198 protein-coding genes, 3 tRNA genes and 2 pseudogenes (2 of these 203 running past the window's edge) are annotated in these 230,686 nt (G+C 41.6%); 116 read left to right on the top strand and 87 right to left on the bottom strand.

Features of this window, described 5'->3' with window-relative positions:
• Window positions 1-53, bottom strand: partial view of a UvrD-helicase domain-containing protein gene (locus VS868_RS07850; RefSeq protein ID WP_345599766.1) — the 5' portion only. The gene continues 3,091 nt to the left of window position 1, outside the view; only the first 53 of its 3,144 coding nucleotides appear in the window; its start codon is at window positions 51-53; its stop codon lies off the left edge, out of view.
• A gap of 222 nt (window positions 54-275) precedes the next feature.
• Between VS868_RS07850 and VS868_RS07845 the strand changes: the two genes are divergently transcribed.
• Entirely contained in the window at window positions 276-884 is a 609-nt protein-coding gene (locus VS868_RS07845) for a superoxide dismutase (RefSeq protein WP_266070888.1), read from the top strand.
• A gap of 359 nt (window positions 885-1,243) precedes the next feature.
• Here VS868_RS07845 and recJ read toward each other — a convergent pair whose 3' ends face one another.
• Window positions 1,244-2,941 carry a single-stranded-DNA-specific exonuclease RecJ gene (gene recJ, locus VS868_RS07840; RefSeq protein WP_345599765.1) on the bottom strand — a complete coding sequence of 566 codons (1,698 nt, stop codon included), beginning with the start codon at window positions 2,939-2,941 and terminating at the stop codon, window positions 1,244-1,246.
• A 163-nt stretch (window positions 2,942-3,104) separates the two neighbouring features.
• Here recJ and VS868_RS07835 point away from each other — a divergent pair, with 163 nt between their 5' ends.
• The gene (locus tag VS868_RS07835; protein ID WP_345599764.1) at window positions 3,105-3,455 is read left to right on the top strand and encodes a hypothetical protein; all 351 of its coding nucleotides are present in this window, start codon (window positions 3,105-3,107) and stop codon (window positions 3,453-3,455) included.
• On the opposite strand, the gene rsmI is transcribed toward VS868_RS07835, so the two are convergent.
• Both rsmI and VS868_RS07825 read right to left on the bottom strand, forming a co-directional pair.
• Window positions 3,456-4,127 (bottom strand): 16S rRNA (cytidine(1402)-2'-O)-methyltransferase, encoded by a 672-nt coding sequence (gene rsmI, locus VS868_RS07830; RefSeq protein ID WP_345599763.1) that lies wholly within the window; start codon window positions 4,125-4,127, stop codon window positions 3,456-3,458.
• A gap of 6 nt (window positions 4,128-4,133) precedes the next feature.
• Window positions 4,134-4,931 (bottom strand): hypothetical protein, encoded by a 798-nt coding sequence (locus VS868_RS07825; protein WP_266070892.1) that lies wholly within the window; start codon window positions 4,929-4,931, stop codon window positions 4,134-4,136.
• 99 nt (window positions 4,932-5,030) lie between these two features.
• On the opposite strand from VS868_RS07825, the gene VS868_RS07820 reads away from it, so the two are divergent.
• From VS868_RS07820 to VS868_RS07795, 6 genes are all read left to right on the top strand, one after another.
• Window positions 5,031-5,699 carry a thymidine kinase gene (locus VS868_RS07820; protein ID WP_265162214.1) on the top strand — a complete coding sequence of 223 codons (669 nt, stop codon included), beginning with the start codon at window positions 5,031-5,033 and terminating at the stop codon, window positions 5,697-5,699.
• The gene (gene alr, locus VS868_RS07815) at window positions 5,671-6,780 is read left to right on the top strand and encodes an alanine racemase (RefSeq protein ID WP_266070893.1); all 1,110 of its coding nucleotides are present in this window, start codon (window positions 5,671-5,673) and stop codon (window positions 6,778-6,780) included. Before VS868_RS07820 ends, alr begins: the two co-directional genes overlap by 29 nt.
• Before the next feature lie 36 nt (window positions 6,781-6,816).
• A complete protein-coding gene (mscL, locus tag VS868_RS07810) occupies window positions 6,817-7,245 on the top strand; it encodes a large conductance mechanosensitive channel protein MscL (RefSeq protein WP_266070894.1) in 429 nt (142 codons plus the stop codon).
• 330 nt (window positions 7,246-7,575) lie between these two features.
• The gene (locus VS868_RS07805) at window positions 7,576-8,565 is read left to right on the top strand and encodes an aspartate-semialdehyde dehydrogenase (protein ID WP_266070895.1); all 990 of its coding nucleotides are present in this window, start codon (window positions 7,576-7,578) and stop codon (window positions 8,563-8,565) included.
• A gap of 128 nt (window positions 8,566-8,693) precedes the next feature.
• Window positions 8,694-10,865, top strand: coding sequence for a prolyl oligopeptidase family serine peptidase (locus tag VS868_RS07800; protein ID WP_345599762.1), 2,172 nt, complete (start codon window positions 8,694-8,696; stop codon window positions 10,863-10,865).
• A gap of 192 nt (window positions 10,866-11,057) precedes the next feature.
• Window positions 11,058-12,026, top strand: a complete 969-nt coding sequence (locus tag VS868_RS07795) for an ABC transporter ATP-binding protein (RefSeq protein WP_266070898.1) — start codon at window positions 11,058-11,060, stop codon at window positions 12,024-12,026.
• A 53-nt stretch (window positions 12,027-12,079) separates the two neighbouring features.
• On the opposite strand, the gene VS868_RS07790 is transcribed toward VS868_RS07795, so the two are convergent.
• The 11 genes from VS868_RS07790 to pdxA form a co-directional block, all read right to left on the bottom strand.
• Window positions 12,080-12,532: a hypothetical protein gene (locus VS868_RS07790; RefSeq protein WP_266070899.1), complete on the bottom strand. Its 453-nt coding sequence runs from the start codon at window positions 12,530-12,532 to the stop codon at window positions 12,080-12,082.
• Between the two features lie 48 nt (window positions 12,533-12,580).
• On the bottom strand, window positions 12,581-13,132 hold the full coding sequence (locus VS868_RS07785) for a hypothetical protein (RefSeq protein ID WP_345599761.1): 552 nt from the start codon (window positions 13,130-13,132) through the stop codon (window positions 12,581-12,583).
• Window positions 13,133-13,204: 72 nt separating this feature from the next.
• Window positions 13,205-13,870: a monofunctional biosynthetic peptidoglycan transglycosylase gene (mtgA, locus tag VS868_RS07780; protein ID WP_266070902.1), complete on the bottom strand. Its 666-nt coding sequence runs from the start codon at window positions 13,868-13,870 to the stop codon at window positions 13,205-13,207.
• A 2-nt stretch (window positions 13,871-13,872) separates the two neighbouring features.
• Window positions 13,873-14,988 carry an FAD-dependent oxidoreductase gene (locus tag VS868_RS07775; protein WP_345599760.1) on the bottom strand — a complete coding sequence of 372 codons (1,116 nt, stop codon included), beginning with the start codon at window positions 14,986-14,988 and terminating at the stop codon, window positions 13,873-13,875.
• Window positions 14,989-15,012: 24 nt separating this feature from the next.
• The gene (locus VS868_RS07770; RefSeq protein ID WP_345599759.1) at window positions 15,013-15,396 is read right to left on the bottom strand and encodes a hypothetical protein; all 384 of its coding nucleotides are present in this window, start codon (window positions 15,394-15,396) and stop codon (window positions 15,013-15,015) included.
• A gap of 302 nt (window positions 15,397-15,698) precedes the next feature.
• Window positions 15,699-17,045: an acetyl-CoA carboxylase biotin carboxylase subunit gene (gene accC, locus VS868_RS07765; RefSeq protein WP_266070905.1), complete on the bottom strand. Its 1,347-nt coding sequence runs from the start codon at window positions 17,043-17,045 to the stop codon at window positions 15,699-15,701.
• A gap of 39 nt (window positions 17,046-17,084) precedes the next feature.
• Window positions 17,085-17,582 (bottom strand): acetyl-CoA carboxylase biotin carboxyl carrier protein, encoded by a 498-nt coding sequence (gene accB, locus VS868_RS07760; RefSeq protein ID WP_266070906.1) that lies wholly within the window; start codon window positions 17,580-17,582, stop codon window positions 17,085-17,087.
• Between the two features lie 21 nt (window positions 17,583-17,603).
• Entirely contained in the window at window positions 17,604-18,599 is a 996-nt protein-coding gene (locus tag VS868_RS07755) for a beta-ketoacyl-ACP synthase III (protein ID WP_266070907.1), read from the bottom strand.
• Window positions 18,600-18,767: 168 nt separating this feature from the next.
• Complete coding sequence (gene rpmF / locus VS868_RS07750) at window positions 18,768-18,965, bottom strand: 50S ribosomal protein L32 (protein WP_006988996.1); 198 nt, start codon at window positions 18,963-18,965, stop codon at window positions 18,768-18,770.
• Between the two features lie 9 nt (window positions 18,966-18,974).
• Complete coding sequence (locus tag VS868_RS07745; RefSeq protein ID WP_266070908.1) at window positions 18,975-19,511, bottom strand: DUF177 domain-containing protein; 537 nt, start codon at window positions 19,509-19,511, stop codon at window positions 18,975-18,977.
• A 96-nt stretch (window positions 19,512-19,607) separates the two neighbouring features.
• The gene (pdxA, locus tag VS868_RS07740) at window positions 19,608-20,654 is read right to left on the bottom strand and encodes a 4-hydroxythreonine-4-phosphate dehydrogenase PdxA (RefSeq protein WP_345599757.1); all 1,047 of its coding nucleotides are present in this window, start codon (window positions 20,652-20,654) and stop codon (window positions 19,608-19,610) included.
• A gap of 58 nt (window positions 20,655-20,712) precedes the next feature.
• Between pdxA and VS868_RS07735 the strand changes: the two genes are divergently transcribed.
• Window positions 20,713-21,303 (top strand): riboflavin synthase, encoded by a 591-nt coding sequence (locus VS868_RS07735; RefSeq protein ID WP_266070910.1) that lies wholly within the window; start codon window positions 20,713-20,715, stop codon window positions 21,301-21,303.
• On the opposite strand, the gene VS868_RS07730 is transcribed toward VS868_RS07735, so the two are convergent.
• Window positions 21,284-21,604, bottom strand: coding sequence for a hypothetical protein (locus VS868_RS07730; protein WP_345599756.1), 321 nt, complete (start codon window positions 21,602-21,604; stop codon window positions 21,284-21,286). The two genes, VS868_RS07735 and VS868_RS07730, sit on opposite strands and share 20 nt — an antisense overlap.
• 236 nt (window positions 21,605-21,840) lie before the next feature.
• Here VS868_RS07730 and VS868_RS07725 point away from each other — a divergent pair, with 236 nt between their 5' ends.
• The 3 genes from VS868_RS07725 (at window position 21,841) to VS868_RS07715 (ending at window position 27,533) form a co-directional block, all read left to right on the top strand.
• Window positions 21,841-22,899, top strand: a complete 1,059-nt coding sequence (locus tag VS868_RS07725) for a transporter substrate-binding domain-containing protein (protein ID WP_266070912.1) — start codon at window positions 21,841-21,843, stop codon at window positions 22,897-22,899.
• Window positions 22,900-23,077: 178 nt separating this feature from the next.
• A complete protein-coding gene (locus tag VS868_RS07720) occupies window positions 23,078-25,954 on the top strand; it encodes a pitrilysin family protein (RefSeq protein ID WP_345599755.1) in 2,877 nt (958 codons plus the stop codon).
• Between the two features lie 193 nt (window positions 25,955-26,147).
• The gene (locus VS868_RS07715) at window positions 26,148-27,533 is read left to right on the top strand and encodes a sodium-dependent transporter (RefSeq protein ID WP_266070820.1); all 1,386 of its coding nucleotides are present in this window, start codon (window positions 26,148-26,150) and stop codon (window positions 27,531-27,533) included.
• Window positions 27,534-27,610: 77 nt separating this feature from the next.
• Here VS868_RS07715 and VS868_RS07710 read toward each other — a convergent pair whose 3' ends face one another.
• Together VS868_RS07710 and VS868_RS07705 are read right to left on the bottom strand one after the other, a co-directional pair.
• Complete coding sequence (locus VS868_RS07710) at window positions 27,611-27,991, bottom strand: DUF2809 domain-containing protein (RefSeq protein WP_345599754.1); 381 nt, start codon at window positions 27,989-27,991, stop codon at window positions 27,611-27,613.
• A 19-nt stretch (window positions 27,992-28,010) separates the two neighbouring features.
• Window positions 28,011-28,424, bottom strand: a complete 414-nt coding sequence (locus VS868_RS07705) for a BLUF domain-containing protein (RefSeq protein WP_266070822.1) — start codon at window positions 28,422-28,424, stop codon at window positions 28,011-28,013.
• A gap of 264 nt (window positions 28,425-28,688) precedes the next feature.
• Between VS868_RS07705 and VS868_RS07700 the strand changes: the two genes are divergently transcribed.
• From VS868_RS07700 to VS868_RS07670, 7 genes and pseudogenes are all read left to right on the top strand, one after another.
• A complete protein-coding gene (locus VS868_RS07700; RefSeq protein ID WP_345599753.1) occupies window positions 28,689-31,160 on the top strand; it encodes a DUF5916 domain-containing protein in 2,472 nt (823 codons plus the stop codon).
• 226 nt (window positions 31,161-31,386) lie between these two features.
• Window positions 31,387-33,924, top strand: a complete 2,538-nt coding sequence (locus tag VS868_RS07695; RefSeq protein ID WP_345599752.1) for a glycoside hydrolase family 9 protein — start codon at window positions 31,387-31,389, stop codon at window positions 33,922-33,924.
• A gap of 291 nt (window positions 33,925-34,215) precedes the next feature.
• The gene (locus VS868_RS07690; RefSeq protein WP_266070825.1) at window positions 34,216-35,238 is read left to right on the top strand and encodes a cytochrome c peroxidase; all 1,023 of its coding nucleotides are present in this window, start codon (window positions 34,216-34,218) and stop codon (window positions 35,236-35,238) included.
• 571 nt (window positions 35,239-35,809) lie between these two features.
• A complete protein-coding gene (locus VS868_RS07685) occupies window positions 35,810-36,139 on the top strand; it encodes a LytTR family DNA-binding domain-containing protein (RefSeq protein ID WP_266070826.1) in 330 nt (109 codons plus the stop codon).
• A 622-nt stretch (window positions 36,140-36,761) separates the two neighbouring features.
• Window positions 36,762-42,554, top strand: coding sequence for a DUF4011 domain-containing protein (locus VS868_RS07680; RefSeq protein WP_345599751.1), 5,793 nt, complete (start codon window positions 36,762-36,764; stop codon window positions 42,552-42,554).
• A 9-nt stretch (window positions 42,555-42,563) separates the two neighbouring features.
• Window positions 42,564-43,400 (top strand): ion transporter, encoded by an 837-nt coding sequence (locus VS868_RS07675; protein WP_266070828.1) that lies wholly within the window; start codon window positions 42,564-42,566, stop codon window positions 43,398-43,400.
• Window positions 43,401-43,508: 108 nt separating this feature from the next.
• Window positions 43,509-43,628 (top strand): annotated as a pseudogene (locus VS868_RS07670) (transposase); the annotation flags it as partial.
• Window positions 43,629-43,780: 152 nt separating this feature from the next.
• On the opposite strand, the gene VS868_RS07665 reads toward VS868_RS07670, so the two are convergent.
• A tRNA-Asn gene (locus tag VS868_RS07665) sits at window positions 43,781-43,854 on the bottom strand.
• 57 nt (window positions 43,855-43,911) lie between these two features.
• Window positions 43,912-43,985 (bottom strand) — tRNA-Asn (locus VS868_RS07660).
• Between the two features lie 161 nt (window positions 43,986-44,146).
• Between VS868_RS07660 and VS868_RS07655 the strand changes: the two genes are divergently transcribed.
• On the top strand, window positions 44,147-44,515 hold the full coding sequence (locus VS868_RS07655; protein WP_266070829.1) for a DMT family protein: 369 nt from the start codon (window positions 44,147-44,149) through the stop codon (window positions 44,513-44,515).
• A gap of 24 nt (window positions 44,516-44,539) precedes the next feature.
• Here VS868_RS07655 and VS868_RS07650 read toward each other — a convergent pair whose 3' ends face one another.
• Window positions 44,540-46,000 (bottom strand): bifunctional UDP-sugar hydrolase/5'-nucleotidase, encoded by a 1,461-nt coding sequence (locus VS868_RS07650; RefSeq protein ID WP_345599750.1) that lies wholly within the window; start codon window positions 45,998-46,000, stop codon window positions 44,540-44,542.
• A gap of 112 nt (window positions 46,001-46,112) precedes the next feature.
• Window positions 46,113-47,480 (bottom strand): RIP metalloprotease RseP, encoded by a 1,368-nt coding sequence (rseP, locus tag VS868_RS07645; protein WP_345599749.1) that lies wholly within the window; start codon window positions 47,478-47,480, stop codon window positions 46,113-46,115.
• Between the two features lie 153 nt (window positions 47,481-47,633).
• Here rseP and VS868_RS07640 point away from each other — a divergent pair, with 153 nt between their 5' ends.
• The 3 genes from VS868_RS07640 (at window position 47,634) to feoB (ending at window position 50,748) form a co-directional block, all read left to right on the top strand.
• Window positions 47,634-48,320, top strand: a complete 687-nt coding sequence (locus VS868_RS07640) for an SCO family protein (protein WP_266070832.1) — start codon at window positions 47,634-47,636, stop codon at window positions 48,318-48,320.
• A 95-nt stretch (window positions 48,321-48,415) separates the two neighbouring features.
• Window positions 48,416-48,646: a FeoA family protein gene (locus VS868_RS07635; protein ID WP_265165116.1), complete on the top strand. Its 231-nt coding sequence runs from the start codon at window positions 48,416-48,418 to the stop codon at window positions 48,644-48,646.
• A gap of 2 nt (window positions 48,647-48,648) precedes the next feature.
• Window positions 48,649-50,748: a ferrous iron transport protein B gene (gene feoB / locus VS868_RS07630; RefSeq protein ID WP_345599747.1), complete on the top strand. Its 2,100-nt coding sequence runs from the start codon at window positions 48,649-48,651 to the stop codon at window positions 50,746-50,748.
• Between the two features lie 13 nt (window positions 50,749-50,761).
• Here the strand turns inward: feoB and VS868_RS07625 are convergent, their stop codons facing one another.
• The 3 genes from VS868_RS07625 to VS868_RS07615 form a co-directional block, all read right to left on the bottom strand.
• Entirely contained in the window at window positions 50,762-51,028 is a 267-nt protein-coding gene (locus VS868_RS07625; protein ID WP_345599746.1) for a hypothetical protein, read from the bottom strand.
• A gap of 131 nt (window positions 51,029-51,159) precedes the next feature.
• On the bottom strand, window positions 51,160-51,981 hold the full coding sequence (locus VS868_RS07620) for a ZIP family metal transporter (RefSeq protein ID WP_266070835.1): 822 nt from the start codon (window positions 51,979-51,981) through the stop codon (window positions 51,160-51,162).
• Window positions 51,981-52,640: a metal-dependent transcriptional regulator gene (locus VS868_RS07615; protein WP_345599825.1), complete on the bottom strand. Its 660-nt coding sequence runs from the start codon at window positions 52,638-52,640 to the stop codon at window positions 51,981-51,983. The genes VS868_RS07620 and VS868_RS07615 overlap by 1 nt, the downstream gene beginning before the upstream one ends.
• Before the next feature lie 103 nt (window positions 52,641-52,743).
• Between VS868_RS07615 and VS868_RS07610 the strand changes: the two genes are divergently transcribed.
• Complete coding sequence (locus tag VS868_RS07610) at window positions 52,744-55,032, top strand: TonB-dependent receptor (protein ID WP_345599745.1); 2,289 nt, start codon at window positions 52,744-52,746, stop codon at window positions 55,030-55,032.
• Window positions 55,033-55,036: 4 nt separating this feature from the next.
• Here the strand turns inward: VS868_RS07610 and VS868_RS07605 are convergent, their stop codons facing one another.
• The gene (locus VS868_RS07605; protein WP_345599744.1) at window positions 55,037-55,762 is read right to left on the bottom strand and encodes a TerB family tellurite resistance protein; all 726 of its coding nucleotides are present in this window, start codon (window positions 55,760-55,762) and stop codon (window positions 55,037-55,039) included.
• Window positions 55,763-55,909: 147 nt separating this feature from the next.
• On the opposite strand from VS868_RS07605, the gene VS868_RS07600 reads away from it, so the two are divergent.
• The 3 genes from VS868_RS07600 to VS868_RS07590 all read left to right on the top strand — a co-directional run bounded on the left by VS868_RS07600 (window position 55,910) and on the right by VS868_RS07590 (window position 57,922).
• Window positions 55,910-56,320, top strand: a complete 411-nt coding sequence (locus VS868_RS07600) for a BrxA/BrxB family bacilliredoxin (protein WP_266070838.1) — start codon at window positions 55,910-55,912, stop codon at window positions 56,318-56,320.
• A 171-nt stretch (window positions 56,321-56,491) separates the two neighbouring features.
• On the top strand, window positions 56,492-57,232 hold the full coding sequence (locus VS868_RS07595) for a lysophospholipid acyltransferase family protein (RefSeq protein ID WP_266070839.1): 741 nt from the start codon (window positions 56,492-56,494) through the stop codon (window positions 57,230-57,232).
• Window positions 57,233-57,253: 21 nt separating this feature from the next.
• The gene (locus tag VS868_RS07590; RefSeq protein ID WP_266070840.1) at window positions 57,254-57,922 is read left to right on the top strand and encodes an HD domain-containing protein; all 669 of its coding nucleotides are present in this window, start codon (window positions 57,254-57,256) and stop codon (window positions 57,920-57,922) included.
• Here the strand turns inward: VS868_RS07590 and VS868_RS07585 are convergent.
• From VS868_RS07585 to VS868_RS07550, 8 genes are all read right to left on the bottom strand, one after another.
• Window positions 57,919-58,992: a PA0069 family radical SAM protein gene (locus VS868_RS07585; protein WP_345599824.1), complete on the bottom strand. Its 1,074-nt coding sequence runs from the start codon at window positions 58,990-58,992 to the stop codon at window positions 57,919-57,921. The genes VS868_RS07590 and VS868_RS07585 overlap by 4 nt on opposite strands.
• A gap of 123 nt (window positions 58,993-59,115) precedes the next feature.
• Window positions 59,116-59,898 carry an enoyl-CoA hydratase-related protein gene (locus VS868_RS07580; protein ID WP_266070841.1) on the bottom strand — a complete coding sequence of 261 codons (783 nt, stop codon included), beginning with the start codon at window positions 59,896-59,898 and terminating at the stop codon, window positions 59,116-59,118.
• A 6-nt stretch (window positions 59,899-59,904) separates the two neighbouring features.
• Complete coding sequence (locus tag VS868_RS07575) at window positions 59,905-61,314, bottom strand: ATP-binding protein (RefSeq protein ID WP_266070862.1); 1,410 nt, start codon at window positions 61,312-61,314, stop codon at window positions 59,905-59,907.
• 84 nt (window positions 61,315-61,398) lie between these two features.
• Window positions 61,399-61,947 (bottom strand): CopD family protein, encoded by a 549-nt coding sequence (locus VS868_RS07570; RefSeq protein WP_266070842.1) that lies wholly within the window; start codon window positions 61,945-61,947, stop codon window positions 61,399-61,401.
• 1 nt (window position 61,948) lies between these two features.
• The gene (locus VS868_RS07565) at window positions 61,949-62,242 is read right to left on the bottom strand and encodes a type II toxin-antitoxin system RelE/ParE family toxin (RefSeq protein WP_266070843.1); all 294 of its coding nucleotides are present in this window, start codon (window positions 62,240-62,242) and stop codon (window positions 61,949-61,951) included.
• Window positions 62,232-62,510, bottom strand: coding sequence for a hypothetical protein (locus VS868_RS07560; RefSeq protein ID WP_266070844.1), 279 nt, complete (start codon window positions 62,508-62,510; stop codon window positions 62,232-62,234). Before VS868_RS07560 ends, VS868_RS07565 begins: the two co-directional genes overlap by 11 nt.
• A 55-nt stretch (window positions 62,511-62,565) precedes the next feature.
• Window positions 62,566-63,597, bottom strand: coding sequence for a ferrochelatase (gene hemH / locus VS868_RS07555; RefSeq protein ID WP_266070845.1), 1,032 nt, complete (start codon window positions 63,595-63,597; stop codon window positions 62,566-62,568).
• A 94-nt stretch (window positions 63,598-63,691) separates the two neighbouring features.
• Window positions 63,692-64,582: an AraC family transcriptional regulator gene (locus VS868_RS07550; protein WP_266070846.1), complete on the bottom strand. Its 891-nt coding sequence runs from the start codon at window positions 64,580-64,582 to the stop codon at window positions 63,692-63,694.
• A 210-nt stretch (window positions 64,583-64,792) separates the two neighbouring features.
• On the opposite strand from VS868_RS07550, the gene hemA reads away from it, so the two are divergent.
• The 21 genes from hemA to VS868_RS07445 all read left to right on the top strand — a co-directional run bounded on the left by hemA (window position 64,793) and on the right by VS868_RS07445 (window position 85,006).
• Complete coding sequence (gene hemA, locus VS868_RS07545) at window positions 64,793-66,052, top strand: glutamyl-tRNA reductase (protein ID WP_345599823.1); 1,260 nt, start codon at window positions 64,793-64,795, stop codon at window positions 66,050-66,052.
• Complete coding sequence (gene hemC / locus VS868_RS07540; RefSeq protein WP_345599742.1) at window positions 66,049-66,975, top strand: hydroxymethylbilane synthase; 927 nt, start codon at window positions 66,049-66,051, stop codon at window positions 66,973-66,975. Before hemA ends, hemC begins: the two co-directional genes overlap by 4 nt.
• A gap of 27 nt (window positions 66,976-67,002) precedes the next feature.
• Window positions 67,003-67,716 carry a uroporphyrinogen-III synthase gene (locus tag VS868_RS07535; protein WP_345599741.1) on the top strand — a complete coding sequence of 238 codons (714 nt, stop codon included), beginning with the start codon at window positions 67,003-67,005 and terminating at the stop codon, window positions 67,714-67,716.
• Between the two features lie 110 nt (window positions 67,717-67,826).
• Window positions 67,827-68,378 (top strand): hypothetical protein, encoded by a 552-nt coding sequence (locus VS868_RS07530; protein WP_345599740.1) that lies wholly within the window; start codon window positions 67,827-67,829, stop codon window positions 68,376-68,378.
• An 8-nt stretch (window positions 68,379-68,386) separates the two neighbouring features.
• Window positions 68,387-69,415 carry a uroporphyrinogen decarboxylase gene (gene hemE / locus VS868_RS07525; protein WP_345599739.1) on the top strand — a complete coding sequence of 343 codons (1,029 nt, stop codon included), beginning with the start codon at window positions 68,387-68,389 and terminating at the stop codon, window positions 69,413-69,415.
• Window positions 69,416-69,417: 2 nt separating this feature from the next.
• Window positions 69,418-69,906 carry a hypothetical protein gene (locus VS868_RS07520; RefSeq protein ID WP_345599738.1) on the top strand — a complete coding sequence of 163 codons (489 nt, stop codon included), beginning with the start codon at window positions 69,418-69,420 and terminating at the stop codon, window positions 69,904-69,906.
• Window positions 69,907-69,914: 8 nt separating this feature from the next.
• Window positions 69,915-70,817 carry an oxygen-dependent coproporphyrinogen oxidase gene (hemF, locus tag VS868_RS07515; RefSeq protein ID WP_345599737.1) on the top strand — a complete coding sequence of 301 codons (903 nt, stop codon included), beginning with the start codon at window positions 69,915-69,917 and terminating at the stop codon, window positions 70,815-70,817.
• Window positions 70,818-71,143: 326 nt separating this feature from the next.
• Window positions 71,144-71,542: an IS200/IS605 family transposase gene (tnpA, locus tag VS868_RS07510; protein ID WP_345599736.1), complete on the top strand. Its 399-nt coding sequence runs from the start codon at window positions 71,144-71,146 to the stop codon at window positions 71,540-71,542.
• A 101-nt stretch (window positions 71,543-71,643) separates the two neighbouring features.
• Entirely contained in the window at window positions 71,644-72,609 is a 966-nt protein-coding gene (gene hemB, locus VS868_RS07505; RefSeq protein ID WP_266070853.1) for a porphobilinogen synthase, read from the top strand.
• 28 nt (window positions 72,610-72,637) lie between these two features.
• On the top strand, window positions 72,638-72,985 hold the full coding sequence (locus VS868_RS07500; protein ID WP_345599735.1) for a hypothetical protein: 348 nt from the start codon (window positions 72,638-72,640) through the stop codon (window positions 72,983-72,985).
• Between the two features lie 65 nt (window positions 72,986-73,050).
• Window positions 73,051-73,530, top strand: a complete 480-nt coding sequence (locus tag VS868_RS07495) for a hypothetical protein (RefSeq protein ID WP_345599734.1) — start codon at window positions 73,051-73,053, stop codon at window positions 73,528-73,530.
• Window positions 73,531-73,882: 352 nt separating this feature from the next.
• A complete protein-coding gene (locus VS868_RS07490; RefSeq protein WP_345599733.1) occupies window positions 73,883-74,590 on the top strand; it encodes an SDR family oxidoreductase in 708 nt (235 codons plus the stop codon).
• A gap of 18 nt (window positions 74,591-74,608) precedes the next feature.
• Complete coding sequence (locus tag VS868_RS07485) at window positions 74,609-75,727, top strand: SDR family NAD(P)-dependent oxidoreductase (RefSeq protein WP_345599732.1); 1,119 nt, start codon at window positions 74,609-74,611, stop codon at window positions 75,725-75,727.
• Between the two features lie 10 nt (window positions 75,728-75,737).
• On the top strand, window positions 75,738-77,768 hold the full coding sequence (locus VS868_RS07480; protein WP_345599731.1) for a GDP-mannose 4,6-dehydratase: 2,031 nt from the start codon (window positions 75,738-75,740) through the stop codon (window positions 77,766-77,768).
• Window positions 77,765-78,775 carry a zinc-binding dehydrogenase gene (locus tag VS868_RS07475; RefSeq protein ID WP_345599730.1) on the top strand — a complete coding sequence of 337 codons (1,011 nt, stop codon included), beginning with the start codon at window positions 77,765-77,767 and terminating at the stop codon, window positions 78,773-78,775. Before VS868_RS07480 ends, VS868_RS07475 begins: the two co-directional genes overlap by 4 nt.
• A 2-nt stretch (window positions 78,776-78,777) precedes the next feature.
• A complete protein-coding gene (locus VS868_RS07470) occupies window positions 78,778-79,791 on the top strand; it encodes a Gfo/Idh/MocA family oxidoreductase (protein WP_266070099.1) in 1,014 nt (337 codons plus the stop codon).
• Window positions 79,781-80,887, top strand: coding sequence for a glycosyltransferase family 4 protein (locus tag VS868_RS07465; protein ID WP_345599729.1), 1,107 nt, complete (start codon window positions 79,781-79,783; stop codon window positions 80,885-80,887). Before VS868_RS07470 ends, VS868_RS07465 begins: the two co-directional genes overlap by 11 nt.
• On the top strand, window positions 80,884-82,020 hold the full coding sequence (locus tag VS868_RS07460; RefSeq protein WP_345599728.1) for a glycosyltransferase: 1,137 nt from the start codon (window positions 80,884-80,886) through the stop codon (window positions 82,018-82,020). Before VS868_RS07465 ends, VS868_RS07460 begins: the two co-directional genes overlap by 4 nt.
• On the top strand, window positions 82,017-83,120 hold the full coding sequence (locus tag VS868_RS07455; protein WP_345599727.1) for a glycosyltransferase: 1,104 nt from the start codon (window positions 82,017-82,019) through the stop codon (window positions 83,118-83,120). Before VS868_RS07460 ends, VS868_RS07455 begins: the two co-directional genes overlap by 4 nt.
• A gap of 12 nt (window positions 83,121-83,132) precedes the next feature.
• Window positions 83,133-84,209, top strand: coding sequence for a glycosyltransferase (locus VS868_RS07450; RefSeq protein ID WP_345599726.1), 1,077 nt, complete (start codon window positions 83,133-83,135; stop codon window positions 84,207-84,209).
• Window positions 84,210-84,211: 2 nt separating this feature from the next.
• Window positions 84,212-85,006 carry a TIGR04290 family methyltransferase gene (locus tag VS868_RS07445; protein WP_345599725.1) on the top strand — a complete coding sequence of 265 codons (795 nt, stop codon included), beginning with the start codon at window positions 84,212-84,214 and terminating at the stop codon, window positions 85,004-85,006.
• A 98-nt stretch (window positions 85,007-85,104) separates the two neighbouring features.
• On the opposite strand, the gene VS868_RS07440 is transcribed toward VS868_RS07445, so the two are convergent.
• Window positions 85,105-87,276 (bottom strand): DPP IV N-terminal domain-containing protein, encoded by a 2,172-nt coding sequence (locus tag VS868_RS07440; protein ID WP_345599724.1) that lies wholly within the window; start codon window positions 87,274-87,276, stop codon window positions 85,105-85,107.
• Window positions 87,277-87,426: 150 nt separating this feature from the next.
• Between VS868_RS07440 and VS868_RS07435 the strand changes: the two genes are divergently transcribed.
• The 6 genes from VS868_RS07435 (at window position 87,427) to VS868_RS07410 (ending at window position 92,324) form a co-directional block, all read left to right on the top strand.
• Window positions 87,427-88,407 carry a lipoate--protein ligase gene (locus VS868_RS07435; RefSeq protein WP_345599723.1) on the top strand — a complete coding sequence of 327 codons (981 nt, stop codon included), beginning with the start codon at window positions 87,427-87,429 and terminating at the stop codon, window positions 88,405-88,407.
• Window positions 88,408-88,431: 24 nt separating this feature from the next.
• Window positions 88,432-89,523, top strand: a complete 1,092-nt coding sequence (locus VS868_RS07430; protein WP_345599722.1) for a CNNM domain-containing protein — start codon at window positions 88,432-88,434, stop codon at window positions 89,521-89,523.
• A complete protein-coding gene (locus VS868_RS07425) occupies window positions 89,516-89,992 on the top strand; it encodes a methylated-DNA--[protein]-cysteine S-methyltransferase (RefSeq protein ID WP_345599721.1) in 477 nt (158 codons plus the stop codon). Before VS868_RS07430 ends, VS868_RS07425 begins: the two co-directional genes overlap by 8 nt.
• Window positions 89,989-91,173, top strand: a complete 1,185-nt coding sequence (locus tag VS868_RS07420) for a serine hydrolase (protein WP_345599720.1) — start codon at window positions 89,989-89,991, stop codon at window positions 91,171-91,173. The genes VS868_RS07425 and VS868_RS07420 overlap by 4 nt, the downstream gene beginning before the upstream one ends.
• Window positions 91,127-91,849, top strand: coding sequence for a 3'-5' exonuclease (locus VS868_RS07415; protein WP_345599719.1), 723 nt, complete (start codon window positions 91,127-91,129; stop codon window positions 91,847-91,849). Before VS868_RS07420 ends, VS868_RS07415 begins: the two co-directional genes overlap by 47 nt.
• A 112-nt stretch (window positions 91,850-91,961) precedes the next feature.
• Window positions 91,962-92,324, top strand: a complete 363-nt coding sequence (locus tag VS868_RS07410; RefSeq protein WP_345599718.1) for a DUF6616 family protein — start codon at window positions 91,962-91,964, stop codon at window positions 92,322-92,324.
• A 99-nt stretch (window positions 92,325-92,423) separates the two neighbouring features.
• Here VS868_RS07410 and VS868_RS07405 read toward each other — a convergent pair whose 3' ends face one another.
• The 7 genes from VS868_RS07405 to VS868_RS07375 all read right to left on the bottom strand — a co-directional run bounded on the left by VS868_RS07405 (window position 92,424) and on the right by VS868_RS07375 (window position 99,469).
• On the bottom strand, window positions 92,424-93,077 hold the full coding sequence (locus VS868_RS07405; protein ID WP_345599717.1) for a CoA transferase subunit B: 654 nt from the start codon (window positions 93,075-93,077) through the stop codon (window positions 92,424-92,426).
• A gap of 40 nt (window positions 93,078-93,117) precedes the next feature.
• Complete coding sequence (locus VS868_RS07400; RefSeq protein WP_266070113.1) at window positions 93,118-93,471, bottom strand: four helix bundle protein; 354 nt, start codon at window positions 93,469-93,471, stop codon at window positions 93,118-93,120.
• A gap of 62 nt (window positions 93,472-93,533) precedes the next feature.
• Entirely contained in the window at window positions 93,534-94,232 is a 699-nt protein-coding gene (locus tag VS868_RS07395; protein WP_345599716.1) for a CoA transferase subunit A, read from the bottom strand.
• 96 nt (window positions 94,233-94,328) lie between these two features.
• Window positions 94,329-96,674, bottom strand: coding sequence for a transglycosylase domain-containing protein (locus VS868_RS07390; protein WP_345599715.1), 2,346 nt, complete (start codon window positions 96,672-96,674; stop codon window positions 94,329-94,331).
• Window positions 96,675-96,677: 3 nt separating this feature from the next.
• Window positions 96,678-97,172: a gliding motility lipoprotein GldH gene (locus VS868_RS07385; RefSeq protein ID WP_345599714.1), complete on the bottom strand. Its 495-nt coding sequence runs from the start codon at window positions 97,170-97,172 to the stop codon at window positions 96,678-96,680.
• Entirely contained in the window at window positions 97,165-98,319 is a 1,155-nt protein-coding gene (gene ricT, locus VS868_RS07380) for a regulatory iron-sulfur-containing complex subunit RicT (RefSeq protein WP_345599713.1), read from the bottom strand. The genes VS868_RS07385 and ricT overlap by 8 nt, the downstream gene beginning before the upstream one ends.
• Window positions 98,320-98,437: 118 nt before the next feature.
• Complete coding sequence (locus tag VS868_RS07375; protein ID WP_345599712.1) at window positions 98,438-99,469, bottom strand: rhodanese-related sulfurtransferase; 1,032 nt, start codon at window positions 99,467-99,469, stop codon at window positions 98,438-98,440.
• A gap of 362 nt (window positions 99,470-99,831) precedes the next feature.
• Between VS868_RS07375 and recA the strand changes: the two genes are divergently transcribed.
• The 4 genes from recA to VS868_RS07355 all read left to right on the top strand — a co-directional run bounded on the left by recA (window position 99,832) and on the right by VS868_RS07355 (window position 103,105).
• Window positions 99,832-100,845, top strand: a complete 1,014-nt coding sequence (recA, locus tag VS868_RS07370; RefSeq protein ID WP_266070119.1) for a recombinase RecA — start codon at window positions 99,832-99,834, stop codon at window positions 100,843-100,845.
• 106 nt (window positions 100,846-100,951) lie between these two features.
• Window positions 100,952-101,254: a hypothetical protein gene (locus tag VS868_RS07365; protein WP_266070120.1), complete on the top strand. Its 303-nt coding sequence runs from the start codon at window positions 100,952-100,954 to the stop codon at window positions 101,252-101,254.
• A 10-nt stretch (window positions 101,255-101,264) separates the two neighbouring features.
• Entirely contained in the window at window positions 101,265-101,807 is a 543-nt protein-coding gene (locus tag VS868_RS07360; RefSeq protein ID WP_266070121.1) for an RNA polymerase sigma factor, read from the top strand.
• Complete coding sequence (locus tag VS868_RS07355; RefSeq protein WP_345599711.1) at window positions 101,807-103,105, top strand: hypothetical protein; 1,299 nt, start codon at window positions 101,807-101,809, stop codon at window positions 103,103-103,105. Before VS868_RS07360 ends, VS868_RS07355 begins: the two co-directional genes overlap by 1 nt.
• On the opposite strand, the gene VS868_RS07350 is transcribed toward VS868_RS07355, so the two are convergent.
• A complete protein-coding gene (locus tag VS868_RS07350) occupies window positions 103,102-103,845 on the bottom strand; it encodes a lysophospholipid acyltransferase family protein (RefSeq protein ID WP_266070123.1) in 744 nt (247 codons plus the stop codon). The genes VS868_RS07355 and VS868_RS07350 overlap by 4 nt on opposite strands.
• A gap of 75 nt (window positions 103,846-103,920) precedes the next feature.
• Between VS868_RS07350 and trpS the strand changes: the two genes are divergently transcribed.
• Window positions 103,921-104,889 (top strand): tryptophan--tRNA ligase, encoded by a 969-nt coding sequence (gene trpS, locus VS868_RS07345; RefSeq protein ID WP_266070124.1) that lies wholly within the window; start codon window positions 103,921-103,923, stop codon window positions 104,887-104,889.
• Here the strand turns inward: trpS and dprA are convergent.
• Entirely contained in the window at window positions 104,886-105,986 is a 1,101-nt protein-coding gene (gene dprA, locus VS868_RS07340; protein ID WP_266070125.1) for a DNA-processing protein DprA, read from the bottom strand. The two genes, trpS and dprA, sit on opposite strands and share 4 nt — an antisense overlap.
• Window positions 105,987-106,081: 95 nt before the next feature.
• Between dprA and VS868_RS07335 the strand changes: the two genes are divergently transcribed.
• Together VS868_RS07335 and VS868_RS07330 are read left to right on the top strand one after the other, a co-directional pair.
• Window positions 106,082-107,011: an SPOR domain-containing protein gene (locus tag VS868_RS07335; RefSeq protein ID WP_345599709.1), complete on the top strand. Its 930-nt coding sequence runs from the start codon at window positions 106,082-106,084 to the stop codon at window positions 107,009-107,011.
• Between the two features lie 488 nt (window positions 107,012-107,499).
• Complete coding sequence (locus VS868_RS07330; RefSeq protein ID WP_266070127.1) at window positions 107,500-108,015, top strand: acyl-CoA thioesterase; 516 nt, start codon at window positions 107,500-107,502, stop codon at window positions 108,013-108,015.
• A 155-nt stretch (window positions 108,016-108,170) separates the two neighbouring features.
• Here the strand turns inward: VS868_RS07330 and VS868_RS07325 are convergent, their stop codons facing one another.
• The 21 genes from VS868_RS07325 to VS868_RS07225 form a co-directional block, all read right to left on the bottom strand.
• Window positions 108,171-109,394, bottom strand: coding sequence for a peptidoglycan DD-metalloendopeptidase family protein (locus tag VS868_RS07325; RefSeq protein WP_266070128.1), 1,224 nt, complete (start codon window positions 109,392-109,394; stop codon window positions 108,171-108,173).
• Window positions 109,391-110,173 carry a DUF4292 domain-containing protein gene (locus tag VS868_RS07320; protein ID WP_266070129.1) on the bottom strand — a complete coding sequence of 261 codons (783 nt, stop codon included), beginning with the start codon at window positions 110,171-110,173 and terminating at the stop codon, window positions 109,391-109,393. Before VS868_RS07320 ends, VS868_RS07325 begins: the two co-directional genes overlap by 4 nt.
• 6 nt (window positions 110,174-110,179) lie before the next feature.
• Complete coding sequence (locus tag VS868_RS07315; RefSeq protein WP_266070130.1) at window positions 110,180-111,538, bottom strand: hypothetical protein; 1,359 nt, start codon at window positions 111,536-111,538, stop codon at window positions 110,180-110,182.
• Window positions 111,539-111,561: 23 nt separating this feature from the next.
• Window positions 111,562-112,572 carry a sugar phosphate nucleotidyltransferase gene (locus tag VS868_RS07310; RefSeq protein ID WP_345599708.1) on the bottom strand — a complete coding sequence of 337 codons (1,011 nt, stop codon included), beginning with the start codon at window positions 112,570-112,572 and terminating at the stop codon, window positions 111,562-111,564.
• 168 nt (window positions 112,573-112,740) lie between these two features.
• On the bottom strand, window positions 112,741-113,172 hold the full coding sequence (gene dut, locus VS868_RS07305; RefSeq protein ID WP_266070132.1) for a dUTP diphosphatase: 432 nt from the start codon (window positions 113,170-113,172) through the stop codon (window positions 112,741-112,743).
• A 32-nt stretch (window positions 113,173-113,204) separates the two neighbouring features.
• Window positions 113,205-114,659 carry an oligosaccharide flippase family protein gene (locus tag VS868_RS07300; RefSeq protein ID WP_345599706.1) on the bottom strand — a complete coding sequence of 485 codons (1,455 nt, stop codon included), beginning with the start codon at window positions 114,657-114,659 and terminating at the stop codon, window positions 113,205-113,207.
• 35 nt (window positions 114,660-114,694) lie between these two features.
• Window positions 114,695-115,201 (bottom strand): hypothetical protein, encoded by a 507-nt coding sequence (locus tag VS868_RS07295; RefSeq protein WP_345599705.1) that lies wholly within the window; start codon window positions 115,199-115,201, stop codon window positions 114,695-114,697.
• A 365-nt stretch (window positions 115,202-115,566) separates the two neighbouring features.
• Window positions 115,567-116,427, bottom strand: coding sequence for an ATP synthase F1 subunit gamma (atpG, locus tag VS868_RS07290; RefSeq protein WP_266070135.1), 861 nt, complete (start codon window positions 116,425-116,427; stop codon window positions 115,567-115,569).
• A 30-nt stretch (window positions 116,428-116,457) separates the two neighbouring features.
• On the bottom strand, window positions 116,458-116,796 hold the full coding sequence (locus tag VS868_RS07285) for a four helix bundle protein (RefSeq protein ID WP_266070136.1): 339 nt from the start codon (window positions 116,794-116,796) through the stop codon (window positions 116,458-116,460).
• Between the two features lie 31 nt (window positions 116,797-116,827).
• On the bottom strand, window positions 116,828-118,408 hold the full coding sequence (gene atpA, locus VS868_RS07280; RefSeq protein ID WP_266070137.1) for a F0F1 ATP synthase subunit alpha: 1,581 nt from the start codon (window positions 118,406-118,408) through the stop codon (window positions 116,828-116,830).
• A 44-nt stretch (window positions 118,409-118,452) separates the two neighbouring features.
• Entirely contained in the window at window positions 118,453-119,007 is a 555-nt protein-coding gene (atpH, locus tag VS868_RS07275; RefSeq protein WP_266070138.1) for an ATP synthase F1 subunit delta, read from the bottom strand.
• A 4-nt stretch (window positions 119,008-119,011) separates the two neighbouring features.
• On the bottom strand, window positions 119,012-119,512 hold the full coding sequence (locus VS868_RS07270; protein ID WP_266070139.1) for a F0F1 ATP synthase subunit B: 501 nt from the start codon (window positions 119,510-119,512) through the stop codon (window positions 119,012-119,014).
• 89 nt (window positions 119,513-119,601) lie between these two features.
• Entirely contained in the window at window positions 119,602-119,799 is a 198-nt protein-coding gene (gene atpE, locus VS868_RS07265) for an ATP synthase F0 subunit C (RefSeq protein ID WP_029036344.1), read from the bottom strand.
• Window positions 119,800-119,842: 43 nt separating this feature from the next.
• Complete coding sequence (gene atpB, locus VS868_RS07260) at window positions 119,843-120,955, bottom strand: F0F1 ATP synthase subunit A (RefSeq protein ID WP_266070142.1); 1,113 nt, start codon at window positions 120,953-120,955, stop codon at window positions 119,843-119,845.
• 106 nt (window positions 120,956-121,061) lie between these two features.
• Entirely contained in the window at window positions 121,062-121,466 is a 405-nt protein-coding gene (locus VS868_RS07255) for a hypothetical protein (RefSeq protein WP_266070143.1), read from the bottom strand.
• Window positions 121,463-121,693 (bottom strand): AtpZ/AtpI family protein, encoded by a 231-nt coding sequence (locus tag VS868_RS07250; protein ID WP_266070145.1) that lies wholly within the window; start codon window positions 121,691-121,693, stop codon window positions 121,463-121,465. The genes VS868_RS07255 and VS868_RS07250 overlap by 4 nt, the downstream gene beginning before the upstream one ends.
• Window positions 121,653-122,066, bottom strand: coding sequence for a polymer-forming cytoskeletal protein (locus VS868_RS07245; RefSeq protein ID WP_266070146.1), 414 nt, complete (start codon window positions 122,064-122,066; stop codon window positions 121,653-121,655). The genes VS868_RS07250 and VS868_RS07245 overlap by 41 nt, the downstream gene beginning before the upstream one ends.
• Window positions 122,066-124,597: a hypothetical protein gene (locus VS868_RS07240; protein WP_345599703.1), complete on the bottom strand. Its 2,532-nt coding sequence runs from the start codon at window positions 124,595-124,597 to the stop codon at window positions 122,066-122,068. The genes VS868_RS07245 and VS868_RS07240 overlap by 1 nt, the downstream gene beginning before the upstream one ends.
• 161 nt (window positions 124,598-124,758) lie before the next feature.
• Window positions 124,759-125,637 carry a type II CAAX endopeptidase family protein gene (locus tag VS868_RS07235; protein ID WP_266070149.1) on the bottom strand — a complete coding sequence of 293 codons (879 nt, stop codon included), beginning with the start codon at window positions 125,635-125,637 and terminating at the stop codon, window positions 124,759-124,761.
• Between the two features lie 43 nt (window positions 125,638-125,680).
• Window positions 125,681-126,430, bottom strand: a complete 750-nt coding sequence (locus VS868_RS07230) for an ABC transporter ATP-binding protein (RefSeq protein ID WP_266070183.1) — start codon at window positions 126,428-126,430, stop codon at window positions 125,681-125,683.
• Between the two features lies 1 nt (window position 126,431).
• Complete coding sequence (locus tag VS868_RS07225; RefSeq protein WP_266070150.1) at window positions 126,432-127,916, bottom strand: DUF5687 family protein; 1,485 nt, start codon at window positions 127,914-127,916, stop codon at window positions 126,432-126,434.
• 93 nt (window positions 127,917-128,009) lie between these two features.
• On the opposite strand from VS868_RS07225, the gene VS868_RS07220 reads away from it, so the two are divergent.
• Entirely contained in the window at window positions 128,010-129,062 is a 1,053-nt protein-coding gene (locus VS868_RS07220; protein WP_345599702.1) for a ferredoxin--NADP reductase, read from the top strand.
• A 59-nt stretch (window positions 129,063-129,121) separates the two neighbouring features.
• On the opposite strand, the gene VS868_RS07215 is transcribed toward VS868_RS07220, so the two are convergent.
• From VS868_RS07215 to VS868_RS07195, 5 genes and pseudogenes are all read right to left on the bottom strand, one after another.
• Window positions 129,122-129,904, bottom strand: coding sequence for an SDR family oxidoreductase (locus tag VS868_RS07215; protein ID WP_266070152.1), 783 nt, complete (start codon window positions 129,902-129,904; stop codon window positions 129,122-129,124).
• Window positions 129,905-129,906: 2 nt separating this feature from the next.
• Window positions 129,907-132,012 (bottom strand): alpha-L-fucosidase, encoded by a 2,106-nt coding sequence (locus tag VS868_RS07210; RefSeq protein WP_266070153.1) that lies wholly within the window; start codon window positions 132,010-132,012, stop codon window positions 129,907-129,909.
• A 41-nt stretch (window positions 132,013-132,053) separates the two neighbouring features.
• A complete protein-coding gene (locus tag VS868_RS07205) occupies window positions 132,054-134,435 on the bottom strand; it encodes a glycoside hydrolase family 95 protein (RefSeq protein WP_266070154.1) in 2,382 nt (793 codons plus the stop codon).
• 482 nt (window positions 134,436-134,917) lie between these two features.
• Window positions 134,918-136,708, bottom strand: a complete 1,791-nt coding sequence (locus VS868_RS07200; RefSeq protein WP_345599701.1) for an alpha-L-fucosidase — start codon at window positions 136,706-136,708, stop codon at window positions 134,918-134,920.
• Window positions 136,709-136,854 (bottom strand): annotated as a pseudogene (locus tag VS868_RS07195) (SDR family oxidoreductase); the annotation flags it as partial.
• A 216-nt stretch (window positions 136,855-137,070) separates the two neighbouring features.
• On the opposite strand from VS868_RS07195, the gene VS868_RS07190 reads away from it, so the two are divergent.
• Window positions 137,071-137,940, top strand: coding sequence for an AraC family transcriptional regulator (locus VS868_RS07190; protein ID WP_345599700.1), 870 nt, complete (start codon window positions 137,071-137,073; stop codon window positions 137,938-137,940).
• Between the two features lie 92 nt (window positions 137,941-138,032).
• Window positions 138,033-138,167, top strand: coding sequence for a hypothetical protein (locus VS868_RS07185; protein WP_345599699.1), 135 nt, complete (start codon window positions 138,033-138,035; stop codon window positions 138,165-138,167).
• Here VS868_RS07185 and VS868_RS07180 read toward each other — a convergent pair.
• Both VS868_RS07180 and VS868_RS07175 read right to left on the bottom strand, forming a co-directional pair.
• Complete coding sequence (locus VS868_RS07180; protein WP_345599698.1) at window positions 138,164-140,044, bottom strand: sodium:proton antiporter; 1,881 nt, start codon at window positions 140,042-140,044, stop codon at window positions 138,164-138,166. The genes VS868_RS07185 and VS868_RS07180 overlap by 4 nt on opposite strands.
• Before the next feature lie 101 nt (window positions 140,045-140,145).
• Window positions 140,146-142,173, bottom strand: coding sequence for a cation:proton antiporter (locus tag VS868_RS07175; protein WP_345599696.1), 2,028 nt, complete (start codon window positions 142,171-142,173; stop codon window positions 140,146-140,148).
• 161 nt (window positions 142,174-142,334) lie between these two features.
• Between VS868_RS07175 and VS868_RS07170 the strand changes: the two genes are divergently transcribed.
• The 6 genes from VS868_RS07170 (at window position 142,335) to VS868_RS07145 (ending at window position 151,001) form a co-directional block, all read left to right on the top strand.
• Complete coding sequence (locus VS868_RS07170) at window positions 142,335-144,119, top strand: cation:proton antiporter (RefSeq protein ID WP_345599695.1); 1,785 nt, start codon at window positions 142,335-142,337, stop codon at window positions 144,117-144,119.
• A 35-nt stretch (window positions 144,120-144,154) separates the two neighbouring features.
• A complete protein-coding gene (locus VS868_RS07165) occupies window positions 144,155-145,015 on the top strand; it encodes an MBL fold metallo-hydrolase (RefSeq protein ID WP_345599694.1) in 861 nt (286 codons plus the stop codon).
• A gap of 6 nt (window positions 145,016-145,021) precedes the next feature.
• Window positions 145,022-146,701 carry a S8 family serine peptidase gene (locus VS868_RS07160; protein WP_266070162.1) on the top strand — a complete coding sequence of 560 codons (1,680 nt, stop codon included), beginning with the start codon at window positions 145,022-145,024 and terminating at the stop codon, window positions 146,699-146,701.
• Between the two features lie 6 nt (window positions 146,702-146,707).
• Window positions 146,708-148,540 (top strand): M1 family metallopeptidase, encoded by a 1,833-nt coding sequence (locus VS868_RS07155; RefSeq protein ID WP_345599693.1) that lies wholly within the window; start codon window positions 146,708-146,710, stop codon window positions 148,538-148,540.
• A gap of 447 nt (window positions 148,541-148,987) precedes the next feature.
• The gene (gene rnpA / locus VS868_RS07150) at window positions 148,988-149,386 is read left to right on the top strand and encodes a ribonuclease P protein component (RefSeq protein WP_345599692.1); all 399 of its coding nucleotides are present in this window, start codon (window positions 148,988-148,990) and stop codon (window positions 149,384-149,386) included.
• Complete coding sequence (locus VS868_RS07145; RefSeq protein ID WP_345599691.1) at window positions 149,367-151,001, top strand: S41 family peptidase; 1,635 nt, start codon at window positions 149,367-149,369, stop codon at window positions 150,999-151,001. Before rnpA ends, VS868_RS07145 begins: the two co-directional genes overlap by 20 nt.
• On the opposite strand, the gene VS868_RS07140 is transcribed toward VS868_RS07145, so the two are convergent.
• The 3 genes from VS868_RS07140 to VS868_RS07130 form a co-directional block, all read right to left on the bottom strand.
• Window positions 150,998-151,438: a GNAT family N-acetyltransferase gene (locus VS868_RS07140; RefSeq protein WP_345599690.1), complete on the bottom strand. Its 441-nt coding sequence runs from the start codon at window positions 151,436-151,438 to the stop codon at window positions 150,998-151,000. The genes VS868_RS07145 and VS868_RS07140 overlap by 4 nt on opposite strands.
• Window positions 151,438-151,869 carry a ribose 5-phosphate isomerase B gene (gene rpiB, locus VS868_RS07135; RefSeq protein ID WP_345599689.1) on the bottom strand — a complete coding sequence of 144 codons (432 nt, stop codon included), beginning with the start codon at window positions 151,867-151,869 and terminating at the stop codon, window positions 151,438-151,440. Before rpiB ends, VS868_RS07140 begins: the two co-directional genes overlap by 1 nt.
• 521 nt (window positions 151,870-152,390) lie before the next feature.
• Window positions 152,391-152,633: a DUF2007 domain-containing protein gene (locus VS868_RS07130; protein ID WP_345599688.1), complete on the bottom strand. Its 243-nt coding sequence runs from the start codon at window positions 152,631-152,633 to the stop codon at window positions 152,391-152,393.
• 369 nt (window positions 152,634-153,002) lie between these two features.
• Here VS868_RS07130 and rnr point away from each other — a divergent pair, with 369 nt between their 5' ends.
• From rnr to VS868_RS07115, 3 genes are read left to right on the top strand one after another with little or no spacing between them, the layout of a single operon-like run.
• Window positions 153,003-155,210, top strand: a complete 2,208-nt coding sequence (rnr, locus tag VS868_RS07125) for a ribonuclease R (RefSeq protein WP_345599686.1) — start codon at window positions 153,003-153,005, stop codon at window positions 155,208-155,210.
• Complete coding sequence (locus VS868_RS07120) at window positions 155,188-155,877, top strand: head GIN domain-containing protein (RefSeq protein WP_266070169.1); 690 nt, start codon at window positions 155,188-155,190, stop codon at window positions 155,875-155,877. Before rnr ends, VS868_RS07120 begins: the two co-directional genes overlap by 23 nt.
• 40 nt (window positions 155,878-155,917) lie before the next feature.
• A complete protein-coding gene (locus VS868_RS07115) occupies window positions 155,918-156,631 on the top strand; it encodes a LysE family transporter (RefSeq protein WP_266070170.1) in 714 nt (237 codons plus the stop codon).
• Window positions 156,632-157,407: 776 nt separating this feature from the next.
• Here the strand turns inward: VS868_RS07115 and VS868_RS07110 are convergent.
• Window positions 157,408-157,481: transfer RNA gene (locus VS868_RS07110), tRNA-Cys, on the bottom strand.
• A gap of 82 nt (window positions 157,482-157,563) precedes the next feature.
• The gene (gene folB, locus VS868_RS07105; protein WP_266070171.1) at window positions 157,564-157,920 is read right to left on the bottom strand and encodes a dihydroneopterin aldolase; all 357 of its coding nucleotides are present in this window, start codon (window positions 157,918-157,920) and stop codon (window positions 157,564-157,566) included.
• A 108-nt stretch (window positions 157,921-158,028) separates the two neighbouring features.
• Between folB and VS868_RS07100 the strand changes: the two genes are divergently transcribed.
• The 4 genes from VS868_RS07100 (at window position 158,029) to VS868_RS07085 (ending at window position 160,915) form a co-directional block, all read left to right on the top strand.
• A complete protein-coding gene (locus VS868_RS07100) occupies window positions 158,029-159,711 on the top strand; it encodes a glutamine--tRNA ligase/YqeY domain fusion protein (protein WP_345599685.1) in 1,683 nt (560 codons plus the stop codon).
• Window positions 159,712-159,838: 127 nt separating this feature from the next.
• Window positions 159,839-160,252, top strand: coding sequence for a YtxH domain-containing protein (locus VS868_RS07095; RefSeq protein WP_266070173.1), 414 nt, complete (start codon window positions 159,839-159,841; stop codon window positions 160,250-160,252).
• Between the two features lie 5 nt (window positions 160,253-160,257).
• Entirely contained in the window at window positions 160,258-160,704 is a 447-nt protein-coding gene (locus VS868_RS07090) for a phage holin family protein (protein WP_345599683.1), read from the top strand.
• Complete coding sequence (locus VS868_RS07085) at window positions 160,691-160,915, top strand: DUF6327 family protein (protein WP_266070175.1); 225 nt, start codon at window positions 160,691-160,693, stop codon at window positions 160,913-160,915. Before VS868_RS07090 ends, VS868_RS07085 begins: the two co-directional genes overlap by 14 nt.
• A 1-nt stretch (window position 160,916) precedes the next feature.
• On the opposite strand, the gene VS868_RS07080 is transcribed toward VS868_RS07085, so the two are convergent.
• On the bottom strand, window positions 160,917-161,936 hold the full coding sequence (locus tag VS868_RS07080) for an SPFH domain-containing protein (RefSeq protein ID WP_345599682.1): 1,020 nt from the start codon (window positions 161,934-161,936) through the stop codon (window positions 160,917-160,919).
• Between the two features lie 74 nt (window positions 161,937-162,010).
• Here VS868_RS07080 and VS868_RS07075 point away from each other — a divergent pair, with 74 nt between their 5' ends.
• Complete coding sequence (locus VS868_RS07075) at window positions 162,011-162,691, top strand: outer membrane beta-barrel protein (RefSeq protein WP_345599681.1); 681 nt, start codon at window positions 162,011-162,013, stop codon at window positions 162,689-162,691.
• Window positions 162,692-162,768: 77 nt separating this feature from the next.
• Here the strand turns inward: VS868_RS07075 and gltX are convergent, their stop codons facing one another.
• Window positions 162,769-164,292, bottom strand: a complete 1,524-nt coding sequence (gene gltX, locus VS868_RS07070) for a glutamate--tRNA ligase (protein WP_345599680.1) — start codon at window positions 164,290-164,292, stop codon at window positions 162,769-162,771.
• Between the two features lie 126 nt (window positions 164,293-164,418).
• Here gltX and VS868_RS07065 point away from each other — a divergent pair, with 126 nt between their 5' ends.
• The 5 genes from VS868_RS07065 (at window position 164,419) to VS868_RS07045 (ending at window position 171,619) form a co-directional block, all read left to right on the top strand.
• Entirely contained in the window at window positions 164,419-167,661 is a 3,243-nt protein-coding gene (locus VS868_RS07065; RefSeq protein WP_345599679.1) for a hypothetical protein, read from the top strand.
• Window positions 167,642-168,073 carry an rRNA maturation RNase YbeY gene (gene ybeY, locus VS868_RS07060; protein ID WP_345599677.1) on the top strand — a complete coding sequence of 144 codons (432 nt, stop codon included), beginning with the start codon at window positions 167,642-167,644 and terminating at the stop codon, window positions 168,071-168,073. Before VS868_RS07065 ends, ybeY begins: the two co-directional genes overlap by 20 nt.
• 10 nt (window positions 168,074-168,083) lie before the next feature.
• On the top strand, window positions 168,084-169,955 hold the full coding sequence (mnmG, locus tag VS868_RS07055; protein ID WP_345599676.1) for a tRNA uridine-5-carboxymethylaminomethyl(34) synthesis enzyme MnmG: 1,872 nt from the start codon (window positions 168,084-168,086) through the stop codon (window positions 169,953-169,955).
• A 40-nt stretch (window positions 169,956-169,995) separates the two neighbouring features.
• Complete coding sequence (locus tag VS868_RS07050; protein WP_345599675.1) at window positions 169,996-170,853, top strand: class I SAM-dependent methyltransferase; 858 nt, start codon at window positions 169,996-169,998, stop codon at window positions 170,851-170,853.
• A gap of 229 nt (window positions 170,854-171,082) precedes the next feature.
• The gene (locus VS868_RS07045; RefSeq protein ID WP_266070182.1) at window positions 171,083-171,619 is read left to right on the top strand and encodes an OmpH family outer membrane protein; all 537 of its coding nucleotides are present in this window, start codon (window positions 171,083-171,085) and stop codon (window positions 171,617-171,619) included.
• A 46-nt stretch (window positions 171,620-171,665) separates the two neighbouring features.
• On the opposite strand, the gene VS868_RS07040 is transcribed toward VS868_RS07045, so the two are convergent.
• The gene (locus VS868_RS07040) at window positions 171,666-172,064 is read right to left on the bottom strand and encodes a DoxX family protein (protein WP_266069737.1); all 399 of its coding nucleotides are present in this window, start codon (window positions 172,062-172,064) and stop codon (window positions 171,666-171,668) included.
• Between the two features lie 6 nt (window positions 172,065-172,070).
• Window positions 172,071-173,219: a DNA polymerase III subunit delta' gene (locus tag VS868_RS07035; RefSeq protein ID WP_345599674.1), complete on the bottom strand. Its 1,149-nt coding sequence runs from the start codon at window positions 173,217-173,219 to the stop codon at window positions 172,071-172,073.
• Between the two features lie 70 nt (window positions 173,220-173,289).
• Between VS868_RS07035 and VS868_RS07030 the strand changes: the two genes are divergently transcribed.
• From VS868_RS07030 to VS868_RS07020, 3 genes are read left to right on the top strand one after another with little or no spacing between them, the layout of a single operon-like run.
• On the top strand, window positions 173,290-174,474 hold the full coding sequence (locus VS868_RS07030; protein ID WP_266069739.1) for a phosphoglycerate kinase: 1,185 nt from the start codon (window positions 173,290-173,292) through the stop codon (window positions 174,472-174,474).
• 55 nt (window positions 174,475-174,529) lie between these two features.
• A complete protein-coding gene (locus tag VS868_RS07025) occupies window positions 174,530-176,101 on the top strand; it encodes a LysM peptidoglycan-binding domain-containing protein (RefSeq protein ID WP_345599673.1) in 1,572 nt (523 codons plus the stop codon).
• A 22-nt stretch (window positions 176,102-176,123) separates the two neighbouring features.
• The gene (locus VS868_RS07020) at window positions 176,124-177,098 is read left to right on the top strand and encodes a DUF4837 family protein (protein WP_345599672.1); all 975 of its coding nucleotides are present in this window, start codon (window positions 176,124-176,126) and stop codon (window positions 177,096-177,098) included.
• A gap of 65 nt (window positions 177,099-177,163) precedes the next feature.
• Here VS868_RS07020 and tatA read toward each other — a convergent pair whose 3' ends face one another.
• Window positions 177,164-177,361, bottom strand: coding sequence for a twin-arginine translocase TatA/TatE family subunit (tatA, locus tag VS868_RS07015; RefSeq protein ID WP_266069742.1), 198 nt, complete (start codon window positions 177,359-177,361; stop codon window positions 177,164-177,166).
• Window positions 177,362-177,471: 110 nt separating this feature from the next.
• Here tatA and VS868_RS07010 point away from each other — a divergent pair, with 110 nt between their 5' ends.
• From VS868_RS07010 to rfbD, 7 genes are read left to right on the top strand one after another with little or no spacing between them, the layout of a single operon-like run.
• Window positions 177,472-178,341, top strand: a complete 870-nt coding sequence (locus VS868_RS07010) for a M23 family metallopeptidase (RefSeq protein WP_266069743.1) — start codon at window positions 177,472-177,474, stop codon at window positions 178,339-178,341.
• Window positions 178,342-178,346: 5 nt separating this feature from the next.
• Window positions 178,347-179,849 (top strand): GH3 auxin-responsive promoter family protein, encoded by a 1,503-nt coding sequence (locus VS868_RS07005; RefSeq protein WP_266069744.1) that lies wholly within the window; start codon window positions 178,347-178,349, stop codon window positions 179,847-179,849.
• Window positions 179,850-179,853: 4 nt separating this feature from the next.
• On the top strand, window positions 179,854-181,590 hold the full coding sequence (locus VS868_RS07000; protein WP_266069746.1) for a hypothetical protein: 1,737 nt from the start codon (window positions 179,854-179,856) through the stop codon (window positions 181,588-181,590).
• Window positions 181,591-182,610 carry a dTDP-glucose 4,6-dehydratase gene (gene rfbB / locus VS868_RS06995; RefSeq protein ID WP_345599671.1) on the top strand — a complete coding sequence of 340 codons (1,020 nt, stop codon included), beginning with the start codon at window positions 181,591-181,593 and terminating at the stop codon, window positions 182,608-182,610.
• The gene (rfbA, locus tag VS868_RS06990) at window positions 182,607-183,464 is read left to right on the top strand and encodes a glucose-1-phosphate thymidylyltransferase RfbA (RefSeq protein ID WP_266069748.1); all 858 of its coding nucleotides are present in this window, start codon (window positions 182,607-182,609) and stop codon (window positions 183,462-183,464) included. The genes rfbB and rfbA overlap by 4 nt, the downstream gene beginning before the upstream one ends.
• Before the next feature lies 1 nt (window position 183,465).
• Window positions 183,466-184,014 carry a dTDP-4-dehydrorhamnose 3,5-epimerase gene (rfbC, locus tag VS868_RS06985; RefSeq protein WP_345599670.1) on the top strand — a complete coding sequence of 183 codons (549 nt, stop codon included), beginning with the start codon at window positions 183,466-183,468 and terminating at the stop codon, window positions 184,012-184,014.
• Window positions 184,011-184,853, top strand: coding sequence for a dTDP-4-dehydrorhamnose reductase (gene rfbD / locus VS868_RS06980; RefSeq protein WP_345599669.1), 843 nt, complete (start codon window positions 184,011-184,013; stop codon window positions 184,851-184,853). The genes rfbC and rfbD overlap by 4 nt, the downstream gene beginning before the upstream one ends.
• Here the strand turns inward: rfbD and VS868_RS06975 are convergent.
• A complete protein-coding gene (locus tag VS868_RS06975; protein ID WP_345599668.1) occupies window positions 184,841-185,500 on the bottom strand; it encodes an SRPBCC family protein in 660 nt (219 codons plus the stop codon). The two genes, rfbD and VS868_RS06975, sit on opposite strands and share 13 nt — an antisense overlap.
• Window positions 185,501-185,675: 175 nt before the next feature.
• On the opposite strand from VS868_RS06975, the gene VS868_RS06970 reads away from it, so the two are divergent.
• Together VS868_RS06970 and VS868_RS06965 are read left to right on the top strand one after the other, a co-directional pair.
• Window positions 185,676-186,665: a UDP-glucuronic acid decarboxylase family protein gene (locus tag VS868_RS06970; protein ID WP_266069753.1), complete on the top strand. Its 990-nt coding sequence runs from the start codon at window positions 185,676-185,678 to the stop codon at window positions 186,663-186,665.
• A gap of 63 nt (window positions 186,666-186,728) precedes the next feature.
• Entirely contained in the window at window positions 186,729-187,508 is a 780-nt protein-coding gene (locus VS868_RS06965; RefSeq protein WP_345599667.1) for a glycosyltransferase family 2 protein, read from the top strand.
• On the opposite strand, the gene VS868_RS06960 is transcribed toward VS868_RS06965, so the two are convergent.
• The gene (locus VS868_RS06960) at window positions 187,497-188,804 is read right to left on the bottom strand and encodes a phenylacetate--CoA ligase family protein (protein ID WP_345599666.1); all 1,308 of its coding nucleotides are present in this window, start codon (window positions 188,802-188,804) and stop codon (window positions 187,497-187,499) included. The two genes, VS868_RS06965 and VS868_RS06960, sit on opposite strands and share 12 nt — an antisense overlap.
• A 90-nt stretch (window positions 188,805-188,894) precedes the next feature.
• On the opposite strand from VS868_RS06960, the gene purD reads away from it, so the two are divergent.
• Window positions 188,895-190,166, top strand: coding sequence for a phosphoribosylamine--glycine ligase (gene purD, locus VS868_RS06955; RefSeq protein WP_345599665.1), 1,272 nt, complete (start codon window positions 188,895-188,897; stop codon window positions 190,164-190,166).
• Here the strand turns inward: purD and VS868_RS06950 are convergent.
• Complete coding sequence (locus VS868_RS06950) at window positions 190,163-190,393, bottom strand: uracil phosphoribosyltransferase (RefSeq protein ID WP_266069760.1); 231 nt, start codon at window positions 190,391-190,393, stop codon at window positions 190,163-190,165. The two genes, purD and VS868_RS06950, sit on opposite strands and share 4 nt — an antisense overlap.
• A 40-nt stretch (window positions 190,394-190,433) precedes the next feature.
• Here VS868_RS06950 and VS868_RS06945 point away from each other — a divergent pair, with 40 nt between their 5' ends.
• The 4 genes from VS868_RS06945 to VS868_RS06930 all read left to right on the top strand — a co-directional run bounded on the left by VS868_RS06945 (window position 190,434) and on the right by VS868_RS06930 (window position 195,557).
• The gene (locus VS868_RS06945; protein ID WP_345599664.1) at window positions 190,434-191,354 is read left to right on the top strand and encodes a DUF6427 family protein; all 921 of its coding nucleotides are present in this window, start codon (window positions 190,434-190,436) and stop codon (window positions 191,352-191,354) included.
• A gap of 112 nt (window positions 191,355-191,466) precedes the next feature.
• Window positions 191,467-192,078, top strand: coding sequence for a DUF4254 domain-containing protein (locus VS868_RS06940; RefSeq protein ID WP_266069762.1), 612 nt, complete (start codon window positions 191,467-191,469; stop codon window positions 192,076-192,078).
• A gap of 9 nt (window positions 192,079-192,087) precedes the next feature.
• A complete protein-coding gene (locus tag VS868_RS06935; protein WP_345599663.1) occupies window positions 192,088-193,125 on the top strand; it encodes a glycosyltransferase family 9 protein in 1,038 nt (345 codons plus the stop codon).
• 185 nt (window positions 193,126-193,310) lie between these two features.
• Entirely contained in the window at window positions 193,311-195,557 is a 2,247-nt protein-coding gene (locus VS868_RS06930) for a GH92 family glycosyl hydrolase (protein ID WP_345599662.1), read from the top strand.
• A 203-nt stretch (window positions 195,558-195,760) separates the two neighbouring features.
• Here VS868_RS06930 and VS868_RS06925 read toward each other — a convergent pair whose 3' ends face one another.
• Both VS868_RS06925 and VS868_RS06920 read right to left on the bottom strand, forming a co-directional pair.
• Window positions 195,761-196,465 (bottom strand): response regulator transcription factor, encoded by a 705-nt coding sequence (locus tag VS868_RS06925; RefSeq protein ID WP_266069767.1) that lies wholly within the window; start codon window positions 196,463-196,465, stop codon window positions 195,761-195,763.
• The gene (locus VS868_RS06920; RefSeq protein WP_266069768.1) at window positions 196,462-197,544 is read right to left on the bottom strand and encodes a histidine kinase; all 1,083 of its coding nucleotides are present in this window, start codon (window positions 197,542-197,544) and stop codon (window positions 196,462-196,464) included. Before VS868_RS06920 ends, VS868_RS06925 begins: the two co-directional genes overlap by 4 nt.
• Window positions 197,545-197,676: 132 nt before the next feature.
• On the opposite strand from VS868_RS06920, the gene VS868_RS06915 reads away from it, so the two are divergent.
• The 16 genes from VS868_RS06915 to VS868_RS06840 all read left to right on the top strand — a co-directional run.
• Entirely contained in the window at window positions 197,677-199,935 is a 2,259-nt protein-coding gene (locus VS868_RS06915; protein WP_345599661.1) for a GH92 family glycosyl hydrolase, read from the top strand.
• Complete coding sequence (locus tag VS868_RS06910; RefSeq protein ID WP_345599660.1) at window positions 199,935-201,812, top strand: sodium:solute symporter family protein; 1,878 nt, start codon at window positions 199,935-199,937, stop codon at window positions 201,810-201,812. The genes VS868_RS06915 and VS868_RS06910 overlap by 1 nt, the downstream gene beginning before the upstream one ends.
• Window positions 201,809-202,786, top strand: a complete 978-nt coding sequence (locus VS868_RS06905) for a glycoside hydrolase family 130 protein (RefSeq protein WP_266069774.1) — start codon at window positions 201,809-201,811, stop codon at window positions 202,784-202,786. Before VS868_RS06910 ends, VS868_RS06905 begins: the two co-directional genes overlap by 4 nt.
• On the top strand, window positions 202,786-203,847 hold the full coding sequence (locus VS868_RS06900; protein WP_266069776.1) for a carbohydrate-binding family 9-like protein: 1,062 nt from the start codon (window positions 202,786-202,788) through the stop codon (window positions 203,845-203,847). Before VS868_RS06905 ends, VS868_RS06900 begins: the two co-directional genes overlap by 1 nt.
• Window positions 203,848-203,858: 11 nt before the next feature.
• Window positions 203,859-204,974: a putative glycoside hydrolase gene (locus VS868_RS06895; RefSeq protein ID WP_345599659.1), complete on the top strand. Its 1,116-nt coding sequence runs from the start codon at window positions 203,859-203,861 to the stop codon at window positions 204,972-204,974.
• Between the two features lies 1 nt (window position 204,975).
• Window positions 204,976-207,204 (top strand): GH92 family glycosyl hydrolase, encoded by a 2,229-nt coding sequence (locus VS868_RS06890; protein ID WP_345599658.1) that lies wholly within the window; start codon window positions 204,976-204,978, stop codon window positions 207,202-207,204.
• A gap of 50 nt (window positions 207,205-207,254) precedes the next feature.
• On the top strand, window positions 207,255-210,425 hold the full coding sequence (locus VS868_RS06885; protein WP_345599657.1) for a glycoside hydrolase family 2 TIM barrel-domain containing protein: 3,171 nt from the start codon (window positions 207,255-207,257) through the stop codon (window positions 210,423-210,425).
• Between the two features lie 7 nt (window positions 210,426-210,432).
• Entirely contained in the window at window positions 210,433-212,766 is a 2,334-nt protein-coding gene (locus VS868_RS06880; protein ID WP_345599656.1) for a family 20 glycosylhydrolase, read from the top strand.
• 59 nt (window positions 212,767-212,825) lie between these two features.
• Window positions 212,826-214,016: a PNGase F N-terminal domain-containing protein gene (locus tag VS868_RS06875; RefSeq protein ID WP_345599655.1), complete on the top strand. Its 1,191-nt coding sequence runs from the start codon at window positions 212,826-212,828 to the stop codon at window positions 214,014-214,016.
• 29 nt (window positions 214,017-214,045) lie between these two features.
• Window positions 214,046-216,322, top strand: coding sequence for a GH92 family glycosyl hydrolase (locus VS868_RS06870; RefSeq protein ID WP_345599654.1), 2,277 nt, complete (start codon window positions 214,046-214,048; stop codon window positions 216,320-216,322).
• A 7-nt stretch (window positions 216,323-216,329) separates the two neighbouring features.
• Complete coding sequence (locus VS868_RS06865) at window positions 216,330-218,537, top strand: GH92 family glycosyl hydrolase (RefSeq protein ID WP_345599653.1); 2,208 nt, start codon at window positions 216,330-216,332, stop codon at window positions 218,535-218,537.
• A gap of 168 nt (window positions 218,538-218,705) precedes the next feature.
• A complete protein-coding gene (locus VS868_RS06860; RefSeq protein ID WP_345599652.1) occupies window positions 218,706-222,119 on the top strand; it encodes a SusC/RagA family TonB-linked outer membrane protein in 3,414 nt (1,137 codons plus the stop codon).
• A gap of 12 nt (window positions 222,120-222,131) precedes the next feature.
• On the top strand, window positions 222,132-223,991 hold the full coding sequence (locus VS868_RS06855) for a SusD/RagB family nutrient-binding outer membrane lipoprotein (RefSeq protein WP_266069789.1): 1,860 nt from the start codon (window positions 222,132-222,134) through the stop codon (window positions 223,989-223,991).
• Between the two features lie 144 nt (window positions 223,992-224,135).
• Entirely contained in the window at window positions 224,136-226,730 is a 2,595-nt protein-coding gene (locus tag VS868_RS06850; RefSeq protein WP_345599651.1) for an alpha/beta hydrolase, read from the top strand.
• Between the two features lie 243 nt (window positions 226,731-226,973).
• Entirely contained in the window at window positions 226,974-229,319 is a 2,346-nt protein-coding gene (locus VS868_RS06845; RefSeq protein WP_345599650.1) for a glycoside hydrolase family 3 N-terminal domain-containing protein, read from the top strand.
• A 13-nt stretch (window positions 229,320-229,332) separates the two neighbouring features.
• A protein-coding gene (locus VS868_RS06840; protein ID WP_345599649.1) for an alpha-L-fucosidase crosses the window boundary here: on the top strand, window positions 229,333-230,686 show its 5' portion. 77 nt of this gene lie beyond the right edge of the window; the window shows 1,354 of its 1,431 coding nt (coding positions 1-1,354); it begins with the start codon at window positions 229,333-229,335; its stop codon lies off the right edge, out of view.

The raw sequence follows: 230,686 nt of genomic DNA, 5'->3' as shown, positions 1-230,686 counted from the left end.
TTTCCCGAACCAGCCGAAGCGTCGTAAATTCTGAAGATGTTAGCGTCCTTCAAATTTTTTTTACTAAAGTAAGAAATGCATCTTAATTGACCTGCTCATGCCGATCCATTAGCTGGAAAAAATGCATAAAAAAATGAGATTATTCTAAGTAACTGTAAACTAACTTTTTTAAAAAGCTACATCTTTAAGGATTTTATAACATTTTATAATTCTTATTAAAGAGGTTTATCTCTAAATTTGAAGTTGACCTAATTAATAATAAAAACGATTTAACTATGGCTTTCGAGTTACCAAAATTAAAATATGCATTTGACGCATTGGAGCCTCACATTGACGCAAAAACAATGGAGATCCACCACGATAAACATCACGCAGGATACACCAGCAAATTAAATGATGCTGTAAAAGGCACAGATATGGAAGGGAAGAATATTGAGAATATTCTCAATAACCTTGACATGGATGATAAAGCTGTCCGCAACAATGGAGGGGGATATTTTAACCATAACCTTTTCTGGGAGATCATGGGACCTAATGGTGGTGGAAAGCCACAGGGAGACCTGGCCTCTGCAATAGACAAAGACTTTGGATCTTTCGAAGCTTTTAAAGATGAGTTCTCTAAAGCAGGTGCTACACAGTTTGGATCTGGTTGGGCATGGCTTTGCGTGCAGGAAGGTGGCAAGCTTGAAGTATGTTCTTCAGCAAACCAGGATAATCCTTTAATGCCCGGAGTAGGTTGCGGCGGATATCCAATCCTTGGAATGGACGTTTGGGAGCATGCTTATTATTTAAAGTATCAAAACCAACGTCCCGCTTATATTGATGCGTTCTTCAATGTGATCAACTGGGAAGAAGTTTCCAAAAGATATGCACAACATAAATAATTAAGGTCTCACATTAGAGATTTTAAATAAGACAGGAGGCTGTCTTAAAAGCTAACTTTAAAAGTTTTTCTGAATTAGTGGATCTATCTTGAATAGGACCAAACTTCAGGCAGACCAAAAAAGGCTTTTAAGGCAGCCTTTTTTTGCAGAATATCGCGCATAAAAAAAGGTGGAAATCTCCACCTTTTTTTGCCCCAAATCTACCATGAACTTAACCTACTTATGTTATGGCTTTACTAAAGTAGCTAAACATCTCATTATCAGAAACTTTTTTAGATGAAGTACAGGGAAAATTGTTGAAGAGCAAATAGGCGGTATGTGCTGTAAGAATTCAGCAACAATATTAACAGAAGGTCGCGCTAATTTACCTCAACGTCTTTCAATTTTAGCTGTAGCGTGATATTGCCTTGAAATTCATTCTCTTCGATACAATAGGCAGCCTTGACCTTTTTCCCTTCACTTACCAGCTCGCACTTCTTCCCCAAATCAAAACCTATGGCACCATAGCTGCGATCATTTCCTTTCTGATAAAACCTAGCTTTGAGGTGCCTGTCATCTCCACCTACACAGCGGGCGTAACCTGTATCCCGCAAATTTTTTGACATAAAAACAGGAGACATATTGCCGGGTCCAAATGGTGCAAACTGTTTAAGGATCCTATGGAACTTATCTGTAATATCACCGAGTTCTATTTCGGCATCGATCTGAATTTCGGGAGTTAGCAAGCGGGGATCTATTGTAGCCGAAACCACTTCTTCAAATTTTCTCTTGAAATTCTCATACTGGTGAGAGAGCAGTGTTAAGCCCGCCGCATATTTATGACCTCCAAATTGTTCAATGAATTCACTGCAGCCTTCCAAAGCATCATAAACATCAAAACCACTGACAGAACGTGCCGATGCCGCAAGTTTTTCACCGCTGCGGGTAAACACCAGGGTAGGGCGGTAATAAGTTTCGGTAAGCCTCGAGGCTACAATCCCTATCACCCCTTTATGCCAGGTCTCCCGGTAAACTACTGTGGTCTTTCTCTCCTGTTCGCAAAGTTCGTCAATCTGGGCAAGTGCTTCTTCAGTAATTACTTTATCTGTCTCTCTTCGGCTCGTGTTGTATTCTTCAATTTCGGCTGCAAATATTTTTGCCTGCACACTATCTTCTTCAGTAAGCAGGTTAACGGCGTGTAGTCCGTGCTTCATCCTTCCGGCTGCATTGATGCGGGGCGCAACTATAAAAACCACATCTGTAAGGGTGAGTTGTTCCTTCTTCACCTGTTCGAGGATCGCACCAATTCCTGCACGGGGAGCAACATTTATTACCTGCAGGCCATGATAGGCAAGTATCCGGTTTTCGCCGGTTACCGGCACTATATCGGCCCCAATAGCTGTAGCAACCAGGTCCAGGTATGGGATGAGCACTCCAAATGGCTCTCCCCGCTTTTGGTTTAGAGCCTGCAACAGCTTGAAGCCCACACCACATCCGCAGAGTTCCTTATAAGGGTATTCACAATCTTCTCTTTTAGGATCCAGTACAGCTACCGCCTTTGGTATTTCTGCCCCCGGCCTGTGATGATCACAAATTACAAAGTCAATGCCCTTTTCACTGGCATAGGCTACTTTTTCAATAGCTTTAATTCCGCAATCGAGGGCAATGATGAGGCTAATGTCATTATCGGCTGCAAAATCTATCCCTTTATAAGACACACCGTATCCTTCTTCATACCGGTCGGGGATATAGGTCGCAACGTTTGGGTAGATCCTTTTTAGATAAGAAGAAACCAATGCCACACTCGTGGTGCCGTCTACATCATAATCTCCAAAGACCATGATATTTTCCCCTTTTTGAAGGGCAAGCTCAATCCTGCTTACCGCTGCTTCCATATCTTTCATTAGAAAAGGATCGTGGAGGTCTTCAAGACTGGGGCGAAAGAACTTTTTGGCTTCTTCAAATGTTTCTATGCCGCGCTGAACCAGCAATGAAGCTATTGGTTTTTCTACACCTAAAGCTTCCTGCAGATGTTCAACTGTTGAAGGATCGGGTTTAGGTTTAAGTGTCCAGCGCATAGAGTTTTTTTTCAAAAATACTTATTGTTCTTTATTATTTACGTCCTACAAACCGGCCTCATCGAGAACCTGAAGGAAAATCTGACACCGAAATTTCACAGTTATAAAGATTCATTCAGCCAATTAATTATTTCTTTATTAATTTAATTGAAAATTATACTGAATGAAAAAGATCCTCTTATTCGCCATCGCACTGATATTCCTGGCCTGCGAAAATATAACTTCAGTAGAAACAGAAGCACCTGAAAAAACACTTTCCATTTCAAAAGCCGATACTCTTGAGCACCTGCTTTCAAAAGCAATACCCACTGAAGGTGGTTTCAGTATTTCGGAGCAGGCAGCACATGCGGTTCTGAGTGAAATTCAGCACCGCGAGCAAGGCATCTTCTATGTTTACGCTCCAGAAGCCGACTTTAACGGGATCGAAGTTGTAAAGATCAAAAGGGCTGATTCTAACGGAGCCGAAATTTTTTCTGAAACAATCACCACGCTCAAAATCGAGGTCGCAGAGTAGCTATTTATTCCCTGCAACAACAACCACAATCTCTCCTTTAGGAGGTTTGGTCTCATAGTGCGAAAGCACTTCAGCTGCTGTTCCCCTCACGGTTTCCTCATGTAGTTTGGTGATCTCCCGGGATACAGAAACCTGCCTGTCTTCTCCAAAGAATTCTTTTATCTGGCCCAGAGTTTTAAGAAGCTTGTGCGGCGATTCATATAATATTATGGTACGGGTTTCCTGCGCCAGCAATTCCAGCCGGGTTTGCCGTCCTTTTTTTACCGGTAAAAAACCTTCAAAAACGAATTTATCATTGGGCAACCCACTGTTCACGAGGGCTGGAACAAAAGCAGTGGCGCCGGGAAGACAATCTACTTCGAGCCCTGCTTCAACACAGGCCCGGGTGAGTAAAAATCCGGGGTCACTAATGGCGGGCGTCCCGGCATCACTAATTAACGCCACAGTTTTCCCATTCTGAATTTGCCGCACCACATTTTCTACCGTTTTGTGTTCATTGTGCATGTGGTGGCTCTGCATAGGTGTATTTATCTCAAAATGTTTTAGCAGTTTTCCGCTGTTGCGGGTATCTTCAGCTAATATGAGATCTACTTCTTTGAGAACCCTAAGGGCACGAAAAGTAATATCTTCAAGGTTGCCAATAGGCGTGGGCACAAGGTATAGTTTCGCCATAGAAACTTATTCGAAGTTCTTTTCAACTATAGCCAAAAACCTGCTTTCATAGTCTTCTTTTCCCTCCCAGTTATTATAATCGGGCTTGACCATGTTTGCAACAAAATTAAAGGCCTCTTCCTTAGTCCTTATAGTAATAAGTTGAGACAACACCCTGTTATAATCTGATGTACTCCCGTCAAAAAGGTGCTTTACAAAGGCCATTCTGTCGTTAAGTCCAATATTGATACCTTTCTTGAGCCTGTCATTGAGGGATTTTGGTTTTTCCTGGGCAGAACCCTGTCTTTTCACTGGTTCAAACTGCGGCAGGTTATCATAATGCACTCCCCCAATATCGCTCATATCATTCTTCTTGTAATTGCGCGGTTCTACATGTGCAAAGAGATCGTCAACCTGCTGAGTCTCCGGTGGCATCTGGGCCACAATATCCTTGATCTTTTCGGTATTTGGCTCGGTAATCTCTTCAGAATCGTTGTATTCAAGTCCGGTAGGGTTATACTCGTCCGGTTCTGGAGCATCTTCTTCCTGCACCGGCGGCACCGATTCCTTCTTTTCTTCGGAAGCTTTAACCGGAGCCTCTTTTTCTTTTGGAGCTTCTACTTTTTGAGCAGTTTTTACTACTTCCTGCTCTCTTATTTCTGAAGCCGTGTAGAGATTAGATTCGGTAAAATTGTAGACGGTAAGCTTTTCGTATAATCTCCTGGCAAGTTCTTTTAATTCCCCGGTCGCGACCTGGTCCTGATCTTTTAAAAGAGCAACTTTTTCGGCCAAAGCTACTAATTCCCCTTTCAATTGCTTTTTCATAACTTTCATTCTTGCAACCCGAATACGGTTGTATTTTTAATAAATTTGTGTCACCTTTATCAAAAGCGAAGTCTGCTTTTTGGTCTTGAAAAATACAAAATGTTTCTTGAAAATACAGTAAATCATAAAGAGCAATTTGGGTGGATTGAAGTTATATGCGGCTCGATGTTCTCTGGGAAGACCGAAGAGCTGATTCGCAGGCTCAAGCGCGCCAAATTTGCCAAACAAAAGGTCGAAATCTTTAAACCGGCCATAGATACCCGCTACAATGAAGAGATGGTGGTGTCTCACGATTCTAATGAAATAAGGTCCACCCCTGTTCCAGCTGCAGCCAATATCAGGCTGCTGGCCGATGATTGCGATGTGGTGGGCATTGATGAAGCCCAGTTCTTTGACGAAGAAATTGTCTCTGTATGCAATGACCTTGCAAACAGAGGGGTAAGAGTGATCGTTGCCGGACTGGATATGGATTTTAAAGGCAACCCCTTTGGACCAATGCCAAATTTAATGGCCACTGCAGAGTATGTCACCAAAGTACACGCCGTTTGCACCCGTACCGGAAACCTCGCCCAATACAGCTACCGCAAGACTTCAAATGAAGACCTGGTGATGCTGGGAGAGACCGAAGAATATGAGCCTTTGAGCCGCGGAGCTTTTTACAAAGCCCGGTTAAGAGAAAAACTAAAAAATTTCGAGGTTACAGAACCCGAAGAATTAAAAGACACCAAAAGAAGTGAACATGCCGAAAGCCAGGGAGACCGTACTTGAAATAAATCTTGATGCCTTAGCGCACAACTACAATTACATTAGGTCAAAACTCGATGAAGATGTAAAATTTATGGCCGTGGTCAAGGCCTTTGGTTACGGAAGCGACGTAGCCGGCATAGCCCATAAGCTCGTGGAGCTGGGCGCCGACTATTTTGCGGTAGCTTATACTTCTGAAGGTATTGCCTTAAGAGAGGCCGGAATTGAAGCCCCTATCCTGGTTCTTCACCCTCAGTCATTCAATTTTGAAGCTATTATTGAAAATTGCCTGGAACCAAGCCTTTACAGCAAGTTTGTTTTAGAGGAATTTGTCAAAACTGCTGAAGAAAAAAATCAGAAAGAATATCCTGTACATATTAAGTTCAACACCGGACTCAATCGCCTTGGGTTTTCAGAAAAAGAGACCGATGTAGTGAAAGACCTGCTCACAGCTACCACTGCAGTTAAAGCGAAATCATTCTTTTCGCATTTGGCCGCAAGTGAAGACTGGAAAGAGCGGGAGTTCACCCTCATGCAAATCCATACCTTCCGGAAAATAGCTGTCAAATTATATGACGATTTAGGCTACAGCCCCATGCTGCACATTTGCAATACTTCGGGGATCATTAATTATCCCAAAGCCCATTTTGACATGGTGCGATCGGGGATTGGGCTTTACGGGTTTGGAAATGATGAGCCCAATGATGAAAAGTTAAGGCCAATTGGAACGCTTAAAACCATTGTCTCACAAATCCATGTGCTGGAAAAAGGCCAGTCCCTGGGCTACAACCGCGCCTTTATCGCCGAAAAACGCACCAAAACAGCCACGCTCCCCATTGGTCATGCCGACGGGATTAACAGGCAGTACGGCAATGGCCGCGCCGGGGTAACTATTAATGGCAGCTACGCCCCAATTTTAGGAAATGTTTGTATGGACATGGTGATGGTCGATATTACCGGAATTGACTGTAAAGAAGGGGATGAAGTCATTGTTTTTGGAGAAACTCAACATGCAACTGCCTTTGCTGAAAAGGGAAACACGATCTCCTACGAATTGATTACCGGAATCTCCCAAAGAGTGAAGAGAGTGCTTATTACAGATTAATTCATACATTTAGGTTACTAACTTAAAAATCTTATTATGGCATTCTTTAAGGATTTCAAGGCTTTTCTAATGAAAGGCGACATTATTGCCCTTGCTACCGCCGTGGTTGTAGGAGGTGCTTTCAATAAAATAGTTTCTTCTGTGGTAGCCGATATCATCATGCCTCTCATAGGTGTTATTACTGGGGGAGTTGATTTCTCACAAAAATTCATTTCTCTTGACGGTAACGAATATGAAAGCCTGGATGCCGCAAAAGAAGCCGAAGCCGCCGTGCTCACCTATGGCAATGTTATTCAGGCTATTATTTATTTTGTGATTGTGGCCTTCTTTATTTTCCTGGTTTTACGGGCTTATGAAAGAACCAAGACTGCGAAAGAAGCTCCAAAAGTCACTGAACCTAAAGGCCCTTCACAGGAACAGCTGCTTACCGAAATTCGGGATGAATTAAGGAAAAAGAACAGCTAAAGATGCCATTTTTCGCGCCTGTGTATCACTGCATGAGCAAGAAATAAATATTTTTGCGGCAAGAGAACGAACTTTAAAACACGTAGTAACCGCTACGCTACATATCCTAACCTTAAACCCCCGGAACCACCGGGGGTCTTTTTTTACTATAACCCTTCATATTTAACAAACTGTACAAAGTGGTTATAAAAAGTCATTTGAGGCAGAATTTCTTTGTGTCTACTCTTTTTATTATTTGTAGTACAATACATTTGTATAAAATATCAGGACGAGCAGGAAATGGAGCCTTACAGGTTTCCGAAGCCTGTGAGGTCTTTAAATCACTATAGCATGAAAATAGCAGTTGTAGGCGCTACCGGGATGGTGGGCCAGGTAATGTTAAAAGTATTGGCAGAAAGAAACTTTCCGGTTACCGAATTGCTTCCGGTAGCTTCAGAAAGATCTGTAGGCAACAAGATAAGCTTCAATAACAAAGAATATGAAGTGATTGGCCTGGAAGAGGCTGTGGCACAAAAGCCAGATATTGCGCTTTTTTCGGCCGGCGGTGAAACTTCCCTTGAATGGGCACCAAAGTTCGCAGAAGCAGGTACTACCGTCATAGACAATTCCTCGGCCTGGAGAATGCATCCGGAGAAGAAACTTATTGTGCCCGAGATCAATGCTTCAGAATTGACTTCCGAAGATAAAATTATCGCAAACCCCAACTGCTCTACCATTCAAATGGTGATGGCACTTGCCCCTCTTCACAAGGAATACGGTATTACCCGCGTGGTGGTTTCTACTTACCAGTCTATTACAGGCACCGGCGTAAAAGCTGTACAGCAGCTAGAGAACGAATATAAGGGAGAGCAGGGAGAAATGGCATATCCATACCCTATTCACCGTAATGCCATTCCGCAGTGTGACGTTTTTGAAGAAAATGGCTACACCAAAGAAGAGATGAAGCTCACCAACGAGACTAAAAAGATCCTGAAAGACAACGCTGTAGAAGTTACAGCCACCGCTATACGTATTCCGGTAGTGGGCGGGCACAGCGAATCTATAAATGTCACTTTTAGCAGGGATTTTGACGTTAATGACGTTCGAAGACTGTTAAAAGAGTTCCCGGGAGTCACCGTGCAGGATAATACTGACGTAAACACTTATCCCATGCCTATTTATGCCGAAGGTAAAGACGATGTTTTTGTGGGTCGTATAAGAAGAGACCTCTCTCAGGCTAATTCTCTAAACATGTGGATCGTAGCCGATAACCTTCGGAAAGGTGCTGCCACCAATGCGGTGCAAATCGCCGAATACCTGGTAGATAACAAACTTGTTTAAAATATGAGGTGCCAAAAATGGCATTTTTGAAGAGTAATAATTTAAAGGCTGCATATTTCTTGTGCAGCCTTTCTTATATCTTTTAATGAGAAAATTACCTATTTTAGGACCTCTTAAACTACTGATAAATGAATAGAATATTAATTACTGCCCTGGCTGCCGGAACTTTGATCTCCTGCGGAAGTTCACAACAACCTGAACCTGCCCCCGGGACAACCACACAAACCCCATCTACTGCTTTGGAATATCCCACCACTCGAAAAGGTAATACCGTAGACACTTATTTTGGCAACGAGGTGAAAGACCCTTACCGCTGGCTCGAAGATGATCGCAGCGCAGAGACCGAAGCCTGGGTAAAGGCACAAAATGAAGTCACTTTTGAATATCTCAACCAGATTCCCTTCAGGGAAGAACTAAAACAAAGGCTTACCGAACTCTGGAATTACGAGAAATTAAGTGCACCAAGTGAAGAAGGTGGCTGGATCTACTTCAGCAAAAATAACGGACTCCAAAATCAAAGCGTTATTTACCGCAAAAAATCGGAAAATGCCACGCCCGAAGTATTTTTAGATCCGAATAAATTCAGTGAAGACGGCACAACTTCTCTCTCCGGAATGAGTTTTTCTGAAGATGGAAAAACCCTTGCTTACAGTATTTCTGAAGGTGGAAGCGACTGGAGAAAGATTATTGTTATGGATGCCGAAACCCGCGAAATCAAAGAAGATACTTTGATTGATGTAAAATTCAGCGGCCTTTCCTGGAAAGCCAATGAAGGTTTCTACTATTCAAGTTATGACAAACCTGAAGGAAGCGAACTTTCAGCCAAGACAGATCAGCATAAACTTTACTACCACAAACTCGGCACGCCACAAAGTGAAGATAAAGTGATCTTTGGCGCTACTCCCGAGCAAAAGCATCGTTATGTAGGGGGGAGTGTTTCAGAAGATAACCGCTACCTGTTCATCTCGGCAAGGACTTCAACTTCGGGAGGTAAACTATTTATGATGGATCTCGCAGAAGACAATCCTTCTATTGATACAATAGTAGGCCATGAAGACAGCGAAAGTTATGTAATGGACAACCGCGGCAGCAAGCTTTTTATCGTGACCAATCTAGACGCGCCAAACAGAAAGATCGTTACTGTAGATGCCGCAAATCCGCAGCCCGAAAACTGGAAAGACCTTATTCCTGAAACCGAAAATGTACTTAGCCCATCAACCGGAGGCGGATATATTTTTACTGAATATATGCAGGATGCAGTTTCTAATGTAAAACAGTACGACTATGAAGGAAAACTGGTAAGGGAAATTGATCTTCCCGGAATTGGAACTGCCAGTGGCTTTGGCGGGGAAAAAGACGAAAAAGACCTTTATTACAGTTTTACAAATTATGTTACTCCCGGCAGCATCTACAAATACAATGTAGAAACCGGAACATCAGAGTTGTACAACCGCCCCGAGGTGGCCTTTAATCCTGATAACTATACCAGCGAACAGGTTTTCTATACGTCTAAAGACGGCACTAAAGTGCCTATCATCATCACCTACAAAAAAGGGATTGAAATGAATGGGAAGAACCCAACGATCCTTTACGGTTACGGCGGATTCAATATAAGCCTCACCCCTTCCTTTAGTATTGCCAATGCGGTGTGGATGGAACAGGGCGGAATATATGCCGTACCAAACCTACGGGGTGGCGGGGAATATGGAAAGGACTGGCACGATGCCGGAACTAAATTGCAGAAGCAAAATGTTTTTGATGATTTTATTGCCGCTGCCGAATACCTTATTGAAAATAATTACACCTCCAGAGATTACCTGGCCATTCGGGGAGGTTCCAACGGCGGACTTTTAGTAGGAGCTACCATGACCCAAAGACCAGATCTTATGAAAGTTGCCCTGCCGGCAGTGGGAGTTCTTGATATGCTGCGCTACCACACCTTTACAGCAGGTGCGGGCTGGGCTTACGATTACGGTACCGCCGAAGACAGTGAAGAGATGTTCAATTACCTGAAGGGGTACTCTCCTGTTCACAATGTAGAAAGTGGAGAAGAATACCCTGCTACTTTGGTCACTACAGGAGACCATGATGACCGCGTAGTACCGGCACACTCCTTTAAGTTTGCTGCCGAGCTTCAGGATAAACAGGCAGGTGACGACCCTGTATTGATTAGAATTGAGACTAATGCAGGTCACGGTGCCGGTACCCCGGTGAGCAAGACCATTGAACAATATGCCGACATTTTTGGCTTTACACTTTACAACATGGGATTCAACAAACTCCCTAACCCGGTAAAATAATTTTTGTTCAGACCTTTTTAAAGAGGCTGTTTGAAAGTACTTAAGTGTTATTCTGAATTTATTTCAGGGATCCTGTGATCATCATTAGAGTCACATGTGGCCTGGACCAGGTGCAGATCAACACAAATAAGGCTTTGAGACAGCCTCTTTTTATTATTAAAACTCTAATTTTACAGCCTTAACAAAACGAAGATGCTAAAGGTCAAAAACCTTTCTTTTGCTTATGGAGCCAAGCCGGTGTTAAAGAACCTCAGCTTTAACATCCAAAAAGGGGAAAATATATCAATCATTGGCGCCAGTGGATGCGGTAAAAGCACCCTGCTCCAGTCCCTTTATGGACTTCATGATGTAAAAGGAAAGATCTTCTGGAAAGAAAAGCAGTTGCTGGGGCCCAATTTCAACCTCGTTCCCGGCGAAGATTTCATGAAATACCTCACGCAGGATTTCGACCTGATGCCACCATTGACAGTAGCCGAAAATGTGGGCAAACATCTCTCCAACGCCTACCCCCGTAAAAAACAGCAACGGGTAAACGAGCTTCTCGCTTTGGTAGAAATGAAGGAGCTGGCAAAAACAAAGGCAAAGTTCCTGAGTGGAGGCCAACAACAGCGGGTAGCACTGGCAAGAACCCTCGCAAATCCTCCTGAAGTTTTACTCCTGGATGAACCCTTTAGCCATATTGATCATTTCAGAAAGAACAAACTGCGCAGGAACCTCTTTAGCCACCTGAAAGCAACGGGCACTACCGTAATGCTGGCTACTCACGACAGCACAGATGCACTTTCTTTTGCCGACAAGACCATTGTAATGAAAGCCGGAAGGATTATAGCTATGGGATCGCCCACAGAACTTTATAATAACCCGCCAAATGCCTATGTTGCTTCCCTGTTTGGAGACGTAAATGAACTCCCGGCTTCCCTCTTCTTTGACGATCAACCAGTACGCAAGAAGGTAATTCTCTACCCTCACGACATACATTTGACAGCATCGGGCAGGTATCAGGGGGTAGTCAAAAATGTGTTTTTTAAAGGAAGTTTTTTTCTTACTGAAGTTGAAATAGAAGGAACTTCAGTTTTCGTGGAACACCCGGAAGGCCTGGAAAATGGCAAATCTGTTCGCTTACAAATCGAACAGGATCTACTTGAAAAAAGGTTAGGCTAAGTGAGAATTTGTTCCGAAGAAATTATGCAATTCAGAAATGCAGATATTTACCTTTAGAAAATTTCTTCTATTTGTAATTCCCTGCCATTAAACGTCACGCTACTTCCCTTCTTTTTTCCCATAAATATTTGTGCTATTGGAGCACCTACCCCTACAGTATAATATTTCTCATTGTCCACACTAATTTCACCGGCAGGAATGGCAATAAAATAATTGGCCACTGTAGTTTTCACGATACTTCCAAAACCTGCTACATTCCCCGTACTACCTGTGGGGACTTCCTTAAGCGTTCTTTTAAGCCTTTTAAAACCTTCGGCCTGGTTTGCCACTTTCTCAAATTCGAGGTGCAGCATAGCCCTTTCGGTCTCATATTTATCGCCCATAGAGCATTTGGTCTCCAGTTTTAGAGCAGCTTCAAGATCGTCTATGACATGCTGTACGGTTTCGATCTTTTTCTCTACGTAAGCAGCGCAGGCTTCAATCAACTTTTCTTTTATTTCAGACATTTTTTCTTTGCTGTTATTTTAATGTCAAAGCCTCAATCAGGAAGTTTTTTAAAATCTCTTGCCAACTGTAAGGCCAAATCTGGGATAAGCAACGCTTATATTATCTGAACCTAAAAAGTTTCTTCCAGCTCCTCCAAAAACTTCAAACACCCATCCACTTTCAGTCATAAATTTTGATCCTACCGCAAGACCTATCCCTGCACCTATTTCATTTTCAGTTTTAACTTCGTAAGTACTCCCGTTATAGTAGGTGTATTCTTCATCATCTACTACGTAAAAGGCCGCATTCCCCTCCACAAAAAATCCGGCAGCAGGTTTTTTACCAAAATAGATCCTGTAATAGGGAATAGCCATAAAATCAATTTCTATATCATCTATAGAAAAGTTAACAGAAATACCCAAAGCAGACTCATCATTCAAAATTCGCTCGTAGCTAAGCTCGGGGAAACCAATGAGCAAATACATTCCATTTAATTTTAATTCGTTTTTACCGGAATAAGGTACCTGCTCTTTTGGGGTAGCTATTTCTTCAGTCTCCTGGGAATATCCATGAAAACCAAACAACATGGATATTAATAATAGAGGTAGTATTCTGTTCATTGATTGCTGATTTTAAATTGAGTAAATATAATTTTATTTGGTTCTGTTTTTTTTGGAATGTCTTAAATTCTATTAAAGCTCAATTTTTCCGAGGTTCCTCATTTGCCTCACAATCCAGCTCTTCCTGCCCCCAATGTAACTGCTGGCGGGGTTGGCCCTGTATTCCCGAGGATTTGGGAGTATGGCTGCAATGGCAGCGGCTTCATAGGCGGTAAGGTTCTCTGCACTCTTTTTAAACCAGGCTTGAGCAGCAGCTTCGGCGCCATAAACGCTTTTGCCCATTTCTATGCTGTTAAGGTAAACCTCAAGAATGCGCTCTTTACTCCACAAAAGTTCTATCCAAAAGGTAAAATAAACTTCCAGGCCTTTTCTAAACCAGCTGCGCTGTGGCCATAGAAAAACGTTCTTGGCAGTTTGCTGCGAAATAGTGCTGGCGCCCCTTACTCTTTTCCCTTTTTTATTGTCTTCCATGGCCTTTTGAATCGCTTTATAGTCAAACCCATTGTGACTGGGGAAATTTTGATCTTCACTGGCAATCACTGCCAGCTTCAGGTTGTCAGAAATCTCCTCCATGGGCACCCAATCATGTTTTATGTCTTCATCAGGATTTTCAAAGTACCTGATGACCATTAACGGAGTAAAGGGTACCGGCACCCACTTATAGACCACAACCATAAATATGCTGAAGAGAAACAATCCCAGCACCAGTTTCAGTAAAAACCTGAAAAATCTTTTCATTTTTATTCAATTAGATCGGCCAGTTCTTTTCCTACGAGACTGCCAATTGCTATACCCATTCCGCCTAAACGCACTCCGCAATACACGTGCTTCGAAACCTTTTTAATTACCGGTTTCTTCTGTTCCCCCATGCCCATTATTCCGCTCCACCTTCTTTCGATCTTATAAGGAGTATCGGGTAAAATGACATTTTTGAGCAAGCTTTCAAGCCGCTGTTGCACCAGTGCCGTCAATGCCATTTCGGTGGTTTCTTCTCCTTTAAGGTTGAGGTTCCTGCCTCCTCCCAACAGTATCCTATCGTTAATATTTCTGAAGTAATAAAAGCCTTTTTCAAGGTGAAAAGTGCCTTTTAGATGAAGGTTGGGAATAGGAGCTGTGATCAACACCTGTGCCCGGGCCGGCTTAACCTCTGGAATGCCCAGTTGTGAAGCAAAGCCATTGGTGGCAATAAGCAAATTTCCGGTGTAAAAGCTAAAATGTTCTGTTTCTACTTCTACGGAATCATCTACTTCAGCAAAACCATTTACGGTAACCGAATTGAGGATCTTCACGCCGGCTGCCTGCACCTTCTGAAGCAGGGCACTCATCATTTTCCCGGTATCAAGCTGGCCTTCAAATTTATTGTAGATCAGGCTGTTATCTACTTTTGCAAATCCGAATTTATTATTGGTTATGCTGAAGACATCCTCTCCAAAAATGGGGTTTAGAAGGCTGTTTATTTTTGCCATTTTTGACACACAAGCTTCAAAGAGATCTTCTTCGGCTGCAGTAAATAGTTCATATCCGCCATTTACCTGCAAATCAATACCATCACTATTCAAAGTTCTTTTGAGTAGATCAAGCCCCTGTACCCGTTTTCTCACCAGTTCTACCATCTCTTCTTCGGAATGATGCTGCAGGTTGTCCAGAATTTCGCTAAGGCTTCCAAAAGCAGCAAAACCCGCATTTTTTGTACTGGCACCATTGGGTAGAAGTCCTCTTTCGAGGATTACCACCTTTGCTTCGGGATAACGGGTTTTTAATTGCAGGGCGCAGGTAAGTCCGGTAATCCCGCTGCCAACAATGGTAAAATCAATATTAGAAAACCAGGAATCGTGTTCCCAAAAAGAAAAGCTCATAAAAATGCCATTTTGTAGCCAAAGTTATTCTTTTTTTGCCTCTTCTTTTACGTCTTCGGGTTTCCCTCTTGAAAGTTTAAGAGGAACGAGTGCTCCGCCTTGTCTTAATGAGCCGGAAAGTTCCTCTTGCTTTAGTCTTCCTTTAAAATGGAACCCTCCAAGCTTCGGTGCCTTTACCTCCAATACATTATCTTTAAAAGATGTAGACTCAACAGGAATATCAAAAGAATTTTGTGCAGGACTATCTAAGGTAGTGGTATAGCCATCCTTATTTTCAGAAATATGGAAGACAATTCCCATATTACGGTCCTGTACAATCAATTCGCCATACCAGTCGCCGGTAATCTCCTGTGCACTTAAGGAGTTGCTGAGAAATAATAAAAGTAGAACTGAAAATACCTTCTTCATAATTTTAGGTTTAAAGAATTAACTAAAATGTTTAATGCTACACCGGCCACCACGGTAGATAAACATTTCCTTTAAGATAAGAATTTATTGCTAAACCCCTGTAAAGCAAAACCTTTGAAATAAATTTTGAAGTAGCAATGAAATTTTCGGAACACGCTTTTCGCTGAAGGAGATAAAAAATACCGCTGCCTTACAGGAGCAGGAATTCAAGACAATAAATAAAAAAGACCTCACAGGTTTTGAAAACCTGTGAGGTCTAAGGTATAGTAATTAAGGATCGCTGTAGCAATCCCCATATAATATTACTCTCTTGGTTTCATTTTGAAACTCTCCATGAACTTGGTGGTGTAGTTCCCCGCAACATAATCTGGCTCATCCATCAACTGCCTGTGAAACGGAATTGTGGTTTTCACACCTTCAATTACAAACTCGTCAAGAGCCCGTCTCATTTTACTAATCGCTTCTTCGCGGGTTTGGGCGGTAGTAATCAATTTGGCAATCATAGAGTCGTAGTTAGGCGGAATCACATAACCACTATACACATGAGTATCTATACGCACTCCATGCCCACCCGGTGCATGCAGGTTGGTAATCTTTCCGGGGGAAGGTCTAAAGTCGTGATATGGGTCTTCAGCATTAATCCGGCACTCAATAGAGTGTAACTGTGGCTCGTAGTTCTTACCTGAGATAGGCACTCCTGCTGCCACAAGGATCTGTTCCCGAATGAGGTCGTAATCTATCACCTGTTCGGTAATAGGATGCTCTACCTGAATACGGGTATTCATTTCCATGAAGTAGAAGTTCCTGTGTTTATCTACAAGGAACTCTACGGTACCGGCGCCTTCATACTTGATGTATTCGGCTGCTTTAACTGCAGCATCTCCCATTTGTTTCCGAAGTTTATCGGTCATAAAAGGAGACGGAGTTTCTTCGGTAAGTTTTTGATGGCGTCGCTGTACAGAACAATCCCTTTCTGAGAGGTGACAGGCTTTACCTGAACTGTCTCCCACGATTTGGATCTCAATATGTCGCGGCTCCTCAATGAGTTTCTCCATGTACATGCCATCGTTACCGAAGGCTGCACCTGCTTCCTGCCTGGCCGATTCCCATGCTTTTTGCAGATCTTCCTTTTTCCAAACGGCACGCATTCCTTTACCACCACCACCGGCGGTAGCTTTCAGCATAACGGGATAACCCATATCATTGGCGATCTTCTCGGCTTCTTCATAAGATTCGAGAATGCCTTCTGACCCGGGCACACAAGGCACCCCGGCAGCTCTCATAGTAGCTTTAGCCGTGGCTTTATCTCCCATCTTATCTATCATATCGGGGCTGGCACCAATAAATTTGATATCGTGTTCAGCACAGATCTTCGAAAATTTAGCATTTTCAGAAAGAAAACCATATCCCGGATGAATAGCATCTGCATTGGTAATCTCAGCCGCTGCTATGATATTTGAAATCTTTAAATAGGAAAGGTTGCTGGGAGGAGGGCCAATGCAAACTGCTTCATCGGCGAAACGAACATGAAGACTTTCTGCATCGGCGGTAGAGTATACCGCAACGGTCTTAATGCCCATTTCTTTACAGGTGCGAATAACGCGCAAGGCAATTTCTCCCCTGTTGGCAATTAATATTTTTTTAAACATACTGTTTAGTTTTGGCTTTAGGGTAGCTCCTTACAGCTATTATGACGGATCTACCAGGAATAGAGGTTGATCAAATTCTACTGGTGATGAATCATCAACCAGTACCTTCACGATCTTTCCGGAAATCTCACTTTCAATCTCGTTGAAGAGCTTCATAGCTTCAATCACACAAAGAACATCACCTACTTTTACAGAGTCTCCAACTTCTACAAAAGGACCTTTGTCTGGAGATGGTTTTCTATAGAAGGTTCCAATTATAGGAGACTTAATAGTAACATATCCTTTATCTTCCTGTGCGGCATTGGCTTCGCCCCCGGTTGTAGCACTCTCCTGTTGTTGTGGAGAAGAAAGCTGTTGCTGCACCGGCTGTTGCACTTGTGGTGCAGCCTGCATAGGTACCTGCTGCAGGATTGTGGTTTCCCTTTCGTCAGATCCGGTTTTGATGGTGATCTTTACATCATCCATTTCCAGCTTTACTTCACTGGCTCCAGATTTTGCCACAAACTTGATGAGATTCTGAATTTCTTTTAAATCCATATTATTTAGTGTTGGGTGTTTTTAAGAATTATAAGCCCACTTGAGGTAGATAGAACCCCAGGTGAAGCCACCTCCAAACGAAGCAAAAATAAGATTATCTCCTTTTTTAAACTGTTTTTCGAAGTCGCTTAATAGTAAAGGCAAAGTAGCCGAAGTTGTATTACCATACCTATGAATATTCATAAGCACTTTGGAATCATCGATCCCCATTCGGCTTGAAGTTGCATCTATAATCCGGCGGTTAGCCTGGTGTGGCACCAGCCAGTTGACATCTTCATTTGAAAGATTATTTCGCTCCATGATCTTTGCACTCACATCGGCCATATTGGTAACGGCAAATTTGAATACGGTCTTTCCATCCTGAAAGACATAATGTTGCTTATCGGCCACTGTTTGTGCCGTTGCAGGAATAAGAGAGCCACCGGCAGAAATTTTGAGAAATTCTCTTCCGGCGCCATCGCTTCTAAGAATTTCATCCTGTAGCCCAAGACCTTCTTCATTGGGTTCAAACAAAGCAGCCCCTGCGCCATCTCCAAAGATGATACAGGTAGTTCTATCTGTATAGTCAATAATTGAAGACATTTTATCGGCCCCTATAACAAGAACCTTTTTGTACCTGCCGCTTTCAATATATGCTGCGGCGGTAGACATCCCGTAGAGAAAACTGGAGCAGGCAGCCTGCAGGTCGTAAGCAAAAGCATTTACGGCACCTATTTGTGATGCCACGTAAACACCTGTCGCTGCGACCGGAAGGTCGGGCGTTGCCGTAGCCATAATTAGCAGGTCAATTTCTGCCGGGTCTATTCCAGATTTATCTATAAGGTTTTGGGCGGCTTTAATTGCCAGGTAGGAAGTTCCTTTATCAGCATCCTTAAGGATGCGGCGCTCTTTGATGCCGGTTCTTGAGGTGATCCACTCGTCGTTGGTATCAACCATAGTCTCAAGGATTTTGTTTGAAAGAACAAATTCCGGTACATACGCGCCTACAGCTGTAATCGCTGCTGTTGTTTTACTCATAAACATGCATTTAATGCCTCTGCAAAATGGTTAAATTACTGAGAAACAGTAGACTAATAAAACTCACAATACAGCGGTGCAAATTAAGGTGTTTTTAGCACTTTATCAACTTAAAACAAAAAACTCTCACTATGTGAGAGTTTGGAGTATTTTCAAAGCTCTTGAATATTAAGCTTCTACTTCTTCTGTATTGTCAATTAACACCTGACCACGGTAGTATAATTTACCTTCATGCCAGTGTGCCCTGTGGTACAAATGAGCTTCTCCTGTAGTAGGATCTGTAGCTATTTGTGGTACAGAGGCTTTATAATGCGTTCTTCTTTTATCTCTCCTCGTCTTTGAGGTCTTTCTCTTAGGATGTGCCATGGCTGCGTATTATTTATCGTTTAATAAATTTTTCAATTTTTCCCAGCGGGGATCTATGTCCTCCTCTGTTTTAGTCTCTTTTTCTCGCGGACTTAACTCGTCCAGCTTTTCAAGTACATCTGACTTTAAAGTGCCATCTAGCACTCCAGGATGAACTCTTTTTGACGGAACGGCCAAAACCAGCATTTCATAAATGTACTGTTGGATATTTACCTCGTACTCACCATGCGGCAAGATCAAAATATCCTCATTGTCATCGTTATACTCCTGCCCAAACTTAATTACCAGAAATAGCTCACTGTCTATTGGCTGGTCATAAGGTTCGTTTGTAAGGTCGCAGTAAACGTTTACCATTCCCGATGCTTTAAAAGTGAGCTCCAACATGGTCGATTTCTTCTCAAAAAGAAGATCTATCTTTATGTTGGCACTGTTAAATTCATCGTAATCAAAATGTTCAAAGAACTTATTGTCAACCTCGTACTTGAACTGGTGTTTACCTTGTTTAAGACCCACAAAGGGGATCGTAAACTCCTTTAGTTTCCTCATTTCATCATCAGTTTCAAGTGCCTACCCCTCAGGATAAGGCGGGTGCAAAGATATAAAAATTAATTAACTGCCTATTCTTTATGAACAATTTTTTGTTTATATCTTCTTGCCCTGTTTCTTCAGGACGTTTTGGGTGAGTTCTTCATATTCCTGACGGCTTTTAAAGATATCTATTCCCTTGAACAAGGCTTCTTTAAATGAGTGGTGATCGGCCTCGTTCTTTCCGGCAATCTCGTATGCCGTACCGTGATCGGGCGAAGTGCGCACCTTACTAAGACCGGCTGTGAAATTAACCCCGCTTCCGAAGGAAAGGGTTTTAAAAGGAATTAATCCCTGGTCGTGATAAGCTGCAATAATTGCATCAAAATTTTTATAATTACCACTTCCGAAGAAACTGTCGGCAGAATAGGGGCCAAAAATGAGCTTTCCGGAGTTCCTTATTTTTTCAAGAGTGGGCTTCATGATCTCCTCATCCTCATTTCCAATAACTCCGCCGTCACCACTGTGCGGATTAATTCCCAGCACCGCAATTTTAGGCTGCGAGATCCTGAAATCCTGCTGCAACGTTTTATGAATGATCCTCACTTTCTTTTCGATCAATTGGGGTGTTATAGCTGCAGCTACATCTTTTACCGCCACATGATCTGTCAAAAGCCCAACTTTTAAGGTATCGGTGATCATAAACATGAGGCTTTCCCCTCCCAATTCCTTTGCCAGATAATCTGTATGGCCCGGAAAGCGAAACTCTTCACTCTGAATGTTGTGTTTATTTATAGGCGCGGTAACAAGAATATCAACATCACCCTGCTTTAGAGCATTGGTTGCTGCCTGTAACGAAAGAAAGGCATGCCTGCCGGCCTCTTCTGTCTCCTCACCAAAATTCACCGTCACATTCTCTTTCCAGACATTTACCACATTGAACTTATTATCAATGGCCTGGGCTGCATCATCAACCCCCTGAAAGGCAATATCGATATTGAGTTTTTTCTTGATGAACGTAATGGTTCTGGCCGATGCAAATACAACCGGTGTGCAGAGCTCCATCATTCTAACATCCTCAAAAGTCTTAAGCACGATCTCACTTCCAATTCCGTTGAGATCTCCAATACTAATTCCCACTTTTATTTTGTCGGATGATTTCATAATGTTTTCCTGTATTTACACTAATTTTATACCTGCAAAGGTAATTAATAATAGGAGAATGTTTACAGGCATCATTGAAGAACTGGGAGTAGTCACGGCACTGACTAAAAGTGGAGACAACCTTAATATTAGTATTAAAGCCAACTTTACTTCACAGCTGAAGATAGATCAAAGTGTAGCTCATAACGGCGTATGTTTGACTGTGGTAGATATTGCACAGGGGGAATATACTGTTACTGCTATTGCTGAAACCCTCTCAAAAACCAACCTGGGAGAATTAAAGAAAGGAGATGTGGTAAACCTGGAGCGGGGTATGCAATTGGGCGCCCGGCTAGACGGCCATATTGTGCAGGGCCATGTAGACCAAACCGCTTTATGCACCGCAGTGGCGGAAAAGAATGGCAGCTGGGAGTTTACTTTTGAATATGACCCTGGGCTGCAAAACATCACTATAGAAAAAGGTTCTATTACTGTAAACGGGGTAAGCTTAACCGTTGTGAATTCGGGTAAGAACAACTTTAGCGTGGCTATTATTCCCTACACCTTTGAGCATACCACTTTTAAAATGATCAAAAAGGGAACCAGAGTCAACCTGGAATTTGACGTTATTGGGAAGTATGTAAAGCGACTTACTCAGTTAAATCCTTAAGTTCCTCCTCTTTCTTCCTGAGTCTGAATAACTGGAATGCTCCAAGCGCAACCCCCGAAAGGAACAGGGGCAACAAATAATCGTTTATAGGTAAGCAAAAACCCGGTGGTGGTGGTGGACTGCCGTCTCCTGGATCATCAGTTTCTCCACAACCATTATCTGTCGTGGAGTCCTGGGTGCTTTGCATCATAGGCGGTGGTGGGTTCTTCGAATCCTGCGCATAAGCGCCCTGGAAATAAATTCCAAAGGCAAGACCTGCAAGCAGAACAAGTATGATCTGGTATTTCCCCCGTTTACCCATGGTCACAATATTCTAATAATTAAAAGTAATAAACAAATTACCTGTCAGGGAATATCCAATAATTCACTTTCCTACTAATTATCAAATATATTGACTATCACCCTGCAGAATTTCTCCACCCTATCTAAGGTTTACTTTTCTTACAAAATTACAGGTTATCCTGCATTTTTTGCTCTTCAGCACTCTAAAAAGGTGTTTATCTATAAATTTATAAATTGAGATCCTATTTTAGCCTTATGAATAAATATATCTTTTTTCTTTTCTTTAGTTTAAGCATTGTAACGACTCAGGCACAGGATTCTTTAAATACTGCAGGCGAACTTATTATTGGATTAACCGAGGCTCCTCCTTTTGTGATGAAGGAGGGAAGCGATTTTGCGGGTCTTAGTATTGAATCATGGAAGCTGGTAAACAGGGAATTGAATGCTAATTATAAGTATAAGCAATTCGAAACTCTTGATGCGCTGCTACAGGCGGTAGAACAGGGAAAAGTTGATCTTAGCATCAACCCCATCACTGTTACCGATAAGAGAATGCAAAAAATGGATTTTTCACAGCCCTACTTCATCTCTTACACCGGGATTGCAAGAAAAAGTGGTTCTGCAGTCTGGAGATACCTCTCTAATATTTTTAGCTGGAACTTCTTCTCGGCCATACTTATCCTGGTGGGGGTCATCTTTATTTTTGGAATGCTGGTCTGGATCTTTGAACGAAAAAAGAACAAAGAAGAATTTGGGCCCGGTGCCAAAGGAATACTCCAGGGCTTCTGGTGGAGTGCAGTGACCATGACCACCGTGGGCTACGGGGATAAGTCGCCACGTACTTTTGGTGGGAGAGTTGTAGGTTTTATCTGGATGTTCATAGCTATTATCATGATCTCTACCCTTACAGCGGGAATTGCCTCTTCCCTTACCGTACAAAACATTCAGGATGAGATTGGCACGGTTCAGGATCTGGAAAGATTTGAGATCTATACCGTAAAAAGTTCCAGTGCACAGGAATTACTGGACCAGTACAACATTGATTCCTATAAAGTTCTCAATGCCAACGAGGGCCTGGAAGCGCTCCTGGAGAATGATAAAAACGTGCTGGTATACGATAAACCTATTCTTAGCTATTATATTGAAGAAAAAGAACTGCAGGAGGAACTTACCGTTCTTGAAAACAGCCTCAAAAAAGACTACTACAGTTATAGTTTCCCAAAGCACTCTAAACTTGTAAACCAAATAGACCCTATTCTTATTGGAACGCTGAAAACCATGGAATGGAACAGCCTGATTTCTGAATACAAGTAATCATACAGTCACTTTATCTCCTTCCCCAGCTTTATAAGTGACTACATTAGCTTCTGAAGAACTTTATATTTTTTTCACTTCATTTCATTTAATATTGTAACATTACTGCTGAAAATCAGACACATTACTATTTAGCACTTATTATATTCAGCAAATTTTAACTAAAACCAAAAGAAGTATGAAAAAAGTAAGGTTCCTCGCAATGGCACTTATGCTGCCCTTGTTAACCTCCACCTTTACTTCCTGTGATGACCTGCAGGGAAAAGAAACTGACAGTCTCCAGGACCAGAGCCTGTCTATTGAGTACGAAAAATACGAACTTGACAACGGTCTAAATGTGGTACTGCACCAGGACAAGTCAGATCCTATTGTGTCAGTTGCCATCCAGTACGGGGTGGGTTCTAACCGGGAGAAAAAAGGCCGCACAGGTTTTGCGCATCTCTTTGAACACATGTTATTCCAGGAATCTGAAAATGTACCACAAGATCAATTCTTTAAAAAAATCCAGGATGTGGGTGGAACCCTAAACGGCGGTACCTGGCAGGATGGTACTGTTTATTATGAAGTAGTACCCCAAAATGCACTTGAAATGGTGCTCTGGCTGGAATCTGACCGTATGGGATATTTCATTAATACTGTAACTGAAGCTGCATTTGCCAACCAGCAGGAGGTAGTACAGAATGAGAAACGCCAGCGGGTAGACAACAACCCTTATGGACACACCGGCTGGGTGATCGATAAAAACCTTTTCCCTGATGGCCACCCATACAGCTGGCAGGTGATAGGCGAACTTGAAGACCTTCAAAGTGCCACTATAGCTGATGTTAAGGAATTCTACGACAAATTTTATGGCCCCAACAACGCCACCCTGGTGATTGCCGGAGATTTTGACAGGGACGAGACCAAAGCAATGATCGAGAAGTATTTTGGCGAAATAAAAAAGCGTCAGGAAGTTGCCCCGCTTGAGGTACAAAACGTAAAGCTTTCAGAAACTAAAAGGCTTTACCATGAAGATAACTTTGCTACCGCACCTCAGCTCAATATGGTGTGGCCTACAGTTGAACATTATACTGCCGATGCCTATGCGCTCGATTTCCTGGGAGAGATCCTTTCCGACGGAAAAGAAGCGCCACTGTATGAAGTACTGGTAAAAGAAGAAGAACTGGCCTCTGAACCAATAGCCTTCAACAGCTCTGATCAAATTGCCGGGAAATTTCGAATCCTGGTCACTGCCAACGCAGGGGTAGATTTAGACAGTGTTGAAGCCGGTATTGAAAAAGCCTTTGATAGTTTTGAAAAAGAAGGAGTTACAGAACGGGATATTGAACGCATTAAAGCAGGTCTTGAAACCGATTTTTACAACGGCATAAGCAGCGTACTTGGAAAATCCTTCCAGCTCGCCCAATATGATGTCTTCACCGGAGACCCGGGTTACATTGAAAAAGATATAGAAAATATCAAAAAAGTGACCAAAGAAGATGTGATGAGGGTATATAATACCTACATCAAAGATAAGCCTTTCGTGATGACCAGCTTTGTACCTAAAGGCCAATTAGAGCTTATTGCTGAAAACTCTGAAAAAGCACAGGTCGTAGAGGAAGAGATCACCGAAAACGTAGAGGCCGAAGTTGCTGCTACCGAAGAAAAGACCATTGAAAAAACACCTTCAAAGATCGACAGATCTACACCTCCTCAATTGGGTGAGGCGCCCGGCTTAAATGTTCCTGAGTCATGGAACCTGGTGCTTGAAAATGACCTGGAAGTCTATGGCATTGAGCAAAATGAATTGCCATTGGTAAACTTTAGCCTGGTAATTGAAGGCGGACATTTACTTGACGACCTCAGCAAAAACGGGGTAGCCAACCTAATGACCGATATCCTTATGGAAGGTACGGCCAACAAAACACCTGCAGAACTCGAAGAGGCTATAGATCTTCTTGGAGCTAACCTGTATATGTACACCACAGATGAGTCTATAGTTATTAGAGGGAACAGCCTTGCAAGGAACTTTGAAGCAACCATGGAACTCGTGGAAGAAATCCTTCTTGAGCCACGATGGGATGAGGAAGAGCTGGCACGCATCAAAACCAGCACAATCAATTCCATAAAAAGAAATGAGGCCAATCCTAATGTAATTGCCAACCAGGTGTATAACAAGCTGCTTTATGGAGAGAACCATCCTTTTGCCTATCCCACATCGGGTACGGTAGAGTCTGTAGAAGCCATTAGCATGCAGGATCTTAAAGATTACTACAACAAGTATTTTTCTCCTACAGTAAGCCGTTTCCATGTTGTGGGCGATGTTTCACAGGAACAAGCACTGGATGTACTCGCCGACCTCAAAGACAATTGGGAGCCTAAAGAAGTTACCATCCCTGAATTTGAGGTAGTAACCAATAGAGACAAAGCTTCCTTGTATTTTGTAGATGTACCTGGTGCCAAGCAGTCGGTGATCAATATTGGTTACCTCGCTCTTCCCCGCACCAGCGAAGACTTCTTCCCTGCCGAGGTGATGAACTACAAGTTGGGAGGTTCTTTTTCGGGTAACGTAAACCTGGTACTAAGAGAAGAAAAAGGATATACCTACGGCGCCCGCAGTGGTTTTAGTGGTTCTAAGATCCCCGGCACCTTTACAGCCTCTTCTAGCGTGCGCACCAATGCCACAGGAGAATCTGTAGGTATTTTTAAAGATGAGATTGCCAAATACAGGAATGGCATCACGCCCGAAGATCTCGAATTCACCAAAAATGCCCTTATCAAGTCTAATGCCCGCCGTTTTGAGACACAACCCTCACTGCTGGGCATGCTTCAGGAAAGGAGCGCGTATGACCTTCCGGCCGATTATATTAAGCAGGAAGAGGAAGTTATTCGCAACATGACTCTTGAAGAGCATAGAAAACTGGCCCAAAAATATCTTGACGAGTCCAAAATGGCTTACCTGGTGGTGGGAGATGCCGCTACGCAATTTGAGCAGTTCAAAGATATGGGCTTTGATGAAGTTAAATTGATCAATAAACAAGGGGAAGAAGTAAAACCCGAAGCAGTAAAGCCCTAAACAATTTTTTAAAATTCAATTATAAGCTCCCGTGTTCGCGGGAGCTTTTTTTTATTCTTAAGGGTAGGTTTTAAAACCCAATTACTTTTTTTAATTACACCTTACCTCGTCTTTAATGGCATAATACGGTTAGCTATTTTAAAGCCTGCAAAATTCACTAAAAAAATTAGGAAGAATAATCTACTTTTGCCGCATGGCAACAAGAGGTGGATTTTCAAGCAGGTTAGGCTTTATAGCCGCAGCCGCAGGATCGGCAGTAGGCTTGGGGAATATTTGGCAGTTTCCGTATGTGGCAGGACAAAACGGAGGGGCCGCTTTTTTAATAATCTATGTTTTCTGGATTTTCCTAATAGGTTTTCCAATAATGTTGGGAGAAATCACCCTGGGCCGCAGTGCACAGTCCAACCCTTATGGAGCTTATAAAAAATACGGCGGAAAAGCCTGGGGACTTGTAGGGCTGTTCGGCATTCTTTCAGGAATCATGATCCTCTCTTTCTATAATGTGGTTTCTGGTTGGGCCTTCGGTTATTTTCTTGAAACAGCCTTCGGAAATTTATTGGAAGAAAATGATTTTTCCTCCTTTTTTGGAGAATACGTAGCCGATTATTCAGATAATCTCTGGTTTAGCTTTGGGTTTATGGCCATTACTGCCGTGATAGTACTGCAGGGCGTCAAAAAAGGCATTGAAGGTTCTGCAAAAATATTGATGCCGGCGCTTTTTTTCCTGCTACTGGGAATCATAGTTTACGGGCTCACCTTACCGGGAGCCATAGAGGGCGTGAAGTTTTATTTGCTGCCCAACTTTAGCCTTATTAATGCCGAAACTATTTACTCTGCTCTTGGGCAGGCTTTCTTTTCCCTAAGCCTGGGAATGGGCGGTTTGATTACTTATGGCTCTTATCTTAGTAAACAGGAAAATATCTTAAGCTCTGCCAGCCTGGTGGTAATTGCAGATACCATGGTGGCATTTTTGGCAGGTTTAATGATCTTCCCGCTTGTTTTCTCTCAAGGCCAATCTCCTTCAGAAGGCCCGGGACTGGTATTTGTAGCACTTCCCGGAATCTTTCAGGCCATGGGGCCAGTGTTGGGGAAAATCGTAGGGAGTAGTTTTTTCCTTTTGCTGTGTTTTGCCGCCCTCACCTCTACCATCTCCCTGCTGGAGGTGGCCGTTGCCTATCTCATAGACGAGCGCAAATGGTCCCGCCGCAGGGCAGTTTCTTTGATGGCTCTTGTTATCTTTTTTATTGGAATACCCAGTATGCTGGGTTACGGTGCCATTCAAAGCTTAACCAGCTTCACTTTTTACGAAGGCACATCAAAAAGCTTTATGGACCTTGTACAGGATATATTTTCGGTTATTGCGCTGCCCCTTGGAGGGTTCCTGCTTAGTGTCTTTATCGCCACCCGGTGGACCACTGCCAAATTTTCTGATGAAATAAGCCAGGGTGCAAAAAATTATAAAGGCTCTTTTATGGAAGGCTTTTTAAATATAATGATCAAATTTATTTGTCCGGTAGTTTTGGGGCTCATGTTCATACTTACCCTGCTTCAAAAGTTCTTTAACATACAGCTGTTTTAGCTTTCTTCGGAAGTAAAAAATACAGCTAAAATATCCCGGAACATATTTTGTTTTTTGCGCTGGTGACAAATTTCACCTCACTCAGCCTTCAAATAACCTGCTTTAATTTTTTCTGCGGAATAAATGCACAATGCAGCAAGGATGTAAATAACGATATCGAGCCATTCAAAATGATTCCCTAACACCATCGAAGCAATCCTGTTATCCTGAAGATTTAGAAGAGAAAGAAGCCCGAAATATTGCGAAGCTTCAACAGCAAAGGCGAAAAACAGCACTCCAAAAATGGCATTTTTGACAGGAATATTAAAAAAGCTTTTTAAAAGGAAGTAGAGAAAGATGACCACCAGGAAATCTCCGCCGTAGGGCCTAATGATCGTATCGTTTATAAAAGCAGCAATAAAAACTTCTGTAAAGAAAAGAAGAACAGCCGCCGCAAAATAATTGAAATGAAATTGCACCCCGGCAAGCTAATAAAAACTATAAAACCCTGGTGTCAATAAATGATTTTAGAATATTTTTGATTTGCTGCTGGGTTTCGAGATCCATTCCCTTCACAGATTCGCAGTATTGGCTTACCAGTTCGGGCTTTGAATATTCCGCTTCATCCAGATGTTCAACAATATAATGATCACAAGAGCCTTTTGAGAGGTCTTTTCCCACCACCTGGATAATGTTATTGTGACGGTGGTCTTCTTTTATACGCTGAAACAGCTCCAAAACCTTTGTCTTTTCTCCTTCCAGCACCTGAAAGAAATTGCCTTCAGAAAAAAGGAGCATTCCTTTAATATTTTCCTTGTTGTTCTTCTCCCGCCATTTGGGAAGTAAGGTTTCAATCTCGCCAACTGTAAAATTGTTGCTGGCAGTACTTATAAAACATATTGCATGCTCCATTAAAAGGGGTTTTTCAGACCCAATTTAAAAAAGTATAGTTTTTATAAATCCTAAGAATTTCACAAATCCTTCATTTTAATGTAAAACCCACATTTCTTCGGAAGTGAATTTCTCCACAACTTCTTCGGAAAAAATCACCCCTCAAAAATGCCATTTTTGGAAGGAATTTCCAGTAAAATTTCAGGAATAACCGAAATAGACAAAAAACATTCAGCTTTACTGCAACAAATATGATTTTTTGTTGTCTATTAACTAAACTTCTTGATGAAATCACTTTTTTCAGCCCTTTTTCTCTTGTTAAGTATTTCGGCTTTTACACAGGAAAAAGACAGTATTCCGAGGAAACAGATCTACATCTCCCGCATTAATGACGCTCCAAAGATTGACGGCAGGTTAGACGATGCTGCGTGGAAAAATGCGGCCAGCGCTACCAATTTTGTGGAACGGCTTCCAAACAACGGGCGATCTATCCCCGATAGCCTTGCAACCCATGTAAAAGTAGCTTATGACGATCTGGGGATTTACTTTGGGGCCGAAATGCTGGACCCTAATCCTTCAGAAATAAGAAAAGAACTCACAGAGCGGGATGGAATTGGCAATGACGACTTCTTCTTTATTTTACTAAACGGGTACAATGACCGGCAACAGAGCATGCAGTTTATTGTAACGGCTGCAGGAGTACAATACGATGCAAAAATGACCAACGGCAACGAAGATTCTTCGTGGAACGCCGTTTGGTACAGCAATGTAGATATCAATGACCGCGGGTGGACGGCCGAGATCTTTATCCCTTATTCCGAATTGCGGTTTCCTGAAAAAGCCATTCAGGAATGGGGTTTGCAAATGGAGCGGGAGTTTAAACGCAGCGGCACCCGGTACAGCTGGAGCCCCGTAGATAACACCAAAGGATCTTTTTCTATATATGACGGCGAGATTCACGGTATTGAGCACATTCAAACCCCCACCCGACTATCGGTACAGCCTTACGTCTCTACTTACCTCAACAGTTACGACGGCGAGACCAGCACTAACGTTAACGGCGGAATGGACCTGAAATATGGCATTAATGACGCTTTTACGTTCGACATGATTTTGATCCCCGATTTTGGACAAACTAAATTCGATGAATCTGTGCTCAATCTTTCGGCTTTTGAAGTGCAATATGATGAGCAGCGACCTTTTTTTACTGAAGGAACCGAACTCTTTACCAAAGGGGACCTCTTCTATTCGCGCAGGGTGGGCGGTGCGCCTTTTGGAGATGTGGCACTTCAGGAAGAAGAAGAGATCCTTGATTTTCCTTCTTCCGTAGATCTTATCAATGCTTTGAAGGTCTCGGGAAGGACAGATGGTGGGCTGGGAATCGGATTTTTTAACGCCATTACCGAAAAGACCTGTGTCACTGTGAAGAATACCGAAACCGGTGCCACCCGCCGGGAGCTTATTGAACCTTTCACCAATTACAATATCCTGGTGCTCGATCAACGCTACGGCGACAATTCTTCTGTATCGCTGGTAAATACCAACACCACCCGCGAAGGCCATTTTAGGGATGCCAACGCTACCGGCCTGTATGTTGACCACACAAATAAGACCAATACGTTTAATTATTTTGGAGGGATTGAAGGCAGCTGGGTAATGGAAGAAGACACCAAAACAGGTATGGAGGCCCAGGCCGGAGTATCAAAAATTAGTGGAAAGAACCGGATGGACCTCAACGCCAATTTACGCACCAAAGATTATGATATTAACGACCTTGGCTATTCCAGCGCCACAAATTTTGTACGTTACCAGGGCCTGTACCAGCGCAGGCTTTTGCAGCCAAAAGGCTTTCTAAACAACATGTACCTCAACTGGGTAAGTGTACATGAACGCCGCCTGGAACCCGACCTGCACAGCAAATGGATCCTCAACTTTAATTCCAGCTTTACTACCCGGGAGTTTTTCAACTTTGGCGGTGGCTTTGAAACCACTCCCATTGGCACAAACGATATTTATGAGCCACGGGTAGATGGCAAGTACTTTAGCATTCCTGCTTATTATGATGTGTGGCTTTGGTTCAATACAGATTTCAGGAAGAAGCTGGTAGTAGAAGTATTGGCCGACTGGTACAAGTATGATGAACGTGGCCGGGGAGATCTCATTTTTGATTTTAGCCCGCGATACAGGTTTTCAGACAAATTCAATGTGCGACTGTCCACCAACGTGAGATTGTCTGACAAAGAAGAGGGCTTTGTTGATTTCCTGAAGGCTGATGATATCCTTTTTGGGCAGCGCGATCGCAACACCATTGTGAACTCCCTGGGTGCAAATTACATCTTCAACAACAAAATGGGATTGAACCTGGCCTTTAGGCACTATTATTCTGAAGTGTTTTATTCTGAATTTTACACGCTCCAAAACGATGGAGGTTTAAGCGATTACGGTTCCAAAAATGACGAATACAATACCACTTACAACAGCTGGAACCTGGATTTACGCTTCTCCTGGTGGTTCGCCCCCGGCAGCCAGATGACGCTGCTCTATCGCAACGCCACCGACAGCTACATAGAGCGTTCGCACATCAATATTGGCGACAACTTTAAAAACCTTTTTGATCAACCACAGGTGAACAGCCTTTCTTTAAGGATCTCCTACTACCTGGATTACAACCGCGTTAAAAGCTGGTTTAAATCTAACGACAGACCCACCGTACCTCAGGATGCCGTTGGTTACCGGGAATCAAAAATGAGGTTATAAGAGACATATTTTATTCTGAAGAAGAGGTGCCAAAAATGGCATTTTTGGGAGGTGATTTTGAGAGGTCTTATTAAGCAACTCTGGTCTCTGCCTAAATTTTTTCCAGGTAACGGTATTATTAAAAAGGTTCCCCGAATTCATTTCCGCCATCTCCCAGTCTATTCTGAAAAATTGATAAAGTGTGTTTTTAACAATTATTTTCTACATTTATAGAAAATGATTCATTATGGGTAATAAATCACTATTTAGAAATTGGGCACTTATTCTTTTTTGCACCTTAGGTGCCGGACAATTATTCGCGCAACTCAGCATTAATGAAAAAGAATATTTTGAAACCCGCGGGCTAAACGTCCTTGTTTTTAGCAATGAGTATAATGGATTCTTTTTTGACGAAAAAAATGCCGGTATAGAACTCATCCATCACGGAATGAGAAGTAGTACCGGAGGAGCTGTAAGATTGCAGAATACGCCTGAACAATGGGACCTTGTACCTTCACTTGTAGAACGAAAGGTAGATCGTGCTTCCAATACCATAGAGGTCACCACCCGTTATAACCAGTTGGATTTAACCTCAAAGATCATTGTCAAAGCTGAGGGAAAAGGGGTGAATATTTCTGTGCATCTCGATAAACCCCTGCCTGAAAACCTGGAAGGAAAAGCCGGGTTTAACCTTGAATTCCTGCCTGCTGCTTATTTTGAAAAGTCTTACCTGGTAAATGGAAAACCCGGTATCTTCCCTCTTTACCCATCGGGTAATACCAAAATTAAACCTATAAGTGAAAAAGTTCCACAGTTTGCCGGTCATTCAACTTTAGACACCCGCGGGGAAGAAGAATTCATTGAACCCCAACCCCTGGCCTCTGGTAAAACTATCATCCTGGCACCCGAAGATTCTTATCACCGTGTAAAAATTACTTCAGAAACCGAGATCTCTTTATTTGACGGGAGAAGCCTGGCCCAAAATGGCTGGTTTGTTACGCGCAGTATACTCCCGGCCAATAAAACAGGTAAAGTTTTGGAATGGCATCTGGAAGCCAACACCGTTGCTAACTGGATACGGGAACCAAATATTGGTTTTTCTCAAATTGGCTATCACCCGGAACAAAAAAAGCTTGCTATCATAGAATTAGATAAAAACGATGATGGGTTGCAAACTGCCTCTTTGTATCAGATAACTCCGGAGGGAAAAACAGTTGAGAAATTAACCGGGAAGGTAACCGAATGGGGGGAACATTTCAGGTACAATTATGTCAATTTTGATTTTTCCGAAGTAACCGAAACGGGGATTTATTTTATAAAATACGGAGATCAAACCACAAATACCTTTCCTATAAGTGAGCAGGTTTACGAAACGGCGTGGCACCCAACGCTGGATATCTTCTTTCCTGTGCAAATGGATCATATGAAGGTAAATGAAGCTTACAGGACCTGGCACGGGAGACCTTTTATGGATGATGCTTTGCAGGCGCCGCTGGAGCAGGAACATTTTGACGGCTACAGCATGGGAACCTCTACAGGTACAAAATTTGAACCCTACGAACACATCCCCGGCCTTGATGTAGGCGGGTGGTTTGACGCAGGAGATTATGACATTCAAACCGGAACCCATTGTCTAACCATTACAGATCTTGTTGCTTCCTGGGAAGAGTTTGGTCTGGAGCGCGATCAAACTCATATCAACCAGGAAAATCGATACGTTGATATCCACCGGCCCGACGGGCAAATAGATATCCTGCAGCAAATAGAACATGGCACCTTAAACCTGGTAGCACAAATAAATAATATAGGACACCCGGTTAGGGGGATCATAGTTCCTAACCTGCACCAGTACCATCATCTTGGAGACGCCTCAACAGAAACCGATAACCTGCCCTACAATCCCAATTTGCAGCCATTCGAAAGTGATGGAGTATCCAGCGGAAATATGGATGACAGGTGGGTGTTTTCTGAACGTTCCCCTTACCTGGACTACAGCACCGCCGGTGCATTGGCTGCCGCAAGCCGGGCTTTAAAAGATTATAATCCTTCCCTCTCTGCAGAATGTCTTGAACTGGCAAAAAAACTTTGGCAGGAAAATGAGAATATGCCTGCGCCTGAGCCTTCTTCAGGATATTTCGCCCGTTTCCTTAAACTCAGCGAAATGAATGCTTCTATGCAGCTCTATGTGACTACTAAAGACACTCAATATGCTGAAGCCTTTGAATCTAAGATATGGAATGCGATGGATGAAACCCTGGACAGGACCATTGATATAGCTTTGCACGCTGCGCCCCATATGGACACAGAATTCAATAATAAATTAAAAACCTATGTTCAAAAATATACTTCAGAAATAGACCAATTGGAAAAGGATAACCCTTATGGAGTACCCATGTTCCGCAGGCCGGGTTGGGGCGGGAACCACGGCATTATAGATTTCGCCATCGCCAATTACAGGGCCCATAAGTTATTCCCGGACCTGGTAGATAGAGAGCATGTATTTAAAGGCTTACACTACATCTTCGGGAGGCACCCTCATTCTAACCTTTCTTTTGTTTCGGGAGTAGGTACAAAGAGCAAAAAAGTGGCTTATGGGAGTAACAGGGCAGACTTCAGTTTTATTGCCGGAGGCGTCGTACCGGGTATATTATTGATGAGTCCCGATTATCCCGAAAACAAAGAAAACTGGCCATTTTTTTGGGGTGAGAATGAATATATTGTTGATATTGGAGCCAGTTATATTTTTCTGGTAAACGCAGCAGATGAACTCCTTAAGGAAAAATAGTTACCACAGGCCTAATCTTTACTTCATGATAATGAGGTTCCAAAAATGACATTTTTGAGGCTTCTCTTCTTCGGAAAGAGTTTTCAAAAATGGCATTTTTGAAGGGTATAAAATCCAAACCCTCCCGATGCTGCTTTTTTTTAAAAAGGGATTCAAATTACATGGGTTTTAAGAAAAAAGATTGCATTTAACTGAAAAAATCTGCCTCCCGGCTTCAACACTTGATTTTTGTCATTGTTTTCTCTATTAAGTCTTTCTTATTTTTAGTTGCTTACTGCTAATTCTATAAATATGAAACGCTTTCTACTCCTGTTGTCGCTTTTTGTGATCATTTCCTGCAAAAATAAAAATGAGAATACCGAAACTGACTTTACCGATGAAGGTTACGAGCTGCTTACCGATGCAAGTGTGTATTTTCAGCCTTTATCTTCGGTAGAAATGGAAGAACCCGACTCTAATGCAGTAAAACTCGGGAAGCATTTATTTTATGACACCCGTTTGTCGGGAGAGGGGAATATCAGCTGTAATTCCTGTCACAACCTGAACACTTATGGGGTAGACAACCGGCAATTCTCTCCCGGAGATGTTGAAGGAACCTTTGGGAACCGGAATTCCCCCACGGTACTTTACGCCGCTTTACACAAAATGCAGTTTTGGGATGGCCGTGCACAAACTGTAGAAGAACAGGCTGCAGGCCCCATTTTAAACCCTATTGAACACAATATTAAACAGGAAGAACAGCTGGTAAACCGCCTGAAAGAAGTTGAGCTATACCAGGATTTGTTTACCAAAGCTTATGGCGACGAAGGAATTACATTTGAAAATGCCCTTAAAGCCATTGGGGCTTTTGAACGCACCCTGATGCCAAAAAGCCGGTTTGACTCCTATCTCGAAGGAGATCATTCTGCCCTTACTGAAAGAGAAAAATCCGGACTTAAAAGCTTTATAAATGCCGGTTGTATCACCTGCCACAGTGGCGTTGCCATGGGCGGACAAATGTTCCAGAAATTTGGTTTGTACGAAGATTACTGGAAATACACTGAATCTGAAACTATTGATCTGGGACTCTATGAAATAAGTCAGGATGAAATGGATAAGTATTTCTTCAAAGTTCCCGGTTTGCGCAATATTGAACATACCTACCCATACTTCCACGACGGCTCTGTAGAAGATCTTAACAAAGCGGTAGAAATTATGGTAGAATTGCAAACTGCCAACGATCTTTCTGAAACAGAGATTGAAGATATTGTGGCCTTCTTAAAGAGCCTGTCTGCCGATGTTCGGGACGAGGCAAAACAAAATCCCTTTGAGTAGGCGACAATTAATCGGGATAGGTTTACAGGCCCTTATACTTCCGCAGAAAATTGAGTAATAGGGAGAAGGAAGTTATTTTAAATTGATCATTGAGGGAGAGTTCACTTTTAAGAGGTTCCAAAAATGCCATTTTTGGGAAGTGTTTTGAAGACAGGAGCATCAAATAAACATCATCACTAAAAAGCAAAATAGAGAACATCAGGAAGCAAAAAAAAACCTTTCAGCGAACTGAAAGGTTATAAAACTAATTCAATAATATGTTTTTAGAATAAACCTAAATACTTCTTCCCCCCAGAAAAAATAAATAGATAGTATTCATTATCGAATTAACCCAGTTTAAACTGCGCTCGCAGAGATTACTTTATTAAAACCAGATATTGCCATTTTAGACATTAGGGTTGAAGGTTCACAAACAGGAATCTGGTTAGGGAACCAGTTAGACATCCCGCTCATCTATTTAACTGCTTTTAACGATGTAGAGACCATCAAAAAAGCAATTGCTACAAAACCCACCAGCTACCTGGTAAAACCCTTTAATAACAAGGACCTTTTTATTGCTGTAGAACTGGCTGTGAGTAAAATACAAACGAAAGCAAAAATTGTTGTAAAGGATAAAGACAAAAAAGTCATCCTGTCAGAAGAACAGATCCTGTTTGCAAAAAAAGAAGATCAATACCTCATGCTTTATTTAGAAAATTCTGAAAAGTTGATCCGTTCGAGTATTAAAGAGTTTTTAGCGCAGGTGAATTCTTCTTCCTTTTTACAAGTGCACCGGTCCTATATCATCAACAAAAAATGTGTCACTGCCTTTAACAACAAAGAGATTACCATTGGCAACAAGAATATTCCCATCTCAAAAAGATACGCGAAAGAAGTTTTAGGGGAAATCTCTCCTTCTTGATGCCTTTTCATTTTTAAATTCAAGTAACTAAGCTGAAGAACTCAATGTGGAATTTAAAGTCTCCTGCTTTGAAGCAAATGAGAATAATTTTTATATTAACGGTAAAATCCACAAAGGGCTTGAGCAAGTTTTAGCTTCAGTTTATGAAATTCATGACTGAAGCTAAAACATATTAAACTTTAATTCTTCTGGTTACAAATAATCACCTGTAAGAGCTTGGTTCGTCAAACACTAAAAGCCTCTGAAGGAAAAAGAAAAAATATCTTTTTATTAATCAAATTTGTGTGAGAGTGGACAATAGCTCTTTTACTAAAAACATGATACTATATTTTTTCAATTCTCATTAAATTATTAATAATTTTTGAATATTTTTAAAGACTCCGCTGCAGAGTCAATATTGTCCCTACCCAAGAAAAACAATTGCAGCTGTTAGAAAACCCATCATAATGAACAAAGGGCTAGGGCATAAAGCACATTCACTATTACCAGAACCGCATTTGGTAACCAAGTTGTTGAGAGCTGTCTCTTCATTTATTTCCCCTCCTTACCTATTATCCTTTGAATCGATTCCGCTTAACCTTTTAGGAGATGAATATTTAATTAATACCAACTGTAAAAACCTATGAACATTCAACTGGAACTCTTAGCCAGAGAGCGAATGAACCTCGCCCTCTTACAGAACCGCATCCCTCTTATTCAAAAGTTACAGATTGGTAACGATACAGAAGAACATTTAGAAAATCTGAAACTAAAGATAAAGTCCGATCCAGAAGGTGTCTTGAATGGGGAAATGGCAATTTCCTCTATTCCTCCTGGTGAAACTTTCATCGTAGAAAATCCCATTATAAGCCACTCCTGGGACTACTTTAAAAACGTAAATGAAAAAATTCGGGGAAGAGTTTTGGTTGATTTACTGGATACAGAGGGTACTATTATATCACAGACCTTTCAGGATTTAGAAATCGAGCCAGAGAGTGTTTGGTTAGGGCAACAGGCGCCACTTGAACTTCTGGTGAGTCACATAATGCCAAACAGCGACATTGTTCAGCGAATCAATCGAAAGGCTGCGGATTTTCTTAAGGAATTGACGGGAAATTCTGCTTTGAGTGGTTATCAAAGTAAAAATCGTGAACGGATATATCAAACAGCTCAGGCAATATATCAGGCTATTCGAGAAGAAAACATCACCTATTCAGAAGCTCCCGCCAGTTTTGAAGATACAGGTCAAAAAATTCGTACGCCAGAGCAGATCCTTAAACATGCAATGGCTAACTGCTTGGATATTTCTCTTCTTTACGCTGCTTGTTTAGAACAGGCGGGGATTCATTCATTAGTATTTATAATACAAGGTCATGCTTATGCAGGCTTTTGGTTGGAAGACAAATTTCTTCCGCGACCTTTGGAGGAAGATGCTCAGTTTTTCAGGAAAAGGATTGAACTGGATGAAATGGCGGCTATAGAAATCACTAGCGCCACAGCTGATTCTCATATTGGTTTTTCTCAATTAGAGAGTTTGGGTAAAGACCACTTTAAAAATGGTGAGAACTTTATTTGTGGTATAGACGTGACTCATTGCCGGCGGCACGCCAGAATTCATCCCCTAAATGATTCAGTATCGTTAGCTAATAAGACAACAGAGAAAAGAGCGCTAAGAAAGGAAGAAACGGAATTGGAGACCCGAAGCTTTAAAGAATTTGAATTACCTGAAAATGTCGAGGCTCGCGAGAAAGAGCTCGATAAGTGGAAAGACAAACTTCTGGACCTTAGCTTCCGTAATCGCCTTTTGAACTTTCGCCCTAATAAAGGAACTGTGGAAATCCTTTGTCATAGCCCGAACGAAATTGAGGATATACTTGCTGATGGTGCAGCTTTCGAAATATTGCCTGAACCACGACAAAGTTCTTTGAACCTCCAACGGACCGATCAAGAAGAGATTCTAACAGACCAGATAACCTTAAACTTTGAAAGAAAGAAACTGTTAACAAAACTATCTGAGACCAAATTTCAGACAGTACTGAACAGTCTTTATCGTTCGGTTGTGAATGCAGAAGAAGAAACCGGGGCTAATACATTGTTTCTTGCTTTAGGTATACTTTCCTGGAAGGAGACTGATCGAAGTCAGACAGAAAGAAGATCTCCACTCCTGTTGCTTCCCGTAAACCTCAAGAAAAAAACAGTTGGAGGTAAATTTTCCCTGTCACTCCGCGACGATGATACCGTGTTAAACCATACTCTTCTTCAAAAACTAAAAAGGGATTTTGATTTAGAGTTCCCTGGTTTGGATCCTCTTCCTGAAGACAAATCTGGAGTAAATGTTCAATTGATATTTGACATTATTAGAAAAATAATTCGTGACAGACGTGGATGGGAAGTTAAAGAAGAAGTATGGCTCAGTGAATTTTCTTTTCAGAAGTACCTCATGTGGAAAGAACTGGATAATCACTATGAGGATATGCTCAAAAGCCCTGTGATTCGCACAATAATGACTTCAGAAGCCCCCGATGAAATACCAGAATTCGTTTCAGAAGATAAGGTGGAAGAGCTACTTCATCCTAAGGATCTGTATTGCCCTCTGTCAGCAGACTCATCCCAAATGGCTGCAGTGCTATCAGCAGCGGAAGGCAACAGTTTTGTACTCCAGGGGCCTCCCGGCACGGGAAAATCTCAGACCATAGCTAACATGATATCTCACTGCATTGGAATTGGAAAACGAGTACTCTTTGTTTCCGAAAAGAAAGTTGCATTAGAAGTGGTCTACAGGCGCTTACAAGAGATTGGCATTGGTCCTTTTTGTCTGGAACTTCATTCTAAAAAATCAGAAAAGAAGGAAGTTGTAAAAAGCTTCTACAATGCTCTGGAATTTAATTCCGAGCCCCTTAATGGCGAATGGAACCAGGTTTCAGAAGAATTAAAAACCTCTAGGGACGGATTAAATAACTACTTCCGGGAACTTCATGAAGTAAGTCCTTCAGGTATTTCAGCATATAAAGCTTTTGGATTGGCTTCAAGAAACCCCAATATGCCGAAGGTAGATCTTAATTTCGAAAGTTTTCTGAAATTCCCTCTAGCTATGTTTAGAGAACTCGTTTCAAAATTAAAAACCTGGGAGGAATTTGCAGGAAGCCTAACAAATGAAGAATATTTAGCTTGGGCCACAGTTCAAAAAAAGGAATGGAATAGCAGAACCGAAGAGGTAGTAATTCAATTGATGAACAAAATCAAGCCCCTGATTGAGGAGCTTGAAAGAATAAGTGGGGATGTCAATAATAAACTCCCAATCAATCCAAAATGGAAAATTGTTGACTGGCTAGCCTTGAGAGATTTTGTTGATAAGCTATTGGATACACCGAAGATAAAACCTGGATTTCTCAACCAAGGAGATTTCTCACAATATAATTCCGAATTTTATGAGAATTTAGAACATTTAAAAAATCAAGCAGAAATCAGGCAAAAGCTGGAGAAGGTGTTCCAGGCAAAAGTGTTTCAGGAGAATTTTTATGAGCTGAAGCAGCAACTACAGGAAACTCGAGAGGGTTTTTTCCTTATCTCATTTTTTAAGAAGCTAAAGTTTAAAAGAAGCCTTAAAGCTCTGTTGAAAGACAAATTAGAACCTCTGGACAATTATGCTCAATATTTTGTAGATGGAATAAGATATCAGGAAGGTTTAATTAAAGAAGAAAGGGCCTGCCGCTTCGTAAAAGAAGCAATAGGAGAAGAATACCAGCTTACAAATGATGAGAAATTTCGAAAAGCGATGGCCTGGGCAGAAGATGTGAATAAAGATCTTTTAGCCCTCTACTCTTCAGATTTTGAAACAGCCGCCTCAGCTAAGGCTTTTATTGCCAACTTGATTGAAAATAGATCCTTAGCCCTGGCGGAATCAAGCGAAATAAAAAAAGAATTTGACCAAAAGCACGAATTTTTAACTGACCTCAGATCAAATCTAAATTTGCTGAAGGACGAACTGGAGATAAAATCTGGATTTGCTGAAGTAAAAGCGACTGAACTAGCACAAAAACTTAAAGCTATTCAAAACTCTTTTTCGCTGTTCAGAGATATTACCACAATGAATGTTTTGAAGTCTGAACTTTCTGTAGCAGGTTTAGATCCGCTTTTTGAAGCTGTGGATAAAACAGAGGTCTCAAAATCAAAAATCTACGAGGTTTTCAATTATAACTTTCATCGTCAATGGCTACAGGAGAAAAATGAAGGCTCTGATATTTTAAATAGCACCACCGGATTACAGCTCAACAAGTTGGATTCTGATTTTAAAACTTTAGATCATAAGTACAGAGGTTATACTGAAAAGGCTCTCTCCGGCAAAATATCTGCTGACAAACCCAGAATGGGGAATCTGATTTTACCCGATTCGCCGGTAGGTCTTATTGTGAAGGAAAATAAGAAGAGTAGGCGGCATCTTCCTATTCGAAAGTTTCTGGATTCGATTGATTCAGTAGCTAAAAGCCTCAAGCCTTGCTACCTCATGAGCCCGATGTCCGTGAGTCAATATCTGCCAATTTCCCCAGATTTTGACATAGTCATCTTTGATGAAGCTTCACAAATACCACCTTGGGATGCCATAGGGGCATTGTCGAGAGGAAAACAGGCAATAATAGTCGGAGACACTAAACAATTGCCACCAACGGCTTTCTTTAGCATGAAATCAGAAGATGATTCAGATGAAAAGATAGACTGTGAAAGCGTTCTGGAAATGTTTGGTAGTATATATCCTGAAATGCTTCTTAAATGGCATTATCGAAGTCGCTCTGAGAGTCTTATCAGTTTTTCAAATCATCACATTTATGATAATAGGCTTCACACCTTTCCCGCCAGTGATACTGAAGATGACAAAGTTTCTTTAAAGGTAGTAAATGGTAAGAATGCTTTTTATGATAAGGGGAAATCCAAGACAAATGGTGGGGAGGCTAACGCTGTAGTTGATGAAATATTTAATCGCCTAAAAGAAGAAAGCACTGGCTCCATTGGGGTGGTAACCTTTAGCTCCGTCCAGGCGAACCTCATCAGCGATTTAATCGATGCGCGTCTGCAAAAGGAGCCACAATTTGAAAGTTTTTTCGACGCCAATAATTCTGAATATATCTTTGTTAAGAACCTCGAAAATGTGCAGGGAGATGAAAGAGATTTGATCTTATTTTCTGTAGGCTATGGTAAAGACAGTCTTGGAAAAATAAGTCGAAATTTTGGTCCATTAAATAATTCAGGAGGTGAACGTCGTCTAAATGTCGCAGTGACTCGAGCCAGAAATGAAGTAAAAATATTTTCAAACTTTCACCCACGGGAGCTTGATGTTAGCACAAGCAGCTCAGAAGGACTACGTCTACTAAAGGAATATTTGCTATATGCACAAGAAGGCCATAAAGCCCTTCTTCGACAACAATCCTTCAACATTGAAGATGAGTTTGGTTCTCTTTTTGAAAAAGAAGTTGCTGTTGCACTCAGAAATAAGGGCTGGAATGTGCGGACACAGATAGGAGTTGGTGGATATCGTGTAGACTTAGGAATAGTACATCCAGAGTATCATGGACGTTTCTTGGCAGGCATAGAATGTGATGGTGCACGTTACCACTCTGCAAAATCAGCCAGGGACAGAGATATTTTAAGGCAGATGGTGTTAGAAGGGCTGGGCTGGACAATTTTAAGGATTTGGTCAACTGATTGGTGGTACGATAGCAGCAAATGTATAGATAAGCTACATCAAGAATTAGAAGCTTTGTTAGTTGCTCCCAGAGAGGCTATTAAAGAAGTCTTTAAAGAAATAGACACTTCCAAATTTATTGCGGAAGATAAAGAATCTGAGCAACAGGAAGAGGAGATTAATGTACTTCAGGAAAATTTACCACCAGTCAAGAACTCTTCATTATTTGACCCTACAGTGGTGGATCTAACTCCTATGGGAGATTTTTTTGAGAATCCTACATTAGTAAGTAGCCAGGTGAAGGATTTTGTTCAATCCTTGACACCTGTTTCCAGAGAAGAATGTTTTTCAACTATATCCCGCTCCTGGGGATTTGCACGAAGAGGAAATAGAATAGACCTATTTTTAGAAACTTGCTCTAAAAATATCCATCGTACTAAATCTAATGGTCAAGTATTCTTCTGGAATTCTCCAGATGATGTTGGAGCGGTTGAAGCTCTTCGATTGCCACCAGATGGTCAGCAGAGACACCCATCCACTATTGCACCTGAAGAACTTTTACATGGTTTTTTGCCTTTACTTCAAAGTAATATTGAGATTCCAAAAGATGTGCTTTACAAAGAGGTGGCAAAAATGCTTGGCTTCAGTAGGATCACAAAAGAGAATACAAAACATATGGAACCCGCCTTAGATATTCTGAAAAAAACCCAGAGAATAAGTATTGAGAAAAATGTTGTAATCTTTCAAAAACAAAATTAATCCTGAAAAGTGAAGAAAGTAAGGCAGATCTTGTACGGTCATGAAACTTTCCCAAAAGGATTGAAGAAGAGTGTGCATAAAATCATGAGCGTTTCGAAACGTCAGGGCAATTTTAGTTGGTATTTTGATGTGTTTATTATAAGTTTAATACTTTTGAATATCCTTGCTTTAGTGCTAGAATCCGTCATACCAATAAAGCAACAGTATCATGAGCAATTCGTTCTTTTTGAAACTTTCTCTGTTCTCATTTTCACCTTGGAATATGTTTTACGAGTATGGTCTGCCAATGTAAAACCGAAGTACTCCCGCTCTGTAATAGGTAATTTTAAATATGCCTGTACTCCACTTGCTGTGATCGATCTTTTAGCTATTCTCCCTTTTTATCTACCGTTCCTGGGGATTGACCTAAGACTTCTAAGGATGTTTAGAATATTTAGAGTGTTCAGATTATTTAAAATTGCCCGCTACCTGACAGCCCTAGAACTAATGGAGCGAGTACTGATAAAGAAAAAAGAGGAACTTATGGTTTCCTTGATCTTTACTGTTTTTCTTCTTTTGTTGGCTTCAACACTTATGTACTACGTAGAAAATGAAGCCCAACCAGAGCATTTTTCCAGTATTCCAGAAACGATGTGGTGGGGCATAGCTACTCTTACCACTGTAGGATATGGCGATATGTATCCCGTGACAGGTTTAGGACAATTTTTAGGTGGCATAATTGCCATTATAGGGATTGGGTTATTTGCTCTACCCACAGGAATATTAGCAGCAGGATTTTCAGAGGAAGTATCTCAGAAAGCAAAAAAAGAAGGTGCTTGTCCCAACTGCGGAAATATTAATAATTAACCCTTTAAGTTCATAGCCAGATACATTTATAAAGTATTCTTCCTGTTCAGATTAACCACGATTTTTGCCTAATCCCCAAGTTTTGATCATGATCCCTACTTTAGAAATAGAAGCACAAATGCTTCAGCAGAATCATTCAATGCAAAAATTAAAGCTTTTAGAAGTCAATTTAGAGGGGTGAAAAATGTAGAATTTTTCCTGTACAGATTAACTACATTATTTAGCTAGTCCACAACTTTTGTTCTTGATCCTCTTGTAGTCTGTATGTTTTTGCCAAAGTAAGAGAAAAGTGATTTCCTATAAAAATAGAAAAATGTTCCACTATAGTTGCACTCGCCCAAAAATAAAAAAGCCTAACATCTCTGTCAGGCTTTAATTTGCTCCCCCTCTTGGGCTCGAACCAAGGACCCTTTGATTAACAGTCAAATGCTCTAACCAACTGAGCTAAGGAGGAATTTCAGTATGTCTTCAGTGTCATTTTAAAAGGTCACTAACACCCTTTTTATTGTTGCTCCTCCTCTTGGGCTCGAACCAAGGACCCTCTGATTAACAGTCAGATGCTCTAACCAACTGAGCTAAGGAGGACTGTCGCAACCATTTTTGCGGTTGCAAATATAATTTAAAAAATCTATTTCCCTAAACAAAGTGCGAAAAAATTAAGTGGCGCATCAGAGTTTTTTCTCCCGTGTTAAATTCAGGAAAGTACTTCGCTTTTTAAATAATTTTGACGCTGCTAAACTTTAAATATGAAATCACTTACTACCATCCTTTTACTGGTCCTCTCCAACGCTTTTATGACTCTTGCCTGGTATGGGCATTTAAAGTTTGGAGAATGGAAAGGCGTAGCCAAATGGGGGCTTTTTGGGCTCATTGTTATTAGCTGGGGCATCGCCTTTTTTGAATACTGCTTCCAGGTACCGGCAAACCGTATTGGCTTCAGTGGTACCGGCGGCCCTTTTTCCCTTGTTCAGTTAAAAGTGCTTCAGGAAGTCATCACCCTTGTGGTATTTGTGGTCTTTTCGGTGATCTTCTTCAAAAATGAAACCTTCAGCAGCAACCATCTTATAGGGTTTATCTTCCTGATCCTGGCTGTTTATTTCATTTTCAAAGGATAGCCAAAAATGCCATTTTTGACACCTCTAGATTCCGCGGTTACAGTCGCCGTAGTTGATTTCAGACTGGTACTGCTTCAGGTAATCGATGAGATATTCCGCAGTAGTCTTTTCATACGTGCTAGTGGGCTGTTGAAAATCTTCCTCGTAAACATTAGACAAATAATCATTCATGGCCACAGTAATTTCCGAAGCATCAGGAAGCAGACTACCATCGGCGGCGACAAGCTCTACCCTTCCATTCCTGTATTCCATCACTATCCCTGAATACGCCAAAGAAGGTGCATAAGATGCATTAAGGAAACCCTCCAGCTGCCCTACCGTCATTTTGAACGAGTCCAGCCCGTTTTGAAAAGGATCAATGGTGTACAAATCAAAAGGGGTGATGCTACCATAATCAAGGCCGGCCCTTATCCCCCCATAATTCTGAAAAACCACATCGGCGCCGGTGATAGCGCGTAAGGCATCGGTGTAGAAGCAGGCGGTTTCATTCCTGTCGTGATCTTGCAGGGAGGTGCCTAATTCTTCAAAGAATTCGGGCCTGTTATTGTATGAGGCGATCAATTCTTCCATCGCAGCATCGGTTTCTGTGACCTTATTGAGATCGATAAGCTCATAAGTATACGAAGTCACCTCGCCATTTTTCACACTAAGGTTCAATTTGGTAAGCAGCTCAAGGTCTGAACCCGATTGTACCATGTACCTCCCCTTCACCTGCTCATTGTATACCGCATGATTGTGCCCCCCAACTACCAGGTCAACAAAATCATGCTGCTCCAAAATCATCCTGTCACCGCCTCTACCGTAGTGGGTGAGCGCCACCACAAGATCGGCAGACATTACTTCGGAATCATTGCGATATGCCTGCATGGCATCTACACCTTCAGTAAACTCCAGTCCCTTCAATTTCTTCGGATGAGATAGCGGTTTATTATCGGCCGAAGAAGTTTCTACCACACTTATAAATGCGATCTCAAAACCATCTTTTTCAAGGATCACTTTTCCCTGCGGAAGCGTAAAACCTGAATCACTGCTTTCAATATTGGCACAAAGAAAAGGGAAACCGGCTTCGAGCATTCTCTTTTGAAGCACTTCCTGCCCGTAATCAAACTCGTGGTTGCCCAGTGCAGTGACGTCCATCCCCGCTTTGCCCATAAGGTCTACAATGGGAGATCCTTTTTCGGGGTGGTAATCTACCACAGGATTTCCTGAGAAAATATCGCCTCCCGAAACAAAGAACACCTGCGACTCTGTTTCTTTTTCTTTATCGATGATGGCTTTTATCCTTCCGAAGTTATGGATCTTGCCGTGGGGGTCATTGATGGTGTAGATCACAATGCTTTCGGCTTCGGGTTCTACTTCAGGCGGTACAGGATTTTCTGAATTAGCAGAATCATCTGAAGAGCAGGAAAGAACCACAAAAATACCTGCCAAAAATGCCATTTTCCGAAGGTATTCCGAAGTAAAAGAAAATAAAGGTGTTTTCATAAAGGATAAAATTGAAGAGGCTGCCTCAAAAATCTGCCGACCGCTTTACGCATTACTGCGTGACGATCATAGAACTTTTGAGACAGCCTCTCATAAAAATTGTTAGCTAAATTTATTCGAATAACCAGCGATAGATGTCATTCCCGTTGGCAAACAAGACCAAGGCAATTAAAATGACAAAACCAACCAGTTGTGCATATTCCATGAATTTTTCATTAGGTTTTCTCCCGGTGATCATTTCATACATCAGGAAAACCACGTGGCCACCATCCAGTGCCGGGATGGGAAGTATGTTCATAAAAGCCAGGATGATAGAAATAAAGGCTGTGGTCATCCAGAAGGCCTGCCAGTTCCATGCATCGGGGAACAGGCCGCCAATGGCGCCAAAACCTCCCACCTGGGTGGCTCCTTTTTTGGTGAACACATACTTGAACTGGGCTACATAATCGTGCAGCGTCCAGTAGGCAAGGTCAAAACCTTTAGATATACTTTCGGTAAATGAGTAATGCTCTCTGCTCACCTCGATTGAAGAACCGGGTGCAACCCCAATTTTCCCTTCTTCATCGGGCGTGATCGCTATACTTTGTTGTTGCCCGTCTATGGTACCCGCAGTCTGGCCGTCTACTTCCATACTTGCATATTCACCATTGCGGCTATAAACTATTCTTAGCTCTTTTCCCTTGCTGGCTTCAATTTGCCGGGTCACTTCATGCCAGTAGCCAACTTCAAAATCATTAATGGCAATAATCCGGTCACCTTTTTTAAGACCGGCCTTATCTGCAGGGCTACCTTCAATTACCGTGTCGAGCACCGGGATGGTCATGGGAACGAATGGCTGCATCACGCCCTGCTCGAACATTTGAGAACCTATGTCTTCGGGAACCGAAATGGTTTCTTCCTGCCCGTTCTGGTGTAAAACGCTAATGCTTTGAACATCCCTCAAAAAGAGGTATTTATTGATATCAATACTATTCTTCAGGTCTTCTCCATTTACCTGCAGCACGCGGTCGCCATCCTGGAAACCGAATTCTTTAAAGGTATCATCTACAGCAAAGCCATTGGGCATATCTTCGGGCGCTATGTAAGGGCTACCCCAGGTGAATACCACCATCATATAGATAAAGAAACCAAGGACCACATTGACAGTAACCCCACCAACCATAACAATTAGCCGCTGCCATGCCGGTTTACTGCGGAATTCCCAGGTCTTTGGCGGTTGGGCCATTTGCTCCTTGTCCATGCTCTCATCTATCATTCCGGCAATTTTCACATAACCTCCCAGCGGAAGCCATCCAATACCGTACACGGTATCGCCGATTTTCTTCTTTAAAATGGCAAATTTGACATCAAAGAACAGGAAGAATTTTTCAACTTTTATCCCAAACATTTTCGCCGGGATAAAGTGTCCAAGCTCATGCAGAACGATAAGCAGCGATAAACTGAGTATTAATTGTAATGCTTTTATAAAAAAAGGGTCCATATTTTCTGGCAAAATTAAAATCGCACAAAAGTAACCTTTTAAAGGTTCTCACAAAAGTTTAAAGTTCAGGTGGTTTAGCAGGAGTTCATTTTATGAAGGTTAGGGTTCAAAAATGCCATTTTAGAATTGTAATTTTGCATTCAAATTTATGCTATGCTTAGCTTTTTTGCGAAATACAAATTCTTTGCAATCTTTCTTTTTGTACTGTCGGCGATAATCATCACCATCATTTACAATATCCTAAAACCCACAGAAAGATTACCCGTGTACCAGCCAAGTATGGTAAACATTGAACTGGTAGATTCTACCATGCAGGAAGTACGAAAATATCACACCATCCAGGATTTTAAGTTGTACAACCAAAACGGGGACACTATTACGCAGGATTTTTACAAAGACAAGATCTATATAGCCGATTTTTTCTTTACCACCTGCCAAACGATTTGCCCTATCATGACAGACCATATGCTGCAGATACAGGAAAGGCTGAAAAATGATGAAGATGTGCTTCTTCTTTCGCACACGGTGATCCCCAATTATGACAGCGTGCCGGTACTTAGAAAGTATGCCGATGAAAAAGGCGTTATAGATGAAAAATGGAATCTCGTGACCGGCGATAAAAAAGAAATTTACGACCTGGCCAGAAAATCTTACCTGGCAGCAAAAAGCACTGGTGACGGTGGCCCTTTTGACATGATTCACACCGAAAATTTTGTGCTGGTAGATAAAGAAAAGAGGATTAGAGGCTTTTATGACGGAACAAACCCCACTGCGATTGAAGACCTTATGCACGATGTGGAGGTGCTGAAAAATGAGTACAAAGAAGCCGAATCTGATTAGGAAAACAGCATTTAAAAATCTTTTGTGGATGCAAGTTTTTCTAATAGTAGATTTTGCCTTATTTTTGTCTTGTTTAAAATCAATCTAAATAAACATTGATCACCACTATTGCCGATCTTAAGCGTGGCCAGCGAGGCATCATCAAGGAAATTTCAGCCGAATTAATTCCGCTAAAACTTCTGGAGATGGGTTGCCTTCCGGGAAATGAAGTTCTTCTGGTACAAACAGCCCCGTTTCGGGATCCGCTTTATCTTAACATAAACGGCAGTCACCTGGCGATACGTAAAGAGACCGCCATGCACATCGAAATAGAAATTCTTCCGTAGTCATGGCCAAACAATTGAATGTTGCATTAATTGGCAATCCTAATACAGGGAAAACATCAGTATTTAATCAGCTTACCGGCCTTAACCAGCAGGTAGGAAATTATCCCGGCATCACCGTAGAGAAGAAGGAAGGCGTAAGCAAGCTATCCCGCAATGTAAAAGCGCATATCCTGGACCTTCCCGGCACCTATAGTCTTAACGCATCTTCGCTCGATGAAAATGTGGTGATTGAACTGCTGCTCAACAAAAATGATAAAGATTATCCCGATGTTGCAGTGGTGGTAAGCGATGTTGAAAATTTAAAAAGGAACCTGCTGCTTTTCACGCAGATCAAGGATCTGGAAATTCCAACCATCCTGGTCATCAACATGGCCGACAGGATGAAGCGCAAAGGAATTTCACTGGACATTCCTTTACTTGAAAAAGAATTAAAGACCAAAATTGTTCTTGTAAGTGCAAGAAAACGCACCGGAATAGATGAGCTGAAAGAGCACATTATCAATTACCGGCATATTTCTACAGAACCCTGTCTCAACGCATCCAGGATGGACCCCGAGTATTTTGACAGGTTACAAAGTACATTCCCTAACCAGTCGCTGTACAAACTTTGGCTGGTAATTACACAGGATGTCAACTTCGGAAATGTAAACAGGAACAGCGCCCCTCTAAGAGAAGATTTCGTTACCAAAGACGCAAGCACGCTTAAGAGGATGCAGCAAAAGGAAACTATACTGCGCTACCAGTTCATCAACAACGTCCTGAAAAAGGGGATGACCGTGGATGTTAATGCTGCCAAAGGATTGCGCGCGCAAATGGACAGGGTCTTAACCCACAAGGTTTGGGGTTATGTGATCTTCTTTGCCATTCTCTTATTGATCTTCCAGGCGATTTACGACTGGTCGAGCTACCCAATGGATTTTATTGATGCGACCTTTGCGAAGCTGAGTGAAGTCACAAGAACGGCAATGCCGCCGGGACCGTTTACCGATCTTATAGCCGAAGGAATTATTCCCGGCCTTGGCGGTATCGTAATATTCATTCCTCAAATCGCATTCCTGTTTTTGTTTATCTCCATTTTGGAAGAAAGCGGATATATGAGCAGGGTAGTCTTTCTAATGGACAGGACCATGCGCCGCTTTGGGCTTAGTGGAAAAAGTGTTGTGCCGCTGGTTTCGGGAACTGCCTGTGCGATTCCTGCAGTAATGGCCTCCCGGAATATTGAAGACTGGAAAGAAAGGCTTATCACCATTCTTGTTGTGCCATTTACAACCTGTTCGGCCAGGTTGCCGGTTTACCTCATTATCATTGCCCTTGTAATTCCCGATGAATCATTTATGGGATTCAACCTTCAGGGGTTAACCCTCATGCTCCTTTATCTCCTCGGATTTGGAATGGCCATAGGATCGGCCTGGATATTGCACAAGCTCCTCAAAATAAAAAGCAAGTCTTATTTCGTCATTGAAATGCCCAACTACAAATTGCCATTGTTAAAGAACGTGGGAATTAATGTAGTGGAAAAAACAAAAGCTTTTGTATTAGGCGCCGGAAAGATCATCCTTGCTATTTCTATTATCTTATGGGTGCTTGCAAGTTATGGCCCGGGAGATAACTTCAGCAATGCAAGAGAGATTGTTGAAACCAAATACAGTGAAACCTACCTGCCCGAAGAAGAGATTGACGAATTAGTCGCCTCATATAAACTTCAGCACTCATACATTGGCAACATTGGAAAAGCTATTGAACCGGCGGTTGCTCCTTTAGGATACGACTGGAAAATTGGTATAGCTATTGTGAGTTCTTTCGCGGCAAGAGAAGTTTTTGTGGGCACCCTCGCCACAATTTACAGCGTGGGCAGTGATGAGGAAGAAACGATTAAGTCCAGAATGGCATCAGAAACCAACCACATCCTGGGAGGCCCGCTCTTCACCTTTGCCAGCGGTGTGAGTTTGCTGTTATTCTATGCCTTTGCCATGCAGTGCATGAGTACACTGGCAATTGTAAAAAGGGAAACCAACACCTGGAAATGGCCTGTGCTACAGCTGGTGTCTATGACTGTGATAGCCTATGTTGCAGCCTTACTGGCCTTTCAGATTTTAAAATAAGACTATGGAATTACTACAGGAAATACTCGTCTTTATCACCTTCACAATAGCTGTTGGATACATGTTCACCAAATTTGTATACAAACCGAAATTCATTTTTGGCGGGAAGAAAAAGGCTGATAAAGCCTGTGGCACCGGCTGCGGAAGCTGTCACTAATCGATTTACAAAAGTGTGGCAGGCAACCTGATACAATAGATCTAAAGGAAAATCTGTAGTAGTTTCAGCTGAAGGACCTGTTTTTCCAAAGCTTTTATTAATGGCACGAGCCTGCTGCCCCATATCATTACATCTTCTTCATGTTATTCACCAGCTCTGTAATTACCCGTAAGGGTTGAACCTCATAGAGTAAGATGCAGGTACCTCTATAATTTTGCCTGTTAATCAAAAAGACGAATGACAGAATCAGAATTTTAGCTCAATCCAACATCCAGGGTCATCATCACCATAAATCCGCCAATAAATCCCAGGGTAGCAATATCGGTGTACCGGTCCTGTTGAGATTCGGGTATTACTTCTTCGACCACCACAAAGATCATTGCTCCGGCTGCAAAACACAGGGCATAAGGCAAAATTGGCTCAAAGGTCATCACTGCCCAGGCTCCCAGTACTGCTGCCACAGGCTCCACAATAGCCGAAAGCTGCCCGTAATTCCAGCTCTTCCAACGGCTCATGCCCTGCCCTCTTAGCGGTGTGGCCACAGCAAAGCCTTCAGGAAAGTTTTGCAGTCCAATACCCACTGCCAAAGCTACCGCACCACCTATGCTGGCTCCTTCAAGCCCCATTGCAGCACCGCCAAACAGCACCCCTATAGCAAGACCTTCAGGAATGTTGTGCAGGGTTATTGCAAGGGTAAGCAACACCGATTTGTGCCACGGGGTTTTCACCCCTTCCTTATCGGCCATTCTAAAATTTACGTGAAGGTGGGGCAACACCTTGTCCATTCCAAAAATGAATAGCGCTCCCAGGCCAAAACCTACCACTGCGGGGACTACTTTTTCAAAGCCTTCGCCTTTACTCATCTCAATGCCTGGTGCCAACAGGCTCCAAAAACTTGCCGCTACCATTACTCCTCCTGTAAAACCCAGCATGCCATCAAAAAGCGCACGATTCATCGTCTTAAAAAAGAACACAAAAGAGGCGCCCAGCGCAGTGAGACCCCAGGTGAATAAAGTGGCTAAAAATGCCGCCATTACAGGATCTAAAGTTTCAAAATATGCAATTATTTCATCCATTACTCCACAGGTTTTACAAATAAATTGTTTGAAATGCTCTTAGACACATGCAGGTCTTCATCATTGATCTTTATGAACAGGGACTCATCATAAGCTTCCCGGTGTACAACTGTGACCGATTTGCCAAGAGCAATATTATTTTTATCAAGGTATTGAAGGAATTCGGTAGAAGAATCTTTTACGCCTACACATATACCCGATTCTCCTTCCTCAAGGTCGGCCAACAGCACCTTATTGGCAATTCTGAAGTTACCTTCAGCATCGGGAATAGGGTCGCCATGTGGATCTCTCTTCGGAAATTCCAGGAATTTATCGAGTTCTTGAGTAAGTTTTTCAGATTTGATGTGTTCAAGCTGTTCAGCAATATCGTGTACCTCATCCCAGCTGAAGTTTAGTTTCTCCACCAGGAAAACCTCCCAGAGCCGGTGTTTCCGAATCACTTCAACGGCTGCCTTGTGACCCTTATCGCTCAGCTGCACACCCTGGTACTTTCGGTATTTCACCAGTTTCTTCTCAGAGAGTTTCTTCAGCATATCGGTGACCGAAGAAGCTTTGGTCTCCATTTCCCCGGCCAATGCGTTAGTGCTCACCCCGGCCGGGTAAATTTTTTCAAGATGAAAAATGGTTTTTAAGTAATTCTCTTCAGAAAGACTAAACATAAAAGCGATGTTTTTTTGTGTATCAAAACTACATTTTTTATTCATCATAAACAATTTTTAGCCTTACCTAAAATTGTTTAAAGATTTGCAAAAAAACATACTGATGAAAACACTCTTCTCCCTACTCCTTTTTCTATCCTGCTTGAGCCTTTACAGTCAAACTGCAGAAATCACCGGCCTGGTAACCTATAAAAATGACCCTGTGCCCCTCGTTAATGTTTATCTTGAAGGCACCACAATTGGCACCACGACCAACAACAAGGGCGAATTTTTTATGAAAGCTCCCTTAGGTCACCATGAAATTATCTTACAGGCCATAGGCTTTAAGACTGTACAAAAACATCTTGATGTACTTAACCATGACCCTCAAAAACTGAATTTTTCCCTGCAGGAAGATGTTACCGGTTTAGACCAGGTTGTGATCTCCGCCAGCCGTAACGGGCAGCTTAGACACACGGCTCCCGTAATAGTCTCTGTAACTTCTGAAAAAGAATTTAATGCCACCCAGTCTATCAGCCTTAGTGACGGACTCAATTTTCAGCCAGGGTTAAGAATGGAAACCAACTGCCAGAACTGCGGTTTTTCACAGGTGCGAATGAATGGTCTTGACGGGGCATATTCGCAGATCCTCATTGACAGCCGCCCCGTCTTTAGCGCCCTTAACGGTGTCTACGGGCTTGATCAAATCCCGGCCAATTCTATTGAAAGAATTGAAGTGGTGCGAGGCGGAGGATCGGCACTTTATGGCTCAAATGCCATTGCCGGCACCATAAATATTATCACTAAAATTCCTACGGAAAATTATTATGAAATAGCCGGAAACCTTGCCGCCATTAACGCCGAAGCCGGCGACAGGGCTATTACCATGAATACTACGGTTCTTTCTGACAACTACAACGCCGGGCTCAATGCCTACGGAATGTTTAGGGATCGCAATCCTTATGACCATAATGAAGACGGATATACCGAACTTACTACCGTTGAGAATAAAACCTTCGGATTTAAATCATTTTACACGCCGAATGACCGCAGCAGGCTAAGTCTTGATTTTCACACCACTCACGAATTCCGTCGCGGCGGCAATAAATTGCATCTTCAGCCTTTTGAAGCAGATATTTCCGAGCAGATTTCAAGTGAAGTGCTTGGAGGAGGGCTTACTTACGCGGCTTCTTCCAGGAGCAGGGACATTAGATATTCTGTTTACGCTACTACCCAACTTTCCAAAAATGACAATTTTTATGGGGGCCAGAGAGAAACTTCCGAAGAAAGCCTGAAGGGCTACGGCAATTCCATGGACAACACTTACCTGCTGGGAACACAATTTTCTTTTGATCAGGAGAATTTCCTTGGCTCACCCGCCACTTTCACTACTGGATTTGAATTCAAGAACAACCTCATGCGAGACCGCAAGCCCGGTTATAACGCGTACATCAATCAAAACCTGAACATTCTTGGCATCTACGCACAACAGGAATGGCAGGCGACCGGCAAATTTAAAATCCTGGGTGGCCTGCGTGCCGATTTTCACAACGCAACCGATGAAAATGTGGTGTTCAACCCACGAATAAATCTATTATTTTCTGAAAGTGAACATTTACAATTCCGGGCCAGCTACGCCAGGGGTTTTAGGGCGCCACAGGTTTTTACTGAAGATATTCACGCCAGGATCGCTGCAGGAGAAGTGAGCCTGGTCACATTTGCCGATGATCTTCAATCAGAAACCTCACATAGTTACCTGGCTTCCGCAGAATGGAACAAAACCACATTAGATGAAAATTACCGGCTCACGCTCGAAGCTTTTTACACCCGGCTACAAGACCCGTTTATTCTGGAGCGCATTTCTGAAACCACTTTCGAGAAAAGCAACGGCGAAGGGGCCAATGTTTACGGAATAAATCTTGATGTGGTTGTGGCTCCAAATGAAAACTGGATCTTGCAAATGGGCGGCACGCTTCAAAGATCCAAATACGATTTTCCTGTCCAATTTAGTAATGATCCTTCTGTACCTCTCAAAAATGCCAAAAATTTCTTTAAATCGCCTAATCTCTACGGAAATTTCATTCTTACGTATGCGCCTGTAAAGCAGTGGCAAAATAATATTTCAGGAGTCTATACAGGCAGCATGTATGTGCCTCACCTCGCAGGTTATATTGAAAATGATCGTCTTGAAAAAACTGAAGGCTTTATGGAGATCAACCTTAAAACCGCATACATCTTCAAGTTTTCCGATGAATTTCAGCTTGAACTAAATGCAGGGCTTCAGAATATTTTTAACGAATACCAGCAGGATTTTGACCTGGGCGTTGAGCGGGATGCGAATTATGTTTACGGTCCCACCCGCCCCCGAACGATTTTTGTTGGATTAAAATTTGGTAACAGGCTGCTGCAGTAAATATTTAAAAGCCTCTTTCCTTCTGTATTTGCTCATATGCTTCCTGCACCTTTCGGAATTTTTCTTCGGCGCCCTTGATGTAGGCTTCATCCATATGCTGAATCTTGTCGGGGTGATATTTCTTGGCCATTGTTCTAAAGGCCTTTTTCACCTCGGCATCGGTAGCCGATTTATCAATTTCAAGAATTTTGTAGGCATTATCGGTAGTTTTGAAGAACATGGCATAAAGACTCTCAAAATCTTTCGCCCCAATTCTCAAATGCCCGGCAATCTGTCTTATTTTTCCGACTTCGGCCTGGCTCACATTGCCATCGGCGTTGGCTATACTAAACAAGAAGTGAACTATTTGTAAACGCGCCGCATACTGTGTACGGGCTGCTAAAAATGCAGAAATCCGCCTCTCGTCGAGTTCACGATCTTTTACAACCTCGTTAAAAGTGCGAAAAACGGCATTTGCACGATCTTTTCCGTAAGCCTGGACAAAGTAATTGCGCACATAATCCATCTCTTTCTGGCTCACCTGCCCGTCGGCCTTGATTACAATAGCCGACAGGGTTAAGAGATGAAGTTCAAAATCTCCGGGGGTTACACGCTCCTCTTCATTCGAAATTGTGAATCCGCCTTTGCGGTTGGTAAGAGCATCTATAAGGCTTCCTATAATAAATCCGAGGATGGCTCCACGAATACCATAAAACATAAAACCGACAAAAGCGGCAAACCATTTGATCATTAGGGTACTTTTGGGCTGCAAAGATAACATTTTACAACTTCTTTCTTTTAGCAGAGCAGCTTGCGAGGCTTTAACTTTCGAAAATTTATGCTCTTACTTTTATTTGGTATCTTTGTGTCTTTAGTTTTAACGAAAAAAAATTGATATATGTATCCACCCGAATTAGTTAAGCCAATGCGTGAGGATCTCACCAGTGTTGGGTTTGAAGAATTACATACAGTAGAGCAGGTTGATGAGGCAATTGCCAGAAAAGGTACTACCCTGGTGGTGGTGAATTCTGTTTGCGGTTGCGCCGCGGCAAATGCCCGTCCTGCAGCAAGAATAAGCTTGCAAAACAGCAAGAGACCAGACAATTTGGTCACTGTTTTTGCAGGAGTAGACCGTGAAGCTACAGAAAAGGCCCGCGATTATATGGTACCGTTCCCTCCATCTTCACCTTCTATGGCTTTGTTTAGAGATGGCGAATTGGTGCACATGCTGGAGCGTCATCACATTGAAGGTCGCCCTGCCGAACTTATCGCTGATAATCTTACTGAAGCTTACAACGAATTCTGCTAAGAACTGTTAGCTACTGAAAGTACAGCCTGTCAAAAATGTCATTTTTGACAGGTTTTTTTGTGCCATTACCTGAAGTACAACAAATATCCTGAAATAATCCATGCTGCCTGAATTCTGTTTTGCACGGCAGGAATTAAATGCAGAAATTGCAGCCTTTGCAAGCAAGTGAAAATGAAAACTTTCAAAAAGATCCTTTCCTACCCGCTGTCGGTAGTTTTTTACACCTTCTTTTTTCTCAACCTGCTGGTATTCCACCTCATACAATGGTTATGTTTTAACCTGGGAGGATATCAGCCCCACAAAAAGAGCGTTGACATCTTTAATTTCTTTTTGCTGCGCTGCCTCAATGTTCTTGGCACCCGCTTCAGCATAGAGAATGAATATAACCTGCCTACAGACAGACCGTGTATCTTCGTGGCAAACCACCAGGGTATGTACGATATTCCGCCTATCATCTGGCATTTCAGGAAACATCATCCCAAATTTGTGAGTAAGAAAGAGCTGGGCAGGGGGATTCCGAGTATCTCCTATAACCTTCGTCACGGCGGAAATCTTCTTATAGACCGAAAAAATGGTCGCGAGGCTCTGGTAAAAATGAGCAAATTTGCCGATTACCTCAACCAGAATAATAGATCGGCAGTTATTTTTCCTGAAGGAACCCGCAGCCGCACCGGGGCTCCCAAAAAATTTGCCGTCCAGGGTTTGCAGCTGCTCATCAAAAAAATGCCTGAAGCCGTTATTGTGCCCATTACCATCAACAACAGCTGGAAATTGTTTCGCTACGGAAGCTTTCCCATGGGCATAGGCGTTCACCTCAAGCTTAAGGTTCACGAACCGGTTTCAGCAAAATCAGATACTCCCGATGCCCTTGTGGCCCAGGTTGAACGCAGCATTACCGCCGACATCATCTAAAAATGCCATTTTTAACACCTTATGAATAAAGACCAGATCATTGCCAATACTGTTGATTTCGTTAAGGAAAAATTGAAAAATGCTGAAGGCGGTCACGACTGGTTCCATATTGAACGGGTATTCAAAAATGCCGAAATCATTGCCGCTTCCGAAGAAGTAGATGGGTTTATCGTGGCGCTTGGCGCCCTGCTTCACGACATTGCCGATTCCAAGTTCCATAACGGCGATGAAACTATAGGCCCCAGAATTGCACGACAATTCTTACACGAACAACAGGTGCGCGAAGATGATATTCTTCATGTAGAGAACATCATCAAATGGATTTCCTTTAAAGGAGGAAATGAAGCACAAGAATTTCGCTCTCCCGAACTTGATGTAGTACAGGATGCCGATCGCCTCGACGCTCTTGGCGCCATTGGAATTGCCCGTACCTTTAATTATGGCGGCCACAAGGGCCGGCCCATCTTTGATCCCGATGTAAAACCGAATCTCCACATGAGCAAAGAAGAGTACAAAGCTTCTTCAGCCCCAACAATAAATCATTTCTACGAAAAACTTTTCCTGCTTAAAGATAGGATGAATACCAAGACGGGAAAAAAATTAGCCGAAGAACGTCATGATTTTATGGTCGGGTTTCTTGAGCAATTCTATAAAGAGTGGGGACTACCCTCTCAAAAATGGCATTTTTAGAACAGCTTCATCTGGCCATCTTTATACTGCTCGTGCAAATCGCAATTTAAAACCGGGCGCCCCCTGTCTTTAAGGTAAAGCTTTCGGGCAATAGCAAACTGCTGCGCCACCTGGTCGGCTATGTTTCCATCTCCTTTCATTCGGGTTCCAAAGCGACTGTCGTTGAGATTTCCGCCGTGGCATTCTGCAATTTGATGCAACACTTTATCTGCCTTTCCCGGCATGGCCTTCCTAATCCATTCTGAAAATACCTCTCCAATAGCCCCATTCAGTCGTACCACCGTATATCCCACTCCGTAGGCTCCTCTTTCTGAAATCTCTTTGACCAGGGGCAGGATCTCATGACTGTTTATAGATGGAATTATAGGAGCCATCATCACGCTTACCGGAATACCATGCGATTTCATCACTTCTATGGTTTGAAGTCTTTTCTTAATACTTGCGGTACGGGGCTCCAGGAGTTGCCGCGTACGTTCATCCAAAGAGGTGATGGAAAGATTCACCCGAACAAGGTTGTCCTTTGCAAGTTCTGCCAGAAGCTCCACATCCCGCTGAATTAAAGCATTCTTAGTAATTATGCCGACCGGATGCTTGTACTTGAGGAATACCTGTAACAACTTTCGGGTAATCTCAAGTTTGCGTTCTACAGGTTGGTAGCAGTCTGTGTTTCCCGAAAGCACAATGGGAGCCGCTTTCCAGCTTTTACTGCGCAATTTTTGCTCTAAAAGCTCCACCGCATTCCTCTTGACCAGGATCTTCTTTTCAAAATCAAGGCCCGCCCCATACCCCCAATACACGTGAGAATTTCGCGCATAGCAGTATACACACCCGTGTTCGCAGCCCTGGTATGGGTTTAGGGAATATTCCATCCCCACATCGGGACTGGTCACTTTATTTACTATGGTCTTGGGAAAAGTATCAATAAAAGAGGTTTTTGAAGAAGTTGCCTCTTCTCCTTCTGCCGCACAGTAGTTTAAAAAATCATTGCGAACTTCATAAGAAAGCGCATCAAACCTGTTCTTTACCTGATGTTGCGCCCCTCTTCCCTTGATAAACTCGTTCCCCTGCATAAGGGTCAAAAATAGGATTTTTTCCGAATAAATGGATAAACTCCAAAGTTAATTAAAACAAAAAAGCTCCGGATGAGCCCGAAGCCTTTTCTCAAATCTCATATTTAAAATCTGATATCTAAATTATTTCCCGGGAAAATCAGCCTTTCTTTTGTTTAAAAATGCTGAAGTTCCTTCCTTGAAATCTTCGGTTCCAAAAGAGCTTCCGAAGCCATCAATTTCCACTTCAAATCCATTAACTCCCACTTCATAATTGGCATTTACAGCCCGTATAGCTGCCGAAATTGCCACCATAGAATTGTTCATGATCTTTCCTGCAATTTTTTCAGCAAGCGGAATGAGATCTTCGGGTGCGGTAACGTGGTTTACGAGCTGGTAATCTAACGCCTGTTGCGCATCTATCATCCCTGCTGTCATAATCATTTCCATAGCCCTGCCTTTGCCCACCAGCTGCGGCAATCTTTGCGTACCTCCATAACCTGGAATTACTCCCAAAGAAACTTCAGGTAATCCCATTTTAGCTTTGTTGCTGGCAATCCTAAAATGTGCTGCCATGGCGAGTTCGAGGCCGCCGCCAAGGGCAAATCCGTTTATTGCAGCGATCACCGGCTTTGGAAAATTGGCAACCACATCAAATAATTTCTCCTGACCTTCAGCCGCGAGACGCCGACCTTCTTTTTGAGAAAATTCAGCAAATTCACTAATATCGGCACCGGCAACAAAAGCCTTTTCGCCGCTTCCGGAGAGAATGATCACTTTAATATCGTGGTCTTCCCTGGCCGATTCAAAAGCCTCGTTAAGCTCCTCTATGGTAGCTTTGTTGAGGGCGTTTAACTTTTTTGGGCGGTTAATGGTAATGTAGCCAATGTTGTTGTTCTCTTCGAACAGAATATTTTCAAAATTCATAATTAACTATTTTGGAAAATGCACCTTAAAGATAGTGCCTTTATTTAATTTAGACGAAAACTCAATGCTTCCGCCACAACTTTCAACTATGTTTTTCACCATGGCGAGGCCCAGACCCATTCCGCTGGATTTGGTGGTGAACTTGGGCTCAAAGACCTTCTCTTTATTCTCTTCGGAAATTCCCACCCCATTATCTGACACTATTAGGCAGGCACGGTCTTCTTCCTGGGTCACCGTTACCAGCACCGCCGGATGTTCCTCTTTTTCTACAGCCTGCACCGCATTTTTCACAAGGTTTGTGACTACCCGAATAAGCTGAGTACGATCAAACTTGGCCACTATTTCTTCTTTTTCCGAAGAAAAAAGGATGTAATCTTCATTGAAAATATCGAGTGCCAGTTTTACTATTTTTGGAACATTTAGCGTCTCATTTTGCTGCGCCGGCATCTTGGCAAAATTTGAAAAGGCCGAAGCAATAGAGCTCATCGTATCGATTTGCGTGATCAAGGTATCGCTGAACTCGTCTACCTTTTGCTGCATTTGCGGATCGTTGGGATCAAATTTTCTCTGGAAGCTTTGCACGCTTAAACGCATGGGGGTAAGCGGATTCTTGATCTCGTGCGCCACCTGTTTTGCCATCTCGCGCCAGGCCTGCTCGCGCTCACTGGTAGCCAGTTTGGCTGCACTTTCTTCCAGCTCGTCGATCATTGAATTATATGCCGCCACGAGCGTATAGATCTCTTCACTTACATTGCCAATCTCAATCTTTTGGTTCTTCTTGTCGAGCCGGGTTTGATGTATCCTTTCCGAAACTGTTTTTAAACTGCGGGTAATATATTTGGAAAGGAAGTAAGCCAGTAATATTGCCAGCACCAGCATAAACAAGTACACCTCGGTAAGCTTTACAAGAAAGTTTCTAAGGTCGCGGGTGATGAAGTAATCATCTTCGAGATACGGCAGGTTGAGAATGGCCAGGGGCCTGAATTTATTGTCGGTAATATAGGTGTAAGAAGACTGAAATCTTTTGTCATTTTTGACTGTTTGCCGAATGATCCTCTTTCTCGAGGACGATTCCAGCTGTTCAAGCACACTATTACTCAGCCGAAGATCGGTGGTGTCGGGGAAAAAAGACTGGTTTGATTTTAAGATGAGATCTCCCTCAAGACTGTAAATATTAATAGGCATATTGTGCACCTGGGAAATCTCATGAATCTTGTCCCGTTCCTTTAAAATAAGGTAGAGATTTTCTTCACTAACTTCATAGGTAGTACTCTCTACTACGAACTTGATATGCTCTCTTATTGCCTCTTCTTTGCGCTCAAGCCTTTCTTTATGATAATCCTGGGCTTCCTGCTTGTACTGCAGCACTGTTATTCCTCCAATAAGGATTGACGCCAGCAGCACCAGCACAATCATAGACAGGAATATTCGGGTTCTTAAAGAAAACTTCAAAAAAGATGGTTTTAAAATGCCAAAATACGCAACAATAATTGAACCGTTCTAATGCCCTTCGTTTCTTGTGCGTATGCGTTTATACATTTTCACTCCCAGCATTAACATTGCAGCAAGTAAAAAGATGCCTATTAAGCCAAAGATCCAGTTAAACGCATCTTTAAGAATAACAAGAAATACTACCGCAAACAGGATAAGAGTTGACCCTTCATTCCAGAGCCTCATTTGGTTAGAAGTCCAGGTAGCTTTATCACTTTGCAGTTGCTTAAAGATGTGATGACTTTTGCCATGATAGGCAAAAAGGAGCAACACAAAAGTAAGTTTTACGTGCATCCAGGGCATTTGGAGCCAGTCTGGCATCAGGATAAGCAGCCATACTGCAAACAAAGTAGCGAGTACAGCCGAGGGCCAGGTGATGATATACCACAACCTCCTGGTCATGATCTTTAATTGATCGCTTAAAATGCTCTTTTCAGGTTCGGGCTTATCAAGGGCTTCGATGTGGTAAATAAACAGCCTCGGAATATAAAAAAGTCCGGCGAACCAGGTGATCACAAAAATGAGGTGCAGCGACTTGATGTAATTGTAGTATTCCAATTTATGCTGAAGGTTTTTTATTGGGGTTTAGGTGTGTGTGGAAGATGGCAAAGATAAGCACCAAAGTGCCTGTCAACCTGTAAATCATCACATATGGAAATTTTTTTAAACCAATTTCTCTAAATCCCTTCCTTTTTAGTTGAAAAGCTTCAGGATTTGTCTTCAAATATTCGGTAGTGTTTTCAACTTCAGAAGTAAATTCATCTCCTAAACCTTTCTTTTGATCTTCATACCATGAATATGCTTTGAACAAATCTCGCTGAGCCTCCTCCCGGAATTTCACTTTATAATTCATAAGAATCGTTAAGATTCTTTTTGACTTCTTCCCACGTATATGATTTACCTCTGCTTTGAAGATGATCTTCGTACCTCCTCATCAACTCCTCCTCCTGTTCGGCAGAAATACTTAATTCTTGAGAAAGTTCTGTATATGCATCCAGGCCATACTCTTCACCGGCTTCAGAAACTCCAAAGAGTAATTCTTCTACCTTTTTTAAAATAACCTCATTCTCACAAGCGATTATCTTTTCCAGAAGTTCTAATTTTAACTTATCCTTTTCCATAGTATATCAAAGATAATGAAAAGCCCATTCTAAAGCTAAGGTGTCAAAAATGGCATTATACGGCTGCATTCTGGTGCGCCCACTCATCAATCCAGCGGGAGAGGACTTTCACCCAATCCTCGCGATCGTTTAAACAGGGCACCGTGGTGAATTTCTCGCCCCCGGCTTCTTCAAAGATCTCTTTTCCTTCCATAGCGATCTCCTCCAGCGTCTCCAAACAATCGGAAACAAAGGCAGGACATACAATAGCAAGGTTTTTCACACCCTCAAGCCCTTTTCTCTCAATAGTACGGTCGGTATATGGCTGCAACCAGGGATCAAACCCAAGCCTGGACTGAAATGAGACTGAATATTTGCCCTTTTCGAGCCCCAGGTGTTCGGCTACCAGCTTTGTGGTCTCATAACACTGGTGACGGTAGCAGAATTGATGTGCTGCCGAAGGGGTCTGGCAACAACTGCCATCTATCTTGCAATGCGAGTTAGTGATATCGCTTTTTCTAATATGCCTTTTTGGAACCCCGTGGTAAGAAAACAAAAGATGATCAAAATCTACCCCTTTTAAAGATTCTGAAATACTTGTGCTTAGCACACGAATGTAATCATCGTGATTGTAAAAAGCAGGAACTGAAGTAAACTGCATCTGCGGAAAATGCTTTTTCCGAAGCTCTTCTGCCAGCACCAGGATGGTTTCGGTAGTAGCCATGGCAAACTGCGGATACAATGGAAAGATCAGTACCTCATCTACCCCTTTTTCATGCAGCTCTTCGAGACCCGCTTTTATAGAAGGCTTCCCATAACGCATGGCCAGTGCAATTGGCACAGAAGTAAGTTCATCAACTTTCTCCTGAAGTCTTTCAGAAAGTACAATAAGAGGAGAACCTTCCTCCCACCATATTCTCTTATAAGCTTCAGCCGATTTCTTGGGCCTGGTATTCAGGATAATTCCGCGTACCAGGAGGGTGCGTGCCCAATAAGGAACATCAATTACCCTTTCATCCATAAGGAATTCATCCAGATATTTCTTTACATCTTCCGGATCTGTACTGTCGGGCGAACCCAGGTTCACCAATAATACTCCTTTACTCATCTGTTAAATTTGAAGCAAAAATACGATTATTAAATTCGGCTAAAAAGCTTCAGAAAAGCTCTAAAAAAATAGTTCTATTGAAGAAACTTATAGTTTAAGCTTCCGAAGAAAGCGACATGAGATATTTTTTTGGGGTAGTGCCGAATTTCTTTTTAAAAGCTGCGATAAAGTGGCTTGAGGTGCTATATCCCACTTTTAAACCTACCTCATTCACATTAAATTCACCCGAATCAAGTAGTTTTCTGGCCGATTCCATTTTGTAATCAAATAAAAAACTGAAAACCGAATCGCCGTATATTTGTTTAAAGCCTTCTTTTAATTTTTTAAGGCTTAAGCCAATTTCCCGTGAAAGCTCCTGTAACGAAGGTGGCTCGGCCATGTTGGCAATAATAATTTCTTTTGCCTTTCTAATTTTAAGCACATTCTCTTCGTCACTTAAAAAAGGACATTGTTCCACATTAGGTTCTTCAGACCGGTTGAAATAGAGGCTCAGCAATTCATAAGCTTTCGCCTTAAAATAGAGGTTTTTGATACTGGGCACCACATTGTAATTGGCAATTTGGTTTAAAACAATCACCATACCCGGCGTGAGCGGACTGTCTTTATAATATTGCTTATCGCGATTCTCAAGGCTGAGAAAACTCACGTAACCGGCATCTTCAGAAAAGAGGGCATGAAATTTCTTAAGGGAAATAACAATAGAGATCACCCAGCTCCCAGCCTGTAATTCCAGGTCTATTGGCAGGTCTCTTTTAGGGTTGTACAGCAGCAACGCATTCTCTTCAAGCAGCGGGATCTTGTAGTTCCCATTGTTGAAAAAGAACCTTCCTTCTCCTTTTCCTGAGAAGTGAAACTGTATAAAATTACTGTTGATATTCCGCTGAATCTTTACCCGCTCCTTTGACGGGTTTTGAAACCTGAGCAAGTAAAAACCTTCTTCAAGACGGGTCTTTTCAAAGGTACTTTGAGCGACATTTTCCTGCATGACAAAATCGGTTTTTTAGCAGCTTCTATTTAGAAACGTTCTAAACTAAAAAGCTAAGTTTCCATATTTCACAGGTAAAAATAGCCCAAATAAATGATTTTAATCAGTTTTAGGGACAAAATCACGTGCAGCGACAAAAAATGTACTTTGAGCGTTGTTTTTTACTTTAAGCTTAGCTTAAATTTGCTCGTTAGAATGCTATTCAGGTACATGGAAGATTACAATATTTCTAGAGGAAAACATTTTTATACCATTGGTCTTAGCTACAAGAAAGCCGATGCCGAAGTAAGAGGCCACTTTAGCCTGGACGAAACCGGAAAGAAGAATTTGCTTGAGCAGGCAAAAGCTGAAGGTATCGACGGACTCATTGTTACCTCCACCTGTAACCGGACCGAAATTTACGGTTTTGCACAGCACCCGTTTCAATTGATAAAATTGTTATGTGAGCATACACACGGTACCGTTGAAGAATTTGAAAAAGTGGCTTATGTTTACAAGAACAAAGATGCTATTTCTCACATGTTTAGAGTGGGTACCGGGCTGGACAGCCAAATATTGGGAGACTTTGAAATAATTAGCCAGATAAAATCGGCATTTATAGATTCAAAGGATATCGGAGTCTCAAATCCATTTTTAGAACGGCTGGTCAATGCAGTGATCCAGGCAAGCAAACGCATTAAGAACGAAACAGGAATATCATCGGGCGCTACTTCAGTAAGTTTTGCTTCAGTACAATATATTCTGAAGAATTTCGAAAACCCCGCCGAACTTAACATCCTGCTGTTTGGTACAGGGAAAATTGGCCGCAATACTTGCGAGAACCTTGTAAAACACACAAAGAACCACCAAATCACCCTTATAAACAGGACCAAAAATAAGGCAGAAAAAGTAGCCGGAAAATTTGATCTTACCGTTAAAGATTACGCCGATCTACAAGCCGAAATTAGGCAGGCAGATGTATTGATAGTGGCTACAGGAGCACAAAATCCTACCATTACCAAAGATCTTATCTTTAACAAGAAAGACCTGTTGATTTTAGACCTTTCTATCCCAAAAAATGTCTCTACTGATGTGGAAGAACTTCCGGGGGTTTCACTTATCCACCTTGATCACCTTTCACAGATGACCGATGAAACCCTGGAAAGAAGAAAGGCCGCCATTCCCCAGGCTCATGAGATTATTACTGAAATGGAAGCCGACTTCAATTCATGGCTGGAGACCCGAAAATTTGCCCCTACCATAAAAGCTTTGAAAAAGAAACTGCGGACGATGAAAGATGCCGAAGTAGATTTTCAACGCAAAAAGATTGAGAACTTTAATGAACGGCAGGCCGAAGTACTTGGAGATCGTATTATTCAGAAGATCATGAACCAGTTTGCCAATCACTTAAAAGGCGATTCGAATAGTACCGATGAAAGCCTGGAGTTGATCCAAAAGGTTTTTCAACTTGAAGAAACCACCAAGAGATGAGCAGGGTGATTCGTATAGGTACGCGTGACAGCGAACTTGCGCTGTGGCAGGCAAATGCCGTTAAGAATGCGCTCGAAAAGCTGGGCCATGAAACTAAACTGGTTCCGGTAAAATCTCAGGGAGACCTGGTGCTGGATAAGCCCCTGTACGAATTTGGCATTACCGGTATTTTCACCAAAACCCTTGATGTCGCCATGATCACAGATCAAATAGACATCGCAGTGCATTCAATGAAAGATGTTCCTACCGCACTACCACAGGGCATTGTAGAGGCTGCGGTCTTAAAAAGGGCAAATACACACGACATTTTGGTTCATAAAGGAACCGATTTTCTCAATGACGACGACGGTATTATTGCTACCGGAAGCCTGCGCCGACAGGCACAATGGTTACACAAATATCCCAACCACGAGATCGTAGATTTGCGTGGCAACGTCAATACCCGGCTCCAAAAACTGGAAGACAGTACCTGGAATGGTGCTGTGTTTGCAGCGGCAGGCCTTGAACGTATAAATTTAACCCCCGAAGCTTACTTAGATCTCAAGTGGATGATCCCCGCACCCGCACAGGGAGCCATGCTGGTGGTAGCAAAGGAAGATGATGAGTTTTGCAGAAAAGCTCTTGCTGCTTTAAACCATGAATCTACAGCAGTTTGCGTGCATATTGAACGAGAATTCTTACGAGTGCTGGAAGGTGGTTGTACTGCTCCTATAGGCGCACTGGCTACCATTCAAGACGGGACGTTACATTTTAAAGCTGCACTTTTCAGCCTTGACGGGCAGGAGAGAATTGGGGTAGAAAAAGAAATTCCGGTTTCTCAGCACGAAGGTTTCGGTCGTAAATGTGCCGAAGAAGTATTAAGCGCCGGCGGTGACGTGCTTATGCGCAAGATCAAGGAAGAGGTAAACAACACCAAGGGTTAACTTTTTGGCCACCAATTATAAAGTCTTTTGTTTAGTAAAGAAGAAAGTCACGGGAGTAAGAAATCACTTTCTAAAGAGAGAGCGGACATTAGCGTACTTTCTACAAAAAAACTGACTTCGGGCCAGAGAGAACTGCTTTTAAATAAAGGAATAGGCCTCGTAGAAACTGATTTTATTTCAATAGAACCTTTAGATTTTGAAATAAAAACCCTTCCCGAAAATGTCATTTTTACGAGCAAGAATTCGGTAAGAGCAATACTTCAGCATTCGCGCATAAAGGAAATTCAGCAGAAAAATATCTTTTGTGTAGGTGAAAAAACTGAAGCCTTTCTAACACAGCATGGCTTCAGGGTGTCAAAAATGGCAAATTACGGAGCTCTTTTGGCTTCAGAAATTATTGAGAGCCACAGCAAAGGAAATTTCCTGTTTTTCTGCGGAAAAAAGAGGCACGCCGAGCTTCCGGAGCGATTAAGATCGGCAGGGGTAACACTCACCGAAATAGAAGTATACGACACCCTTTCGGTGCCAAAAAAAATAGATCGTATCTTTGAGGGAGTGCTGTTTTTTAGCCCCAGCGCAGTGCGAAGTTACTGTGCAAGTAATAATTTGAAACACAGCATAGCTTTTTGTATTGGAACAACAACAGCTTCCGAAGCAAACAATTTTACAGAAAATGTGATCATCGCTAGCACCCCGACTATCGAAAATGTCATTGTACAGGTGGTGAAGACTTTTAAATAAAACTGGTGGCATACCTTCAAGGTTTTAAAAACCTTGTAGGTATTTGAACCGTATAAATATGAGACCTACAAGGTAAAAAAGGACCTTGCAGGTCTGGTGAAGTAGAAAAAATGAAACTTGAAACGTTAGAAAAAGATTCGTTTTATCACCTCTATAATAGAGGTATCAATAAGGCGAACATTATTTCTAATGAAGAAAACAAAAGATATTTTCTCAAACAGTACAACAAATATTTAGCGGAAAAGGTTTCAACCTTTGCATATTGCCTGCTTCAAAACCACTTTCACCTAGTTGTGAGAATTGAAAAAGAACCTAAAGATGTTATTCAAAGCTTTTCTAATTTCTTTAATTCTTATGTCAAATCTTATAACAAAGCAGAGAATAGAACCGGTAGCCTGTTTGAAAAACATTTTAAACGAATTAAAGTAGATAGTGAAGATTACTTAAGGCAACTAATAATCTACGTAAACTTAAATCCTCTTATCCATTTTAATAAAGATTTTAAAACCTATGCTTTTTCTTCATATAAAGAAACCTTAGCCGAATCTTCTAAAATTGTGAAAGAGGAAGAAATTATGGATCTGTTTGGAGGAAAACAAAATTTTCAGGAAGTTCACGATATACGCAGACTTTATTTGTCTGCACAACTAACATTCGAATAATAAAAATTATGATAAAAAACGATCTTTTTCTTCGAGCTTTAAAAGGTGAAACTGTAGAGCGACCGCCGGTGTGGATGATGCGCCAGGCAGGAAGATATTTGCCCGATTTTATGAAGCTCAAGGATAAGTACGATTTCTTTACCCGCTGCCGCACCCCCGAACTGGCTACAGAAATTACTGTAATGCCAATTCACCAGGTAGGTACCGATGCCGCTATTTTGTTCAGCGACATTTTGGTGGTGCCACAGGCGATGAACATTGAGGTACAAATGAAACCGGGGCTGGGGCCATGGCTTCCCAACCCAGTGAGGACAACGGCTGATGTTGAAAAAGTGATTGTTCCCGATGTTCATAAAACTTTGGGTTACGTTATGGAGGCCGTCAAAATGACCAAGAAGGAGCTCAATGACGAGGTGCCGTTAATTGGTTTTGCAGGTTCTCCCTGGACGATTTTGTGTTATGCGGTACAGGGACAGGGTTCCAAAAACTTCGACATTGCAAAGAAATTCTGTTTCACCAATCCGCAGGCTGCCCATACCCTGCTTCAAAAAATCACTGATACAACTATAGCTTATCTGAAAGCAAAAGTAGAGGCTGGTGTTGATGCAGTGCAGGTATTTGATTCGTGGGGCGGGATGCTCTCTCCCAAAGATTATCAGGAATTCTCATGGAAATATATTCAGCAGATCATCGATGCGCTAAAAACGGAGATCCCGGTGATCGCCTTTGGAAAAGGTTGTTGGTTTGCTCTTGATAGTATGGCGAAATCGGGCGCTTCTGCACTTGGCGTAGACTGGACCTGTTCCCCGGAAATGGCAAGAAAACTAACGGGAGGCGAAATCACCCTGCAGGGGAATTTTGACCCGAGTAGGCTTTATTCGCCACCTGCTCAAATAAAACAGATGGTACACGACATGATCAACCAATTTGGGAAAGATAGGTATGTTGTGAATCTTGGCCACGGGATTTTACCCGATATTCCTGTTGAAAATGCCATAGCTTTTGTAGAAGCTGTGAAGGAGTATAAAGTTTCGTAAAAGTGGTAGTAGGTAAAAGAATAACAAGCCTTAGGTTTAGCGAACTGGTTATTCTTGTAAAGGTCTTTTTAAAACACCCTGTTTACCTTATTCCCACTTACAGGGCTACTAATAAAACGATAAAGACCTGTAACCAGTTGTATGGAAAGCTACATCATGAAAACAACAGGACCAATGCCTTTCGCCATGCACTCTGGAACTACCTTATATGCGCGTACTGTGTTAACGCAGCCGGATCATTGGAGGAGGCTACCCACTGGAGTAAAATGATCACCGATCTCCATGAACGGCTTTCACCAAATGAAGGTCTTGCCAAAGCAATGGACCTTCACAACAACAGGATTGGCAGGCAGTTATTCAGAAGTAATTTTGAAGAAAAGGAGAAAATTGTACCTGTGTTACAAAAAATGATGACCCAGGCAATAAAGGTTACAAGCCTTAGAGAAGTTGAAGAAGAGAATTATAAACTGGTATTCATAGAAGAAGTTTAACCTGAAAAATGAAGGAGAAATTTTACGCATACATACAGGACCTGCAAGATCGTATCACGGCCAATCTTGAAGCCATTGACGGAAAAGCAGTTTTCAAAGAAGATCTTTGGCACCGGGAGGAAGGCGGTGGTGGCCGCACCCGGGTCATTGAAGATGGAAATGTATTTGAAAAAGGCGGAGTGAACATCTCCAAAGTTTTTGGACCACTCGCCCCTGCCATGCAGCAACATTTTGGCGTGGGCGATGTCAACTTCTTTGCCTGCGGAATAAGCCTCGTGCTACATCCAAAAAGCCCTATGGTACCAACCGTACATGCAAACTGGCGCTATTTTGAAATGTATGACAAAGATGGAAATACGGTTGATAGTTGGTTTGGCGGCGGACAGGACCTTACTCCTTATTATCTTTTTGAAGAGGATGCCAAACATTTTCACAAGGTGTGTAAAACTGCCTGTGACCGGCATGATGCCACTTTTTATTCTGAATTCAAGGAAAAGTGCGACAACTATTTCTGGAACTCCCACCGGGACGAAGCCAGGGGAATTGGCGGATTATTCTTTGATTATTTAAGGCCTTCTGAAGAAAAGAGTAGCGAAGAATGGTATAATTTTGTAACCGATGTTGGGGACAGTTTCCTGGAGGCTTATCTTCCCATTGTTGAAAAAAGAAAAAACCTCTCTTTCACCCCCAATCAGCGTAACTGGCAGGAGGTAAGACGGGGCCGTTACGTGGAATTCAACCTGGTGCATGATAAAGGCACGCTCTTCGGATTAAAAACCAACGGACGAATAGAAAGTATATTGATGAGCCTTCCTCCGCATGTACAGTGGGTGTATGATCATCATCCCGAACCCGGAAGCGAAGAAGAAAAACTTGTAGAGGTGCTTCGTCACCCAAGATCCTGGACCTGATATGTCGCTCCTCTGGAGCTCATAATACGAGATGCTTTTATTACTAAAAATATATCGCCTCTCCGAGGCTTAAATTCTTGAGTAGATTTTAATCTATGGAAGGATCAAAATTACTCTCAAGAAGCAGTAAAAACAGATTTTCACCGCAGAAAATTTCTCCGGAATGTTGATGGTGTTTTTGCTCGTTAGAAAAATTATTTAATCTAAAGCTCTTTGAAGATTTAGATATTTTAAATTCGATAGGGAGAATCTGAGCTCCAGAGGAGCGAAATATTTATAGATTAGATTCATTAAAATCAAAAAAGCTCCAGAGGAGCGGCATAACAATGGCCGATACTTATTCCAAAATATACATTCATGTTATTTTCGCTGTTAAAGGTCGACATAGCCTAATTTCCAAAAATTGGGATGACGAACTCTACTCCTATATTACGGGTATAGTCAAAAATAAGGGTCAAAAGTTGCTACGAATTAATGGAATGCCAGACCATCTTCACCTTTTAATTGGAATCAAACCCGACTTGTCTCTATCAAGTCTTATTCGGGATATTAAATCAAATTCATCCCGTTTCATTAATGAAAAAGGCTGGATAAACGGCAAATTTGAATGGCAACAGGGCTTCGGTGCTTTCAGTCTTGGCCATTCCCAATTGACATCGGCAATTACTTATATTGAAAATCAGAAGGAACATCATAAAAAAAAGTTCCTTCCAGGACGAGTATGAGAATTTCCTGAAGAAATACAATGTAGAATATAAGCCGCAATACCTTTTTAAAGCACCGGAATAATAATACAAATTAAACAGTAATAACCGAATCTCATATCATGTTAATAAGAAACCGCAGACTTAGAACGAATGAAGTAATAAGAGGCCTTGTGAGGGAAACTTCACTTACTCCAAATGATTTTATAGTTCCTCTTTTTGTTGTGGAGGGAAAAAATATAAAGGAAGAAATTGCATCAATGCCTAATTACTTTAGGTACAGCCTTGACCTCCTGGAAAAAGAAGTAAAAGAACTCTGGGATCTTGGCTTAAAATCGGTACTCATCTTTGTAAAAGTGCCCGACAACCTCAAGGACAATAAAGGAACTGAAGCTTTAAATAAGGATGGCCTAATGCAACGGGCAGTGAAGACCATCAAAGATGCCGTACCCGAAATGCTGGTTATGACCGATGTCGCTCTTGACCCCTACTCTTCTTACGGCCATGATGGTATAGTTGAAAACGGGTACATTCTTAACGACCCCACAAAAGAAGTCCTTGCAAAAATGTCACTTTCACATGTGCAGGCAGGTGCCGATTTCGTTGCGCCAAGTGATATGATGGATGGCCGCATAAAAGCCATCAGAGAACTTTTGGAGCAGGAAAAGCATTTCAACGCAGGAATTTTAAGCTACAGTGCCAAATACGCTTCAGCTTTTTATGGTCCTTTTCGCGATGCCCTCGATTCGGCACCGGGATTTGGAGACAAGAAAACTTACCAGATGGATCCTGCTAACAGAGAGGAAGCCATTAAGGAAACGCTGCAGGATATTGAGGAAGGTGCCGACATGGTGATGGTAAAACCCGGCCTGTGCTACCTGGATATTGTGCGGGAGATCAAAAATACCGTAAATGTACCCGTTGCGGTTTATCAGGTGAGCGGAGAGTACTCGATGCTCAAAGCAGCGGCCGAAAAAGGCTGGCTTGATCATGATGCCGTTATGCTCGAACAGCTCACAGCTATTAAAAGAGCCGGTGCACAAATGATTGCAAGTTATTTTGCTAAAGATGCTGTCAAACTTTTATAACGGTCTACTTTTTGAGTAACTTTGGCTTGTGCAGCAGCAGCCTAAAATAGCAATAAAACTACTGGTCCTCTTCCTTGCTTTTTTCAGCATTGGAGGGGGATCAGGTTATGCTTTTAATTTTTCTGAAGTACATGAAGAGCAATCGTCTTCTTCCGAAAAATTAGCTGCTGCCAATCCACTTTCAGTGGCCTACAGGGAGAATTTGTTCCAGGAGCTTCCCGAGCTTCAGCAAAACCCCTGGCCCGCCATTTCTTCTTTAGGATTTACTTCTTTTAGCCTTTGCGAAAATCCATCTGGGGCATCTTATTTCAGCTTTAATAGAGATTTACGAAAGGATTTAAAAATTCAGCTTTTCCCCAAACATTTTTTCTTGTGAACGCCATCCTTTTTTGCAAAATATCAGGATAACATAATAAATCGTTCACAATAAATTATATAAAAATGGATACAGCATCCACCCTAATGGGTTTGGGACTACTAATCTTATTCATAGCTCCCGTTGGTTACCTCGTTTACAACCAGTCACACATAGAGAAAAAACGAGCTAAAAAAATGGCATTTTTGGCAAGTAAGAAAGGCTACAATCTTGATGAAATTGAGAATACTCATGGTTTGTCTATAGGTCTTGATAAAACTGCCGGAAAGTTCCTCCTTTTGAGATCTGCTGAAAAGGCCGATCTACAGGAAATCGATCTTAAAGACCTGATGAAGATTGAGATCATCAAGATTGATGAAGATGAGAAAAACACTCAGGCTCTCGATGAGATAAGAGAGATCTCTCTCCTGCTGAAAAGCAAAAGCAACGAAGACAAAAGGCTTATTTTTTATGCCGAGGAAGAAGATCCTGTTACCGAGAAAAATAATCGTCTGGACAGGGCTATAAAATGGCAAAAAACTCTTCAGAAGTATTGTAAGTCATAAAAAATATTCGAATTTGAATGAAAAGAACAGGAGCCGAAAGAGCTCCTGTTCTTTTTTTTTACAGCTTCTTCAACCGTGACTGCTGTTGCCATTATTAAGAAATATCTGACGTATTTACCCCTTCCCACGGCTGCTGATCCTGGCTTGAAAGTCCAGTGAAATATAGGGGTTTAAGAATGTTTTAGGTTTGTTTTAGTAAAATTTCACAGGCTCCTCATGTACCTTTGAAAATATCGGGCGGTGAGGAAACTCAGCCCTTTTTTTTCCGCAGAACATATCTCCCCCTTCTGTACTTCTGCCGGAAAAAATAACTAAAAGGTTTTCTTATATAAACTGAAATAAACTCAACTAAATGAACCAAAAAACTACTTCCAAAATAGCACTTGTTACGGGCGGAAGTAGTGGCATTGGCAAAGCAATAGCCCAAAAGCTGAGTAAAGAAGGGGTAAGAGTGATTATAGCCGACTTTCAAAAAGGGCATTTTAAGGAGGAAAACATTCAGTTTCGCCATTGCGATGTAAGAAAGGCTGAAGATATTGATGAGCTCTATGCCTGGACCACAGAGAATGTAGGTCATCCCGATTATCTCATCATAAACGCAGGGCAGGGTATCAAAGAAAAACTTTCTGAAGGAGACCCCGAAAAATGGAAGGCAGTACTGGAGACAAACCTACTGGGCCCTCTTAGATGCATACGGGCGTTTACCCCCAACATGATCTCTAAGGAAAAGGGGAATGTGGTGTTCATTTCTTCAGTTTCGGCCGGTCAGCCTCACGCTTATGGGGGCATTTACGCAGCTTCAAAATCTGCGCTTGAGGTAATTGCTGAAACCTTAAGGCTGGAGTCCCTTCCGCACATCAACGTTACCGTGGTAAGCCCTGGCATTGTAAATACCTCCTTTTTTGACCATGAAATCTCCGGAAATGCTTCCGTAGAAGATATGGGCATGGGCGCAATCGCTCCTGAAGAAATAGCAGAAGACGTGTGGTATGCACTAAACAAGAAAAAAGGTACCAGCATAAATAAAATCATAACCAGACCATTATTACAAAACTTCTAACCAACCAAAATTAACCAAATGCAGAAGAAAGTATTAATCACCGGAGGAGCAGGATTTATAGGGTCTCATCTTGCAGATGAGCTCTTGAATGAGGGATATACAGTGAGGGCACTAGACAACCTGTCGGAACAGGTGCATGGAGAAAATGCTACCCGACCCGATTACCTCAACCCAAATGTAGAACTGCAAATAGGAGATGTGCGCGATAAAGCGGCTGTTAAAAAGGCTCTTGAAGGCGTAGATGCCGTAGTACACCTTGCAGCGATGGTAGGAGTAGGACAAAGCATGTACCAAATAAAAGACTACACCGATGTTAATAATGTGGGCACGGCAGTACTTATGGAGGCCTTGATGGACAACCCGGTGGAAAAATTAGTTACTGCATCAAGCATGAGCATTTATGGGGAAGGCCTTTATCTCAATGAGGCCGGGGAGAAAAGGATGGACTGTGAACGCAAACTTGCCGACCTTAAAAAAGGACGGTGGGAAATGTATGACAGCAATGGGAAAGAACTCAAACCTGTACCAACTCCCGAGTCTAAAACTCCCAATCTTTCTTCGGTTTACGCCCTCTCAAAATATGACCAGGAACGGCTAAGCCTTATTACCGGCAAAGCTTATAACATACCCACCACAGCGCTGCGGTTTTTTAATGTCTATGGAACCCGCCAGGCGCTGTCTAACCCTTATACCGGTGTACTTGCAATTTTTGCTTCCCGCCTGCTTAATGACAATCCGCCAATGATCTTTGAAGATGGTAAACAGAAGCGTGATTTCATTCATGTAAAAGATGTAGCCCGTGCCATTCGCCTGGCTATGGAAAAACCAGAAGCCGATGGTGAAGTATTTAACATAGGTAGCGGCAACCAGTACAGCATCCTTGAGATTGCAGATAAACTTGCAGGTGTAATGGGCAAAGAAAAGATTAAAGCTGAAGTCACCGGAAAATACCGGGTTGGCGATATAAGACACTGCTTTGCAGACAATACCAAAACAAGAGAGAAACTGGGATTTACTCCCGAAGTGAAATTTGAAGACGGATTATTTGAACTTGCCGAATGGCTCAAAACCCAAATAGCCACAGATAATGTGAGCAAAGCAAGCAGCGAATTGTCTTCCAGAGGTTTAACCGTGTAAAAGAATAGCGATGAAAGTAAAGAAGAATTTAGATAATAATACTCCTTCACTCGGCATTCTGGAATGGTTTAGACCGGGTGAACATGAGGAAGTGAAAGCCGCGATAGAAGATTTTAAAAAACTCGGAATTAAGCATTTACGCACAGGAATTTCGTGGGCCGACTGGTATGTAGAAGGTACAGAGGAATGGTACGACTGGCTATTTGCCGAACTTGCTCCCCATGTTGAGATACTGCCTTGCTTCCTTTATACGCCACCTTCAATTGGTGAGATGCCGAAGACCTCGGCACCGCCTAAAGACCTTAAAGCCTACGCCGATTTTATAGATACTATGATCACCCGCTATGGGGAATATTTTGAATGGGTTGAACTGTGGAACGAGCCAAATAATAAGGTGGAATACGATTTTACCCTTGATTACTCCTGGAACAAGTTCTCTACCATGATAGGTATGGCGGCACATTGGGCTCAAAAAAGAGGAAAAAAGACCCTGCTTGGAGGGATGAGTCCCATTGACCCAAACTGGATGCAGATGATGATTGAGCAGAAAGTGCTTGATCATATAGATGCTGTGGGAATACATGGTTTTCCTCATGTTTTTGACCAACAGTGGAAAGGCTGGGATGTCAATATCAAGTGCATAAAAGAAGTGATGGAGAAATTTGGGTACAGTAAAGAGATCTGGATCTCTGAAGCCGGTTTCTCCACCTGGCAAAATGATGAAGTAAAGCAATACCAGGAATTTAAAAATGTTCTAAATGCCGATGCCGACAGGATCTACTGGTATTCTTTAAAAGATCTCGACCCCGTAAATTCCACCGTTGGTGGTTTCCACCTTGATGAGAGGGAATACCACTTCGGATTAAAAAAGACTGATGGCACCAAAAAGCTGCTGTACAAACTCCTTGAGAAAAATGGTCTTGAACAGGTAAAACATCAGGATTATATTCAGAAACAGTACAGGGTAAAAACCGATGAGAAATATACCCTGATCACCGGAGGTGCCGGTTTTATTGGCACCAATCTCGCTTCAAGATTTCTTTCTGAAGGGAAAAAGGTGATGATCTATGACAGCCTATTTAGAGATGGGGTTGAAGAGAACCTTCAATGGCTTCAGAAGGAATATGGAGATAAGCTCATTATTCAAATCTCAGACATCAATGAAACGCGAATACTTCAGGAATGCGTGAACCATGCTTCCGAAGTTTTCCATCTCTGCGCACAGGTTGCTGTGACATCATCGGTCACCAATCCTATTCACGATTTTAACGTAAACCTCAACGGCACCTTCCATCTTCTGGAAGCCATAAGAAAGAGTGAACATCAGCCGTCATTGATCTTTACTTCTACCAACAAGGTTTATGGAAATCTTCAGGATGTAAAAATGGTTGAAAATGAAACCAGGTTCTATCCTGCCGATTCAAAAATTAAAGAATATGGGATCAACGAAAAGATCCCGCTGGACTTCCATAGCCCTTATGGCTGCTCAAAAGGAGCTGCAGATCAGTATATTCTTGATTATTCGAGAACCTACGGTTTAAAAACGGCTGTATTCAGAATGAGTTGCATCTACGGCCCACACCAGTTTGGTACCGAAGACCAGGGCTGGGTAGCACATTTTTTAATTAGTGCACTTGAAGACAAGCCCATAACCATCTACGGAAACGGAAAACAGGTGCGGGACATTCTCTTTGTAGAAGACCTGATTGATGCCTTTATGCTGGCCCACAAGAACATTGATAAACTGGCGGGGCAGGTATTTAATATCGGCGGCGGACCTCAAAATACAGTTAGTCTCCTGGAGATCCTTAACACCATAAGGGAAAAAGCCGGAAAAGAAATGAACGTGAGTTTTGAAGACTGGCGTACGGGAGATCAATTCTACTATGTGTCCAACACCAGCAAATTCAAAGAAGCCACCGGCTGGCAGCCCAAGTATTCTGTAGATAAAGGGGTTGAACACCTCCTGAAATGGCTTTGTGAAAACCGAAATATTGAGTTACCAGCAAATTTAAATCCTACAAAAGAAATCGCCATATGAGTTCACCGCAGGCTGTACAGGAAAAAGCACCTGTAGAAGAAAATACTGCAACTGCAAAAGCCGCAGTTTTACAAGCCCCTCAAAAAGTTGATGTTGAACAAATAAAAGTAGCCGAACCCGGCCAGGGAGAAGTACGAATAAAGCTGGAAGGCAGCGGCGTATGCGCTTCAAACATTCCGGTGTGGGAAGGCCGCGACTGGTTCAATTATCCTGTAACTTCGGGAGAACCGGGCCACGAAGGCTGGGGGGTGATAGATGCCGTGGGAGAAGGAGTGACAAAATTTAAAAAGGGCGACAGGGTAACTGCCCTCACCTATAATGCCTATGCCACGCACGATATAGCAAAAGAAGAAAGCACAGTAAAACTCCCTGCTTCTTTAGAGGGGAAACCTTTCCCCGGTGAACCCCTTGGCTGCGCCATGAACATCTTTGAACGCAGCGATATCCAAAAAGGCCAAAAAGTTGCTGTTGTTGGGAGCGGATTTTTAGGACTGCTTCTCATTCAACTGGCCAAATCGGCCGGCGCCGAAGTTATTGCTGTTTCCAGAAGAGCATTCTCCCTGGAAGCCGCCCAAAAAGCAGGGACCGATCATTTGATCGAGATGGATGATCACTACAAGATCATTGAAAAAGTAAAGGAATTAACCGAAGAAAACTTTTGTGAGCGGGTGATAGAATGTACAGGAAAGGAATGGCCGCTTAACCTCTCCATAGAACTTACAGGCGAAAGAGGAAAACTTATTGTTGCCGGCTTTCATCAGGATGGGATGCGCAGCATAAACGTGCAAATGCTCAACTGGCGCGGCATAGATATGATAAGTGCCCACGAGAGGGATCCGCAGCAATACATAAAAGGGATCAAAAATGCCATAAAAGCCGTGGAAGACGGTAAAATGGATCCTTTCCCCCTGTTTACCCACAAATTCTCTCTTGAAGAAATGGAAAAAGCCTATGAACATTTAACCCAAAGGCCAGACGGATTTATAAAAGCTTTAATTGTCAACTAAGAATGATCGCAACTCAACCCACCAAAAAAGAATTATCATTAGGTTTCCTTGGCGTAGGCTGGATAGGCCGCAACCGGATGGAAGCTATTCTCAATAACACCGGCGCAAAAGCAGCTGCGATCACCGAACCAGATTCTGAAAATTGCGATGCTGCAAAAAAGAGTGCCAAAAATGCCATTTTAAAGACCTCTTCTGAAGCACTTTTTGCTGAAAAGGATCTCGATGGAATTGTTATTGCCACCCCAAGTGCCATGCATGCTCAACAAAGTATGGAAGCATTAAAAGCCGGAAAGGCTGTCTTTTGCCAAAAGCCGCTGGGCCGTACCGCCGAAGAAGTAGAACAGGTGGTCGCAGCCTCTCGCGAGGCAAATAAGCTGCTTTCTGTAGATCTTTCCTACCGTTACACCAAAGCTTTTAAAGCGGTTTACGATACCATCCAAAAAGGGGAAATAGGAGACATCTTTGCCGTAGACCTCACCTTTCACAATGCCTACGGGCCAGATAAGGAATGGTTCTACGACATTAAAAGATCGGGCGGAGGTTGCGTGATGGATCTTGGTATCCACCTGATAGATCTCGCCCTGTGGAGCCTTGATTTCCCTGAGATCAAAGACGTGCAGAGCCGCTTGTACCACAAAGGACAAAAACTCACTTCTTTTGAAGAACATGTAGAAGATTTTGCAAGTGTTGCAATGACTTCAGAAAAAGATCAGGCAATAAACCTCGAGTGTTCCTGGCATGTTTCTGCCGGAAAGGATGCGATCATAGAAGCCACTTTTTACGGTACAAAAGGAGGTGCTTCCTTCAAAAATATCAACGGCTCTTTCTATGATTTTAAAGCCGAAAAATATCACGGTACCCAAACCGAAACTCTTGTAACACCACCCGATGAGTGGAGTGGCCGCGCCGGAGTGGTATGGGTAGAAAACCTTCTCGAAAATGACACTTTTGACGAGAAAACTGCCACTCAATTTATAAAAACAGCCCAGGTAATAGACCGAATTTATGGAAGATAAGCAAATGAAGATTCTAATGACTACCGATACGGTAGGCGGCGTATGGGTGTATTCCCTGGAGCTATGCCGGGCCCTTGCGCAGTATGATGTGCAGGTACACCTGGTGGCCATGGGCGCCTGGCCATCACCGGCACAACAGGTGGAAGCCGGGGAGATCTCCAACGTCACTTTTTACAAGAGCGACTTTAAGCTCGAATGGATGGAAGATCCCTGGGAAGACGTAGAACGGTCGCGAAAATGGATCAACTGTATTTATCAAACCATACAACCCGATATTGTTCACCTCAACAACTACGCACAGGTAGAAAAAGAATGGACTGCGCCGGTAGTAACGGTTTTCCACTCCTGTGTGCAAACCTGGTGGCAGGCAGTAAAGGGCATTAAAGCACCTCATGAATGGGATCATTACACGCAAACTGTAAAAGAATCGCTTGAAGATTCGAACATGGTAGTTGCTCCTACAAAAGCCATTCTTCAAAAGGCGAAGGAGATCCATCAGTTCAGTTCAAAATCTAAAGTTATAAGTAACGGAAGAGTTGTTCCTTCGGAAGTAAAAGCGCCAAAAGAAAAATTCATTTTGTGCATGGGCAGGATGTGGGATGAAGCTAAAAATCTGCCTTTGCTTTCGAACATTGCCGAAAGATTGCCATGGCCGGTATATGTTGCCGGTGCAGCAATCCACCCTGATACAGGGAAAAAATGCAAGCTCGAAAATGTAAAATTCCTCGGAAAATTAACCCCCGAAGAAGTGCAGCACTGGATGCAGCGCGCCAGCATCTTTGTGAGCCCTACCCGCTATGAACCCTTTGGCCTTGCTATTCTTGAGGCTGCGGGCAATGGATGTGCACTGGTGTTGAGCAACCTCGATACGCTTCAGGAGTTATGGGATGGTAGTGCCTTGTTCTTTGACCCCGAAAACGAAGAAGAAGCCGAAAAAACCATTGTTCGGCTACTTGAAAGTCCTGAGTTTTTAGAGCAACTTTCAGCAAAAGCAAGAGAACGGGCAAAACAGTATTCCGCAGAAAAAATGGGGGCCGCCTATAACGACCTCTATCGCGAAATACTTGAAAAAGAATACAAATTAATAAGTCTATGAAAATAGTGATGTTTTACCATTCCCTCTATTCCGACTGGAATCACGGGAATGCGCATTTTTTACGCGGAATTGTCAAGGAACTACAAAAACGAGGGCACGACGTAGATGTCTATGAGCCCGAAGATGGCTGGAGCCTGCAAAACCTGCTGAAAGATCATGGGGCCGAGCAGCTTGATGAGTTCAGGCAGTATTATCCGTCGCTCAACCCGCAGTTCTACAATCCCGAGAAAAAACTGAACTATCAAAACATAATTAGCAACGCCGACCTCGTGATCGTTCACGAGTGGAATGAGCCCAGCCTTATTGCTGAAATAGGCCGAAAAAAGGAAAAATTCAATTTCAAATTGCTATTTCACGATACCCACCACCGGGCAGTTTCGGCTGAAGAGGAAATGAAGAAATTCGATTTTTCGCACTTTGACGGGGCTCTCGTCTTTGGAGATGTGATTAAGAAGATCTACGAAGAAAAGAATTGGGTAGACAAGGTATGGACCTGGCATGAAGCAGCCGACGCCGATTTCTTTAGCCCCAACTGTGATGAAGAAAAAGAAGGCGACCTGGTGTGGATTGGCAACTGGGGCGACGGTGAACGCACCGAAGAACTCATGGAATTCCTCATAAAACCCATTAAAGAGTTGAAGCTGAAAGCAAAGGTCTACGGCGTTCGCTATCCTGAAAAAGCTCAAAAAGCCCTGGCCGATGCCGGGATTGAATATGGGGGTTACCTGCCAAACTACAAGGTGCCCGAGGTTTTTGCCAAATACAAGGTGACGGTACATGTGCCGCGACGGCCTTATGTTGAAATGTTGCCGGGAATACCTACAATCAGGCCGTTTGAAGCGTTATCCTGCGGAATTCCGCTTATTTGTTCTCCCTGGAATGATGCCGAAGATCTCTTCACTCCCGGCGAAGATTATTTGATAGCAAAAGACGGAAATGATATGGGCTACAAACTTGCCGAGGTACTTAAGAGTCCGCACCTGGCGAAAAGCCTTTCCGACAATGGAAGAAAAACCATACTCGAGAATCATACTTGCGCCCATAGAGTAATTACTTTAGAAGGTATTTTACAGGAAATAGGTATGCCCAAAGACAAGATCTTTCCCATTCACCACAAAACCATGGAAGCATGAAAAGAGACCTGAAAATTGCCTTTTTTGGCTCTAGTATCGTATCGGCTTACTGGAACGGTGCCGCAACTTACTACCGGGGCATTGTTAAGGCGCTACATAAAATGGGGCACGAAGTGACATTTTATGAACCCGATATTTACGAACGCCAGAAGCACCGGGATATAGAAGACCCTGAATGGTGTAAAGTGGTGGTTTATCCTGAAGATAAAGTGAGCCTGCAGGCGTTGCTAAGGGAAGCTTCGGAAGCCGACGTCATCATAAAAGCCAGTGGCATTGGCGCATTTGATGATTTTCTTGAAGATGCCGTAGTACAGCTGAAGAAAGATGACAACCTCATCATTTTTTGGGATGTTGACGCCCCTGCCACGCTAGACAGGATAGAATCTGACCCTTCAGATCCTTTCAATGCCCTTGTTCCCAGGTACGACTTTGTACTTACCTATGGTGGCGGGCAGCCGGTAATAGACGCTTACGAGCGCAACGGTGCCAAAAGATGTATTCCTATCTACAACGCTTTGGATACCGACACCCATTTTCCTGTGGAACCACAAAAAGAATTTGATGGTACTTTGGCCTTTTTGGGCAACCGTCTTCCCGACCGTGAAAAGCGGGTAGAAGAATTCTTTATCAAACCGGCGCAAAATCTTTCCGAAGAAAAATTCCTGCTTGGCGGCAGCGGCTGGGGCGATAAATCCATGCCCAAAAACATAAAATATCTGGGTCATGTTTATACCAAAGATCACAACGCTTTTAACTGCACCCCAAAAGCAGTTTTAAATATAAGCCGTGACAGTATGGCCAAATACGGCTTCTCTCCTGCCACCCGCGTTTTTGAAGCTGCCGGTGCCGGTGCCTGTTTAATAACAGATTACTGGAAAGGGATTGAGACCTTCTTTGAACCCGGGAAAGAGATCCTGGTGGCCAACAGCGGGGAAGAAGTAGAAATGATCCTTGCGGGCCTTACTTCAGAAAAAGCCAAACAAATAGGCGATGCAGCATATAAAAAGGCACTCTCTGCCCACACCTACGAGCATAGGGCCGAATTGCTGGAATCGGTTATTTCTGAAAAATTAAAAGCCGAAACCAAACCCGTTGAATAAAAACACCAGCTAATGAAATTTGTTATTATAGGACTTTCGGTCACTTCATCATGGGGAAACGGGCACGCCACCACCTATCGTGCACTTCTCAAAGAACTAAAGGCGCTGGGGCATGACATACTGTTCCTCGAGAAAGATGTGCCCTGGTATTCGCCCCACCGCGATATGCCTGCACCCGATTTTTGTAAGGTAGGCCTCTATAAAACCAATGAAGAGTTAAAAACCGACTATAAAAAAGAAGTTGCCGAAGCCGATGTGGTCATAGTAGGTTCTTATGTGCAGCAAGGGGTAGAAGTGGGCAGCTGGGCCATAGAAACTGCCAACGGTGTTACAGCCTTTTACGATATTGATACGCCAGTAACCTTGGCCAAACTGGAAAGGAAAGACTACGAATATCTCGACCCCAATATCATCCCAAAATATGATCTTTATTTGTCATTTTCGGGAGGTCCAATATTGAAGCATCTCGAAGATCACTACGGTTCTCCTATCGCGAGAGCGTTATATTGTTCGGTAGACCCCGATCTTTATTATCCCGAAGATCAACCAAAAGACTTTAAGCTGGGATACCTTGGCACTTACAGCGATGACCGGCAGCCTACAGTAGAAGAATTGCTCAACAAACCTGCCGCTAACTTTCCTTCGGAAAAATTTGTGGTTGCAGGGCCGCAATATCCCGAAAATTATGAGTGGTCTAAAAATGTAGAGCGCATTGACCACCTCCCTCCTGCTGAACACCGTAAGTTCTACAACTCGCAGGAATTTACCCTGAATGTCACCCGGGAGGATATGATAAAAGCAGGTTATTCCCCCAGCGTGCGGCTGTTTGAAGCTGCAGCATGTGGCGTGCCTATTATTTCAGATTACTGGGATGGCATCCACAGCATTTTTGAGCAGGGCACCGAGATCCTCATTGCCCGAAGCAGCGGCGAAGTAGAGGAATATTTCAGAAATACTTCGGAATCAAAGAGAAAGGAGATTGGTGAAAACGCCAGGCAAAAAGTCCTGAAATCTCACACTGCACGGGCGAGAGCAAAAGAATTGATAAATTATGTGAAGGAGGTACACCAGCCTTCAGAAAAAGTTTAAATATGTCTACGCAAACTGAAGTAAAAGAACTGGAACCCTGGTTCCATAATATTCATTTACCCGATGGTACTCAAACGGCTCCCAATCATTTTCTGGGAGATTTTCCCGGTTTTAAATGGGAAAAGATCAAAGAGAGTATTCCGCAGGATCTTGAAGGCTGGAAAGTCTTGGACATTGGCTGCAATGCCGGGTTCTACTCGCTGGAACTGGCAAAACGCGGGGCCGATGTGCTGGCCATAGATCTTGATGAACATTACCTGAAGCAAGCAAAATGGGCAGCAAAGAAATTTGGCCTTAACGATAAGATCAGGTTTAAACAAATGCAGGTGTATGACCTGGCCCATACCGAAGAACAATTTGACCTCATCTGGTTTATGGGTGTTTTTTACCATTTGCGCTACCCTATGCTGGCCCTTGATATTTTATCTCAAAAAGTGAAAAAAATGATGGTCTTCCAAACCCTTTCCCTACCCGGGCAGGAAGAAATGGAAGTACCCGAAGATGTGGAATTTCACAAACGGGAGATCATGAAAGAAGATGCCTGGCCAAAAATGGCATTTATAGAGCATAAACTTGCGGGAGATCCTACCAACTGGTGGGCTCCAAATCACCAGGGAATTATTTCAATGCTGCAAAGCTGCGGACTCAAAGTAACCGCCATGCCCGAAGATGAAACCTATGTAGCTAAAAAAGATGCCTCGCTGCACTCCAGCCTTGATACCTGGAATTATTCTGAATATCTCTCGGCAGTTGGTAAAGACTGGAAAGAAGAGGTAGATAAAAAAACCAAGAAGTAGTAAAGCCGCAATAAATTACGGCTCCGAAGCAAAAAGAAACTATGAGTTTTAAAAAAGAAGACCTGTGAGGTTTTAAAAACCTCACAGGTCTCTATATTTTAGCGTTTAGTTTCGATAACAAAATTCTCTGGTGGAGTGGCTCCAAGCAGGTGCTCCACAAAATAATCCCAGCGGCGACGCATCATGTAGTAAGAATCTTCTCCAAACCCATGGCGGGCATTGGGGAAAACAATAAGATCAAAATCCTTATTTGCATCTATAAGCGCGTCAACAACCAGGTAAGTATTGTAAGGCGGCACATTGTCATCTAATCCGCCGTGGGCCAGCAGAAGCTTTCCCTGCAGGTTTTCGGCGTAGTTCTGGTTGGCCTGGGAATCGTAACTGTCTTTGCCTTCGGGGCCCTTGGTCATTAAGCCAATATACCTCTCTCCCCAGTCATCTTCGTAATTGCGGTTATCGTGGTTACCAGACTCAGCAATCCCTACCGAATAAAATTCGGGATGGCGAAACATTGCTGCAGCGGTGGCAAAACCACCTCCCGAATGTCCCCAGATCCCAACATTCTCGGCATCTATGTAAGGATGCTTTTCGGCGAGTTGTCTTATTCCGGCTTTTTGATCTTCTAAGGTGTTTCCTGAAATATCTCCGTAACAGGCATCATGAAAAGCTTTGGAACGGCCCGGATTACACGAACCGTCAATTAAGATCACCACAAACCCAAGTTCGGCCAGCGCCTGATGATCGCTGCGTGCAGCCGAGAAATTTCGGCTTCCCACACTACCGCCCTGCGGCCCCGGGTAAACATAATTCACCACCGGATACTTTTTGTTTTTATCAAGCTGAGTGGGCGTGAACATGAGCCCGTAAAGGTCCCACTGCCCATCTGCCGACTTTACCGTAACGGGTTCGGGCGCTTTCCAACCGATTTCCTTTAATCGGGAAATATCTGACTCCTCTAAAATGGCAATTTTCTTTCCCTTTTTATTCCGAAGCACCGCAACAGGTGGCGTGGTTGGCGTGGAATAACTATCAACAAAATATTCGTGATCTGGAGAAAAATAAATGTTGTGATTGGCATTTTCGGGGGTTAGGAGTTGCAGGTTTTTTCCGCTGAAATCTACCCGGTACAAATGTGAGAAATATGGATCACGCCCTGCTTCCTTACCATTGGCCTCGAAGTAAAGCACACGATTTTTCTCATCTACATGAAGCAGCCGGGTCACCACAAAATCTCCTTTGGTAATTTGCTGCTTCAGTTTACCGGAATTGAGGTCGTACAAATACAGGTGCCCCCAGTTATCCCTTTCAGAATACCAGATGATCTCGTTGCTCTTTGGCAAATACTTCCAGTTGATGCTGCCCTGCCCCGATTCATACTGAGTTTCTACGGTTTCAGTAAAGATTTCTTTTACCTCGCCGGTAGCAGCATCGGCTAATTGCAGTTTGGCTTCTTTATGGTCGCGGGAAGTAGAAACAAACGCAAGTTTTGTAGCATCTTCATTCCAGTAATTATCGTCGAAAGCACCGCTGCAGGAAATATCGTCACATAAGGTTCCGCGGCGCGCATCGGGCTCTGTTTGCAGTTCAATCACCTTGGGGTCATCTACCTCCACGATCACACGATGTATCTTGATCACCTCTTCATCTTCGGGCAGCGGGTATTTCCACTTTTGCAGGTTTGGTGCACCAACCTTTGTCTCCACCAGGTACATATCGCTAATGTGCCTTTGATCCTGCCTGTAGGTGGCAAGCTTTTTAGAATCGGGCGACCAGAGCACAATAGGCCTGTCACTCTTTCTCCACCCGGCGTTATCTGTAGCGTACCCAAAGTTTTCTATCCCGTCTTTGGTGAGTTGTTTTTCTTCCCCGGTTTCGAGATTGCGCAGCCACAGGTTCCAGTCTTTGATGTAGACCACCTTCTTGGCATCGGGCGAGAGGATCTCATTTCGTGAAACGTCGGGCATTGTTTTCTTTTCCTCTTTCTTCGGAAGCAATTCGGTTAAAGAAGAAGCTGTCTTTTTTTGTCCTGAAGAAGGATCTACCAGCACATATTCGGTTCCTTCCGAAGTATTTATCCTATACCAGAAGCGGCCGTCTTCAAGCCAGGTTGGCCTTACATTACTCCGGTAAACCAGATCATTGGTATTAAAACGAAGGAATTTTGTTGCCTGCGCGTAATCTTCGGCAGTAATTTGTTTGACAGGCTGTTGGGAAAAAGTGCTTAAAAACGTCAGCAAAAACAGGCTGCTCAAAAATGGGATTTTCTTCATGATTTTATTTTAGAAAACTTCAGGGACAAGATACACAAAGTAGTTTTTGTAAAAAATACACACGTTTACCTGTCAAAAAGTGCAGAATTAATTCACTTTTGGGAAGTTTCCGTCTCAGCTTTCTTATTTTTGAAGAAATACTATCACAACATGCTTTGTATAAAACACCATTCTACAGACCCTTACTTCAATATAGCTACAGATGAGTATATTTTTAAACACATCAAAGAAGACTGTTTTATGTTGTGGCGCAATGATAACGCGATCATTGTGGGCAAACACCAGAATACCCAGGCAGAGATCAACCACGACTATGTAAAAGAAAGAGGGATAAAGGTGGTGAGGCGGCTTTCGGGCGGCGGTGCAGTGTACCACGACCTGGGCAACCTCAACTTCTCGTTTACCCGCACAGGCGAGAATTATGAAATGATAGATTTTGAACGTTACACGCGGCCAATCATAGCGGTGCTGAAGGAACTGGGGGTGAACGCAAAATTTGAAGGGCGTAATGACCTCACCATTGAGGGAAAGAAATTTTCGGGCAATGCAGAGCACGTTTTCAAGAACAAGGTGCTGCATCACGGTACGCTGCTCTTTTCTTCAGAAATGAAAGATGTGAGCGGGGCGCTTAAGATCAACCCTTTAAAATACAAGGACCGAGGCGTAAAATCGGTTCCCAACCGCGTGACCAATATCAGCGATCACCTTCCCGAAAAAATTAGTCTTGATGAGTTTACCAATAAGATTATGGATTACATTATCCGCAATTTTGAAGATGCGCGTCTTTACGAATTCACCGATGAAGATTTGGCTGCAATCCAGAAGATAAGGGATGAAAAATACAGCACCTGGGAATGGAACTTTGGCTATTCGCCCGACTATAATTTTAAGCAGGGCGCCCGCACTCCCGGCGGTACGGTAGAGATGAACATGAACGTGACCAACGGCATCATTCAAAAAGTTAAAATAACCGGCGATTTTTTCCACATTCGTGATATAGGCCCCATAGAAGAAGCCCTGGAAAATACCCGGCACGAAGAAAAGATGATTCGGGAAAAATTATCTCAGTTTGACCTGGGAGAATATTTCAACAAGATTAGCGAAGATGACCTTGTGGCAATCATGTTTTAAAGATTATTAACCAAAAAAACCTGAATGGAATTACTTATTTTATATGCGGTCCTTGCCATTTTCTTTTCTTTCATGTGCTCTATCCTGGAGGCAGCTTTTTTGAGCTTTACACCCTCATTTCTCAAAATAAAACTGAGAGAGGGCAAAGGTTACGCCCGCACCCTTACCAAACTTAAACAGGACGTTGACAAGCCTTTAATCGCAATTCTCACCATCAATACAATAGCTCACACCGTAGGGGCAATACTTGTGGGGGTGCAGGCAGAGAAAGTATATGGTGACGGCGGTAACGCAGTGGGAATAGTTTCGGCTATAATGACGCTTGCGATTTTAATTGTTTCTGAAATAATCCCGAAAACCATTGGCGCCACCTACTGGAAAAACCTTGGGAATTTTACTGCGAAATCTCTTACCGCCTTTATTATCCCATTAAAGTACAGCGGTGTGCTCTGGCTTATGATGCTCACTACAAAACTCATTGGGAAATCGGCACACGTATCTTCTATGAGCCGGGAAGAATTCATTGCAATTACCGATGTAGCCGAAGAAGAAGGGGTTTTTGAAGAGCAGGAAACCACCGTGATCAAGAACATGCTCCTGTTCAAAAAAGTGAAGGCCAAAGACGTGATGACCCCTTTCTCTGTTGCCGTTACCGAAGATGAAAACAGAAGTATAGAAGATTTTCACAGGGAGCATCGGAATTTGAAGTTTTCGCGTATTCCGTTGTATGACAAAAGGCAGAATAACATTACAGGATTTGTCTTAAAAGATGATATCCTTGAAGAAATGGTAGATCAAAAAGGGCCCGAGCCTCTTAGCACTTTAAAGAGGAACATCCCCATGACTTCTGAAGATACGCCAATTCCGCAGTTATTCAATCGTTTTATACAGGAGAGAACACATCTCGCCATGGTGGTAGATCACTATGGTAACACTATAGGCCTGGTTACCATGGAAGACATTATTGAAACCCTCATGGGACTGGAGATTATGGACGAGAGTGACAACGTACAGGATATGCAGGTACTGGCCCGCGAGAACTGGGAAAAAAGAGCCAGGAAGTTGGGACTTTTAAAGCAGGACCAGTCCGATATCAACGAAAAGAGCAATGAATAAAGCTTCGGTAAAAACGCCGCTCGGAAATGCCATTTTTGAAGGGGATGCCAATGGGATCTCAAAGCTTTATCTCACCGAAGAAATACCCGAAACTACTTCAGTTTCTACGCCATTTCTTCAGGAGGCGAAAGAGCAGCTTCAGCAGTATTTTTCGGGAGAGCTCAAGAAATTTAACCTGAAACTAAATCCTGAAGGCACGGTTTTTCAGAAGAAAGTATGGCAGGCCCTGCAAAACATCCCGTATGGCAAAACTGTTTCTTATATGGAGCTGGCCAAAGAACTGGGCGACCCGTTGGCGATAAGAGCCGTGGCAGCAGCAAATGGAAAGAACCCGCTGTGGATCCTGGTTCCCTGCCATAGAGTAATTGGCAGCGACGGCTCGCTCACAGGTTATGCCGGCGGACTGTGGCGCAAAAAGTGGCTGCTTGATCACGAACAACCGGTTAAACAACAAAGCCTTTTGCTATGAGAGGTGTCAAAAAAGGCATTTTTGGAACCCTTCTTTTCCTGGCGCTTGCCGTGGGCCTTATCTACCTGTTCAATTTTGATTATATCTTCAAAGGCATTCAGTCTACATATTTGCAGGGGCATCTTACCGCCCATATTGATGATCACAAGTTCTTTGACAACCGCAAAATAGAAGCCGGAGCGCCCCAACCCTGGCCACAGCACAAGAATTACAACCAATTTGATCTTTCTGAAGAACTTCAGGAGAAGAATAAAGCCGCCGGAACCATTTCTTTTTTGATCATCAAAAATGACAGCATCCTGTACGAAAGCTATTCTAAAGAATACGGGCCGCTCTCGCACACCAACTCTTTTTCGGTTGCAAAAAGCCTCGTGGCAGCAATGCTTGGAAAAGCCATTTTTGAAGGTCATATCAAAAATCTCGATCAACCGGTAGCCGACTTTTTTCCGCAGTTTGATGAAAGGCTCAAGTTGCGCCATCTTGTGTCGATGTCTTCAGGTTTGAACTGGGATGAAGATTATTACAATCCTTTTTCAATGACCATTAGAGCTTATCTTGATGACAATATCAGGCAAATTGTTATGGATCTGGAAGTGGTAGAAGAACCCGGAAAGGACTTTAAATACCTGAGCGGCAACACGCTGCTACTTGCTATGGTTTTGGAGAAAGCTACGGGAAAAAATGTTTCTGAATACCTGAGTGAAAGCTACTGGAAACCAATGGGCATGGAGACTTACGCACTTTGGCAGCTGGACAGCGAAGAAAGCGGCATGGAAAAAGCTTATTGCTGTATCGCTTCAAATGCACGCGATTTTGCCCGCTTCGGAAAGCTTTACAATAACTTCGGAAAATGGAACGGAAAACAACTGCTTGATTCGGTTTATGTGGCAGAATCAATTAGGCCGCAGCTGAAGGATTATCCGCATTACGGGCTGGGCATCTGGCTGGAGGAATTTAAAGGGCAGGAAGTGTTTTACTTCCGCGGAATTCTGGGGCAGTATGTGATCGTACTTCCGAAGAAAAATATCATCATAGTAAGATTGGGGCACGAAGGCGGAGAAGTTCCTGAAGATAAAGAACATCCCAATGATTTTTATTTTTATCTTGAGGAGGTGTTAAACACCCTTGAAGCTCATGATCAAGAAAATAGCGCTGCGCAACCTGCTGTTCCTGGACATTGAAACAGTTCCCGAAAATGCCACTTTTGCCGAACTTTCTGAAGAAAAACAGAAGTTATGGGAAGCAAAATCTCAATACCAGCGCAAAGAAGAATTTTCTCCCGAAGAGTTTTACGACCGGGCCGGTATCTGGGCCGAATTTGGAAAGATTGTTTGTATCTCGGTAGGATATTTCGCTTTTCAGGGAGAGAAAAGAACTTTTAGGACAACAACCTTCTGTGGAGGGGAAAAAGAGCTGCTAACAGCCTTTAAAGGCCTTATAGAAGGGCATTTTGGCCGACCTCAACACCTGCTCTGCGCCCATAACGGGAAAGAATTCGATTTCCCTTACATCGCCCGGAGAATGCTTATCCACAATATTGAACTGCCCAACAAACTTAACCTCTTTGGAAAAAAGCCGTGGGAAGTACCACATTTAGACACCCTCGAATTATGGAAATTCGGAGATCACAAGCACTACACCTCGCTAAAACTTCTTTGTAATGTACTGGGAATACCTTCTCCCAAAGAAGATATTGACGGCAGCCAGGTGTGTAAAGTGTTTTACGAAGAAGGTGACCTAAACAGGATTGTTTCGTACTGCGAGAGAGATGTGGTGGCCATTGCGCAGGTAATACTTAGGCTAAGGCAGGAGCCGCTTCTTGAAAGTGACGAAATTATGCATGTGGAGATTCCTTAAGGAACTGTTATTTATCCTGCTGCCTGTCAAAGTTTTAGTATATTTAAATAGAGAGTCTCAAAAGTGACATTTTTGAGACCCCTTACGGAATGTTTAATCTAACGAACCTGTTATGTATTTATACGTAGAACAATGGAATGTAACCAAGGACTGGATGGATCTTTCTAAAGAAGACCGTCGCGCCTATATGAATAAAGTTAAAGATGCCATTGATAAAATGAGCGGTGCCGGGGTAGAGAACGTCGGTTGGGCCATGAATGATGAGCATACCCCCTATAGAAGTGACTATCGCTATTTTGCAATTTGGAAAGTAAACGATCCTGACACGATAGAACAATTTGAAAAGGGAATTGAAGAGGCTGACTGGCATAAGTATTTTAGCCAGGTCAACACCCGCGGAAAGCTGATCCCTTTAAATGAAGCTATGGATTTTCTTGTGAATCTTGAAAAACATTCGACTTCTATACTCGATTAATTCAAAACTTTTGATCTGTAAGCTCTTTATTGACCCTGCAGGCCGAAGCAAATATTTAAAAGACCTGCAAGGATTGAAAACCCTGCAGGTCTTTTTCTTTTATAATTTCATCTCCGGAATTTCTCCTTCCACGATTAAAGTTCCTTCTGTAGCTTCTTTAATTTCTTCTACACTCACCCCGGGTGCTCTTTCCAGGAGTTTAAAGCCTTTTTCGGTAACTTCAAGTACTGCAAGATTGGTTACAATTTTGGTAACACAGCCCACACCGGTCAAAGGCAGAGAGCATTTCTTAAGCAGTTTTGATTCCCCTGCACGATTGGTGTGCATCATGGCCACAATGATATTTTCGGCACTGGCAACGAGATCCATGGCACCGCCCATTCCCTTCACCATCTTCCCCGGAATCTTCCAGTTGGCAATGTCGCCGTTTTCGGCCACTTCCATGGCTCCAAGAATGGTGAGATCTACATGCTGACCGCGTATCATTCCGAAACTCATAGCCGAATCAAAATAACTGGCGCCGGGTAAAGCAGTGATGGTTTGTTTACCGGCGTTGATAAGATCGGGGTCTTCTTCACCTTCAAAAGGGAAAGGCCCCATACCCAGAATTCCATTTTCACTTTGAAACTCTACCTCTATATCATCACGCACAAAATTGGCTACCAAAGTAGGAATCCCAATTCCGAGATTGACGTAGTAGCCGTCTTTTACTTCCTGTGCTATTCTTTTTGCAATTCCGTTTTTATCTAACATTTGTATAATTTGAAGATTTGTGGATTTGAAGATTTGAAGATTACTTTTTCTTACTTGTAGAAATGATTTTGGTAATGATCCTAATGATAGATTTTAGTTCTTTAGGCAATTCTGGATTAGGATCTGGATAATGAGGCGAGGCCTTACATAATCTTAGCCAATAGTCTGTCTCATCCGATTCCTTGGCTGCAATTTTAAATTTATGAATAAAATCAGCATTACTCTCGGCATTCTGAGCCTCCCAAACGTTTGCACCAATAGAAGTTCCGCTCCTGAAGAGCTGTGAAGCCATTTCGTACTTATGGAGAGATCGCAATTTTTCTGAATAATCAATAGCTTCTAAAGCAAAATTGAAGGTTTTGTCAACAATCAAATTCTCTTTGTCATCTCTCATAAGTGCTAGTTTTAAAATTTCATTTTCAAATCATCTCATCTTCAAATTTTCAAATCACAGTATTATTTTTTTCTTACAGTTCGCTGTTCAATTCGCTTCTCATAATCTTTTCCCTGGAAGATCCTTTGTACAAATATTCCGGGAATATTGATTTGATTGGGGTCGAGTTCACCGGGTTCTACCAGCTCTTCAACTTCGACCACCGTCACTGCTGCGGCACCACACATCACGGGGTTGAAATTACGGGCTGTACCTTTAAAAATGAGGTTTCCGGCCCTGTCTCCCTTCCATGCTTTTACGAAAGCAAAATCGGCTTTATAGGCTTCTTCAAGCACATACATTTTTCCGTCGAATTCGCGCGTTTCCTTGCCCATGGCAACTTCGGTACCGTAACCTGCAGGAGTGTAGATGGCAGGAAAGCCCTGCTGTGCTGCCTGGCATTTGGCTGCCAGCGTTCCCTGCGGTGTAAGCTCTACTTCAAGCTCTCCACTTAACATTTGTCGCTCAAATTCGGCGTTCTCCCCCACGTAAGAAGAGATCATTTTATCGATCTGTTTCTTCTGAAGCAGCAGGCCAAGACCAAAGTCGTCGACCCCGGCATTATTGGAAATACAGGTGAGCTTCTTAAGGTTGAGACGAACAAGTTCAGAAATGGCATTTTCGGGAATTCCACTTAATCCGAATCCTCCCAACATAAAAGTCATTCCATCGTGAACCCCCTCAAGTGCTTCAGTAACATTCTGTACAGTTTTATTGATCATTGTTGATGGTTTTATTCCGAAAAATACAAAAAAATAAGGGCCCTTCGTAATATGAAGGGCCCTCTACTAAATTTTTCGTAATAAATACGCTATATATTAAAAATCCAGCTCATCGGGGAGTCGATCTTCTTCGTCACTTTCATCAACACCATAAGTGCTGCAATCGGTTCTAATGGTAACTACATCGGGTCGCGGGAAAGGGCCTTTAGCCACATTCAGCTCTTTATCATTATAAACCTTCTTCATGTAAGTTCCCCAGATTGGCAGTGCCATTGCGGCACCCTGCCCGTACCTGATAGATGGAAAATGGACCGACCTGTCTTCAGCTCCCACCCATACACCGGTAGCGAGGTTGGGTACCATCCCAATAAACCAGCCGTCACTTTGATTTTGAGTGGTTCCGGTTTTTCCTGCAATAGGAATTTCTTCCCTGTTGAAGTTGTAGGGATATCCTGTGACCACACTTTTGTAATACGGATCGTTAACTGCCCAGTCACCTCTCAACCTTGTTCCCGAACCATATTGGGTAACGCCTTCAAGCAGGTTCACAGTAACATAAGCGGTTTCTTTGCTAATTACATCACGGGTTTCGGGCACATGCTGATAAAGAATGGTTCCGTTTTTATCTTCAATTCGTGTCACGATCACCGGCTTCACATAAACGCCTTCATTGACAAAGGTACTATAGGCCGAAACCATCTCGAACACACTAAGATCGGCTGTTCCCAGGGCAATGGAAGGAACTTCAGGAATATTTTCAGTATCAATCCCCAGTTTTTCAACCAAATCAATCACCGGCTTGGGTCCTGTACGGTCAATCAATCTTGCCGTTACCGTATTAATTGATTCTGCCAGGCCTTTTTTGAGGCTTACCATACCAATATAATCATCGGCTTTACCACCACTGTTTCTTGGGGTCCAGTCATTTTGATTGCCGTGTTTGCCTGCTTCAATAGTGTGAAGGCTCTTTGGCAGCGTATCACAGGGCGAAAGGTGCAGCTGGTCTATTGCGGTTGCATAAACAAAAGGCTTAAAGGTAGATCCTACCTGTCTCTTTCCCTGTTTTACGTGATCGTACTTGAAATGCTTAAAATTTGTTCCACCCACCCAGGTTTTAACTTCCCCGGTTTGAGGTGTCATAGACATCATCCCTGCCTGGAAGAAAGACTTGTAGTAAAAAATGGAATCGCGCGGGGTCATAGTGGTATCTATATTCCCCTTCCATGAAAATACTTCCATTTGAGTAGGAGTGTCAAAAGATTTGATGATCTCTTCTTTTGACAGGCCCTGGTCTCTTAATATTCTCCAGCGTTCACTACGCCGCATAGCATCAGAAATAACTTTTTCGATCTCTTCTTTAGAGATATCCCTAAAAGGTGCCGTTTTGTTGTTCCTGTTCTGCCTGTCGAATTCTTTTTGCAGATTTGCAATATGCATTTGCACTGCTTCTTCGGCATACTCCTGCATACGGCTGTCAATACTGGTGTAGATCTTCAATCCGTCGCGATATATATTATATTCACCGCCATCGGGTTTTGGGTTCTCTTCAATCCATTCTTTCATGAAACCCTGAAGGTATACTCTAAAATAAGTAGCCACTCCCTCATCATGACCCTGCGGGGAAAACTTAATATTTAACGGAAGTTGTTGTAAAGAATCTTCTTCAGCTTCTGTGATATAATCATTCGCTTCCATTTGGCTGAGTACCACATTGCGACGCTCTAAAGAGTTCTCTTTAAATTGCTCTTTTTGAGGGTTGTACAAAATAGGATTTTTAAGCATTGCTACCAGCACTGCAGATTCTTCTACATTAAGATCTTTAGGCTCCTTATCAAAGTAGATCTTAGCCGCCGATCGCACCCCAACTGCCTGGTAGAGGAAGTCGTATTTATTGAGATACATGGTGATGATCTCTTCTTTAGTGTACTGTCGTTCTAACCGCGTTGCAATGATCCATTCTTTAAACTTCTGAAGTACCCTTGCAGCCGGATTTCTGGAAGCATTTTCGGTAAACAAAAGTTTGGCTAATTGCTGGGTGATAGTACTGGCCCCTCCTCTTTTCCCAAGGAAAACAGCAGCACGCACCGTACCGCGGGCATCTATGCCCGAATGTTCATAAAACCGTTCATCTTCCGTTGCAATAAGGGCTTCTACCAGATGTTGAGGCAGGTCTTCATATTTTATGGGAGTACGGTTCTCGTTGTAGTATTTACCCAATGTTTCCCCGTCTGAAGAAAAGATCTCGGTAGCGAGGTTTGTCTCGGGGTTTTCAAGTTCTTCAAAAGTGGGCATAGATCCAAATACTCCCCAGCTTGCCAGCAGAAAAAGGAGTACTACCAAAGAAATTCCCAATGCGAAAATTGACCAAAACCAGGTTTTATAGCGGCCGTAATTTCTTCTTTTAGCCGCTTCCTGATTTGCTTTCCCAGATGTTTTTGCCATCTATTATTGTTGTTTATTGTCTTCTATTCTAAAACCAACCTCTGTTATTCCTTCAAGGCTTTTAATTCCTTCTATGCTGTCACGCCTGCGCATGGCCTGCTGTACAGTCACCAGGTATTGCCCAGATTCGGTAAACCTGAAGTTCTCTTTGTACCAAAGCTTGCTTTCCTTCACATCACCAAAGCCCGTGCCAAGCCATTCTCCAGAGGGCGCAGCCATCTCATATTGAAGGGTATCGCTTATCACCTTTCCATTTGGGAAGTTTAACTCGGTAATTAAGTAGATATTGTTGAAATTGTATTTTGAATTATTCCTGAGGTTGATAAAAAGATTGTAATCCTTAAGCGTATCGGGGGCTTCAAAGCGAATCTCAACAAGAGAATCTCTTTGCCATTCCCCGTTGGGTAGGGATTTATACCTGTCAAAAACCCGTTTTTTATCACAGGATGTAAAAATTAAAAGTCCCAAAAAGAGCAAAAAAACTGATCTTTTAATCATCCTTCTTCGGTTTTCTCTTTTTGCGTTTGCTCTTGCGCTTTTTCTTCCCCGTTCCTTTAGAATCAAAACGCGTAAGGCTATCCTGCCCCACCACATTGTGATAGTCAGGTTTCTCTTCCTGCTGCAATTCTACAGCATATTCTTCAAGACTACTAACAGATTCCTTTTTAGCATTTGCCGCAATGATCTTATTCGCCTGTTCTACCGTAAGCGTATGCCAGTTGCTCCAGTCACCTTCATAAGCATACCACAAGAATCCTTTAAAAATGTCAATTTTTTGACACACTGCAGTACCTTTTTTGGTGTACAGTTTTATTTCAGACTTCGGAAAATCTTTTAATGCATCAAGATAGGTATCAAGCTCATAATTAAGGCAGCACTTCAGTTTTCCACATTGTCCTGCCAGTTTCTGCGGATTAAGTGAAAGTTGTTGATATCTGGCTGCAGAAGTATTTACACTTCGGAAGTCGGTAAGCCAGGTAGAGCAGCACAATTCCCTTCCGCAGGAACCAATTCCGCCTAAACGTGAGGCTTCCTGCCTGAAGCCTATCTGCCTCATCTCAATCCTGGTGTTGAATTCGCGTGCAAATTCTTTAATAAGTTGTCTAAAATCAACCCTTTCTTCAGCAGTATAATAAAAGGTAGCTTTTGAAGCGTCACCCTGAAACTCGATATCGCTTATCTTCATTTGAAGGTTCAACCGAATGGCGATCTCACGGGCACGGACTTTCATTTTGTCCTCCCGCTCCCTGGCTTCCTGCCAAATATCGATATCCCGCTGTGTAGCTTTTCTATACACCTTTAGCACCTCACTGCTGTCTTGCCGCACCTTTTTCTTCTTCATTTGCACGCGCACAAGCTCGCCCACGAGAGCAACCACGCCCACGTCATGGCCGGGAGCAGCCTCGGTGGCTACAACATCACCAATGCTAAGGCTCAAATTATCTGAGTTCTTAAAAAAGTGTTTCCGTCCGTTCTTAAAACGCACTTCCACTATATTGAAAGGCTCCATTCCCTGGGGAAGGGCCATATTCGATAACCAGTCGAACACCGAGAGCTTATTACAGCTATCGGTCCCGCAGGTACCGTTGTTCTTACATCCTTTAGGCTGACCGTCTTTGCCGGTCGAGCAACTGTTACATCCCATAATCTATATATTGAAATCCTGGAGACAGGAAATTATCCCCTTTCCGGATTGAATTTTATTAAAACTATTGAGGTAAATATACCATTATTTATGGAACGCACTCTTGAGAAACTAATTGTCAATTCTTGTACTTAAGTACTTCAGAACGGCCTTTTTTGAAGATCTTGTTACTGTTCCCCTTTCCTTTTCTCAATGCCTTCTGCTCTTCATAGGGCAATGCCGCAATGTCCTGGCAGTCTGTAGAACAGCAGCTACTCATTTTCTCTGCACATTCTTCACACTGAATAAACAGGAGGTGACAGGCTTCATTGGCACAGTTCACGTGTGTATCACAGGGTTTCCCGCATTGATGGCAGTTAGAAACCACGTCTTCACTAATACGCTCCCCTCTTCTATGGTCAAAAACAAAGTTCTTGCCCAGGAACTTATTCTCCAGTTTCAGGTTTTGTACCTGCCGGGCGTATTCTATAATTCCGCCTTCCAATTGGTACACCTTTTTAAAACCTTTGTGCTTGTAATAGGCACTGGCTTTTTCACAGCGAATACCACCTGTACAGTACATCACAAGGTTTTTATCTTCTTTGTGATCCTTGATATCTTTTTCAATGATATCAAGACTATCCCTAAAAGTATCCACATCGGGCGTCATAGCCCCTTTAAAATGACCAATTTCACTCTCGTAATGGTTACGCATGTCTACAAGAATGGTGTTGGGGTCATCGAGCAGCTCATTAAAAGCTTTGGCGTCTACGTGAACTCCTTTGTTTGTTACATCAAAAGTGGCGTCATTAAGACCGTCGGCAAGGATCTTGTCGCGAACTTTCACCTTCAGCTTCAGGAATGATTTAATTTCGTGTTCTATGGCTATGTTAAGACGAACGTTCTCAAGGAAATAAATTCCGCCGAGAAATTCTTTGAAATTTCCGAAGTTCTTCGCGGGAACAGAGAGTTGGGCATTAATACCCTCATGGGCCACATAGATTCTTCCCAGGACTTCCATTTGATCCCAGGCGATAAAGAGATGGTTCCGGAAAAGCTCCGGATTTCCAATTTTGGCATATTGATAGAAAGAGAGCGTAAGCCGGTCTTCGCCAGCCTCCTCAAGTAGTGCTTCCCTTTCTTTAGCGCTTAATTTATTGTACAGTTGCATGCTATACTAACGATTTAAGGTTAAAGAATTTTGCGCAAAGATAAGGGTTTAAATGAAAAAATGCCCGGATGTGATATCGGGGCATTTTTTTCGAACGGCTAATTCGTTATTAATACTTTTAATTCTTCAACTAAAAATAAGAATAACGTTAGCCACCGTCCACCCGGCAGCTGCAGCTAAGACTAACTACCGCCAGGCTACCGGAAATATTTAAAATAATATTCCGTTTTAAAAATTTCATATGTTAATAGTTGGTTTATTTAATAGATGCACAAAAGCAGAAAAGGTTGCGTATTAAATTTAGCACATATAAAAACTTATAGTATTTTAGCAGCAATATCATATAAAAGAAGCCGAATTAAATGAGCAACGAGAAAGAAAGAGAAGCTAAATTAAAAGCCCTCAAACTCACCCTTGACAAGATGGATAAAACCTATGGTAAGGGTACAGTAATGAAGATGAGTGACCAGAGCGTCGTAGATGTAGATGTGATACGCAGTGGGTCTTTAGGGCTTGACCTTGCCCTTGGAGTTGGAGGATATCCCCGCGGAAGAGTTATAGAAATTTACGGGCCTGAGTCTTCAGGAAAAACAACCCTTACTTTACACGCCATAGCCGAGGCACAAAAGGCAGGAGGTATTGCTGCATTTATTGATGCTGAACATGCTTTTGATCGTTTTTATGCTGAAAAACTGGGAATCGACCTTGATAACCTGATCATTTCGCAGCCCGACAACGGGGAGCAGGCTCTTGAAATTACCGATAACCTGATTCGCTCGGGAGCTATAGACATTATTGTAATTGATTCTGTTGCTGCTTTAACACCTAAGAGCGAGATTGAAGGGGAAATGGGAGATTCAAAAATGGGATTACACGCCCGTCTTATGTCCCAGGCGCTAAGAAAGCTCACTGCTTCTATTAGCAAGACCCATTGTACCGTGATCTTCATCAACCAGCTAAGGGAGAAGATTGGGGTAATGTTTGGAAACCCAGAGACCACTACCGGTGGTAACGCGCTGAAGTTCTACGCCTCAATTCGTCTTGACATTCGCAGATCTACCCAAATCAAGGATAGCAACAGCGAAGTGCAGGGGAACAAAACCAGGGTTAAAGTTGTAAAGAACAAAGTAGCTCCGCCTTTTAAAACTGCCGAGTTTGACATCATGTATGGCGAAGGAGTTTCTAAAATTGGTGAGATTATTGACATAGGTGTAGATTACGAGATCATTAAAAAGAGTGGTTCGTGGTTTAGCTATGAAGACACTAAACTGGGCCAGGGCCGGGATGCAGTGAAAACCCTGCTAAAGGATAATCCAGATCTAATGGAAGAGCTGGAAACCAGAATAAAAGAAGCCATGACAGTGGCAAAAGCATAAAAAACTCTTAAAATCCCGAATTTTTTCGGGATTTTCTCTTTTTAGGCGCAACCATTTGGCAATTTGTGCATCTCTTAAACAGAGACCCCAACCAGCCAATGCCGTTATGAAGAATCATTCCCAGATCTATGACTGCGACACCTACTGTGAAAACGGCATACTAAAGAGGGAAATTTTAAAGGCTAATTCCTCCGGAAGACCGGGAACCTCTCACGATTCCCGATCTTCCTTTTTTACAAAACCATTCCCCCCTGTTTATTTTACAAGACTAAAAAATATTGAGACGGTAATGCACTTTGTTGCAGAACCGGCTGAAATTCCTATATTTAGGTCTCCTGAAGCTCCACAAAGAGCCCCGGAGAACTACCGGTGGGCAACTATGCCGGCGGAATTTTTCAACAGCACTTAATATTGAAATATTGGGCATTAAGCAACTCATACAAAAATGCAAAAAGCAGGACATAAAGGCGCAGGAGCAGCTTTATAAGATGTTTGCGCATAAATTGTTCCCGGTTTGCCTTAAGTACTCATCAACCTATCAACAGGCAGAAGACAACCTGCAGGACGCATTTTTGATGATCTTTAAGAGCATGCCCCAGTATAAAAATAAAGGTTCTTTTGAAGGATGGATGAAGAGGATCGTGATCAACACCGCCCTTCAAAAATATAGAAAACAAACAGTCTTTGAGATCATTAGAGATGATTTTCACAAAGATCCAGAAATTGAAGTAGAAGAGGATGAAGTTTCCGTTGATTACTTACTGGAGATCATACAACAGTTGCCAGACCGTTACCGGCAGGTCTTCAATCTCTATGTACTCGATGGTTTCTCCCATAAAGAAATTGCTGAAATGCTAAATATTTCTACCGGAACCTCAAAATCGAATCTTGCAAGGGCCAGAGTGATCCTGAAAGAGAAAATAGAAAGCAGTCTATATAAAACAGCCGCCCGATCTGTATAATGAAAGAAAAGAAGTACATAGACCGGCTCTATCAGGAGAAGTTTCGCGATTTTGAAGCGGCGCCCAGCGATGCCGTATGGAAAAATATTGAAGCTAAACTTCAGGAAAAGCAAAAACGCCGGCGCGTAATACCGCTTTGGTATCGCTATGCAGGTGTGGCCGCCATAATGGCCTTCTTTTTTATGATTGGAGACTGGATATTGCCTGTAAAAAATTCTACATCGGTAGCGGGTGAAGAGACAGAAGCACCTGCAATGAATAGGGCACTTTCACCAATAATTCCGGTGATACCTATTGCTTCGGAAGAAAGCACGGCTGCTATAGCGAGTCCTTCTGAAGTATTTACCCGCAATTCTAAACCTGTTGCTAACAAGAAAGCTTCAGAAGAAAATATGAGAACCGCTGAAGAAACAGCTTCAGAAATAAGTTCCAAAAATGCCATTTTTGACACCCCTCTGGCTGTTGCCTCTATACCACTTCAGCAGGAAAAAACAGCTTCCGAAGATTCGAAACCTGAAGATTTAAGGCCTTCAATCTTTGATGCCGTGAAAACTCCTGAAGAAACAGCAGTAGCCAACACCCGGGAAAAGAGCCACTTTGAAGTCTCTACCCATGCCAGCCCCATTTATTATGGCAAAATGGGGACCGCGAACCCTCTTGAGGTTGGTTATAACGATAGCAGGCAGGCAGAAATCACTTATTCTTATGGGGTGAGGCTGGCAATGGAGCTTAGCGACAGGGTAAAGGTAAGATCGGGCGTTAGCCGTGTTGATCTTGGTTACAGCGCTAATGGCACCGGATACCAGTCGGCCACCGGGATCTATTCTGTCAGAAATACTTCCCTGGTAAAAGTCAAAGATTCGGATATGAAGATGGTTTCCGGCAGTTTTACGAATAACCGAACCAGCAGCACCAACCGTACCCAGGCCGGGGTATTCACCCAGGGTAATCTAAGTCAGAAAATAGGATATATTGAAGTTCCCATAGAAGTTGAGATCAACCTGTGGCAGAACAAGTTTGAAGTGAATCTTATTGGGGGTGGAAGTACGCTAATCCTGGAAGATAATGAAGTTACCCTTAGCACAGGCAACACTACGGCAACCGGAAAAGCCAATAACTTAAATGAAGTGAGCTTTAGTGCCAATATTGGTCTGGGGCTTGATTACAATCTTTCGGAAAGATTCAAGCTCAACCTGGAACCAATGCTGAAGTATCAGCTAAAAACTTTTGACCAGCCCAATGGAGATGTACAGCCTTATTTCATGGGCGTGTACACAGGTTTTAGCTATAAATTTTAAGAAAGTTTACCAGATTTTAATTCCTGCAGGATCACCTCCCTCGTCTGTTCCCGAACCTCCTTTTTATTTTGCTGCTCAAGACCTTTTGTGGGTATAAATTCTTTGATCTTTACGCGCATTTTACCCGGGCCACCCTTAGTGAAAATGTAAGGAAAACGTTTTTTATTGTCGTAAAATACAATAGGAACTATGGGAATCTGGTGGTCTATAGCCAGGCGGAAAGCCCCATCTTTAAAGTTGTCGAGAAGAACACTGGCATCATCGGGCACACCACCCTCAGGAAAGATACAAATACTTGTGCCGTTATTCAATCGGCGTTGTGCGCTGTCAAAAACCTCCTTTCGGCTTCTTTGATTCTGGCGGTCAACAAGAATACAGGTGCGTTTATAGAAGTATCCAAAAAGGGGGATTTTCACCAGCTCTTTTTTTCCGACGAAAACGAACGGATTCTTAACCGCCACCAGCATGAGCATAATATCGGTCATTGAAGTATGGTTGGCCACCAGCATATAACTTTCTCCTTTCACAAGTTTTCGTTCCCGCTTTATTTTGGGGAAGAAACCCATTCCGTATAAAATAAAGTAAGCCCACCAGCGCGCAATCATAAAGAACTGCGGATAAAATCTCGTCCTGGAGGTAAACAACAGTAAAAACGGAAAAAAAACAATGATGGGAATGGCCATAAGGATATAGAACCATATTCTCCACAAGACAACCAGGAAAGACCTAAGTATATGCATAACGGCCAAAAGTAATGAATTGAATTGAACGTCTTCCCTAAAAAAGATACCTTTGTAGAAAAATAAAGAAAGCCGATGTCTAGAATTCTCACCGGAGTACAGAGTACCGGTACTCCTCACCTGGGGAACATCTTAGGAGCTATTATTCCCGCCGTGGAAATGGCCAACGACCCAAAGAATGATTCATTTTTATTTATAGCAAACCTGCATACTTTAACCCAAATTAAAGATCCAAAGGTGTTAAGGGAAAATACCCTCTCTACCGCAGCTACCTGGCTGGCTTTTGGTCTTGATGTTGATAAAACGGTTTTTTACAGGCAGAGCGATATCCCACAGGTAACAGAACTTACCTGGTACCTCAACTGCTTTTTCCCATACCAACGCCTTACCCTGGCCCACTCTTTTAAAGATAAAGCCGACAGACTGGAGGATGTTAATGCCGGTTTATTCGATTATCCTATTTTAATGGCTGCGGATATTCTTTTGTATGATGCTGAAATTGTTCCGGTAGGGAAAGATCAACTACAACACCTGGAAATGACCAGGGATGTGGCTTCGAGGTTTCATGCAAAAATGGGAGATACTTTTGTAATGCCCGATGCGCGCGTTTCTGAAGAAACCATGTACGTACCCGGTACCGATGGGGAAAAGATGAGCAAATCTAAAGGCAATATCATCAACCTGTTTTTACCCGATAAACAGCTGCGGAAGCAAATCATGGCGATACAAACCGATAGTACTCCCCTTGAAGAACCAAAAGACACCGAATCTGACAATGTTTTCAACATCTACAAACTGGTAGCATCTAAAGAAGAAACTGCCGAGATGAAGAAGAAATATGAAGCAGGAGGTTTTGGATACGGGCATGCTAAACAGGCACTTTACGACCTGTTGATCACCCGGTTTGAAAAGGAACGTGCCCAGTACAATTTCTACATGCAGAACCCCGACAAAGTGGAAGAAGCTCTTGCTGTAGGTGCAGAAAAAGCCCGAAAGGTAGCCGATGATGTATTAATGCGGGTAAGAAAAAAATTGGGTTACTAAACCGCCTCAAAAAGTTTACCGGGCAAAGGCTTTACCACGCCTTTGAGTTCCATATTGAGCAAAAGTGTAGCTGCTCTAAAAGTTGGGATACTGCAGTTGAGCGCGATAAGATCAAGCTGTTCTTTTCCCCTGTCTTTTAAGTAGCCGTAGAGAGCCTGCTCATCTTCTTCCAGCTCTACAAAAAGCTGTTTTTGAACCGCTTTTACCGGGGTTTGAGGGTGCCAGTTAAGCATATAAATGAGATCGGCCGCACTGGTCATGACATGGGCCTGCTGAGATTTGATAAGCATATTACAGCCTTTGCTTTGAAGATCGGTAGGCCTGCCGGGAACTGCAAAAACTTCCCGGCTATAAGAATTTGCAATATCGGCAGTAACCAGAGATCCGCCTTTTTCGGCGCTTTCAATGACCACTGTAGCCTCGCTCATTCCGGCGATAATGCGGTTTCTTTTCAAGAAATTATTCCGGTCAAAGGTATCTGTACTCCAGAAATCGGTTAGAAAACCACCGTTGTTCTCTACCCCGGCCACATACTTTTGATGAACCGCCGGGTACATATGATTTAGCCCGTGGGCAAGACAGCCAACGGTTTGTAGATTGTGTTTAATGGCTGCCCGTTGTGCCGCAATGTCTATCCCGTAAGCAAAACCCGAAACGATCACCGGGTTAAGGGGTGCGAGCTCTTCTATGAACCTTTCACAAAAAGAGATTCCGTGGGTAGTTGCCTTACGCGTGCCAACTATACTAAGAATCTTTCTGTTGTCAAGTTGAATATTTCCTCTTTCAAAAAGTAGGATAGGCCCGTCAAGGCAGTGTTTTAATCTTTCGGGGTAATCGCTGTTCTCGTAGTAAAGTGTTTTAACTTTGTTGCGTAAAATAAATTCCAGCTCTTTTTCGGCAGCTTTGAGATTTTCAGATGAAAAAAGGTAGCTGAGCTTGGTATTTCCTATCCCGTCAATTTTGAGTAAAGCGGACTTTTTTTCCTTAAAAACAGCCTCGGCAGATCCAGTGTGGCGGATGAGTTTTTTAGCTGAAACATCCCCCAGATTTGGAACGTGCTGCAAAGCCAAAACATACTGTAAATCAGAATCTTTCATAGCCAAATTAAAGCCTGAAAAGTAGCAAAAAAATTTGTTAATAAAATATAGAAAGCCTGTTTTTTCAGAAAATAAAAATCTTTACATTTGTTTCAATGGCAATAGCAAATTACATCCACGATCTTCTATACCGATATGAATGTGTAATTCTTCCGGGGTTTGGTGCTTTTATTACGCAACAACATTCCGCAGGCATTCATCCTTCTAATGGGGAATTTTTTCCTCCAAGAAAAACAGTTTCTTTTAATCGCCAGCTCATTAAGAATGATGGCCTGTTGGCTAATTATATTATGGAAGCTGAAAAGGTATCGTACAATAATGCCCTTGAACAGATAGAGCAATTTGTACAGGATTTGGAGCTGGTTCTTGAAAAAAACAAGACGGTGAATTTTCAGAATGTGGGTTCTTTTTCTTTAACTGAAGGAGAGAAACTACAATTTGAACCTGCTGCCCAGATGAACTTCATGAAAGAAGCATTTGGTCTTGATTCCTTTAAGAGGAATGCTGTTTCCCGTGAAGTGTACAAACAACAGGCACAGGAAATTGAAGAAAAAGCACCTGTCGCATTTACACCTGAAAGAAGGGCTAACCGCTGGTTAAAATATGCCGCTGTAGGTCTTGTTGTTATTGGACTTAGTGGAGCTGCCGGCCTTAATATTTACAGTGATCAGGTAAATGAGCACAATATTGCCGAACAACAAAAAGCCGCTTCTCAGCTGGAAAACAAAATTCAGCAGGCCACTTTTGTAATTGACAATCCGCTTCCTGCTGTTACTTTAAAAGTCTCGAAACAAACCGGAAACTATCATATAGTAACCGGAGCCTTTAGAGAAGCCGAAAATGCTGCCAAAGCTGTTGAGGAACTTAAAGCCCAGGGATTCAAAGCCCGCCAAATTGGTGAAAATAGATTTGGCCTGCACCAGGTGATCTCCAGTAGTCATGAAACCCGCAGGGAAGCTACCAATGAGCTTTACCGGGTGAAAAAGAACAATCCGGGGGCTTGGTTACTCGTTGAAGAGCTGTAAGTTCAGTTCGCAGTTCTCAGTTTTTAGTAGGCAGTTAATACTGGTTATGACTGATATCTACTATATCTTGAGTTATAAGCACCAAATTCCAGGCACCAACTTTAATTTCCAGTGATAATGTTTATCGCTGATCGTTCATTTTTACGTGACCAGCTATTCCCTTTTTCCCTTTGAATTTCACAGATTCTCACCTATTTTTTTGCAACCCAGAACCCGCAGAACATAATAGATGTTCAATTAACCCAATATAAGATTTAGACCCAAAAAAATACTGGTGATTGCACGGGTAGTTCAGCCAGACATTGAGGTAGATAACGAAAAACTCAGCCACTAATCATGACACAGCTAAAACTAAGCGAAGGTACTTAAACTGAGCACCGAGCACTGAACACCAGACTGCCTGCTAATCACTGCCTACTGCCACTTTTTTAATACCTCCTTAACGGCATTTAGAATAAAGCATGTTAACTTTGCCGAAAATTTTAAAAATGCAAGCCAGAACTCCAGAAGATTCTAAAACCACTCTTACAGACCTCGTTTTACCAAGCGAAACCAACCCCTTAAATAACCTTTTTGGAGGGGAATTGCTTGCGCGGATGGATCGTGCAGCCAGCATCGCCGCAAGACGCCATAGCCGCAGAATTGTGGTTACTGCCTCTGTGAACCATGTAGCTTTTAATAAGGCCGTTCCTCTGGGAAGTGTGGTAACTGTAGAAGCAAAAGTTTCAAGAGCTTTTAAATCTTCAATGGAGATCTATATGGACGTTTGGGTGGAAGATCGCGAGAGCGGAGAACGCAGTAAAGCGAATGAAGCCATCTACACTTTTGTAGCTGTAGATGAGACCGGAACCCCGGTAGCCATTCCACCTTTAGAGCCTGAAACCGAACTGGAAAAGAAACGCTATGAGGCTGCCTTACGCCGCAAACAATTAAGCCTTGTGCTAGCCGGAAAAATGAAACCATCTGAAGCAACAGAACTTAAAGCATTATTCGTGAATTCTTAGAAGATGGCTCGGATGTAAAATCCGTGCTGAAAACAGGCAACTATTCTATATTCAGGCTTCAGCTCATAAAATATGTCGCTCCGGAGGAGCTCCATTCCATAGAAATAAACAGTCCTGACTCTAGATTCTAGATTATTGATTTCGGTGTCCGAAATCTACATCTGGTAGATCCACTCTTCGGGGTTAAGCTTTTGGTTGTTCTTGTACATTACAAAATATAGCGTAGTTCTGCCGTCGGTCTTGTTAATTGCGATACTTCCAATGTCCTGGCCAAGTGCCACCTGCTGACCCTTGCGTACATCAACAGAATCAAGGTGGTTGTAAATAGTGATATAATCTCCGTGCCTTACCATTACCATGAGGCTGGATCCTTTAACCGCAATAATTTCACTTACCGTGCCGCCAAAAACAGCCCTGGCCTTTGAGTTAGGATCTGTCGCTATTCTCACACCATTACTGTTCATGGTAGCAGTCTTTACTATAGGGTGAGGTTGTGTTCCAAAGCGGAGCACCACAGTACCTGTTCTTACCGGCCATGGAAGTTTCCCTTTGTTCTTTTCAAAATCGGCAGCAAGAGCTTTGGCCTCGGGCGTAAGTTTAAAGACACTTCTCGAAGTAGAACCTTCTGCCTTGTTGTTTGCTGCAATAGCTTCTTCGATAATTCTCTCTATCTCCCGGTCTATAGCATTTATTTCCTGCTGTTTCTTTTTGAGCTGAGAAGCAAACTGACCTTCTTTTTTACGAACTTCAGCAATTAGAGACTGCTGTTCTTTTCTACTTTCTTCCAGCAATGCACGGGTCTTTCGGTTTTCAACAATTAACCTGTCCTTTGTCTTCTTTTGTTCTGCCAGGCTTTGGTTGAGCTTTTGAAGTTCTTCGGTGCGCAGCTGGATCTCCTCTCCCTGCTGATGCCGGTAATTGGCATATTGCTTCATGTACTGAAGTCTTTTGTAGGCTTGCAGGAAGTTTTCCGAAGAAAGCAGAAACATAATTCTGCTTTGTTGCGACTTACTCTTATAAGATTTCCGGATCATTTTACTGTAATCCTGCTTAAGCTGCTCGAGTTCCTTGCGAAGGGTGCCAATCCGGTTTTGGTTGGTATTGATCTCTCGTGTAAGTAAATTCGCCTGTTGATTCGTAACCCGAATCAACTTTTCGGTACTGCGAATTTGCTGATCGAGGTCTTCTACCTCGGTAAGTATAGATTTTTCTTTCTTTAGGTTTGAAGTCCGTAAAGAATTGATCCTTTTGATCTCCTGCTGCAAATCCAGCCTTCGTTGCTCCAGCTCTTCCCGCTTGTTTTCCTGAGAAAAGCCGTGAAGGCTTGACAATAAAAATCCTGCAAAAAAGACATGCCGTAATAGAACCTTTATCTTCATTCTATGCTAATTTCTTCGTAGCCCGAAGGTATTGAAAAAGGAAAAGAAACAGGAACATTGAACTCAATGTTTCTAAAGGTCATATCAATACGGGTATTTTGGGTGCCTTCTGTAGCTATGATCTTGATTTGCAACGGGAAAAGCTGCCGGCCAATCTTCTGATATTCCGGGTAAGTGACTGTTACGCTCCTGTTGCCCTGCTCCTGCCCCAGTTGTTGTGCCAGGGCCTTAAAGTTTCCGGCGTCAAGAAGGAACATTCGCTTCAGGAAATTTTCCTGTTCAGGTTGCAGCTGGTAGCCTCTTGAAGATTCCGTCAATTTATACCTTTCTTCCCTAAGGTCATAAATGGTTTGACCCAATAAAAGATTCTGAACCTTTTCATAATCCAGCGGAGTTCCCAGCAGGTCACTTAATAGGCTGAAATCACCATCAAAATATGTCTTTGTGATTTTCTCATAGAACTGCACCGAATTTGGGGTGATCAAGACCTTAGCCAGCGGAATGCCCAGCAACTGCCCGCTCATCCAGATGGTATCATTCTTTTTCATCCTGAAATTCACTGTAACGCTCTGGCTTCGCTCTTCTGTCTGGTAATCGAGACTAAGCCTGCCCTGTAAGGTATTGAAGTCAACTTCTCTGTTGTAGTGCTGGTCAACAACAGCAGCAACAGCAGCATCTTCGGGGGCTACAGTCCCCATTTTTGCTTTACGGGCGCCGCCGCAGGATGAGAATAGGATTAAGGAAATAAGAACTACGGGAATTAATTGTTTACAGGTCATTCAGTATTAATTTTCTAATTTTTCAGCTTTTTTTAGAGCTTCTGCAGCTTTTTCAGCTTTGTTAAGGCCTTTATATGTTATAGCGAGTTGACGGTGAAATTCCCATTCAGTTTCGGCATCATCAATGAGGTAATCCAGGCCTGTAAGAAGTATTTCTTCTGCTTTTTGATATTCCTTCAAGCCGTTAAGAGCATTTCCCTGCATGAGAAACAACCACGCCTGGGTGGGAAAAATTTCAAGACCTTTTTCAGTGAGTAATTTCACCTCTTCAAAATGCCCTTTTTCAGCCTCCAGTTTTATGACATTTCGATACAAATTAAAATCATCCATGTCATTTTCAAGCGCAGTTTTAAAATAATTTAATGCCAGCTCCTTCTTCCCTTTTTCAATGAAGAAAGTGCCAAGCTGTTTATAGACCTTCAGGTTATTTTCTTTTTCTGAAAAAGTCTCTACCAGTTGTATCAAATCTTCTTCCAAAGAAGGATTTTCGGTTACATAAATTAGAAAATCATTGAGCGCCTGGTACTTTGTGACTTCATCTATCTGGTCACTGTTAAGCAGAATTTCCATTGAGTTGACGGCCTTTTCAGCTTTATTATCGGCAATATAGAATTTGTAAAGGGCCAGGTGCACGAGCTGGGAACCGGGATTTATTTCCAACAGTTCCCTTGCAGTTGCAAAAGCTTCTTCTTCCTGCCCGTTTTCGCTGTAAACAAAGATAAGGTTGAGATAATCCTGTTCGTTTTTAGGGTTCTCTTCAATGTTTTCCTCTAAATCGCTTATCTGTGCCTCCACGTTGTTGGTACGGGCATAAACCTGCCGCCTCAAACTTTCCCGGTAGGTGCTGGAACCTTTTACCTGGTCGAGCGAATCGAGAAGCCCAAGGGCTGCATCGTATTTTTCAGTCTGAATGTACAGGTTCACCAGGTCTTCTGAAAAAGCAGTATTCAACCGGGCCAGATCTCTTACCACCGGCAGTGCCTTTTTGAATTCCCTGCCCTCGAAGTAAGTGGTGTAAAGCTCCTCGAGCATTCCCTCATTCCCGGGCACTGCTTTTCGACCTTTTTCCAGATACACTGCAGCCTGGGAATATTGGCCAAGGGCATTATAGTTTTTACCCAGCTCAAGATACACTACAGGTTCATCGGGCTTTAACGCCAGACTTTGCACCAGCTCATCTATCGCCTTTTCATGGTTTTCTATTGCCTTTTGCTTTAGCGCCTCAAAAAAATGCTCCTGAAAGGCATCTGTTACATTTCCCAGGTCATCCTGGGCCATTTCTACCACCGGTTTCTCCTGTGCATAGGAGATACTACCCAGCTGTAGCAGGGTCAAAAATGGTATTATGTAAAGCCTTTTTTTCATGCATTTTTTAATGCTGCAAAGCGCTACTCCAGCACAGAGTAATCACCGATACTAATTTCGGTAAATTCACCATTGAACCTGGCAAAATTACCTATCATAGCGTTATTGAGATCTGCATTTTCTACTTCAGCAAAGGTTTGGATCAAACTGTTTTTAATGGTCGAGTTGCTTATTTTAGTTCCGTTTCCAATAGAAACATTGGGTCCTATTTTGGCATTTTTGAGCACCACGTTCTCACCAATGAAGCAGGGTTCAATAATTTCTGAATTTTCCATTTCTACGTTAGAAGCCACCAGCTTTTCACCATCTTCCTGAAGGAATTTAAGCATTCTGGTGTTGGTCTCTACAGTCACCTGCTTGTTACCACAATCCATCCATTCATCAACCTTCCCCGGAACGAATCTCGCGCCTTTCTGCTTCATCGCCTCTATCCCGTCATTGATCTGGTACTCCCCGCCGCGAATAATGTTATTATCAAGCACTCCCTGCAGTTCATCCTTAAGAATCGCTACATCCTTGAAGTAATAAATTCCAATTACAGCAAGGTCTGACACATATTCTGAAGGTTTTTCAACAAGATCAGTAATCTCCCGCTTCTCGTTTAACTGCACTACGCCGTATGCTGAAGGATTTTCTACCTGTTTTACCCATATCACCGCATCGGCTTCTTTATCTAACGTAAAATCGGCTTTAAAAAGTGTATCGGCATAAGCAATCACTGCGGGGCCTTCTAAAGAATCTTTGGCACACATAATAGCATGACCGGTGCCAAGAGGTTTATCCTGATAATAAATGGTGCCCTTTGCGCCCAGGGTCTCTGCAATTTTCTTTAGGTCGGTTTCTACTTTTTCACCAAAATCTTCTCCAATGATAAAGGCAATTTCATCGATCTTTTCATCGAGAACTTTTGCGATATCTTCAACCAGCCTGTGAACAATGGGTTTCCCGGCAATGGGAATTAAAGGTTTTGGAACTGTTAAGGTATGTGGACGAAGCCGCGACCCGCGACCCGCCATGGGAACTATGATTTTCATTTTTTTAGTATTGAGTATTTAGTAGTGAGATCTTAGGTTAAGATTCTTACTTACTAATGAATTTGTTCTTGATTTATTGTTTGTTGTTCCTTGCACAGCTTTTAAGATCCTGATCACTGTTAATTATTTACTGATCAAAACTGCCTACTGAACATTGAGCACTACGTACTAGACCCCCGTGCTTCCGAAGCCGCCGCTGCCGCGTGAAGTTTCTTCGAGGGTGTCAACTTCTTTCCAGGTGATGTGTTCGTGACGGGAGATGACCATCTGTGCAATGCGCTCCCCATCATTTATCGTGAATTCTTCATTAGAAAGGTTCACCAGGATCACCCCAATTTCTCCCCGATAATCGGCGTCAATTGTGCCGGGAGAATTTAGTACCGTAATGCCTTTTTTGGCAGCCAACCCGCTGCGTGGGCGCACCTGGGCTTCGTGGCCTACTGGAAGTTCAATGAAAAGCCCTGTTTTGACAATAGCCCGGGCTAGGGGTGCCAGGGTAACAGGTTCAGAAATATTGGCTCGCAGGTCCATCCCTGCAGATGATCCGGTTTCATAGGCCGGTAATTCGTGCTTTGATTTGTTAATTATCTTTACGTTCATGCTTTGTTAGTTTTCTTCGGAAGCAGTTCAAATTATGACTTCTTCAAAAGCTGTTTTAACTGATCCTTTTCAGCGTAATAAATAAGGGCAAAAAAGATAAGGATTAATATACTTCCGAAGTAATAATTATTTCTAAAAAGGTAGAAATAGATCCCCGAAAAAGTGAGGGAAATGAGCAGGTAGCCGCCAATTCGCTTCAGGTCATAAGGAATGGGATAGTATTTTCTTCCGAAGTAAAAAGAGAGCAACATCATGCTGCCATAGGCCACCATAGTTGCAACGGCCGACCCAACATAGCTGTAATAAGGAATAAGCCAGAAGTTAAGGATCAACGTAACTGCGGCTCCAAAAAGGGAGATATAGCCGGCAAATTTTGTGCGGTCGCTCACCTTATACCAAACCGAAAGATTGTGGTAAATACCCAGGAAAAAGTTTGCGGCCAGGATCATTGGTACCACCACCATGGCGTCCCAGTATGAGGAATCTCTAATGAGCAGCAATTTTAAAAGGTCAGAAAATATAGTAACCAGCACCAGGATAAGGGCGCCAAAAATGACAAAATATTTGGTAATTGTGGCGTAGGTTTGAGGCGCATTCTTTTCTTTGGCATGGCTAAAGAAAAATGGTTCAATCCCCAACCTGAAAGCCGTGGCAAACAAGGTCATAAAAAGTGCAAGGCGGTAACAGGCGGCATAGGCACCAACTTCAGACTTTGCAATATCCTGAGGCAACAGCCAGCCGAGCAGGATCTTATCAAAGACTTCATTAATGACAAAACCTATCCCCGCAATTAAAATTGGGGTGCCGTAGTTGAGCATTTTTTTCCAAAGACCGCTGTTAAAAGAATACGGAAGTTTAAAATAAAATGGCAACATGACCAGTAGCGTTAATGCACTCGCAACAAGGTTGGCAATGAAAATATAAGCAATTTCAAAATTGGGAATATACAGGGTCTCAAAAAAGGCATTTTTGGATGCTAATTCTGGCAGATAGACAATGAAAAAGATATTGAGCCCGAGGTTAACAGCAACATTTCCAATCTTGATTGCAGCAAAAACACCTGGCCTTTCGGTGGCCCTAAGCCAGGCAAAAGGTATGGTCGCCAGAGCATCGAGTGCCAAAATCAGGATCACGTAGAGCACGTAATGAGAGGCAATGGCCGTAGCAAAGGAAATTTCTTCCATAAAGAGGAAACCCAGCAGTAGAAATATGCAGGTAGAACCTATTAATGAAAGTGCAGAGGTGGCTGTGACCTCTTTACGGAATTCTTCCTGATGAAAAAACCTGAAAAATGAGGTTTCCATCCCATAAGCGAGCAGCACGTTAAACACTGCCATCCAGGAAAAGACGATTGCTACTTCTCCAAAACCTTGGGTAGGAAGGTAAGCAGAATACAGCGGCAACAACAGGAATGATAGCATCCTGGGTACCACTGTAGCAACACCATAAACGACGGTTTGTTTAAATAGCTTCTGAAAGAGCGCCAATAGTTTTTGCTTGAGAATTCCTCACAAATGTACTATTAATGCTGAATGTTTTTAGGGTTTTTTAGGCGCACTTGTTCGCTGTCTTTTTTCTGAATATTTTTTATCCTGAAGAATTTTTCCTTACCGTTCCTGGTATAGTGCACTACTGCCTCACCTTCGGCAAGTTCGAAAGGTATTTTCTCAATCATTTTTGGAACCTCGTTCCCAAACTCCTTTTTTGGATCTTTATGCATAACAAAATCCTTTGTTGCACCGGGAGTTTCAAATCGCGCCACGTAAAGGTCGGGGTTGGAAGGCTCAATTTCAAGTACACCTTTTCTTCCGCGGAAGTAAACGGTATCCATCTTAATCTCTGAATTTGCCGTCACCGGAATGAACAGATTAAAACCTGAACCTGCGCCCCTCACGCCACCTGTCCAGGTAGTGTAAAAAGCTTCTCCCACAGCTTTGGGCGGCTCCTCCTGCAATTGCTTGCCATTGGCACAATTACTAAAGCTCATAAGGATTAAAAGGGCCGAAAAAGAGAAAAAAAATGGTTTCATCGCTTAAAGGAATTATAGGTTCAGGAGGTAGTACTCCAATTTTGATACCAATTATTTTTTAGACTTAAAATCGCTGCGAACAAAGAGTCGGGAGTCAAGACAGGTTCTTAAAGTTTAAATTAGGGCCTTTTTTTAATTTTCAATAAAACCCTTAAAAAAGAAAACTCCGTATCGGATGATACGGAGTTTCAAAAAGCTGAAATTTTCAGCAATAATTTTATTTATTCAAAGATTCAGGATTGGCTAATTTGACTCCGCTATCGCTACGTCCAATTGTCGCCAGCTGAATCTTTATTTATTTAAAGATTCAGGATTGGCTAATTTGACTTCGCTATCGCTACGTCCAATTGTCGCCAGCTGAATCTTTATTTATTCAAAGCTTCAGCTCCACCAACAATTTCAAGAATTTCGTTGGTGATAGAAGCCTGTCTTGCTTTGTTGTAAGATAACTTCAGGGAATCTCTAAGTTCCTGTGCATTATCTGTTGCCTTGTGCATTGCTGTCATACGAGCCCCGTGTTCTGAAGCAAAAGAGTCACGCAGGGCTTTATAGACCTGCATTTTAAGAGATTTTGGAATAAGCTCCATCACGATCTCCTCTTTTGAAGGTTCAAAAATGTAATCTAAGGTCACATTTTCATCTTTTTCAACAGGAACAATAGGCAAAAACTGCTCTACCTGCACTTCTTGAGTAGCGGCATTCTTAAACTGGTTGTACACCAAAACGATTCGGTCGAACCTGCCTTCTACAAAAAGGGTCATTAATTCTTTGGCAAGAGCTTCAGCATTCTCAAAACTAAGGTCGTCATAAATAGCGGTCTCGGTTTTGTAGATGTTGAAAGTTTTCTTCAGAATATCATTTGCCTTTTTTCCTACGCTGTAGAATTCTACGCTTTTATCGCTGTAATCGCGGTTTGCAACGTATTTTGATGCTTTTACGATATTGGAATTAAAAGCACCTGCCAATCCACGATTCGAGGAAATTGCTACCATAAGCACCTTGTTCACCTCACGTTGCTCGGCGTATTTGCTCGATTGGTCACTGTCTAGTGTCGCGCTGAGAGACTGAAGTAGTTCAGAAAGTTTTTCTGAATAAGGACGCATAGCGGTAATGGCATCCTGCGCCTTGCTCAACTTTGCAGCCGATACCATTTTCATGGCACTGGTGATCTGCATGGTTGAAGACACCGAAGTAATCCTGCTTCTTAATTCTTTTAAATTGGCCATTCTTTTTAGTTATGAGTTAAGAGTTGAGAGTTATGAGTTTTTTATTATTGAAACTATAATTCTTATCAACTCTTCACACTTAGCAATTAAAATTTTGCAATCAATATCCGAAGTTGCCTCTATTAGCTCTAACCAATATTTGGTTTCGTCGGCCTCTTTTAAAGCAATACCGAATTTGTTTTTAAAATCTTTTGTACTTACTCCCCTTTGTGCTTCTCTAACATTGGCTCCAATACTAGTTCCACTTTTTAAAAGCTGGGAAGCCAGCTCAAATTCATTTCGTTTTTTCAAGGACCGGGTAAAGAGAACGATATCACAAGCAAACTGGAAACTTTTAATCCGAACCGGGCTATTTTCCAATTTGCTCATAACTCAAAACTCTTAACTCTGCACTTGCATACTACTTTTTATATTTAGCTGAAATCTCCTTAGCTACGTTTGTAAGCGTGTCGGTGAGTTCATCTGTATACTTACCTGCTTTTAGTTGATCAAGTACATCTCTGTGCTTGGCATCAAGATATTCCAGGTAATCTTTTTCAAATTCTCTTACTTTCTCTACAGGAACGTTTCTCAACAGGTTCTTGGAACCGGCAAAGATAATCGCGATTTGGTTCTCTACAGGATAAGGGTTGTTCTCAGCCTGCTTAAGGATCTCCACGTTACGCTTACCTTTTTCGATCACATTCAATGTTGCAGGATCAAGGTCTGACCCGAACTTGGCAAATGCTTCCAATTCACGGAACTGTGCCTGGTCAAGTTTAAGTGTACCGGCAACTTTCTTCATCGACTTGATCTGCGCGGCACCACCCACACGTGATACAGAGATACCCACGTTAATTGCAGGACGCACCCCAGAGTTAAAAAGATCGGATGTTAAGAAGATCTGCCCATCGGTAATTGAGATCACGTTGGTTGGGATATACGCCGAAACGTCACCCGCCTGTGTCTCAATAAGAGGAAGTGCGGTAAGCGATCCTCCACCTTTTACTTTGTCTTTCAAAACATCAGGAAGATCGTTCATGTTCTTCGCGATACTATCATCAGCAATCACTTTTGCAGCACGCTCAAGCAATCTTGAGTGAAGGAAGAAAACGTCTCCAGGATATGCCTCACGCCCCGGTGGACGTCTTAGAAGCAAAGATACCTCACGGTAAGCAACAGCCTGCTTTGAAAGATCATCATAAACGATCAATGCAGGACGACCTGTATCTCTAAAATACTCACCAATCGCAGCACCTGCAAATGGAGCATAAACCTGCATAGGAGCAGGATCGGATGCGTTTGCAGCTACGATAGTGGTATAGGCAAGAGCTCCTTTATCTTCAAGGGTCTTGGCGATACCTGCCACAGTAGAGGCTTTTTGCCCTACAGCAACATATATACAATAAACAGGTTCCCCTGCATCGTAGAATTCTTTTTGATTTAGAATAGTATCGATAACCACTGTTGTCTTACCAGTTTGACGGTCACCAATTACAAGCTCCCGCTGTCCACGACCAATTGGTACCATGGCATCGATAGACTTAATTCCTGTTTGAAGCGGCTCGGTTACCGGCTGACGGTAAATTACCCCCGGTGCCTTACGCTCTAATGGCATTTGGAATGTCTCACCCTGTATTGGTCCTTTTCCATCGATAGGCTGCCCAAGCGTGTCTACAACACGTCCAACAATTCCTTCTCCCACATTGATAGAAGCAATACGCTGAGTTCTCTTAACGGTTGCTCCTTCTTTTACCTGTTTGTATGGACCTAATAGTACTACCCCAACATTGTCTTCTTCAAGGTTAAGTACAATTCCTTCCAATCCGCCTTCAAATTCAACTAACTCCCCGTATTGTGCATTGGAAAGTCCATAGACGTTAGCGATACCATCCCCAATATTGAGAACTGTACCAACTTCGTCAAGGGAAGCCTTAGCCTCAAACCCGGAAAGCTGTTTCTTTAATATTGCTGATACTTCAGCCGGATTAATTTCTGCCATAATTATTTAGAATAAAATGCTACGCCCAGGCGCAGCGGTTTTAATTAAATTTTTGCTACGTATGTATTGTTCTGTAATTCTCTTTTGAGACCTGTAAGCTGCGACTTCACACTTCCGTTATATTGGATGTCACCCACTCTTAAGATAAACCCGCCAATGATGCTCTCATCAACAATGTTCTCAATCTTAGCCTCATTTCCTGTTAGTTCCTTTACTTTTTGCTGAATCTTTGCCTCAAGTGCAGGAGTAAGCGGAATAGCCGTTGTAACCTTCGCTACATGTACTCCGTTCATCTCGTCATAAAGACGCTCATAACTTGATGCAACCAAAGGAAGGATGTTCAAACGATTGTTCTCAATTAGGATCTCAAATAATCCTGAAGTAACGCCATTCACAGATTTAAAGATCTCTAAAAGGGCATTTTTCTTCATGGTATTTTTCACCACAGGGCTCTTCAAAAAAGCCTGGAGCTCTTCACTATCCTGTATAGTCTTACTAATAAGAACCATATCGGCGTTTACCTCTCCAGTAACATTTTTGTCTTGCGCCAGGCTCAAAAGGGCTTTGGCATATCTCGCTGCTGCTCTACTTCCCTGCATCTTCTTAGTTTAAGGTAACATCATCAAGCATGTCTTCTACCAGCTTTTCTTGTTTGCCTTTGGAAGAAAGCTCTTCTCTTACCATTTTCTCGGCAATTTGAACAGATAGGGTAGCCACCTGATTCTTGATATCGGCCAGCGCTGAATTCTTCTCATTCTGAATAGTCGCTTTTGCCTGCTGGATCATTTTCTCACCTTCTTTCTGGGCATCTTCTTTAGCTTCAGAAATCATTTTTTCTTTGATCTCTCTTGCCTCTTTGATCATAGCATCACGCTCCATACGGGCTTCCTGCAATAACTTCTCGTTATCGGCCTGAAGGTTTTGCATTTCCTTACGCGCATTTTCAGCCGAATCTAGGGCATCCTGTATTCCCTGCTCCCTTTCATTCAGAGCATCTAATATAGGTTTCCATGCAAATTTTGCTAATAAGGCAACCAGCACAACCAGGATAATGATCTGCCAGAAAAACAATCCAAAAGAAAAATCGTTGACTAACTTTTCCATATTCTATCTTATTTCTTCTATTGTTTAATTTTTAAATAATTCAAGCCTTGCAGCCAACCGCTGCAAAGCCTGAAGTTCTTTCTGATTGATTATACTGCAAAAAGAGCAGCAAAAGCAACACCTTCCAAAAGTGCAGCGATGATAATCATTGCAGTTTGGATTTTACCGGCAGCTTCTGGCTGACGTGCAATTCCTTCCATTGCAGCGCTACCAATCTTACCAAGACCAAAACCAGCTCCAATAATAATTAAACCAGCTCCAATCAAATCTAAATTTAAGGCTTCCATACTTACTTATTAAAAATTAAACTTACTCTTAAATGTGTTTATATTATACTACAGGAATATCTTCGTTGTCGGCAGGATGATGATCATCATGCTCTTCAACCGCCATCCCTATGTAAAGGGCGCTAAGCAGGGTGAAGATATATGCCTGTAAAAAAGCTACCAGTAATTCAATTATAGAAATGAAAATAGTGAACCCAAAGAAAGCAGGTCCTGCGATCCAATTCTGGAATACCACGATCAATCCAAGAAGGGTCATAATAATCACGTGCCCTGCAGTCATGTTCGCAAAAAGTCGGATCATTAGGGCAAATGGCTTTGTGAACATCCCCAGCACTTCGATTGGTGCAAGGATGATCTTCATAGGCCACGGCACTCCCGGCATCCAGAAAATGTGTTTCCAGTAATCCTTATTTCCGCTGAACTGAACAATGAAAAATGTGATCAACGCCAAAGCCATGGTCACCGCGATATTCCCGGTCACGTTCACACCAAGTGGCGTCATTCCCAAAAGGTTAAGGATCCAGATAAAAAAGAAAACTGTTAATAAAAATCCGGTATATTTTCTATAGTTCTTCCCGATGTTGGGTTTCGCTATCTCATCACGCACATACAACACAAGAGGCTCAAGCACTCTTCCTGACCCTTTTGGAATCTTACGGCTCTTATACTGTCGTGCCAAACCTCCAAATACAAGAAGCATTAGAATACTCACAACCAACATATAAAGTACATTCTTGGTTATAGAGAAATCAAGCGGACGTTCATTTGAAGGAAATCCATTCTCACCATAGGTGATAGTACCCTCGGCATCAGTTTTATAGATCTTAGAATGATAAAGACGGTAATGTTGACCATCAATTACAGCAAGGTCTTCTCCATGATGGAATTTTCCTGAAGAAAAAACCTTCAACCCATCATCCCAAAGGATCACAGGAAGCGAAAAACCATAATGTGCGCCGGTTTCCCCGTCAGAAAAGAAATTTACATAATGAGAATCTGCAAGGTGATGATCAATATAATCCTTAATTTCCTCTTCGGTATTGACCTTTGCATCGCCCCCTTCCTGAGGCTCTTTTGCAGTAAATGCCTGTGAACTAATACTCACAAACATTAAAAGACAGGCTAATAAAAACTTCGCAACGTTTTCCTTTTGCATTTTCGGGTGAATTACAGTCCTTTAATTTGGCTGCAAATGTACATAATTATATAAAAAAACACAGCCTATGTTTCGTAATTGTTTTTTTGCCCTGTACTCGCCCTAATTATCTGTCTTTCGAGAAGTTAGTTCGGTTGAGGATTTTCGCGATATAGATAATTTCCACCACCACAGAAAGCGCATAAGGAACAAAAAAATGTAAAAAGACAGATTTGTCCAGGTCAAATCCTGAAGTCTTGATGAGGAAATAAAAGATTCCCAGCTTCACCATACCACTAATAAGAAATATAAATCCGAGTTGCTCTTTGAGGTGTGAGCTGGCTAAAATAATGGTAGAGGTAAAAAGCAGTGTGATGCCCACACAAAACTTATAAGCGAAATTTACAAGCTCCAGAGTTTGCCGCGAGAAATAGGAAGTGACAACAAAATAATGGATCCCATAGCTCAATCCCGCAACAAGAAAAAGAAGGAGGACAAACCTGAAAAGATCTTTAAAAATAAGAGGATTCAATTGTTGTAACGTTTAAGCTGTTTTAAAACGACGTAAACTGAAGCTACCAGGCCAAAAAGTACAAAGCCTATAGTAAACCAGTTCTTTTCCATGGGGTATCTTTCATCCAGCTTTTTCCCTATCCATGCACACAAAAAAATTGTGGCACCCATTTGAAAGGCAATCCCGGTAAATACCGCCCAGTTTTTAAGCTGACTGTTCTTGTTCTTTTCTTTCTCCTCTTTCATTGTGAATCGCTTTCACGCCGCCACGCATGGTACAGGTGGCATTAAATGTTGCGCCCGGCTCTACGGCCAGCCTCGCAACTACGGCTTCCCCATCTATAACAGCAGTACTTCTTAAGCTTAAGGTGCCCGTAATTTTCAGTTTTCCGTTGAATTTACCTTCAATATCGGCATTTTCGCAACTCAACTCTCCTGTTACAAAACCATCTTTGCCAATAACTACTTTTCCGGGGGTTTTGACCGTTCCTTCCACATGCCCATCAATTCGAAAACAGCCTTTAGCTTCAATGTTTCCGGTAATTTTTGTGCCCTGGGAAATCTTGTTTTGTTCCTTGCTGTTTTCTTTTACCTGCTTTGCTTTTTCCTGCTTAAACATTAGGGTGAGGGGGAATTTAAAGTCTCTAAATAATTTTCTATGTTCTTATGGATCTGCACGATCCGGTAATTTGGGGTCGAAATATAGAAAGATTTTTCGTCAATAGCATACTTATCTTCCTCTTCAAGCCGTTGCGCAAATAAATTAGCTGCTGCTGCCGAAGAGAATCCATGTACTACTATAAAATCCTGATTGGAATTGTAAACGTCCCGTGAAACCTCTCCTGAATATCCAAATTCCTGAAGGGCATTTACAAGAGACTGCTGCAGGCTGTCAACATCCTTTTTTTCTTCCCTATTAACCGGAAATATTAACTTGAAGGAATTGCCGGAATTTTGAGGCACAAATTCAGCTGTCGCCATGGTAGGTAAAGCCCTGTCAATAATGTCCTGTGCTTTTTTACCCTCAACAGTTTGCGGATAATTAAGAGCCACATAGTTGAGACTTTCTTTGTAAGCCTCAAATCCATAAAGCCTGCCTTCGGCCATCGCTTTTAGAAGCTCCAGTTTTGGAACAATTTCGTCTCCTGCAAACTGTTCAATTAAACGGTTACTTTTTACAATGACAGAGTCATATTTTTGATATTCATACCCAGCATACAGTTCTTCATAAATTGCTGTGGGGTTATTTTCATCCTGTAAAAGGCTTTCAGGGTTTGAAAGTATTGCCGCATACCGTGAATCGGGATAAGCCATCAGAATTTCAGTCTTAAGAGATTGTGCTTTTCCGGGCATTCCCAAATCTGAGTAAATTTTGTAGAGATTGTATTTTGCAGGCAACACCAATCTTTCCTCGGGCTGATTTGCCAATACAAATTCCAGTCTATCGGCCGCCAACTCATTTTCACTGAATTTTTCCCTATAGATCAATCCGAGTTGATAACTGGCAAAATTGAGATCCTTTTTAAGACTGTCTAATACCGCCACATCCTGTGGAATCTTACTTATATAAGTCTGCGGATCAAATTTTGGATCATTATCAATAAGATCGTTCACACCTTCAGTCGCAAGGTCTTCTCCCCCTCCGCTTATTCTGCGGGTACGCCAGTTATCGGCAAGTTCCCTGTCACCCCACAACCTGAAAAACTCCTGTTTTCCGAAGGCAACCACAGTAGGATTATAGAAGTAAAAAGAAGATCCCGGATTTGGCACACCGGGCATCGAAGGGCGTTTAGTCTCAAAAAATTCCTGAGCAGCCTGTTGTTGTTCAGGTTGTTCTATCGCATCAACAGCCGCTTCTCGCAATTGTGTGGTGTACCGGGTAAAGTAATCGAGTTGTTGGTCTTTGGTTAGAGAGGCCAAATGTAAAATACTATCGGCGTTCTGAGCCATTTTCTCATAATAGATCACATCGTCAAGATTGTCTCTCTTTCTCTTTATGAGGCGGTATTCCCTGCTATTATCGGGCAGCATTGTGAGCGTACTGTCGTAGTAGGCGCCGGCAACCTCAAATTGGGCGGCATCAAAATTAATATTCCCCAGCGTTTGATAGTCTAAAGACTGCAGGTAGGTATTGCCTGAGGGAGTACGAAGGGAGCGATTGTAATAATCTATAGCCAATGCCACGGAATCCTGCTGATAATGAAATTCGGCCAGCTGGAAATAGATCTTATCAAGATACGGCCTGTTTTCGCAATTTCTTGCCATGGAATTGAGCTCCTCCAGTATCACAGCCTTATCCTGGGCTGTGGCATTGCTGTATTCAATTTGCCTGATCATGGCATTGATCAGGTAAATGCGCGGTATTTTCCTGTTCAGGTCCACTACTCTATCAAAAGCGTAAGAAGCCCTGTCGCTTTTGCCCAGCACATCATATAACTGGCCTGTAATATACCAGTAGCGACCTTCTTTATCTTTAAAATCAGTTATTTCGGCAGCACGTTCAAGATGAGCTACAGCACTGTCGGGAGCATTGATGTTGATATATGCCTGGGCCAGCATTGCCGAAGCTTCGGCACGGTTAGCTTCCTCAAGGTTTTCAGTGTCGAGTATCTTCTTAAGGTTCTTTATGGCAAGTTCATCAAACTCCAGCCGCATATGGGTCTTTTCTCTCCAAATGCGCGCTTCATTGATGGTATTGCTAAGAGGATATTTATGAAGAATGTAATTGAATGCTTCCAGCGCAGGCACAAAGCGCTGATCATAGTACCGGGCTTTTCCCAATAACAGATACGCCTCATCTATCTGCGGATTATTCTCAGATCCTTCAATCAACATGGAGTGCCGTTGAATTGCCTTCACCGCTTTTTCTTCAGCTACGAGAAAGTTAGGGTTTGAGGTTTCTCCGGGAGCCATAACCTCATCACGAATTTCCATTCGTTCTACCGGAAGAATCTGCCAGTAGTTGTCCCTATAGCTCTCATTAAGTGCCTCAATACCAAGATCAAGAGCGAGATTCCCGTTATAAAGCGTATTGTATTCGGCTGTTACGGCATGCCAGTTACGGTTCAGGAAAGTGTTCTTCTTTCTCGAGCAACCTGTTAAGGCAACCAACAGGAAAAAAATGGCAGTAACCTTTATAGATAATTTCAAATCAAGTGATCGTTCTTATTAGCAATAACTTATAACTGCTGTAATTATTATTGTGGCGGGTAAAAATAGCGAAAAAAAACCGGGATGTTATGCCATTAAATCAAAGATACAGACTTCTAAATCTTCGGCATTAAATAAATATCTTTAAAGACAGCGGGCATTTATTTCCTGTTCCTTAAAAGTAAACTTTGCAGGTAATAAATTCCCGAACGGCTTTGATAATAATTTACAATCCCTGCAAAAATAAGAAGCTGCGCAGCCACAGAAAACACAGAACCTTCAAACCCAAATTCGCCGCCATTGAACAAATTAGCTGAAGTGTAATTAATCTCAATTAAGGAGTATACATCCAGGCCACTTACATTGAACCCAAAATGCGTTTGGAAAAGGTTCCATCCAAAGTGCAACCCAATAGGGAACCACAAATTCCTGGTGTACAGGTAAGAAACTCCAAGGATCATCCCTGCAAAAAAAAGGTCAATGAAACTAAAAAGGCTCATATTTGGGTTGGCCCCATGCATCAAAGAAAAAATAACGGAAGAAATAATGATCGCTATATATTTATTGGTTGAAAGCATCAAATTCTTAAGCACATATCCTCTCACTAAAGTTTCTTCTACAACTGCAATGACGAGAAAGAACAATATTGATATCAACAATTCATAAATATCAAAATTCACTCCGGAATAACTTATTTCTCCTATTCCCATCAGTATAAGAAACCCCGAGAACATGGTAATAAATCCCACCAATGTTCCCGTCACAAAATCGGCTAGCCGGCCTTTTGTCTGAAAACCTAACTGCACGAATTTCTCCTTATCAATGTATTTCATAAAAATCCAGAGCACCAGGAAAGTGCCTAAAAGATCAAAAAAGGAGGAAATCAAGTGTTCTTTAGAACTAATACTCGACAGAGGATCATCAATAGAATTTCCGGCTACTGCCAAACCTATAAATTGAAAAACTCCTACTATCAACAGGTAAGGAAACAAGAACAGAAGAATTCTTGCCCAGCCTGCAATTTTAAATTCTCTACTCATGAAATACTGCTAAACCACCAGGAAAAATTATTGGTAGCGCACGTTAAACTTCAGATTTAAAAGAATTTTCCTGCTGCTCCTCATCTACCTGCACCGCTGCCCCGGCAAAATATTGCTCCAGCTCTTTGAGAGTTGCTTCCGAAGTTTTAATATCATTCACAACGTGCCCTTTGTCGAGAACAACAATGCGTTCGCACACCTCGGTCACATGAATAAGGTCATGGCTGGAGATCAAAACCGTCATCTCAGAACCTGCCGTTAATTTCTTGATAAGCGCCTTAAGGCGTATCTGTGTACTTGGATCGAGGTTTGCAAAAGGCTCATCGAGAATAACCACTTCAGGATCACCTATAAGAGCTGCAACTATTCCTACCTTCTTTTGATTTCCCTTTGACAGGTCTCGCAGATATTTCTTTCTCCCCAGGATCTCTCCATTGAAGAATTCGTCAAAATTCTGCAGAAAAGCAGCAACGTCGGCCTTATTGCGATTGCGAAGTTCTCCTACAAAATAGAAATATTCTTCGGGGGTGAGGTAGCCAATAAGAAAGCTCTCATCAATAAAAGAAGAGGTAAAAGGTTTCCAGGCCTCGCTTTGGCTTACCGTAATTTCATTATTAAAAATGCTCCCGGTTGTTGGCTGAATAAGGTCAAGCAAAAGGCTGAAAAATGTGGTTTTTCCGGCTCCGTTATTTCCCACCAGGCCAAAGCTTTGTCCTTTTGGGATCTCCAGATGTTCAACATCAAGTACCTTTGTACCGCCGTAAACTTTTGTAAGATTTGTAGCTGTTATCATCTTATTCTCCTGTTTGTTTAAAGCCATTGATCATGGCGTATTTATTTTTTCTGTAAGCCTCGGTTATTTGTTCCATTATGGCTTTTTTAAATATTATGCCCAGCAATCCTAAAGCTGCCAAAACTATGGTGGCAACTTCAAAGGAAACAAATTTATTCAGCACCCAAAATATGAGTATGGGCATAATAAGTAAGGGCAGGCCTACCAGCCATTGTGCCGCTCCTGTTCCCTGATAGTTCATAAAAGGGCTTTTTTCAAGGTCTATTCTTTTCCTGTTAAAAGATCCGGCAAATAAGAGTACCGGCACATTGATCCCAATATTGTAAATGGCGCATACAATATTGATTACCAGTATTTTATATCCAAAAAACACATAAGGAGTGGTTAAAATAGTCAAAATCACAATGCTGAAGATGATAAGTGCTGCCTTGGCATTGAGGTACTGCTTAAGCGGAATATTTTGGGCCATCATCATAGAATAATACGAAGAATCCCAGGCAGGAATGAACTGCCCGAAGTTGATCATAAAGATGCCGGTCATAAAGATGCCGACAAAAACGAACACCGAAGGCAAATCCTGATAGGTGTCCTGCGGATAAAAGATCATGCCGTAGCCCATGATGAGCAGCGAAATAAATATGAGGGTTTTGGGCCTCTTATTGCGCCAGATTAGCTTAAGGTCAAGCTGAAGGAAAGGTGCTATACCTCCAAAGCGGCGAAGCCATGCAAAATCCTGTGACTTTGCCTCGGTTACTTTAGCCTTGAGCGATTCATCAAGGTAGAACCTGCTTTTAAGAACCTTCTGGTTCCATTTAAAAAGAGCAAAGGCAAGCAGGAGTGGCAGGAGTGCCAAAAATGGCATTTCGAGCACATAGTTTAGTCCGCTCGCAAAAACTTCAGTGATACTAAAAATATCAAATCTCTCAAGGCCATAAAGTGCAAGAGCGATAATAAGATAAGGAAGCAGCGCCTTGAGGTCATCTGCAAACTTCTTTTTCAGAAGAAAATTGAGATAATTTATGCACAAGATAAGCCCAATTACAGCCACCGCCCAGGCCGTTATGGAAAGAACCGAATATTCAGTCTTATATCCTGTAAAGACCGCAAACGGAACAAACAACAATAGCGGCAAAAAGTTGAAAAAAGAAAACAGGGAGCGGAATAACACGTAATTTACCACCTTAGACTTGAGAATGGGTAAGGACAGTAATGGTTTTATGGTCATTACCGGAAGCGTTTGCAGCATAAAGCGCATTAGCAGTTCCAGTGCGAGATAGACCAGTAGAAACCTATTAACTATTTGCAGTGGCTCCTGTTCCGGGAAAGCTTCCTTGAGCAAAGGGTACAGGCCAATCCCCAGCGTGAGGAACACCAGTGAGAAATAAATCGCGATAAAGGCCATGAATATCTTGAGCCCCATACTCCTGCCAAAGCTGGCCGAGCGGTAAAAAGCCTTCCATTGAAGAGAAATAAACCTTTGATACATTGTATTACTTTACCTTACAAGTAATGAAATTTACGATTTTGTTACAGAAATAAATTCTCATACTTTGTATTTTTGTCGGCAAATACCCAAAAAATGAGCAAATTCTTTCCGTTAAAGATTAAAAATATAATCAGGGAAACAGCAGAGGCAGTGAGTCTCGAATTTGAAATACCACAGGAATTAAAAACCGAATTTTCCTTTAAAGCAGGACAATACGTTACACTTAAAACCACTATAGAAGGAAAAGAAGTTCGTAGAGCCTATTCCCTTTGTACTCCGCCTACAGATGATACCTTCAAGGTTACTGTAAAAGAAGTGAAAAGCGGAACTTTCTCGGTACTGGCCAATAACAAATTAAAAGCCGGAGATGTACTGGAAGTGCATCCTCCCGAAGGTAAATTTATCTTTGAACCGGTACAGGATGGCCACCCTCACACCTATGCAGCTTTTGCAGCCGGGAGCGGGATAACTCCTGTATTGTCTATTCTAAAAACAGTACTACAGCAAGAGAAACACAGCCGTTTTGTACTTGTGTACGGTAACCGCACTCCAGACGAAACCATCTTTTTTAAAGAACTACTGCAGCTACAGGCAGCGCACCCCGACAGGCTTTTTATCGAGTTTGTTTACAGCAGGTGTAACGAAGAAAACTGCCACTACGGAAGGATTGATGAAGGCACGGTGAATTACGTGCTGAAAAACAGGTTTAAGGATACCAATTTTACCCGCTTCTATCTTTGTGGGCCTGAAGAAATGATCAATAAAGTTTCTGAAGTCCTCCTGAAGAACAACATCACAAAAGAGCAGGTTCTTTTTGAACTCTTTAATACTGAAGTTGAAGGAGAAATTAAGTCTAATCTTGAGGGGGAAACCCAGCTCACCATAAAAGTTGATGAAGAGGAGGTAACCCTGAGTATGCCCAAGAATAAGACTGTTTTACAAATGGCGCTAGACAATGATATCGATGTGCCCTACTCCTGCCAGGGCGGAATTTGCAGCAGCTGCGTTGCCCGAATTGTAGAAGGAACCGCCGAAATGGAAAAAAATTCCATTTTAGTAGATAGCGAGATCGAAGAAGGCCTTGTGCTAACCTGCCAGGCACATCCCACTTCAAGCACGTTGAAAGTGGATTATGATGATGTCTAGAGAGATTAAAGAGACACTATCCACCTACATTTGCGCCACTATATTGAGATCACAGCACATTAAGTTAAAGATCTGTCCAGGTGAACATACCCGCCATCCACGAATAAAAACTGTCCTGTGGTATGAGCAGATTTCTCAGACAAAATAAAGGCAGCCAGATCGGCAATCTCCTCAACACTAGTCATACGTTTGCCTAAAGGGATTTTTGATGTAATACTTTTCAACTTACTCCCGGGATCATCAAAAGAACTCAGCCAGTTTTTATACAAAGGGGTGAAAGCTTCTGCCGGTAAAATAGCATTCACCCTTATTTTAAAGGGCAAAAGCTCGGCAGCCCACTCTCTTGTAAGCGCTAATTGTGCACCTTTAGCAGCGGCATAACCCGAGGTGTTACCCTGGCCTGTGAGAGCTACCTTTGAACTAATGTTAATAATGTTACCCTTAGATTCTTTTAGATGAGGCAGGCAATAATGTGCCATTTCATAATAGTGATTCAAATTATTGAATACTGATTTAGAAAAGCTCTCTGGATTACCATTTTCAAGACCTACACCATCATTTGCGCCAGCGTTATTCACCAGTGCATCTATTTTTCCATATTTCTCTTTTACAGCTAGTACCAGTTCTTTGCAAGTACCATCAATATTGAGATCTCCCTGCAAGAAGTATGCTTTTTGACCTATATTTATTAATTCAGACTCCAGCAACTTTCCAGATTTCGCATTTCTTCCTATAAATACAGGAATTGCTCCTTCCTGTGCCACACACCTGGAAATTGCTCCTCCAATTCCCTGCATCCCACCGGTTATCAATATAACTTTATTTGTAAGGCCTAAGTCCATATTTATTTCTGGTTTACTGTTATTACACTTAGCTCTCCAATAGAAATAGCACCACTATTATCTGTGCTTCTTACACCTTTAAGTTTAATGTACCTTGCTTCAACAGGCTCAAAACCTACCTTTTGCTCAATAGGGTTGTTACGAATGTTGCCAAATTCACCTGAAGCTGCTTGGTCCCAGTTTTGATTGTCTTTACTCACTTTAAAAATATAATCTGAAATAGTTCCAAATGACCATCTATCCTGCGAAGGGTGATAAGTAAAACCCTTCAGAAGGTAATCCCTGCCCAAATCAATCACCACTTCCTGTGGTAACTCCTCATTTTTTGTTGATGCCCACCAGGTACTCTTATCTTCATCAATAATTTTGAAAACTTCTTTGGTGTCACCAGAAGTCGCGCTTATAACTTTCCAGTTGGTCTTCGGAATATCAAAATTTACAGTTCTTAATTCACTGTACCTTCCGCTTAGAGGATCATAGGCCACTGCTTTTACAGTAACCGGCTCTTCTCCGTCAATACCTCCTTTGTACCTGTAAGAATCCTGGTTTGGTTCAGTCCCGTCTAGAGTATAATAGATATGCACGTTTTCATCGGGAACCTGCAGGGTAATCACTCCGTTTTTTGACCTGGAAACTTCAGGAGCTACCAACAATGCGGGAGCATTATACACTTCAATATTCGATATTAAAGGACTGGCTTTGGAATCCAGAATATTTAGTCTTAGAGCAGATGCTTTGATTAGGTCAAACCTCAAAATTCTTTTATAGCCTATGGTTGTTTGGCGATCTATTTCATGCCATTCCCCATTAACAAGGCCTTCTATAGTGAAAGATTTTACCCTCTGTCCAAGAGGAATATACTCCTGTACCAGGAATCTATTAAAAACAACATCTTTACCAAAATCTAACGTAAGAGAACTTTTAATTTCGTTTTTACCAGGAGACCAATAGGTTTCCTTATTACCGTCTACGGTGTTTTTTGCAGAAAATTTTGAATCATTATTTCTTAATTTACTTGCACTCACTTCTATATTCTGAGCCAGATTATTTTTAAAATCCTCATCCAGTTTTTCTCTCAGCTTCATTAACTGCTTTATATCATTCCCATGAATAAGCCCTCTCCTGTCTACCGGAATGTTTAACAGCAGGGAAGCATTTCTTCCAACAGACTCGTAATAGATATCGAGCAAATGCGGGAGAGATTTTACCAGGTGATCTTCCTGCGGGTGATAATACCAGCCCGGCCTTATTGAAACATCGGCCTCTCCGGGCACCCAGTGAGTTCCATCGGCATGCCCGTACTGCAATTCTTTATGTTTGCCCGATCCTGCATATACTTCGGCTTTACGAATTAGAGACCAATTTGTTTTACCCGCTACACCTTCTTCATTCCCTATCCATCTAATGTCGGGACCATTATCTCCAAAAATTACAGCATCCGGCTGATGCTTTCTAATTATTGAATATACCTTATCCCACTGATAGTAACTTCTGTGATCTATTTTCCGATTCTCATTGGCACCTCCGTAATAACCCGTACCACCGTTAGCACCATCAAACCAAACTTCGAAAAGAGGACCATAATTGGTCATTAGTTCTTCCAATTGTCTATGAAAAACCTTCACATATTCTTCCCTGCCATATTCGGCATGGTTTCTATCCCAGGGGGAAAGATAAACACCAAACCCAAGATCAAATTCTTCACAAGCTTTTGCAAGTTCTTTTACGAGATCTCCCTCACCATTTTTCCATGGAGAATTTTTCACAGAATGTTCTGTCGTTTCTGAAGGCCAGAGACAAAACCCGTCATGATGTTTTGCAGTAATTATTATTCCCTTCATACCAGCCTCCTTTGCCACTTTTACCCACTGCCGCACATCTAATTCTGTGGGATTAAATTGTTCAGGTGATTCCCCTCCTTCTCCCCATTCGCGGTTTGTAAAGGTGTTCATATTGAAATGAATAAAAGCATAATATTCCATTTCCTGCCAGTTTAACTGACGTTGGGAAGGAAGGGGCCCCACAGGGTCGGCGATCTCCTGTGCCTGTAAAAGATTAAAAAACAAAAAGAAATAACCTATAAGACTCATGCGATGTAGTATATTCATGTTTAAATAAGTTTTACAACCTTCTTTTCTTTTGAAGAATGCTATTTTTTTATTTGAAGTTTAGCGTTAAGCCGCACTTTCTTTCCTGCAGGTAAGTCAACTTCAACCTCTCTTTCCGCATATACAATCTTCTGAAGACTGTTTTTATTCGCCTTTAGAATTAACTCCTTTAACTTCCCGTTTTCCCATATAATATCAACCTCAATATTTCCCCTTGCCTTTAATCCTGAAATACTCCCCTCTTTCCAGGCTTCGGGAAGCGCAGGAAGTATCCTCAAAAATCCTTCGTGTGACTGAAGCAGCATTTCGGCAATTCCTGCTGTAAACCCAAAATTCCCGTCTATTTGAAAAGGAGGGTGCAAATCGAATAGATTCTTTGCCAGGGATATCTGCATGAATTTATTTACATTACTTTTTGCTGATTCTCCATCTAGTAAGCGTGCATCAAAGTTAATCATCCACGCCCGACTCCAGCCGGTACCGGCACCACCATGTTTCAATCTAAAATCAATAGAATTTCTTGCTGCAGCAAAAGCTTTTCGAGTTGCGGGGGTAATATCATCGCCTGGGTGAAGTGCATATAGGTGAGAAAGATGTCTATGCCCCTTTTCTGTTTCTTCATAGGCTTCATTCCACTCTAGCAGTCGATTATCTGGCCCCACCACAATTCCGGGAAAAAGTGACTTATTTTTCTCCCGAACCTCTGCGATAAAATCATCTTCAATATTTAATATCTCTGCGGCTGCCAATACATTGTCAAATACCTCACCTATAATTTGATGGCCCATAGCACTACCAAATGAAACTGCCGCTCTTTTCCCTTCTTCATTTATATAAGAGTTTTCGGGTGAGGTTTCTGGAAATGAAACCCACTTCTTAGATTTTTTATCCCATACCAGCCAGTCCAGATAAAATTCTGCAAAAGACTTAATGGCAGGATATGCCCGCTCCTCCAAAAATTCCCTGTCGTGGGTAAAGTTATAATGTTCCCAGTAATGTTGAGCCAACCAGCCCCCGCCATGAATCCAGCTGCCCCAGTAAGGTTGTTCTGCCCGCATGTAAGCCGAAGCCCAAAGATCTGTCGCCTGATGCGCCACAGCCCCTCTCTCTATGCCATACTGTTCCCTGGCGGTAATTCGGCCTCTCTCAATAAGCCTATCGGTAAAATCGAATAATGGCTGATGAAACTCACTTAAATTAGTCACCTCAGCAGGCCAGTAATTCATTTGTAGATTAACATTAAGGTGGTAATCGGCATTCCACGGTGCCGCAAGATGGTCATTCCACAAACCCTGGAGGTTTGCAGGATTGGTACCGGGTCTTGAGGATGAAATAAGAAGATATCTTCCAAATTGAAAAAGATCTGATACCAGATCCAAATCTTCTTCCCCTTTGGCTAAGTTTTGCAGCCGACGATCTGTTGGTAATTTGCTGCTTTTATTCTTACCCAGTTGAAATTGAACCCTGTTGAAATACTTTTGATGATCCTGCACATGTCTTTCGTAAAGTTTCTCATATCCTACTCCCGATAAACGATCTAAAACTTCCCTGTTTCTATTTTGAAAATCTTTAGTATAAAATGAAGTATTTGCCACAAGTTTAATTGTGGCTTTTTTCACCCCCTGTAATATAAGGGTTCCATCTTTTGGTATCACTGTGCCCCCTTCATGATCTGTTTTCAATACAGTTTCAAATTGGACCCCATAATCTAAGGGTGCTGGTTGGGAATGTACCCTCCCACCGTATTGTGTCACCACTCCATTCATTGCAATCTCAGATGAATGAGGATTGCTTATTTGCACTGTGGAATGCCCCTCATCTTCCGGGCGATCTAACCGCAAAGTCAAATTCATCCCCTTTTCTGAATTGGTACCTAATTCAATTACAAGTAAATCATCTGGTGCGCTGGTAAATACCTTTTGATAATATGCTGAGCCCTCTGAAGTGTAACTGATCACCACCTCAGCCGTATTTAGATTTAAAAGACGCTTATAATTTTCTACAGACCCACGCTCGTGAAAATTGATGTACAGATCCCCTAAAGTTTGGTGAGATCGAACTATACCCTTATATGAAAACCGTTCTACAATCTCTTTATCTGCCTTTTCAATCTGGCCCTCTTCAATGAGCTCTCGAATATATTTGAGATCTTCAGGATTGCCTTTAGCATTCCCCCAGTCAGGCCCTCCCGGCCACATAGAATCTTCATTTAACTGAATCCTTTCATTTTTTGGATCTCCAAAGACCATGGCTCCTATTCTACCATTTCCTACAGGTAATGCCTCCAACCACTCGCTTGCGGGGGCATCATACCACAGTATATGCTCGGGAATTGAATCTGTTACGTTCTGAGCGTTTGCTTCTTTTATAGATAACCAGAAGCTTAGAATTGCCAAAACAGAAAAAATAAACTTTTTCGTCATAAATGATAGAATTTTTCTGCATTTATACCCATCAGCTTTTCAAGAAAAATATCTCCCCGCTCCCTGCAATAGTCCTTAATAATTCCCACAGTATCACTATAGCTTCCTGCAGCGAGACATACCGGCTAATCGGATCCATACATCAGTCTGTTCTCACCAAAAGCTTTGCTTACTACTTCAAAAAAAGAGCTGAAATCGTTCTTTGTACACTTAAAATTCCCTGTCTCGGTTAAAAATCCTGAGATTTTACAATAGACATTCTTATGACTACTTAATACTCTGATATTCTCTACCCATTCATTCGAGAGACCTTTAGCTATTTGAGGTTTACCCATATGATCCAATACAAAAAGCTGGCGCAGGAAATTCCTTTACAAGCTGGATAACTTCCGGCAATTGATGTTACAGTACAAGTAGATCGAAAGTACTCCAGGTTTTTCTTTTCCTGCTTCACCAAATCTTATTAGTTTATTTAAAATATTTTAGTAATTATCTATTTTGAATGTCCATGCATCATGGGAGGGTAATTCATTATATTTAATTCCACTGGTGTTAATAAACATTTTACTGTTTTTGTAGCTCCAGTCAAGTTCTCTTTCAAGACCGAGCATTTTCACTGTAGCTCCTGGTTTTGGCTTTGGAATATTTAGTTGTAAAGAATCCTCGGGCCATTCAAAACTAATTGCATACAGGGAGTTGTTCTTTTTAGTGTAAGCAATGTGTGTTTTTAATGAAGTGTATTGTCCCTGTAACCCTGGCTGAATCTTTTCCTGATCTAAGTAGAAAGCATCACCAGGAATAATTTCTTTCTCACCTCCTTTACTGCTCCAGGATAGTGTAACCTTTGCATTCTGCTTCTTTTCTCTGTAATTCAATACCAGTTTATAAGGTTTCCCGGCCTTTAAATCAACTACTGCATTTTCTGAGTAGCTGGTATTTGCATTCATTACTTCAGCCTCTTTATCTGGAGCTGTGTAATTGTTATTTATAATTGTTCTTTCATCAAGCTCCAGAATTGCTTCATCATCTGCATCTAATTCAATGTTATATTTGCCATTTTTGGGAGCAACAAGATAGCCTTCCCACCTCACGGAAAAATCATCTTCTCTAATTCCTTTTAATGGAGAGTTACGTACCCAATTAAAATTGATCACCTCATCTACCCTGGAAATTTGCACCTCTTTCTCTTCTTCAGTAATATCAAATGCTTCTGCTCCATAAATTGCCTCGCCGTTTATTTCGAGCCAGTTTCCTAGTTGTACAAGTCGCTCCTGCTGTATTAATGGAATTTGACCATCGGCTCCAGGACCAACATTCAAGATCATTCCTCCTCCATTAGCTACAGCCTGAACAAATTTCTCAACAAGTTCCTTAGAGGTTCCATATGCCTCCAGGTCTTCATTTCGGTTGAGTCCAAAAGAACGTCCTATACCCCTAACTTCAGCCCATGGCCTGGAGGTTTCTTTGATTCCTGCACTATACTCAGGGGTAAGAAAACCCACATCGAGTCCGCTTCCCCACCGGTTGTTTACAATTGCCTCATCTCCAACAAGATTATAATACCAGTTAATAAGCTCTGCAGAGTGCCATTGTTTGGCAGAATTATACCATTCTCCATCCGCAAAAATTAACGAAGGTTTATACGTGCTTACAAGCTCCTTGAATTGAGGTATCATGTAAGTTTCCACATAAGTGTTTATGCTGTCGTGAGGATCACTGTACCACCTATGCAGTGGGTGATTCCATTCTGGTAAAGAATAATATAACCCCATTTTAAGTCCCGAATCTCTAACTGCTTCTGTAACTTCTCCAACTATGTCTCTTTTGGGACCTGTATCTACACTATTCCAGTTACGGTTATATTTACTTGGCCAGAGGGCGTACCCATCATGATGTTTAGAGACTAAAACAACATATTTAGCTCCCGCTCTTTTAAATAAATCTGCCCATTCTTCAGGATCAAATAGCTCGGCCTTAAATTCATTGGTAAGATCATTATAGGTAAAGTCGCTTCCATAGGTCTTTTTTAAAAAATTAGTACGTAAGCTGTCGTTCATTTGTAAACCACGCAGGTACCATTCAGAATAACTTTCCTTTCCTCCATAAGCCGGAACCGAATACAATCCCCAGTGAATAAAAATGCCTAGTTTGGCATCCTGAAACCAGTTGGGGAAACTTCTCTCTTCAATTGCCCTTTTTGCCTCTTCATGTGTTGTTTGAGCTATAACTGAGCTAAAAAATAATAAGCTTAAAAAAGTAAATATTCTTTTCATTTATCCATTAAATTTAATAAATCCTCCATTTATAGGGAAATTTGTACCGGTGATAAGAGAAGCTTCATCAGAACATAATTAAACTGTTAAGCCGGCCACCCATCGGGATTTCCCATTCTTCCCAGAGGTTAAGTTTTAGAAAGTTTATATTTTGAAAAGCAACAGCTACATTGTCATTAGGAGATATAATTACAGCTTTTTCCAAAAAAGATTATAATAAGTTAAAAATATCATTTCAAAGATAAGCTCCATAAAAACGAAATATGTGAACAATATTTACAATGTGTTGAACAATATTTGCACATCCTTCTTTTTTTAATTTCATTTATATAAAAAATTGGCGAGAGCCGTGATTTTAATCAATGAAACTTCAATTTTTACATAAATATCTTACCCGAAATATTAAATTTTCTGTTCATGAGGCCAGGGAATTCCTCAAACTATGGCATTACCACCCTGAGCTGGAACTGGTGTATATTGTTGAAGGAGAAGGCACATTGTATGCTGGCGATTTTATAGGGGATTACAAAAAAGATGATATTTTTATTCTGGGACAAAATGTACCTCATATGTTCTATAGTAAATATTCAAATGAAAATACTAAAATTTCAAAAGCTTATGTTTTTCATATTAATGAATCCTTTTTAAGCAGAAATAGTAAAGACTTGCCTGAATTTTCTTTTTTAAAACAAATTGTTACAATAAGCAAAAGGGGTGTTCTATTCCGACAGCCGGAAAATATTCACATTCGGCAAATATTGGACAACATTGACAGTGAATCTCATTCCGAGAATGCTCTTAATGTTCTTAACATTTTACTGAAATTATCCAGGTATAAAACCTATACGAGCCTCGGAAGTTTAACCTGGTTGAATTATTATAAAATTTCAGAAAAAAGAGTGAATGATGCAGTTGAATATATCATGCTGCATTTTAAAGAAGATATTACCCTAGGCAAGGTAGCAGAAAGATCTGGTATGAATAAATCTGCTTTTTGTAGATATTTTAAAAAGAGTACCGGCAAACCGTTTATTACCTTCTTGAATGAGTTTCGAATAAATTACTCCTGTAAATTATTACTTGAGACATCTCCCGTAAAAACAATTTCTGAAGTTTCGTACCTGTCAGGATTTAACAGCCTCTCTTATTTTAATAGAACCTTTAAAAAAATCAACAAGGTCTCCCCTAGCCAGTATCAAGCTATGAAGAGCAACGCCTTATATCAGGAATAAATCAGAGAAGAATCATATGATTTTAATAAATACTCAAGAGTAAAAGGAAGTTACTTCTTCTGAAAACTTCTTATCATTTCTCTCACCCTCCCATGAGCAGATCCAAAGACCTAAATCATCTTACGGGCTACATCAATATTCTTTATTATAAGTCCTCTCCTTTCAATCAGTTTCTCTTCACCCTCGAATTAACCAATGAGCTTCTGGAGGAGATCAATAAAGATTAGTTTTCGCTTTCAAGCTTTTCTACTGTCTCTTCGTAGTTCTCTTCCTGTTCTTCTTCTTCCTTCTTGATCTTTTTACCTAAATAAACCAATTGGTATCCGCTGTTAATTTCCACTTCTGAACTGTGGGATGGGATAATCCTTAATTCGCCGGTATCGGTCTTTACAAAAAGCGGAATAATGTCGGGATCGGTTTTAGAAATTTCCAGTAAACCTTCATAATGCGCCCTGCTGTTGAGTACTACCTCATGAATGGTGGGATAGCTTCTGGCCACTTCAGTTAATTTAATATAATCATCGGTGTGAGAAAATAATCCTTCGGAAGGATTTGTCTCCGGATCATTCATTTCATCCGAAGAAATAAGCCTGAAAGAGCCCTTTTCCCCATACTGGTTGGTAAACTTGTTTATCGCAGTTTTATTGATATCACTGTTCCCGGTCATAGCCATGAGGTAACCAACATCATTGAGCTCAACATTGTTGAAAAGATCGTCTTCATAAACACTACCTGCAATAGCATCAAGGCCCAGATCCTTCGCCTTCATTACGTTATCACCATTGTTATCCATCAGCACCACATGCCTATTATTGTCTTGCAGGTATTTACCAATAAGCCTTGAAACAGAAGATGCGCCAATAATGAGAATTCCCTCTGCGTCTTTTACAAAAACACCTACCAGTTTAGCAAAGATGCGCGCCGTGGTGGCATTGAGCAGTACAGAGAGTAATACTACCATAAAGACCAGCGGAGTGATATATTCGGCTCCCGGAACTCCTTCCCTGGCCAGTTTAAGCCCAAAAAGGGAAGCAATACCGGCCGCAACAATACCACGGGGGCCAACCCAGCTGATAAAGGCAATCTCATTGGCTTTAAGATTAGAACCCAGGGAACTAAGAATAACCCCAATAGGCCGTACAATGAACACGACTGCCCCAAACAACATAGCCGCTTTCCAGTTGTAAATAAGTAATAGGTCAGAGATTTCGATATTTGCTGCAAGGAGAATGAATAGGATCGAAATGAGCAGTACGCTCAGAGACTCTTTAAAATAAAGCAGTTCCTTGATGTTTGGCAGGTTTTTGTTACCCATAACCATTCCCATAACCACTACTGCTAAAAGTCCGCTTTCATGGGCAAATGTATCGGCAAGTACAAATACCCCAAGTACCGTGGCCAGGGTGAAAACATTAAGCAGGTAGTGAGGTATTACGTTCCGCTTTATAAGCAGGGCCAGGATATGAGCAAAGGTGAAACCAAAGGTGAAACCAAATAGAATGATCTTCCCGAATTCTGTAAGCGCTGTAATAGTAAAATCCTGCCCACCTTCAACGCGAATAAATTCATACATCAAAACGGCAATCAGTGCGCCAATAGGATCTATCAAAATTCCTTCCCATTTCAGGATGGAGGAAACATGAGTTTTAAGAGGAATATTCCGAAGAATAGGTGCAATAACCGTAGGTCCTGTAACTATGATAAGGGACGAAAACAGGAAAGATATTTGCCACGAGAACCCGTATATAAAATGTGCTGCAAGCCCGGCGCCAAAAAAGGTAACTACAACCCCCACACTTATCAGCTTCACGATAACGGGACCAATATTTCCCACCTCGCCACGCCTTAAGGTAAGTCCTCCTTCAAAAAGAATGACCGCAATAGCCAGAGATACGAAATAAAATAAGCTCTCTCCGGGAAATACGCCTTCTTCCCCATTCCAAATAGGCTCGAGCCACTTTGTTCCGTCATGGGAAATTAGTGTGGAAAAAGGGCCTACAAAAAGGCCTATAAGTATAAGCGGAAGAATTGCCGGTGTCTTTGTTTTCCAGGCAACCCACTGCGCCAGTATTCCCAGGATAACTAAGCCTGCTAGTTCTAACATGTGTTATTTACTTTTGTATAGAAATTAGCCATAAAGTTAACTTTTTATGCGTTAACTGCAGAATCTCTGTGATTCAGTACGTTTTGTTTCTTCGGAAGAAGCTAAGGAAAAATAATAATACGGCTCTTGTCAAAGAAATATTTTTCCAGTTTGGCAGGAATACCGCTTAGTACATTCTGAAAGGATTTTGACCCTTTTCTGGCCGAAACCAGCACCACAATATCCTCTTCCTGCATGTCCCTGCCCAAAATGAGAAAATCGTTCCACTCCTTGAAGATCTTATAGGTCACAGGAGAATCGCTCTTCATTTTTTTAAACTGCTCTGAAATTGCCATTTTTGACACCTCGTTGCAATAGATCACCACCGGGACACTAAGCTCTTTAGAGAGCACTTCTATCTTGCTTACCCATAAAGAGAAACCTTCTTCCTCTTCGGCAAGTGCCGGTACAACTAAAAACAACCGCTTATGGGTGGCAAGTGGCCTGCTAAAGTGAGTAATAAAGGAAGTTTTATTGTTGGCAGCAATAATGCGCTCCATCTTTTTGCCAATAAGTTTATCGATAAGCACTTTTTCTGAAGGCCATCCAAAAATGACAAGATCGGCAATGATTTCCCTTGCCTTTCTGGCAATTCCATGCGCAACATTGTGATCTATGGTAGCATGTATGGTAACTTCAGCTTCGGCGGCAGATGCCTGTGAAACAAAATCTTCAAGTTTATTGGTAGCACGGGCAATATTAATTTCTGCTTCGGCATTATTGGGCACTACCGAAAGTATAGAAATGGGATTGGGAGACGCCTTATCCTTGATCAGGATTGCGAACTCAAGCAACTTGTCAAAATTCAGAATATTGGCAATAGGCAGTAAGATGGTTTCATTTTTAAAAGCTTCGGCGTTTTTTACCTCTTTTGAGAGATCTTTATCAGATTCAGCTTTCAGTTTACCTGCCGCCCTTTGTGTGGCAAGAGTGGCAACTATAGAGGTGGCCAGGATGAGGATAATTGTACCGTTTAAAATATTTTCATCTATGATCCCTGCGTTGAAACCCACAATGATCACGGCAAGGGTCGCCGCAGCATGCCCGCTGCTCAACCCAAAAATGACCTTTCTCTGAGCCGCCGAATATTTGAAGGTGATTTGAGTGAGGAAGGAGGCAAGCCACTTTCCTAAAACAGCTACTACCGTTAGGGTCCCTGCCACCAATAGCGCCATAGGTCCACTAAAGATTACACTAATATCTACCAGCATCCCTACACTTATCAGGAAAAAAGGGATGAACAGGGAATTCCCGATGAATTCTACCCTGTTCATAAGTGCCGAAGAATGGGGGATTAGCCTGTTTAGGGCCAAACCTGCAAGAAAGGCTCCTATAATGGGTTCCACTCCCGCCAGTTCGGCTAGAAACGCCGATATAAACACGACAGTAAGCACAAATATGTAGTGGGAATGCTTTTCATTTTCCATGCTTGTAAAGAACCATTTGGCTATTCGGGGTACAAGAAAGAACATAATGACCGAAAAAATTGCGAGGGAGATCCCCAGCCGTTGCCAAAATGCAGCATTGAGGGTGCCTTCATGGTTTCCCATAATTATTGCAAGTACAATAAGTACCGCAGTATCTGTAAGTATAGTTCCACCTACAGTGATCGCCACAGCTTCGTTCTTTGATACCTTCAGTTTACTCACTATGGGATATGTGAGCAGGGTGTGGGTAGCAAACATACTGGCCGTTAAAAAACTGGCGTTGAAATCGTAATTCAGAAGAAAATAACAAACAGGGAAGCCTATTCCCAGGGGAATGCTAAACGTGAAAAATCCGAAGAGAAAACTTTTATTCCGGTTTGCTTTAAACTGGTTCATGTCGAGTTCAAGACCCGCAATAAACATGATGTAAAGCAAGCCTATGGTAGAAAATAGATCTATAGCAGCACTTTGTTCCAGGATTCCTACACCATAGGGGCCAATAACAATCCCTGAAACAATAAGGATGATGATCCCGGGAATATTCAGGCGCCGTAATACAATGGGAGAAATGAGGATTATAAGCAGGATAAGCGAAAAAACCAGCACCGGATTGGATAGCGGCAATTCAAATTCATGTTTCAGCAACTCGAGGAATTCTTTCATATATTTCCAGTAAAGGATTTAAATGTAGTAGATATTGTCACTCTTAAAATAAAATTCCTGCAAAAAATGCTATTTTTAAGTGATTTTTGACAGAATCGATCAGCTTCATTGTTTTGAAGTTTCCTTTTTATTGAGTTAAACCCACACTAAAATATCGGCTTATGGAAGAATTCAATATTTTCAATCTACTTATAATCCTCGCCGGAGCATGGGTGGGTGGTGCCGCTGCAAAAAAACTGGGCTATCCTGCCATTTTAGGAGAACTGGTGATAGGTATTATTTTAGGTCCGGCAGTTTTAGGAATGCTCGAAACCTCCGAAATGATAAGCATTCTGGCCGAAGTTGGGATTATCCTGCTCATGGTATACATTGGTATGGAGATCAACTTTAGGGATCTCGGGAAAGCTTCCTGGCCGGGGCTCCTGGCAGCTATTGGAGGCTTTGTTGTGCCCTTTGGCCTGGGCTATTACACCATCATCCTCTTTGACGGAACTCAAATGGCTGCCCTTTTCGTAGCCATTGCTGTAGGTGTGACCTCGCTGGCTACAAAAAGTCGTATCCTGGTAGACCTGAAGCTACTCAACACCCGTATTGCATATGTTTTGATGGCTGGAGCCTTGATCTCAGATACGCTCGCCCTCATCATTTTTGCAGGACTAATGAGTTTTGTAGATGTAGGGAATATTGATACTCTTGGCCTCACATGGGTAGCAGGTAAGGCTATTTTGTTCTTCATATTTACTGCTGTGGGAGGAATCTATCTTCTGCCTCTTTTGGGAAAAACCCTTAGCCGTGCTAAGATTAAAGACCGTACCCTGCATTTTACCCTTATTTTAATCATCGTATTTGGTTTTGCCGAACTTGCCGAACTGGCCGGTCTTCACAGCATTCTTGGAGCGTTTATGGCCGGGCTTTTCATAAGGGACGGAGTTTTTAACAGGCAGATTTCCAAAGAGATCAATGACATCTTTCACGATGTATCTATCGGGTTTTTAGCACCTATATTTTTTGTTTCCGCAGGATTTAACGTTACGCTAGACATTTTTCAAACCGATCTTTGGATGCTTATCGCAGTAACTTTAGTAGCCATGATTGGGAAAATTGGAGGAACTGCTTTGTTCTACCTGCCCAGTGGCTACGGCTGGCGCGAAGGTCTTACTGTAGGAACGGGAATGAACGGTAGGGGCGCAGTAGAAATTATTATTGCAGGTATTGGACTTGAAATGGGTATCATTTCTGCTGAAATCTTCTCCATCCTCGTCTTTATGGCTATTTTCACCACCCTTACAGTTCCGGTCTTCCTTACCTGGACCACAAAATGGCTCAAAAATCGGGGGGAACTTATCCATCAGGAATCCAGGAAAGGCTTTCTTATCCTGGGCGCAAATCCGTTGGGAATACATCTGGCTAAGCACCTCGCAAAAGAAAACGACGTTACTCTTGTAGATTCTAACCGCGACATGGTAGAGCTGGCAAAAAATGAAGGTTTAAATGCCATTTTTGGAAACATTCTGAAAGAAGAGACTATGGAACAGGCACATGCCATAGACAAAGGCACTTTTATTGCGCTCACCGCCAACAGTGAGATCAATCTACTGGCAGCACAACTGGCCAATGATTCCTTCTATATTCCAAAGAAGATCGTGCTCATGGATCCAAAAGAATCTGGTGCGGGCGTAGATCTTCTTGACAGGATAGACGCTTCTTCAATGTTTGCCGCAAAGACAAAACTTGATCCGTGGACATATAAATTGAGCAGCAACAGTGCAGCCGAGCATGAAATTCTTATAGAAGAGGAAATGTCTACCCGGCAATGGATTAAAGAACAAAAAAAGCAGCAAAAAGATTTTCTACCTATACTTATCGTAAATCCTGAAGGGCACAAAAGACCTTTCCACTTCCACGACACCATAAGTCCCGGTGAAAAAATAATATATTTACAGTGAATTTATTCAGGAACCCTAAAATCACCTAAAAATTCATGAAAATATATCCTATTGAAGCCGGTAATTTTAAGCTGGATGGAGGTGCCATGTTTGGTGTGGTACCAAAATCTATCTGGAATAAAACCAATCCGGCAGATTCAAATAACATGATCGATATTGCCGCCACCTGTCTGCTCATTGAAGATGGTGACCGGCTTACACTTATCGATACCGGGATGGGAGATAAGCAAAATGAGAAATTCTTTGGCTACTACTATCTCTGGGGAGATGACAGCATTGATAAATCCCTGAAGAAACACGGGTTTACAAGAGATGATGTCACCGATGTTTTTATGACGCACCTGCACTTTGATCATTGCGGCGGAAGCATACAATGGAATAAAGACCGTAGCGGTTATGAACCGGCATTCAAAAATGCCACTTTCTGGACCAATAAAGAACACTGGCAGTGGGCAACCCAGCCTAACGCCCGGGAGAAAGCTTCTTTTCTGAAGGAGAACATACTTCCCATGGAAGAAAGTGGCCAGTTGAAATTCATTGAAAGACAGGGAGGAGCATATCAGGAAAATTCTGAACTCGATTTTGGAATTCTTTTTGTAGATGGTCATACCGATAAGCAGATGATCCCCCATATTAAGTACCAGGGAAAAACGCTGGTATTTACGGCCGATCTTTTGCCTACCGCGGGTCACATTCCATTGCCTTTTGTTATGGGATATGATACCAGACCTTTACTTACGCTTCCTGAAAAGAAGACATTCCTGGAAACGGCTGCCAAAGAAGATTTTTATCTTTTTCTGGAACACGATGCCCATAACAAGGTGATAAAAGTAAAGCAAACCGAAAAAGGAGTACGATTAGACGAAGTATATACATTTAACGAAATATTTAATTAGAAAATTATGAAGATCCCAATTTACAGGCCTTTTTTGGCAGCCGGAATGGCCGCTATTCTGGCAGCATGTGGCAGCTCGGCTCCCGCAATTGTTTCTACGCCTATTGAAAATATTGATGAAACGCCGCTAAAGGTTTCTGAACTTACAGACGTTGAACTAAAAGGCTGGGGTGGAGCCGATCTTGTTTCAGATACCATTCCGGGTATGAGCGTGCAAAAAGCTTACAGCGAGATCATCAAGAACAACAAAGGCAAAAAAGTCATTGTAGCCGTTATTGACAGTGGTGTTGATATAGAACACGAAGATCTTGACGGGGTGATTTGGACCAATGAAGACGAAAAACCCAACAACAATCGCGATGACGATAACAACGGTTATGTTGACGACATTCACGGGTGGAACTTTCTTGGTGATGCAGTAGAAGAAAATCTTGAATATACCAGGATCTACAAAAAGCTGAAATCTAAGTACAGCAGCATACCTGCAGGTGCTGTAAAGCCCGAAAATCAGGAAGAATTTGAGCTTTATCAGCGTGCAAAAGCCGAGTATGACAAAGAATACAACGAGACGCTTGGCATGAAGAACCAGTACGAAGGTATTGTGCAACAGCTAAAGGTATCTCATGAGGCGGTATCTGCTAAAATCGGCAAAGAAGATTACACTTTGGAAGAGTTGAGAAATATGGAAGCAACTTCCGAAGAAATGCAGCAGTACAAAGGCTTCTTGAGCCAGGTAATGAGCAATGTTAAAGGTACTATCCCAGATGCAATTTCACAACTGCAGGAGGCTATAGACTACTTTGACGGCAGGCTTTCTTCTCACTTCAATCTAGACCTTGATGCCCGTGCCGCGGTAGGTGACGATGTTGATGATATCACAGATACCGACTACGGAAATGCAAATGTAATGGGCCCAACACCAGATAAAGAAGATCTTAAACACGGTACCCACGTGGCAGGTATTATTGCTGCTGAAAGAGACAATAAAATTGGTCTTAACGGGGTTGCCAACAATGTAGAGATCATGGTACTTAGAGCAGTGCCTGATGGAGACGAATATGATAAAGATATTGCTCTTGCCATTCGTTATGCTGTAGATAATGGTGCCAGTATCATCAACACCAGCTTCGGAAAATATTTCTCTACCCACCCACAATGGGTAAGAGATGCTATAAAGTACGCCGATGATAACGATGTACTTATTGTGAACGCCGCCGGAAATGAAGGACTAAACCTTGACGAAAATGCGGTTTATCCAAACGATCAGGATCCTGAAAATCCAAGTGAGATTTCAGATAACTTCCTTACTGTAGGAGCTCTTAATTATGAATATGGATCTGGCCTTATTGCAGGTTTCTCTAACTATGGTAAGACCAATGTTGATGTATTTGCACCAGGAACAAAGATCTGGTCTACTACGCCAAATAACGAGTATGAGTACCTACAGGGAACTTCTATGGCAGCACCTGCAGTAGCCGGCGTTGCAGCTGTGATACGTTCTTTTTATCCAAAATTGACCGATGATCAGGTTAAAAGAGTGATCATGGAAAGTGGCCTTACCAGCAATGCCACTGTAATTATTGGCGGAGACCCGTCAAATACAATGAAATTCAATCAATTATCAACTTCAGGAAAAATGGTTAATCTTTATAACGCCCTAATCCTGGCAGATAAATTATCTAAATAAGCACGAATGAAGAAAGGAATATTGACACTGGCATTTTTATCATGCCTGGCAGTAACTGCCCAGAATAGTACCTCTTACTGGCAACAGGAAGCCAACTACAAGATGGATGTTGACATGAATGTTGACAACTTCCAGTACACCGGGGAGCAGGATCTCGAATATACCAACAACTCTCCCGATACGCTAAAAAGGGTATTTTATCACCTGTTTTATAACGCTTTTCAACCGGGAAGTGAAATGGATATCCGTTCGCGAACCATCGCAGATCCAGATCCTCGCGTAGGAGCCAGAATTGCTAATTTAACTCCTGCACAACAGGGTTACCTGCGAGTAAACACCCTTACCATGAATGGGAAATCTCTTCAGTTTGAAGAGGTGGGAACGGTTTTGGAAGTAGAACTTGCCGAACCAATTTTACCCGGAGAAACCGTAAATTTTTCGCTAAAATTTGCAGGACAGGTACCCGAACAAATCCGTCGTGCAGGAAGAAACAGCAGCGAAGGTGTGGCTCTTTCTATGGTGCAGTGGTTCCCTAAAATGGCCGAATACGACTTTGAAGGATGGCATGCCGATCCTTACATTGGCCGTGAGTGGCATGGGGTATGGGGAGACTATGATGTAAAGATCAATATTGATAAAGACTACATTCTTGGTGCTTCAGGAATCCTTCAAAATGCCAATGAAATTGGGTATGGCTACCATGACGAAGGTGTAAAAGTAAAGAGAAAAAAAGCTGACAAACTCACCTGGCATTTCATTGCCGAAGATGTGCTCGATTTTGCCTGGGCTGCCGATCCTGAATATATTCATGACAAAAGAACGGCTGCCGATGGTACCGTGCTGCACTTCCTTTATAAAAACAAGCCTGAAATTAAGGAGAACTGGAAGAACCTGCAGTCAAAAACCGAAGAACTTCTTTTGTACTTTAATGAGCACATAGGGCCTTACCCGTGGCCACAGTATTCTGTGATCCAGGGAGGAGATGGCGGAATGGAATATGCCATGCTCACCCTTATCACCGGGGAAAGGAATTTTGGAAGCCTTGTAGGCGTGACCGCTCACGAACTTGCCCACGCCTGGTTCCAGCACCTGCTGGCTACCAACGAGAGCAAACACGAATGGATGGATGAAGGCTTTACAAGCTACATTTCTGATCTTGCCATGAACGAAGTAATGGACCAGAATCAAGAAAATCCTTTTGAAGGCTCTTACAGAAGCTATACCCGTTTGGCAACTTCGGGCGCAGAGCAGCCACAAACCACCCATGCCGACAGGTATACGTACAACGCGGCTTACGGTGCAACGGCCTATTCAAAAGGCTCCGTTTTTCTTTCGCAGTTAGGTTATGTTATTGGTGAAGAAAACCTTCAGAAGACCTTAAAAAGGTACTACGAGGAGTGGAAATTTAAACATCCAACACCCAATGACTTCATTAGAGTAGCCGAAAAAGTTTCGGGTGCAGAATTAGATTGGTATTTAACCGACTGGACGCGCACTACAAACGTTATTGACTACGCGATACAGGCGGTAGAAGAGGAAGGCGATCAAACCAGGGTTGTACTCATTAGAAATGGCGAAATGCCAATGCCTGTTGAGTTGCAAGTGACCTATAACGACGGTACTTCCGAAGAGATTTATATTCCGTTGCAAATGATGCGCTGGGAAAAACCCGGTTTTGATGAAAATCAGACACAAGAAGACTGGGCGTGGGCTTATCCTACCTATTCTTTTATGCTGAACAAGCCAAAATCGGATGTTGCTTCTATTGAGATCGATGCCAGCCAAATGATGGCCGATGTGAATAGGAACAACAATGTTTACCCTAAACCACAACAATAAGAGGTTCCAAAAATGGCATTTTTGAGAGGTATTTCAGCAGCTGAATAAAATGCTATTCTGAATAAAAGATGAATTAAAATATCTGATTTTCAGAAATAATTAAAACCTGAAATTTTCAGGTTGATCAAAAAGAGGCTTTAAACGGCCTCTTTTTTATTTTATAAGTTTAGACCATGAGATTCTTTGTTAAATACTTAGTTATAAAGTTTATTGTCCGGGGAAAGAGTCAAGATCGCTTCATTGCAAGAACGAGGAGCCAGGCCTTTACCCAACCAACTAATAAATAACGATATTCTATTTCATAAATAAAGTTCCTATATATTCAGAAACTAAAAACCACCCTTCTATACCTTTAAATAAACTGAATTATTGGTGAATTCGTGGCCTTAGCTCCTGTTTGATATATTTAATCGGACAACATTGATTTATAAATGATAATTTTACCTCATGGATGAAAGCTTCGGAAAGAAGGAAAAATTAAAGAGCAAAGTTCTTATTGATAAACTTTTTGCTGAAGGCCAAACGGTCAAAAAATATCCCTTGCTTTTGGTGTACACCCGGCTTCAAAACCCTTCAGAAAAAGTAAATAAGGTAGGGGTTTCAGTTTCTAAGAGAAACTTTAAACGCGCGGTTGACAGAATCAAAATTAAGCGGCTCATGCGAGAGGTTTTTAGAAAAAATAAGTATCTTGTTACCAGTAATTTAGCCCAAAATTATGCTGTAATGTTGATCTATACCGGGCGCGAAATATGGAGTTATGCCGATTTATCGCGCAACGGCGAAGAACTTCTGAAAAGATTTGTGGCGCAGGAAAAAATGAAGGAACATGAAAAAGACCCTCTCTAAAATAGCATTTTTTGCAGCCCTTCCGGTGCTGTTATTTACAACAGTAAGTTATAAATCAGATTTCTTTGAGATCGCCAAACAGCTCGAGATCTTCACCACGCTGTTCAAAGAACTCAACATGAATTATGTTGATGAGACTAATCCTGCAGAATTGATGGATACCGCCATAAATGCAATGCTTGAAGATCTTGATCCTTATACCCATTACTGGAATGAACAGGAAGTGCAGGCGGCCAGGATAGACAACGCTGGCGAATACACCGGCATAGGTGCCACAGTAGGCATAAAAGCCGATAAAATTGTCATTTTAGAGCCCTATAAAGATTATCCTGCCGATAAAGCCGGTTTAAAAGCCGGAGATGAAATAATAAAGATTGGGAATATTTCTGTTGAAAATTTTAGCGAAGATGCGGGAGAATTGCTCAAAGGTGCGCCAAATTCTCAGGTAGAACTCACTTTTATTCGCCAGGGAGAAACCAAAACTACCACCCTTACCCGTGGAGCTGTTGAGATCAAAGCTGTACCCTTTTACGAACTGCTGGAAGATAAGACCGGGTACATTGTGCTTTCTCAGTTTAACCGCAACGCTTCGGCCGAAACTGTGAACGCCTTAAAAGATTTAAAAGAGCAGGGGGCAGAAAAGATCATTCTTGACCTGCGTGGAAATCCCGGCGGATTACTTTCTGAAGCTATTAATGTGACCAACATTTTTGTACCACAGGGAGAGTTGATCACCAGTACAAAATCGGCAGTTGAAAAGTATAATCAGACGTTTTCAACAAACAAAAAAGCTATAGATCCGGAGATTCCCCTGGCGGTATTGATCAACGGTCGCAGTGCTTCTGCCAGTGAGATTGTTGCAGGTGCTTTGCAGGATTTAGACAGGGCGGTGGTCATTGGAGCCCGCAGCTTTGGTAAAGGCCTTGTACAGCGACCTAAAGACCTCACTTACGGCACTCAACTTAAGGTTACAATCTCAAGATATTACACGCCCAGCGGCCGCTGCATACAGGCGCTCGATTACCGTCACCGCGACGAAGAAGGAAATGCAGTGCGTTATTCGGAAAAAGATTACAACGAATTCAAAACACGAAATGGAAGAAAAGTCTATGACGGCGGCGGTATTTCACCAGATATTAAACTGGAAACTTCGGAATTTAGTGATGTAACCAATGCATTACTGTTCGAAAATGCCATTTTTGACTACGCAACAAACTACTATTACACTCATAACTTGAATTCTCCGGAAGACTTCAGCTTTACAGAAAAAGATTTTTCAGATTTTAAAGCGTATCTAAATACCGTGGGATTTGAATACCAGACGGCTACAGAAGAAGAACTGCAGGATGTTATTGATGCTGCCAAAAAAGAAGGTTATCAACAAGATCTTTCAGCAGCGTTGAAAAGTATAGAAGAGGCAATTTCAACTTCAAAGGAACAGGCTCTAAACAACAAAAAAGCTGAGATCATGAGCCTTATTTCAGAAGAGATCATCAAGCGGTATTTCTACAAAGAAGGGCTTTATGAATACTATGTAAAGAAAAATCCTGAAATCCTGAAGGCAAAGGAAATTCTTCAGAATAAAGCTCAATATCAGAACATCCTGAAGGGTTAATTCTTTATCATGCCTATATGAGGGATGCCATCTTCAAGATATCCTTCCCCGGTTTGATGAAACCCATGACTTTCGTAGAATTTGGTCAGGTAAGTTTGAGCAGATAATTTAATTTTTTTGGTGCTGTATTGTGCTTCAATAGCTTTTATAGAAGCTGTAAGGATTTGGTGAGCATAGTTTTTTCCACGGTGTGTTTCTTTGACCAGCACCCGGCCTATTGCAGCCTCTTCAAAGTAAATACCTGGAGCAAAGAGTCGGGTGTAGGCTACGAGAACCTTCCCGTCAAAGCCCAGCACATGCAGGGCTTTTTGATCTTTTCCATCAATATCCTGGTAAACACAATTTTGTTCTACCACAAAAACTTCAGACCTAAGTTGCAGGATTTGATACAACTCATGAATACCAAGGTCTTCAAAAGTGGCAATTTTTATCTCCATTATTTACAGGCAATCTTTTCTACACGACGGTTGTGACGTCCGCCTTCAAATTGGGTATCAATAAAAACCTGTACCATCTCCACAGCCTGTTCTTTTGAAGTATATCGCGCAGGGATACTAAGTATATTCGCGTTGTTGTGTTCTCTTGCCAGGGCAGCGATCTCTTTGATCCAGCAAAGTGCCGAACGAACCGACTGATGCTTGTTTGCAGTCATATTGGCCCCATTACCGCTTCCACAGATGATGATACCAAAATCAACCGTTTTATTCTCCACATCCCGGGCTACCGGGTGAACAAAATCGGGATAATCTACACTTTCTTCAGAATCGGTCCCGTGATTGATCACTTCAATATTTCTTGATTTCAGGTAATCAACAACAGCGGTTTTATATGTAGTACCGGCGTGGTCATTTCCAATAGATATTTTCATAAGAGGCAGGTTTGATGAGCCACAAAGGTAAAAATTTGAGTTATCAACTTCTATTTTAGCGTTTGTTAATTAAATGTTACAAGCTCTTTAAAACTAAGCCTTTATAAAAGTTCATAATTTGTTTATAAATGGAGACGAAAAAATCAAAACGAAATTTGGATTGTTCAGCTAAAAATCGAATATGAAAGAATTACCGAGACATGGAAATTTTAAACTCACTTTTTTCCGGGAAGTTTTCAGCAGTCAAAATTCACTTCTGAACATCAGATTAAGGGAAAGTTATTAAATGATTAAATTCACATTTCATTATGAACAGTTGTTAAGAAAAAGTAAAATTTCAGTAGTAATCAGGGGCTTAGCTGTAGCTGCTGCTGTTCATAACTTGTTACCTCACTACTGCTGACCACAAATCCAAAAAACTTCAGAAAAAGTTATTGTACATATCAACAGACTATAATACTCCATCATTTTAATTTTTTAAAAAAAGAAGAAAATATAAATACTATAATAACTGTTGACAACTAAACGATCTTTAATGGAGCAGGATCCTGATTAAACCTGTCTATGATCTCCCGGGCGCGATCTACGTCTAGTGGGTGGACTTTGAGGTGAATTCCGCCCAGGGCGGTAGAGTATAAAGGGAAGACGTCAAGCATAGTCTCGTTTTGAAAGAAATGTTCAATACCTTCCTGCTGGAGTAGCAACTTGAGAATTGCGTATTCATGGCGATAGGTAAAGATCGCAAGAGTAATGAAATTGGTCATAGCAAAGTCCTTGCTATTAAGATATTACTTTCTAGTGGAAAGTGGAAGAAATTTTTCTAGGAAAAGAACCTGGAACCGGCGTATTTAATGTGCGGTTTATGGAGGCGACAAAAGTGAGAACACCAATCACAAAAATCAGGATAAAAACTACAGTTATTTTGGTTGATTTATTCATTGAGTGATATGCTGAACATAATTATTCGACATCAACAAAATTAATATAATTTTAAGATATCTGAGTTTTAAATGTTAATTTTTTCTTATCAATAGATTATCTTATTGTGAATGATTCCTTCTTATGAATTGAAATTACTATAAATTCAGGTAGATGTAAATTATAAGGCTTAATTTTATAGCTTAAATTTTGAAATGAGTAAAAAGAAATACAAAAATAATAAGAGTACCAACCTCGAAAGTGCAACCCAAAGAATTCTGGGGATAATGCGAAAGGAATCGGGGAAGGATTTTAACTATAAACAAATAGCAGCAAAACTGGGTGTAGATGATGCTTCCAGCAGGAATAAGATCATTCGATCTTTATCTCAATTGGCTGCCAAGAAAAAAATTGAAGAGGTAGACAGAGGCCGTTATCGCATTAACAGCGATGTTGACCGCTACCGTGGCATACTTGACATGACTGCTAAAGGCAGTGGTTATGTGGTGGTTGAAGAGCTGAATGAAGATGTTTTTATCCCTTCCAATAATATCAATAAAGCTTTTGACGGTGACGAAGTTGAGATCTATGTCTACAAACGTCGCCGCAACAAGAAATCTGAAGGAGAGATCACCGCGATCCTTAACCGGAAGAAAACAAGATTTGTAGGAGTTTTACAGCTGCAGGAGAACTTCGGATTTGTTGCAATACAGGATGGTAAAATGTACACCGATATTTTTGTTCAGAAGAACAAAATTGGTGAAGCAATGAACGGGGATAAGGTAGTGGTTGAAATGGATGAATGGCCCGAAAAAGCCGATTCTCCTTTTGGTCATGTAGTGCAGGTTCTTGGAAAACCGGGAGAGCATCATACCGAAATTCATTCGATACTTGCACAATATGGGCTTCCGCATGAATTTCCGCAAGAAGTGGAAGATTTTGCCCAGGGGATAGATACCAGCATTCAGGAAGACGAGATAAAGAAAAGAAGGGATATGCGTGAAGTTCTTACTTTCACTATTGACCCTAAAGATGCAAAAGATTTTGATGATGCTTTAAGCTTTCAGCAATTAGAGAATGGCAACTACGAGATAGGAATTCACATTGCCGATGTCTCTCACTACGTGCAGCCGGGAACCATACTCGATGAAGAAGCTTTTAACCGGGCAACTTCGGTCTATCTGGTTGACAGGGTAGTACCCATGTTACCCGAAATCCTTTCCAACAATGCCTGTTCCTTGCGACCAAATGAAGAAAAATATACCTTTTCTGCAGTCTTTGAGATGACTGAAAAAGGGGAGGTTAAAGACCAGTGGTTTGGTAGAACGGTAACTTATTCAGATGCGCGATTTGCCTATGAAGAGGCACAGTACATCATAGAAACTACCGGGGGTGATATTCCTGCGGAAATTTCCATTACCGGTGAAAGTTATAGGACCGATGATGCCATAGTTTCGGCCGTTCTTAAAATGAACCAGATTGCTGAAGTGATGCGCAAAAAGAGAATGGGAGATGGCGCAATTTCTTTTGATAAAGTAGAGGTGAAATTTGAACTCGATGACAAAAATGAACCTGTTGGCGTGTTCTTTAAAACTTCTAAAGAAGCCAATAAACTCATTGAGGAATTCATGTTGCTGGCCAATAAAAAAGTGGCTGAATTCATTGGAAAGCAAAAACCTAAAAAGACCTTTGTCTATCGCTGCCACGACGAACCCGATGATGATAAACTTGCTGCCCTACAGTCTCTTGTGAGCAAGTTTGGCCACAAGCTCAACCTTAAAGATCAAAAACAAATATCGCAGTCCCTTAATAATCTGCTGCAAGATGTACAGGGAACCAAAGAGCAAAACCTTGTAGATACCCTTACTATTAGGACCATGAGTAAAGCCTATTACAGTACCGAGAATATTGGGCACTACGGGCTTGCTTTTAGTCATTACTCCCATTTTACTTCGCCAATTAGGAGGTATCCAGATGTTATGGCCCACAGGTTGCTCCAACACTATCTTGACGATGGTAAGTCGGCACCCGAAGAAGAATACGAATCTAAATGCCAACACAGCAGTAACATGGAAGGTCTGGCAACCAGTGCAGAGCGTGATTCCATCAAGTACATGCAAATAAAATTCATGCAAGATCACAATGATGAGGAGTTCCTGGGCGTTATTTCAGGAGTTACCGAGTGGGGGATCTACGTTGAAATCATGTCTAATAAATGTGAGGGCATGGTGAGACTGCGTGATATCAGGGAAGATCATTTTGATTTTGATCAGGAGCAATACGCTATTATTGGCCGAAATACAAAGAAGGTTTACCAGCTGGGTGACGAAGTATATGTTACAGTTAAAAATGCCGATCTTGTAAAAAGGCATTTAGACTTTAATTTAATTGGAACCAAAGATGAAGTTGAAAAGCAAGACTAAAACAGGAATATTACTGCCATTTTTCATGATTTTCTTTAGCATGTCTCTCCTTGCGCAGGATGTAAAGGAGAAGCTGGGGAATTTTGCTGAAGTAAAAACATTCAATGCCGTAGAAGTAGAGATCATTCCTGCTGCCAAAAATGAAATTGTCATTACCGGTCACAGCAAGAATGATGTGAAGTTTGAGATCGTTGAAGACAGGTTGGAAATCCGCCTTTCTTTAGACAATATCTGGTCTAAGAACAATACCAAAATTACGCTTTACACCAAAGATTTAAGCACTGTAGATGCCAATGAAGGTTCCCTGGTAAGGGTTTCGGGAGAAATAAAAGGGCGGGAGCTCACCTTCCGAAGCCAGGAAGCAGCCGATATTCAGGCTGCACAGGTAAACGCTCAAAAAGTCAATGTAAAATCTATTTCCGGAGGAATAGTTACCCTTGATGGCAAGGCAAAAGAACAGGTTGTGGAGGTCAATACCGGGGGGCATTACTACGGAAGGGATCTGCGTACCCAAAACACCGAAGTTAAAGCCGGTACTGCCGGTAGAGCCGAAGTTCATGCATCAGATTATGTGAAGGCTACAGCCAAACTTGGCGGCACTGTAGAGATATTTGGAAACCCTGCTGAAGTAGACAAAAAAACCAGCCTGGGCGGAAAAATTTTATAAGTGAAGTAAAGTTCTATCTTTGTGAAACTAAAAGATTTGAATGTTTCAGGATATATTGGCTGCAATACCTTTAGGCTTTTTTCTTGCTTTTTTACTGGGACCGGTATTTTTCGTACTCCTGGAAACTGCAGCTATTAAAGGCTTTAGAGCGGCAATTTCCTTCGATTTGGGAGTGATTTGTGCCGATATTATCTTTCTGTTAATCGCTTATTTAAGTACCACAAAACTATTGAACCGGATTAAAGATGATCCGGCTCTTTTTATTTTTGGGGGTGGCATTCTAGTCACTTATGGCATAATTCAGTTTGTTCAAAACCGCAGGGTGCTTGAGCACGAAGAAGTCCCCGAAATACAAAAACTCAATAAAAGGGATTACCTGGGACTTGCTGCAAAAGGCTTTCTGCTTAACTTTATTAATATTGGCGTCCTGGGGTTTTGGTTGGGGCTTATCATCATTTTTGGGCCGCAAATGGAAATGGAAACCGATCGAATGGTCGTTTTTTTCAGCTCCATTTTAGGAACCTATTTCATTATTGACATTTTCAAGATACTTGCTGCCAAAAAGCTCAACCGCAAGCTTACGCCCAATCGTATCTACAACGTTAAGAAGGTGATCAGCATTATTCTGGTGATTTTCGGGGTATTTTTAATCGCCCAGGGCCTTGTTCCAGATGAATTAACCCAACTTCAGGATCAAATTGACAGCATCACCCCGGAATCTGGCGCATACATTCAGTACTTCGAGCAGGAGTAGCAATTCCATATCAAAATTTTATTTAAGAGATTAGAAGCCTTCCTAAAATGCCATTTTTGAGAGGTAATATTTCTGAAACTTCAGGCGTTGACAATCAAATTAGAAGGGAATTATAAATATTTCTTCGGAAGTAGATTTATATACATTTTGAATTCCTTCCGAAGTAAAATATGCTATTAACTTTCAGAGGTAGCCGATTTATCTAGTTCTTCCAGCTGAAGATTTTTGGTACTTCCGAAGAAAATTTCAGAAATAGAGAAAATTAGAGGTTCCTTTTTATCGCCGGAGTTTGGTAAGGTGTCAAAAATGGCATTTTTGAAGATGAACTTTTCTCTGGAAAATCACCTGTTCAAAAGATCATTTTTGAGTGGTAATATTTCCGAAACTTCAGGCGTTGGCAATCAAATTTGAAGTGAATTATAAATATTTCTTCGGAAGTAGATTATAAATGCATTTTGAATTCCTTCCGAAGTAAATTATGCCATTTACTTTCAGAAATAGCCTATTTAAATAGTTCTTTCAGCTGAAGATTTTTAATACTTCCGCAGAAAACTTCAGAAATAGAGAAAATTAGAGGTTCCTTTTTATCGCCGGAGTTTGGTAAGGTGTCAAAAATGGCATTTTTGAAGATGAACTTTTCTCTGGAAAATCACCAGTTCAAAAGGTCATTTTTGAGAGGTAATGCCGGGCAAATTGCCACTTTTAGCCTTTAAAGAAGCAGACTAAAGGCAATTTTAATTTTGAGCATAAAAAAAGCCCCTTGAAAGGAGCTTTTTTGGAGGCATCGAGCGGATTCGAACCGCTGTACAAGCTTTTGCAGAGCTCTGCCTAGCCACTCGGCCACGATGCCGTTTTATTTACGGAAGGCAAATGTAATAAAAATTCTTTTTTCAGGCCTATGCTTTTGGCAGGCTTTGAAAATTATTGGCAAATTATCGGCTTTTACTTCTTCTTACCGTTACCATAGCCACATTTCCGCCTATTGGAGGGTTAATTTTTGAAACATCTATCCTCACTTTTTGAACAATGAGCAGCTCGTTGAGCACGCGGTTGATGATCCTTTCGGCTACTGTTTCCAGTAACTTTGAACGAATGGCCATCTCTTCCTTCACGATCTTGTTAAGGTGAACGTAATCTATGGTGTCTTTAAGGGCATCGGTTTTAGCCGAAAGAGAGAGGTCTCCGTTAACTTTAAGATCTACCCTGTAATCACTGCCTATCTGGCCTTCTTCTTCGAGACAGCCGTGATAGGCGAAAACTTTAATATTTCTGAGTTTTATACTTCCCAAAACTGTATTTTTTGCGAAGATAGCAACAATTAAGAAGACAGCGGTACAGCAGCGGAATTGATGTTTATTTTCTGTAATTTTGTTCCCCTTAAAGTTGAACTGTAAACTATGGCTGAAGAAAAAAGATCGCTCAATTTCATTGAGCAAATCATAGAAGAAGATCTAAACAACGATTATAAAAAGGAAGATCTGCAATTCAGGTTTCCGCCCGAACCCAATGGTTATCTTCATATTGGCCACGCTTCGTCTATTTGCCTCAATTTTGGGCTGGGAGAGAAGTACAATGCGCCGGTAAACCTTAGGTTTGATGATACAAACCCCATTAAAGAAGAGCAGGAGTATGTAGACGCCATTAAGCGTGATGTGGAGTGGCTTGGTTTTAAATGGGCAAAAGAATGTTATGCATCCGATTATTTTCAACAGCTTTATGATTGGGCGGTAAGTATGATAAAATCTGGCGATGCCTATGTAGACAGTCAACCTTCTGAAGCTATTGCTGAACAAAAAGGAACCCCTACCCAACCCGGAAAGAACAGCCCCTACCGCGATCGTTCGGTAGAGGAGAACCTGGAGCTTTTTCAGAAGATGAAAGACGGGGAGACCAAAGAGGGCGAGCATGTGCTTAGGGCAAAGATTGATATGGCAGCCAAAAATATGCTGATGCGCGACCCTGTGATGTACCGTACGTTGCACCGCAAACACCACCGCACCGGCAATGACTGGATGATCTACCCAATGTACGACTGGGCTCACGGGCAAAGCGATTTTATAGAATCGGTTTCTCATTCTTTTTGTACACTTGAGTTTTTACCGCACCGTGAACTTTATAACTGGTTCCTTGAAAAGGTGAGTTCTTCAGAAGATTTTAAACCTAAGCAACGCGAATTTGCCCGTCGTAACCTGAGTCATACCATTGTGAGCAAGCGAAAACTGCTGCACCTGGTAGAGAAAGGCATCGTGAAATCATGGGATGACCCAAGAATGCCCACTATTTCAGGTCTTAGAAGAAGAGGTTATACTCCTGGGTCTATCCGCAAGTTTGCAGAGACCATAGGGATTGCAAAAAGGGAGAATATCATTGATGTTTCCCTGCTTGAATTCTGTATAAGGGAAGATCTCAACAAGACTGCCCCTCGTGTTATGGCTGTGCTTGATCCTGTAAAACTGGTTATCACCAACTATCCTGAAGGGGAGGAAGAGTGGCTGGAAGCCGAAAATAATCCTGAAGATGAGACTGCAGGTTCAAGACAAGTTCCATTTTCTAGGGAATTATATATAGAACAGGAAGATTTCAAGGAAGAAGCTAACCGAAAGTTCTTCAGGCTTACACTTGGAAAAGAAGTGAGGCTTAAGAATGCCTATATCATTAAAGGAGAAAGCGTTGTAAAGAATGATGCCGGAGAAATTGTGGAAATTCACTGTACTTACGACCCTCAAAGCCGAAGCGGAAGCGGTACCGAAGAATCTATGCGCAAAGTAAAGGGAACGCTGCACTGGGTATCGGCCAAACATGCGGTTAAAGCTGAAGTGAGGCTTTATGACAGGCTATTTAGCGTGGAATCTCCAGATGCCGATAAAGACAAAGATTTCCTTGATTTTCTCAATCCCGAATCTCTTGAAACCATTACTGCTTATCTTGAACCCAGCTTAAGTGATGTGGAACCCGGAGACAGGTTTCAGTTCCAAAGGTTAGGATATTTTAACGTAGATAAAGAGAGTACCAAAGAGGCACCTGTGTTCAATCGTACGGTAACCTTGAGGGATTCATGGGGTGGCAAAAATGGCAATTAGAAGAGGTATCTCTCCAATTAAGAATATTTTAGCATTGGATTTTGGATATTAACCGGTTATTAACAGCGCTACAGCTCACATTAAAGTATATTTGGTTGTAGTATTAATCTTAATAATCAACAATATCATGGCAAAATCAGGAAGTACATTTTTAGCATTGCTAACCGGGGCAGCAATTGGAGCCGGCCTTGGAATGTTATATGCGCCTGAAAGTGGAGAGGAAACCAGGAGAAAGCTTGGGGAGAATGCAAGAAAAACGCAGGATGATTTAAACAAGCGATATCGTGAGACCTCTTCAAATCTCAGTCAGAAAGCCAAAAAAGCAAAATCAGATTTTGAGCAGAGACTGGATGAAACCCTGTCTTCAGCCAGCTATAAAGCAGATGAGATCCTTAGCAGCCTTGAATCAAAGCTTGATGAACTGAAAAGGCAAAATGCCAAATTTCAGAAAGATCGCAAAGGTGGAGGAGATGATAAAGCTAACATTGAAGAAAGCGTAGCTTCCAAAGGAGATAAGAATACAGGTAATGCTGCAGTCTAGGCTTTATGGCATTTGGAAGAATATCTAACAACCTTCAACAATTAAAAGAGAATGTCAGGGCTCTTGCACACAGCAGTGCAGAGTACTACAAACTTGACCTCTTTAATAAAAGTATGCAGGGAGCTATTGCCGCCATTAAAGGCGCTGCAATAGCTCTTTTTGCGCTCTTTTTTGTCTTATTTCTTTCTATTGCCGTTGCTGTTGCACTTAGTAACTGGATAGATTCTCCCAGCAGTGGGTTCTTTATTGTTGCCGGTATTTACCTTTTACTGATACTTTTCTTTGTTTTCTTCGGAAGTAAAGTGCTTATGAAGGCCATCTTACCGGGAGCTTCAAAAAAGTTCTTCCAGGAGCCTGAAAAGAAGCCTGAGCACAAAGAACATCATGAGTTTACTCCTCAGAAAGACTTCGAAACCGACGAAATCATAATTAAGGACAATGAGAGAGTATAAAAATTTCAAAGAAATAGACCGGGATCTTAAACTTTTGAAGCTCCAAAAGGAGATTGATAAGGAGAAAGTCCTTTTGAGCTATAATCAAACAAAAGAAAGTCTCTCCCCCAAACGTATTTTAAAAGACGCTGCCGATAGTGTGCTAAAGAACCGCTATGTGCTCAAAGGTGCTACCTCGGTGCTGGGCTTTATAGGAGATAAGTTTAAATAACCTACTCCTGAGGCGTATCCTCTTCATCCTGATCTTCAACAGGTGGTTGTGGAGGAAGTTCCCTTTTCTTACGCTCTTCTTTCTCTTTTCGTTTCTTCTCTTTTAGCGCATTTTCTTTTTTCATGGCTTCTCCAATTTGATTGGAAGCAGTGAAGGAGGCAATCATGTTATTAAGCATATCGCTTCCGGCTTGTGGGGAATTTGGCAGGAGGATAAGGTTACTCTGGGTTTCTTCCCCTAAAGACTGGAGCGTGTCGTAATGCTGGGTAACCACAATAAGGGCTGATGCTTCCTGGGAGTTGATACCCACGTTATTTAATACATCTACACTTTCTTCAAGACCGCGGGCAATTTCACGTCGCTGGTCGGCAATTCCCTGTCCCTGTAAGCGCTTACTTTCGGCTTCGGCACGAGCCTTGGCAACAATTTTGATCCTTTCGGCTTCAGCTTCATATTCCGCAGCAACTTTTTCCCTTTCCGAAGCATTGATACGGTTCATAGCGGCTTTTACCTGTATATCGGGATCAATATCTGTTACTAATGTTTTAATGATGTCATAGCCATATTCTTCCATAGCCTCGTTAAGCTCCCGTTTTACAGCAATAGCGATATCGTCCTTGCGCTCAAATACGTCATCTAGCTTCATTTTTGGCACTTCTGCACGCACTACATCAAACACATAAGAGGTGATTTGTTCATGTGAATTTTCAAGTTTGTAAAAGGCATCATAAATTCGGGAAATCATGACCTGGAATTGTACAGAGATCTTAAGCTTTACAAAAACATCATCTTTGGTTTTGGTCTCTACAAGAACATCAAGTTGCTGTACTTTTAGATTGATTCGGCCAGCAATCTGGTCAATTACCGGAACTTTGAAATGGAGTCCGCTGCTGCTTACCCGCTGAAATTTTCCGAAGCGTTCAATGGCAGCAGCAGTCTGTTGTTTAACGGTAAATATTCCCGAAAAAAGAATGATTAATACGAAGACAATAAAGACTGCAGATAAGATGGTGGATATCATGGCTGTAAGATTATTTTAACGAAAGATATAAAAATATTCTCCTACATTAGCCGTTCATTTCTCAAATCATACCTATGGATCTTAAAAAAGTTATTCTTTTAATGGGAATCTTATGTTTTACCCTAAATAGTCAGGCACAGCGAAAGATTTGGGATGGCGAGTACAACAGGTTGGGCCTGCAGGGCGGTGTAAATAATTTTAATATTACGACCGATGAGCTGGGGGTGACTTCAAAGACCAGTTGGACAGCAGGTTTTACAACCCGCGCTTCCTTTTATAACAACTGGCAATTCGTTTATGGAATAAATTTTTATGATTTTAGAGTAGATATTGATGGGCGGGAAAAAATTGAAACAACCTCTCAAGCATCTCCTATAGAATATAATATGATTGGGGTGCAGGGGAATTTCTTTGCAAGTTACAAGTTGATTGACCACTATTTAAGTATTGAAGCCGGGCCGGTAGTGCAGGTAAATGGCAAAATGGAGGCCAGGCAGGACAAGGAACTATATTATGTAGGTGATTATGATATCACTGCCACCGACATTGAAGATGTATCTACTTTCAATTTTAACCTGGCAGTAGGATTAAGTGGGGGATGGGAATCTCTTAAGTTGTGGGCGCAATATCAATACGGTATCAACAACTTCCTGAAAGGTCTTAACGATGAGAACCTGCAGGAGACAGATGCTTCGGTTCCTTCTTTTAAAGGAAGTATGAGCATAATTGCAGGAGGCATCACTTTCTATCTCTAGATAAAAAATATAACTCATTAAAAAAGCCATTTTTGAGACCTCTCAAAAATGGCTTTTTTGTTAGATAATTTTGAAAGCTAGAACTGTTGCCTTGCTTTTTGTAAGCGGGCAACTGTTTCTTCTTTTCCAATGGCAGCTGCGATATCAAAAACATCTGGTCCCTGCATGGCGCCTACCAGAGAGATCCTGAAGGGCTGCATGACCTTTCCAAAACCAATTCCTTCGGAAGTGATCCAGGATTTTACCCGGTCCTGCACATTTTCAGCAGAAAAATCTTCAGTATTTTCCAATATTTCTATGACCTGCTGAAGGATTTGTGGCGTATCTTCTTTCCAGGCCTTTTTTACCGCCTTCTCGTCATAGTTCTCAGGAGCAGTGAAGAAGTAGCTGCCCTGGTTCCAAAAATCGCTTAAAAAGGTGGTTCTTTCCTTTAAAAGTGATACAATGTGCTGTGCATATTTGGGAGTTGTGGAGATATCTTTTGTTTTCAGAAGATCTACAAGATCGGCTGCAATTTGTTCATTTCCGGTTTCCTGCATATAGTGATGTTGAAACCACCTGGTTTTTTCGGGATCAAACTTAGAGCCACCTTTAGAAACATGCTCCAGGCTAAAGGCGTGGGTCAATTCTTCGAGGCTGTAGATCTCTTTTTCTGTTCCGCCACCGGCATTCCAGCCTAAAAGGGCCAGCATATTGACAACAGCTTCCGGATAATACCCTTCTTCGCGGTATCCGCTCGAGATATCACCCGATTTTGGATCTTTCCATTCCAGCGGAAATACCGGAAATCCTAATTTGTCTCCGTCTCGCTTGCTCAATTTCCCTTTACCCTGTGGCTTTAAAATAAGGGGCAGGTGTGCAAATTTAGGAGCCGCCCAGCCAAATGCGCGGTAGAGTAGCTCGTGCAGGGCAAGAGAAGGCAGCCATTCTTCTCCCCTTATTACGTGCGTGATCTTCATTAAATGATCATCAACAATATTGGCGAGGTGATAGGTTGGCATCCCGTCGCTCTTAAAAAGAACCTTATCGTCAAGGATCTTGGTTTCAATAGTCATTTCTCCCCGAATCTCATCCTTTAGCTGTAAGGTTTCATTCTCGGGAGATTTAAAGCGAATCACGTAAGGTTCCCCGGCTTCAATTTTTTGTTTTACTTCAGCTTCAGGCAGGGCTAGAGAATTCTTCAGTTTTTCCCTGTTATGCCAGTTGTAGATAAAAGTTTTTCCCTGGGCTTCGTGATCTTCCCTGTGTTTATCGAGTTCTTCCGCAGTATCAAAAGCGTAATATGCATTTCCCGAAGCTAAAAGCTTTTCAGCATATTCGCGGTAGAGGTGTTTTCGGTCACTTTGGCGGTAGGGTCCGGCATCTTTTTCTTTTCCGGGGCCTTCATCAAAGGGAATGTTGCACCAGTTGAGCGATTCTATAATATAATCTTCGGCGCCTTCAACATACCTGGCCTGGTCTGTATCTTCAATACGAAGAATGAAATCTCCGCCGTGTTTTTTAGCAAACAGGTAGTTGAAAAGTGCAGTTCTTACTCCTCCTATGTGTAGCGGCCCCGTGGGGCTTGGTGCAAAACGCACTCTTACTTTTTCTGTAGACATAAAGCTTATTTTATTGCACAAAGATAAAGGATTCTTTAGGTTCTCGAAATGGCACTGTAAATGTGAGAGTTTGTTTTAATTATTGAATTAATTGTAATTTTAGAAGATTCAAAAAAGGGGAGGAGCATGGACAATTTTGAGATCTTAAGACAAAAGCTGGAGGCCTTTATAAGGAAGTTCTATCTCAACGAACTTTTAAAGGGTTTCATCTTTTTTGTTGCCATTGGCCTGCTCTATTTTTTGGCCACCCTTTTTATAGAACACCTGTTTTGGTTAAATCCAACAGGCCGCAGTGTGTTGTTCTGGAGTTTTATTGGTGTAGAACTCTTTCTCTTCGGAAGGTTTATCGTTTATCCGTTACTAAAGCTCTTCAGAATTTCTCGCGGAATTGGTTATACTGAAGCTTCGCGCATAATTGGGAAGTATTTTCCTGAAGTGAATGACAAGCTGCTCAACCTTCTTCAGCTTAGTAAAAATGACCAGAAGAGTGATCTTCTTATGGCATCAATAGATCAAAAGGCGCGGCAGTTAAAGCCGGTTCCTTTCTCTATGGCGATCAATTTTATGAAGAACCTGCCGTATTTAAAATACACAGCAATTCCGTTTATCATTATTCTTTTGGTTGTGCTTTCGGGGAGAACTGAAGTTTTCTCGGGGAGTTACGAAAGGGTGGTACATTACAAAACTGCCTACCAGCCTCCGGCACCATTTTCTTTTCAGCTTCACAATGAACAATTACAAATTCGGGAGAATGAGCCTCTCACTATTAGGGTGAGTACAAGTGGCAGGATGGTGCCGCAAGATGTTTCTGTGAACTATGAGGGTGAAAACTATTTTATGAAACGCGTTTCTCCCGGCACTTTTGAATACACTTTTGAGCCGGCGCAGGAATCCTTCAGTTTCAACTTGTCGGCAAATGAAGTTAGGTCGGCCAACTATAGAGTCGGAGTTGTAGAGGTGCCAAAAATGCGGAATTTGAAGATGATTCTTAAATATCCTCCACATACAGGGCTGGGGGAGGAGATTGTTGAAGGAACCGGAAATGCCACCGTTCCTGAAGGTACTTTGGTGAATTGGGAGGTGGAGACTTCGGCTACCAGGGTGGTAGAAATGGCATTTAAGGATAGTCTTTACAGGTTTAAAAAGAAGGGACAGGTTTTTCAGTTGCAAAAGCAAATACGAAATTCTGTTGACTATAATATAAGTACTTCGAATGCGCAGGTTCAGAATTTTGAGATACTTGCTTACGAGATTGAAAGTGTAAAGGATGAATATCCGCAACTTCAGCTGGAAAATCAAATTGATTCTCTAAATCCCGATCTGCAATATTTCTTCGGAAAGTTCTCTGATGATTATGGTATTTCCGAAGTGAATATGGTTATTCAGGAAACAGAGGTGCCAAAAATGGCAAAAAAGCTGCGGCTTCCTCACGGTAAGGGAAATGTGGGAGTGTTTGTTAGTGTATTTCCTGATACTCTGGATCTTGAAGAGGGTAAATCTTATCAATTTTACTTCGAAGTACTTGATAATGATGTACTTAATGGCTATAAAAGCACAAAAAGCCGACTTTTTAGCTATCGAAAGAAAACTGACAGTGAAGAAAAGCAGGAAAGACTTCAGGAACAACGAAAGGCTATAGAGGGAATAGATGGTTCGCTTGAGAAGATGAAGCTTTCAGATAAGGAATTAAATGAGTTGTCAAGGCTTGAAAAAGAAAAGCAGGAGCTTAATTACAATGACCGGCAAAAGCTCGAGAATTTCCTGGAAAGGCAAAAACAGCAGAACCGGTTAATGGAAAATTTTACTGAAAAACTTAAAAGAAATCTTCAGGAGGAAGTTGCTCCGCAAAATAAGAACCTTAAAGAGGAACTTGAGGAACGGCTATCAAACAGGAAAGAGGAGCTTGAAAAGAATGAGGAATTGCTGGAGGAACTGGAGAAGTATTCAGAAAAGATTCAGAAGGAAGGTTTACAGGAGAAACTGGAGGAGCTGTCAAAAAATTCCCGGAACCAGGAACGCAGCCTTGAACAGTTGCTTGAACTAACCAAGAAGTATTACGTTCAGGAAAAGTCAGCACGTATCGCCGAAAAATTAAATGAACTGGCCACAGAGCAGGAGGAGTTGTCGCAAAAGGAGAACGGGAATAATATGGCTGCCCAGGATTCGCTTTCTAAAGAAACACAAGAACTGTTCGAGGAAATGTTGCAGTTACAAAAGGAGAACCAGGATTTGAAAAAGCCGCTGGAATTACCCGAGAATAAGGAGGAGCAGGAGGATGTAAAAGAGACCCAGAAAAAGGCGGAAGAGGCACTTGAAAAACAGGATAGGGGAGCGGCAAAAAAGGAACAGAAAAAGGCTGCAGAGCAACTGCGACAAATGAGCCAAAAGATGCAGCAACAAATGCAGCAGGGACAGATGCAGCAAATGCAGGAAGATGTTGCCATGCTAAGGCAGATCCTTGATAATCTTGTCACTTTTTCTTTTGGCCAGGAAGACCTTATGGAAGATTTCAAAAAAGCGGGCATGGACAATGCTTCTTTTCCCCGCAGGATTCGGCGGCAGGATTTGCTTAGAGAGAACTTTAGTCATGTAGATGACAGCTTGTATGCCCTGGCTTTGCGCAATGAAATGATTAGCGAACCCATTACCAAAAAGCTTATTGATGTAGATTACAGTCTTGATCAAACCCTGGACAGGCTGGCCCAAAATGATATAAGAAGGGGATTGAGCAGTCAGCAGTACGTGGTTACCGGAGCTAACGATCTGGCCTATTTATTAAGCGATATTTTGGGAAATATGGAAGATATGCTACAGTCTTCCCCTTCAAATGGAGAAGGACAGGGAGAGCAGCTTCAGGATATTATTCAGAAGCAGAAACAACTCAATGGCGAAATGAAGGAGCAACTTGAGAAGGGGAAAGAGAAGAAAACCGGGAAGCAAGTGGAAGGTGGTGAAGAAGAAAGTGGAGAATTGTTCAGGATCTTTAAGGAGCAGCAAATGCTTAGAAAAGCACTGGAAGAACAGTTGAGAAAAGAAGGAAATAAGGGAGCCGGAAACTCAGTAAAGAAAGATATGGAGCAAATTGAGAAGCAGCTTTTGGAAAAAGGTTTTAGTGAAGATATTTTACAAAGAATGCAGCAATTGGAACATAAATTGCTCGAATTGGAACGTGCAAAACTTCAGCAGAATAAGAAACCCGAAAGGGAATCTACTACTGGTAAGGATGAGCTTATTATTAAGACTAAGGCGCTATGGGAACGGGCCAAAGAATATTTTAATGCGACTGAAATTTTAAACCGACAAAGCTTACCTTTGCGCCCCGTTTATAAACTGAAAGTAAAAGAATATTTTGAACGACGAGATAATTAATTTTTATTCTGAAAACACCTTCGAACTGAAGGAGGCTTCAAACCACGAAAATTGGATTAAAAGAGTGATTGCATCTGAAGGGAAGAAGACTGGAGAGATCAGTTTTATTTTTTGTGATGATGACTACCTGCTTGACATAAACCAGCAGTATCTAGATCACGATACTTTCACCGACATTATTAGTTTTGATACTTCGGTTGGGAACATTCTCAATGGCGATATTTTTATAAGCACTCAAAGGGTAGAGGAGAATGCAGCAGAATATAAGGTTGCTTTCAGCGAGGAGCTTCAAAGAGTAATTATTCACGGTATACTGCACCTGTGCGGGTACAAGGATAAATCTCAAGATGAAGCGCAGATAATGCGACGAAAAGAAGAGGAAAAAATGCAAATGTTCCACGTGGAACAATAGAGAAGAATTTATGTTTCAGGAAAGATATGATGTTATTGTTGTAGGAGCCGGTCATGCCGGAAGTGAGGCCGCGGCGGCCGCAGCCAATATGGGTTGCAGCACACTTTTGGTTACCATGAACCTGCAAAACATCGCACAAATGAGTTGTAATCCTGCAATGGGTGGGATTGCAAAAGGTCAAATTGTTCGGGAAATTGATGCACTTGGTGGCTATAGCGGATTGGTGAGTGATACCAGTGCCATTCAGTTTAAGATGCTCAATAAATCTAAAGGACCTGCCATGTGGAGTCCGAGGGTGCAAAGCGACCGGATGATGTTTACCGAACATTGGCGACTTAGGTTGGAGGCAACAGCTAATCTCGATTTCTATCAGGAAATGGTTTCGGGTCTTATCATTGAAGGTGATAAAGTAGTGGGTGTAAAAACCTCTTTAGGAATAGAGATAAAAGCGAAGAGTGTTATACTTACCAACGGTACTTTTTTAAATGGTCTTATTCATATTGGTGAAAAACAATTTGGAGGAGGAAGAGCAGGGGAAAGAGCTGCTACCGGAATTACTGAAGAATTGGTTCAGCTGGGTTTTGAGGCCGGAAGAATGAAAACCGGAACACCCCCACGTGTTGATGGAAGGTCTTTAGATTATTCAAAAATGACTGAGCAGCCGGGCGATGATGTGCCGGCTAAATTCTCTTACCTTGACGAAACAAAACCTCTCACAAAACAGAGATCCTGTTACATGTCTTACACCTCTCCCGAGGTGCATAATCTTTTAAAGGAAGGCTTTGATCGTTCCCCAATGTTTAACGGCCGAATTAAAAGTATTGGTCCGCGATACTGTCCTTCAATCGAAGATAAGATCAATCGTTTTGCCGATAAAGACAGGCATCAGCTTTTTATAGAACCTGAAGGTTGGAATACGGTAGAAATGTATATCAACGGATTTTCTACATCGCTGCCCGAAGATGTGCAGTTTAAAGCTTTGCGTTCGGTCGCCGGATTTGAAAATGTGAAATTCTTTAGACCGGGTTATGCTATCGAATACGATTATTTCCCGCCCACGCAGTTAAAACATACCCTGGAAACCAAACTGGTTAGCGGACTTTATTTCGCCGGACAAATTAATGGAACTACAGGTTATGAAGAAGCCGGTTCTCAGGGTTTGATGGCAGGAATAAATGCGGCTTTAAAAGTGCAGGAAAAGGAAGAGTTTATCCTGCAACGCAGCGAAGCTTATATAGGAGTTCTTATTGATGATCTTATCACAAAAGGAACAGAAGAGCCTTATAGAATGTTTACTTCAAGAGCCGAATATCGTACGTTGTTGAGGCAGGATAATGCCGATTTCAGGCTTACTGAAAAGTCGTTTGATATTGGTCTTGCTTCTGAAAAAAGACTGCGGAAGATGGAGGAGAAGAAATCCAAATCTTATGCTTTTGTTGAATTTTTGAAGGAGACCAGTGTTGCTCCTGAAGAAGCCAATGTGGTGCTTGAAGAAAATAATTCGGCTCCCATGAAGCAAAGTGATAAGATCTTTAAAGTATTCTCCAGACCAAATATTGACATGCAGAATATCCGAACTTTTAGTGGAGTAGATGAGTACATTCAGGAAAATGACCTGAACGAGGAAGTACTTGAACAAACCGAAATTCAGGTGAAATATTCTGGGTATATTGAGAAGGAGAAGAACAATGCAGATAAGCTTCACAGGCTCGAAGGAATTAAAATCCCAAATGATTTTGATTACTCCAGGATCAAATCTATGTCTTATGAAGCACGTGAAAAGCTGAAAAAGGTGAAACCCACATCGGTGTCACAGGCTTCAAGAATTAGTGGGGTGAGCCCGAATGATATTTCTGTTTTACTGGTTTACATGGGTCGATAAAATTAATCGTTCCACGTGGAACATCTTTTAAATTCATTCAATGTTACCACTCGAATTTTCTGAACAACCTGTACTTGTATGTAAAGATCATACTGTAAGCGGAGAATTTTTTGAGTTGAGGAAGGCAAAAGATCTGGATCTTTTGGCCACCTTTCCTCAGCCAAATCTGGAGCGTTTACCCGATTATTATAAAAGCGAATCTTACATCTCGCATACCGATTCAAAAAAGGGATTTTTTGATAAGATTTACCAGCAGGTAAAAAACCTTATGCTATCCAGGAAATTAAACTGGATAGCCCAGGAGAAAACGGGCCCGATAAAAATTCTTGATGTTGGTGCGGGAACGGGAGATTTTCTTTTGGCTGCAAAAAAACGGCGATGGAAAGTTTTTGGAGCAGAACCTAATTCTGGAGCAAGGGCTCTGGCTTCAAAAAAAGGAGTGGAGCTGGAAGAAGAAACCCGCGAATTTTCTTCAGGTAGTTTTGATGTAATTACCATGTGGCATGTCCTGGAACATGTACCTAATCTTGAAGAGCAGATTGAGGAGTTATACCGGTTATTAAAACCCGACGGACTTCTTGTAATCGCAGTACCGAATTTTAAAAGTGATGATGCGCAAAAATATAAAGAGCACTGGGCGGCTTATGATGTGCCAAGGCATCTTTACCATTTCTCACCTTCAGCAATAGAGAAGATATTTAATTCATCAGGTTTTTTACTTACCTCTCAAAAAGGGCTTTTTTTCGATTCGTTTTATGTAAGTCTACTTTCAGAAAAATATGCTTCAGGTACTTCAAATGTACTCAAGGCGGTTTGGAAGGGAGCAATTTCAAATTTTAAGGCTAAATCTTCTGGAAACTATTCTTCGGTGGCTTACTTCTTCAGAAAAAACAACTAAAACGCATTTTAAAGTGATTTAAGCGACTTTTTCAGCATAGGAGGTGTCGTAGATTGTATTTTTAAAGATGAAGCTTATTTTCACCTCTTTAAAAAGCCATTTTCGATAGCTTTTTTAAATTTCAACTTCAGTTATTATTAAATTTACTTATCGCATCAGAATTTTGGCTTTTTCAGTAAGGAATGGAAATGCTTTCTTACTTTTGCTGCGAAACTAAACAAACTTAAAAATGAAAAAATTATTTTTGGTCCTTTCAATGGGGGCAATATTTACCAGTTGCAATAATCAGAAAACTGCTTATGTTGATACTACTGTTCTAATTCAGGAGTATTCAGAAATGAAAGAGGTGGAAGCCGATTTTAGCCAGAGGTCTGAAAGTTTAAAAAGAGAACTTGATTCGGCTGCACAAGGATTTCAGCAGGAAGTTATGGCGTTTAGAGATAACGCGGCAACCATGTCTGAAGCCGAAAGACAGGCTGCGCAGGATGAGTTGATGAGAAAGCAGCAAATGCTTCAGCAGCAACAGCAAATGAGAAGCGGGCAGCTAAGACAGGAAGGAGATCAGGTTATTGATTCCCTTATTACCAAAGTGAAAGATTTTGTAAAGGTTTATGGTGAAGAAAATGATTACACCTACATCTTTGGATCAAACGAATCGGCTAATATCATGTATGCCGAGGAAGGGCTTGATATCACTCAGGAGATCCTTAAAGAACTTAACGAAAACAGTGGAGTAACAGAGCAAGATGCTGTAGTTACCGAATAAATTTTTTGTAGTAATATTTAAAAGGGTTCCACGTGGAACCCTTTTTTTATGCGGTGATGAGAAAAATTCCGAAGATTATGACCATAAAGTATCCCACAATTGTAAAGGCACCGGCATAATCGTTTGCCACCCGTTGGCCGAATAAGAGCATTAATAGCGTGATTGCGGCAAGGCTGAGGGACCATAAGGCAAGGCTGGGGTCATTATTCACATATAAGGTAAAGATTCCTGCTAAGGCTGCGAAGCCTACAATAATTTCCAGGACCAGGATGATGCCCAGTAGCAGGGAAACCATACCTCCCATAAATGTACCTTTAAAGTGCCCGGTAAGCCATTCATAATTGCCACTCCAGTTGAACAATTTATCAAGACCCGATTGTAAAAAGGTGATGATGGTAAATATAAGTATCAAGTATACCGGGATGTTCGGGATGAAATTGTCCATAATAAACTAGTTTTTATGAATGAGTCGGGTGAGTTTTATAGAAAGGTCGGTGAGGATGATCTTGGCATTTCCGTTCCTTTCTATGTGGTACATGGCGTCCTCGAGTTCTTTTGAGATCCCTGTAATGTTGTTTCCGGTTATGAAGGGGGCAAATTTCTCTAATTTGAATCCGCTGGTTTGAGGCTCCAAAAAAACGAGATCTTTTGCCTTATAGTTATACATGAGCGCCTGCCTGAAGAAATCCATACAAAAGATAAGGAATTTCTTTTGTACTTCCCTTCCTGTTCCTGCTATCATTTCGCTCCAGGCGAGTAGATCGGCGAGGGCAGTTTTGTCTCCTTTGGCTTTAAAAGCGGTTCTTACCCACGAAATGAACCACTCTTCAAACTGTTCGTCACCCGAATGCTGTTTGAGAATGTGAAGGGCGTTATTGTAATTTCCATTAGCCCTGTGAGAAATGGTCAATGCTTTAGCACGATCACACTGTTCCCTTTGCACAAGACCTTCGGCAATCACTGCCTCATTAAGAGGTGGAAAATGAAGGATTTGACACCGGGACCTAATAGTTTGGATGATGCTCTCTTCTTCTTCAGTAATTAGGAGAAAAAGAGTTTTTTGAGGCGGTTCTTCTATGAGCTTCAGCAGCTTATTGGCACAACTGTCATTCATCTTCTCGGCCATCCATATGATCATGACCTTATAGCCACCTTCATATGATTTAAGCGAGAGCGATTTTACGATATCCTGCGCCTCATCTACGCCTATTTTCCCCTGTTTATTCTCAATTCCCAGCTTTTGGTACCAGTCAAAAAGGTTCCCAAACGGTTCCTGTTGTACAAATTGCCGCCATTCTTCTGTAAAATGAGAAGAAACGGCATTTTTCTTTACCTTGTCATTGTTGGCTACGGGGTAGGCAAAATGGAGATCGGGATGTGCCAGCCTGTTCATTTTCAGGTTACAGGATTCATTTCCGGTATTATTCTCGGCACCGGTGTTTTGGCACAATATGTATTGTGCATAGGCAATGGCCATGGGGAGAGTTCCACTCCCCGAAGCACCTACAAATAACTGGGCATGAGGAATCCGGTTGTTATCTACCGTTGTGGTAAGGTGATTCTTTATGTGCGGAAGGCCTAAAACTTCAGAAAATAGCATAAGCAAAGATATAATTTCTTCACACTTTTATATCTTAGAGAATTATTTAATTTAAGCTAAAATCAGCTGTATGAAAACCATTAATGATTATAATTTTAAGGATAAAAAAGCCCTGATAAGGGTAGATTTCAATGTTCCGCTTAACGAGCAACAGGAAGTTGGTGACACCAGTCGTATTGAAGGTGCAAAACCAACCATAGATAAAATTTTGAAAGATGGCGGCAGCGCTATTCTTATGTCTCACCTGGGGCGACCAAAAGGTGTTGATAAAAAGAATTCCCTACAGCATATTGTGAAGAAAGTTTCAGAAATTCTTGGTGTAGAAGTGAAGTTTGTAGATGAATGTGTAGGCGAAAAGGCACAGCAAGCTGCAAAAGACCTTAAACCGGGAGAAGTACTGTTACTGGAGAATCTTAGATTCCATGCTGAAGAAGAAAAGGGAGATGAAGAATTCTCGAGGAAATTATCTACTCTTGGAGACATTTATGTAAATGATGCCTTTGGAACAGCACACCGTGCTCACGCTTCTACTACTATCGTGGCTAATTATTTTGAAGATAAATGTGTGGGCGCCCTGCTAGGTAAAGAGATAGACAGTCTTGAAAAGGTTTTGGGGAGTTCAGAAAAACCTGTAACTGCAGTATTGGGGGGAGCCAAAGTATCTACCAAGATCACAGTTATTGAAAATATTCTTGACAAAATTGACCACCTGATTATTGGCGGCGGAATGACTTATACTTTTACTAAGGCAAAAGGCGGTACTATTGGCGATTCTCTTGTTGAGAATGATAAGCTTGAACTGGCGCTGGAGATCCTTAGAAAAGCTGAAGAAAAGGGAGTGAAAATCCATTTGCCTGTTGATGCGGTAATAGCCGATTCTTTTTCGGAAGAAGCCGATACCAAAATAGTTTCGGTTGATGAAATTCCTGAAGGATGGATGGGACTTGATATAGGCCCTGACACAGTGAAGAAGTACGGACAAATTCTTGAAGAGTCTAAAACCATCTTGTGGAACGGCCCAATGGGAGTTTTTGAAATGCAGGCATTTGCAAAAGGAACTATTGCTGTAGGCGAGCATATTGCCGCAGCTACAAAAAAAGGAGCCTTCTCACTTGTAGGTGGAGGTGACTCTGTTGCCGCAGTTAAACAATTTGGTCTTGAAGACCAGGTAAGCTACGTTTCTACCGGTGGGGGAGCTATGCTCGAAATGCTGGAAGGAAAAAGTTTACCGGGAATTGAAGCGTTAAAAAAATAAAGAGGTACGATAATTGAAGGAAAAAAGTACTGTTTTTTGAAGAAATGACTTTAGGATGAAACAAATTTTGCCATTTTTAATGCTACTCATGTCTGTAGCTGCTTTTGCCCAGGACAAAAAAGAAGGGAAAAAGAATGTGGATGGACAGGAGAACAAAGAAACGGGCGATACCATAAGGCTTCCCGAACAGGACTTCTTCCTTTTACTAGATAGTGATGATGTAGACCTTGCTAATAAGGTACCGGTGCACAAGATCATCAAAGACTCTCTTATATTTGCCCTTTTAGACGACCCAGGAGCAGCCACTATAGACTCTCTATGGCAGCAGGAGTTGTTCGAATCCAGTTTATATATAGATTTGAAAGATTCTCTTCTAAACCAGGAATACAATGAAGTAGTTTTTGATGATCTTCCCATCGATACTTTAAAGTTAAGGCTGCAAAAGCTAAATGCTAAAACCCCTTTTAACGTTGAATACAACCCTTTGCTTGAGAATGTAATCAAATCCTACCTCAAGAGAAACAAGAAGGGAATGGAGCGCTTAATGGCTTTAAGCACCTATTATTTTCCCCTTTTTGAGCAGAAGCTGGATCTGTACAATATCCCGCTGGAAATAAAATATCTTGCTATTGTAGAATCTGCCCTTAATCCTCGTGCGAGATCACGCGTGGGTGCAACAGGGCTTTGGCAGTTCATGTTTGCAACAGGAAAAATGCACGGGCTTGATGTAAGCTCCTATGTAGATGAACGAATGGACCCAATTATGTCTACCGAAGCTGCTGCTGAATATCTTTCTACACTTTACCGGGTTTTTGAAGACTGGGATCTGGTTCTGGCCTCCTACAATTCAGGGCCGGGAAATGTTTCCAAGGCAATAAGGCGTAGTGGAGGTTCTACCAATTACTGGAATCTTCGGCCTTATCTTCCACGTGAAACAGCAGGGTATGTGCCCGCCTTCCTGGCTACTATGTACATTTTTGAATATGCCGAAGAACATGGTTTTCAGCCTCCTCACCCCCGAACTACATATTTTGAGACCGATACTATTCATCCCAGGAAAATGCTCACTTTTGAGCAAATTTCACAGGTGACAGGAGTGGAAAAGGAAATGTTGCAGTTCCTCAATCCAAGTTATAAACTTGACGTCATTCCTTTTGTAGAAGATGAAAAATATAGCCTGCGCCTGCCCAGAAACAGGACCGGACTTTTTGTAAATAATGAGGAAGCAATCTATGGGTATACACAGGCGCTTGAAGAAAAGAAAGAAGAAGCGCTACCACAGCTAATACAACCCGAATCTACAGTGAGATACCGGGTGCGAAGGGGTGATTACCTCGGGAAGATTGCCGAAAGGTATGGAGTAGGGGTAAGCCAGATCAAGCAGTGGAACAACTTGAGGAGCAATAACCTTAGAATAGGACAAAGACTGCTTATTTACCCACGGAAAAATTCGGCTACAGCCGAAAATTCCTCTTCCTCCAGAATATATACTGTAAAACAAGGGGATTCTCTTTGGAGCATTTCGAAGAAATTTCCGGGGGTTACTGTAAAACAAATAAAGAGCCTGAATAATATGAACAGCAACCGGTTGAAACCCGGAATGAAATTAAAACTCTCAGACGGGTAATAGTCCCGCTTAAATTCGATCTATGAAAAATTTTTTCGCTTTTTTTTCCGTTCTTTTTGTTTTAACCGGATGTGGTAATGGTAAAGAAGATCCAGTAGTGATTGCCAGTTCCTCCGGAAAGATCAACAACCTCACAGTGGTCATGGAAAACGACCTGTGGACGGGTGAGGTTGGAGAGGCTGTACGGCGTTACCTTGCTGCCCCGGTAGATGGGTTGCCGCAAGAAGAACCATTATTCTCCCTAAGCCAGATGCCACCTGAAGCTTACCAGGGTTTTGCAAGGAAGAACAGGATATTTTTACATATTCAAAAAGGACAGGAACCTGGAATAAAAATGGCCGATGACGCTTATGCAAGGCCACAAAAAGGCATCCTTATCACAGGGGAGGATAATGAGCAAATCATTTCCCTAATTGATAAAAATGCTGAAAAGATCATTTCAACCTTTAAGAAAACAGAACTTGCCGAGCAGCAGCGCCGCATCAGGAAATCCCTTAAAAGTGATGAAAAGCTTGAAGAGCAGCTGGGTGTTTCTCTAAAGTTCCCCACAGCATACCGATACGCCAAGGAAACCGATGATTTTTTCTGGATCAGAAAAGATATTCCTACCGGCAGTATGGAAATTCTCGTGTATGAAGTGCCAAGGCATGTCATTGAAAAGGATACCAATATAGTGGGCAATATCATTGAGATGCGTGATTCTATAGGGCAAGTCCATATTCCCGGAAGAGTTGATGGCAGCTATATGGTAACAGAATCTGCTTATGCTCCCTATCTTTTTGAATCTCAAATTGACGGAAAGTTTGCCTGGGAGTCTAAAGGGATCTGGGAAGTAAAAGGAGATTTTATGGGAGGCCCATTTATTAATTACGCTGTTCTGGATGAAGAAAATGACAGGTACGTAATTTTAGAAGGATTTGCCTTTTCACCATCGGCCCAAAAGAGGGAAAACATGATGGAGCTTGAAGCCATCCTCAAATCGGCAGAGATAAAATAACCAATAAGGTAGAAAACAAAAAAACCCAACGCAAGTTGGGTTTTTTATTCCTATTGAAAGAAAAATTATAATCTCTTTTTGTCCTCTTCGGGTTTGCTGGTAGGAGTATCATCTTTTGAAGCGTCTTTAAATTCTTTAATTCCGCTACCCAATCCTCTCATCAGTTCAGGGATTTTTCTTCCTCCAAACAACAACAACACAACGATCACAATTAATATGATTTGTGGTGCTCCAATCTGCAATGGTATAAAAACTGCACTCATAATAATCAATTTAATGTTGCAAAGTTAGTAATAAAACTTTAATCCATTTGTTTATGAGGGTATAAAACCTCTGTAAATATCTTTATATATCTTTGCCTAAGGCATTAAATATGACAAAGAACACCGAACATAAAAGAAATTTCAGGCAAAAGCTTCTGCATAAGTACAGGCTTGTTATTCTCAATGAAGACACATTTGAAGAAAAATTGTCTTTTAAACTTACCCGCCTTAACGTGTTTGTGGTAGTAACCCTTTCAGCAATTCTGCTAATTGCGGGCACCACAGTGCTTATTGCATTTACCGGGCTAAGAGAGTATATTCCCGGTTATTCTTCTACCGAACTCCAACAAAGAGCTTTGAACCTTGCCTATAAAACCGATTCCCTCCAGACTGTGGTTGAGTTAAATAACCAATACCTGGCATCTATAAAACGCGTGCTCTCTGGAGATGTTAAACCCGCAGAGTTCAATAGGGATTCACTTATGGAAGCTCACCGGTTAAGCGCAGATGAGGTAGATCTAAAACCTTCAAAAGAAGATAGCCTGCTTCGGGAAACCGTAGTGCAGGAAGATAAATATAACTTTCTCGAGACCGCTACCAGTCGTGCCAACTACGCATTATTTCCGCCTCTAAAAGGCCCTTTTTCGGAAGGATATAATATCAAGGATAAGCACTTTGGGGTAGACATTGTAGCGTCACATAACGCTCCCGTGAAAGCTGTAGCCGATGGTACTGTCATTTTTTCGGGCTGGACTGCAGAGACAGGGAACGTCATTATTATAGAACACAGCTATGGTCTTATCTCTATTTACAAACACAACTCTTCCCTCACCAAAGAGCAGGGAGATAGAGTGTTAAAAGGAGAAGTGGTGGCCACGGCAGGTTCTACGGGTGAGTATTCTACCGGCCCGCACCTGCATTTTGAACTTTGGAGCGAAGGCCGCCCTGTAAACCCCACAGATTTTATAGATTTTGAATAAAAAGTATGTCAGTAAAATCATTTGCAGCTAAAATATTCGCAGCCTACATTCGGCGCCAAATTGATTCCTGGGCCACAAAGCCGGTAGAGACTCAAAAAAGGGTTTTTGAGCAGCTCTTAAAGAAGGCAGCGGACACCGAGTTTGGAAAAGATCACGGATTTAAGAATATCTCCAGCTACCGCGAGTATGCCGCTCGTGTGCCGGTAAGAGATTATGAAGAGCTAAAACCTTATGTAGAAAAGGTGGTTGCGGGCGAGAAAGATATTCTATGGCCAGGGAAACCTATCTACTTTGCCAAGACCTCAGGTACTACAAGTGGAGCGAAATATATTCCGTTGACCAAAGAATCTATGCCTACACATATCGATGCAGCACGAAATGCGATTTTGTGCTACATCAATGACACCGGAAAAGCCGATTTTGTAGATGGAAAAATGATCTTTCTCCAGGGAAGCCCCGAGCTTGATGAGAAAAACGGTGTGAAACTGGGCAGGCTCTCCGGAATTGCGGCTCATTACGTTCCCGGCTACCTGCAACGCAACCGTATGCCTTCCTGGGAGACAAATACTATTGAAGACTGGGAAACAAAGGTTGAAGCTATAGTAGATGAAACTGTAAAGGAGGATATGACCGTTATTAGCGGGATCCCTTCCTGGGTACAAATGTATTTTGAAAGGCTGCAGGCGCGCACAGGCAAAAAGGTGGGAGATATCTTTCCTAATTTCAACCTGTTCATTTACGGCGGAGTCAACTTTGAACCTTACCGTGCAAAATTTGAAAGTTTAATTGGCCGAAGGGTTGATAGTATTGAACTTTTTCCTGCTTCTGAAGGCTTTTTTGCATATCAGGACAGGCAGGATGAAAAGGGGATGTTACTATTGCTGGATTCAGGCATCTTCTACGAGTTTATTAAGGCTGATGAATTCTATTCTGGAAATCCGCGGCGGTACACCATTGGGGAAGTGGAGCTGGGAATTAACTACGTGATGATCATTTCTACCACGGCAGGTCTTTGGGCTTACGACCTGGGAGATACCATTCAGTTTACCTCTCTGGCACCATACAGGGTGATCGTTTCAGGAAGAATAAAGCATTTTATTTCGGCTTTTGGAGAACACGTGATTGCCAAAGAAGTAGAGCAGGCCATGCAGGAAGCCACGGCCGGCACAGGCATCCAGATCAGCGAATTCACAGTAGCACCACAAATCACTCCCGAAGGAGATCAACTGCCGTACCACGAATGGTTTATTGAATTTGAGGAAGAACCCAAAGATTTAGATACTTTTGCAGTAGCATTAGACAAATCTCTTCAGCAGCAAAATTCCTATTATCTCGATTTGATAGAAGGCAAGATCCTTCAGCAATTAAAAATCAGCACTGTTCCCACAAATGGTTTTCAGCAATACATGAAATCCATTGGAAAACTGGGCGGGCAAAACAAACTACCAAGACTTTCCAACGATCGCAAGATTGCCGAAGTTTTGGAAAATATAAAAAACAGCAAATAAAATTATGGGTAATTTAAAATTACAGGGACGTACAAGAGCACAGGAAAGCTCCAACGCTATAGAACGCATGTATATTACAATGCGTCACCTTTTTAACAGGGGATTCTATAAGCCTATGGGCGTTTCGGGGGAAACCTTGCGCGAAGCTCTTTTGATTCTTCGTCCCGAAATATATGGCTCTGTAGCCGAAGAAAAAGTGGAGCTTAACGGACTCTTATATGTCATGGACAGGCTTCCGCTTGGCCTTGAAGAATGTCGCTTCATCAATCTCACCAGCGATGAAGGTTACGGTAACTCTCACTTTAAACCTATCGTTCCGCCAAAAAGGCGCAGAAACTGCTACAGGATCGATGAGGAGCAAATGAATATCGAGATCACCCGTGGGCGGTCAGAAATTTATGATATTCTTACTCACCTCACTTTCCTTTTCATTGAGTCTCACAAGATCATGAGGCGGGTGCTTATTGATGAAGAAGGAGAAGTATCTCGTGACTGGCAAAAACTGGAGGTTGCGGTAACTCAAAAGGAACCTTTAACCCAGGCGCAGCGTGAAGTAGCCCTTACTCACACGGCTAATATTCTTGGCCGTACCTTTAGGGAAGTGACCACCATTTATCCCCTTTTTAGCACCTCAACCAGCCCCGAGAGATTTTTGCACATCATTTATTACTTGGGGAAACTGGCGTTAGATGAAATGCTCAACAACAACAAACGTATCGTGACCTTTAGCCCTGTGCTTAGAGAACGCCTGGGGCATCACATTCACGGGGAAATTTGGGCAAATAAGGTAAAGGAAGTCCTTCTGGAGAAAAACCTGATGAACCGTCCTTTGCACATCATAAGTGCAAACATGCACAGCGTGATGAATACGCTTTATGCTTCGGAAGCTTTAAAACCTGAGCTCAAGAAAAAATCGCTCTTCGGAATCTATGAAGATCTTAGCAACAACGCCAATGGGCAGCTAAGAATGAAAGTGATGAAAAATGCTGTTGCTGAAGGGATGGTTTTTATTGAAGATACCAGTGGTGCCAACATTGATGTCCAGGTGTTTGATACTGCCCGGATGTCGCTCGTAAATCCAAAATTCAAGAGTGGTAGCAAGGTAAAGGATGAGGATAAGCCGGTGATCATGGTGATGGATTACGCATTTGGAGAGCAGGCTTACGAAACCATGGATGAAATGCTGAAGCCTTACCAGTCCGAACACGGTAATATTCACCTGAATGTTGCCTCAATCTCTATCATGGGGAAAGCCGGAATTCTTGTAGGGGGTAAGGGTGACATCATGATCCCAACCGCCCATCTCTTTGAAGGTACCGCCGATAATTATCCGTTTCATAACGAGCTTACCAAAGAAGATCTTGAAGGTAACGGAATACACGTGTGCGATGGTTCAATGATCACGGTTTTAGGAACATCGCTTCAGAACAAGGATATTTTGAAGTTCTTCCACGAATCTACATGGAACGTGGTAGGGCTGGAGATGGAAGGTGCACATTATCAAAAAGCGGTGCAGGCTGCGGCAAGATTACGTAAGAACATCAGTGAAGATGTGAAGGTAAGATATGCCTATTATGCTTCAGATAACCCGCTGGAAACAGGAAGTACACTGGCTTCAGGCGGTCTTGGAACTACCGGCGTAAAACCGACCTATCTTATTACTGAAAAAATACTGGAACAAATTTTCGAAGTTCCGAAGATATCCGAAAAAGAGAAAGAACCTAAAAAAGAGAAAGCATAAATGAACGATAAGAAATACACTCTGGTTACAGGTGGAGCCGGTTTTATAGGTTCTAATTATATCAATCTCTTTATTGAGGATAAAGACACCCATATTGTCAACCTCGATCTACTCACATACGCCGGAAGTCTCGACAACCTGGAGATAGAGGGGCACGAGAACTACACCTTCGTAAAAGGGGATATTAGAGACAAGGAACTGGTAAAAAACCTGTTCGAAAAATACCATTTTTCGAGGGTGATAAATTTTGCAGCCGAATCTCATGTAGATAATTCAATCTTGAATCCTGCGGCCTTCGTTGAAACAAACATCAACGGAACTTTCAACCTGCTGCAAACTGCCTATAATCTTTGGATGGATGGCCCATTTGAACTGAAGGAAGAGTACAACGATGCCAAATTCCTTCACGTTTCAACCGATGAGGTCTATGGCACATTGGGAGCTGAAGGATTGTTTACAGAAGAAACTCCGTATGCGCCAAATAGTCCGTATTCGGCTTCAAAAGCAGCTTCAGATTTTTTGGTGCGCAGTTATTTCCATACCTACGGAATGCCTGTTTTAACAACCAACTGCTCTAATAATTACGGACCTCATCAACACGATGAAAAACTGATTCCTACTATTATTCGAACTGCTCTAAAAGAGGAACCTATTCCAATTTATGGAGACGGCAAGAATGTGAGGGACTGGTTATACGTTTTAGATCATTGCAAAGGCATCAACCTGGTACTCAAAAATGGCAAATTTGGGGAGACTTATAATATTGGTGGCCGCAATGAACGGGAGAATATTTACATTGCCCAGAAGATTTCTGAAATTCTTGATAAACTGGTTCCACGTGAAAACGGCGAAAGTTACACCCAGCTAATCACTTTTGTGAAAGACAGGCCGGGGCACGACCAGCGTTATGCTATAGATGCTACAAAACTTGAATCACAACTGGGTTGGAAAGCCGATGAGAACTTTGAATCGGGTATAGAAAAAACGGTACGTTGGTACCTGGAAAAATACAGTGCATGAAAGGCATAATACTGGCAGGAGGATCGGGCACAAGGCTGCACCCTTTAACGCTTGCAGTGAGCAAGCAATTAATGCCGGTGTATGATAAGCCCATGATCTATTATCCGCTCTCTACTTTGATGATGGCGGGGATTAGAGAGATCCTTATCATTTCCACCCCAAAAGATCTGCCTTTGTTCAGGGAATTGTTGGGGGATGGAAGCCGGTATGGATGCGAATTTCAATACGCAGTGCAGGATGAGCCGAGGGGGCTTGCCGAAGCCTTTATCATTGGAGCCGATTTTATTGGTAATGATAAGGTGGCTCTTATTCTGGGAGATAATATTTTTTATGGTTCGGGGCTCGATAAACTGCTGCAAAGCAATAGTGATCCCAATGGCGGAATGATCTTCGCTTACCATGTGCATGACCCAAAACGCTACGGGGTTGTTGATTTTGACGAGACAGGAAAAGTAATATCTATTGAAGAAAAACCCGCTTCTCCCAGGTCAAATTTTGCGGTTCCGGGAATCTATTTCTACGACAATGAAGTGGTAGAGATCGCCAGGGGCATAAAACCTTCGGGCAGGGCAGAACTTGAGATTACCGATGTGAACAACGATTACCTCCAAAAAGGGAAGTTACAGGTAAGCATTCTTGACAAGGGTACGGCCTGGCTCGACACCGGCACCTTTGATTCCCTCATGAAAGCTTCACAATTTGTGCAGGTCATTGAAGAACGGCAGGGATTGAAGATAGGGGCAATAGAAGAAACCGCCTATAATATGGGCTATATAGATAAACAGCAGCTGCATAAGCTGGCCCAGCCTCTTTTAAAAAGCGGGTATGGCGAATACCTTTTACAATTAGATTAATATGTTAGAAATTGAACAGACTCCTTTAAAAGATTGTTTTTTGCTGAAACCTTCAGTTTTTCGGGATCACCGCGGCACGTTTCTGGAAAGCTTCAGCCAAAGGAGATTTGAAGAGGTAACAGGCCTGGAAATGGAGTTTGTGCAGGATAACCAATCATCTTCCAAAAAAGGTGTTTTGAGAGGCCTTCATTTTCAGAAGGGAAAATATGCGCAGTCAAAATTGGTGCGGACTGTGGTGGGGAAGGTTCTGGATGTTGTAGTAGACCTTCGGCCAGATTCCCCAACCTACAAAAAGTCATTTAAAGTGGTTTTAAGCGACGAAAACCATCATCAGCTCTTCGTGCCTGCCGGATTTGCTCACGGTTTTCTCACACTGTCTGAAATATCGGTATTTGCATATAAATGTGACCAGTACTTTCACAAAGATGCCGATGCCGGTGTTTATTACAATGATCCTACTTTCAATATAGATTGGGAATTTCCTGAAGATGAGCTCATCCTTTCAGAAAAAGATGCTCATCTTCCCACTTTTAAAGAACTGGGGCTATGAAAATTTTGGTCACCGGGGCAGGAGGACAGTTAGGGAAATGCTTTAAAGAGGCTTCTCTAAAGTACCCTGATCTCAATTTTACCTTCACAACTTCAGATGATCTCGATCTTTCACAATTTGCTGTCGTGGGAGCTTATATGCGCAGGGAGAAATTTGATATCTGCATCAATTGTGCTGCCTACACAAATGTAGAACAGGCCGAAAAGGAGCAGGAAATGGCTTACCTTTTAAATGCTGAAAGTGTGAGAAATCTTGCCAGAGATTGTGAGGAAACCGGCTGCACGCTTATTCACATCTCTACAGATTATGTGTTTAATGGAAAGAAAGATTCTCCATATTCCGAAGAAGACGCTACTGATCCGCTGAATGTCTATGGTGCATCGAAGTTGCTGGGGGAGCAGTATATCCAGGAAGCTACAAACCGATATCTCATTTTCAGGACCTCATGGTTATATTCAGAAATCGGGAAGAATTTTTTCAACACCATCAGGTCAAAAGCCAGGGCAGGTGAAACTTTAAATATCACTACTTCCCAAAAGGGAACTCCGACTAATGCTCACGATCTTGCTGCTTTTATTCTGGAGATCATTGCAACAGGCAAGATAAACTTTGGTTTGTACCACTACAGTAATCTGGGAGAGGCCACTTGGTTTGATTTTGCCAAAGAAATCCTTGACATCACTGGTTCTGATGTAGAGTTGATTGAAAACAATGACTACCAGACACTCGCCGTGAGGCCGTCTTACAGTGTACTGAATAAAGAAAAGGTACAACAGGTTTTTAACCTGCCTATTCTTCACTGGAAGGAGAGCGTAAAGAAGCTCTGTCAAAAGTTGTAATCCCTCTCAATGAACCATTTAAAGTGGCGTACATCCTCTTCAACCATATCTTCAAAAACAGGATTTAAAAGACGGGCCGCACTTTCTCCGGGTATTCCACCAGGGGCGTGATAGGAGATCACAATGTGTAGCTCTGTTCCTTCCCCCGCATCGCGAAATTCTACTTTTCCGGCATTCTCAATAGATGAACCCGGTAAAGATTGCCAGCCCAGCAGTTCAAAAGGTCTTTCCTTTACAATTTCACTTTTCCACCTTAGCGTTCCAACATGTCCCGGTAAATGGGCTTCCCAAACAGAAATACTGTCGTTTAGACTTTCCACGCTTTCAAGGTGCTCCATGAACAGCGGAAGGTTTTCAAGGTTCCGCCAAAAGTTATAGACTTCTTCCCGGGGTTTATCCACTACTAAACTCAGCTGAATATTTACATTACGACTGCGATTGTCGGGTTTGGTTTTTCCAATGGCGTTATACAGAAAACAATTTCCCGAGATCCCCCTGTATAGCAGGTAACCGGCAATAACAGCTTCAATGCCGCTTTTCTTTTCCTTTCCCAATGCATCATAAAGAAAATAGGCTCCTGCCAGGAAGGAAGCCCCTCTTTCGGCATCGCTTACATTGGTGTTGAGGTGTCGTAAAAAATTTCTCATAGGTAATAATTTTCTGTTGTTAGCCTAATTTACTCATATTGCGGGCAATGCTTAGTTTCAGTTTTGCTTAAATTGGGTTAAATTATTCTTAAATACAACATTAACTGCTGCTGCTGTACCTTCAGGAACAGCTGTATCCCTTAAATTTTATTACTTTCGAGGGTAAAACCAACCAATGAAGAAAAGAATCCTCATCACCGGGGCTGCAGGATTTCTGGGTTCCCACCTGTGTGATAAATTTATAAATGAAGGTTACCATGTGATTGGAATGGACAATCTTATCACAGGTGACAAAAGAAACATTGAGCATCTTTTTAAGCTGGAGAATTTTGAGTTTTACCATCATGATGTGACCACTTTTGTGCATGTACCGGGAGATCTGGACTATATTTTGCATTTTGCATCTCCTGCCAGTCCCATAGATTACCTTAAGATCCCTATCCAAACCCTAAAAGTGGGCTCTTTGGGAACTCACAACCTTTTAGGGCTCGCCATGGTTAAAAAGGCGAGGATCCTTATTGCTTCTACTTCGGAAGTTTACGGAGACCCGCTGGTACATCCCCAAACCGAAGAATACTACGGCAACGTGAACACTATTGGCCCCCGCGGCGTATATGATGAAGCTAAAAGATTTCAGGAATCTATTACCATGGCCTATCACCGTTTTCACGGACTCGAAACCAGGATAGTGCGAATCTTTAATACCTACGGGCCCAGAATGAGGTTAAACGACGGGCGTGTGATCCCTGCATTTATCGGCCAGGCTTTGAGAGGGGAAGACCTTACCGTTTTTGGAGATGGTTCACAAACCAGGTCTTTTTGCTATGTAGATGACCAGGTAGAGGGAATATACAGGCTGTTGCTAAGTGACTATGCCTATCCCGTGAATATTGGAAACCCGCATGAGATCACAATTAAAGATTTTGCTGAAGAAATCATCAGGTTGACAGGAACAGATCAAAAGATCATATACAAACCCTTGCCCGAAGATGACCCTATGCAGCGGCAGCCCGATATTTCTAAAGCTAAAGAGGTTTTGGGCTGGGAGCCCCAAGTGTCACGTAGCGAAGGGATGAAAAAGACCTACGAATATTTTAAAGATCTTAGTGAGGAAGAACTCTATAGAAGTGAACATAAAGACTTCTCAAAACATATCCGAAAATAGCATTTTTGAGGCCTTATGTTTTGGCTGTTCCGCAGGAATTTTTATAATGGCTAAAACCTGAAAATGATGAAAAAGTCTTTGGTTTCTGTCATTATGCCGGCTTATAACGCTGCCGGTTTTATTGCTGAAAGTATTCGCTCTGTACAGCAGCAAACCCATTCTAACTGGGAATTGCTAATAATTGACGACGCCTCGCATGATGCTACTTCAAAAATTACTGAAGGTTTCATTGCCGAAGATGACCGCATTAAACTGCACGTACTGCCCACAAACCAGGGCGCCGGTTTCGCCCGAAATATTGGTATAAAAGCGGCTACAGGAGATTTCATCTCCTTTCTGGATGCCGATGACCTCTGGAAGCCCCAAAAGCTGGAAAAGCAGCTTAAACTAATGCAGGAGGAGCAAGTAAGGGTTTGCTATGGCAGCTATGAACTCATGGGTGAAGATGGTGAAAGCCTGAATAAACAAATAAAGGCACTCAAAACCCTCACTTTTTCAAAACTTAAGAAAGCAAATTATATTGGCAACCTCACTGGAATCTATGATGCCCGATCGCTGGGGAAGATCTATTGTCCGCTTATCAGGAAAAGGCAGGATTGGGGCCTTTGGCTGTTGGCAGTGAGAAAAGCAGGTGGCGCCAAAGGAATTGAGGAACCGCTCGCCATCTACCGGGAACGCAGAGGCTCAATTTCCCAGAACAAAATGGAGATGCTTGGGTATAACTATAAGGTTTATAGGGAGGTGCTCAAATATTCAGCTGTAAAAAGCCTTTTTTGGATGGTATTGTTCCTGTGGGAGCAACTTTTTGTGAAACAGAAACAGAAAGTCTCCTTACACAAGTGATTCAAACTGCTTCAGCTTTCCTCTTTTGCTTCGGTCAAGCAGCAGTTTATGTTCAAAGCTTAGGTTTAGCCCTTTTTCGAGGTAAGTTTCCATAGCAGCTTCGATCTTTTTCTTTTGAGGCGGCTTTAATTCATCTTCAGAAACATAAATCACTTTAAAAGAGCCGGGAGCAGTCTGCTGCACAATAAATTCTTTGATATTTCCGCTGTTTTCAATCACAGTTTTGGTGACGTAATAGAAAGTTAGGCCGGGTACTACTTTTCCGCTCGGTAAAAAGGCAACATCATTTGTCCTTCCTAAAAGTTTCTTCAAAATGCCCTTTTTGACACTTGAGTTTTCAGCAAGAGCACCGCTGTCGCCAATGTCGTATCGAATAAAAGGATGCGCTTTGTTGTAGAGCGAGGTAATTACGATGCGTCCCTCTTCGCCCGGGGCTACGGCTTTGCCTGTCTCGTCCAGAATTTCCACAAAAAGGGTTTCGCTGTTGAGCACCAATTCCCCTGCGGTATTCTGAAATGCCAGCAGCCCCAGTTCACTCGCGCCGTATTCATTAACAATTGGTATCCCAAAGGTCTTTTCCATAAGTTTCCTGTCTTCCTCAAACAACATTTCGCTGGTGACAATGCAAAGCCTCAGGCTGGGACAAATATTCTTTAGAACCAGGTTCTTTTTCTGAAGGAATTTAGCAAAGAGCAGGATAGAGCTGGTGTAGCCGTTTATGTATTCAAAAGGCCTTTTCTGAAACTTCAGCAGGAATTCTTCCATCTTTTCATCATTAAGATTGAAAATGGGAAACCGGTATCTCCTGCCAAAGTAATCTTTTAGCCGTTCTTTGAAATAGCCATACTGGTCAAAGGGAATTCCGTAGAAGCGGGCCTGTAAAGATTTGTCGAGATCAATATTGTACCAGCGGTAACGGTCGTAGAATTCGGCCCACGAGAGGGCGTGGCAAAATTTGTCTTTGGCAAAAATGAAAGGATGACCGCTGGAGCCGGAAGTCTTTCCAACATAGCTGTTCCCGGCGTTAAAACCTTTGATGAAGCGTTCTTTAAGAGGTCGTTGCAGGTCTTTCTTCTGCATTACCGGCACCTCTTCCCAGGTGTTGAATTCACTGCTTCCGAAGAAATCGCGGTAAAATGGATTGTGCTTTAAATGGTGTTCAACAATTTCTCTTTTTCTTTCCCCGACATAGGTTTTATATTCTTCCTCCGGAATATTCCGGATCTCTTCAAGGACTTTTTTGGCAGTCTTTATAGGAAAACGGTTGAGTTGTAAGGAGAGGCTGAACCAGTTCAAAGTTGAAATTAAAATTGTTTTTTACGCCAATTAGTTAGCGCTTCAATTTACAAACAATTATTTTTGAGCCAAGAAAGAAAACATACACCTATGAATATTCTCATCCTTGGTTCAGGAGGCCGCGAACATACTTTCGCACATCAACTATCTCAAAGCAGTCACTGCGATAAACTCTTTATAGCACCCGGTAACGCCGGCACCTCGGCTATAGCTACAAATGTAGCGGTGAGTGTCAATGATTTTGAAGCTGTAAAAGAGCTGGTGCTAAGGGAAAAAATTGAGATGATGGTGGTGGGGCCAGAAGATCCCCTGGTTAATGGTATCGTTGATTTTTTCAGGCAGGATGAGCAATTGAAGCAGGTAGCGGTAATTGGCCCGTCAAAGAGAGGTGCCTTGCTGGAAGGAAGTAAAGAGAGAGCCAAGGAGTTTATGGCCATGCACAACATTCCTACTGCGGCGTATGAGAGCTTTACTAAAGAAAGTCTTGCCGCCGGAAAGGAATTTCTTACCACCCTCAAGCCACCGTACGTGCTAAAAGCTGATGGTCTTGCTGCCGGAAAAGGTGTCCTGATCCTGAATTCCCTTGAAGAAGCACAGAATGAACTGGAAAATATGCTCACCCAAAATAAATTTGGATCTGCCGGAAATACCGTGGTGATCGAAGAATTCCTGGAGGGGATTGAGCTCAGTGTTTTTGTACTTACCGATGGAAAGAATTATAAGATCCTGCCAACAGCAAAGGATTATAAGCGGATTGGCGAAGGAGACACAGGCCTAAATACCGGCGGAATGGGTGCAATTTCACCTGTTCCTTTTGCCGATGATGTTTTTATGCAGAAGGTTGAAGAGAGGATTGTAAAACCGACTATTGCCGGGCTTGAAGCCGAAGATATTGACTATAAAGGTTTTGTTTTTATTGGTCTTATTAAAGTTGGAGAAGAGCCTTATGTTATTGAATACAACGTAAGAATGGGTGATCCCGAAACAGAGGTTGTATTACCCAGGGTAGAATCTGATCTTGTTGAGGTATTTCAGAAAATTTCTGAAGGGAAACTGAGTGAAATTGAGCTTAAGGTGAAGGAAGAAGCTGCAGCTACTTTAATGCTGGTATCTGGCGGATATCCTGAAGATTACGAAAAGGGAAAAGAAATTACCGGTCTTAATGACATCGACGGATCAATCGTTTTTCACGCAGGAACTGTAGAAAAAGATGGAAAGGTCTTAACCAATGGTGGCCGTGTTATCGCTATCACCTCTTTTGGAAAAGATTTCCGGGAGGCCATAAAAAAATCTTATCAAAATGCAGAAAAACTTCATTTTGATAAGATGTATTTTAGGAAGGATATAGGTTTTGACCTCTAGCCCAGGAAAGAATGGGCGCTGGTTTCGCGCTTTTCCTCGTTACGGTCGTTGAATTTCTTTAGCTGCAACATCCAGTAAATAAAAGCTGCTGCCGCAATTAACATAAAGATCCAGTTTACAGCGTTTGCCAACCACCAGCTATCCAGTTCTAAATTGGCAAGCCCGTTGAACGGTGCGAACAGGTAATCTTCAAAAATGGTCTGTATCCCCTCGAAAAAATCCTTCATAGTAGCTATATTTAACTCCACAAAAATATAAAAAACCCTAATGCTAACAAGCTTTTTTAGCAATTCAAGGCCTATTAACTTCATTGTAGTGGCCGTGTACATCTTTATTTTTTATCTTTTTGCTAACCTGCAGGCACTGTTTTCAGCGCCTTTTTGGGTCATTTGGCAGGAGGTAGGAATGTTCCTGATACTGGTGCTGAGTGTTTTTATTCTCAATTTTATTTCGGGAAGAAATGAGCTTACGGGGCGAAATGCCTATAAAAGTATTTTGTTTGCAGGTTTTCTTTGCATGTTTAGCGCTGCATTGCAAAACAATGATGTTATAATAGCCAATTTATTTCTACTCCTTGCGCTGCGCCGCATCCTGTCTCTTAAATCACAGCGTGAAACAGTGAAAAAAATCTTTGATGCAACTTTCTGGATAGGGGTAGCATCGCTCTTTTATTTTTGGAGCATTCTTTTCTTATTCGTGGTCTACTTTGGCCTTCTGGTACATGTGGGGCACAGGTTTAAAAACTGGCTGGTGCCGGTGGCGGCCCTTCTGGCACTGCTCTCCATTGTTACAAGTGTAGATCTTTTAATTACCGACACCTTCTACACCCTGGCCGACTGGACCCAGGCAATTAACCTCGATTTTGAGCAATACCGCAATCTGTCCCTTCTCATTCCTTCGGCTTTTCTCTTTGCGCTTACCCTGTGGTCATCTTTTTTCTATGTTCTTATCATTCAAAAAGCCAGTGCCAACGCCAAATCTTCCCTGTTCATAATTTTATTTTGTGCCGGGGTGGCTTTAACTGTTGGGGTCCTGGCACCTACCAAAAATGGCAGTGAATTGATGTTTTTCTTCGCGCCATTAGCAATTATGGTAACCAATTACTTTCAAAGTATGAAAGACCAGTGGTTCAAAGAAATGTTGTTTCTCACCATAATCCTGCTGCCCGTGCTGCTTCTGCTGCTGTAACAAAGCTTCAGAAGATTGAAAATCACCCTTCAAAAAATCTAAAAATCCGGTACCTTTGCCAGAATTGTTAATCGGTGGTTTTTCTTCCGAAGAACCTCTAAAATTTCAGCATATGTTTTCAGATAAAGCAAATAAGATCTTTCAGGAAGTAATAGAGAAGTATCATGAGATAAACACGGTAGGGCAGGAGTTTCACAACCCTTTCGATGAGAAGGAACAGCTCCTGGAGCACCTTTTGTACCGCAAGTGCTGGATAGATACCGTGCAATGGCATTATGAAGATATTATTCGCGATCCAAACATTGATCCTGTTGCAGCGCTTAAGCTAAAAAGGCAAATTGATGCCTCAAACCAGGATCGTACCGATATGGTGGAATACCTTGACAGTTACTTTCTTGACAAGTATAAAGAAGTGGAGCCAAAGGAGGATGCGACGATCAATTCTGAAAGCCCCGCCTGGGCTATTGACAGGCTTTCTATCCTGGCGCTCAAGATCTATCACATGAACGAAGAGGCCAATCGCGTTGATGCCGGGCAGGAACACATGATTAAATGCCAGGCAAAGCTCGATGTCTTGCTGGAGCAGCGTGTAGACCTTTCTACAGCAATCAATCAGTTACTCGGCGATATCGCCAGTGGTGATAAATACATGAAGGTGTACAGGCAAATGAAGATGTACAACGATGATGATCTTAACCCTGTTTTAAGAGGGGCTAAAAAATAGCATTTTTGGATGGAAAGACCGCACCACATTTTAGTTATACGCCTCTCGGCCATGGGAGATGTGGCGATGATGGTGCCTGTTCTCAAAGCTTTTACTGAAAAATATCCCGATGTTAAGCTCACCCTGCTTACCCCACGGTTTTTCGCCCCCATGTTCAAAGATCTTTCTAATGTTCAGATTTTTGAAGCTGAAGTAAAAGGAAGACACAAAGGCATCTTCGGACTCAAAAGGCTTTCTTCGGAATTGCTCGACCTTAAAATTGATGCCGTTGCCGACCTTCACAATGTACTGCGGTCTAATATTCTGAAGTTGTTTTTTAAACTGAAGGGAATCCCGGTACGCCAGCTGGACAAAGGCCGGAAGGAGAAAAAAGCCCTCACCCGCAGCAATAACAAGATCTTCGAACAACTGAAGGCAACCCATGAGCGGTATACTGAAGTTTTTGATAAACTTGGCTATCCTGTTGACGTAAGTGCTGTGCAGGTACTGCAAAAGCAGGAATTGACCGAAAATCTTAACGCTATAACAGGGGAAAAGGATAAGAACTGGATAGGAATTGCACCTTTTGCCCAGCATGCTTCCAAGGCTTATCCCGAAGATCTCATGAAAGAGGTTTTACTGAAGCTTCAAAAAGGGCAAAATTTGAGGATATTTTTGTTCGGGGGAGGTAAAGAAGAAACCGGGAAACTGGCCGCGTGGGAGAAAGAATTTCCCAATGCTGTTTCAGTAGCCGGGAAGTTATCTTTTGAAGAAGAGCTTTCTCTTATTTCAAACCTTGATCTTATGCTGGCAATGGACAGCGGTAACGGACACCTCGCAGCCAATTTTGGAGTGCCGGTGATCACTATTTGGGGGCTCACTCATCCCTACACCGGATTCGCCCCATTCCGTCAACCCGAAACAAACTCCCTGCTGCCCGATCTTCAGAAATACCCCGCTATTCCCACCTCCATCTACGGAAAAGACATTCCGCAGGGATATGAAGAGGTGATGAGGAGCATTCCGCCGCAAAAGGTAGTGGAAAAGATTAATGAAATATTGAACTGACATTTGAAGGCTTCAGAACTAAATTCCAAACACCAAATTCTAAATACCAAAAAGGGGTTCCAAAAATGTCATTTTTGGAACCCCTTTTTTAAAGTGAGAAGTCTCATATCAATATCTCAATAAATAGCTGGGTTGAAATGTTTATTAAATTTGCCATTTTTGAGTAGAAAATCCTTATATAGATTATGAACAAAAACGTCCTTTCCTTATTGAGCCTCGGTGTCTTCTTCCTCTTTTCCTGTAATCGTGATATGCACAAGGAACCATCTAATGAGGCGCAGGTAACAACATTTGTTGATCCGTTTATTGGAACTGGTGGGCATGGCCATACCTATCCAGGTGCCACCGTACCCTTTGGAATGATCCAGCTAAGTCCCGATAACGGGAAACAAGGTTGGGACTGGTCTTCGGGTTACCACATTTCTGACACCCTTATAGTGGGCTTCAGTCATTTGCACCTTAGTGGTACCGGAATCGGAGATTTGGCCGATTTGCTTTTTATGCCTGCCAACAAGAAGATCGATTTAACCACTCCGGTTGAAACAAGGGACGATATTCCGTACAAATCTGTTTTTAGCCATTCAAAAGAAGAGGCATCTCCCGGTTACTACAGGGTTTTTCTTGAAGATCCTGAGGTAGAGGTGGAGTTGACAGCTTCTGCGAGAACAGGCTATCAAAAATATAAATATAGCCAGGCAGGAGAACAATCGGTAATAGTTGATCTCGGGTTTGCCATTAACTGGGACACCCCGCTGGCAACCAAAATAACGATTGAAGACGATTACACTATAAGCGGATTTAGACACAGTACCGGGTGGGCAAAGAATCAAAAAGTATTTTTTGTTGCAAAATTTTCCAGTCCTATTGTTTCAAAATCATTAGTTAGTGATGGCCAGGAAGTAAATGAAAATAGCGCGGAAGGGGCTAAAACTGCTACCCAGTTATTTTTTGATTTAGAAAAAGCTAATGAACTGCAGGTAAAATTAGCGTTGTCTTCGGTGAGCATAGAGAATGCGAGACAGAATCTGGATAATGAAAAAAGCGATTTTGACGTTGCCAAAAATGAGGCTGCTGCATTGTGGGAAGATGCTTTAAAAGGTATCAAAGTGGAGACGAAAGAGGATTCTCTTAAAACAATATTCTATACTGCCTTGTATCACACTAAAGTGGCACCAGTTATATTTAGTGATAAGAATGGAGAATTCCGTGCTTCAAATGACAGTATTTTAAAGGCACAGGATTTTACTGCCTACACCACGCTTTCTTTATGGGATACTTTTAGGGCACAGCAACCGCTACTCACTTTGACCGATCCTGATAAAGTTTCAGATATCATAAAATCAATGCTGGCGTATTATAAAATTGAAGGAGCGCTGCCGGTCTGGACGCTTTATGGAAATGAAACCAATACAATGACAGGGTACCACTCTATACCGGTTATTGCCGAGGCCTATTTCAAGGGAATAAGAGATTTTAATGTTGCAGAGGCTTATGAAGCCATGAAAAACACCATGATGCAGGATCAACGCGGATTAAAGTTTTATAAAGAATACGGCTATATACCGTTCCGGGAACTTGATGAATCTGTGACTTACGCCCTTGAATATGCATATAACGACTGGTGTGTTGCTCAAATGGCAAAAGCTTTAAATAAACCCGAAGATTATAAATACTTTTCGAATCGAGCCAAAGCATATCAAAAGTTGTTTGATGCTGAAACTGGTTTTATGAGAGGAAAGAGTGAAGATGGTAAATCCTGGAATACACCGTTTGATCCAAAATTTTCCAGTCACATGGAGAATACAGATTATACCGAAGGTAATGCATGGCAGCATAGTTGGTTTGTTTTACATGAACCCCAGGAGCTAATTGAACTTCACGGCGGAGCAGAGAATTTCAGCAGTAAACTGGAGCAACTTTTTACTGAAGATTCAGAAATTAAGGGAGAAAATGCTTCAGCAGATATATCGGGACTTATTGGCCAGTATGCTCATGGGAATGAGCCAAGCCATCATATTGCATATTTATTCAACAAAGCAGGTAAACCCTGGCGAACGCAATTTTGGGTAAGGGAAATTTTATCAACACAATATTCTACGCAACCTGATGGTTTGAGCGGGAATGAAGATGCCGGGCAAATGTCTGCCTGGTATGTTTTTAGTTCTATGGGCTTGTATCCTTTTAATCCGGCTGCTGCCGAATATGAAATTGGAAGTCCTCTTTTTGAACAATCTGTAATTAAGTTGCCAGAAGGAAATACTTTTACAATAAAGGCCGTAAATGTTTCTGATGAGCATCGATACATCCAATCGGCCACATTAAATGGTAAGGATTTTAATCGAACAACAATATCTCATTCAGAAATTATTGACGGGGGTGAATTGATTTTTCAAATGGGGAGAGAGCCCAACAAAAATTGGGGGCTTAAGTAGTGACAAAAAAGATATTTAGCAAAAGCTCAACAAGGCAAGAAATATTAAAGTACCGGGTTTTAAAAGCTCCGGTATTTTTTGCTCTAACAGGTGCAAATGGCTTTCAATAAAACGCTGCCTGAAATTGCCATTTTTGAAACCCTTGTGAATAGACATTTAGCCTTGCATGGTCTACACTATAAGGCTGAGGTGAAGCTTTTACATTAGTATGTTTTAAGAAGCGTTTCTTTTACATCGTTCAAATAGCTTCGACCAATAGTATATTTATTTCCGTCAATCTGCAAGCAATTGCCTTCTATGGCCTCTACTTTATCAAGGGAAATAGTAAATGATCTGTGAATTCTAATAAACTTATCAGCAGGAAGACTATCAGTGAAATTACTTAAGGTTTGATGAACAATGTATTTGCCACTGGTGGTAATAATTCTAATATAATCTTTTAGGCTCTCTACTATCTTAATATCATCCAGGTAGATCTTCTTCATTAACTTTTTATCCATTTTAATAAAGATGTGATCTTTTTCACTGGTGGTTTCTACGGTCCTGGTGGTTTGATTCCTTTTTAAAGCTTTATTCATGGCTTTTACAAAGCGGGGAAAGGATATGGGTTTAACCAAATAATCGAGCACCTCAAGTTCGTAGCTTTGTACTGCAAATTCGGCATGAGCTGTAGTAATAATCACCATGGGTTTCTTGCTGAGGCTCTTTAGAAGGCTATAGCCGTCTAAAACAGGCATGTTTATATCAAGGAATAGGAGATCTACCTCAGAATTTTCGAGATATTTCAGGCTTTCAACTGCGTTGTTAAAAGTGGCTGAAATACTTACATCTTTGAATTGAGACAGATGGTTCTTTATTACATTTATAGCTAAAGGTTCATCGTCAATAATTATGCACTTTAAGTTCATCGAAGTTTCAGTTTTAATTTTACGATATACCTGTTCTTTTCTTCGTAATTCTGAAGTTCAAATTCGTCTTTACTGTATGCCAGTTCTAGCCTTTTTCTCACATTCGCAATTCCAATCCCTCCGGGCTGATTAAATTGAACCATAGAAGGTTGAGGAGGTAGCGTGTTAATGATTTTAAAAAGTAGAAAATCCTCCTGAACGGTGAAGGTAATAATTATGTCGGTTTTGCCAATCGTTTTATTTGCCCCATGTTTAATTGCGTTTTCTATAAAAGGAATTAAAAGCATGGAAGAAACTTTTTTACCTTCAATATCTCCCGTAATTGACATATTGACCTGTAATAGATCACCATATCTGATCTTTTCAAGATCCAGATAATTTTGAATGCAGATGATCTCTTTTTGAAGATCCTGTTTATTTTCATTGGTCTCGTAAAGAAGATATCGCATTAACTCAGAGAGCTTCAAAATAGTTTCTGAGGCTTTGACAGACTTATCAAGAGATAAAGAGTAGATATTGTTTAAGGTATTAAAGAAAAAGTGGGGCGATATCTGGGAACGTAAAAATTTTAATTCGGTTTCCAGTTGTGTTTTCTCAAGTTTAGCAACTCTTTTGCTCTCCTGCATCCAGTCTATAGTTATTTTAAGTGCTGTAACAAATGAGATTACATAGAACTCCCCTAACATCATGGTAATCACATAGTTAAAACTAAACGTTGTGGTTTCTACAGGTCCTTCTGGCCATACATTACTGCTTACCAGAAGAGAGGTTAGGTCAAATTTAACCCTCACCATTAAAAATATGGAAAGGATTACGGAAACAGCGAAGCTAAAAAAATGTCTTTTTTCAATAAACTTTGGGATAAAGATATAGATGGTGACATAACTTAGCAACATATGTATAGGGAAGCCTATAATATTTCCCTTGAGTGATAACAAGTAATCATCATAGTAGCTACCCCACCTGAGTACATTAAAAACAAAATAACAGAACCAAAATAATACATGGTGTTCTGGTCCAATTTTGTAGTAATCAGAGGTGCCGTTAAAGACCTTGTCGAAATGCTTTTGTAGTATCATAAATGCCAATTTCTGGCTGTTAAGCTTTCCAAAATTGTTGTTGGTCTAAATTACCTTTTTTGGATCTGGAATATATAAATAAATCTTGATATTTGTTAAGGAAATGTTGTAGTTCCCTCAAATTCTGCCTTAATGAATAAGCCTTCCCTCCCGTTATATTTTATACTTTTTTTTGCCATTTATTCCTGTAAAAAGAATGTTAGTATTGCCAACGTTGAACCCGAACCATCGCCCATTTCTTATGTAGATCCATTTGTGGGTACAGGAGGTCATGGTCATACCTACCCTGGAGCCACAACTCCCTTTGGAATGATACAATTGAGTCCTAATAATGGCATTAGTGACTGGGACTGGTGCTCAGGATATCATTATTCAGATGATACCATAGTAGGTTTTACTCATCTAAACCTTAGCGGAACAGGTATTGGAGATCTGGGGGACTTACTTTTTATGCCGGTGAATAAAGAAATCGATTTAGCTGTGCCTGTAAAGTCCAGAAATGATATTCCTTATAGCTCAAAGTTTGATCATGCGAATGAAGAAGCATCCCCGGGATTTTATCGCGTTTTTCTTGATGATCATGAGGTAGAGGTGTTTTTAACAGCTTCTAAAAGAACTGGCTACCAAAAATACCTTTTTAGAGAGGGAGATGAACAAACGGTAGTAGTAGATTTGGGTTTTGCAATTAACTGGGACAGGCCTACAGAATCTTCTATTGAACTTGAAAACCCCACTACTATTAGTGGGTATAGATACAGTACCGGTTGGGCCAATAATCAAAAAGTCTTTTTTGTCGCAGAGTTTTCCAAACCTGTTGTTGATGCTAATTTCCTGTCAGATGGGAAAGTTGTTGATAACCACAATGCTAACGGGGTCAAAACTGCTGCACAGTTTTTCTTTGATGCTGAAACAGGAACCAACCTTCAGGTAAAATTGGCATTATCATCGGTAAGTATTGAAAATGCAAAAGAGAATTTGGATGCGAACGATTTCAATTTTGATAAAAGAAAAGAGGAAGCAACCGCACAGTGGGCTGAAGCTTTGGAAACTATTAAGATACAAACCCCGGTTGATTCTTTAAAAACTATATTTTACAGCGCACTTTACCATACAAAACTGGCGCCGGTAACCTTTGGTGATAAGAATGGTGAGTTCAGGAAGGAGAATGATGAAATCATTAAAGCAGGAGATTACACTGCTTATTCCACTTTCTCTTTGTGGGATACTTTTAGGGCACAACATCCGCTACTCACTCTAACAGACCCTGAAAAGGTGCCGGATATGATCAGGTCCCTTCTCGAATACTATAAAACTGAAAATATTCTTCCTGTGTGGACGCTGTATGGCAATGAAACCAATACAATGACAGGATATCATTCAGTTCCAGTAATAGCTGAAGCTTATTTTAAGGGAATAAGAGATTTTGATGTAGAGTTCGCCTATGAAGCAATGAAGAATACGATGATGCAAGATGAACGCGGATTAGATTTATACAAAGAATATGGCTTTATACCATATAACCTTCTGGATGAGTCAGTCACTATTACTCTTGAATATGCGTACAATGACTGGGCAGTTGCTCAAATGGCCCAGGCCCTTGGGAAAAACGAGGATTACAGGTATTTTTCTCAAAGAGCAAAGGCCTACCAGGAATTATTTGACCCTGAAACGGGCTTTATGCGAGGTAAGACTAAAGATGGGGTATGGAATGAACCTTTTGATCCAAAATTCTCCAATCACAGAGAACACACAGATTATACCGAAGGGAATGCCTGGCAGCATAGCTGGTTTGTACTACATGAGCCTGAGGCCTTTGTAGCTCTTCATGGTCAGGAAAAATTTAGCGAAAGGCTGGAACAACTTTTTACCGAAAGTTCTGAAATAACAGGAGATAATGTTTCAGCTGATATTTCGGGGCTTATAGGTCAATATGCCCACGGTAATGAACCTAGTCATCATATAGCTTATTTATTCAATAAAGTAAATCAACCCTGGCGTACCCAGTATTGGGTGAGGGAGATTCTCAAAACTCAATATAGCACACAACCTGATGGTTTAAGCGGAAACGAAGATGCCGGGCAAATGTCGGCCTGGTTTGTTCTTAGCTCGATGGGAATTTATCCACTTAATCCGGTATCAGCCCAATACGAAATAGGAAGTCCATTATTTGAAGAATCTGTCATTCAGCTTCAGGATGGAAAGAGTTTTAAAATCATAGCAGAAGATGTATCCGATGTTAATATTTATATCCAATCTGCCCAACTAAACGGCACCAATCTGGACCGTACTTTTATAACACATGATGAAATTTTACAAGGTGGGCAGTTACACTTTAAAATGGGACCTGAGCCTAACCTTAACTGGGGTATTAATAATACAACTGCGAAGTAATGGCAACTCTTGATGTAATTATTATTTTACTCTATATAGCAGTAACGCTTGGAGTAGGGATCTATGTTTCTAAAAAAGCTTCAAAAGGCCTCGACTCTTATTTTTTAGGAGGAAAATCAATAAAGTGGTATTACCTGGGTTTAAGTAATGGATCTGGGATGTTTGATGTTTCAGGGACTGCCTGGATGGTGGGGATATTATTTTTGTATGGTGTCAAAAGCTTCATGTTCATGTGGATGTGGCCGGTATGGAACCAGGTGTTTATAATGATGTTCCTCGCGGTGTGGATAAGGCGTTCAAAAGTTATGACAGGATCAGAATGGATTCTCACACGTTTTGGAGATGATAAAGCAGGCAGGGCCTCTCATTTTATTGTGGCGGTATTTGCTGTTGTAGCAGCTATTGGGTTTATCGCATATTTTTTTGAAGGCGTGGGAAAATTCATGACTGTTATTCTTCCCTGGGATATGTCGGTTAATTTCATTGGATATGAAGTTTTGGCTTCGGAACAGTGTTATGCATTAATCATAATTTTCCTCACCACCATTTACACGATTAAAGGCGGTATGTTCTCTGTAGTGGCTACTGAAGTATTGCAGTACCTAATCATGGTAGTAGCAGGGCTTCTGGTTACGGCATACACCTTCATTTATTTAACCGATGCCCAGATCTCGGCTATTATTCCCGGGGAATGGAAAAATATCTTCTTTGGTTGGGAGCTCGAAACATTCTGGAATGGAAAAGAAGAGAAATTTAACCACCTAATAGATACCCAGGGGTATAAAATGTTTGGTGCTTTTATAGGAATGACTCTATTTAAAGGCTTTTTTGCCAGTGTTGCAGGGCCTACTCCCAGTTACGACATGCAGCGTATACTTTCTACACGAACTGTAAAAGATGCAGCATACATGAGTGGTTTCACAAATTTGGTACTTTTTATACCAAGGTATTTGCTTATTAGTGGCATCGTTGTACTTGCACTCGTTTTTATTGCTCCTCAACTCGCAAGCTCTGGAAGTATTAATGGGAATGATCTGGAAATTCTCCTGCCCCAGGTGATTAACAACCACATTCCTGTGGGGATAAAAGGTTTGCTTTTAGCCGGTCTCTTGGCGGCATTTATGTCTACGTTTTCCGCTTTTGTGAATGCCGGACCAGCATATATTGTGAATGATATCTATAAAAAGTATTTCAAACCAAATGCTACAGATAAACATTATATAAAAATATCTCATTTGTCTTCTTTCCTGGTGGTGGTACTGGGTGTGGTAATGGGCTTTTTTGCAGAATCTATTAACTCCATTACACTCTGGATTACCAGTGCTCTGTATGGGGGTTACGTAACGGCTAATTTTTTGAAATGGATTTGGTGGCGATTTAATGGTTGGGGATATTTCTGGGGCATGCTCTCCGGACTAATCATAGCAACTTTACAGTTCTTGCTCGATTTTAATAAAGATAACTTTACACCCGGTTCTGTTTTGTTCGAATTGGCTCATATTCCTGCTATTTACCTGTTCCCTATAATATTTCTGGTTTCTCTGGCAGGATGTATATTTGGTACATTTTTAAGCCGGCCTACAAATTCTGCAACTTTAAAAGAATTCTATACCAACGTAAGACCCTGGGGTTGGTGGAAACCGGTAAGGACAATGATTCGTGAAGAGGGAATAAGTATTGAAAAAAATAAAGATTTTAACCTCGATATGTTTAACTGTATTGTGGGTATAATCTGGCAATCTTCAATGATTCTAATGCCGATATATTTTGTGGTGAGAGATTATCCAAAAGCATTAATAGCCTTATCGATTTTTATAGTAACCACTACCATATTAAAGTTTACATGGTTAGACAAAATTAAAAAATACAAAGAATGAACTTGAAATCTAATCCTATTCCCTGGCAAGACCGCCCAGCAGGTTCTAACAGTGTCATGTGGCGCTACAGCGAAAATCCTATAATTGACAGGTATGCCATACCTAGTTCCAACAGTATCTTTAATAGTGCTGTTGTTCCTTTTGGTGAGGGTTATGCAGGTGTGTTCCGATGTGACAACAAATCGGTTCAAATGAACATTTTTGCGGGATTTAGTAAAGACGGGCTAAACTGGGATATAGAACATGATCCTATCCAATTCAATCCGGGGAATACCGATATGATTGCTTCAGATTATAAATATGACCCAAGGGTGACATTTATTGAAGATAGATACTGGATTACCTGGTGTAATGGCTATCATGGCCCTACTATCGGCATAGGCTATACCTTTGATTTTAAGGAATTCTTTCAGTGTGAAAATGCTTTCCTTCCATTTAATCGTAATGGAGTCCTTTTTCCGAAGAAAATCAACGGGAAATACGCAATGTTGAGTCGCCCCAGCGATAACGGTCATACCCCTTTTGGAGATATTTACATTAGCTACAGCCCAGACATGAAGTACTGGGGGGAACATAGGTGTGTGATGAAAGTATCGCCCTTTGAACAAAGTGCATGGCAGTGTACCAAAATAGGTGCCGGTCCTGTCCCCATTCTTACAGAAGAAGGATGGCTTTTATTTTATCACGGGGTAATAAACACATGTAATGGCTTCAGGTATTCTGTAGGTGCGGCAATTTTGGATGAAGAGCAACCCGAAAAAGTGAAGTTTAGAACCCAGCCATATCTTCTTGCACCTTCAGAAATCTATGAGCTAACAGGCGATGTGCCAAACGTCTTGTTTCCATGCGCAGCTTTACATTCTATAGAAGAAGACAAACTTGCACTTTATTATGGCGCAGCCGATACAGTTACTGCTCTTGCCTATGGGAAAATAAGTGAAATACTAACATTCATTAAAGACAACAGCTTGTAATGAAAAAAATCCCAGTAATAATATTCCTCCTTGTCCTCCAGTGTCAATTTATACTTGCACAAAGCCATCCTGCGCCCCGTTCATATATAGCTTATAAAGCAGAGGGGGCAATAGAAATTGATGGAAAGGCTAACGACGATTCCTGGAAAAAGGCAGAATTTAGCGATGATTTTATAGATATAGAGGGACATAAAAATCCCAAATTTCAAACTCGTATGAAGATGTTGTACGATGAGACATATCTATACTTTTATGCAAAGATGGAGGAACCACATGTATGGGGAACCTTAAAACAAAGAGACACAGTTATTTTTTACAATAATGACTTCGAGATATTTATAGATCCTGACGGTGATACACATAATTACCTTGAATTTGAAGTAAACGCATTAAATACCGTGTGGGATCTTTTTATTGCAAAACCCTACCGTGAACCGGGGCCTATTGTAGACAGTTGGGATATCCAGGGTTTAAAATCGGCTGTATTTATTGATGGAAGTCTGAACAATCCCAAAGATCAGGATGCCTTTTGGAGTGTTGAAGTGGCAATTCCGTGGGAGGTTCTTAAAGAAGCAAATACTCATACAAGAATTCCCAAAAATGAGTTTTGGAGGATTAATTTTTCCAGGGTAAACTGGGATCATGATATACAGGACAATACTTACTCAAGGAAAAAAGATAAAGAGGGAAATTATTTACCCGAATATAACTGGGTATGGTCTCCTCAACACGTCATCAATATGCATGAACCGGAAAAATGGGGTTACGTCTATTTCTCGGAGAAAGCTGTAGGTGATGTGGATGAGTTTGCAATTCCTGAAGAGGAACACATAAAGTGGTGGTTATACGATCTTTATAGAAAACAAAAGAGCTACTTTGCCAAACACGCTAAGTGGGCACCAAACCTCAAAGCTCTTTCTACTCCGCAACCCTCTTTAAATGATCTTCAACTTAAACCCACTTATGAACAACATTTAAGTGGCTGGAATATATCTGTAAAAAGTCCTTATTCAGATGATATCCTTTTAATCAAAGAGGATGGTAAATTTGTAAAACTTTAAACGTAAAAATAATGAAAAAGCTCAGTCTACTTTTCCTTTTGTTAACCGCTTCACTTGTATCGTGTGTGAATAAATCTGAAGCCCACCAGGATACTCAGGCATCTGTTGATACTACAGATCTTAAACAGGAGGATTTCAAATACTGGACCTGGATTACCGCAAATCCCGATAAAACTGATGCAGAGTACACCCAGAAATTTAAAAAATATAAGGAAAATGGCATTGATGCGGTACTCATCAATACAGAGACAGATCCAGAGGTTTTAAGACATTTAGTTCCCCTGGCCAGCAAGGAAGGTCTTGAGGTACATGCATGGATGTTTACTATGAACCGTCCAGGAGATGCCGTTGCCCAACAACACCCTGAATGGTATGTGGTGAGCAGGGAAGGAAAATCTAACTTTGACACACGGCCTTATGTAGATTATTATCAATGGTTGTGCCCTACCAGAAAAGAGTCTAGAGAACATGTTCTAAGTTTGGTAGAGGGTCTTGCAAAAGTTGAGGGCATAGAAAGTATCCATCTTGATTATATTCGCTTCCCGGATATTTTCCTGCCTATTGGACTGCTTCCAAAATATGATTTGGAGCAAAATGAGGAACTGGCCGAATTCGATTTCTGTTACTGTGACGTTTGTGTGGCCGAATTTGAAAAAGAACATCACAAAAACCCAAGAGAGTTCGAAAACCCCGCTATTGATATGGAATGGAAACAATTCCGTCTTAATAAAATTAAAGCCGTTGTAGACGACGCCTATAAGATTGCCAAAGAAAATAACCTTAAGCTTACTGCAGCTGTTTTTCCTTACCCCGAAATGGCCGACCATATGGTACGTCAACGTTGGGATAAATGGAATGTAGATATGGTACTTCCAATGATCTATCAAAACTTCTACAATGAAGAACTTGACTGGATAGGCTTTGCTACAAGGCAGGGTGTTAAAGACCTGGAGGGTCGAAACACACAGCTACATACAGGAATTTATGTGCCTCCATTGAGTGGGGAAGAAGTTTCAGAAGCAATTGAGCTGGCTAAAGCAAATGGAGCAAGGGGAGTTTCCTTTTTTGATGGAGGAGCTTTGACAGATGACCATTTGAAAGCTATAAAAGAATCAAGAGATAATTAGAATGTACAGACTATTGCCTTTAATCCTGGTTTTTCTTTCTCTGAATTTATTTGCTCAGGAGAAGAGGTTAGTAGATCATGTGAACCCTTTTATAGGTACAGATGGCCCAGGGAATACATACCCCGGGGCAACTGTCCCCTTCGGAATGGTCCAGTTAAGTCCGGATATCGGGATTCCGGGATGGGATCGAATCGCAGGATATTTTTATCAGGATTCCATTATAAGTGGATTTTCTCACATGCACCTTTCAGGTACCGGAGCGGGAGATCTTTATGATATTCTTGTAATGCCGGTTAACAGCAGGTTTAATAAAAGGATCAAAGAGAATAATTTTAAGCCTTTTTCCAAATTTGATCATCAACAGGAAGAAGCATCTCCTGGATATTACAGCGTAGAGCTTCTGGATTATGGTATTACTGCCGAGCTTACCGCAACAAGAAGAACAGGAATTCACCGTTACACATTTCCAGAAGATAAGAATACCACCATACATGTAGATTTAGGGTATTCCTTAAACTGGGACAGGCCTACAGAGACATATTTTAACGTTGTGAATGATTCGGTTATTGAAGGTTACAGGAAGTCAACCGGTTGGGCGAAAGATCAACGGGTTTATTTTGTAATGAATTTTTCCAAGCCCTTTAAAGCCTTTGATCTTTTTCAGAATGAGCAAAGAACAGGTAATCCTGTTGAAGGAGCAAATACCCGTGTAGAAGTTCATTACAGTACCCAGAGCAATGAACAGATTGTTATTAAAACAGGATTTTCTACGGCCGGTATAGAAGGGGCATACGAATCTTTAGAAGTGGAAGCACCTCACTTCAATTTTAATTCTTACAAAAAAGCGGCTGCAGAAATTTGGGAGTCAGAACTTCAAAAAATAAAAATTGAAACTCCTGATGAGAATCAGAAGGCGGTGTTCTACACCATGATGTATCACTCTATGCTTGCACCAACATTGCTAAGTGATCCTTCAGGTAATTACAAAGCCCCTAATCATCAAATAGAAAATTCAGAAGGATTTGACAGGTACGATACTTTTTCTCTGTGGGATACTTTTAGGGCTGCCCATCCTTTATATACCATAATTCAGCAGGAAAAGGTGCCTCATTTTATCAATTCTTTGCTTGCCCATTACAAAGAGACGGGGTTATTACCTGTCTGGTCTATGCAGGGAAATGAAACTAATATGATGCTGGGTTATCATGCAGTTCCGGTAGTTGTAGATGCCTATTTTAAGGGTTTTAATTTTGATGCAGATTTGGCTTATGAAGCTTGTAAGGCAAGTGCCATGGCCAATGACAGGAGCATAGATGTTTATCGTGACTATGGTTATGTGCCAGCAGGAGATGAGAACGAAGATTGGTCGGTCTCAAAAACCCTTGAATATGCTTATGATGATTGGTGCATCGCCATGTTTGCAAAAGACCTCGGAAAAACAGAGGATTATAAGTATTTTTTAAAACGTTCAGAAAACTGGAAAAATTTATATGATCAGGAAACCAGTTTTTTTAGACCAAAAGACAGAGAAGGAAAATTTATAACTCCATTTCTTCCGAAGGAATACACCAGGTTCTTTAGTGAAAGTAATGCCTGGCAGTATTTCTGGTTTGTACCCCAGGACATTAAAGGTTTAAAAAAGGCAACAGGTGGCAGGGAATATTTCACTCAAAAATTAGATTCCATGTTTAGTCTGCACCCTACAGCAGATGATGAATTGCCAATTTTTAGTACTGGAATGATTGGCCAGTACGCACATGGCAATGAACCTAGTCACCATGTTGCATATTTATATAATTATACAGACAAACCCTCTGAAGGACAAAAATTAATCAGGCAGATCCTCAATACTCAATACCGTAACGAGCCGAACGGGCATTGTGGGAATGAAGATTGTGGCCAAATGTCGTCGTGGTTTATTTTTAGTTCCATGGGCTTCTACCCCGTGAATCCTGCACAGGGAATTTACGAACTGGGAAGTCCACTTTTTGAAGAGGCTGTTATTAAGCTTCCCCACGGAAAAGAATTCACCATTAGAGCAAAAGATTTTGATAAAGATAAAGTGTTTGTAAAAGCGGTTAAACTAAACGGAAAGAAACTGAACAGAACCTATATTACCCATTCAGAAATAACTACGGGAGGTCTTCTGGAGTTTTTTATGAGTGCAAAACCTGAAGATAAAGATTTCAAAGTATCACAAGTGCCAAAGACCAACAAAATATATCGTTAAATCCAGTGATGCTAAAAACAATAAAATAAATCCCCCAAAACCCTTCAAAAATGCCATTTTCAAGACCCCATATTTTGACGTTTATTTTGATTGGTTGCTTCCTCTTTTTTAATGCCCAGGGCTGGACGCAGAATTCTAAAGAGAATTACGAAAACGAATTCGTCAATGAAGTCAATAGAGCACCCATGCGAAGTTCGTATCATATCTTCGAAAACGAGCAACTGGCAAAAACAAATGATTGGAAAAGTTCTGAAAACTATCAGAATTTAAACGGTGACTGGAAATTTAAATGGGTTGAAAATCCCTCTAAACTTCCCGAAAATTTTTTCGCACAAGGAATAAACACTTCAAATTGGGATACTTTTCAAATTCCGGCAAACTGGGAAGTGCATGAGTATGGCTATCCTATTTATACCAATGAGCTGTATGAGTTTCACAACCTCATTGATATTAATCCTCCTATAGTTCCCAAAGAATATAATCCCACAGGTGTTTATCGTCGCACTATTAGCATTAATGATGCATGGCGAGATAAAGAGGTTTATTTGCACATTGGTGCTGCAAAATCAAACCTGGAAGTGTGGGTGAATGGTAAGCATGTGGGTTACGGTGAAGATTCTAAATTACCACAGGAATTCAACATTTCAGAATATGTAAAACTCGGAGAAAATCTTATTGTATTAAAAGTGATGAGATGGAGTGATGGTTCATATTTGGAGGATCAGGATTACTGGAGAATGAGTGGTATTACAAGAGACAGTTACCTGTATGCCCGAAATCCTGTACACCTTAAAGATTTTACTGTACGTACAGAATTAGATGAAGATTACCATGATGCCAAACTGAAAGTGAATATCCAGCTTTCTGATGTTCCGAAGAAAAATAAAGACTATCTGGAGGTGCAGCTAAGAGACGGATTAAAAATTATAGCTTCTGAAAAACGTAGCGTGCGGGAATGGAAAACTCAAGATAACCTCGAGTTTTTCCTCCAAAATTCTAAAAAATGGACTGCAGAAACACCCAATCTTTATCAGTTATATTTTCTTTTAAAAGACAGGAAAGACAGTATAATTGAAATCATTAAGCAAGACGTGGGTTTTAGAGAAGTAGAGATAAAAGATGGTCACTTATTGGTCAACGGAAAGAAAATTCTTTTAAAAGGGGTAAACCGTCATGATACCGATCCTGTTCATGGTCAAACTATGTCCAGGGAACGTATGGAGCAGGATATAAGAATTCTTAAGGAGTTTAATTTTAATGCTGTACGTACTGCTCATTATCCAAATGATGAGTATATCTACGAACTTTGTAACAAGTATGGTTTGTATGTAGTGGATGAGGCCAACATTGAATCTCATGGGATGGGATATGATCTTACCAGGACATTGGCAAACGCCCCAAGTTGGGGAGAAGCACATCTTCAGCGGTTGCAAAGAATGGTTGAGCGGGACAAGAACCAGCCTTCAGTTATTATATGGAGTATGGGAAATGAAGCAGGAAACGGAGTTAATTTCTACAACGGCTATAACTGGATAAAAATGCGAGACAATTCGCGCCCTATTCAGCACGAACGGGCAATTTTACCTTATATGGACAAAGGGCAGATGCGCGCTGAGTGGAATACAGATATTATTGCTCCTATGTACCCTTCTGTAGAAGAAATGAGGGCTTATAATTCAAAAAATCCTAATCCCGAAAGGCCGTATATTATGTGTGAGTATGCTCACGCCATGGGTAACTCTATTGGAGGCTTAAAAGATTACTGGGATTTTATTCGTACTCACGATCATTTTCAGGGAGGCTTCATTTGGGATATGGTAGACCAGTCAATCTATAAAACTCTTGAAGATGGTTTGAAGATCCTGGCTTATGGAGGTGATTTTGGTCCCGAAGATGTTCCCAGTGCAAATAATTTTTTGAATAACGGGGTATTTTCACCAGAAAGAGATCCCAACCCTCACGCTTATGAGGTAAAAAAGATCTATCAGGATATACATACCAGCCTTTTAGACCCTCAGCAAGGACAAATTTCTATTTATAATGAAAGGTTCTTTAAAAAGCTTGATGATGTGAAGTTAAGTTGGGAAGTGCTGGCAAATGGGAAAGTTATTTCAAAAGGAGAGGTGCTTGAACTAAATGTTCAGCCTCAGGAAAAAAACAGCTTTAGCCTTGATCTTGAGATACCAGATAAAGAAACAGGAGAGCTGTTTTTAAACATCGACTACGTACTACTTCATGATTCCGGTCTTCTTGAAAAAGGTCATGTTGTTGCGCAGGAGCAACTTTATCTTGGCGGTGAATATGAACAGGCAGTGAAAATTACCGGTACCGAAGCATTAAAAACAGAAAAGAACAAGGATCAGGTTAATTTTATATCACCTGGCGCTAAGTATATGTTTGACAGATCTACAGGATTTTTGACCGGTTATGAGTATAAAGGAAATAAGATTTTAAAAGATGGTTTTGAATTGAGACCCAACTTCTGGCGGGCACCAACAGATAATGATATGGGTGCCGGGCTTCAGCAAAAATTAAGACCTTGGAAAGAAGCAATGGAAAATCCGGAACTTATAAACTGGACATACAAACCTTCGGGTAAAAATATTATAGTTACTGCCAAGTACAATTTAAAGGAAGTTTTGTCAGAAATGACTATAAATTATGAGATCAACGGCGAAGGAGAAATCCTGGTTGATTATCACCTCAAAAAAGGAGATTCTGAAGAAATTCCAATGCTGTTCAAAGTAGGAGTGAAGATGGTGCTGCCCGGAGATTTCGAGTCGGTAAGCTATTATGGGTTGGGACCGATAGAAAATTACCAGGACCGCCAAACCTCTGCGCGTTTGGGTGTTTATGAGCAAACGGTAAGTGAACAATATTATCCTTATATACGCCCCCAGGAAACAGGGAATAAGTCTGAAGTGCGATGGCTGGAAATGTCTGGTGAAAATGTCATTTTAAGACTGGAAGGAAAAGTGAACTTCAGTTTTACTGCGTTACATTTTCTTACCGAAGATCTTGATGACGGTTTGCAAAAAGATCAACGCCATGCCGAAGAGATTCAACCCAGAGATTTAACCTTTCTCACAATAGATACTGCCCACATGGGATTGGGGAGTATTAATAGCTGGGGGAGGCTGCCAATGGATCAATACCTTTTAACCGGAAAGGAATATTCGGGTACTTTTAAAATTACACCATCACAGAAAAACATTAAGTAGTAGTATCATGAACTCGACAAGACCCCTCATCTTTTTAGTCTTTTTATTAATCTTGTTTGCATGCAATACATCCAATCAGGAAAGATTATTTACTGAAAAAGAAATTAAAATAGTTCCAACCCCGGCTCAAATGAAGTTAGGAGAGGGATTTTTCAGTTTTAACAAGAACACCACTTTGGTAGTGACCAGCGAGGAGGAGGAGAATTACATAAATCCGCTCAGGAATAAACTTGCACAAGCGGCAGGGCTTGACTTAAAAGTGGAAAAAGTGGCACCTTCAAAAAACTTTGTGCAATTTATCCTTGATGAAAATTTTAAAGGAGAAGCTTACCAACTTGAAGTACTCGAAGATAAAATCTCTATCAAAGCCAGCACTAAAGCTGGATTTACATATGCAGTTGCCAGTTTGCAGCAATTGTTTCCTGTTGAACTTGAAAGTAGTAAGTTATTAGAAAGTGTAGCTTGGCAGGTTCCCGTAATCACAATTGATGATGAGCCGCGATTTGTATGGCGGGGTTTAATGCTGGATGTATCCAGACACTTTTTTGAGAAGGAATATATTTTTGATGTCATTGATAGGATGGCATACCTTAAGCTTAATACATTTCATTTCCATCTGGTAGATGATCAGGGCTGGAGAATTGAAATTAAAGAATATCCAAAACTTACTGAAGTTGGTGCCTGGAGGGTTGATCATGAGGACAAGCACTGGGATGCTAGGCCTACGCCCCAGTTAGGGGAAGAAGCTACTTTGGGTGGTTTCTACACCCAGGAGGAGATCAAAGAAATAGTTGCTTATGCAGGGACTAAGGGAATTAATGTGGTTCCCGAAATTGAAATGCCCGCCCATGTTATGAGTGCTATTGCTGCATACCCCGAACTTTCTTGTCATGGCAACGAGATTATGGTACCTCCGGGAGGGGTATGGCCAATTACCGACATCTATTGCCCCGGTAAAGAATCTACTTTTGAATTTCTTGAAAATGTTCTTTTAGAAGTGATGGAATTGTTCCCTTCGAAATATATACATGTAGGTGGTGATGAAGCAACCAAAACCAACTGGAAAACCTGTAAAAATTGTCAGCGAAGAATGGCAGAAGAAGGTCTTAAGGATGAAAAGGAGTTACAGAGTTACTTTATCAAAAGAATGGAGCGTTTTATAAGCTCTCACGGCCGAACCCTTATAGGTTGGGACGAAATTCTTGAAGGAGGGCTGGCTCCAGGTGCTACTGTTATGAGCTGGCGTGGTACACAGGGAGGTTGGGAAGCTTCAGAGCAGGGACATGATGTGGTAATGACGCCGGGTAGCCATGTTTATTTTAACTTCTACCAGGGAGTTCCTGATACTGAACCTGTAGCTTTTAGCGGTTACACGCCTTTAAGCAAGGTATATAGTTTTGACCCGGTTGTAGATTCTATGTCTGTTGCTCAAAAAGAGCACGTGTTGGGAGGACAGGCCAATTTGTGGGCAGAATTTATTACGACAAATGAGCAATCGGAATACATGATCTTTCCAAGGTTAGTCGCTTTATCTGAAGTGCTTTGGAGCCCAAAAGAAAAACTTGATTGGGCCGGTTTTTCAGATCGTTTGAAAGAAAACATCCTTCCCCGTTACGATTATCAGGGAATAAACTATGCCAGAAGTTCTTTTTCTGTCACGGCAGATACTGAAGTTGACCTGACCAGCAATGTGGTAAAAGTCAAACTTCAGAATGAATTTCCAGATTCAGAAATAAGATATACCCTAAATGGAGATGATCCCGGAGCAGACTCAAAAATATATCAGGAACCTTTTGAGCTTTCTAAGACAGCAACAATAAAGGCGGGGGTTTTTGAGAATGGAAAGCAAAAAGGTCAAACATTCGAGAAAACTTTTCATTTCCATAAAGCAGTTGGGAAGGATGTAAGTTATAACCCGGTTTATCACGATAGTTACCAGGGTGCAAAAGAAGTAGGTATGGTAAACGTAATTCGTGGCAGTTTAAACTTTCATGATAAACAGTGGCAGGCGTGGCTGGTAGATGATATGGAGGTGGTGATTGATATGCAGAGAGAAGTACCGGTGAACAAGATTACTGTAGGTTCTATGGAGAACCAGGGATCTGGAATTTATTTTCCTGTAAAGGTGGAAGCGCTAATTTCAAAAAATGGTAAGGACTATACCAGCGTAGGTAAAATAGAAAGAGAATTTAGTCATAGTGGCATACCTCAATTGAAAGATTTTGTATTGGACTTTAATGAACAGGAGACAAGGTACATTAAAGTTAAGGCTGCAAACCTTGGCAAGACTCCGCGGGGAGGAAACGCATGGCTGTTTGTTGATGAAATTATAGTTGAATAAGATATAGGCATCAATAAAAGTTTTTTATCAACCAGTTTTAGAACTAGAAAAATATCGAAATGAAAAACATAAAAAGTCTTATTCGGGTTGGGATAATTCTTCTAAGCTTCTCTTTATATGGACAGAAGACTAAAATAGTAGAAGTCTTTAAAAACCAGCCTGTAAATTTCACAGGTATTGCCGGAGATACAGTTCATAATATCCGCTTACAGGATGGCCGAATAATTTATAAAAAAATCAAAGCGCCTGACTTTGAAAAAGGAACTGATGTTTTTGTTCATATGACCCTGCGTTCTGCCGGAGATACCTGGGATAAATCGGGTTCACTTTTTGTCATTACAGATCCTGAGAAGATCGATATTATCGATATTGCTGAAGGTAAAGCGAATTTACCGGAGGCTGCGGGAATACCAGGTTATCAGGGGATCAAAAAAGGAGGAGAATATAATCCAGCCCTTGAGATACTTAGGTTTATGACTCCTTTTGGAGTAGGTCATTACAGTGATGAACAAAAAAATCCCAGGATTAAATACAATAGGCCGGTTTATGTGCCCAAATGGGAAGAGGAAGTGAAATGGACAGAAGATATTTCCCACCTATCTACTGCGGTAACCGGTGAGTTTATTGTTGGAGTGTGGATAGATACCTGGACTTCAGAAGGATATCTCGTTGATGTTGAACTGGAGTATTCAGGAAGGGCCGCAAAGAAGAAAAAAGTGCTGCCCTTGGTAAATACTGTTTATTACGCTTCACAAACCCATCCAGACCTCTTTTCCGAAGAAGATCTTACAGTAGATTTTAAACTGCCCAAAAATGTCAAAAATGCAAAGCTTCATTATATCACCACAGGCCATGGTGGCCATAGTGGAGGGGATGAGTTTATAAAGCTGCATAATACCGTGAAGATAAATAACGAAATTTTAATTGATACCATTCCCTGGAGGGACGATTGTGCTTCTTTCAGGCGCTTTAATCCAACATCGGGGGTTTGGGTAAGAAAAGACACAGCTTTTGCTTACAATGAAAATAGAGAGAAAGAGTACATAGAAATAAAAGAACGATTAGCATCTTCAGATCTCTCCAGGTCTAACTGGTGCCCCGGGTCAAAGGTGTCTCCTATGGTAAAAAATATTGGAAACCTTCAAAAAGGGCAAAATCAACTAACAATTTCTATTGATGGTACTCCAATTGACGGGGATAAATTAAATCACTGGCTGGTTTCGGCCTATATCACCTACGAAGAAAATTAAATTTATTTTCAACCTGAAAAATTGAAATAATGAAAAAACTGGGATTATTACTTGCTCTTTTTTCTTTCAAGCTTTGCCTGGGGCAGGAGCCTGTGCAGTATGTAAATACGCTTATGGGAACAGATTCAGCCTTTGAACTTTCCAATGGCAATACATATCCTGCAATTGCTCTTCCGTGGGGAATGAATTTCTGGACGCCCCAAACAGCTAAAATGGGAGATGGATGGACCTATAATTATGATGATTATAAGATTCGGGGCATAAAGCAAACACATCAACCCAGCCCTTGGCTAAATGATTATGCAGCCTTTTCTCTTATGGCAGTGACAGGTGACCTCCAATATAAGGAAGATGAAAGAGCTTCATGGTTTTCCCATAAAGCCGAAATTGCCACACCTCATTACTACAGTGTATATTTAGCTGAGTATGATGTTAAGGTTGAAGTTGCACCTACAGTTAGAGGAGCACATTTTCAGTTCACTTTTCCAAAGGCCGATAGTTCTTACATACTGCTTGATGCTTTTTTAAAAGGATCAATGGTGAAAATTATTCCTGAAGAACGAAAAATAATTGGATATGCCAGGAACAATCACGGTGGCGTACCTGATAATTTTCACAACTATTTTGTGGCAGAATTTGATAAGAACTTTCAAATCACCCACACATGGGGAGATGAATGGACGCTTGATTTAGGTGCTACAGAAAAAGAGGGGCAGCATGTGGGGGCAATTGTTGGGTTTAAAACTGAGAAGGGAGAAAAAGTTAATGTTAAAGTAGCTTCCTCTTTTATAAGTTTCGAGCAGGCCCAACGTAACCTTGATAATGAATTAGCAGGGAAAAGCTTTAAAGATATTAAAGAAGAAGCCGAAGCTATATGGAATAAAGAATTGGGCCGAATAGAGATTGAGGATGATAATATTGATCATAAAAGAACATTTTATTCAAGTTTATATCGGGTTCTTCTATTTCCCAGAAAATTCTATGAAATAGACGGGAATAACGAGGTGGTTCATTACAGCCCGTATAATGGAGAAATTTTGCCGGGTTACATGTTTACAGATAATGGATTCTGGGATACTTTTAGAGCGGTATTCCCCTTCTTCAACTTGATGTACCCCGAGATGAATAAGCAGTTTATGGCAGGGTTAGCTAATACTTATAAAGAATCGGGATGGTTACCGGAATGGGCGAGCCCTGGCCACCGGGATGTAATGATAGGCTCTAATTCAGCTCCTATTATAGCCGATGCTTTTCTCAAGGGAAATGTTTATGATGAAGATGTAGATGTACTGTATGAAGCCATTCTTAAAAATGCAAATATTGAAGAAGGACGCCCTGAGTCTTCTGTGGGAAGAGAGGGACTGAATTTTTATAATAAACTGGGTTATGTCCCTTATGATGTGGGAATTAATGAGAATGCCGCAAGAACTTTAGAATACGCCTATGCCGATTGGACTATCGCGAAATTTGCAGAAAAACGAGGAGATAAAAAAACCTCCCGTAGATTTTATGAGCAGGCAAAAAATTATAAAAACCTGTTTGATTCTGAAACTAACCTAATGCGAGGCAAAAACAAGGACGGTAAATTTCAGAAGCCATTCAATCCGTTAAAATGGGGAGATGCCTTTACAGAAGGTAATAGTCTTCATTATACCTGGTCTGTTTTTCATGATGTCCAGGGGCTCGTTAATTTGATGGGTGGAGAAAAAGAATTTACCACAATGCTAGATACGGTATTTAGTATGCCCCCAGATTTTGACGATTCCTATTATGGATTTACAATTCATGAAATAAGAGAGATGCAAATCGTGAATATGGGGAATTATGCTCATGGGAATCAACCTATTCAGCATATGATATATCTGTATAATTATGCGGGTGAATCCTGGAAAGCTCAGGAAAAGATAAGGGAAGTCCTTACAAGGTTATATTCTCCAAACCCCGATGGATATAGTGGCGATGAGGATAATGGACAAACCTCGGCGTGGTATGTTTTCAGTTCTCTTGGATTTTACCCTGTTACCCCCGGAACAGACCAATATGTTTTTGGTAGCCCGTTATTCCAAAAGGCAAAGCTTCACCTGGAGAACGGGAATGTATTTACAATTTCTGCAGAAGATAATTCAGGTTCTAATTTTTACATCAACTCTGTAAAGCTTAATGGGAAAGAATACCACAAGACTTATCTAAGTTTAAAAGATATCCTCCCAGGTGGAGAAATCAAATTTAAAATGAGTGATTCACCAAACAAAAGTTTTGGGCAGCATGATAATGCTTTACCTTATTCCATGAGTCCGAAAAAATAACCCTACTATGAAAATCCGATTTTTTTTTGTTCTTAGTTTATTTTCATTACAAATTCTCCTTTCTCAGGAGCCGGTGGAATTTGTTAACCCTTTTATAGGAACTTCCAATTATGGAGCTACCAATCCGGGAGCCATTGCGCCACGGGGAATGGCAAGTGTTTCCCCATTTAATGTTGCTGGCGGCACAAACAAACTCGAGAAGGATAGCCAGTGGTTATCGAACCCTTATGTTCATGAAAATGTTTTTTTGACCGGGTTTAGTCATGTGAATCTTAGTGGGGTTGGTTGTCCCGATCTCGGGGTTATACTGGCTATGCCTACCACAGGTGATGTTGAGACAAACCATGAAACCTATGGTACAACTTACAAGAACGAAACCGCTAAAGCGGGATATTATGCTGTAGAACTGGATAAATATCAAATAAAAGCAGAAGTAACAGCATCTACAAGGGTAGGGGTAAGCAGATACACATTTCCAAAAGGGAATGCTAATATTCTTATTAATCTTGGATTAGGGCTGACAAATGAACAGGGGGGGATGTTAAAAATAAATTCCCCAAGTGAGGTAGAAGGGATGAGAACAGTAGGTTCTTTTTGTTATAACAATCCTGAAGCTTCTTATCCGGTATATTTTGTCGCACAACTATCTAAACCTTCAAAGGAATTCGGTGCATGGAAGAACCCTTATAACTATGAGGGGATGGAAGCACAATGGATGACTTATAATGATAAGGTAAGAATTAAAAAAGGGTTTACACGCGAAGTTGTTGGGGACAGTATTGGAGCATATTTTTCATATGATTTCCAGCAGCCAACAGAAGTTGAATTAAAAGTGGCGGTATCATACGTGAGTATTGAAAATGCCAGAGAGAACCTCCAGAAGGAAGTAGGGAATCGAAGCTTTAATGAAATATATGAAGAAACAAGAGATGCGTGGAATGAAAAACTTTCGGTTGCTGAGGTGGAAGGGGGAAGTGCTGAAGACAAAACGGTATTCTATACAGCTTTATATCACACCCAAATTCATCCAAATATTTTCAGTGATGTCAATGGAGAGTATCCTGAAATAGCCACCGGCAAAATAGGAAAAACAGAAGGTAGCCGATATACCGTGTTTTCATTATGGGATACTTACAGGAATTACCATCAATTAATGACCCTGCTTTATCCCGGGGAACAGACGGAAATGATCAATAGCATGTTGGCTATGTATGATGAGAATGGATGGCTGCCAAAATGGGAATTAAATTCCACAGAGACCTTTACAATGGTTGGAGATCCTGCTTCTGTAGTTATTGCTGATTCTTACCTGCGCGGTCTTAGAAATTTTGATGTAGAAAAGGCTTACCAAGCTATGCTCAAAGGGGCTACAGTTACAGAAAACAATCCTCTTCGTCCTGGAAATGCTGAGTATGTAGAAAAAGGATATTTAAGTGTTGAGAGTGGAATAGCAGGACCTGTTTCAACGACCCAGGAATATAATATATCAGATTTTGCTATTGCACAACTAGCCAAAGCCCTTGGGAAAAAAGAGGACTATAAAAAATTTTATAAACGCTCACTGTCTTACAGAAAATTGTATGACAGTAAAACCGGACTCTTAAGACCAAAAAAGGCTAATGGAGATTGGTATGAACCCTTTGACCCCAATGCCGGTGCAAATTTTACTAAAAATGTTGGATATATTGAAGGGAATGCCTGGCAATATGTTTATATGGTGCCGCATGATATCCGTGGAATAATCAAGCTAAAAGGAGGGGGAGAAAATTTCATTCAACAGCTGGATTATATATTTGATGCAGGTCATTACGATATGGCCAACGAACCCGATTTTGGATATCCTTTTCTTTACAACTTTGTAACGGGAGAAAATGATAAAGCTCAAAAAAGGATTAATGATTTACTTGATAGGTACTATTCTAATGCGCCTGCAGGACTACCTGGTAACGATGATACAGGTACCATGAGTGCCTGGGTAATTTATGCCATGATGGGCTTTTATCCAGTAACCCCGGCAGATCCAGTCTATACACTCTTTGCACCTAGGTTTAAAAAAATAACTCTTCATCTGGAAGATAACCATGAAGTTATGATAAAGTCTTTTATTAAGGCTGGGGAACCTCTAAAATATATTTTAATAGATGGGAAAAAACATGAAAACCTTTTCATTTCTCACTCCAAATTGATAGGTACATCATCAATTGAAATGTATTAAAAAACCTTTTAAAATGTGCAAGTCTATATCGTTTTCGAACCCAGGAAGTTGTTGAGCTATCCACCGCTGCTATTCGTCGAAATTCGATTTTTCCCTTAACACTCCTGTAACATTTGCAGTATATTTACTACATCTTGTAGACATTATTTAACCAAATTACAACAAACCATGAAAATCAAATTATTTATCTTGTTTGGTTTTGCGCTCGGGCTTTTTAGTCAGAATATGGTAGCGCAGGATCAGGCAATATCTGGAACTATTACAGACGCTCAGAATGGAATGCCACTTCCGGGTGTAACAGTTGTGGAAAAAGGCACCATGAATGGTGCAGTAACAGATATGGATGGGAATTACATGATTGACGTTCCTTCTGATGCTGTTCTTGTTTTCTCTATGGTAGGATTTACCACTAGAGAAATTACCGTTGGGAACCAAAGTACTATAGATGTTCAATTAACAGCAGATGTTCAGGCCCTGGAAGAGGTAGTGGTAACCGCTCTGGGAATCAAAAGAGAGACTAAGAAACTCGGCTATGCAATGAGCGAGGTCGAAGGGGGTGAAATTAGTAAAACCAACACGGTGAGTCCTGTGAGAGGTCTACAGGGGAAGGTTGCTGGTGTAAGTATTGGATCTTCAGATGGAGGATTGTTTGGAAATTCCAAAATCCAAATTCGGGGGATTTCCTCTCTAAACTCAAACAATAACCAGCCAATCTTCGTAATAGACGGAGTTATTCTTGAAAATTCAGTTGCTGATGAAGCGGCAGACTGGTCTGCAAGTGCGAATGACTACGGAAATATTCTTAAAAACCTAAACCCTGACAACTATGAAAGTGTATCAGTTCTTAAAGGTGCAGCTGCGACAGCTTTGTATGGTTCTCGCGGTATAAACGGGGTGGTAATTATTCAAACTAAAGATGGTTCTGGTGCTCGGGGATTAGGTGTCACCGTAAGCCAAACAGTCGGTATTGAAGACGTATACAGGCAACCCGCCTTACAGAATGAATTTGGTCCAGGAACACTTCCCGGATATGTAGGTTATGGAAGACAGGATTCAAATGGAGATTACTACAGGTTTAGCCCTGAATTCTATTATAATACTGATGGAGATCCTACTTTAATTAATCATGCAGGTGGTGGACTTAGTTACGGGCCAAGGTTTGATAGTAGTGTGATGATCGAAGATTATGACGGAAATCTTATTCCTTATGTGGCTAATGAGGATAACATGAAAGATGCGTACGACACTGGTTGGAACAGCAATACCCACTTTGCTATAAAAGGTGGGAATGAAAAAGCGACGTTCTACTTGTCAGATTCTTACAGCTATAGAACAGGTGTTCTACCCAACAATAGTTTTGATCGAAACACTTTAGCTTTTAGAGCAAGTTATGAAGTAGCCCCGTGGTTAAAAGCTAATGGTTCGGTAACATTTACTCAATCTGAGTCTAAAAATGCCAGAAATGATTTTTCTGAAATTTTTGCCTCGGGAGGTTTTGAAAGAATCTATAATACTAAAAAATATTCTCAGAGGAGATATTGGCAGGCCGAACATGGCGGAATTCCTAATTCTGATTATGGTGACGAATATGCTTATGCACCCAATGCAGGTTTATGGTTCTCCTTTAATACTGCAAATGCTGTGCAGGAAGAGACTGTGGTTCGCCCTGTAGTGAGTTTGTCGGCTTCTCTTACAGACTGGCTTACCCTTGCTGTAGAAGGAAATATGAATTACTATACCACCCGGTTCGAAGATAAAAATTTAGGAAGTGGTTTGGCAAATGAAGGTGGGGGATACGAATTAAACCATACAAGAAACGTGAGCAGAACAGGTAAGATTACTTTAAATGCAAATACCCAGATCAATGAAGATTTCTCTGCCCAGGTTTTACTCGGAGGAGAGATTTGGGATCAGGAAAAATCACAAAGTAATGTGAGAACAGATGGTGGACTAGTTTTTCCTGGTAAATTCTTTATTGATAACTCTAAAAGAGATCCAATAGGGTTTGCAAGTGTATTTGGAACTAAACAAATTAATTCCTTGTACTTCCTTACCAGTTTCGGATATCAGGATCAGGTTTTTCTTGATATAACAGGTAGAAATGACTGGTCTTCGGCCCTCGTATATACAGACGGTACAGGAAATAACTCTTATTTCTATCCTTCTGTTTCTACATCGTGGATATTTGATCAGACCTTTGAAATGCCTGAATGGGTAACCTTCGGAAAGTTGAGAGCTTCTTGGGCACAAGTAGGTAGTGATACAGATCCATACCTGATTAACCCTGGATACCAGATAGGTAGCTTTGAAATGGAGAATGGGAATTTTGTTCCCTGGAATAATATTTCTACTACCTTAGTGGATAGAAGCATTGAGCCAGAAAGAAAAAATTCATTTGAAATAGGTACAGATCTTAGGTTCCTTGAAAATCGTATAGGTCTAGACGTTGCCTATTATGATGAGACTATTAAAAATCAAATTGGTTCTGTTCCAATTCCACGGGAGTCAGGATATAATAATCTGTTTACCAACGTAGGAACACTTAAGAATTATGGATTGGAACTTAGTTTGACTGTTGATCCAATTAGAACAGAAAACTTTAGGTGGAGATCTACTTTTAACTACTGGAATAACACTACAAAAGTTACCGAGTTACATGAAGATTACGGAGAATATAAAGTATTAGGAGGTTATACCAACTATGGGAACTATCGAATAGGTTCTGTTGCATTTGAAGGTGGGGAATACGGAGTATTAATGTCTGATAGTTCTAAAAAGTTATGGCAGTCTACCGATGCAAACGGGAATCCTATAGACGATCCCCGTAATGGAATGCCTATCTTAAAATATAGTGATGCTAACCGTGGAGCTGTTTATACACGTAGTGGTGTTGTTGAAGAGATTGGTAAAATTCAGCCCGACTTTGAAGGCTCATGGAGCAATGAATTTTCTTATAAAGGACTTACATTGTCTGTGCTGTTAGATGCTCGTTTTGGTGGGCATATTGCTTCTTACTCTAGTAAATATGGTACAGCTTATGGATATTTAGAAGAATCGCTTGAGGGACGAGCTCCAGAATACGGTGGAGTAACCTGGACATCTGAGTATGCTGATACTCAAGGACAGGTATTTGAAGATGGTATTATTCCTGAAGGAGTATTTAGTCCTGGTCAATCAATTACTGCACCTGATGGGACAATGGTTAATGTGGGAGGTATGACTTTCCAGGAAGCTTTTGATCAGGGTTATGTTGAACCTACTCATGCCGGTTACTACCATTACTTTAATAATGCTTGGAGTTCTGGTGTTGTTAACGACGATTGGTTTACCGAATTAGAGTATATAGCTTTAAGAAACATTAGTATTGGATATAACTTCCCGTCTAGTATTAGCGATAAAATTAAAGCACAAAACTTGTACATTGGATTAAACGGACACAATCTTGCTTACTTGCATAATTCGTTGCCAAACGATATTCATCCTGAAGGATTTAGAGGTACTACAAGTTCTTCTTCTTTCCTGGAGAGGTCTTTTACTCCGTACACAGCGTCTTATTCTATGACAGTTTCTATTGATTTTTAAAAAATACGGTTTATGAAAAATACAATTAAATTAGCTTTATTTTCTACACTCATCTTTGCCATAGGATGTGATAAAGAAGATTTTGCAGACTTGAATAGTGACCCATCTCAGGTTGCTGAGCCAGAGTTGACGCTTTCAATGACTCAGGCTATTGAGCAGATGTATGAAAACGACTATACTACATGGTTCTATAATGCTTTTGATTACACTTATCCGTGGTCACAAGTGGTGACAGGAGGAGTGAATTCCGGGAATACAGAGCAGGTAGTGGAGATGGGTCCAAAGGGAGACCATAATATTTACTCTTCCCTAATCCCTACAGTGAGAGAAATTCGAGCAAGAATTGATGCTATGGCTCCTGGTGAACAAGAAGAAAGACGAGCCATGAGAGCCATGACTTATCCTATCCAGATTCTTCCTGCAATGACACTTACAGACCATTACGGTGCAATAATTTATAGCGAGGCTGGAATGGCTCCATACACTACTCCTCCTTTATTAACTCCTGTCTATGATTTGCAATCCGAACTGTTTAATATTTGGCTTGATGAGCTCGATACTGCTATTGTTGACCTTATGGCAGAGGATCAATTCGATGTGGGAGATCAGGATCTTATTTATGGAGGTGATTATAAAAAATGGGCTCAATTTGCCAATCTTCTTAAATTGAAGATCGCTGCAAGACTTGTAAATAAAGATAGGGCTAAAGCGATAGAAATAGTAGAAGAAGTTGTCAACTCTCCCGCAGGATATATGGATCAACTTTCAGATGATTTTCTTTACCACAAAGGTGTTGATTACTTTGGTACCGGGGAAGGTGTAGGTGTAGGTATGGGAGCAGAGAATTTTATTGATTTTCTAATTGAGAATAAAGATCCGAGGTTAAGAGTACTTTTTGAAAAGAACTCCTTTAATGGTGAAGTAGTACAGGCATTTTTAGATGCCGGTAAGCCATTACCGCCTTATGTCGCAGAATATGTTGAGACTGATTCAAATGGTGATTTTGCTGGTTGGTCTGGACCGGGTGAACCATGGGTGAGATACCACGGGGTTCCTCTTGCGCCTGATGCAACTATAGATGGTGACAATGATTTTTATTTTAATCAGAGCGTTAATAATAGAATTGGCGTTGATGGTGTAGAAAAAGTGTATGCTTCAACTTCAAATTTCAATGAGAGATTAGTACGTACCGCTATTAACTTCACCTACCCTACTAAGCCTGGAGGACGTATTCTGGAGGTTGTGGACAATTTCCCTTCATTGAAAGTTATTTTAGGATCATCGGCAGAGACTATGTTTTACCTGGCAGAATTTAAATTGCTTGGAGCAAATATTTCCGGTTCAGCTCAGGAATATTTTGATAAAGGTGTGGAACTATCTGTAAGAAGACTGGATCTAATGGCACAAAACAACCGTTATCCTTATTATGATGAAGATCCCGTTTATTTGGATTCTGAGCTTGCATCTGAGGGAAGTACAGCTCTGAGAGATGGTGAAATTCAGGCCTTACTGGATCAACCTGCCTACGATTTAAGCTCTGATGGTCTTGAAAAAATTTATATTCAACAGTACATCAATTTTGCAGCTACTCCTGGTGATCTCTGGACTACTGTGAGAAGGTCAGGTATTCCGGTAAGGAATAGTAACATCTTCCCATGGGATCCTCTTGTTGCAGGTGGAACTGAATTGGTTATCCCACGTAGATTTAGTGTAGAAATACCTACTGAAGACAACAAGAACTTTGAGAATACAGAGGCTGCTTACATTAGTCAGGGCTTCACCCCAGGATCGGTTAATCCACTTATTCTTAATGAGGAAAGAATTTGGTTTGATGAACCAAATCCTGATTATGGTGCAGGTCCTAAACAATAAAACCCAAACAGGATCAATCTAGTTGCAAATATCTACTAGTGTTTGAATTAGCAATATTACCAAGAGAATATTTGAAAACCAGATTATCATTAAAAGGGAATTTCTATTTAGAGGTTCCCTTTTTTTAATTCAAAAATAAACGAAATGAAAATAACACAATTACTTATATTCTTCAGCTTACTTCTTTCGGTGAGTCATTTATCTGCTCAAAAAAGAGAGGGTAATATTGTAGAATATTTTGGAAAGGAAAAAGTTGAAGATATCAATGAAGGAGAGGTAATCCATCTGTTTGAGGAAGGTTTAATCCTTTCAAGGAAGAGACTTCCTGCGGAAGCAAAATCAGTTCTAAGTGATCCACTCTTTGCAAATTTACTTCAGGATAAAACCATGGTTATCTCTGAAGGAGAAGAAGCTTTTGCTGATGTTGACACTAAGGCGGCTAAATGGGAAAAAATTGAGATAAGTGAAAACAGTGAATTCAATGATGATGGCTTTAGAAATGGCTATCTCTACCTGGAGTATGATTCAGGTTCAGAAAAGACAGTGATCTTTGAAGCTTCTGGGCATACAGCAGCCTTAATTAATGGCCTGCCTCACGAAGGAGATCATTATGATTTCGGCTGGAGTCTTATTCCCGTAAAACTTAATAAAGGGAAAAATGAATTTATTTTAACCGGGGGAAGATTTTCCCATATGCGTGCCAGATTACTTGAACCCAACCAACCGGTACAGTTTACCACAAGAGACATGACTCTGCCAGATGTGCAGAGAGAGGACAAAGAAGATTTAATAGGCGGAATCAGGATTATGAACAGCAATGATTCCTGGCTCAAAGGTGCTAGTATAGTAACAATTGTAGGGTCTCATCAAAATGAAACCAATGTACCCTCTGTTTCTCCCTTAAATGTGAGAAAAGTGCCTTTTAGCATTCCTGTTCCCGAAATTCTTCCTGTAGGTGATACGCTTAACGTACTTGTCCAGTTAAAAGACAGGAGAGGAAAAATAATTGATTCTACTAATATCGAGTTGGCAATAAAATCAAAATATGCCCATCATAAAAAAACCTTTATTAGCGATATAGATGGTAGTGTACAATATTATAGTGTTGCGCCATCACTTACAAAAGAAAAAGAACAGCAGGCTTTGTTTCTATCTGTTCATGGTGCCTCAGTAGAAGCTGTAAATCAAGCCAACGCCTATAAACAAAAAAACTGGGGCCATTTGGTGGCTCCTACCAATCGCAGGCCCTTTGGTTTCGCATGGGAAGATTGGGGGCGTTTGGACGCACTGGAAGTACTGGAGCATGCCGAGAATTTGTTAAAAACAGATCAACAGCACACTTATCTTACAGGACACTCAATGGGTGGTCACGGCACATGGTATTTAGGGGCTACTTACCCTGATAGATTTGCGGCCATTGCACCTGCTGCAGGATACCCCGATTTACTGGAGTATAGGCATAGCTTTGTAAGAAGGGCTGCAGAAAGACCTGAAGAATACTTTGAAAGGTTCGGTATGAGTAAATCTGAATTCCTTAAAAGTATATCTGCCGGATATGAAAAGGAATCTGACCGGTTAATGGATTCCATGGTTAGAAGAGCCGGAAACCCAAGTAGAACCCTGAAGCTTGAAAACAATTATCTTCACTTCGGAATATATGTGCTTCATGGGGAAGCAGATTCGGTAGTACCTACTTTTATCGCCCGTGAAATGCGTGAACGTTTAGGGAAATTCCACAATGATTTCGCTTACTATGAATATCCGGACGGTACCCACTGGTATGGAGATCATAGTGTAGACTGGCCTCTTATTTTCGATTTCTTTAGGGCGCGAAAAATAAAATCTCCGGAAGAAATAGATGAAATTGAATTTTCTACCGGTTCTCCGGGCGTTTCTGCAACTTCTCATTTTGTCACTATTTATCAACAGGAAAAGCCTTTTGAGATTAGCTCTTTTAAGTTTGATAAAGAAGACGGGAAGGTGTCTTTAGAGACAGAGAACGTAGAAGTTTTAAAACTTAATTTTAAGGAGATGGGTGTCTCTTCACTTGACACAATGAGTATTGACAATGAAATTCTCCCCATTAAAACATCAACAGAAAATGCCTTTTTTAGAAAGAATGGCGGTGTTTGGGAGGTTGCTTCCACACCTTCAGCTGCAGAAAAAGGACCACACCGGTACGGCGGATTCAAGGATGCTTTCAAAAATAACATGGTTTTCGTTTTTGCGACAAGAGGCTCAAAAGAAGAGAATGAATGGTATTACAACAGGGCAAAATTTGATGCAGAAAAGTTCTACTACAGGGCCAACGGGAATGTCGAATTAGTAAGGGATGTAGATTTTAGGACTGATAAATACAGCGACAGGAACGTGATACTTTATGGAAATAAAAGCAATAATGCTGCCTGGAACAGGCTTTTAAAGGACTCTCCCATTCAGGTTACAAAAAATAAGCTTCAGGTTGGAGATAAAACCTTTTCTGGGGAACAATGGGGTGCTTATTTCATTTTCCCAAGAAGAGATAGTGATATAGCTAGTGTAGGTGTGATAACTGCAACAGGTGAGAGAGGAATGAAAGGTGCATATGCCAATGACTATCTTGAGAACGGTACTTTTTTCCCCGATGTGATGATCTTTGACGATACAATGATGAAAAATGGTATTTCTGGTCTTAAGTATAGTGGGTTTTTTGATAATTCATGGAATATTGAAGGTGGGGACTTCTATTGGAGAGAATAATTGATCACTTTAAAAGGAATTGTAGAAGAATGCCTTCTGCAATTCCTTTCTTTTAGATTATACTTTGTAACCCACCATCGCCTTTCATTTTTATCAGAAAAAAACCTTCTTTGAATTTACTATTTTAGAGACCTCAGGTTTTAAGAGAGTAAAATATTTACGTTTTATAAAATTGAACTCCCAATGAATTTTTCTTTTTCCTACTTAACTATTATAGTTTTTTGCTTATGTATTTTTTCCCCAATGGCTGCCATAAACGCACAGCAGGTAAAAACAAAATCTATATATAAAGATCCTTCAAGGAGTGTTGATGAAAGGGTAAACGATCTTTTAAAGAGAATGACCCTGGAAGAAAAAGTAGGGCAGTTATCCACACTTTTGGGATGGCACATGTACCATAAAGTTAATGACCATACGGTAGAAGTAAGCCAGGAATTTAAAGATGCGGTACAAGATCGAAACATTGGTTCACTCTGGGGAACACTTCGAGCCGACCCCTGGACAAAAAAGACCCTGGATAATGGATTAAACCCTTTGCTTGCAGCCAGGCTTACAAATGAATTGCAGAGGTATGTCATTGAGAACAGTCGCCTTGGGATCCCTGTTTTTCTGGCAGAAGAATGTATGCATGGTCACATGGCTATTGGAACCACCGTATTTCCTTCGGCCATTGGGCAGGGGAGTACCTGGAATCCAGATTTGCTTTATGAAATGGCTTCTGCTATCGCACTTGAAACCCGGGTACAGGGAGCACATATTGGGTACGGACCTATTCTCGATTTGGCCCGTGAACCAAGGTGGTCTCGGGTAGAAGAAACCTTTGGGGAAGATCCTTATTTAAATGCACAACTTGGCATTGCGGTGGTAAAAGGTTTTCAGGGAGAGGATATTTCTAGTGGTGAAAACGTCATTTCTACTTTAAAGCATTTTGCGGCATATGGTGTTTCTGAAGGGGGCCACAATGGCGCTGCAGTAATCATTGGAGAAAGGGATCTTCAGAATTATCTATATCCTTTTGAAAAGGCTGTTAAGGCCGGGGCACTTTCTGTAATGACAGCATATAGCTCGATTGATGGCATACCCAGTACAGCTCACGATAGACTTCTGGATCAAACCTTAAAGGAAAAGTGGGGATTTGATGGATTTGTAGTTTCAGACCTGGGAAGCATAGAAGGATTAAGAGGAAGTCACCAGGTAGCAGGATCTCCTCAAGATGCTGCAGCTATGGCTATTAATGCAGGGGTAGATGCCGATCTGGGAGGTAATGGGTTTGATGCAGCTTTAATTGAGGCAGTAAAGAATAATCAGGTTTCAGTTTCCGTATTAGATGCGGCAGTAAGTCGGGTTCTTGCTTTGAAGTTCAGGATGGGTCTTTTTGAAAATCCTTTTGTGGATACCTTAAATATCAAGGAAAATGTTAGAAGCGAGAGACACAAAGCACTGGCAAGAAAGGTAGCGCAGCAATCCCTTGTTTTACTGAAGAATGAAGGCAATATTCTCCCACTCAACAAAAATGTAAAAAAAGTGGCCGTAATAGGTCCTAATGCGCATAATATATATAACCAGTTAGGAGATTATACCGCGCCGCAACCTGAGGATAATATTGTGACAGTATTCGAGGGTATCAAAAATAAACTTCCCGGGGCGCAGGTAACTTATGTAAAAGGAACGGCAATTCGAGACACCACACAAACTGATATTGAAGCCGCAGTAGAAGCAGCAAAAAAATCTGATGTTGCAATTGTGGTGCTGGGGGGCTCCAGTGCACGTGATTTCAAAACCAAGTACATAGAAACAGGGGCTGCAGTAGTAGAGGATGATAAGGGTATTATTAGTGATATGGAAAGTGGGGAAGGCTATGATAGAGCTACCTTACAGTTAATGGGAAAACAGTTAGAACTTCTCAAGGCTGTAAAATCTACGGGCACCCCTACTGTTTTAGTTACCATAAAAGGCAGGCCTTTGCTTTTAAACTGGCCCGCCGAAAATATCCCTGCTATCCTGGAAGCATGGTACCCCGGGCAGGAGGGTGGTAATGCCATAGCCGATGTACTTTTTGGAGATTACAACCCTTCTGGTAAATTACCAGTATCAGTTCCAAAATCTGTAGGCCAATTACCTGTCTATTACAATCACCTTGTTCCACAGCATCAGGATTATGTTGAAATAGACGCTCAGCCACTTTATCCGTTTGGTCATGGCCTTAGCTATGCTGGCTTTGAATATTCAGCGTTGAGTGTGAATGTTCAGGAAAAAAAGCTCCAAACCGTGGTTGACGTGCAGTTACAGGTGAAAAATACTGGAGCAGTGACCGGGGAAGAGGTGATTCAATTATACCTCAATGATGTGGTGAGTAGTGTGGTTACTCCTTCCCGACAATTAAAGGATTTTAAAAAAATCTCTATTGCTCCGGGAGAAAGCAAAACGGTTAAGCTAAGATTATTGGTTGATGATCTGGCCCTTCTTAATGTTCAAAATGAGCGAATAGTTGAAGCAGGGACTTTTGAAATTATGATTGGTTCTTCTTCTCAAGATATTCGTTTAAAAGAGGAATTCGAGATTACCAAATCAATAGAGTTAGAGAATTAAAATTGTTCAGGACATGAATAAAAGAACTATAAAAGCAATAATTTTAGGGTTGGTGTGTATATCATTATCCTATTCTGGCTACGCACAAAAAGATAATGTGCACCAGCGTTCTTCAGAGTATCAGGCCCCTGTAGATCCTTTAGTAAAGGCTAAACTGGAAGATTGGCGTGATCAAAAGTTTGGAATTTTGATCCACTGGGGAATATACTCTGTCCCAGGTATCATTGAGTCATGGTCAATTTGTTCTGAAGACTGGATAGAAAGGGATAGTACAATCGCTTATAACGACTACAAGAAGTGGTACTGGAATTTGGAAAAAGTCTTTAATCCAGTGAATTTTGATCCAGATCAATGGGCTGAAGCGGCTGAGTCTGCAGGAATGAAATATTTGGTTTTTACTACCAAGCATCATGATGGCTTCAATATGTTTGATACTCAGCAAACAGATTATAAAATAACTGCCGGGCCTTTTAAGAATCATCCCAAAGCGAACGTAACAAAGCACATTTTTGAAGCCTTCAGAAAAAAAGATTTTATGATTGGAGCCTATTTCTCTAAGCCCGACTGGCATTCGCAATATTATTGGTGGGATAAATATGCCACTCCAAACAGAAATAATAATTATGATATTAATAGATATCCCTGGAGATGGAACAAGTTTAAAGAATTCACTTTTAATCAGCTCAATGAGTTAATGACCGATTATGGTTCTATTGATGTTTTGTGGCTTGATGGAGGGTGGGTTAGACCCAAAGAAACGGTTAATGATGAAGTAAGGGCCTGGGGGGCACCAATTCCCGAATGGAGCCAGGATATTGATATGGACAAGATCGCTGCAATGGCAAGGGAGGCACAGCCAGGAATTATTTTTGCTGACAGAACCGTGCACGGGCCATATGAGAATTATCAGACTCCAGAAAGAAAGATTCCCGATGAAAAGCTGGAGGATCCATGGGAGAGCTGTCTTCCTTTAGGAGATAATTGGGGATATGTTCCTAATGACAATTTTAAAACATCAGAAGAGGTTATCCACAACCTGGTTGAAGTTGTCGCTAAAGGTGGTAACATGTTATTGGGAATTGGTCCAAAATCTGATGGAACTTTTCCTCTGGACGCAGTTGCTGTTCTGGAGGAAATTGGGGAGTGGCTGGAAAAGAGCGGGGAGGCTATTTATAGTACCCGAACCCTTGGCTATTACAAAGACGGTACTACTTATTTCACCCAGAAAGAAGGTAAAAAATATGCCATTGTTTTGGTGAAAAAGGAGAAAGAAGCCCCCAAGATGGTTTCATGGAAAGGAAACCTGCCAAAAAAGGGTAGTAAACTTACGTTATTAGAGACCGGAGAAGTACTAAAATGGCAAATAA

The organism is Salinimicrobium sp. 3283s (assembly GCF_039602225.1).
Taxonomy (GTDB): domain Bacteria; phylum Bacteroidota; class Bacteroidia; order Flavobacteriales; family Flavobacteriaceae; genus Salinimicrobium; species Salinimicrobium profundisediminis.
The sequence above is the reverse complement of the archived record's forward strand: the minus strand, read 5'-3'. Positions and strand labels throughout refer to the sequence as shown.

What these genes read in the sequence shown, in the direction of transcription:
- VS868_RS07845 (WP_266070888.1), top strand. Translation starts at nt 276, where the DNA reads ATGGCTTTCGAGTTACCAAAATTAAAATATGCATTTGACGCATTGGAG.
- recJ (WP_345599765.1), bottom strand. Translation starts at nt 2,941, where the DNA reads ATGCGCTGGACACTTAAACCTAAACCCGATCCTTCAACAGTTGAACAT.
- VS868_RS07835 (WP_345599764.1), top strand. Translation starts at nt 3,105, where the DNA reads ATGAAAAAGATCCTCTTATTCGCCATCGCACTGATATTCCTGGCCTGC.
- rsmI (WP_345599763.1), bottom strand. Translation starts at nt 4,127, where the DNA reads ATGGCGAAACTATACCTTGTGCCCACGCCTATTGGCAACCTTGAAGAT.
- VS868_RS07825 (WP_266070892.1), bottom strand. Translation starts at nt 4,931, where the DNA reads ATGAAAAAGCAATTGAAAGGGGAATTAGTAGCTTTGGCCGAAAAAGTT.
- VS868_RS07820 (WP_265162214.1), top strand. Translation starts at nt 5,031, where the DNA reads ATGTTTCTTGAAAATACAGTAAATCATAAAGAGCAATTTGGGTGGATT.
- alr (WP_266070893.1), top strand. Translation starts at nt 5,671, where the DNA reads ATGCCGAAAGCCAGGGAGACCGTACTTGAAATAAATCTTGATGCCTTA.
- mscL (WP_266070894.1), top strand. Translation starts at nt 6,817, where the DNA reads ATGGCATTCTTTAAGGATTTCAAGGCTTTTCTAATGAAAGGCGACATT.
- VS868_RS07805 (WP_266070895.1), top strand. Translation starts at nt 7,576, where the DNA reads ATGAAAATAGCAGTTGTAGGCGCTACCGGGATGGTGGGCCAGGTAATG.
- VS868_RS07800 (WP_345599762.1), top strand. Translation starts at nt 8,694, where the DNA reads ATGAATAGAATATTAATTACTGCCCTGGCTGCCGGAACTTTGATCTCC.
- VS868_RS07795 (WP_266070898.1), top strand. Translation starts at nt 11,058, where the DNA reads ATGCTAAAGGTCAAAAACCTTTCTTTTGCTTATGGAGCCAAGCCGGTG.
- VS868_RS07790 (WP_266070899.1), bottom strand. Translation starts at nt 12,532, where the DNA reads ATGTCTGAAATAAAAGAAAAGTTGATTGAAGCCTGCGCTGCTTACGTA.
- VS868_RS07785 (WP_345599761.1), bottom strand. Translation starts at nt 13,132, where the DNA reads ATGAACAGAATACTACCTCTATTATTAATATCCATGTTGTTTGGTTTT.
- mtgA (WP_266070902.1), bottom strand. Translation starts at nt 13,870, where the DNA reads ATGAAAAGATTTTTCAGGTTTTTACTGAAACTGGTGCTGGGATTGTTT.
- VS868_RS07775 (WP_345599760.1), bottom strand. Translation starts at nt 14,988, where the DNA reads ATGAGCTTTTCTTTTTGGGAACACGATTCCTGGTTTTCTAATATTGAT.
- VS868_RS07770 (WP_345599759.1), bottom strand. Translation starts at nt 15,396, where the DNA reads ATGAAGAAGGTATTTTCAGTTCTACTTTTATTATTTCTCAGCAACTCC.
- accC (WP_266070905.1), bottom strand. Translation starts at nt 17,045, where the DNA reads ATGTTTAAAAAAATATTAATTGCCAACAGGGGAGAAATTGCCTTGCGC.
- accB (WP_266070906.1), bottom strand. Translation starts at nt 17,582, where the DNA reads ATGGATTTAAAAGAAATTCAGAATCTCATCAAGTTTGTGGCAAAATCT.
- VS868_RS07755 (WP_266070907.1), bottom strand. Translation starts at nt 18,599, where the DNA reads ATGAGTAAAACAACAGCAGCGATTACAGCTGTAGGCGCGTATGTACCG.
- rpmF (WP_006988996.1), bottom strand. Translation starts at nt 18,965, where the DNA reads ATGGCACATCCTAAGAGAAAGACCTCAAAGACGAGGAGAGATAAAAGA.
- VS868_RS07745 (WP_266070908.1), bottom strand. Translation starts at nt 19,511, where the DNA reads ATGAGGAAACTAAAGGAGTTTACGATCCCCTTTGTGGGTCTTAAACAA.
- pdxA (WP_345599757.1), bottom strand. Translation starts at nt 20,654, where the DNA reads ATGAAATCATCCGACAAAATAAAAGTGGGAATTAGTATTGGAGATCTC.
- VS868_RS07735 (WP_266070910.1), top strand. Translation starts at nt 20,713, where the DNA reads ATGTTTACAGGCATCATTGAAGAACTGGGAGTAGTCACGGCACTGACT.
- VS868_RS07730 (WP_345599756.1), bottom strand. Translation starts at nt 21,604, where the DNA reads ATGGGTAAACGGGGGAAATACCAGATCATACTTGTTCTGCTTGCAGGT.
- VS868_RS07725 (WP_266070912.1), top strand. Translation starts at nt 21,841, where the DNA reads ATGAATAAATATATCTTTTTTCTTTTCTTTAGTTTAAGCATTGTAACG.
- VS868_RS07720 (WP_345599755.1), top strand. Translation starts at nt 23,078, where the DNA reads ATGAAAAAAGTAAGGTTCCTCGCAATGGCACTTATGCTGCCCTTGTTA.
- VS868_RS07715 (WP_266070820.1), top strand. Translation starts at nt 26,148, where the DNA reads ATGGCAACAAGAGGTGGATTTTCAAGCAGGTTAGGCTTTATAGCCGCA.
- VS868_RS07705 (WP_266070822.1), bottom strand. Translation starts at nt 28,424, where the DNA reads ATGGAGCATGCAATATGTTTTATAAGTACTGCCAGCAACAATTTTACA.
- VS868_RS07700 (WP_345599753.1), top strand. Translation starts at nt 28,689, where the DNA reads ATGAAATCACTTTTTTCAGCCCTTTTTCTCTTGTTAAGTATTTCGGCT.
- VS868_RS07695 (WP_345599752.1), top strand. Translation starts at nt 31,387, where the DNA reads ATGGGTAATAAATCACTATTTAGAAATTGGGCACTTATTCTTTTTTGC.
- VS868_RS07690 (WP_266070825.1), top strand. Translation starts at nt 34,216, where the DNA reads ATGAAACGCTTTCTACTCCTGTTGTCGCTTTTTGTGATCATTTCCTGC.
- VS868_RS07680 (WP_345599751.1), top strand. Translation starts at nt 36,762, where the DNA reads ATGAACATTCAACTGGAACTCTTAGCCAGAGAGCGAATGAACCTCGCC.
- VS868_RS07655 (WP_266070829.1), top strand. Translation starts at nt 44,147, where the DNA reads ATGAAATCACTTACTACCATCCTTTTACTGGTCCTCTCCAACGCTTTT.
- VS868_RS07650 (WP_345599750.1), bottom strand. Translation starts at nt 46,000, where the DNA reads ATGAAAACACCTTTATTTTCTTTTACTTCGGAATACCTTCGGAAAATG.
- rseP (WP_345599749.1), bottom strand. Translation starts at nt 47,480, where the DNA reads ATGGACCCTTTTTTTATAAAAGCATTACAATTAATACTCAGTTTATCG.
- VS868_RS07640 (WP_266070832.1), top strand. Translation starts at nt 47,634, where the DNA reads ATGCTTAGCTTTTTTGCGAAATACAAATTCTTTGCAATCTTTCTTTTT.
- feoB (WP_345599747.1), top strand. Translation starts at nt 48,649, where the DNA reads ATGGCCAAACAATTGAATGTTGCATTAATTGGCAATCCTAATACAGGG.
- VS868_RS07625 (WP_345599746.1), bottom strand. Translation starts at nt 51,028, where the DNA reads ATGGGGCAGCAGGCTCGTGCCATTAATAAAAGCTTTGGAAAAACAGGT.
- VS868_RS07620 (WP_266070835.1), bottom strand. Translation starts at nt 51,981, where the DNA reads ATGGATGAAATAATTGCATATTTTGAAACTTTAGATCCTGTAATGGCG.
- VS868_RS07615 (WP_345599825.1), bottom strand. Translation starts at nt 52,640, where the DNA reads ATGTTTAGTCTTTCTGAAGAGAATTACTTAAAAACCATTTTTCATCTT.
- VS868_RS07610 (WP_345599745.1), top strand. Translation starts at nt 52,744, where the DNA reads ATGAAAACACTCTTCTCCCTACTCCTTTTTCTATCCTGCTTGAGCCTT.
- VS868_RS07605 (WP_345599744.1), bottom strand. Translation starts at nt 55,762, where the DNA reads ATGATCAAATGGTTTGCCGCTTTTGTCGGTTTTATGTTTTATGGTATT.
- VS868_RS07600 (WP_266070838.1), top strand. Translation starts at nt 55,910, where the DNA reads ATGTATCCACCCGAATTAGTTAAGCCAATGCGTGAGGATCTCACCAGT.
- VS868_RS07595 (WP_266070839.1), top strand. Translation starts at nt 56,492, where the DNA reads ATGAAAACTTTCAAAAAGATCCTTTCCTACCCGCTGTCGGTAGTTTTT.
- VS868_RS07590 (WP_266070840.1), top strand. Translation starts at nt 57,254, where the DNA reads ATGAATAAAGACCAGATCATTGCCAATACTGTTGATTTCGTTAAGGAA.
- VS868_RS07585 (WP_345599824.1), bottom strand. Translation starts at nt 58,992, where the DNA reads ATGCAGGGGAACGAGTTTATCAAGGGAAGAGGGGCGCAACATCAGGTA.
- VS868_RS07580 (WP_266070841.1), bottom strand. Translation starts at nt 59,898, where the DNA reads ATGAATTTTGAAAATATTCTGTTCGAAGAGAACAACAACATTGGCTAC.
- VS868_RS07575 (WP_266070862.1), bottom strand. Translation starts at nt 61,314, where the DNA reads ATGATTGTGCTGGTGCTGCTGGCGTCAATCCTTATTGGAGGAATAACA.
- VS868_RS07565 (WP_266070843.1), bottom strand. Translation starts at nt 62,242, where the DNA reads ATGAATTATAAAGTGAAATTCCGGGAGGAGGCTCAGCGAGATTTGTTC.
- VS868_RS07560 (WP_266070844.1), bottom strand. Translation starts at nt 62,510, where the DNA reads ATGGAAAAGGATAAGTTAAAATTAGAACTTCTGGAAAAGATAATCGCT.
- hemH (WP_266070845.1), bottom strand. Translation starts at nt 63,597, where the DNA reads ATGAGTAAAGGAGTATTATTGGTGAACCTGGGTTCGCCCGACAGTACA.
- VS868_RS07550 (WP_266070846.1), bottom strand. Translation starts at nt 64,582, where the DNA reads ATGCAGGAAAATGTCGCTCAAAGTACCTTTGAAAAGACCCGTCTTGAA.
- hemA (WP_345599823.1), top strand. Translation starts at nt 64,793, where the DNA reads ATGGAAGATTACAATATTTCTAGAGGAAAACATTTTTATACCATTGGT.
- hemC (WP_345599742.1), top strand. Translation starts at nt 66,049, where the DNA reads ATGAGCAGGGTGATTCGTATAGGTACGCGTGACAGCGAACTTGCGCTG.
- VS868_RS07530 (WP_345599740.1), top strand. Translation starts at nt 67,827, where the DNA reads ATGAAACTTGAAACGTTAGAAAAAGATTCGTTTTATCACCTCTATAAT.
- hemE (WP_345599739.1), top strand. Translation starts at nt 68,387, where the DNA reads ATGATAAAAAACGATCTTTTTCTTCGAGCTTTAAAAGGTGAAACTGTA.
- hemF (WP_345599737.1), top strand. Translation starts at nt 69,915, where the DNA reads ATGAAGGAGAAATTTTACGCATACATACAGGACCTGCAAGATCGTATC.
- tnpA (WP_345599736.1), top strand. Translation starts at nt 71,144, where the DNA reads ATGGCCGATACTTATTCCAAAATATACATTCATGTTATTTTCGCTGTT.
- hemB (WP_266070853.1), top strand. Translation starts at nt 71,644, where the DNA reads ATGTTAATAAGAAACCGCAGACTTAGAACGAATGAAGTAATAAGAGGC.
- VS868_RS07495 (WP_345599734.1), top strand. Translation starts at nt 73,051, where the DNA reads ATGGATACAGCATCCACCCTAATGGGTTTGGGACTACTAATCTTATTC.
- VS868_RS07490 (WP_345599733.1), top strand. Translation starts at nt 73,883, where the DNA reads ATGAACCAAAAAACTACTTCCAAAATAGCACTTGTTACGGGCGGAAGT.
- VS868_RS07485 (WP_345599732.1), top strand. Translation starts at nt 74,609, where the DNA reads ATGCAGAAGAAAGTATTAATCACCGGAGGAGCAGGATTTATAGGGTCT.
- VS868_RS07480 (WP_345599731.1), top strand. Translation starts at nt 75,738, where the DNA reads ATGAAAGTAAAGAAGAATTTAGATAATAATACTCCTTCACTCGGCATT.
- VS868_RS07475 (WP_345599730.1), top strand. Translation starts at nt 77,765, where the DNA reads ATGAGTTCACCGCAGGCTGTACAGGAAAAAGCACCTGTAGAAGAAAAT.
- VS868_RS07470 (WP_266070099.1), top strand. Translation starts at nt 78,778, where the DNA reads ATGATCGCAACTCAACCCACCAAAAAAGAATTATCATTAGGTTTCCTT.
- VS868_RS07465 (WP_345599729.1), top strand. Translation starts at nt 79,781, where the DNA reads ATGGAAGATAAGCAAATGAAGATTCTAATGACTACCGATACGGTAGGC.
- VS868_RS07460 (WP_345599728.1), top strand. Translation starts at nt 80,884, where the DNA reads ATGAAAATAGTGATGTTTTACCATTCCCTCTATTCCGACTGGAATCAC.
- VS868_RS07455 (WP_345599727.1), top strand. Translation starts at nt 82,017, where the DNA reads ATGAAAAGAGACCTGAAAATTGCCTTTTTTGGCTCTAGTATCGTATCG.
- VS868_RS07450 (WP_345599726.1), top strand. Translation starts at nt 83,133, where the DNA reads ATGAAATTTGTTATTATAGGACTTTCGGTCACTTCATCATGGGGAAAC.
- VS868_RS07445 (WP_345599725.1), top strand. Translation starts at nt 84,212, where the DNA reads ATGTCTACGCAAACTGAAGTAAAAGAACTGGAACCCTGGTTCCATAAT.
- VS868_RS07440 (WP_345599724.1), bottom strand. Translation starts at nt 87,276, where the DNA reads ATGAAGAAAATCCCATTTTTGAGCAGCCTGTTTTTGCTGACGTTTTTA.
- VS868_RS07435 (WP_345599723.1), top strand. Translation starts at nt 87,427, where the DNA reads ATGCTTTGTATAAAACACCATTCTACAGACCCTTACTTCAATATAGCT.
- VS868_RS07430 (WP_345599722.1), top strand. Translation starts at nt 88,432, where the DNA reads ATGGAATTACTTATTTTATATGCGGTCCTTGCCATTTTCTTTTCTTTC.
- VS868_RS07425 (WP_345599721.1), top strand. Translation starts at nt 89,516, where the DNA reads ATGAATAAAGCTTCGGTAAAAACGCCGCTCGGAAATGCCATTTTTGAA.
- VS868_RS07420 (WP_345599720.1), top strand. Translation starts at nt 89,989, where the DNA reads ATGAGAGGTGTCAAAAAAGGCATTTTTGGAACCCTTCTTTTCCTGGCG.
- VS868_RS07415 (WP_345599719.1), top strand. Translation starts at nt 91,127, where the DNA reads ATGATCAAGAAAATAGCGCTGCGCAACCTGCTGTTCCTGGACATTGAA.
- VS868_RS07410 (WP_345599718.1), top strand. Translation starts at nt 91,962, where the DNA reads ATGTATTTATACGTAGAACAATGGAATGTAACCAAGGACTGGATGGAT.
- VS868_RS07405 (WP_345599717.1), bottom strand. Translation starts at nt 93,077, where the DNA reads ATGTTAGATAAAAACGGAATTGCAAAAAGAATAGCACAGGAAGTAAAA.
- VS868_RS07400 (WP_266070113.1), bottom strand. Translation starts at nt 93,471, where the DNA reads ATGAGAGATGACAAAGAGAATTTGATTGTTGACAAAACCTTCAATTTT.
- VS868_RS07395 (WP_345599716.1), bottom strand. Translation starts at nt 94,232, where the DNA reads ATGATCAATAAAACTGTACAGAATGTTACTGAAGCACTTGAGGGGGTT.
- VS868_RS07390 (WP_345599715.1), bottom strand. Translation starts at nt 96,674, where the DNA reads ATGGCAAAAACATCTGGGAAAGCAAATCAGGAAGCGGCTAAAAGAAGA.
- VS868_RS07385 (WP_345599714.1), bottom strand. Translation starts at nt 97,172, where the DNA reads ATGATTAAAAGATCAGTTTTTTTGCTCTTTTTGGGACTTTTAATTTTT.
- ricT (WP_345599713.1), bottom strand. Translation starts at nt 98,319, where the DNA reads ATGGGATGTAACAGTTGCTCGACCGGCAAAGACGGTCAGCCTAAAGGA.
- VS868_RS07375 (WP_345599712.1), bottom strand. Translation starts at nt 99,469, where the DNA reads ATGCAACTGTACAATAAATTAAGCGCTAAAGAAAGGGAAGCACTACTT.
- recA (WP_266070119.1), top strand. Translation starts at nt 99,832, where the DNA reads ATGAGCAACGAGAAAGAAAGAGAAGCTAAATTAAAAGCCCTCAAACTC.
- VS868_RS07365 (WP_266070120.1), top strand. Translation starts at nt 100,952, where the DNA reads ATGAAGAATCATTCCCAGATCTATGACTGCGACACCTACTGTGAAAAC.
- VS868_RS07355 (WP_345599711.1), top strand. Translation starts at nt 101,807, where the DNA reads ATGAAAGAAAAGAAGTACATAGACCGGCTCTATCAGGAGAAGTTTCGC.
- VS868_RS07350 (WP_266070123.1), bottom strand. Translation starts at nt 103,845, where the DNA reads ATGCATATACTTAGGTCTTTCCTGGTTGTCTTGTGGAGAATATGGTTC.
- trpS (WP_266070124.1), top strand. Translation starts at nt 103,921, where the DNA reads ATGTCTAGAATTCTCACCGGAGTACAGAGTACCGGTACTCCTCACCTG.
- dprA (WP_266070125.1), bottom strand. Translation starts at nt 105,986, where the DNA reads ATGAAAGATTCTGATTTACAGTATGTTTTGGCTTTGCAGCACGTTCCA.
- VS868_RS07335 (WP_345599709.1), top strand. Translation starts at nt 106,082, where the DNA reads ATGGCAATAGCAAATTACATCCACGATCTTCTATACCGATATGAATGT.
- VS868_RS07330 (WP_266070127.1), top strand. Translation starts at nt 107,500, where the DNA reads ATGCAAGCCAGAACTCCAGAAGATTCTAAAACCACTCTTACAGACCTC.
- VS868_RS07325 (WP_266070128.1), bottom strand. Translation starts at nt 109,394, where the DNA reads ATGAAGATAAAGGTTCTATTACGGCATGTCTTTTTTGCAGGATTTTTA.
- VS868_RS07320 (WP_266070129.1), bottom strand. Translation starts at nt 110,173, where the DNA reads ATGACCTGTAAACAATTAATTCCCGTAGTTCTTATTTCCTTAATCCTA.
- VS868_RS07315 (WP_266070130.1), bottom strand. Translation starts at nt 111,538, where the DNA reads ATGAAAAAAAGGCTTTACATAATACCATTTTTGACCCTGCTACAGCTG.
- VS868_RS07310 (WP_345599708.1), bottom strand. Translation starts at nt 112,572, where the DNA reads ATGAAAATCATAGTTCCCATGGCGGGTCGCGGGTCGCGGCTTCGTCCA.
- dut (WP_266070132.1), bottom strand. Translation starts at nt 113,172, where the DNA reads ATGAACGTAAAGATAATTAACAAATCAAAGCACGAATTACCGGCCTAT.
- VS868_RS07295 (WP_345599705.1), bottom strand. Translation starts at nt 115,201, where the DNA reads ATGAAACCATTTTTTTTCTCTTTTTCGGCCCTTTTAATCCTTATGAGC.
- atpG (WP_266070135.1), bottom strand. Translation starts at nt 116,427, where the DNA reads ATGGCCAATTTAAAAGAATTAAGAAGCAGGATTACTTCGGTGTCTTCA.
- VS868_RS07285 (WP_266070136.1), bottom strand. Translation starts at nt 116,796, where the DNA reads ATGAGCAAATTGGAAAATAGCCCGGTTCGGATTAAAAGTTTCCAGTTT.
- atpA (WP_266070137.1), bottom strand. Translation starts at nt 118,408, where the DNA reads ATGGCAGAAATTAATCCGGCTGAAGTATCAGCAATATTAAAGAAACAG.
- atpH (WP_266070138.1), bottom strand. Translation starts at nt 119,007, where the DNA reads ATGCAGGGAAGTAGAGCAGCAGCGAGATATGCCAAAGCCCTTTTGAGC.
- VS868_RS07270 (WP_266070139.1), bottom strand. Translation starts at nt 119,512, where the DNA reads ATGGAAAAGTTAGTCAACGATTTTTCTTTTGGATTGTTTTTCTGGCAG.
- atpE (WP_029036344.1), bottom strand. Translation starts at nt 119,799, where the DNA reads ATGGAAGCCTTAAATTTAGATTTGATTGGAGCTGGTTTAATTATTATT.
- atpB (WP_266070142.1), bottom strand. Translation starts at nt 120,955, where the DNA reads ATGCAAAAGGAAAACGTTGCGAAGTTTTTATTAGCCTGTCTTTTAATG.
- VS868_RS07250 (WP_266070145.1), bottom strand. Translation starts at nt 121,693, where the DNA reads ATGAAAGAGGAGAAAGAAAAGAACAAGAACAGTCAGCTTAAAAACTGG.
- VS868_RS07245 (WP_266070146.1), bottom strand. Translation starts at nt 122,066, where the DNA reads ATGTTTAAGCAGGAAAAAGCAAAGCAGGTAAAAGAAAACAGCAAGGAA.
- VS868_RS07235 (WP_266070149.1), bottom strand. Translation starts at nt 125,637, where the DNA reads ATGAGTAGAGAATTTAAAATTGCAGGCTGGGCAAGAATTCTTCTGTTC.
- VS868_RS07230 (WP_266070183.1), bottom strand. Translation starts at nt 126,430, where the DNA reads ATGATAACAGCTACAAATCTTACAAAAGTTTACGGCGGTACAAAGGTA.
- VS868_RS07225 (WP_266070150.1), bottom strand. Translation starts at nt 127,916, where the DNA reads ATGTATCAAAGGTTTATTTCTCTTCAATGGAAGGCTTTTTACCGCTCG.
- VS868_RS07220 (WP_345599702.1), top strand. Translation starts at nt 128,010, where the DNA reads ATGAGCAAATTCTTTCCGTTAAAGATTAAAAATATAATCAGGGAAACA.
- VS868_RS07215 (WP_266070152.1), bottom strand. Translation starts at nt 129,904, where the DNA reads ATGGACTTAGGCCTTACAAATAAAGTTATATTGATAACCGGTGGGATG.
- VS868_RS07210 (WP_266070153.1), bottom strand. Translation starts at nt 132,012, where the DNA reads ATGAATATACTACATCGCATGAGTCTTATAGGTTATTTCTTTTTGTTT.
- VS868_RS07205 (WP_266070154.1), bottom strand. Translation starts at nt 134,435, where the DNA reads ATGACGAAAAAGTTTATTTTTTCTGTTTTGGCAATTCTAAGCTTCTGG.
- VS868_RS07200 (WP_345599701.1), bottom strand. Translation starts at nt 136,708, where the DNA reads ATGAAAAGAATATTTACTTTTTTAAGCTTATTATTTTTTAGCTCAGTT.
- VS868_RS07190 (WP_345599700.1), top strand. Translation starts at nt 137,071, where the DNA reads ATGAAACTTCAATTTTTACATAAATATCTTACCCGAAATATTAAATTT.
- VS868_RS07185 (WP_345599699.1), top strand. Translation starts at nt 138,033, where the DNA reads ATGAGCAGATCCAAAGACCTAAATCATCTTACGGGCTACATCAATATT.
- VS868_RS07180 (WP_345599698.1), bottom strand. Translation starts at nt 140,044, where the DNA reads ATGTTAGAACTAGCAGGCTTAGTTATCCTGGGAATACTGGCGCAGTGG.
- VS868_RS07175 (WP_345599696.1), bottom strand. Translation starts at nt 142,173, where the DNA reads ATGAAAGAATTCCTCGAGTTGCTGAAACATGAATTTGAATTGCCGCTA.
- VS868_RS07170 (WP_345599695.1), top strand. Translation starts at nt 142,335, where the DNA reads ATGGAAGAATTCAATATTTTCAATCTACTTATAATCCTCGCCGGAGCA.
- VS868_RS07165 (WP_345599694.1), top strand. Translation starts at nt 144,155, where the DNA reads ATGAAAATATATCCTATTGAAGCCGGTAATTTTAAGCTGGATGGAGGT.
- VS868_RS07160 (WP_266070162.1), top strand. Translation starts at nt 145,022, where the DNA reads ATGAAGATCCCAATTTACAGGCCTTTTTTGGCAGCCGGAATGGCCGCT.
- VS868_RS07155 (WP_345599693.1), top strand. Translation starts at nt 146,708, where the DNA reads ATGAAGAAAGGAATATTGACACTGGCATTTTTATCATGCCTGGCAGTA.
- rnpA (WP_345599692.1), top strand. Translation starts at nt 148,988, where the DNA reads ATGGATGAAAGCTTCGGAAAGAAGGAAAAATTAAAGAGCAAAGTTCTT.
- VS868_RS07145 (WP_345599691.1), top strand. Translation starts at nt 149,367, where the DNA reads ATGAAAAAGACCCTCTCTAAAATAGCATTTTTTGCAGCCCTTCCGGTG.
- VS868_RS07140 (WP_345599690.1), bottom strand. Translation starts at nt 151,438, where the DNA reads ATGGAGATAAAAATTGCCACTTTTGAAGACCTTGGTATTCATGAGTTG.
- rpiB (WP_345599689.1), bottom strand. Translation starts at nt 151,869, where the DNA reads ATGAAAATATCTATTGGAAATGACCACGCCGGTACTACATATAAAACC.
- VS868_RS07130 (WP_345599688.1), bottom strand. Translation starts at nt 152,633, where the DNA reads ATGACCAATTTCATTACTCTTGCGATCTTTACCTATCGCCATGAATAC.
- rnr (WP_345599686.1), top strand. Translation starts at nt 153,003, where the DNA reads ATGAGTAAAAAGAAATACAAAAATAATAAGAGTACCAACCTCGAAAGT.
- VS868_RS07120 (WP_266070169.1), top strand. Translation starts at nt 155,188, where the DNA reads ATGAAGTTGAAAAGCAAGACTAAAACAGGAATATTACTGCCATTTTTC.
- VS868_RS07115 (WP_266070170.1), top strand. Translation starts at nt 155,918, where the DNA reads ATGTTTCAGGATATATTGGCTGCAATACCTTTAGGCTTTTTTCTTGCT.
- VS868_RS07100 (WP_345599685.1), top strand. Translation starts at nt 158,029, where the DNA reads ATGGCTGAAGAAAAAAGATCGCTCAATTTCATTGAGCAAATCATAGAA.
- VS868_RS07095 (WP_266070173.1), top strand. Translation starts at nt 159,839, where the DNA reads ATGGCAAAATCAGGAAGTACATTTTTAGCATTGCTAACCGGGGCAGCA.
- VS868_RS07090 (WP_345599683.1), top strand. Translation starts at nt 160,258, where the DNA reads ATGGCATTTGGAAGAATATCTAACAACCTTCAACAATTAAAAGAGAAT.
- VS868_RS07085 (WP_266070175.1), top strand. Translation starts at nt 160,691, where the DNA reads ATGAGAGAGTATAAAAATTTCAAAGAAATAGACCGGGATCTTAAACTT.
- VS868_RS07080 (WP_345599682.1), bottom strand. Translation starts at nt 161,936, where the DNA reads ATGATATCCACCATCTTATCTGCAGTCTTTATTGTCTTCGTATTAATC.
- VS868_RS07075 (WP_345599681.1), top strand. Translation starts at nt 162,011, where the DNA reads ATGGATCTTAAAAAAGTTATTCTTTTAATGGGAATCTTATGTTTTACC.
- gltX (WP_345599680.1), bottom strand. Translation starts at nt 164,292, where the DNA reads ATGTCTACAGAAAAAGTAAGAGTGCGTTTTGCACCAAGCCCCACGGGG.
- VS868_RS07065 (WP_345599679.1), top strand. Translation starts at nt 164,419, where the DNA reads ATGGACAATTTTGAGATCTTAAGACAAAAGCTGGAGGCCTTTATAAGG.
- mnmG (WP_345599676.1), top strand. Translation starts at nt 168,084, where the DNA reads ATGTTTCAGGAAAGATATGATGTTATTGTTGTAGGAGCCGGTCATGCC.
- VS868_RS07050 (WP_345599675.1), top strand. Translation starts at nt 169,996, where the DNA reads ATGTTACCACTCGAATTTTCTGAACAACCTGTACTTGTATGTAAAGAT.
- VS868_RS07045 (WP_266070182.1), top strand. Translation starts at nt 171,083, where the DNA reads ATGAAAAAATTATTTTTGGTCCTTTCAATGGGGGCAATATTTACCAGT.
- VS868_RS07040 (WP_266069737.1), bottom strand. Translation starts at nt 172,064, where the DNA reads ATGGACAATTTCATCCCGAACATCCCGGTATACTTGATACTTATATTT.
- VS868_RS07035 (WP_345599674.1), bottom strand. Translation starts at nt 173,219, where the DNA reads ATGCTATTTTCTGAAGTTTTAGGCCTTCCGCACATAAAGAATCACCTT.
- VS868_RS07030 (WP_266069739.1), top strand. Translation starts at nt 173,290, where the DNA reads ATGAAAACCATTAATGATTATAATTTTAAGGATAAAAAAGCCCTGATA.
- VS868_RS07025 (WP_345599673.1), top strand. Translation starts at nt 174,530, where the DNA reads ATGAAACAAATTTTGCCATTTTTAATGCTACTCATGTCTGTAGCTGCT.
- VS868_RS07020 (WP_345599672.1), top strand. Translation starts at nt 176,124, where the DNA reads ATGAAAAATTTTTTCGCTTTTTTTTCCGTTCTTTTTGTTTTAACCGGA.
- tatA (WP_266069742.1), bottom strand. Translation starts at nt 177,361, where the DNA reads ATGAGTGCAGTTTTTATACCATTGCAGATTGGAGCACCACAAATCATA.
- VS868_RS07010 (WP_266069743.1), top strand. Translation starts at nt 177,472, where the DNA reads ATGACAAAGAACACCGAACATAAAAGAAATTTCAGGCAAAAGCTTCTG.
- VS868_RS07005 (WP_266069744.1), top strand. Translation starts at nt 178,347, where the DNA reads ATGTCAGTAAAATCATTTGCAGCTAAAATATTCGCAGCCTACATTCGG.
- VS868_RS07000 (WP_266069746.1), top strand. Translation starts at nt 179,854, where the DNA reads ATGGGTAATTTAAAATTACAGGGACGTACAAGAGCACAGGAAAGCTCC.
- rfbB (WP_345599671.1), top strand. Translation starts at nt 181,591, where the DNA reads ATGAACGATAAGAAATACACTCTGGTTACAGGTGGAGCCGGTTTTATA.
- rfbA (WP_266069748.1), top strand. Translation starts at nt 182,607, where the DNA reads ATGAAAGGCATAATACTGGCAGGAGGATCGGGCACAAGGCTGCACCCT.
- rfbC (WP_345599670.1), top strand. Translation starts at nt 183,466, where the DNA reads ATGTTAGAAATTGAACAGACTCCTTTAAAAGATTGTTTTTTGCTGAAA.
- rfbD (WP_345599669.1), top strand. Translation starts at nt 184,011, where the DNA reads ATGAAAATTTTGGTCACCGGGGCAGGAGGACAGTTAGGGAAATGCTTT.
- VS868_RS06975 (WP_345599668.1), bottom strand. Translation starts at nt 185,500, where the DNA reads ATGAGAAATTTTTTACGACACCTCAACACCAATGTAAGCGATGCCGAA.
- VS868_RS06970 (WP_266069753.1), top strand. Translation starts at nt 185,676, where the DNA reads ATGAAGAAAAGAATCCTCATCACCGGGGCTGCAGGATTTCTGGGTTCC.
- VS868_RS06965 (WP_345599667.1), top strand. Translation starts at nt 186,729, where the DNA reads ATGATGAAAAAGTCTTTGGTTTCTGTCATTATGCCGGCTTATAACGCT.
- purD (WP_345599665.1), top strand. Translation starts at nt 188,895, where the DNA reads ATGAATATTCTCATCCTTGGTTCAGGAGGCCGCGAACATACTTTCGCA.
- VS868_RS06950 (WP_266069760.1), bottom strand. Translation starts at nt 190,393, where the DNA reads ATGAAGGATTTTTTCGAGGGGATACAGACCATTTTTGAAGATTACCTG.
- VS868_RS06945 (WP_345599664.1), top strand. Translation starts at nt 190,434, where the DNA reads ATGCTAACAAGCTTTTTTAGCAATTCAAGGCCTATTAACTTCATTGTA.
- VS868_RS06940 (WP_266069762.1), top strand. Translation starts at nt 191,467, where the DNA reads ATGTTTTCAGATAAAGCAAATAAGATCTTTCAGGAAGTAATAGAGAAG.
- VS868_RS06935 (WP_345599663.1), top strand. Translation starts at nt 192,088, where the DNA reads ATGGAAAGACCGCACCACATTTTAGTTATACGCCTCTCGGCCATGGGA.
- VS868_RS06930 (WP_345599662.1), top strand. Translation starts at nt 193,311, where the DNA reads ATGAACAAAAACGTCCTTTCCTTATTGAGCCTCGGTGTCTTCTTCCTC.
- VS868_RS06925 (WP_266069767.1), bottom strand. Translation starts at nt 196,465, where the DNA reads ATGAACTTAAAGTGCATAATTATTGACGATGAACCTTTAGCTATAAAT.
- VS868_RS06920 (WP_266069768.1), bottom strand. Translation starts at nt 197,544, where the DNA reads ATGATACTACAAAAGCATTTCGACAAGGTCTTTAACGGCACCTCTGAT.
- VS868_RS06915 (WP_345599661.1), top strand. Translation starts at nt 197,677, where the DNA reads ATGAATAAGCCTTCCCTCCCGTTATATTTTATACTTTTTTTTGCCATT.
- VS868_RS06910 (WP_345599660.1), top strand. Translation starts at nt 199,935, where the DNA reads ATGGCAACTCTTGATGTAATTATTATTTTACTCTATATAGCAGTAACG.
- VS868_RS06905 (WP_266069774.1), top strand. Translation starts at nt 201,809, where the DNA reads ATGAACTTGAAATCTAATCCTATTCCCTGGCAAGACCGCCCAGCAGGT.
- VS868_RS06900 (WP_266069776.1), top strand. Translation starts at nt 202,786, where the DNA reads ATGAAAAAAATCCCAGTAATAATATTCCTCCTTGTCCTCCAGTGTCAA.
- VS868_RS06895 (WP_345599659.1), top strand. Translation starts at nt 203,859, where the DNA reads ATGAAAAAGCTCAGTCTACTTTTCCTTTTGTTAACCGCTTCACTTGTA.
- VS868_RS06890 (WP_345599658.1), top strand. Translation starts at nt 204,976, where the DNA reads ATGTACAGACTATTGCCTTTAATCCTGGTTTTTCTTTCTCTGAATTTA.
- VS868_RS06885 (WP_345599657.1), top strand. Translation starts at nt 207,255, where the DNA reads ATGCCATTTTCAAGACCCCATATTTTGACGTTTATTTTGATTGGTTGC.
- VS868_RS06880 (WP_345599656.1), top strand. Translation starts at nt 210,433, where the DNA reads ATGAACTCGACAAGACCCCTCATCTTTTTAGTCTTTTTATTAATCTTG.
- VS868_RS06875 (WP_345599655.1), top strand. Translation starts at nt 212,826, where the DNA reads ATGAAAAACATAAAAAGTCTTATTCGGGTTGGGATAATTCTTCTAAGC.
- VS868_RS06870 (WP_345599654.1), top strand. Translation starts at nt 214,046, where the DNA reads ATGAAAAAACTGGGATTATTACTTGCTCTTTTTTCTTTCAAGCTTTGC.
- VS868_RS06865 (WP_345599653.1), top strand. Translation starts at nt 216,330, where the DNA reads ATGAAAATCCGATTTTTTTTTGTTCTTAGTTTATTTTCATTACAAATT.
- VS868_RS06860 (WP_345599652.1), top strand. Translation starts at nt 218,706, where the DNA reads ATGAAAATCAAATTATTTATCTTGTTTGGTTTTGCGCTCGGGCTTTTT.
- VS868_RS06855 (WP_266069789.1), top strand. Translation starts at nt 222,132, where the DNA reads ATGAAAAATACAATTAAATTAGCTTTATTTTCTACACTCATCTTTGCC.
- VS868_RS06850 (WP_345599651.1), top strand. Translation starts at nt 224,136, where the DNA reads ATGAAAATAACACAATTACTTATATTCTTCAGCTTACTTCTTTCGGTG.
- VS868_RS06845 (WP_345599650.1), top strand. Translation starts at nt 226,974, where the DNA reads ATGGCTGCCATAAACGCACAGCAGGTAAAAACAAAATCTATATATAAA.